The sequence below is a fragment of the Kribbella sp. NPDC020701 genome (assembly GCF_055562215.1).
Window position 1 is genome coordinate 168,748 of sequence record NZ_JBVHFT010000010.1, and the last position, 198,887, is coordinate 367,634.

Below are 198,887 nucleotides of genomic sequence, written 5' to 3' on the forward strand. Positions count from 1 at the left end.
GCCCGAGATCCGTCCGCACCATGCCGGGGTGTACGGCGACCACGCTCAGTTCTGGCCGCCGGCGCTGCAGCTCATAGGTGAAGAGCAGATTGGCCAGCTTGCTCCGGCTGTAGGTGAGGAACGGATCGAACTCCTCCGGACCGTCCTCCAGGCGAGCCGGGTCGATCCGCACCACACCGCCGCGCATCGGCGACCGATGCCCCTCCGAGTTCACGTTGACGATCCGGCCGCCGGGCGGTATCAGCGGCGACAGCAGCGCCACGGCCGACCAGGGCGCGAGGTGATGTACGGCGAGATTGAGCTCGACCCCCTCGGCAGTCAGCTGACGGGTCGGCGTCATCACGCCCGCGTTGTTCACGAGTACGTCGATCCGGTCGGCGCCGGCCATGATCTCCGCGGCCACCTGCTGGACCCCGGCGCGCACGGACACATCTGCCGCGATGACAGTTGCCTGCGGCAACCGCTTGGCCAGGTCCGCGGCGCGATCCGGATCACGGCCGACCAGGAGCAACCGATGACCGTCCGCCGCCAACTGCTCGGCCGCCCGCCGTCCGAGCCCCGACGTGGCGCCGATCAGCACGATCGTCTTCACGGCTTGATACCGCTCAGGCCCAGCGTGCTGCTCAGGACGCGGTCACGGAGACCGGCCGGGAGCTTGGTGAGGACCGCACCCAGGGTGCGCGCATCGCCAACGGTGTAACGGCGCTTCGGCCGCGACACCTCGACGGCCCGAACGATGACCTCGGCAACCTTGTCCACCGGGCCGGGCTTGAACCGCGCGGTCGCCTTCTCGTAGGCCGCGAGATGCCCACGGTAGAGCGCCAGCCGATCGGCCCCGATCTGCCCGTGCGCCGCAGCCTCTGCTTCGCCCGCCTTCGTGAAGATCGCCGTCTCGGTGGAACCCGGCTCGACCACCACGACCGGGATGTGCCAGGGAGCGAGCTCCAGGCGGAGCGCGTTCGAGAGAGCTTCGAGGCCCGCTTTGCTGGCCGACAGCGCACCGAGCAGCGGAAACGCGATCCGCCCGGTCGCCGCACTCACGTTGATGATCCGGCCGGCGCCTGCCCGGACCAGGGGAAGGAACTCCCGGACGACGGACGCTGGGCCGAGGGTGTTCACCTCGAGTTGTCGCCGCCACTCGTCGGCCGGCACCAGCTCGAGTGGACCCTGAACGATCACGCCCGCGTTGTTGATCACCGCCCGCAGCCCGCCGACCTCCCCCGCGACCTGCTTGGCCGCGGCCGCGACACTCTCCGGATCCGCAACGTCCAGCGGCACCACGCGCACCCCCGCCCCGAGGTCGGCCCGCCCGCGCGCCCCGGCGTACACGGTGAAACCGCGGCGCCGGAGCAGGTCGACCGTCGCCACCCCGATGCCGCCGGTCGAGCCGGTGATGAGTACCGCACGACTGTCCGCCATATCGACTCCCTCAGGCTGAAATGTTCTATAGGACATGTCCCTAGGGACATAAGCGATCATGCAGATGTCCCGAGGGACATGTCAAGATGCTTTCCGGAGTACGACGACGATCGAAGGAGGCGCCATGTCGTTGCGGCACGGGCTGCTCGGGCTGCTCGCCGAGGGACCGGCCAGCGGGTACGACCTGGCCCGCCGGTTCACCGAGGTGCTGGGGTCGATCTGGCCGGCCCAGCACCCGAAGATCTACGCCGAGCTCGGCAAACTCGCGGCCGACGGCCTGGTCGAGGTCGAGAGTGAAGGCCCGCGGCGGCGGAAGGCGTACCGGATCACCGACGCCGGCGTGGCCGAGGTGAAGCGCTGGCTGACCGCGGTCGACGTCGACCACACCATGCGTCTGCAGCCGCTGCTGCGGTCGCTGTTCTTCTGGCTGATGGACACCGACGACCTGCAACGCCATCTCGAGGCCGAGGCGCGGTACTACACCCAACTCGCCGAGCAATACCGCGCGTACGCCGCCCGCAAGGACCGTGGCGAGTTCGGCTACAGCCCGCAGACCCAGTCGATGCGCGTCACCATCGAAGCCGGCATCCGCCTCTACTCCGCCCTCGCCGACTGGGCCGAGTGGGCCCAAACCGTACCGCCCGCCAAACCGTCCAACGACCACTGAGCCGCCACCCAATTCGGGCTCTTCGGCTCGACGTCTGGGTGCGAGCTGACTTGATTGTGTGGTCCGAGTGGCTGGCGGATCCGCCTGGGTGCGGGTTGTTTGGCGGCCGGGAGATGTCCGGTGGGATGGGCGTGGACTGGGGAGGTAAATGTGCCGTATTTAGGGTAAAACCCTCCCCAGTCTCGCCGCCTGTGGCCAAAATCCTCCACGAAGCCCGCGCCGGCCGCTGAGCCGCCAGCTCGGAGGTTGGCCCCTGAAATGGGGGCGGGAATGCCAGGAAGGCCGGCCGAGCGGATGCTCGACCGGCCTTCGCGGAGTGGTACGGCGTTACTTGGTGCCGAAGACCTGGATCTCGGTCATGTCGGTGAAGCTGCACCCGCTGAAGTTGCCGGCGGGGCAGTTCGTGGAGAAGTCCGGCACCTGCGGGCTCAGCAGCCAGACCCGCACGTACTGGACCCCGGTCGCGTTGCCGCTCGGGGTGAGCAGGTTGTACTTGCCCCGGTTGGCGGTCGTGAAGGTGCCCTCCTGGGCGGTCGCCCAGGTGGTGCCGTCGACCGACGTCTCGATCCGGTACTGACCGGTCGAGGCGCTGCCCGCGTCACCACAGGTGGCGGTCGGGTCGACGTTGAAGCCGCTGATGTTCACAGCCGCCGGCAGCTTGATGTCGACGTGCTTCGGGACGACCGTGCCGGTCGGGGTGCCGTTGTCGTCACCGGTGGTGCTGCCCCAGCCGGTGCCCTGGGCGTTGTCGATCGCACCACCCGGGCCACAGCCGAAGGAGCTGAAGTCCGGCCCGTTGAAGTCGGTGACCGTACCGCCGCCCGAGGCCGCGGCCCAGTTACGGCGGGGAACGAAGTCCGCCTTGGCGCCGGAGTTGACCTTGACGGGCTGGACGATGAGCTCGTAGCCCGGAGCGGCCACGACGACCTTCGGGTACGTGCCCGGAGCAACACCGGTGATGGCGTAGTTGCCGTTCGCGTCGGTCGAGGAGGCGTAGTCACCCGCGTAGCCGGAGGAGTGACCGCCGATGTAGACCAGGGCGCCGACGACCGGAGCCCCGGTGTCCTTGTCCTTCACGGTGCCGGTCAGGGTCGTGGTCGCCCCCGTCGGCGGCTTGTGGAAGTCCTCGGCCGGGAAGGCGTCGCCGCCGTCGACGACACCGGCATACCAGCCCATGCCGCGGTTGGCGAAGACGGTCCAGATGATGTCGGCGTTCTTGCCGCCGCTGGCGACCAGGTCGGCCTGCACAACCGCGTTGCGCATGTCGAGCATGGTCGGGTCGGCCGGTGCCAGCTCCATCGCGCGAGTGATGATGCTCATCGCGTACGGGCGACCGAAGCGCTCACGCAGGTCCCACAGGGTCTGCGCCCAGACCTCACCGGAGGAGTGCACCTCAGGCGTGCCGCCGATGGTCGGGAAGTCGCCGTACGTGTAGCCGCCCTTCGAGCCGTCGGGCTGGACGCAGTTCGGGCTGACCGCCTTCACCCGGCAGTCGATCGCCTGGGTGCGGAACAGCTGGCCGGCGGCGACGTACTTGCCCTCGAGGACCTCACCCGGAGCGGTGGTGTCCTTCTCCAGGCCGTGCGACACCAGGTAGTCCATGGCGTAGAAGTCGCTCCACGCCTCGCCCATCGAGCCGGCCTGGATGCTGTTCAGCGTCGAGTTGCCGGTCGCGTCGACGACCAGGCGGTTGGACAGACCGTGGGTGTACTCGTGGTACAGGACGCTCGCGTCGTTGGCGCCGCTGGCCGGGACGAACGGGTCCTGCGCGTCCGTCGTACCCGGGAAGTGCCACAGGTACATCTGCATGGTCGGCGGGGTACCGTCCGGCGGGGTCGACATGTTGGCGTTGTCGATGTGGTTGGCGTCCGGGCCGCCGTCGGCACCCGTGGCCGCGCCGTCCAGCGCGTTCAGGAGCACCGGGTCGCCGCCCGCGGCGTCGAAGGAACCAGCCGCCGGGGTGAAGCTGATCGGCGGCTTGGCCAGCCAGTCGTGGAAGTTGCTGGCCAGGTAGAACGCGTTGGTGACGTCCTGGTTCATGTTCGTCTTCCAGGAGTCCGGCTTGGCCGGGTCCCAGGTGCAGACGAACGTCGCCGAGCAGAGCGCGGAGGAGTTGTTCTGGAACGGCACCAGCTTGTACTCGGCGCCGGTCTTGGTGCCGGGCACCTTGACCGTCTCACCGGTGTTCGGCTGGTTGTCGTCGTTCACGTCCGCCCAGGCGGCCACCGACGTACCGTCCAGCAGGGTCTTGGCGTTCTTCGGCAGCCACTTGTTGTAGATCAGGTTCTCGACCCGCTGTGTGCCGCCCTTGGCCGCACCCGGGTAGTTGTCCTGCACCAGTGCATCGCCGTTGCCCTCGCTGACCAGGTCCTTGCGGTAGAGCAGGCTGCCGGTCTGGGCGTCGATGACGTGGTTGTAGATCTTCATGCCGCCGGCATTGACGTAGGTCAGCCAGCCCTTGCGCAGCCCGTCGGCGGTGTGGAACCACACCTGCCTGGCGGTGTCGCCGTTGCTCCAGGTGGTGGTGACACCGGCGGACTTGGCGGTCGCGGACTTCGCCGTACCGCCGATGTCCTCGGCGGCGGCGGTGCGGGCCCCCGCGGCCGTCACCTTCGGCGCTGCCTCGGCCGACTTCGCCTGGGCCTGCGAGGTCAGACCCGCGACCGGCGAACCCATGATCGAGATCAGCTGGCCGCTCTTGGTGACGTTGGCCTTCAGGCCGTTGCCGAAGACCTCGACACCGTCGACAACCTGGCTCCAGAACACGTGGTGGGTGCCGAGGTCGTCGACGTAGTCCTTGCGCAGCTTCAGCGTGGCCAGGTCGGCGTCGGAGAGCTTGAAGACCTCGGGGTGCGCCTTCACGTACGCCAGCGCGATGTCCTGCGCCTTCTTCGCGCTCTTGCCGGTCAGGAAGCCGTTCAGCTTGGTCACCTGGGCCGGGGTGCCGGTGTTCGGGTCGAGCTCGACGACACCCTGGGTGCCGAGCGAGTTCCGGAACTTCTCCGAGGCGGCGGTTTCCTTGCCGGCCACCTTGGCGGCGCGGGCGTTGGTGGTCTTGGCGTTCGGCGTCCGGGCGTCGTAGTTGGCCTTGCGCTCCTTGCCCGAAACGGTCTCGGACTGGGCCGCCTTGCCCTTCGCGTCACCCGGACCGGCGGTCTGTGCCGCGGTGGCGCCACCGGCGGCCGTCAAGGCCAGCGCGGTCGCGGCGGAGACAGCGGTGGTGACTACTAGGAGCCCCCGCCCTCTGCGTGATGTTGTCACTGCAAATCTCCATGGAGTTCGTGTTCGCGGGTCGCCCTCCACGACCCGTCCCGGGGGCTGACCTTAGGCCTGCCAGAGGTTCCTGGGAAGGAAAATCACCGGAATGGCGTGGAGACGAGGGTTGTCCTTCGTGCCCGGAAGAGTACTAGGAGCAACCGGAGAATGGTTGCACCCGGCCATCAGGCAATCGCAGTGAGTGTCGCGTCGATGAACGGGCGGACCCCAATCGCGGTAGGGGTCCGCCCGTTCGCTCAGAAGGCGCCGGCGCCGTTCGGGGTGCCGAGGCCGGTCGGGCCGTCCCAGCCGGTGCGGGCGTTGCACCACTGGGTCGTCGGGCAGGAGCCGTTGCTCCCGCTGGTCACGTCGAACAGCGAACCCGGGTGCGCGTAGGGAAGCGCGTTCGCGTAGCCGCTCGTGTTGCCGGACAGCGCGTAGACCGCGGCGATGATCGGGGCCGCCTCACTGGTGCCACCGAACTGCGCCCAGGTCGACGCCGTCTTGCTGGTCGGGTAGTAGATCGCCATCCCGCCCTTGCCCGGGTCGCTGGCCGCGGAGACGTCCGCCATCGCGCGCTTCGAGCAACCGGTGTCGAACGACGAAGCGGCGCTCAGTGCAGTGTTGTACGTCGAGCAGCCCGAACCGGCACCGCTCCACACGGTCTCGCTCCAGCCCCGTGAGTTGCTGGCGGCAACAAGCGACGTACCGCCGACGGCCGTCGTGTACGACGAGGACGCCGGGTAGCTGCCGCCCTGGTAGCCGTTGTCACCGGTCGACGCGGTGACGGCGATGCCCGGGTGGTTGTAGTACGTGCCGTACGTCGCGTCGGACGCGTCGCCGCCGCCGTAGCTGTTGGAGATGGCAACGACCCCGGCCTGCTTGGACGCGGTCACCACCGCGGTGCCGAGGTCGGCGAAGCTCGCCGACTTGGCCTGGACGACCACGATCTTCGCGTCCGGCGCCGCGGCCGAGACCGCGTCGACGTCGAGCGCCTGCTCACCGGCCCAGCCGGCGTTGAACCGCGGCAGCGACGTGCCGCCGTTCTGGTCGATGATCCGCAGGCAGCCGTTGGCCGTCGTACACGCGGACAGGCCGAACTGGGAGCGGTAGACGCCGAGGTCGCGCTCCAGGTTCGGGTAGCCGTACGCGTCGACGATCGCGACCGTGCGGCCGCCGGCGCTGAGACCGTTCAGCTTGTAGGCGTCGCGCAGGCCCGCTGGGGTGAGCCCGGTCGACGGCGGCGTGGTGGAGGCCGGTGCGACGCCCTTGTCGTTCACCAGTTTGATCGCGTTGCAGGCCGCGGTGTGCGCGGCCTTCGGGGCCGAGCAGACCTTGGCGGCATGCTTCCCGGCGGTGTAGGGGATGGGGGCCGCGACGGCCCCTTGTGCGGTCAGTCCCGCGACGGCTAGTGCACCGACGCCCAGGGCGGACACGAGAATCCGTTGCCTCAACAGAACTCCTCGAGCTGGGCAGGCCTCCACCCCTGGACCGTTCGTCGGGGGGCGGAGACCGGCGTGGTTGGGTGCCAGAATCGTCCGTCCGAGGCACCGCCGGGAGCCAGCGATCGGCGCCCTGACAAATGTCATGGGTGAACCCGTGACAGCCGACCTGGCCGAGGCGGATTTTCCCCGGGCTGACGGGGCGGGCCGGCACGCGCCCGGCACTGAAGGTTTCCCCCTGAGTTTCAGACTCCCGACCCTTGACACGGTTTCGGCGGCCGGGCCTCGGCCCGGCGGTGGTGCTGTTCGCCGCCATCACCTTGGTGGTGCTGCCGATCCTCGTGCTGTTCTTGATCTTCCAGCGCTCGTTCCTTGCCTCCATCGCCTCGACCGGACTCCGCGCATGACCGACCACCTGTGCGGCGTCAACTCGTTCATGGGCACGCTCTGGCTGGCCGCACTGCGCTCCGAGGAGGAGATGGCTCTCCTCATCGGTGAGGACGCTAAGGAGTACCGCACACTCTTCGAGACAGGCAGCACGGCGTACCACGAACTCCTGTTCACCGGCGAGTACTACCGCCAGGTCCTGTCGCGCGAGGACACGCGTGACTTCCAGTGGGGTGACGGCTGCCTGGCTGACCAGCTGATCGGGCAGTGGTGGGCGCACCAACTGGACCTGGGCTACCTGCTCCCGGCCGACCATGTGAAGACCGCACTGCGCAACGTCGTCCGGCACAACCTGCGCACCGGCTTCCACGATTTCGAGCACCCCTACCGCGTCTTCGCCGACGCGGACGACACCGGGCTGCTCATGTGCACCTGGCCGCACGGCGGCCGCCCGGACATCCCGACCGGGTACTGCGACGAGGTCTGGACCGGCTCGGAGTACCAGGTAGCCACGCACTGCCTAGCCGAAGGCCTAGTCGACGAAGGCGTCTCCATCCTCCAAGGCCTCTGGAACCGCTACGACGGAACGCGCCGCAACCCGTTCAACCCGATCGAGTGCGGCGACCACTACATCCGCAACGCCGCCGGCTGGTCCGTCCTCGAACCCCTCACCGGCTTCTCCCATGACGCCCTCACCGCAACGCTGACCTTCGCCCCACTAGAGATCGCCCGCCACAGCACCGGCTGGCACGTCCCTTCGTAGCCGGCACCGGCTGGGGCACAGCCATCAGCACGTCAGGGGGGTTTGCTGTCGAGTGCCACGCAGGCCACCTCAACCTGAAAGCATTCCACATCGACGGCGTCACCCTTCCAATCGACGAAACCGTAGTACTCCCCGGAAAACCCTTGGTGATCCCATTGACTTGAGCCCTACCGTCAGACCATGTCCCTCCTCGACCGCGCCAGGGAACTACACGCCGAAGCGCGCGAGTTGTTCGCTCGCCTTGACCTGAAAACAGCCTTTCCTTGGCCGCCCACCCTCATCGGAAGCGCCCTGTCGGGAGTGATGGTGGACCGCGACCTGGACGTCATGTTCGACGCCCCCGACGCGGATGCGGGAACCATCCTCTATGGCCTGACAACCCTGACCCGCCGAGTGGAGCTCCGCAGCATCGACCTCCGCGACGAGCGGGGTGATCGCAGGCCGACAGCCGCGACGACGGACGAGCGGTTCTACGCGGTACTGCACACCGACACCTGGAAGATCGACCTGACCTTCTGGCTCCACGTAGTGAACCGTCCGCACGTCGAAGATGCCTTCAGGGTGCGAGACGCAACCGCCGAGCAGCGCCTACAAATCCTCCAACTGAAGAACGCCCAGCACACCCGGGACAGCTCAGCCATTTACCGCGCTGTACTCGGCGATGGATGAGGAAGCGCGCGATCACCGTTATGGTCGTGGACATGAGCGACGGCGACGCAGATGGATCTGATTCGACCGACGGACCACGCCGCGGGCTGCTGACGCAAACCGTCTACAAAGTCCTGGCATCGGGTGCACATCCAATGCGCAGTTCGGAGGTCTTGTCCCGGGTCGCCGAGCTCGTTGACTTCACCGCGCGAGAATTGAGCACCAACGCAAGTGGCCAGGTGCGCTGGCGCACTGCTGCGAACGCCGCGATGTCCTGGTCCACCTTCGGTGGATGGCTGACGCGGGACGAGAACCAGGCCTATTGCTTGGCAGAGAGCGGGGCGGAGGCGCTCGACGAACTGTCGCCCGACGAACTGTGGCTCGAGGTCACTCGTCGCTACCACGCGTCCAAGCGTGAAGATGCGGCACTAGGCGTCGGTTGGGAGCCGTTTCTCCGGTGGGCCCGCGAGCTGGTCTCGGACGTCGACCTAGACACAGAAGAGCGCGATTACAAACTGAAAGCGGCGGAAAAGTGGGCCGCGGCGGGCGCCGCGTGCGCGGCCGGCAGCGCCGACTGGGCGGAGCGGCTCAGGCAGGCGGCAGCGGCAGGAAATTTCGTTGACCAGTTCGCCCAGACATGGCTGCGCAACCGCATCCAGGACCACCCCGATGAGGTCCGGGCAGCCTTCGGGCAGCTGCACACGTCCGGCGTGGTCGATGTCATCGACGCCTTCGGGGAGAAACTCGGCAGCTGGGGCGCGTACGTCAGCCCGGGCGACCGAACGGTCTTCGCGTCGTGCATGCTGCTCGGGGTCGACCCGACTTCGTTCCCGCCATACCGACCAGCTCTTGGAACAGGCTGGGCAGCGCGGGTTGGCGGGACTCCCGGAACGTCACCTGGAGAGCGCTATTCGGCGCTGCTGTCGCTGTGCAACGACTTGCTCGACAGGTGGGGCGACGAGCGTCCTCGGCTCCGGGATCGACTGGATGCCCAAGGCCTCGGTTGGTTGGTCCTGAAGTGGGCGCCACCGGGCACCTGGCCGCCGATGAAAAGTGCCGAACTGCAGCACTGGCGTGAAGGCAGCGCTGGCGAGGTTCGCGTCGATCGCGGTTCCGGGGTCAGCCCCATCATGGAGAGTGCGGCCTGGGATGTGTTGTCCGCCGGCCTGCGGGGCGAGACCTCGGCGCTCGTCAGCGGAGTCCGGAGCTGGTCCGTCGATGCCGCGCAGGAGCTGGCCGACCGCTTGACGAGGGGCGAGGGTGGTCTGCGCTTCTTCGAACGGCTGGTCCAGCAACTCGAGGGCGCAACGGACGAGGTGCTGTGCCTCGCTGCCGAGTTCCTCTACATCAGGGACGCGCCGCTGCACGATATGAGGGCCTCGACCAAAATCGACCGCATCGGCGTCGTCCTCGCCTCGATGTCAGCCGCACCCGGATTGCCCGAGTCACAGGTGACCGCACTGGACGACGGCCACGCATTCGCCGGCGGGCAGGGTTACCACATCAAGGCGCCCGAACACCTGCAGTGGCTCTGCCGGTTCGTGCTCCACTGGCTTGAGCAACCCCCGGAGGTCGTCGACGAGGCGCTGCGGGACCCGTTCGCGTTCCGCGAGGTGACGACCGGCGTACCGGAAGACTCACCATCCATCCGGTACGCCGTCGAGTACCTCGCGTGGCCCGGCCTCTTCCCGTCGATCGTCAGCGCAGACCACCGTCGACGGATCCGTAACGGCTTGATCGCCGATCTCGGCAAGCCGAGCGGCAACCACGACGACGAGGTCACCCGCGACCTGGTCGCCCTCCGAACACTGCACGAACGGAAGAACAAGAACTTCTACTCCTGGTACGACCCGCCCTACATCAACAGGTGGCGGCCCGGTTCATCGGCCAGGTCGCGGGCATGGCTCATCCGCACAGACACACCGAACGATGTCACCAGGTGGCTCGAGAAGGGTTGTGTCGATCTCCGGGACGAAGCCGGGCTCGCGCTGACCCCTGACATGACTGCCAGGGCTGTCGCACGCCTCGTGAGCGATGGTTACGCGCACCTCGCACCGTCCCAGCGGGAAGAGCTCGCCGTGGCCCTTCATTCGTTCCTCGAAGGCGTGCGGCCGCAGGACCTCGTGGTCGCCCTCACGGACGAGCAACTGATGATCGGCACGGTTGACGAGCCTTCGCCGAACGACGAACCGTCGTCGCCGCTGACCCGCCCAGTCATCTGGTCTGCGTCGCGGAAACCGCTGGAGACGCTCCCAGCCAAACTCAGCGCCGCCCTGGAGCAAGAGGGCCACGTCGTTGATCTCACCGCGGTGAGCGATCTCCTGAGCTCGCTCCTGGAGGACGAAACACTCACGCCCGAGCCACGCCGGCCGCAAGCAGTCGAGCGGGTGCTGCTTCCGCCCGTGCCCCAGGACCTGGCCGACGAGTTGTACATGCCGGTCGCGCCACTCCAGGAGCTGGTCGAGCTACTCAACCGGCGCCGGCAGCTGATCGTCTACGGACCGCCCGGTACCGGCAAGACGTACGTCGCCAAGAAACTCGCCGAACGGCTTGCGGGGGCTCAGGATCCCAGCAGGGTCCGGCTCGTGCAGTTTCATCCTTCCTATGCCTACGAGGACTTCTTCGAGGGGTTCCGACCTGTCGAGGGGGATGGGAACCAGCCCTTCGCCCTGCAGGACGGTCCGCTCAAGCTGATGGCGGCCGAGGCAGCCAAGGCGGAGAACCGGGACAAGGCCTACGTGCTCATCATCGACGAGCTCAACCGCGCGAACCTGCCCAAGGTCTTCGGCGAGCTCTACTTCCTGCTGGAGTACCGAGAGGAGACCGTGCGCCTCCAATACCGGCCCGACAAGCCGTTCAGCCTTCCCGACAATATGTTCATCATCGGCACCATGAATACCGCGGACCGCTCGATCGCCCTCGTCGACGCAGCCATCCGGCGCCGGTTCCCGTTCTACGAGATGCACCCGCGCCGGGAGCCGGTGAGTGGGGTTCTCGCCGCGTTCGCGGAGCGTCAGCAGTTGACCGACGACCGGGTCGAGCTTCTCGCGGAGCTCAATCTGGCGATGGGGCAACCCGGCCATGACCTGCACATCGGTCCGTCGTACCTGATGCGGGACGGGCTGGATGCGCCCGGAGCACTGGAGCTGGTCTGGCGCTACGACATCCTGCCGCTGCTGCACGAGCACTTCTACGGCAGCAAGTCCCCACAGGTGATCGACCAGGAGTTCGGGCTCGCAGCGCTGCGGAGACGGATCGCGCAACGCTCCAGGGCAGACGGTCCCCCGGGCGACGCGGACGCCTGATGAGTTTCAGGTACGAATCGCTCGACGAGCTCAGTGCGGACGGCATCGAGGTCCAGCTGGACCCCAACCAGGCGGTCCTGCTCGAGCGATCAGAGCTCGTCGACGTCCGGCGCGTGGACGTCGGGACCTACCAGCTGTTGCCGAACGGCCGGGTCGGAGCCGTGCGCTTCGATGACCTCCAGATCGAGGTGACTCCGAAACAGAAACTGGGAGTGGCGCATCTGATCTTCCTGCTCGGCTACGCCAAGAACCCGGGCTTCCGGCCGGAGACAGTAACGGCCGAGACGTACGGCGATCTGTGGCCGGCGATGGCCGAGTCGCTCATCGCGTCAGTCGAGCAAGCGTTGATGACGGGGCTGCTGCAGGGCTACCGCACCGAGCAGGAGGCTCTGCTGACGGTTCGCGGACGCATCGCCTTCGCGGACCAGCTTCGTCGTCGGCCCGGGTACTTCTTACCGATCGAGGTGCGGTATGACGAGTTCAGCCCCGACATCGCTGAGAACCAGATCCTGCTGGCCGCGATTTACCTGATGCTCGGCGTACCTCGCCTGCAGCCGGAGACCCGACGACGGCTGCTCCACCTCGCGGCGAGGTTCGCGGGGGTGACCCGGCTGTTGCCAGGTACGCCCGCGCCGGCCTGGCAGCCCTCGCGACTCAACGATCGATATCAGTCCGCCCTGGGCCTGGCAGAGATCCTGCTGCGCCACAGTTCTACGCGAGTGTCGGCAGCAGGTGTCGAGATGTCGGCCTTCGTCGTCGTCATGTGGGAGGTCTTCGAAGACTTCGTCACGGTCGCCCTCAAGGAGGCCTCGGCCGGCTACCCCGGATACCTGGAGAGTCAGCTGGCCGCCTATCTGACTGGCGACGGAGACTGGACCAGAGGCGGCGGTGACTCCCATGGCGACGTGTCCATGCAGGTGGACGTCGTACATCGGGACGAGGCCGGCAACCCTGACGTCGTCTTCGACGCCAAGTACAAACTCGCCTCGAGCACGGGGACGAATGCCAACGCCGACCACTACCAGATGCTCGCCTACTGCACGGCCCTCCAAGTCCCCGTCGCCTGGCTCATCTATGCCGGCGGAGGAAAGGACATCCGGCGTAGCATCAAGAACGCGGGAGTCGACGTCGTCGCGGCCCCGATCAACCTGCGCCAGTCACCGCAGGAGATTTTGGCTCGAGTCCGCCAGATCGCGCTGACCGCAGTCAATGAGGCGGCCGTTTCGGTGTAGGCGTCGCTGCGGCTCCGTGCAGCTAGCGCATTCAAGCAAGAACTCGAGACTGCCGCCCCAACCACAGTGCCGCTCACCAATCACGAGTGGACGTGACCACGAGGCGGTCGACCGCGGGCGGCAGCCCGCAACCGCCGGCGGCAGGCGGCAGCTAGAAGGACGGCGATGAGCCGGGGGCGGGCGGGAGCGCGCGTAGCGGGCGCGACGAAGGAGCGACCGCGAAAGCACGCGTGGGTACGTACAAGAGTGCCGGCCGTCCGGCAACGCCACCGGACGGTCGGCACTCGCTCAGAGGAGTCCTAGGGCTTCGGACTCCTGGTCGGTGAAGAGGCGGGAGCGGATCAGGAAGCGGACGCCTTCGGGGGCCTCCACCGAGAAGCCGCTGCCGCGGCCTTTCACCACGTCGACAGTGAGCTGTGTGTGTTTCCAGTACCCGTATTGGTTCGCCGACATCCAGAACGCGATCGGTTTTTCCAGACCGTCGACGACCAGATCACCCAGATGCACGTCCGCCGACCCCGTTCTGAATTCCCCGTCCGGGTAACACATCGGCGAACTGCCGTCGCAGCAGCCGCCGGACTGGTGGAACATCAGCGGACCGTGCAGGTCGGTGAGACGGCGAAGCAGTTCCGCCGCCGCGTCTGTCAGCGAGACCTTCTCGACCACCATGGTCAGAAGAAGCCGAGCTTCGACGGGCTGTAGCTGACGAGCAGGTTCTTGGTCTGCTGGTAGTGGTCGAGCATCATCTTGTGATTCTCGCGCCCGATGCCGGAGTTCTTGTAGCCGCCGAACGCCGCGTGCGCGGGGTAGGCGTGGTAGCAGTTCGTCCAGACCCGGCCGGCCTGGATCTCCCGCCCGGCCCGGTACGCCGTGTTGATGTCACGCGACCAAACCCCGGCACCCAGCCCGTAGAGGGTGTCGTTGGCGATCTTCATCGCGTCGGCGTAGTCGTCGAACTTGGTCACCGAGACGACCGGACCGAAGATCTCCTCCTGAAAGATCCGCATCTTGTTGTCGCCCTCGAAGATGGTCGGCTGGATGTAGTACCCGCCGGCCAGGTCCCCGTCGAGTTCGGCGCGACCGCCGCCGGTGAGAACGCGAGCGCCCTCGGCCTGACCGATCTCGATGTAGGCCAGGATCTTCTCGTACTGGTCGTTGCTGGCCTGCGCGCCCATCATCGTGTCGGTGTCGAGCGGGTTGCCCAGCTTGATCGCCTGCGTCCGCGCGGTCGCGTCGCCGAGGAACTGGTCGTAGATCGACGACTGGATCAGCGCCCGGGACGGGCAGGTGCAGACCTCGCCCTGGTTCAGCGCGAACAGCGTGAAACCCTCGAGCGCCTTGTCGTAGAAGTCGTCCCGGCTGGCCGCGACGTCGGCGAAGAACACGTTCGGGCTCTTGCCGCCGAGCTCCAGCGTGACCGGGATGATGTTGTCCGAGGCGTACTGCATGATCAGCCGGCCGGTCGTGGTCTCACCAGTGAACGCGACCTTGGCAATTCTGTTGCTCGAGGCAAGCGGTTTGCCGGCCTCGACGCCGAAGCCGTTGACCACGTTGAGAACGCCCGGGGGCAGCAGATCGGCGATCAGCTCGAGCAGCACGTGGATCGAGGCCGGGGTCTGCTCGGCCGGCTTCAGGACGACCGCGTTGCCGGCGGCCAGCGCGGGCGCCAGCTTCCAGATCGCCATCAGGATCGGGAAGTTCCACGGGATGATCTGCGCGACCACGCCGAGCGGCTCGTGGAAGTGGTACGCGATGGTGTCGTCGTCGATCACCGACACCGAGCCCTCCTGGGCCCGCAGCGCGCCGGCGAAGTAGCGGAAGTGGTCGATCGCCAGCGGCATGTCCGCGGCCAGCGTCTCGCGGACCGCCTTGCCGTTGTCCCAGGTCTCGGCGACCGCGAGCAGTTCGAGGTTCGCCTCGATCCGGTCGGCGATCTTGTTCAGGATGTCGGCCCGCGCGGCCGGTGACGTGCGTCCCCAGGCCGGCGCGGCACCGTGGGCGGCGTCGAGGGCACGCTCGACGTCGTCCGCCGTACCGCGGGCGATCTCGGTGAAGTTCTCACCGGTGACCGGCGACGGGTTCTCGAAGTACCCGCCCTTGGCCGGCGGAACCCATTCGCCGCCGATGAAGTGCTCGTAGCGCGACTTGAACGTGACCGGGCTGTCTTGCTGCCCGGGAGCTGCGAAGATCGTCATTGGTCCTCCTTCGGGAAACCCGACGTGTTGACCGAACGTAGGAGGATGGACGTTGCACCGACGTTGCAGCGTGAAGTGAGGCGGCATGGACGCATCGGAGCAGGCCCGCCGGTTGAGCGAGTTGTACGACGAGGTGCTCGGCGGCGGCCGGGTGCCGGGTGCGCCGCGCCCGCTGGTCGCCGCGTCCTGGCAACGGTCGCTCGCAGCCGCGGTGGATCCGGAGCTCGACGCGCCCCCGATGATCGTCGACCCGGATACGGTCGAGGCGATCCGCGAGAATCACCCGCTGCGCGCGGTCCTCCCGGTGTTGCGCCAGACGCTGACCACGATCGCCGACGAGGCGTCGCACATCATGATCATCACCGACGCCCAGGGGACGATCCTCTGGCGCGAGGGCTCGTCCGAGGTCAAACGCCAGGCCGACCGGATCGCACTGTCCGAGGGCGCGGTGTGGTCCGAGGAGCAGATCGGTACGAACGGCATGGGTACGTCGCTCGCCGTCGGAGGCCCCGTCCAGATCCACTCGGCCGAGCACCTGGTCCGGCGCATCCACGAATGGACCTGTGCCGCCGCGCCGGTGCACGACCCCGACACCGGCAAGTTGATCGGCGCGGTCGACGTCTCGGGTCCGCTCCGCACGGTCCATCCCGCGATGGTCGCGCTGGTGACCGCCGCGGCCCAGCTCGCCGAGGGGCAACTGCGGGTCCGGATGGCCGCGGCCGACGAGATGCTGCGCGCCCGCAACATGCGGCACCTGATGGCGCTCGGCGACGCACCCGGTGCGTTGCTGACCCCGACCGGCCGGGTACTCGCCGTACAACCGCTCGAATGGTTGCCCGATCGCCTCGTCGTCCCGGACGGCGCGGACCGGATCGACCTCGGCGACGGCCGTGAGGCTCTGATCGAGCAACTCGACGAGGGCTACCTGCTCCGCATGCCGGGTACGCCGGTCCGCCGCAGCCGGCCGTCGGTCCGGCTGAAGCTGCTCGGCGCCGGCCAGCCGATCGCGGTCGTCGCCGGCCGGGAGATCGCGCTGACGTTGCGGCGGGCCGAAGTACTCGCCCTGCTGCTGCTCCACCCCTCCGGCCTCACCGCCGAGCAACTGATGCTGCAGTTGTACGGCGACGAGGGGAACCCGACCACGGTCCGCGCGGAGATGCACCGACTCCGGAACCTGCTCGGCGGCGGCGTACTCGACACCAAGCCCTACCGGATCATCGCCGACGTCACCGGCGACATCACCGACGTACAGACCGCTCTTCGCAGCGGCGATCTCCGTGCCGCCCTCGACGTCTACAACGGACCGTTGCTGGCCCGGTCGGACGCTCCGGCGCTGCGGGCCGAACGTGACGAGCTCGACGCGACCTTGCGCCGCGCCGCTCTCGACGCCGACGATCACGATGTCCTGTGGCGCTTCGCTCAGACGCCGACCGGCGCCGAGGATCTGGAGATCTTCGAGTCTCTCGACGCCGGCCTGCCGGCCGACGATCCGCGGCGTCCCGCGGTCGCCGCCCGGCTGGACCGGTTGCTCGACTAGAGATCACTCGCGACCGACGAGGATCCACATGTAGTCGCGGTTCTTGGTCGGGAAGGTGGCGGTCCGGTTGCTGACCTCCTTGGTCTTCTTGCAGTCGCTGGTCGTGTACTTCCACCGGACCACCTGGACCCGCCAGGACTGCTTGAGATGATGCAGCCGTCGTACCTTGCCGGCCGGGACCTCGGCTGTGTAGGACCAGCTGTCGGTGACCGAGTGGGACTTGCCCACTGTCTTGGAGTACTTGTTCTGGATCTCCGCAATCACCAGCGGGATGCTCACCCCGAGGTCACCGGACCAGGACGAGTTCGACTCCGAGGTCGCGGTCTTCTGGTAGGTGATCCGGCCCGGGCCTTCCATCCAGTCGCTGTACAGATTGGTCCCGACGTACACCTCGTGACCGCCGCGGGTGTACCAGTTCACCGTTTTGGTGTCGCACTTCTTGGCCGCTGCCTGCGCGACTGCCGCCGCGTTCGCCGCCCCGGCCGGCACCACCAAGCTTGCCGCGAGCACCACTCCAGCAGCGATTCCCTGACGAAGACGCATTCCACTCTCCCGCCGAAACCGATTGACCTAGACTGCGATTGCAGTGGTTGGAAACTTACGGATTGGTCTAGCGCGGCGGCAACAGATCCCCCGTAACACTCTGTATCGATTTGCTCACGACAACATCTCGGGCGTGACGAGGGCCGCATCGACATGACTCATGGGTAACCGACCAATAACATCGCTGGTATGCAGATCCTCGCCATCGTCGTCTCGCTCGCGGTCACCGCCGTCGGTGTCGCGCTGTTCGGCAAGACGATCGGGCACATGGTGTCCGTCATCAAGCTGGGCCAGCCGGCCGGCCGTACCGACAACCCTGGGCAGCGCACCGCGACGCTGGCCAAGGAGACCCTCGGCCACACCCGGATGCTGCAGTGGAGCCACGTCGGCGTCCTGCACTGGTTCGTCGCGTTCGGCTTCATCGGGCTGTTCCTCAGCCTGGTGACGGCGTTCGGCCAGCTGTTCGACGCACACTTCGCGCTGCCCGTGATCGGCCACTGGTTCGTCTTCGAGTGGGTCAGCGAGTTCCTCACCTGGACCGGCCTGGTCTCGATCATCGGCCTGATGGCGATCCGCCTGCGCAACCTGCCGCGCGGCGAGAAGGGCCGCTACAGCCGGTTCTTCGGATCCACCGCCTGGCAGGCGTACTACGTCGAGTACACGATCCTCGGCGTACTGATCTGCATCCTGCTGCTGCGCGGACTCGAGTACGAGCTCGGCGCCGGCGACAAGTTCCACTTCCCGAGCACCTGGTTCGTCGGGAACGCGCTGTTCGGCGGACTGTCCGAGAGCGCGCTGGAGAACACCGTCTACCTGGTGGCGATGATCAAGATCCTGATCTCGTTCGCCTGGATGATCACGATCTCGCTGAACGCGACGATGGGTGTGGCCTGGCACCGCTTCACCGCCTGGCCGAACATCTGGTTCAAGCGCAAGGCCGCCGGCGGTACGGCGCTCGGCGCGCTGCAACCGATCATGGTCAAGGGCGAGCCGATCGACTTCGAGAACATCGAGGAGCTGGACGAGGACGCGGCCCTCGGGGTCGGCAAGGTCGAGGACTTCACCTGGAAGGGCCTGCTCGACTTCACGACCTGCACCGAGTGCGGCCGCTGCCAGTCCCAGTGCCCGGCGTGGAACACCGAGAAGCCGTTGTCACCCAAGCTGGTGATGATGAACCTGCGCGAGCACGCGTACGCCAAAGCGCCTTACCTGCTGGCGTCTTCGGACGAGGAGCGGAAGTCGCTGCCCGAGCTGGTGCTCGCCGAGCAGGACAAGCCGCTGGTCGGTCCCGCGGATGTCGCCGTGATCGACGAGGAGGCGCTGTGGGCGTGCACGTCCTGCGGTGCGTGCGTACAGCAGTGCCCGGTCGACATCGAGCACGTCGACGCGATCATGGACATGCGCCGCTACCAGGTGCTGATCGAGTCGTCGTTCCCGTCCGAGCTCAACGGGCTGTTCAAGGGCCTGGAGAACAAGGGCAACCCGTGGAACATGAACCCGTCCGGCCGGATGGACTGGGCCAAGGACCTGCCGTTCGAGGTCAAGCAGGTGGGTACGGACGTGGAGACGCTTGCCGAGGTCGAGTACCTGTTCTGGGTCGGTTGCGCCGGCGCCTTCGAGGACCGCGCGAAGAAGACCACGCAGGCCGTCGCCGAACTGCTCAACATCGCCGGTGTCAGCTTCGCCGTACTGGGTGACGGCGAGACCTGCACCGGCGACCCGGCCCGGCGATCGGGCAACGAGTTCGTCTTCCAGCAGCTGGCGATGCAGAACGCGGAGGTCTTCAAGGAGACCGGCGCGAAGAAGGTCGTCTCCACCTGCGCGCACTGCTTCAACACGCTGAAAAATGAATACTCCCAGCCCAGTGCCTACAGCGTCGAGCTCGACGTCATCCACCACACCCAGCTGCTGAATCGCCTGGTCCGCGAGGGCAAGCTGACCCCGGTCGCCCCGGCCGACAGCACCCTCAACGGCCAGAAGATCACCTACCACGACCCGTGCTACCTGGGTCGCCACAACCAGGTGTACGACGCTCCGCGCGAGCTGCTCGACGTCATTCCGGGCGCGGAGTACGCCGAGATGCCGCGGAACAAGACGAAGTCGTTCTGCTGTGGCGCGGGTGGTGCGCGGATGTGGATGGAGGAGAAGATCGGCAGCCGGATCAACCTGAACCGGACCACGGAGGCGGTCGAGACCGGCGCGGACAAGATCGCCACCGGCTGCCCGTTCTGCCGGGTGATGCTGTCCGACGGCCTGACCGCCAAGCAGGCGGACGGTTCGGCGCGGGAGACCGTCGAGATCCAGGACGTCGCCCAGCTCCTGCTCGCCTCTGTAAAACGTGGGGAAAGCTGAGCTGCAACCAGCTGTAAATCCCTTCCTCTCCAGGTGGACCAGACCATATGATCCATCGTCTGTTTCATCTGGGGAGGAATCCGCATCATGAAGTTCCGTGCCGCGATGGCCACCGTCGCTGCCGTACCGATCGCCCTCGGCCTGGCCGCCTGCGGCAACGACAAGCCCCAGGCCACCGGCTACAAGCCGTCGCCGTCGGCGAGCACGCCGGTGGCCACCAGCGCCGCGCCCGTGAAGCCGGCACCGGTCGCCCACCTCAACCGCGTCACCTTCGTGCCTGCGATGAACGCCGCGCTGACCAAGCAGAAGTCTTGGCGCATCCTCGGCACGATGACGGCCAACGGCCAGACCGTGCTGACCATGAAGGGCATCCAGACCGCCGATCCGGTCGCACTGTCGATGGAGATGACCGGCGCGGCCTTCCAGGGCAAGACCGCGAAGATCGTCGTGGTCAAGAAGGCTGCCTACATGTCGATCCCGGGGATGACTCCGGCCGGCAAGTACGTGAAAATCGCGGCCGGCGACGCGGGTGAGTTCGGCGAACTGCTGAACGGCAGCGACCCGACGAAGATCTTCAAGTCGTTCGACTCGAGCGTGGCCACCGTCAAGTTCGTCCGTACCGAGACCATCGGCGGCCAGACGCTGGACCGGTACGCCGTCACCGTCAATACCGCCAAGGCACTGGCCGCGCAGGGCAAGAAGGTCCCGGCCGGCGTGCCGAAGACGCTGACCTACTCGATGTGGATGGACAAGTCCCACCGGATCGGCCGGATGTCGTTCGACCTGAGTGGCGTCTCGATGGTGATGAACCTGACCGACTACAACAAGCCCGTCAGCATCACCGCGCCGCCGGCGAGCAAGATCGTGCGCTGAGACCGGAACCGGTCAATTCTCACCCGTTCGTGTGAACTTCTCGTAATCTCCCGTTACGGAAGTGATCACCTACGGATGATCGGGTGGGCCAGTGCCGATGCGCAGCAGTCGACGAACCTTTCTGACCGTATCCGGGACGGCGGCCGCGCTGGCGCTGACCGGCAAGCTGCCCGAGATCGGGAGTGCGACGGCCGGGGCGACCGGCCGGCCCGATCATCGGGATCCGTTCACCCTGGGCGTCGCCTCGGGTGATCCGCTGCCCGATGCCGTGGTGATCTGGACCCGGCTCGCCCCGGATCCGCTCACGCCGTTCGGCGGGATGGAGCGGCATCCGGTCGACGTCCAGTGGCAGGTCGCTGAGGACGAGCAGTTCCGCCGGGTCGTCCGCTCCGGCACGGCCCAGGCCCGGCCGGAGTCGAGTCACTCGGTGCATGTCGACGTACGAGGACTGCGTCCGTGGCGGCACTACTGGTACCGCTTCCGCGTGAACGGGCAGCTCAGCCCGGTCGGCCGGACCCGGACCGCACCGACGGCGGATGCGAACCTCTCCGAACTGTCGCTGGCCTTCGCCTCCTGCCAGGCGTCGTGGGAGGGCTGGTACACGGCGTACGCCGACATGGCCAAGCGGGACCACGACGTCGTGTTCTTCCTCGGCGACTACATCTACGAGTTCGGTATCGACCGCGGCATCCGCCCGGACTCGAAGGAGCCGTACATCACCCAGCAGACGGTGACGCTCGACGAGTACCGCACGCGTTATGCGGCGTACAAGCTGGATCCGGACCTTCAGCGGGCCCATGCGGTCGCGCCGTGGATCGTCACGCTGGACGACCACGAGGTGGTCGACAACTGGGCCGATGACGCGCATCCGAGCGCACCGCCCGCGCAGTTCCTGGTCCGGCGCGCCAACGCCTTCCGCGCGTACTGGGAACACATGCCGCTGCGGCTCGCGCAGTTGCCGAAGGGCCCGGACATGCAGCTCTACCGCCGGCTCCGGTACGGCCGGCTGGCCGAGTTCAGTGTGCTCGACACGCGTCAGTACCGCTCGGACCAGGCGTACGGCGACGGCACCAAGGCGCCCGGCCCGGAGACGAAGGACCCGGCTCGGACGATCACCGGCGACGCCCAGGAGAAGTGGTTGCTCGACGGCTGGACGGCCTCGCAGTCGCGCTGGAACGTGATGGCCCACCAGACCGCGATCGCACGGCTCGACACCAAGGACGGCCCGGACGTGCTGGTCCCGATGGACACCTGGGACGGCTACGAGGCCTCCCGTGACCGGGTCCTCGGCGGTGCGGCCCAGCGCAAGGTCCGCAACCTGGTCTCGATCGCCGGCGACCTGCACCGCAGTGTCGCCTCGGACCTCAAGCTCGACTTCACCGATCAGGCGTCGCCGACCGTCGGCAGTGAGTTCGTCGGTACGTCGATCACGTCCGGGATCGATGGGATGGACCTCGATCCCGGCGGCCTGACGCTGCTGAAGGAGAACCCGCACATCAAGTTCGGCAACTTCCAGCGCGGCTACGTCAGCTGCAGCATCACCCCGCAGCGCTGGATCTCCGACTACCGCGTCGTCGACAAGGTCAGTGTCCCGAACGGCACCGTCAGCACTCGCGCCAAGCTCCTCGTCGAGGACGGGCAGCCCGGCATCCAGGTTCTGTGAGGAGCATCCGATGATCATCCGTTGGCAATCGGCCGTCGGCTTCGGCGCCGCGGTGGCCGCGTCCCTGATCGGGGCGACTTCGGTGCCTAAAGCAACGACCGACGTACAGGTCGGTACCGACCCGCAACAACTGAGCGTGGTCGGCCTGCCCTGTCTGCCCGGCACCCTGAACCTCACGATGACCAACACCGGCGGCGAGGCCAGGTACGCCGACCTGACGGTGACCCCGACCGGACCACTCCAGTTGTCCCGGGAGCTGTTCTCGTCCTGGCTGCCGGCAGTCGACCCCGACCAGCCGGTGAGCGCGCCCGTGGAGGTGCGCGTGCCCCGCGACGCCCAGCCCGGTAACTACAAGATCACCCTCGAGGTCGACCGATCGCGGCTGACCGTGCCGGTGCAGGTGAACCCACTGCCGCCGAAGGGGCCGGGCGACAACCTCGTTCTCGGCGAGCAGGCGGCCGCCTCGTCGACGCACGGCAACTTCGCCCTCTGCGGTGCGGTCGACGGCGACCACGATTCCGAGCACTGGGACACCCTGACCGGCTGGAACGACGGCACCCGCGCGGTCTTCCCGGACAACTACGACGTCGCCCTGTCCCAGCCGGCCACCATCAACCGGGTCGAGCTCTACACGCTCGACTCGGTCAAGTACCCAGCCGCCAGCAATGGGCTGCGCGACTGGGACGTCCAGGTCCGCACCGGCACCGCCGACTGGCAGACGGTGGCCCACGTCCGCGGCAACACCCTCGGCCACGTCACCTCGACGTTCGATCCGGTCCAGGCGGACGCCGTACGCATCCTCTGCCTGGCCGGCAACGGCAACACCTACTCCCGCATCGTCGAACTCGAGGTGTACGGGAGCTAACGAAGGTAGGAGGCGCCGTTGAAATCGAGGACGGCGCCGCTGGACCAGCCGGCCGGCGGGGAGGCGAGCCAGTAGATCGCCTCGGCGACCTCCTCGGCGGTGGCGACGCGGTTGAACGGGCTCTGGGCCCGGATCGCGTCGCCGCCGGGGCCGTCCAGGATGGTCTCGGTCATGTCGGTGGCGATGAATCCGGGCGCGATTGACGTCACGGTGATGTCATGTGGCGCCAGTGACACCGCCAACGACTGGCCGAGCGAGTGCAGTCCGGCCTTGGCGGCGCCGTACGCGGGCACGTCCGGCTCACCGCGGTAGGCGCCGCGCGACCCCACGTTGACGATTGCACCCCGGCGTACGCCCGCTGCGGGGTCGGTGTCGAGCATCTGCCGGGCCACGCACCAGGTCACGTGTGCCGCCCCTTCCAGATTCACCGCCAAGGTACGGCGCCAGGCCGCGACCCACTCGTCGTACGGCGTCTCGACCGGCGAGTGCCCGATCCGCCGGGACCCGGCAACCGGCTCGTCGACGTACAGCGCCGCGTTGTTCACGAGGACGTCGATCCGGCCGAGCCTGGCGGCCGATTCCTCAACCAGGGCAGGGATTGCGGCCGAGTCACCAAGGTCTGCGGCCACGACCGCGTGACCGTCTCCGGGCAGGCCGGCCCGGACTTGTTCAGCCCGGTCGACCGCGCCCCGGCAGTGCAGCACGACCCGGTCGCCGGCCTGGGCGAACGCCCGCGCGGTGGCCGCGCCGACACCCCTGGACGCGCCTGTGACGAGTACTCCTCTGGACACCGTTTCTCCTGTCGTCGAAGGATCCACATTCTGCCTGTGCCGCCACGATGACGACGTCATGACATCAGAAAGGGTTGACAGTGACGTCACGATGACGTCATGATCGTCGGCATGGAACTTGACCACTATCTCGAATCGGTCCGGCGGAGCGTGGAGAACGCCACCGCCCTGGCCGACGACCAGACTCGTTCCGTGGCCCAGCGCCTCGGAGCCACGCTGGATGACGCGGGCCGCCTGGCCCTCATCTCAGCCCTGTCCGACGCCGCCGGGGAGATCAGCCGCGAGCTGTCCCCCGGTTCGGTCGAGCTCCGGATGGCCGGTGGCCGTCCCGAGTTCGTGGTCACGCCGGCCCCGAGCCAGCTGACCGGTCCGGACGAGCACGATGACATCGACGACGAGCCCCACACCGAGGACACCGAGCAGGTGCTCCTGGACGCCGACGAGCCGACCGCGCGGATCACGCTACGGCTGCCGATGTCGGTGAAGAACAAGGTGGACGAGGCCGCGGCGGCCGAGGGCATCTCCTCGAACGCGTGGCTGATGCGCACCGTCATGACCGAGCTGAGCGGCCGCGGTGGCCCTCGCCCGCCCCGGCCGCCGCGCCCGCCACGCGGTGGGATGTTCGGCCCGGACGGACCGCTCGGTCCGAACGGCCCGCTCGGACCCGACGGAGTCTTCGGCCCGGACGGCGTCTTCGGCCCGGGTGGTCCCTTCGGTGAGGAGGGCGTCTTCGGATCGGAGCGCGGCCGGCGTGGCCGTGACCGTGGTGACCGCGACCGCCGGCGCGACGACCGCGACCAGCGGCGCGAGGACAAGGACCGCCGCCGCGAGCAGCACCAGCGCCGTGGTGGCCACGGCCCGGGACAACGGATGACGGGATGGGTCCAGTGAGCGGCTTCAGCAGTCAGATCGTCGAGGACGCCGGCAAGATCGACCGGGTCCGGATCGACATCGGCTCCGGCAAGGTCGAGATCGTGCCGAACGACGGCACCGAGACCGCGGTCGCCCTGGACGTCGACAGCGGCCCCGAGGACGACGTCGTCTTCACCGTCGAGAACGGTGAGCTGATCGTCGAGGGTCCCCGCAACGTCCGCGGCCGTGGCCCGCAGATCCAGGTCCGGATCGCCACCCCGGCGACGCTGGACGCGCGGATCAAGACCGGCTCCGGTGACATCGACGCGCGGATGCCCCTGGGTACGGCGCGGTTGTCGACCGGCTCCGGCGACGTCTCCCTCGACCGGGTCGAAGCCGACCTCGGGATCAGCACCGGCAGCGGTGACGTCAAGGTCGAGCACGCCGCCGGCGCGGTCCGGGCCAGCACGGGCTCCGGGTCGATCGAGATCGGCGAAGCCGCCGATCAACTGGGCCTGAGCACGGGCTCCGGGGACGTCAAGGTCGGCGATGCCGGCGGTCCGACAACCGTCAAGGTCGGCTCGGGTGACATCACCATCGAGCGGATCCGCGACCACTCGGTCGCCACCTCCGGCTCCGGCGACGTCACGGTCGAGATCGCCGACGGGCCGAGCGTCCAGGCCGAGACGGCCCGCGGTGACGTCGAGATCGGGGTTCCCGACGGCGTCCCGGCGTACCTGGACCTGAAGACCGTCACCGGACGGATCCGGTGCGAACTGGAGCCCGGCGACAAGCCGGCCGAGGGCGAGCGCGCACTGATGCTGCGGGCCCGCACCGTCTCCGGCGACATCACCGTCGTCAAGGTCTGACACCAAACACCCAGAAGGTCCCGCCGGCCACCGCTACGGCGGCGGGACCTGGGCGAAGCACTGCCGAAAACAGCCAGGAACACACAGCACGGGGACACAGTGAGGGGAGCAAGGACATGATCACCGAACACCAGGAAATCGCACGCTACCGAGTCGCCGAGCAGTTGCGGGCCGCCGAGGCCCGGGCCCAGCGCCACGACCGCAAGCCCGCCACGAACGGCCCGCGGCACGGACTGGCCACCGCGCTGCGCCGGCTGGCCGACCGCCTCGAGCCCGCCTCCCGCCGGCTGGCCGAGCCGCAGCCCCGCCACCGCGGCAACGGCCTCTCCGTCGTCCGATGAACGGCTTGCAACTGACCACCCCGCCGCTCACCGGCGGATCGAGGCCGCCCGCGCCGACGACCGGTGCGCCGCAGAACGGCGCGGGCGCCGCTCTCTACAGCTTGCTGCACCGCCTGGGACTGGTGACGGTGGGGACCCCGGGTCACCGCTGACCTCAGCGGGACAGATGCAGCTTGGTGCAACGCCTGTGGATAACTGCGATCGGGACCCGCGAACACTGCTAGCGTTCAGGCGATCATTCTCGGTCGACCTGGGGAGAGTAACCAACGATGCTGCGTCCGATGGTCGCAACAGCCGCCGTCACCGCCGCCGTCGTCCTGCTGGCCGGCTGCGGCGGCGACGACAAGAAGTCCGACGCGAAGGCCGGGGACGGCCAGACCACCACCTCCGCCACACCCTCGGCACCGCCCGTCGCTTCCTTCGATCCACCCAAGGGACTCACCACCGTCTCGGCGTTCGGTGTCCCGGACACCCCGACCGACGACGCCAACTCGATCGCAGCCGGAATGGTCGGCCAGACCGCGCTGATCTCGTCCAACGCAGACCTGATCGGCCGCAACGTCGCCGCCCAGAGCGACCCGTGGACCGTGCCGTCGGCAACGGCCGAGACCACCACGACCACCGCCCACACCACGCCGGTGCCGGTCCAGCTGGACGGCAAGGACGTCGTCGCGATCGCCTACGTGCAGACCGACAAGGGCAACGGCACGCAGAAGGCCAAGGGCCAGGTGCTGTTCCAGTGGCTCGACGCCACCGACGGCAAGAAGGTCGCCGAGGTGACCGCGGACCTGACGCCGGCGCTCGGCGCCGGTGGCAGCGGTGAGAACGTCGTGAGCCAGGCGTACGACGCCACCACCGGTCAGCTCGCGGTCGGCGTCTCGGCCGGCTCCGCGTCGAAGGCGGGCGAGAGGTTCACCGTCTACGCCGACCCGAAGACGCAGAAGGCATTCATCACCCCGTTCGTCGCCCCGGCCGGCGTGCTGAACGGCACCGTCGTCGGCGCGAAGGGCCAGAACGCCGAGGGTGTGCACGACGGCACGATCGTGGTCTTCGACGGGGCCAGCGGGAAGATCAGCAAGCAGATCCCGACCAAGCAGGACTACCTGAAGCCGGCCGGCAGCGGCACCAAGCGCGCCTACCTGTCGAGCTCGTCCTACGTCCCGAATTCGAAGACGCTGGCGTCGGTCTACAACAACGTGCTGTTCTCCGTGGACATCGCGACCGGTGCCGTGGTCCAGACCAAACCGCAGCTCGGCACCGACGACGACCTCTCCTACACCTGCCTCGGCGACCAGGCCGGCGCGGTCGTCTGCACCACCGGCAGCAACGGCCAGGACGACGAGATCCTCGGCATCGACGACAACACCGGCAAGAAGACGTGGGGCTACACCACCGCGTCGGCCAGCCGGGTCGTGCCCGCCGTCACCGCGGCCTTCCACGGCGTCGTCTACGCGAAGACCGACGCCCAGGCGGTCCTGCTGAACGCGGCGAACGGCGAGGACATCCCGACCAGCTCCGCGACGCCGAGCGTCACCCCGTCGGACGGCACCACCCCGTCGGACGGCACGACGCCGACCAGCACTCCGACGCCGGACGACAGCAGCCCGACGCCGGACAACGGCATCAAGGACCCGGGCAGCGCGTTCGGCTCGAACCTGTCGCTCTACGACACCAAGCTCGGCACCCCGTCGCCGACCGCCGTGTCGAAGTACGGCGGCGCCTATCTGCAGGAGGCGCTCGGCGACGACGTCGTCAACGAGAAGATCCTGATCGTGCTGAAGCCGACCGCCTGATCCACCGACGGTGCGACGAAGGCCCCCAAAGGTCAACCTTGGGGGCCTTCGTCGTACTCAGACGTCGGTGCGGTGGAAGTTCTTGTACGAGCGCGACGGCGTCGGACCGCGCTGGCCCTGGTACCGCGAGCCGTATTTCGCCGAGCCGTACGGGTGCTCGGCCGGTGACGACAGCCCGAAGAAGCAGAGCTGGCCGATCTTCATCCCGGGCCAGAGCTTGATCGGCAGCGTCGCCACGTTGGACAGCTCCAGCGTCACGTGCCCGGAGAACCCGGGGTCGATGAACCCCGCGGTGGAGTGGGTCAGCAGCCCGAGCCGGCCCAGCGAGGACTTGCCCTCCAGCCGCGCCGCCACGTCGTCGGGCAGCGTCACCAGCTCGTACGTCGATCCGAGCACGAACTCACCCGGGTGCAGGATGAACGGCTCGTCCCCCTCCGGCTCGACCAGCCGGGTCAGGTCCGGCTGTTCCTCGGCCGGGTCGATGTGCGGGTACCTGTGGTTCTCGAACACCCGGAAGAACCGGTCCAGCCGTACGTCGACGCTCGACGGCTGCACCATCGCAGCGTCGAACGGATCGAGCTGGACCCGCTTCGCGTCGAGCGCGGCCAGGATGTCACGGTCGGAGAGCAGCACGGTCGCACGTTAGCAGCACACCGCCGATCCGCCCAGCCGGCGCCCTCGTCCACACGCGAGGGGACAACCCTCCGAGTGCAGCCTTCTCCCCTGGTACAGGAGGGGAGAAGGCACGAGCCGCGCGGATATCCCCGGCGCCTGGCCGGACCTGCCGTTGGCCCGTCGTTGGTTCCGTCGGCCGGTGGTGGATCATCCGGAGCCCTCAGCTCTCCGGCGGGACCTACCACCAGACCGTCACGGGTGCGGTTCCGGCACTGTTGCGGTGCACCGAAACCGGGCCTGAGGCAACTAATTCAGCCGGCCAGCTTGTTGAACTTCGACACCTGGGTGGCGAAGGTCTTCACCTGCGCCGGCGACCAGTCCTTGAGCAGGTCCTCGATCACCTTGTGCCGCTTCTTGCGGGCCGCCGCCAGCTTCCGCTTGCCGGCCGCGGTCAGCGTCAGCAGAGTCGCCCGCGCGTCCGACTTGTCGGCCGCCCGCTTCAGCAGACCCTCTTCCTCCAGTCGCGCGCAGGCCCGGCTGACCGGACCCTTGTCCACCTCGAGTGCTGCCACCAGGTCGGCCATCCGCACCGGCGCCAGTTCCTCGACGTGGTTCAGCAACGCGTACTGCGCCGGCTCCAGATCCGGATGCGCCTCGTCGGACAGCGTCCGCTGCAGACCGCGCAGCCGTCGTGCCAACGTGACGAGCTCCTTCTCCAGGTTCTCCAGCGCGTCACTTGTGTCTGTTGCCACCGTTCACCCCTTCATCCAGTTGCCCCGCAACCATTTTGTCCGGTCCGTGCGAGGACCGCATCCTCACGTTGCGTCGAATGTTGCCCCCGGCAACGCGTTCTAATCTGCCAGAAGATGACCACCCTGCCCAGTCCTGAGCGCGCCCTTTGTGGAAAACTCCCCAAGAACCCCGATCGCAAACCGCTGGCAGCCCCCTTTTCGATGCGTTCGGCATCTTCCGCCGCGACGATCCCCTGACCTCGCAACAACCTTCCATCCGACCACCGGGGCATCGGACCGGACCGTCCTGACAGCGGTCCCGCTCGCCCCTCACACCGTTCCCGCACGCCGCGCCGCACCCGTCGTGCCCTCGCCCCCGCCGATCGGCTATGCTCGTCAGCGCCTGCCGGTTCCGCCGGCTGCGCGGGTGTAGTTCAATGGCAGAACATCAGCTTCCCAAGCTGACAGTGCGGGTTCGATTCCCGTCACCCGCTCCATTTGTCAGAACATGCCGAACCCAGGTCCTCGACCTGGGTTTTTTGTTGCCTTGGTCCCCTATTTGAGCGTCTGCATCAAACGGTTGACTCAGGCAAACGTCGGTACGGCGTGATGGTCAGGTCCAGCTGGTCGGTGAGGAACTCGCGAAGGGTGCCCCAGCCGTTCACGGACCAGACCTGGCGGGCGCCGGTGAGACAGACGAGGGTGTGACGGGCAAGAGCGGGTACGTCGGTGTCGGCGCGGAGCTCACCGGTTTCGACAGCGGATTGGTAGAGCCGGGCGCAGTTGTCCACGATGGCGGCGGAGTGCGCCAGGGCGTGCTGCCCGAACTCGGGGTCGGCGAGTTCCTCGCGGAAGTTGAGGTCGGCGACGGCCGTCAGCGCGAAGGTCCGCAGGGCGGCGAGCGGCGACTCGTTTCGGGCCTCAGCTTCCTCGGCGGCGCGAAGCACCATCAGCGGCGATCGAGCGGCCGAAGCGAGCAGCAGGCCGCGTTTTGAACCGAACCGCTGCATCAGCGTCGGCGGCGCGAGACCGGCCCGGGCACCGACCGCCGCGAGGGTCAGTTTCACCGGTCCGAGCTCGGCCAGCACCTGGCGGGTCGCGTCCAGGATCGCGTCGTCACTCACCAGCCGCGGCCGGCCCATTCCGCCGCCTTCGAGTTTGTGAACGGCCATTCGCTTAGTGATGAAACAGTAACAGATCCTTGTGCGCTCAGTTATTCAGTGGCAACGGGTGATCGTCGGGCCACTGAGGGTCCCGACGGGAGGGCCCGTTGCCTGGTCCACCCGCCGCGGACCGGGTTCGTCGTACAACGGGAGCCTCAAATGCGTTTCGCCCGCACCGCTCTGGGCCTGCTGCTGACCATGGCCGGCCTGGGGTTCACCGCCGCCGGAGCCTTGGCGGCCTTCTGGCTGGTCGGCCCGGACAACACGATCTCCACGTCGAGCCGGGAGCTGACCAGTCAAGGTCTGGCCGTCGTCACCGCGCCCGACCTGCTGGACAGGCACGGCCCGACCCTGCACGTGACCGCGACCGGCGACAAGCCGCTGTTCGTCGGCATCGGGCAGGACCTCGACGTCCGCGACTACCTGGCCGGGTCCGCGCACACGCGACTGATCCGCTTCGACCCGCCGGCCACGTTCGGCACCCAGGAGATCCGCGGCCGGACCACCCGGTTGACGCAGCCCAGCGGGCTCGACTGGTGGGTCGCGAAGTCCGGTACGGGTCAGGCTTCGGTCGCCTGGCCGATCCAGGACGGGCGGTACGACGTCGTCGTGATGAACGCGGACGGGAGTCCCGCGATCGGCGCGCAGGTCCGCTTCGGCGTCGAGATCCATCGCGCGTTCGGCATCTCCCTGGTGGGCCTGGGTGCCGGCATCCTGATCCTCGCCCTGGGTCTCAGCCTCACGTTCCGCCGCCACTCCGCCGCGGTCGCCCCGCTCACCGTCCCGGTCTCACCCCGCATCCACCAGCCCGCCGCCACCGCACCGCTCGCCGCCACCACCGCACCGCTCGCCGCCGCCACATCGCTTGCGGCCCCCACCGCACTGCCCGCCGCGCTCGAGCCGCCGCAGGTCGCGGCGTCGGTCGGATCGTCTCGGGTCGCAGCATCGGCCGGGCTGTCCAGGGCCGCCGCGCCAGTTGTTCCGACGCGTGAGCGCGTGTCTCCGTTCGCACCGCAGCGCGTCAGCCCGTTCGCTCCGGTGCGACCGGCGCCGGTGTCCGTCCCGGCCGCGCCGATGTTCATGTCAGCGGCCGCTGTCGCCAAGGCGAAATCCCCGGTGTTCCTCGCCGCGGTCGGCGCGGGCACCTCCGAGCAAATCGCTCGGGCTGACGACCACCGCGCGTACGACGATCACTCGCACGATGACCGCGAGTACGACGAGCAGCCTGTGGTGCCGTCCGTGGAAGCGCCGGTGGAGGAGCCGGAGACGGTTTCGCTGGCGGAGTCGCCGGAGTTCCAGAAGAGTGACGAGGCGGTGCGGAGGACGGCCGCCCTGCTCGCCAGTGGCGCAATGTTGCTCACCACAACGAGTTGCGGCCTGCTGCCGGCCAAGAACAGCGAGGCCGCGGTCGAGACCCGCCCGGCCGTCACGCTGGCCGACGCCCAGGCCGTCGTCCAGCGCTACAACGAGCTGAACAACAAGGCCAACGAGTCGCGCGACGCCAAGGTCGCCGAGACCATCGAGGGGAACCCGACCCTGGCGCAAACCCGCGCCGGGTACCTGATCGGCCGCAAGCTCGACACCGCCGGGAAGGACAAGGACAAGCCGTTCTCGTTCACCGAGCCGACGATCGGTGCACCCGAGTTCGCGTCGTACCCGATGCGGTTCGTGGTCGACTCCGGTGTCTCGGGCGCGCCCGACACCCGTCAGCTCGGCGTCTGGCAACGGCAGAGCGCGGGTACGCCGTGGCTGCTGACGAACTCGGTCTACCCGTCGGCGGCGATGAAGCTGCCGTCCCTGGAAGGCCTGCGTACCCCCACCAAGGGCGACCTGGACAAGCTGTCCAGCCTGCCGGCCGCGGTCAGCACGAACCTCGCGGAGTACCTGACCGGCGGCCCGAAGGCTCCGCAGGCGAAGCTGTTCGCACCCTCCCCCGGGATGACGAAGCTGGTCGAGTTGCGGGCCAAGACCAAGGTCACCGACGCCGCCGAGTCGTACATCGCGAGCGTCGAGGACACCTTCGCGCCGTCCGGCGAGCCGCTCGCCTTCATCACGTCGACCGGCGAGGCGCTCGTCTTCCTCTCCCTGACCGAGCAGTACCTGCAGCGAGTCGAGCCGGGTTCGAACGCCTACTGGACCAGCGGCGAGGCAACCGCCTTCAGCAGCCTGGTCAAGTACACCCAAACCCTCCACCAGGACTACCTCCACCAGGTAGCCCTGGTCATCCCCACCAAGACGGCCACCCCCGTCCGCATCCTCTCGATGGACGGCCAACTAGTCGGCGCGGGCGGCTCGTAACAACCACCGCCACCGCGGCTGCTCGGTCACCACACACGCGACAGCCAGCAGACTGACCACAACCGCGACAACCATCGGCCAGGCAACCCACGCGGCAACAACCGCAGCCACCAACTGCAGAAGCACGAGCAGGATCGTGACGACGCCGGGCACGGCGACAACCACGCGCGGCTTGTCGCCCGGGGTCTGGAAGACCGTCGGCAACCCGATCAGTACGACGTCCGCCGCAACTGCGAGCAGTATCGAGTGCGGAGCCAGTGCCCACGGGGTCGCGATCCACGCGATCAGCTCGGTGGTGAACCGGAGGGCAGAGGCGAGGCGGCTGTCCGGTGAGGTCTGCTTGGTCACGGCGGAACGATGTCACGGCATGACCCGCGAATCTGTGGCAAGCGGTTGCTGAAGGATAGTTTCGGCTGGTTGACTCTCGGGGTGAGGTTTTTCCCATCCGCCCGGGAGTACCTGTGGACATCACCCGCCGCCGCCTGCTGTCGTTCGTACCCGCCACCGCTCTGATGACTGCGGTCAATCCAGCTCCGAGTGCCAGCGCTGCCACTCTGAAGGCCGTGGAGGCCGACGCGAGCCAGTTGCTTGGCAATGCGATCGCGATCTACGCCGGTACGGCGGAAGCCAACAGCCGCCCGGAAGTCGCGGCCAAGCTCGCCGCCATGGATACGACCGCACGGACCTGGCTGGCCTCGATGGATCGGGCCGGGACCGGTGAGCTCTTCGCGGGCCTCCCTCTCGGGGCCAGCGATCCGAATCTGAGTGCGTCGTACCAGCACCTCTACGAGATCGCGCTCGCGACCAAGCGCCCCGGCCCGGCCTCGGACCTGCAGGGCAACGAGCAGGTCCGCGCCCGCGTCGCGGACAAGCTGGTCTGGTTGCACGAGAACTACTACGGCGACCAGTCGAAGGGGTACTACGGCAACTGGTTCACGTGGGAGATCGGCATCTCGACGTACGTGTCGAAGACGCTCGCACTGCTCGACGCGCCGGCCGACCTGATCGCCCGGTACGTCCCGTCGATGGACGCCTACCTGCGCAACGGCAAGGACGGCGACGTCGACCTCGACTCGCGCTTCCACACCGGCGCGAACCTCGTCGACATCACCGCCAACCGGGTTCTGCAGGGCGCACTGATGGGCGACGACGCGCGGATCCGGAAGGCGCTGCAGGATCAGTTCACCGTGTTCGCGACCGTCGACCCGTACAACCTGCAGCACGGCGTCACCGACGGATACTACGCGGACGGCTCGTTCATCCAGCACGCGTCGGTCGCCTACACGGGCTCGTACGGAAAGGGCCTGCTCAGCCGGGTCGTGCAGACCGTCAAGGTGCTCGCCGGCACCGAGTACGCGCAGAGCGATGACCTGGTCGGCGTGGTTCAGGGCTGGGTCGAGCACGGGTTCGCGCCGCTGATCTTCGAGGGCTGGATGATGGAGATCGTCAAGGGCCGCGCGGTGTCCCGGACGGCGACCGGGTACGACGATGTCGCGGTGATCGTGGAGGCGATCGTCGACCTGGCCGACTACGCGACCGGTGCGGACGCGGCCCGGCTGAAGTCGTTCGTGAAGTTCACCGCCCGGCCGACGATCAACCCGACGTCGTTCGTGTCGCCGGTCAGCGTCGCGCGGTTCGCCGATATCAAGGCCGACCCGGCGATCGTCCCGGCCGACCTCAACCCGGCCGCGAGCAGTACGGCGTTCAACGCGATGGACCGCACCGTGCACCGGCGACCGGGCTACGCCTTCGCGCTGGCGCGGAACTCGGCCAGGATCAGCAAGTACGAGTACATGAGTGGCGAGAACCTGCTGCCGTGGTTCCAGGGCGACGGCGCGCACTACCTCTACCTGACCGGCCAGGACCAGACCCAGGCGTACGGCGTCGACTACTTCACGACGGTCTCGCCGTACGCGCTCGGCGGGGTCACCGCGCCGGTGGAGACCCGCAAGACGATCCCGGAGCTGTACGGGACGCCGTACTACGACAACCCCTCGCACCCGTTGAACTTCACATCGTCGTCGGAGTCGCAGAACACGTACGTGTACTTCCCGACCGGGACCAACGTCCACTCCGGCGGCGCGACGCTGAATGCTCTTGGAGCGGTCGGTTGGGTGCAGTCGGACGACTTCGCCTACGCGTCGCGGGACATCCTGCCGGACGACTTCGTGGTCTACCGCAACGCGTCGGCGACCAAGTCGTGGTTCCTGCTCGATGACGAGATCGTCGTACTCGCGGCTGGAGTCGGCGACTCGAGTCGCGCGGTCACCACGACGATCGACACACGCATCGCGGGTGTTGGGGACGCTGTCGCGATCACCGGCGTACGGCGGGATGGCCGATCGTGGACCGGAGTCGGTCAGGTCGCCCCGCGGTGGTTGCGGTATGCGAGCGGCGGGGTGTCGCTCGGGTACTACTTCCTGCAGCCGACGCAGGTGTCGGTGGAGCTGCAGCAGGTGACGCGGAGCCGGCGGGTCGTGCGGACCTCGAACCCGGACACGGCGGTGACCAAGCAGGTCTTCGGCCTGGCCGTCGCGCAACCGGCCGGGGCGGCTCGATCCTTGGCCTACGCATTGGTGCCTAACGCAACGGAATCCGGACTGCGCTCGTACCAGCACGGCAGGGTCGCGGTCCTGTCGAACACTTCACGACTCCAGGCGATCCAGCATCTCGGCCTCCGCCTCACCGCCGCCAACAGCTTCACCGCGGGGCACCACAACCTGCCCGGCCTGCGCATCGACGGCCCCGCGTCCGTCCTTCTCCAACGCGCAGCGGACGCCGTCACGGTTGCCGTCTCCGACCCCACCACCGCCCGGGACACCATCACCGTCAACCTCTGGGGGCAGTATCTGCGTCCTGAAGCACCCGTTCCCGGTGTGCAGGTCACGCGCACCGTCACGGGGACCCGGCTGACCTTCACCACGCAGCACACGTACGGCCGCAGTCTGACGGTCAGACTTCTTCGAGCTTGGTGATCAGGGTCTGCATGGTGGCGAGCGTCGTACGGAGGTCGTCGAGGTCGACGGACTTGCTGAGGCCGGCCGACCAGGGGTGCTGGGCGACGGAGATCTGCCGGATCGCCCAGTAGCCGGCCTCGGTGCAGGCGAGCAGTTTGGCGCGGCGGTGGGCCGGGTTCGGGCGGTACTCGGCCAGGCCGCGCTCGACCAGCAGGTCGGCGATGCGCTGAACCGCCTGCCGGCTCACGCCCATGATCCGGCCGACGTCGGCGACCGAGCGCGGCTCGTCCAGGACGCCGCCGAGGACCTGCCACCACGCGGCGGTCAGTCCGCCGTGCGCGGCCAGGTCCTGGGCGGCCTCCATCAGCCGCGCGTTCAGGCGGAAGGTGGCGATGATGACGTCGGTCAACAGCGCACCACCTTCCGTCTGCCCGGCCGGCTGCGGCCAGTCCTCGCGAGGTGGAACCGTCATCCCACCAGGATCGGGTAGGCGGCCGGGTCGGCGCGGTGGAACACGCCTTCGTACGCATCCAGCTTCTGCTCGTCCGCGAGTCCGAGCCGCTGGAGCGTCGCCCGCGCGAACTGCACCGGCGAATCCGGTCCGGCCGTGATCAGGTCGCCGCCGACGACGGCCCGCTCGTCCACGTAGTTGTCGCTGCCCTGGTAGCCAGTGGCCTGCAGGTACTCCTTCACCGCACTGGTGTGCTTGCGCTCATCGAGCAGCCCAGCCCGCGCCAGTCCGGCCGTCGCACCACAGATCGCCGCCACCGGGATCCCGTCGTCGAGGAAGGTCTTCGCCAGCTTCGCGAACGCGTCCCCTTGCTCCTCATCCCAGAACGCCGATCCCGCGAGTACGAGCAGATCTCCTTCGTCCGGGTCCACATCCGTCAGCACCATGTCCGGCACGATCCGCATCCCGCCCATGGTCACCACCGGCTCCGCCGACTCCCCCACCGTCACCACCTGCCACGGCACCCCGGTGAACCGCCCGGTCCGCAACTCGACCAGCAGATGCCCGATCTCCCAGTCCGCCAACGTCTCGTACACCGCCACATAAGCTGTCTTCATGGACAACACCTTGTCATCTCGACAACATGTTGTCAATACATCAGCTGCCGATCAGGCACCCGCCTTGCGATCCTGCGGGGTATGGCCGTACGAGAGTTGACCTCGGATGACTGGGACGAGCTGTGGCCGCTGGTGAAGGGGTTCGGGACCGACAAGACTGAGACGGAGAGCCGCGAGCTCTACGCGGAGCTCGTCGACGACCCAAGCTGGGCGGCCTTCGTCCAACCCACCTACCCAACTTTCGAAATCGAGTTCCCGGCCTGACCTCAAGCAGGTATGTCGACACTCAGCCCGGCAGCCCGAGCAGCGTCGGCGAGACGCTTGTCGTAGGTAACGAACGACGCGAGCCGCGGGTGGATCCGAAGCGCCGTCGCGAGGTGGATTGCATCCAGACTGCGAACGGTCACAGGCCTCACAGTCTGGGCGAGGATCCGGATGCCGGCATCGAGTTCGACCAAGTCGATGAGGTCGAGCACCGGATGAAGGCGTACAACGGCGTCCGGCGCGTAGCGGGCCAGCGCCCGGGACGACTCGATTTCGGCCACGACGGAACTCGTCCACCCCACGTCGGCCCGTTCGTCGAGCCAGTCACGCAGCGCCTGCGACTCGGATTCGGCATCCACCAACTTCACGATGGCGGCCGAATCGAGGTAGATCATCAGCGCTCGCCCTCGCGATCCCGGGAGATCTCGGCGGCGACGTCGACGCCGTCCGGTTCACCTAGCGGCATCCGCAGAACCGCGCGACGCATCGCGGCGCCCCGCTCCTTGCGCAGCGCTGCTTCCAGCACGGCCTGCCTGACAGCCGCCGAACGCGAACTGCCGTCATGCGTCAGCACGTCCAGCGCATGCTCGGTCTCCGAGTCGGTGCGAATGGTGATGGTGTCTGCCATGCGACCACTGTAAGACACAACGTCTTACATCACCAGGCTGGTGACGTGATCGCGGACTTGTTGCGGCGACTGTGTAGTTGGGATACGTGGTTAGGTGATCGTCATGTCCCGGTACGAGGCTCGACAGCATCGACTGGGTCGAGGCGGACGGGCATGACGAGGGTGGTGAAGGTGCCCTGGTCGGCGGAGCGGACTACTACTGGCCGGTCGGTGGGACCGATTTCGAGGAGGACGTCGGGGCCGACGCTGGTTTCGAGGGCGGCGGTGAGTAGGGCGGCGGTGAAGCCGATGCGTGCTGTGCCTGAGCCGATGACGTCGAGGCTCACCTCGTCGTCGATGCGTAAGCCGTCCGAGTTGATGTCGAAGGCAACGACCTCCCGGCCTGCCAGCGCGGCCAGCAAGCCGGCGCGATCCACGACCACCCGACAGCCTGCCGACGGCAAGCCGTCCAGGATCCCCTGGTACGCCGGATAGTCCGCATCCACGACCGTGATTTCACGGTCGTCGTCGGCCCGGACCAGCCGGGCACCGTCCGCGTCTACCTCGAGGCGCACGATCTCACTGGCGGCCGCCCACCTGCTCACCCCAGCCAGCTCGTCGGCACGCACCAGCACCTGCGCAGCCGGCCCACTGAACTCCACCGCCGGCACCGACCGCACCGCCAACCGATACCGATCGGTGGCCACAAACGTCACCTCATCCGACGCCAGCTCGATCAGCACGCAATCGAGGGCGGGGAACTCATCGGACGCAGACGCAGCAGGCGCAACCTGCCGCACCGCACTCGCGAACTCGGCACCGCCAAGCACCACCGACGTCCGCTCGGCGAGGAGCTGAGTCAGGAGATGATCGGCCGCCGCCCGGGCCGCGGCGGTCTTGGACTCGACCGTACGGAGGTGGGCTCGAACGACATCCGCGAGTACGGCGGGATCGGCGTCGAGCGCGACGCGGACCTCGGCCAGCGGGAGGTCGATCTCGCGCAGATCGCGGAGCAGGCGGGCTCGGGATTGCTGGGCCGGGCTGTAGTAGCGGTAGCCGTTGGAGCCGTCCACCGAAGCGGGCGGCAACAAGCCACAGTCGTCGTAGAACCGCAGCGCGCTGGGCGCCAGCCCCACCAACCGGGCGAACTCACTGATCGTCAACATGCCGCGACCCTGCTCCTTCGACCAGCCTGAAGGTCAACCGCGGATCCGTCCCCACAGGTTCAGCGTCTTGCCGAAGCGTTCGCCGCGAATCCAGTCGAGGATGCTCTTCGCGGACCGCTCCGGTGAGACATCGCCCCGCACCGACCGCGGCACGTGCTTGCGGAGCTCGGCCGCGTCCGCCAGGGCCTCCTCGATCTGCGCCGGCGGCCACCCGCGCCCGGCCAGCCGTTTCCGCCGGACCGCGTCCGGGCAGTCCAGATGCAGCCATCGTCCCTCAGGCAGCTCTGACGGCATCAACGGCGACAACAGCAGCACGGGGATCCCCGACCGCCGGATCAGCTCGGTGATCCGCAACCACAGCGCGTTGTACGCCGGCCAGATCGGAACCGCGGTCGGACTCGCGATGTCGATCCCGAGTAACCGGCCGCGATCGTCCAGTAACTCGTCCATGTCCATCACAACCAGGTTCCCCGGACTCAGCCGCACCAACTCGGGCACGACCGTCGACTTCCCCGAACCGGGCGCCCCGGTCACCACGAACAACCTCGTCACACCACTAGTGTGCGGTCACCCCACCAGGAGTCGCACCGGAGGTCGTGCGTCGCGCTGCACCACCGGCAGCCCACCGAGCCCCGGAGTGACCGAGCCGAGCACGCTCGCGTGCCGCGCGCCGGTGCAGCCCGGCACCGTCCCACCCAGCCCGTGCACGGTCAGGAACCCCAGTACGGCGAACGCGTACGCCTCCTTCGCCGCCGACGGGAGCCCCAATTCGTCCGTGGTCCGCACCGGCACCCCGACTTCGGAGCCGAGCAGGTGCATCAGCACCGGGTTGCGGATCCCGCCGCCGGACGCGATCACCTCGGTCCCGCCGTACCCCCGGACCGCGTCGGCGACGGTCCGGGCGGTCAGCGTGGTCACCGTCGCGACCAGATCGTCGGCCGGGATCGCCGGCATGCCCTCCAGGACGCGGGCCAGGTACGGGAGGTTGAACAGCTCTTTCCCGGTCGACTTCGGCGCCGGCCGGCCGTAGTACGGATCCGCCAGCAACCGCTCGAGCAACCCCTCGTGCACCCGCCCGCGCGCAGCCATCACACCGTCCGCGTCGAACGGGCGCCCGGTCAGGTCCGAGACCACCGCATCGATCAGCGCGTTCGCCGGACCGGTGTCGAAGGCAACAGGCTCGTCGTGCACCACGGTGATGTTCGCGATCCCACCGAGATTGAGCGCAACCGGTACGCCGGGAAGCCCGCGCAACCAGAGCACGTCGATGATGCTGACCAGTGGCGCGCCCTGCCCACCGGCCGCGACGTCCCGCGCCCGCAGATCCGACACGACAGTCGTCCCCTTCGCCTCCGCGATCCAGGCCGGCTGCCCCAGTTGCAGCGTCCCGCGCACCGAACCCTGGTCGACCCAATGGAACACCGTCTGCCCGTGCGACACGATCAGATCGGCGGACCCACCGCAGAGCTGCTCGACCGCCTGCCGAGCCACTTCCGCGAACGCCTGCCCGATCCCCGTGTCCAGCCGGCACACCTGCTCCATCGTCGTACTTGCCGGTGGCAACGAACTCGCGACGGCGGCCCGCAGCTCGTCCGAGTACGGCTGGCTCAACATGCCCAGCGGCGTCAGGACGAGTTGGTCCCCGTCCAGTCGCAGATCCGCCGCGGCGGCGTCGATCGCGTCGTACGACGTCCCGGACATCAGGCCGATGACTCGCATGTCAGTCTCGCAACTCCCGTCGATGATCATCTCCGTAACTTTCCCCCACCACCGGAACCATCTTCGTCTATTACTAACCGAGAGGGCGACCCAGGGATGCAACCTTCCGCACGGCGCCGGTGTCTACCTCCTTACCAGACCGATGACCGAGGAGGGACGCATGGTCACGCGCGGTGACGATTTCGACGAGTTCGTCCGGGGCAGTTCGACCCGGCTGCTGCGGACCGCCGTACTCCTGACCGGCGACCGGGCCGCCGGCGAGGACCTCGTCCAGGAGATGTACGAGCGGGTGTACATCCGCTGGCGCCGGATCCACACGGCGCCCGAGGCGTACGCCCGGAGGACGCTCGCGACCCTGTCCGCGAACCGATGGCGCAGCAAGGGCCGCAAGCCGGAGGTGGCCCTGGCCGACCATGACCAGGCGACGCCCGACGGCGCCGAGGGCCTCGCAGTCCGGGAGCAACTGCTGGCCGCACTGCAGGAGCTGCCGCCACGGCAGCGCGCGGTCATCGTGCTCCGGTACTACGAGGACCTCACCGAAGCCCAGACCGCCGACGCGCTCGGATGCTCGCTCGGCACCGTGAAGAGCCAGGCGTCCCGGGCCCTCGACCGGCTCCGCCTGATCACCGAACCCGCGATCCTGGAAGGACTCCGATGACCGAGACCGAACTCAAGGAGCGGCTGAGCGCCGGCGTCGACGGGATCGACGCGCCGCCTGACCTGCTCGACCGTGCCCGCCTCGGCGGCGCCCGCCGGCTGCGTCGGCGCAGATTCCTCTCGCTGAGCGCGGCCGCCGTGAGCGTGGTCGTCGCCGGTGGCGTCGCCGTCACCGCGCCGGCCATCGTCGACCACCTGACCGACAGTCCGGTCGCGTCGACACCGCGGCCCGGGGACCCGTACGCCTTCCTGATGAACGGCCCGACCCGCGGAGACCTGGCCGGCGACGAGGCCTACCTCCGGGACACACTCACGGCCTGGCGGACCAGCCATCGCAAGTCGGCCAACTACAGCCGCGGGATCTTCGACCGCATGCAGGGCAACGCCAAGGTCGCGTGGGCCGGGAACACCCCCGGCGGCCGGGCCGCGATCGTCGTCGAGTACTCCGATCTCCGCAAGCACTCCGACGTACAACTCGACCACGAGGGCGTTGCCACGCTGATCGGTTTCGTCGGTGAGGACGAGGACGGCAAGCCCGTGGTGATCGGCGACGGCTACCCCGTCCCGGGCGCGTCGACGCCCGCCGGCTTCGTGGTCGGCAAGGCCGGTTCGAAGGCACTGGTCACTGTGCAGCTGGGCGGCAAGAAGATCGGCTGGTCCGCAGGCCGCACGTACGCCGCCAACGGGTCCGTCACGCGCGAGTTCACACCACTGCAGTTCGTCGACCAGGTGAGCGTCGTGAAACTGCCCGCCGGCCAGAACCTCAGCAACCTGCGGATCAGCCGACTCCCAGTGCCGCAGGGATCCTCCGATCTGTCGATCGTCAACGGCGATGTGAACGCCTCACCGCCGGAACAGACCGACGACCGCAGACTGTGGACCGGCTTCCCGGACTACGCGTTCTGGCCGATGACCGCCGGCGCGGACAGCCTCCGCGGTGCGGCGAGCGACCGATTCGACAGCGCGATCTCCGCCGTGAGCGACAAGACCGCCTACGGGGTCGCGTACTCGATCTGGGTCGGGTACGGCGTGACCGCGGACGGGTCCGCGGTCTACCTCGGCGAGCAGCAACTCGACGCCGACCCGACCCGGGTGTACGCCGTACTCACGCCCAAGTCCGGCAAGACCACGATCGTCCCCGGCGGCATCCCGGACCGGAACGCCGTACTCCCGGTGTCGATCAAACTGCCCGGCGGCCAGGGCTGGGCCGTCGCCCGCAGGGACGCCCGACTGTCCTATCGGTCCAACGGCGGAGCATGGAGCGCAGCGCGGTCGAGCGCCCTGCTGGTGCCGGCCGGCGCCAACGCCGAGGTGCGGGTGGAGATCGACGGCAAGACCGAGGTGGTCGCGCTGCGGTGAACCCTTGACACCGGGTTTCCGGCCGATCGATGATCGGTGTCGCTATACCGGTTTATCTCCTGTCGCCGCCTGGACTCCCGGCCGGGCGGCGACAGGAACTTAACCGCTATAGCGCACCGCCCACACCTTTGACGAGGAGTCGATCGAATGAGTCCACAGCTCATGCGGAGAAGGACCCTGTTGTCAGCTCTCGCCGCGGGGACCGTCGCGGCCACCACCGGTGTCGCGCTGCCCACCGAGGCGCAGGCCAAACGCTGCCGGGCGGCGAAGACCGGCCCGGTCACCGTCGCCTACATCGAGGTCAACGACCACAGCATGCTGAGCGCCGGCAAGTACACGCTGGCGAACGGCGGCGCGCAGGTGATCGACGTCGCGGTCATCTTCGCGGCGAATATCAACTACGACGGCACGAACGCCTACCTGTCCTGCAACGAGAACGTCCAGAACGTGCTCGACAACGTCGCCACCCAGGTCCGGCCGCTGCAGCAGAAGGGCATCAAGGTCCTGCTGTCGATCCTCGGCAATCACCAGGGCGCCGGTTTCGCCAACTTCCCGTCCCAGGCCGCGGCCGACGCGTTCGCCCAGCAACTCGCCGACACGGTCAATCAGTACGGCCTGGACGGTATCGACTTCGACGATGAGTACGCCGAGTACGGCAACAACGGCACCGGCCAGCCGAACGACTTCTCCTTCGTCTACCTGGTCCAGGCACTCCGCCAGAAGCTGCCGACCAAGCTGATCACCCTCTACGACATCGGCCCGGCCGCGGACCGGCTGACCTACAACGGCCAGAGCATCGCCAACACCTTCAACTACGCCTGGAACCCGTACTACGGAACCTGGAGCGTCCCGAGCGGCCCGACGTCGAAGTCACGCCTGTCCCCGGCTGCCGTCTCGTACACCGCGACGAGCTCGTCGACCGCGGCCAGCCTCGCTAAGCGCACGGTCAACGAGGGGTACGGCGTCTTCCTCACCTACAACCTCACCGAGGCCGACACTCACACCTACATGTCCGCGTTCACCCAGAAGCTCTACGGCAGCGCGACTGTCTACACGCCCTAGAAGTCGTACTCCCACCCCGGCTGCCAGTTGAACGGCGCATTGATCAGTTCCTCGAGGGGCGCTCGGCTGCCCAGGAGGTGCTCGATGGACCACCGGTTCGCCGAGTGGGCGACCACGAGCACCACCTGGCCGGCGTACCAGCGCTGGATGTCCTCGAGGAACGACCGCGTCAACTCGAGGACGTCCCAGTAGGACTGTCCGCCGGGGAACGGCTTACGCACCCGGTCGACGCGCGGATGCAGCGCGTCGACCGGTGCGCCGTTCAGCTCGCCGTAGTTGCACTCGCGAAGCCGCCAGTCCTGGAAGTGCGGGGCGGCCAGCTCGGCCAGCTCGACGGTGTGCACCGCCCGGCGCAGGTCGGAGCTGAAGACGACGTCGACGTCGCGCCGCCGCAGGCCCATCGCTTTCGCTTCCCGGATCCCCTCCTCGGACAACTCCCCCGGCAACCAACCGGTCGCGACGCCGTTCTCGTTGTCGACAGTGATCGAGTGGGTCTCGTATATCAGCCTGGTCACAGCTCACAGCTAACCCGCTTTTGCTTCATTACCGGCGGGTATATACTCAAGTTACTCGTGAGTACGACGACGCTGCCAAGAGGTAGGGGAATCCTGTGAGCCACTACAAGTCGAATCTGCGGGACATCGAGTTCAACCTGCTCGAGGTCCTGGGCCGTGACGAGGTGCTCGGGCAGGGCCCGTACGCCGAGATGGACGTCGACACCGCGCGCGAGGTGCTGGCCGAGATCGACCGGCTGGCCAAGCACGAGCTGGCCGAGTCCTTCGCCGAGGCCGACCGCAACCCGCCGGTCTTCGACCCGGACGCGCACGAGGTCCGGATGCCCGAGGCGTTCAAGAAGAGCTACCACGCCTATATGGATGCCGAGTGGTTCAAGCTCGAGCTGCCGGCTGAGCTCGGAGGTCAGCCGACCCCGCCGTCGCTGCGCTGGGCCGCTGCCGAGCTGGTGCTGGGCGCCAACCCGCCGGTCCACATGTACGCCGCGGGCCCCAACTTCGCGCATGTCCTCTGGCGCAACGGCACGGAGCGGGACCAGAAGATCGCGCACCACATCATCGAGCGCGGCTGGGGCGCCACCATGGTGCTGACCGAGCCGGACGCCGGTTCCGACGTGGGCGCCGGGCGTACGAAGGCCACGCTGCAGGAGGACGGCAGCTGGCACCTCGAGGGCGTCAAGCGGTTCATTACCTCGGGCGAGCACGACCTGACCGAGAACATCGTCCACCTGGTGCTGGCCCGGCCGCAGGGCATCGAGGGTGTGGGTGGTCCGGGGACCAAGGGTCTGAGCCTGTTCGTCGTACCGAAGCACCACTTCGACCTGGAGACCGGCGAGCTGACCGGGGAGCGCAACGGCGCCTTCGTGACGAACGTCGAGAAGAAGATGGGCATCAAGGTCTCCACGACCTGCGAGATCACCTTCGGCGACGGCGTCCCGGCCAAGGGCTGGCTGCTCGGCGAGGTGCACGACGGCATCGCGCAGATGTTCCAGGTGATCGAGTACGCGCGGATGATGGTCGGCACCAAGGCGATCGCCACGCTGTCCACCGGCTACCTGAACGCGCTCGAGTACGCGAAGGAGCGGGTGCAGGGCGCGGACCTGACCCAGCCGGCCAAGGACGCCCCGCGGGTGACGATCACGCACCACCCGGACGTTCGTCGTTCGCTGCTGACCCAGAAGGCGTACGCCGAGGCGCTGCGGGCGCTCGTTTTGTTCACGGCGACGTACCAGGACCGTGCGGAGCAGGCCCGGTACGCCGGTGAGCACGACACCGTCGCCGAGGGTGTGAACGACCTGCTGCTCCCGCTGGTCAAGGGCTACGGCTCGGAGAAGTCCTGGACGTTGCTCGGGACCGAGTCGCTGCAGACCTTCGGTGGATCCGGCTTCCTGCAGGACTACCCCATCGAGCAGTACGTGCGGGACGCGAAGATCGACACGCTCTACGAGGGCACGACCGCGATCCAGGGCCAGGACCTGTTCTTCCGCAAGATCATCAAGGACCAGGGCAAGGCGCTGGGCCACCTGGCCGAGCAGATCCAGGGCTTCGTCGCTTCCGAGGCGGGCAACGGCCGGCTGAAGGAAGAGCGGGCGCTGCTGGCGAAGGGCCTGGAGGACACCCAGAAGATCCTGGGCGTGATGGGCCAGGCGCTGATGGCGAGCAACCCGCAGGCGGAGAACGGCGACCCGCGCAACATCTACAAGGTCGGCCTGAACACCTCGCGGCTGCTGTTCGTCCTCGGTGACGTGGTCTGCTCCTGGCTGATGCTGCGGCAGGCCGAGATCGCGCTGAACGCGCTCGGCGGCGAGCTCTCCGCGAGCGAGCAGGACTTCTACACCGGCAAGGTGGCCGCGGCTCAGTGGTTCGTGCGCTCCACGATGCCGACGGTCCGCGCGGAGCGAATCAAGGCCGAGCTCACCGACCTCGACGTGATGGACCTGCCCGAGTCCGCCTTCTAACCCCCAGACACCTCCGGCTCGGACCCTTGCGCGGCCCGAGCCGGAGGCTTCCAAACTCGGCGCCCTTCGGCGCCGGTTGGAGGGCAGGGCTCGGCGCCCCTCTCCAACAGCCGGCGCCGGAGGCGCCGCCACTCGGGGCAGATTGATCTGCCCCGGGTTGCCCCACGATCTGCCCTGGTGAGGAACTGCGGTTTGTAGCAGCGTTTCTGCCCGTGGCAACACCGCGACCCTGGCTTGGCTTCCCCTGTCCGAGCCAGGGTCGCGTCACGTCCGGGGCCGGAACCGCCTGCCCGGGTATTGCGTCCGTGTGATCGTGTCCCGGTCCGCTCGTCGTACGCTGTCTGCGATGCTCTCCCGCCTCCGCCGCCTCATAGTGCTGCTCGCCCTCCTGGTGGTCCTCCCGATCACCCCGGCACGCGCCGCGACCCCCGAACTGCCGGACCGGATCGCCGCCGGCTGGCGCACCGACCGGATCTACCTGGACCCGCGACTCGCCCCGGCGTTCCCGGCCGCCGAGCTGACCCGGATCCGCACCGCGGCCAGCACGGCCGCCTTCGGGGTGTACGTCGCCCTCGTGCCGCAATCGCCGTACACGCGAGAGCACCTGGTCGACCTCCCGACCCTGCTGCAGGCGCGGATCGGGCAACCCGGGTTGTACGTCGTCCGCGTGGTCTCGGACGACTACTGGTCCGGCCAGGAGGAGCTGTTCCGGGCCGGCGGCCTGAAGGGGCGCAGCCTCGTGAGCGTGCAACTCGACGACGAACAGCGCTACGACGTCGTCGATGATCACCCCGCGCCCGGCATCGTCCGCACGATCCAGGAGGCGGCAACGGCGTACGACGGCCGCCCGCTGCCCCCGGTCCCGGCCGGGGACCTGGAGCCGGAGCGCGAAGACCGCGGCCTGTCGGTCACGGACCGCGAGGACCGGTCCGCGTACATCGGTATCGGGGTCGGCGCGGTGGCCGGGTTCGCTCTGACGCTGTGGCTCTCCCTGCGCCGCAAGCGACGCAAGCAGGACCCCCGCGGACCGTTCGGCAAGCCGTCGGTCGGCGTGGCGCAGCTGCGGACCAAGGCGGATCAGTACATCCGCCGCGCCGACCGGGCGATCGAGCGACCGGGCTTGCGTACCAAGTTGTCCGTGCGGCAGCTCAATCAGCGCGACGATGCCACCCGCCGGCTGGACGCCGCGCGTGCTCTGCGCAATCGCCGGCCGGACGATCTGCTCGCGTTGGCCGGCGCTTTCGTTCTGGCCCGGCAGGCGGAGCAGGTCGCCGGCGGGTCACCCGTCAAGCCGCCGTGCTTCTTCGACCCCACCCATCAGCCCGGTACCAGGACGGTCACCTGGCAGGACGACATCGAGGTGCCCGCATGCACGCACTGCGCCCAGGCGTTGGCCAAGGGCCGCCGGCCGCTCGGGCTGCGGGTCTGGCGGAAGGCCGGCCGGTTCGGCCGCGACCGCGAGATCGTCTCCTACTGGGACCTGGATCCCGAGGACAGCCCGATGGTCGCGACCGGCTTCGGTGCGCTGTCCGATGACTTGCCCGAGCTGGTCGCCGAGCGGCAGGACGAGCCCCGGTGAAGCGCGCCGTACTGTTGCTCATCGCAACGATCATCGCGCTCGGCCCGGCGCTGCCCGCCGCGGCCGCGCAGCCGGCCGACCCCCGGATCGCCGCCGCGGTGGCCGCGTGGTCCGCCGGCCCGTTATATGTCGATCCCGACTTCGCGAGCATCGTCGACGAAGCTCCCCTGCTACAGGCGATCGCGACGGCCAAGGTCCGGGTGTACGTCGCGGTCGTACCGACCGGGAAGTGGTTCCCCGAGCAGGGCGACACCGCCTTGCTGGCCGGCTGGCTGGCAGCGGGTAACCACCAGCCGGGTCTGTACGTCGTGATGGACGGCGACACGACGTACGGTGTGGCCCACGAGATCGCCGCGCGGGCAGCGAGCAGCACCTGGGCGGAACCGAGGCAGGCGATGAGCGGCCAACTGTCCGACTACCTCGGCGAACTGCGGGTCGGCGACCGCTACCAGCCGGAACCGGCCAGGACCGAACCCCTCCCGCCGGAGCCGGAGCGGACGTACCCGAAAGAGCGGTTCACCGTGGGCAAGGCGATCGGCAACGGCGCCGGGGGTGGCGTGCTCGGCCTTCTCGGTGGAGCCTTGCTGGCCGGCCTGGTGCTGGGAGTGGCGGCGATCGTCGCCGGACGACGCGAAGGACGGTCATGAGAGCCCGGAACTGCCTGATCCTGCTGACGACGGCGCTGGTCGCGTTGCTGCCGGCGCTTCCCGCCGCGGCCGGGACCACCCAGACGCCGGCCGAGCGGGCCCGCCAGATCGCGACCGCGCTGGCCAAGGATCCGCTGTACATCGATCCGGCGTACAAGTCGGCCCTGCCGGAGACGCTGCGCACCGACGTCCGGGACAAGGCCACGGCGCTCGGCTACCCGGTCTACTCGATCGTGCTGCCGCTGACCCCGAGCGACGCGTTCCAGGGCAAGGAGAGCACGGTCCTCACCCTGGTGATCGATGCCCTGCGCAAGCCCGGCCTGTACGTCGTCGTCGACGGCGGCAGCCGTTTTCCCTGGTACGAGGCGCACGACCTGCCGCGGCTCGACGAGAGCCGGCTGAGCGCGGTTCGGGACCGCGCTCTCGACGACACCGGGTACGACGCCGGGCCGACCGAGGTGCTGGCCCGCATGTACGAGCTGCTGGCGTCGCCGACCCTTCCCTCGAGCACTCCGACAATCTCCACAGGCTCGGGCTCGATGGGTGACGAGGACTCGGATGACTCGTCCGGCTCCGGTGCGAAGGTGGCGCTCTTCATCGTCCTCGGGATCGTGGCCTTGGTCGCCCTCGGGTTGGTCATCGGTCTGCTGCGCCGGAGGTCCGGCGGTGGGGTGTCGCGGGAGAAGGCGTTCCGGATCCCGCCGCATGTCGCGGCGACCGTCGCGGCCGAGCGTCGCCGGCGGCTGGTCCGCGAGAACACCGACCAGCTCACCAGCCTCGGATCGCAGCTCGCGGCGCTGCCGACCGTGGAGGGTCCTGGCCTGCGCCACCAGCAGGCCGCACTCGACTACTACGCTGCCGCGGGCAAGGTCCTCGACTCGTCGACCGCGCTGGTCGACCTGGTCGGGGCGATGGTGCTGCTGGACAAGGCGCGCCGCGAGTACGACGTGTCCGTGGCGATCGCGGCCGGCCGGACGGCGAACGCCGTACCGGAGTTGTGTGCTTTCAATCCCTTGCACGGAAGGGCTGCCGGCAAACCGACCCAGGTCGAGGCCGACGGAACGACAATGACGCTGCCCCTGTGCGCCGAGTGCCGCCAGGCGCTGAAGCGCGGGAAGGCGCCGGCGTCGTTACCGGGCGACGACGGGCCGTACTGGTACGGCGACACCCTCTGGGCCCGGACGTTCTACGGCACGACCGGCGACGACCTCGCCGCGGCCGTCTCCCGGGGCGAGTTGCGCCGCTGACCTCGGGCTTGTCTGGGGACCGGCTCAGGGGCGGCTCGGGGGATCTGCCGGATCCTGCGGGGCCGGTCCGCGACCTACTGTCGAGCGGACAAGGCGGGCGGGGCGGGAGAAGAGGCGGACGATGGCGGAGAGCAAGCAGCTCGGGGCGATACTTCTGGTGGCCGCGGCCGGGCTGGCGTTCTGGCAGTTCGGGGACCGGGACTCCGACGACCGGCACCAGATCGACGAGAAGATCACTACGGTCCAGCTGGCCGCCGAGCACGCCGACGTCAGCATCCAGGTGTCCGACGACGACACCACGACGGTCCAGGAGAAGCGCACGTACTGGCTGTGGAAGCACGGCGACACGTATTCGGTGAAGGACGGCGTACTCAAGCTCGACGCCGACTGCGGCTGGCAGTGCAGCGCCGACTTCGTCGTGACGGTCCCGCGCGGTACGAAGGTCACCGGGGAGAACGGCAGCGGCGACCTCTCGATCACCGGCGTCAGCGGGGTGGACGCGAAGTCACGGTCCGGCAAGATCGAGCTCGACGACGTCACCGGCGACGTGAAGCTCGACCTCACTTCGGGCGACGTCGAGATCGGCGATCTCACCGGCAAGCTGGACGTGAAGGCGAACTCCGGCGACATCGAGGCCTCCGGTCTCAAGGGCGGCCCGGTGAAGGTCGAGACCAGCTCCGGCGACATCAAGCTCCGGCTCGACGAGGCGAATGACGTACGGGCCAAGGGCACGAGCGGGGACATCGAGGTGACTGCGCCGACCGGCGGGTACAAGGTCACCACCGACACCCGCAGCGGTGATGTCGACAACGAGCTCGGCAACGACGCGAACGGCTCTCACACCATCGAAGCCACGACAGTGAGCGGGGACATCGACCTCAGCGGCAACTGATCCCGCGCCGGTCCCGACGGCTCAGGTTTGACGCCGGGTACCGATTGGATGCCGGGTGGTGCACAAGACACCCGATGTCATGGATTACGTCGTCGTGGCGGGGTAGGTTCGACAGTGTAGGGACGACTTCACGAGGAGGCTCTTCGGATGAGCATCGGTGTGGGGATCTTTCTGATGGTGGTCGGCGCCGTACTGGCGTTCGCCGTCCAGGACTCGTGGGACGCGGTGAACCTGACCGTCGTCGGCTACATCCTGATGCTCGCCGGTCTGGCCGGCATCGTGCTCTCGTTCTACATCACCAACCGGCGCCGTCGCGTCGAGACCGACGCTATCGACCCCGCGGTCGAAGAGGAGTACCGCGTCGTCGAGGAACACCACCGCGACATCAAGGAGTAGTTGCTCCCGAGAGGACCAACTCCAGTCGGGCGGGGCCGTCCGGGGTGACGCGGATCGGGACGCCCCAGTCCTGGCGATGCATGTGGCAGGCGGGGAACTCGACCTCCGCTGAGTCGTCGCAGGAAGCCGCTTGGACGGCTACGTGCAGGACCCCGTCGCCGACGCGTTCGTCAATGACGAGCCGGCGCGCAAGGTCGGTCGTGTCGCCCGCGCCCTCGCGGAGCAGGCTCTCCGGGGTCGAGGACACCAGTAGCCGCGTCGACGGACCGTACCGATCGTCCAGCTTCTGCCCCGGCGGCGGCGTGAACACGACCTCCAGCGTCACCTCGCCGGCCGCGATGTCCATCGGCGGCCGCTGCGTCCGCGTGCTGAACTCGTCCGCTTTCGCCGACGCACCCAGCGGGATCCGGGTCAGCCGGTGCGCGGCCGACTCGACCACCAGCAGTTCGTTGCCCACGACAACGGCACCGCTGGGCTCGGCCAGTCCGGTCGCCATCGTGTCGACCACCTCGGTGCGCGGGTCATAGCGTCGTACTGCGCCGTTGTAGGTGTCGGCGATCGCGATCGAACCGTCCGGCAGCACGGTCACCCCCAGCGGATGCTGGAGCAGCGCCTCGCTCGCCTTACCGTCCCGCAGCCCGAAGTCGAACAGGCCGGTGCCGACGGCGGTGTGCACCTCGGTGTCGATCCACCGCAGCGCGGAGATCTCCGAGTCGGCCAGCCACAGCCGATCGCCGTCGACCGCCAGACCGCTCGTCTGCGCGAACCACGCCTCGGTGAGTGGGCCGTTCTTCAAGCCCTCGTTGGTGGTGCCGGCGGCAACTTCCGTGACCTTCGTGAACGGATCGTAGGTCCACAACTGATGGACGCCGGCCATCGCGATCCACACCTTGTCCTGCCACCACGCGACATCCCACGGTGAACTCAGCACGTCCGTGCCGTCGCCGTCCATCCATTGCTTGCCGGTGCCAACCAATGTGGTGACCTGACCGCTGCCCAGGTTGATCCCGCGCAGCGCGTGGTTCACCGTGTCCGCGACGACGACGTCGTACCCGAGCTCGGCGGCGACGTCATCCGGGAGCAGGGTGAGCCCGTTCGGCTCGGAGAAGCTGGCCTGGTCGGCGGCGCCGTCGGCGAATCCACGGTGGCCGGTGCCGATCCGCCGTACGACGGTCTGCGCGTCAGCGGCGAGCTCGACGATGCTGTGGTTTCCGGCGTCGGCGACCAGGAAGCCGTTGTCCAGCGCAACCACCTTCGCCGGGAACCTCAGATCCGTGGGTTCCGCGGCGGGAGCGACGTACGGCGACTTCCCGCGGGTCAGCGTGCCTGCCTGCTCGTGCTGGGCGATCAGCTCCGCCAACTGCGCGTCCAGGGCGTGCTCGTGTCCTTCACCGGAGTACTGCGCGACGATGTATCCATTCGGATCCACCAGTACGAGCGTCGGCCACGCGCGGGCCGTGTAGTTCTGCCAGGTCACCAGCTCGGGGTCGTCGAGCACCGGGTGCGCCACCTCGTACCGCTCCACGGCCGACCGGACCGCCGCCTCTTCACCCTCGTGCGCGAACTTCGGCGAGTGCACGCCGACGATCACCAGCGCATCGCCGTACTTCTCCTCCAACGGCCGCAACTCGTCCAGCACATGCAGGCAGTTGATGCAGCAGAACGTCCAGAAGTCCAGCAGCAGAAACCGCCCACGGAAGTCCGCGAGCCTCAGCTCCCGTCCCCCCGTGTTCAACCACCCACGACCCTTGAGCTCCGGCGCACGCAGATACATACCCCCATTCTCCGCCGCCCCTCAATCCCATCACCCACCCGCCCACCATCCGACCCCACCCCCACGCGCCGGCGGGGGGGTGCGCTCGGGGTTAGCGGGGGAGGACGAGGGTGTCGGTGAGGAGTTTGGCGGTTTTGCGAAGGGTGGCTGGGGAGGAGGAGAGGTCCGCCGCCAGGGCGTAGGGGGTCAGGGGTTCGCCGGGGCCGACCAGGCGGTGGCGGTGGGCCAGGAGCCAGACGATGGCTCGGGGCCAGGTGGAGAGGCGGGCCTTGGCCAGGAGGTCGGGGGCGTCGCGGACGAGGCGTTCGGCGATGTCGAAGGCGTCGGGGGCGTACGCGTTGCCGAGGGTCTCGCCGGCCATTAGCCAGGCGTGCGGGGCCAGGACGGACAGGGTGGCGGCTTGGGACTTGTCCAGGCCGTGCAGATCGGGCTGTGGGGGTGAGCCCAGGCCGGACAGCGCCCGGTAGGCGTCTTCCAAGTCGTTGGTGGTGTCGTCGAGGAAGACCCGCTCGCCGGGTTTCGAGCCGATCGGGTCTATCATCGCAGCGGCTTCCAGCGCGGGTGTCCACACGTCCACCGCGTCGACCGCTTCGTCGACGGCGTCCAGCGGCAACTGGGTCCGCTCCCCGGCGAACTCCAGCCACGCCTTCACCACAACCGGCACCGCTTCGAAATAGGTGCTATCGGCAAGCACCTTGCGGGGCAGCCAGTGCGCGAGGAACAGCTCCACCAGTACGGCGCTGACCCGCAACGGACCGCCGACCGTATGGTCCACCGCGTGGTCGATCCACAACCGGACGATGTCCGCGGCGTCCTCCGGCAACCCCACGGCGTACCGCGACTCGAGGAACTCGTCGACCAGCTGATCGCGTTGCCGCGGTGACAGCAACGGCCGGATCGGCGGCCGGATCGGGCGCTCCGGCAACTGGGTCAGCCGGTTCACCAGCAGGCCGGAGAAGAACTCGAAGTCCTCGCTCACCGGCGGATCGTCGTAGTCGTTGGTCTCGCCGAGCGCCTGCAGGATGATCCCGGCCGCGGTCGGCGGGCGCACGGTCCGGATGCTCACCCGGCCGCCGCGCTGGTACGCCTCGAGCACCCGGTCCACCGGCGGGCCGACGAACACGTCCTTCACGATCGCGCCGAGGTTGTTGTCGATGAACACCACGACGGTGTGCGGATGCTGCTCGTCGTCGTAGTCGAGTACGACGCTCAGCCCGTCGCCGGTGATGTCCTCCGACACGATCGCGCTGGTGAGGCGGAACCCGGCGATCCGGGTCACCCACTCCGGCACCTGGGCCTGGGTGCGCAACCGGGACAGATGGGCTCGCTGCAGCGGCAACCGTCCGGCCGGGCCGACCGTGCGGGCCAGGCTCGTCAACAGGACAAAGGAATCCACGTCCCGGCGCTCGCCGAGCACGCGGGCGGCGTCGGCCCAGAAGAACCGCTCCACCTCGCCGATCTCGTCCGGGCGCCCGGCCGGCCACAGCTGGTCGGTGAGCATCGCCGCCGACCGCGCCACCGAGGCTTCGGCGATCACCGGGTGCAGCGCGCGGGGTGCGGCGGCCAGGTCGAGGGTCAGCGTCTCGAGGAGGGTCTCCAGCACGGCGACACTCGGCGTGATGTCGACATCGACACCCGCCGTGGGTCCGTGGGTCGGACCGGGGGTCGAACCGACCAGCCGCAGATGGCTGCGTCGTCCGTCCCGGTCACGAGGAGACTTGGTCACCTCCGTGAGATTACCCGCCACCAGCAGTCCCCCGCAGGCCGCTGCGCGCGTCCTGTGGACAACTACGCTCGTACACCCCGTCACCATCCGACGGCGGCCTGTACTCACCACCTTGGGCACCCACCAACCAATCCCCCGCGGGGAAAGTGGTTGGTGGGTGCCCAAAGTGGAGCTGCGTCAGCCCTTCAGGGCTCCTGCCATCAGGCCGCCGATGAACCAGCGGCCCAGCAGGATGTAGACCAGCAGGGTCGGGAACGAGGTGATCAGCGCACCCGCCATGCTGGCCGCGTAGTCGACCTTCTGACCGCCCGCCAGCGCCGCCAGGCCCAGCGTCACCGGGCCGTTCTGCTGCGTGGTGAGGAACAGCGCGAACAGGAAGTCGTTCCAGACCGAGGTGAACTGCCAGATCAGCGTCACCACGAACCCGGAGATCGAGATCGGCAGGATGATCCGCGCGTACGTCTGGACCAGTCCGGCGCCGTCCACCCGGGCCGACTCGATGATCTCGTTCGGCACGATCGTGGCGTAGTAGTTCCGGAAGATCAGCGTGCAGATCGGGATGCCGTAGATGACGTGCGCGATGATCAGCGTCGGAATTCCCCGGGTGACGTCCAGCTCGGTGAACGTCGTCCGCAGCGGCAGCATCACCGCCTGGTAGGGGATGAACATCCCGAACAGGATGAACGCGAACACGAGGTTCGCGCCCGGGAACCGCCAGCGGGCCAGCACGAACCCGTTCGCGGACCCGATCAGCGAGGAGATGATCGCGGCCGGGATCGCCAGCGACAGCGACCGGACCATGTACGGAGCCAGCACGTCCCAGGCCTTGCGCCACGGCTCCACCGTCCAGATCTGCGGAAGGTTCCACTGCGCCGCGGCGGTGGTGTCACTGGACGTCTTGAAGCTGCCGACCACCACGACGTACACCGGGATGAGGACGAACAGCAGGAACAGCAGCAGCAGGAGGTATTTGACGGACCGGCTCAGCCGGGTCGTCCCATCGGCACCGGTCCGCGGCTTGTGACGGATCGCTGCCGCGGTGGTGCCGGTGGCGGCATCGACGGCGGTCATTCGTTGGTCTCCTGCCGGACGGTGTACGCGACGTACGGGATGACGAGGACGGCGACGACCGCGAGCATCACGATCGCGATCGCGGCCGCCTTGGCCTGGTCGCCGCGCAGCAAGGTGTTCCACAGCAGGATCGAGGGCACCTCGGTGCGGAACTGGTTCGGCCCGGTGATCGCGTAGATCAGGTCGAACAGCTTCAGCGACATGTGGCCGAGGATGATCAGCGCCGACAGCGCGATCGGCGACAGCTGCGGGAACAGCACGTGCCGGTACAGCTTGAACTCCGAGGCGCCGTCGACCCGCGCCGCCTCGCGCAGCTCCGGCGGGATGCCCCGGAAACCGGCCAGGAACAGCGCCATGATGTACCCGGACAGTTGCCAGACCGCAGGTAGGGCGATGGACGCCATCGTAGTCCATCTGCTCCCCGCGGTCCACCACGAATTCTCCAGGAAATGCAGCTGGAGAATCTCGAACAGCCGGTTCAGCCCGCGCGCGTCGTCGCCCTGGGACGGGTTCAGCAACCAGCCCCAGACGACCCCCGAGGCGATCATCGAGATCGCCATCGGGAACAGGAAGATCGACCGGAACACGCCCTCGCCGGTGACCCCCTTCTCCAGCAGCAGCGCCCAGATCAGGCCGAAGATCAGCGTGCCCACGATGAACAGCACCGTGAGCACGCCGAGGTTCTTCAGCGAGTTGAGGAACCGGTCCTCACCGAACAGGTTCGTGTAGTTCTCGAACCCGACGTAGTTCGCCGAGCCCTTACGGGCGGTGTGCCGATCGGTCAGTGACGTGTTGAACGTCCACGCGATCAGCCCGTACACGAAGTACCCGAGCAGCAGCACGGTCGGCAGCAGCACCAGGGCACCGGGTCCCCAGGTGCGGATTCTTCCGTGCATGCTCAGCCCTCCGTCACGACGACAACCACGTCACCGGTCCTCAACTCGCCGCACATCAGCTCGTCTTCATCGCATTGGCGAGCGCTGTCTGCAGCTTGGCGACGTCCGGGCTACCGCTGAACTGGCTGATCGCGGACAGGATGTCGTTGTTCTGGCCCAGGGTGCACGCGGCACCGTGCGCGCAGGACGGGACGATCGTGTCCTTCTTCCAGTCCGCCATCGCGCCCTGCTGGTACTTCGGGTAGTCCGCCGGGTCGGCGTCCGAGCGGGCCGGGATCGAGCCCTTCTTGGTGTTGAACGCCTTCTGGCCCTCCGCCGAACCGACGGTCTTCAGCCAGCACTTCGCCCCGTCGGGGTCCGCGCCGTTCGTCGGCAGCGTGAACGAGTCCGCCAGGAATTGGAAGTTGCCCGCGGTCCCCGGCGCCGGCCAGTAGGTGTACGCCGTGTCCGGCACCTTGTCGGCCAGCTGCTGCGCGGCGACCCAGTCACCCATCAGCGTGTAACCGGCCTGGCCCTTGTTCACGTACCCCAGCGCGTCCGGCCAGTCGATCGCCTCGCGGTCGGCGTTGGTATAGGTCAGCAGCGTCTTGTACTTGTTCAGCGCCGCGGTCACGTTGGCGCCGGCCCAGTCGGTCTTGCCGTCCCACAGCCCCTTGAAGGCGTCCGGCTTCAGCTCGGCCAGCAGCACGGCCTCGACCAGCATCTCCTGGGCGAAGCCCTTGGAGATCGCCAGCGGAGCCTTCACGCCGGCGGCCTTCAGCTTCTCCAGGTCCGCGATCCACGCGTCCACGCTGGCCGGTGCGGTGGCACCGTCGATGTTCGCCTTCTTCAGCACCGCCGGGTTCGCCCAGACCACGTTCGCCCGGTGGACGTTGGCGGGGATCGAGTAGATCTTGCCGTCGACCGTCAGGTTGTCGAGCAGGTTCTGCGGGAAAGCCTTGTCCAGCCCGTAGTCCTTGTACAGCTGGCTGACGTCGTCGACCTGCCCGGCGTTGATGTAGTCCTTCAGCTCCGCACCGGCGTGCGCCTGGAACGTCGACGGCGGCTTACCCGCCTGCAGGTCGTTGGCCAGCACCTGCTTGGCGTTCGCCCCGGCGCCACCGGCGACCGCGGAGTTGACGAACTTGAAGTCCTTGCAGTCGGTGTTGAACACCGAGACCATGCCGTCCAGACCGGCCTTCTCGCCACCGTCGGCCCACCAGGTGAAGACTGTGACGTCCTTGCTCGCGGAAGAGTCCCCGCTGCCGCCGCTGTCGTCGCTGTTCCCGCAGGCGCTCACCGCGAGAAGACCCGCTGCACCCACCAGCGCCAGGGTCTTACTCAGACCACCACGCATGATTCACTCTCCGATCAGTTGATGGAGCCGCCTGTGACAACGATGCCCCCTTGACGGTGCAACTCTGGACACGCCGCGCGCCGAGTGTCAACGCTCCGCGCAGGCGCGTTGCGCAGACGTGACCCCACGCTATTCACTGGTGTGAGAGCGCGCACATTCCACGCCCGATCGGGCACTGTGCGCAGTCCGGTTGCGCGAAACTTTCCTACGGACGCAGGAGAACCTTGATCGCCCGGCGTTCGTGCATGGCTTTGTAGCCCTCGGCCACTTCTTCCAGCGGCAACTCCAGGTCGAACACCTTCCCGGGGTCGATCTCGCCGGCCAGCACGTCGGCCATCAGGGCCGGCAGATACGCCTTCGCCGGCGCCATCCCGCCGGCCAGTCCGACGTTCCGCCGGAACATCGTCCCGAGCGGGACCTCGACCCCGTGCGGCACACCGACGAAGCCGACCGTCGCCCCGGCGCGGGCCACGTCGAACGCGGTCGTCATCGCCTGTCCGGTGCCGACACACTCCAGTACGGCGTCCGCGCCGACCCCGTCGGTCAACTCCAGTACGGCGTCGTGCGCGGCATCACCGCGTTCGGCAATGATGTCCGTGGCACCGAACTCCACCGCCAGCTTCTGCCGTGATTCGTGCCGCGACATCGCCACCACCCGCTCGGCGCCCATCCGCGCCGCCGCGAGTACGCCGCACAGCCCGACCGCACCGTCGCCGACCACGACCACCGTGTCGCCGGCCTTCACCCGGGCCGCACGGGCGGCATGCCACCCGGTGCCCATCACGTCGGAGAGCGTGAGCAGTGCGGGGACGAGCGAGTCGTCCGGCACCTCGGGCGTCGCCACCAGCGTGCCATCGGCGTACGGGAGCTTGACGTACTCACCCTGGCCGCCGTCGGCCTGGTCGCTGCCGAAACCCGCCAGGTTCTGGCAGGCGCTCTGGTAGCCGGCCAGGCAGTGCGGGCAGGTGCCGTCGCTGATCACGAACGGCGCGATCACGAAGTCGCCCGGCCTGACCGTGCTGACCTCGCTGCCGATCTCCTCGACGATGCCGACGAACTCGTGGCCGATCCGGCTGCCCGGGCGGATCTTGTTCTCGCCGCGGTACGGCCACAGGTCGGAGCCACAGATGCATGAGGCAACGACTTTCACCAGCGCGTCGGTCGGACCGCCGATCGCCGGATCCGGGACGTCCTCGAGCCTGATGTCGTACGGCGCATGAATCGTGGTGGCTCGCATGAGTTCACCTTAGATCGTGGTGTAGCGGCCGCGGCGGTGGACCAGGGGTGGGATCTCGTCGGGGGCGAGCTCGACATGGGCGATCTCGAGCTGGACCTGCAGCGCCCAGCCGACCTCCGGCGGATCGGGTGAGAGCAGCGTGCACCCGGCCCACGTACTGACGCCGACCGGGGCGGGGCCCCACTCCGTGTCGATCCAGTCGATCAGGCGGAACGGGCCGCCGGGCGCTGGAGCGACGAAACCGAAGGCGTCCGCGAGCTGTTGATGTGGCGCACCGAGCAGCGACACCACCGCGATCCTTGCCTCACGCAACATTTCCCACAGGTCCGAGTCCGGATCGATCAGTCCGATCACGGACCCGGGCTCGCCGTCGGCGACCAGCATCGACGACACCGTGAGCCCGGCCCGCTTGCCGCCGTACGCCGTCGTCCAGAGGCCGACCGGTGACGGCAGTCGCCCGCGCAACCGCCGTACCGGACTCCGCTCGGACTCGGGCGGCAAGAACGGGTGATCGCCGTGGATCGTCATACCCGCAACTTACTTACCGCACGGTGACCCGGGTGGGCAGGGTGAAGGTGTCGATGGGGTGCGAGAGCAGGCCGCTGGAGCCCCGGACCGACTCGGGCCTGCCGTCGGCGTCGAAGGTGTAGCGGTAGGTCTCGCCGTACGAGCCGTAGCCCGAGCCGCCGGTGACGCGCAGGTTGTCGCCGTCGGGTTCGAGCGTGGTGGGCTCGGCCGCCGGGTCCGGGGAGGTCGGGTCGATCGCGTACAGCCGCCCACCGAGCACGACGATGTCGGTCACGCCCCAGAGGTTCGCGAACCGCCCGGTGAACCGGCCCAGGCCATCGGCAGCGCCGCGGTCCTCGGACGTGGCGAGGTCGATCAGCTTGAGCGCCGCCTCGGCCAGGGAGGTGGCCGGGCCGTCGATCGCGTTGGTCAGCACGGACACCGCGAGCCGGCGATCGCCGTCGACGAAGGTCTTGGTGATGTGACCCGGGTACCCACCGGCGTGACCGAAGACCTCGCGGTCGCCGACATTCGTCACCTGGAGGCCGAGCCCGTACCGCGGCCCGTCCTCCTTGCCGGTCTTCCACAGCGGGTGCTGCATCTCGCGCTTCGACTTGTCCGTGAGCAGCCGGTCGTCACCGGGCAGGTGCGCGGAGAAGTAGGTCACCAGGTCGCGGGCGTTGCCGAAGAACCCGGTCGCCGAAGCCAGGGCCCGGGTGTCGACGTGCTCGATCGGCACCCGCTGGTCGGCGTACGCGAGCGCGCTGTAGCCGACGGCGTACTCACCCAGCCGGGCCGGATCCAGCTCCGGCCCCAGCCCGGACAACCCGAGCTTGTCCACGATCGCGGTCTGGACGTAGGAGTTGTACGACGTTCCCGCGGCCGCCTCGACGACCAGACCGAGCAGGCCGTAGCCGATGTTCGAGTACTTGAAGCGGTCGTTCTCCGGCAGCACGGCCGACGACTCCTGGCGCAGGACCGCGAGCAGCTCGTCACGGTCGGGGAAGCTTGTCTCCAACTGCCACCAGTCGGCGGCCTGGCTGTCCCGGGTAATGCCACCGGCGTGCGCCAGCAGCTCGCGGATGGTCCGCTCACCCAGCGGCGTGTCCACGATCTCAGTGACGTGCTGGGACGCCTTGTCGTCCAGGCGCAGCCGGCCGTGCTCGACGAGCTGGAACACGGCCGTCGCGGTGAACGTCTTCGAGTGCGACGCGATCCGGAACAGGTGCTGCTCGGTCAGCGGTACGGCGTTCTCCACGTCGGCGAAACCGTACGACGCGGAGAACGCGATCCCCTCCCCGGCGTACACGGCGGCCTGGACCCCCGGCACCCGCTGGTAGCGCTGGTTGAACGCCAGCCAGCTGTCGTAGTAGGCAAGTGCCTCGGTCAAGCTCGGTGTCACGGTGGTCTCCTGGACGGGTCGGCGGCTGGCGGTACCACTGTCATATCCTCCGTTTCAGGGTCAGCTCAACGACGCTTCGGCAGCAACTTCAACACCGCGAGTCCCGCGAACAGGAGCGCGAACCCGGCGGCGAGCCGTCACGATCCGCTCGGCGACGAAGACGAGCCCGAGCCCCATCCCCACCTGCTGCAGGGCGTACGGCGCGGTGAGCCGGTTGAGGCGGTGAGCCCGGAGGTTCTCGAGCCCGTGGCGGTCTGTAGTCTTTACGTCAAAACTCACTGTGAGTGCACGATCTCTTTCAGCGAGATCACGCAGTGTGTCGGCGGGACTGAATGACACGGAAGCGACTCGCAACGTAGGCGCCGTCGGTGTAGGTCGCGTTGGCGGCCGGATTGGCGCCGGTGCCGTGGAAATCGCTGAAAGCAGCCGATTGGTTGACGAACACCTGGCCGGTCAGGTTCTCCGACAGTGCGACACCGGCGTCGAGCGCGGCCTCGCGGGCCTCGTCGAGCACCTTCGCGTCGGTGGAGTAGATCCCGGCCGTCATCGCGCCGCCCTCGGTGACGGTGGACCGGAACAGCTCGATCGACTCGGCGGTGTCGGCGGTCTTGACCAGGAACGACACCGGTCCGAAGCACTCGCGCCCGTACACCTCGGCGTCCTTGGCCTCGATGGCGACCAACAGCGGAGTGCGGACCACGGCATCCGGGAAGGCCGGGTGCTTGATCGCGCGCGACTCCAGCACGACCTCGCCGTACTCCGGGGCGAGCTCGAGCCGGCTGATCACGGCCTGGTTGACGATGCCGCCGAGGATCTCGACCGCGCGGGCGTCGTCGCCGAGCAGTTTGCCCATCGCGCCCGCGATGCCGGCGCCGACCTCCTCGAAGGACTTGTGGCCTTCGTCGGTCTCGATGCCGCCGGCCGGGACGAAGATGTTCTGGGTCGTGGTGCACATCTGGCCGGAGTACAGCGAGAGCGTGAACGCGAGGTTCCCGGTCAACGCTGTGAAGGAGTCGGTGGAGTCGATGATGACCGCGTTCACACCGGACTTCTCGGTGAAGACGGTCGCCTGGGTCGCGTTCTGCTCCAGCCACTCGCCGAACTCGCTACCGCCGGTGAAGTCGATCAGCTTCACCTCGGGCCGGGTCGCCAGCGGCTTGGCCAGGCCGTCGCCGGCCCGCTCGACGGCCAGGGTGACCAGGTTCGGATCGAAGCCGGCCTCGGCGAGCACCTCGCGGCACACCTCGACGGTGATCGCCAGCGGCAGGACGGCCAGCGGGTGCGGCTTCACGACCACGGCGTTGCCGGTGACCAGGGAGGCGAACAGGCCCGGCCAGGAGTTCCAGGTCGGGAAGGTGTTGCAGCCGATGACCAGCGCGACGCCGCGGCCGGTGACGGTGAACGTCTTGGTCATCCGGATCGGGTCGCCCTTGGCAGGCTTCTCCCAGACCGCCTCGGCCGGGTAGCGGTTCATCTCCTCGTACGCGTACGCAACCGCCTCCAGCGCCCGGTCCAGCGCGTGCGCGCCGCCGGCCTGGAACGCCATCACGAACGCTTGGCCACTGGTGTGCTGGACCGCGTTGGCCAGCTCGAAGATCCGCTTGTGCAAGCGGTCGAGGATCTCCAGGGTCACCCCGGTACGGACGTCGATCCCGGCCCGGCGCCAGTCCGCGATGCCGTTCTGGGCCGCGGCGAGCAGCTCATCCAGTCCGTCCTCGACCACGCGCGGGTAGGAGACGTCCATGGTGATCCCGTACGGCGACTGCTCGGTGACGACCGTGCCGCGGGTCCCGGGGGTCTCCAGGGCGTACGCCGTACCGAGGTGGGCCTCGAACGCGGTCTTGCCGTCGGCCGCCGCGGTCTCGCCGTACACCCGCGGGCTCGGCGACTCGGGGAAGGCAGAGTGGTACCCGCGGCCGCGGATCGCGGTCAGAGCGGCGTCGAGGCGTTCACGATGAGCGGCGAGCAGATCGGTCATAGTGCGATGTTACAGTCGTTGACGCAACCGGCAATAGAGTGTCACAAGCTTCTTCTCGATGGGGCAGATGGATGGGTGACGGACTGGCGGCGCGGGTGGCCGCGGCGATGTGGGCGGAGGACACCGCCAGCGCCGGCCTGGGTATGCGGCTGGTGGACGTCGCCGACGGTATGGCCCGGATCGAGATGCCGGTGCGCGAGGACATGGTGAACGGGCACGGGATCGCGCATGGTGGATTCGTGTTCTGCCTCGCCGACTCCGCGTTCGCCTTCGCCTGCAACGCCCGCAACCAGGTCACCGTCGCGCAGGCCTGCGACATCGTCTTCGTCGCCCCGGCCCGGCGCGGGGACCTGCTCGTCGCCGAGGCCCGCGAGCGCACGGCGTTCGGCCGGAACGGGATCTACGACGTGACCGTCCGGCGCGGCGACGAGGTGATCGCCGAGTTCCGCGGCCGGAGCCGGCAACTGTCCGGCACGATCATTGGTTCGGAGGATTCATGACGCGTGAGGCCTTTCTCGTGGACGGCGTCCGTACGCCGATCGGACGGTACGGCGGTGCGCTCGCCGCGGTCCGGCCCGACGACCTGGCGGCGCACGCCATCTCGTCGCTGCTGAACCGGCAGGCCGTCGACCCCGCGCTGATCGACGACGTCATCCTCGGCTGCGCGAACCAGGCCGGCGAGGACAACCGGAACGTGGCCCGGATGGCGGTGCTGCTGTCCGGCCTGCCCGTCTCGGTGCCGGGTACGACGATCAACCGGCTGTGCGGATCGGGTCTGGACGCGGTCGCGTCGGCGGCCCGGTCGATCATTGCCGGAGACAACGACATCGTCGTGGCCGGTGGGGTCGAGTCGATGTCACGAGCACCATTTGTGATGCCTAAGGCAACGACTGCCTTCTCCCGGCAGGCCGAGATCTTCGACACCACGATCGGCTGGCGGTTCGTCAACCCGGCACTCAAGGAGCAGTACGGGATCGACTCGATGCCCGAGACCGCGGAGAACGTCGCCTCGGACTACGGCATCTCTCGCGCGGACCAGGACCTGTTCGCGCTGCGGAGTCAGCAGCGGGCAGCCAAGGCGCAGGCCAACGGGCGGCTGGCAGAAGAGATCGTGGCCGTCGACGTACCGGGTAAGCGTGGCGCGATCACCGTCGTTGATACCGACGAGCACCCGCGGGAGACCTCACTCGAAGCCTTGGCTGCGCTGAAGACTCCGTTCCGCTCGCCCGGCACGGTCACGGCGGGCAACGCGTCCGGAGTGAACGACGGTGCCGCCGCCCTGCTGGTGATGAGCGGCGAGGCGGTCGAGCGGCACGGGTTCACCCCGCTGGCGCGGATCGTCGGTACGGCGGCCGCCGGGGTGCCGCCGCGGATCATGGGGATCGGGCCGGCACCCGCCACCCGCAAGCTTCTCGATCGCTCCGGTGTCGCACTGGCCGACGTCGGCGTGATCGAGCTGAACGAGGCGTTCGCCTCGCAGTCCCTGGCCGTACTGCGCGAGCTCGGGCTGCCCGACGACGCCGAGCACGTCAATCCGAACGGCGGCGCCATCGCCCTCGGCCACCCGCTGGGGATGTCCGGCGCCCGTCTCGCCCTCACTGCAGCCTTGGAGCTTCGCCACCGCGATGCCGGCTACGCGCTGGCGACCATGTGCATCGGCGTCGGCCAGGGCATCGCTACCCTGCTCGCCCGTCCGTAGGAGGAGTTTTATGCTCGGTGAGGCTTGCCCCGAGGAACTACGGGACGCCGGTGAGCGGCTGTCCGTCGACGAACTCCGGTCGCGCCAACTGTCGTTGCTACAGGCAACTGTGCGGCGCGCGTACGAGAACGTCCCGCACTATCGCGCCGCTTTGGACGCGGTCGGCTTCAAGCCCGGGGATCTACAGGAGTTCTCCGACCTCAGCCGGTTGCCGTTCACCGCGAAGAAGGAGCTGCGGGACAACTATCCGTTCGGGATGTTCGCCGTACCGCGGTCCGAAGTGGTCCGGGTGCATGCCTCGTCTGGGACGACGGGACGGCCCACGGTGGTTGGGTACACGCGGCGGGATCTGGACAACTGGGCGGATCTGATGGCGCGGTCGATCCGCGCCGCCGGCGGGCGTGCGGGCGATGTTTGTCATGTTGCCTACGGCTACGGTCTGTTCACCGGCGGCCTCGGTGCGCACTACGGAGCCGAGCGGCTCGGGTGCACCGTCGTACCCGTGTCCGGTGGGATGACGGAGCGGCAGGTCGATCTGATCCGGGACTTCGGTGCGCGGATCATCATGGTCACGCCGTCGTACTTCCTGTCGATCGTGGACGAGATGGCCGCGCGGGGGCTGGATCCGCGGGACACGTCGTTGCGGATCGGGATCTTCGGCGCCGAGCCGTGGACCGAGCAGATGCGTACTGAGGTCGAGCAGCGCACCGGGATCCACGCGGTCGACATCTACGGACTGTCCGAGGTGATGGGGCCGGGCGTCGCGCAGGAGTGCGTCGAGACCAAGGACGGGCTGCACATCTGGGAGGACCACTTCTACCCGGAGATCATCGACCCCGTCACCGGCGAGGTGCTGCCGGACGGCTCCGAGGGCGAACTCGTCTTCACCACCCTCACCAAGGAAGCCTTCCCGGTGCTGCGCTACCGCACCCGGGACCTGACCCGGTTGCTCCCCGGCACCGCCCGCCCCGGGATGCGCCGGATGGAGAAGATCACCGGCCGGACCGACGACATGATGATCGTCCGTGGCGTGAACGTCTTCCCCACCCAGATCGAGGAACAGATCCTCCTGGTCGACGGCCTCACCCCTCACTACCTCTGCATCCTCACCCGCCCCAACCGCCTCGACGAACTAACTGTCCAAGTCGAAGCCGCCCCCGACCTGACCGACCGCGCCACCGCAGCCACCAACCTCTCCCGCCGCATCAAGGACCGAGTAGGCGTCACGGCCACCGTCGAGGTCCTCGCCCCCCATGCCCTGGAACGCTCCCTGGGCAAAGCCAAACGAATCCGCGACGACCGCAATATCTGACCCGGCGTGCTACAGGAGGGCTTCGGACCGGGGTACGGCGTGTTTGGTCTTGCGGAAGGCGGGTGCGCGGATGTGCGGGCGGACCAAGGCCTCCACCTCGAAGTCTTCGAGGTGGAACTTGGTGGCTATTTCGCGGTACGAGGCGCCCGTGCGGGGCGCCGTACTCCCTCCGAGCATGCCACCCCCGGATCACTTTGTGCACCCACCGACCGTTTCGTGGCCGGAAATATGGTTGCTGGGTGCACAAGGTGGGGGTGTACGGTGCTCGTGCCGGTGGACGACACCGCCGGCGGCGGAGAGGAGGTGAGCGCGATGTCGAGTCCGACAGTCGTGCTGCCCGTCCGCCGTACCCGCGGCTGAGACCGGGTGGCTCCCATCACCACAGGAGCTTTCGAATGACCGAAGTACAGCGTCCGCCGCTGACCGCCGACGAGCGCGTTCAGCTGATCGGATGGCTCGACCTGCAGCGTTCCTTCGTCCGGATGAAGTGCGAAGGGCTGAGCGAAGAAGACGCCCACCGCAAGGTTCTCGGGACGTCACCGTTGATGACGATGGCGGGAGTCGCCGCGCATCTGCGCTGGAACGAGTGGGCCTGGTTCCAGCTCAACCTGGTGGGCGTACCCGACACCGGCCAGAGTCCGTGGACCGAAGGTGGTCACCCGGACGCGGAGATGTTCGTGGCCGACGTACCCCTCGCCCAACTGCTCGACGAGTATGACGCCGAGTGCACACGATCCAACGAGGCCATCGCCACGCTGTCCCTCGACACGGTCGAGCAAGGCCCGTACGCGGCCAAAGGGGACGCCGCCTCACTGCGCTATATCCTCTGCCACATGATCGAGGAGACCGCCCGCCACGTGGGCCATATGGACATCATCAGAGAGCTCCTCGACGGCCGGACCGGCTACACGAAGCCGGACGAAGCATGAGGCCGCCGCTGACCGCCGACGAGCGGACCCAGTTGACCGGCTGGCTCGACCACCTCCGGTCGCTCGTCCGGACGAAGTGCGAAGGTCTGAGCGAGACCGACGCGCACCGGAAGGTGCTGCCGACCTCGCCACTGATGACGGTGGCGGGACTCGTGGCCCACATGCGCTGGGTCGAGTACTCCTGGTTCACCATGAACCTGCTGGGTACGCCGGACACCGGCCAGACCCCGTGGACCGACGACGGCCACCCCGACGCGGAGATGTTCGTCGACGAGGTACCGCTCGCCCAACTGCTGGACGAGTACGACGCGGAGTGCGCGCGATCCAACGAGATCGTCGCCGGCTTCGACCTGGGCGACGTGGAGCGGGCCGAGGTCCGCGACTCCGGTCAAGCGTCGGTCCGGTACATCCTCTGCCACATGATCGAGGAGACCGCCCGCCACCTGGGGCATCTCGACATCATCCGGGAACTCCTCGACGGCGCGACCGGCTACGAGAAGATGAACTGAGCCTGACCGGGTCGGTCTTCGCGGAGACTGACCCGGTTACAGCTGCGCCGCACGGTGGATAGGATGTCCGACATCTGGCACGGGGTAGCGACAAGAGGTGCGATGAGGGAACCCTCCGTACGCCGTTATTCCGGGCGGTCGGTCGAGGAGTGGAAGGCTGCGCGCCGGGAGCGACTGCTGGCCGCGGCACTGGAGTTGTTCGGGACCGAGGGCTATCCGGCGACCTCCGTGGAACGCCTGTGTACACAGGCGAAAGTGTCCACGCGGCACTTCTACCACGAGTTCCAGAACAAGGAGGCCGTGCTACTCGCGGTGCACGCGCAGGTCATCGAGCTCGCCGTCCGGAGCACTGGCGACGCGCTCCGCGCGACCGCGGACCGGCCGGTCCGGGAGCGGATCACGGCGGCCGTCGACGGGTACCTGCGGACGATCATGACGGACCTGCGCCGGGCCCGGATCTCGTTCGTCGAGGTGGTCGGTACGAGCCCCGCGGTCGAGGAGCAGCGGATCGCGTTCCGGGAGCTGCTGATCGGCAGTGTGCGCGACCTCGGCGACACCGCGGTCGATCGCGGCGAGATCAAGCGCAAGGACTTCCGCTTCCTCGGGCTGGCGTTCTTCGGTGCGGTCAACACCGTCGTCTACGACTGGATGCTGGCCGATCCGCGTCCGCCCGAGCAGAAGGTGCAGACGTCGTTGCGGGAGCTGGCGGTCCAGCTGATCACGAGCTGACCGGCGTCACGACGAGCTCAGGCGCTTGCGGAGCTCGGCGACTGCCTCTTCCGGGGTGAGCGATGCGCCCGCGTCGTACGCGGCGTCGAACGCTTCGTTGCCCAGGGCATCGTGCAGCCGGTCGGAGGTGCTGCGGACGTCGGCGTCCGGGACGGTCCGCATGCCCCGCATCGCGGCCACCAGCCCGAGCGTACGCGCGGCCTGCTCGGTCTCGCCGGCCCGCAACTGCACGTCCGCGGAGGCCTCGATGATGATCGAGGCCAGCGGCATGTCCTCGGTGGTGAGGGCGAGTTCGACCGCCTGCCGGTCGTAGCGCAGGGCGGTCTCGAGCTCGTCCCTGGCGACGTGCACCCGGCTCAGGTTGGCCAGCAGCATCGCCTGCCCGTGCGGCGCCATCCGCTCCGCCTCCAGGTCGAGCATCGAGTACGCGCGTTCCGCGAGTTCTTTGGCCTCGTCCAGCCGGCCGGTCCGGCGCGCGATCCGCGACATGCCCAGGTAACCGAGCGCCTGGCCGGTGCGGGAGCCTGTCTCCTCGGACAACTGCATGGCGCGTTCCAGGTCCGCGCGGGCGCCGTCCAGGTCACCGAGCTCGATCCGGCTGGCCGCGCAGGAGCCGAGCAGTTGCGCGAGGCCCTCGGTGGTGCCGAGCTCCTCGACCAGCCCGATCGCCTCGCGCAGTGAGGCGAGCGCATCCTCGTGGTCGCCGAGATTGCCCTGGTAGCTGGCCAGGCCTCGCAGCGCCAGCGACGTACCGAACCGGTCGCCGATCGCCCGGAAGCCGTCGAGCGCGATGGCCAGGTCGGCCGCCATCTGCTCGACCTCGCCGTCGTTCTCGCGGAACATCGCGGTCATCATCACGCCCATGTTCCGGGTCCACGGGTCGTCGTGCTCGCGCGCCGCCTCGAGCGCCCGGAAGCACCCGGCCTTGTCCCGCCGGACCGCCGCCCACACCGCGTTGGTGAACAGGCCGACACCGGACTCCGCGACCTGCGCATGACGCCGGCTGAGCCAGCGGACCTCGGCCAGCCCGCGGATCACCCGGGGGAACGACCCGGCCTGGTCGTCACCGGTGGACAAGGTGCCGAGCGAGAGCAGCATGACCGCCGTGGCCCGGTCCAGCGGAGAACTCGGACCAGGTACGGCGAGTGCCGCCTGCATCCAGTTGACCGCCTCGGCCGGGCGGCCGCTCATGTTCCAGTACTCACCGAGCGCGGCGACCATCTGGACCGCGCTCCGCGCCGAGCCGCTGTCGATCGCGGTCCGGAGGGCGTCGAGCAGGTTCTCGTTGTCTGCGGTCAGCCGGGCGATCCACTGGATCTGTTCGCCGGTGAACAGTTTCGGCCGCGCCCGCCGCAGCATCCGGCTGAAGTACATCGTGTGGGCGTGCCGGAACCGGTCGTACTCACCCGAGGCCTTCAACTGCTCAGCGGCGTACGCGCGAACTGTCTCGAGCATCCGGTAGCGCACCGAGCGGTCGTCGGCCGCGGCTTCGACGAGCGATTTGTCGACAAGTGACGCGAGGACGCCGAGCACAGCCTCAGCAGGGAGTTCGTCATCGCTGCAGATCTGCTCGGCAGCGTCCAGCGTCGCGCCGCCGGAGAACAGGGACAGCCGCCGGGCGACCGCCTGCTCTTCCGGATCGAGCAGGTCCCAGCTCCACTCGACCACGGCACGCAGGGTCTGGTGCCTGGGCAGTGCGGTCCGCGAGCCGCTCGTCAGCAAGCGGAACCTGTCGGCCAGCCGGTCGACGATCTGCGGCGGGGTGAGGGCCCGCAACCGGGCCGCCGCCAGCTCGATCGCCAACGGCATTCCGTCCAGCCGGCGGCAGATCTCGGCGACTGCCTCGCGGTTGCCGTCGTACAGGGCGAAATCGGGTCGTACGGCGCGGGCGCGGTCGACGAACAGCTGCATCGCCGGGTATTCGTCGTCGACGCTGTTCTCGGGCGGCATGCCCAACGGCCCGACCGGATGCAGGTGCTCACCGGGAATGCTCAGCGGCTCGCGGCTGGTCGTCAGCACCCGTAGCCGCGGGCAGGCGGCGAGCAGCGAGTCGACCAGGTCGGCGACCTCCTGCACCAGGTGCTCGCAGTTGTCGAGGACGAGCAGGACGCGGCGATCGCCGATCACCTCGACGAGTCGCAGGGTCGCCGCGCGGCTGGTCGGGAACGGCTGGGTGAACTTCGTCCGCGGCAGATCGACGTACTCGCTCGCACCCAACGTGGACAGCACGGCCGGCGCCACATCGGCCGCGTCACCGAGCGGGGCAAGCTCGACGAACCAGATGCCGTCGCCACTCTGGTCCACCAGAGTTCGGCCGGTCTCCGTTGCCAGTCTGGTCTTCCCGGCGCCGCCTGGGCCGACCGTCGTGACCAGGCGTGTCCCGTTGCTCAGCAGTCGGGCCAGCTCGGCCACGTCATCGCGCCGGCCGACGAAGCTCGTCATCGGGGCTCTGAGGTTGCTGCGGGGAGGTGCAGGCGGTGCGACCGGTACGGCGTTCGTCTTCGCGGCCGGATCGACCGAGTCCCCCCGAAGTACGGCGACATGCAGATCGCGCAGCCGGGTGCCCGGGTCGGCGCCGAGCTCGTCGGCCAGGGTGGTGCGGACACGTTCGTACGCCGCTAGTGCCTCAGCTTGCCGGCCATCGGCGTACAGGGCTCTGATCAGGAGCTCGTGGAGACGTTCGCGGAGCGGGTGGGTGATGGCGAGGTGTTCGAGGTCGGTGATCAGGTCACGGGCGTGGCCGCACGTGACGGCGGCCTCGGCCAGATCCTCGGTGGCGGCGAGCCTGAGCTCGGCCAGGCGGTCGGCCTCGACCGCGGCGAACGGCAGGTCGCGCAGGTCGGTGAGGGCTTCACCGCGCCAGAGCTTGTCGGCCTGGGTGAGGAGCTTGTGCGCCTGCTCCGGGTCGGATGCGAGCAGGCCGCGGCCACGCCGTACGAGGTCTTCGAACTGGAGGGCGTCGACGCAGTCCGGGCCGATGGTCAGCGTGTAGCCGGCCGGGCCGGATTGGACCGAAATGCTCGACTCGGTCGCCGGGAGGCCGGCGCGCAGCCGGGAAACGAGTGACTGCAGAGCGTTCGCGCTGGGCGCCGCGCTGCCCCACAGGCCGTCTACCAGGGTGTCGACGCTCACCGGCCGGCCGGCGCTCAGCGCGAGGCGTGCGAGCAGGCCGCGCAGCCGGACTCCGCGGACGTCCAGCGGAGTCCCGTCAGCCGCCCACATCGCGAGAGGCCCAAGCACCGCTATGCGCACCCCACCAGCCTCGCACATGACCCCGACCAAAACCCCTGCCTTTTGTCATTTGGTTCCTTGTAAGGTCGGCAGGCGTGACACATATCGACGCGCAGACGCAGACCGCTCTTACTCGCATCGTGACCGGACGGCAGGCCAAGGGCCGGATCCCCGGGGTGGTGGGCGCTGTCGCCCGCGCCGGGTCGCTGGCCTGGTCGGCTGGGGCCGGCTCGGCCGATCTGGCGAATCCCGGCGTACCGCCGACGGCGGACTCGCAGTTCCTCATCGCGTCGCAGAGCAAGACGCTGACCGCGGTCGCGATCATGGCGCTGCGCGACGAGGGCAAGCTCAGCCTGGACGACACCGTCGAGAAGCTGATCCCGGAGAGCAAGCACGAGGGCATCACCGTGCGGCAGATGCTCAGCCACGCCAGCGGCATGCAGCGCGAGCCGGTCGGCGACGTCTGGGACCTGATGCAGTTCCCGGACCGCGCCGAGCTGGTGTCGGGGTGGAACGAGGCCGAGCGGATCGGAAAGCCGCATCACCGGTTCCACTACTCGAACCTGGTCTTCTCGCTGCTCGGCGAGATCGTCGCCCGGCTGGACGGACGGACCTGGTACGACGCGATCAAGGCCCGGATCCTGGACCCGCTGGAGATGCGCCGGACCACGGTCGGGATGGACGGCGGACCGGCCGCCACCGGGTACTACGTGCCGCCGTTCTCCGACGTACCCGTGCGGGAGCCACTGCTCGACCTCGGCGCGATGGACGCCTGCGGCGGGCTGGCCTCGACGGCTGAGGATCTGGCGAAGTGGGGCATGTTCGTCGCGAACCCGGTCGACGAGGTGCTGTCGAAGGACACCCTCGAGGAGATGTGCCAGGTGCAGATCATGGCCGACGTGGACCGCTGGCAGCTCGCCTTCGGCCTCGGCTTCATGCTGTTCCGTCGCGGCGACCGCGTCTTCGTCGGCCACGACGGCGGTATGCCGGGGCACATCACGTCGACGTTCGTACACCGCGAGTCCGGTACGGCGGGGATCGCACTGTTCACCGCGTCCTCACTGGCACCCAGCGCGCTGGCCACCGACCTGATCATCAAGGTGCTCGAGGACGACCCGCTGCCCACCGAACCGTGGGTCCCCGGCTCTTCCGTTCCGGCTGAGCTGGCCGGCGTCCTCGGCACCTGGTTCACCGAGGGCAGCCCGTTCGAATTCTCGGTCAAGAACGGCGTACTCCAGGCCAAGTCCCCCGCCGCCCCCGAGCACCAGTCCCCCGCCGTCTTCACCCGCATCTCCGAAGACGTCTACCGCACCACCTCCGGCCGCGAAACCGGCGAACTCCTCCGCATCACCCGCGCCCCCGACGGCACCCCCGAAAAGTTGCACTGGGCAACCTACCTCTGCACCCGAACCCCCCTCGCCTTCGCCGAACTCCAAAGCTGAGGAGTTTGCCCCGGACCGGGTCGTCGGTTAGCCTGTGAACATCCCCCCAGTTGCTTCGGTGGCTGGGTGCGAAGCCCCACCTCGGTGGGGCTTCTGCTTTTTCACCAGTCCGCCGGCTTACGAATCACCGAACCTGTGCTGTCCACCACCTGGCGCGGGAACTGGCTGGCGCCCAGGACCCCCGACCGGATCTGCTTCGCGAACGTCGGCCGGCAGGTCAGCAATCGCTGACTCGCCACCGCCTGAGGATTGAGTAGCCCCACAACTTTCCCCAGCTCATGCCGCACGATCCGGATCGGCTCGATCAGATCCGAGTCATTGCTGACCACGGCGAATGCCTCGGCGTCGTCCCGGAACGCATCCACCAGCAGGTACGTCGCGAGGTTGACGTCTGAGCCCTTCTCCTCCGTCTTGATCACCTCCACCGTCCGAGGCCCGACAGTGGGCGGGGCGGCCAGCAGCATCCGGGTGGGTTTGGGGTTGCCCTGGATGTCAGACCACGCAGAAGTCGTTGCCTTCTGGGTCTTGGAGCCAGAGGTGGTCGAGGGTGGACGTGTTGTCTACGGGGACTTCGCGGATGAGGGTGGCACCGGCGGCGAGGAGGGTTTCGGCGGTGGCTCGGATGCGTTGTTCGCGGAGGTGTTGGGGTTCGGCGCGGCCGCCGCTGACCTGGAGGTCCAGGTGGAGGCGGTTCTTCACCGTGCGGGGCTCGGGGACCTTGAGGAAGGACAGCGACGGGAGTACACCGTTCGGATCCGAGATGGCGGCGCCGTCGTTCCACTCCTCCTCGGGGACGTTCTGGTCGGTGAGGAACGCCTCCCAGCTGTCCCAGCCCTTCGGCGGATCCGACTCCACGTAGCCGAGCGCCGTACACCAGAAACGCGCCACCCGGGCCGGGTCGGCGCAGTCGATCGTCATCGTCCACTTCGTCGTCATACTGCCCACTCTGGCGGACGGAACGGACAGAAAAGGGGCCCGGGTTTCCCGGCCCCCTTCGTTGATTCAGCGTCAGGTGCGGCGGCGGTAGGCGCGGATTGCCAGCGGGGCGAAGACCGCGATCAGGCCGATCATCCACGCGAGGGTGATGAGGAGCGGCTTCTGGATCGGGCCGCCGAGCATCAGGCCGCGCATCGTGTCGACCAGGTACTTGACCGGGTTCACGTTCACGAACGCCTGCAGGAAGCCTGGCAGAGTGCTCGTCTGGACGAAGACGTTGCTGCCGAAGGTGAGCGGGAACATCACCAGGAAGGCGACGCCCTGGACACCCTGCGCGGTCTTCAGGGTCAGCCCGAGCCACACCCAGATCCAGCACATCGACAGCGCGAACAGCAGCACGATCACCAGCGCCAGCAACCCGTTCCCGACCCCGTTGTGGAACCGGAATCCGAGCACGAACCCGGTGGTCATCAGGATCACGATCGACAGCGTGTACCGCACCGCGTCCCCGAGGACCGCACCGACCAGCGGTGCGATGCGGGCTATCGGAAGCGATCGGAACCGGTCGAACACGCCCTTCGCGAAGTCGTCGTTCAGCGCCACCCCGGTCCCCATCGTGGAGAACACCACGGTTTGCACGAGCAGGCCGGGCAACAGGAACGGCAGGTAGTCGTGCCAAGTCCCGCCGTTGGCGATCGCGCCGCCGAAGACGAACAGGAACAGCACCAGGAAGATGATCGGCTGGAACGTCACGTCCGCCAGGGCTTCCGGGTTCTGCCGGATCCGGACGATGTTCCGCCAGGCCAGGGTCAGGCTCTGCTGCACCCAGGCGAACGGACGGACACGACGACCCACGTGGGCCGGCGCATCGACAACAGCGGCGCTCATTCGCGTCCTCGCTTCGCTCCGGGCGCGAATGAGACACGAGACGCGCTGTGCTTGATGGTGAACTCGCTTCGCTCGTTCACAGGCCCGCTCCTTCCAGGACCGCGTCCTGCGGACGCTCTTCGGCGGTGTGCCCGGTCAGGGCGAGGAAGACCTCGTCCAGGCTGGGCAGCCGCAGGGACAGTTCGGTGACCGCGATGCCTTCCTCGTCCAGGCGCCGTACGACGACCGGCATCGAGCTGCCGTCCGTGACCGGCACGCTGACCAGCGCGTTCACCACGTCGACGGTCGGCCGCGCACCGACCGACTCGGCGACGATCGCGGCCACGCGTTCGATGTGCGCGGGCTCGGTCGGGCGGACGTCGAGCGACTGCTTACCCGCCTGCGCCTTGAGCTCGGCCGGCCGGCCGGAGGCGACCACCGCGCCCTTGTCGAACACCACGATCGAGTCGGCCAGCGCATCGGCCTCCTCCAGGTACTGCGTGGTGAGCAGCACCGTGGTCCCGTCGAGCACCAGGTTGCGGATCGTCTCCCAGACGCCGTTGCGGGCGTGCGGGTCGAGACCGGTGGTGGGCTCGTCCAGGTACAGGATGCTCGGGTGCCCGACCAGGCTGGCGGCCAGGTCGAGGCGCCGGCGCATGCCGCCGGAGTACGTCTTTGCGATCCGGTCACCGGCGTCGGTCAGCTCGAACCGCTCCAGCAACTCGTCGGCCCGGGCCCGGGACTGATCCCGGGAGTACCCGAGCAGCCGGCCGATCATGATCAGGTTCCGGCGGCCGGACATGTCCTCGTCGACCGAGGCGTACTGCCCGGTCAGCCCGACGATCTCGCGAACCCTGCCGGCCTCCCGGACGACGTCGTACCCGCCGACCGTGGCATGTCCGGCATCGGGCCGGAGCAGGGTGCCGAGGATGCGGACCGCCGTGGTCTTGCCGGCGCCGTTCGGGCCGAGAACCCCGAGGACCGTGCCGGTCGGCACACTCAGGTCGACGCCGGCCAGGGCGGTGGTGTTGCCATAATTCTTGACCAAGCCGGTTGCCTCGATGGCGACCTGGTTCGTTGTGGTCATCGGTTCCTCCCAGTGGACTCACTTCACTGGGATTACCGTCTCCCGGCGTACTGGCACCGCCCTGACACTCGGCTGTCAGGCCATGCCAGCCCGCTGGTATCAGCCTTTTACGGGGACGATCTGGTTGGCCAGGAGGGCCTCGTAGGCCTCGGGGTTGTAGCGGGCCAGGTGGCCGCGGGCCTTGCGGCGGTACTTGAGGATCTGGCGGGTGCCGATCGCCCACAGCACGTACTGGAAGGCCAGTGCGAACTTGAAGTCCTCGATGGTCTGCGGCGCCCCACCCGACGACGTGTCGAGCAGGATGCCGACCATGCCGATGCAGAGCAGCGTCGCGATGAACCCACCGGTGTTGACCATCCCGTTGGCCGCACCGAACCGGGTGGCCGGGTTGAAGGTCCGCGCGTAGTCCAGCCCGAGCATCGACCCTGGCCCACCAGCGGCCTGTACGACGATCAGCAGCAGGATCACCGGCATCGGCGCCTGGCCCGGCCAGAGCAGTACGACGGTCCACATCAACACCGAGCCGCCGATCACGGCCAGCACGATCCAGGACCGGTAGAACGGGAAGCGAGCGGCGTACCGCCCGACCAACGGGCCATAGCAGAGCCCTGCGAGCACAGGGAGGATCAGCATCGCCGCAGCGGTCGTTGGGGCGACGCCCTGGCCCTGAACGAGGAACGGGTAACCCCAGAGCAGGCCGAAGGTGCTGCCGGAGAAGCTGGTGGTGAAGTGTGTCCACAGCCCTAGTCGCGTCCCGGGCTCCTTCCAGGCTCGCCGCAGGTTGTGCCGTACCTCGCCGAGCGACTGCTTGGTCCGTCGCAGCGGCTCGTCGTACGGGCTGTCCTTGATCAGGAACAGCACAGCGAGACCGGTCAGCAGACTCAGGATGCTGGCACCGGCGAATGTGCTGGTCCAACCGAAGGAGTGGAAGGCTGCAGCCATCGGCACGGTCGAGACGATCGCACCGAGACCACCAAGCATTCCGGTCGCCTGAGTCATCACCGGCTGCCGTAGCGCCGGGAACCACGCCATGACGACCCGCAGCACGCTGATGAACACCAGCGCGTCGCCGACACCCAGTACGGCGCGTGCCGCGAGCGCTGCGGGGTACGAGTCGACCAGGCTGAATGCCGACTGCGCCACGAAGAGCAGTCCGGATGCGGTGATCAGCAGCCGCTTGGAGCCGTACCGGTCGAGCAGTACGCCGACCGGCACCTGCATGGCGGCGTACACAGTCAGCTGTACGACGGTGAAGCTGGCCAGCGCGGATGCGGAGATGTGGAAGCGTTCCGCGGCCTGCAGGCCGGCCACGCTCATGGAGCCGCGGTGCAGGACGGTCACCAGATAAGTCAGGACAGCAGCGGTCCACACCGCCCAGGCCCGACGTCCGCCCAGGGGGAAGAGGAGTTCGGTCACCGAGTGCCCCGCAGGTCCGCCGCGGCGGTGTCGATGTGGGAGACCACGAGGTCGCGGAACCGCTTCACGCTGTTGCCGCCGAGGGCGTCGATCATCTCCTGGTGGGCGACGATGGACTTGTCCATCCGGGCCGGCTGCATCTCGATGCCGGGCACGCCCATCCGGACCTGGCGGTCGCGGAGGCTGTCGTAGAGCTTGGCCAGGATTTCGTTGCCGGCGGCACCGACAATGGCCTCGTGGAAGGCCCGGTCGGCCTCCAGGAAGCTCTTCGCGTCACCGGTCTTGCGGTGCGCGCGCATCTCGTCGACGCGCTGGGTCAGAGTCTCGATCAGCTGCTTGCGCCGCGGCCACACCTTGGCGGCGGCGTGCGTCTCGATCAGCTCGCGGGCCTCGAGGACGTCGTCGATCTCCTGTGGCACCACCGGCCGGACCAGCGCACCCTTCTTCGGGTACAGCTTCACCAGGCCGGACTCCTCCAGCCGGAGCAACGCCTCGCGCACCGGGGTGCGCGACACCCCGACCGCGGTGGCCAGCTCGCCCTCGGTCAGCAACTCGCCGCCCGGATACGTCCGGTCCAGGATCGCCGCCTTGACGTAGGCGTACACCCGCTCCGCCGCGGGGATCTTCTCCACCCCCGGCGCCGCCTCGACCACCACCCGGGCGATCTCCGCGGTTTCGTCACCTAATTCCAACGCCACACTCGCCGGCTCGTGTTCCGGCACCCCGCTTGTCACAGATCTCCCATACGACTCGTATCTCTGTTGTATTTATCTTACACACACAGCTAATCCACCGGCGGGGCCAGGTATTCCCCAGCTTGTCCACGAGTTATCCACAGGCCGATCCACAGCATGTGGGCAACTGAGCGTGAACGGATGGACTCTCGGTAGTGACAGGTGCAGGGTTTCCCCTGCGTTGTGGAGGAAGAACTCCGCCGGTCCGGAATCCGCTCTACAGTCCGGGGTACCGAGCCTGGACCCGTCCGTCCAGGCCCAGCCCCTGAGGAGGCAGCGTGTCCCGAACTTCCCGTCCCCGACGGCTGACGGCCGGCCTGGCCGCAGCCGCGCTGGCATTGACGACACTCGGTGCCGCCACGGCGCACGCCGTACCGCAGACCGCCGCGGCCACGCCCGGACCGCTGATGAACTACGTCGTCAACACCAAGGCCTCGCCCGGGCACGTCCGCAAGGTCGAGCAGGCGGTTGAGGCGGCCGGTGGCACGGTGGTCACGGCGTACCAGCAGCTGGGCGTGGTGATCGCACAGTCGACCAATCCGGACTTCCGCACCGACGTCCGCGCGGGGCACAACGGACGCGAGGTGCAGTCCGTCGGCGCTACTCGGACGGCCGCCGTCAAGGAAGGCCCGACCGGCTCCGGAGCGGCGTCCGCGGGTGGAATGAACGCGATCGACGATTCAGAGGCGACCCCGGTGCTCGACCCGCGTGAGGGCGAGCAGTGGGACATGGTCCAGATCAAGGCGGACCAAGCCCACGCGGTGACCGACGGCTCCCGGCAGGTGCTGGTCGGCATCAACGACAGCGGTGTCGACGACACCCACCCGGACCTCGCGCCGAACTTCGACGCGAAGGACTCGGTCAACTGTGTGAACAACGGCGTACCCAACACGACGCCCGGCGCCTGGCGGCCGACGACCAGCTCGCACGGTACGCACGTCGCCGGCACGGTCGCCGCGGCCCGCAACGGTGTGGGCATCGTCGGCGTTGCGCCTGGTGTGCGGATCGCTTCGGTCAAGGTCGTGAACGACGACGGGTTCATCTACCCGGAGTACTCGATCTGCGGCATCGTCTGGGCCGCCGAGCACCACATGGACGTCACCAACCACAGCTACTTCATCGACCCGTGGGAATTCTGGTGCAAGGACAACGGTGACCAGGGTGCGGTGCAGGAAGCGGTCCGGCGCGCGTACGCCTACGCGACCGGTCGCGGCGTACTCTCGGTCGCGGCGGCGGGCAACTCGAACTACGACCTCGCCAACAAGACCACCGACAGCGGCAGCCCGAACGACACGACCCCGGCCACCCGGACCATCAACAACGACTGTCTGGACATGCCGACCGAGCTGCCCGGCGTCATCACCGTCGCCAGCACCACGCAGGCCCGGGCCCGCAGCAGCTTCTCGAACTTCGGCCTGAACAAGATCGACGTCGCCGCTCCCGGAAGCTCGATCCTGTCCACCCTGCCCGGCGGCAGGTACGGCCTCTCGAGCGGTACGTCGATGGCGTCGCCGCACGTCACCGGCATCGCGGCCCTGATGAAGTCGATCCACCCGTGGTGGGGCCCGAGCCAGCTGGAGTCGGCACTACGCAAGCAAGCCGACGACACCGCCTGCCCGGTCACCCCGGACGCCCGCTGCACCGGCACCACGGCCAACAACGCCTTCTTCGGCGAAGGCATCGCCGACGCCCTCGACGCCGTCAACTGACTGAGTGGGGGTCCCCCGCCCGGGACCCCCACTCCTCTATACAACTGTGGTCTGCCCCACGCGCCCGCTCGTAATCCACGAGCAGCACCGTGGAATTCGGTTGCGCTCGTGTGAGTCTCGTCGGTTGACTGCCGGTTATGGCCGATGACGCGGCACTGCCGGGCACGCTTCACGGAATCGCTTCGGCGGGATGGGACAGGGTTTCGGCCGTGCGGTGGTTGGCGGACGGCTCGTCCGCGGCGGTCGCCGGGGCGCTGAGGCGTGTTGCGCCCGGGCTGGGCGACTACCCGATCGCGATTCGCGAATCGATCGGCGAGGACGCCTTGTGGTGGTCGGCGAGCGCCATGGTCGGCGGGCGGTTCGTTGCGAAGTTTGCGTGGTCACGGCCTGCCGGGCTTCGGTTGGCGCATGAGATCGCCGTCTTGGAGGCGTTGGCGCGCGAGCCGGCGGTTCCGTTTCTGCCGGAAGTGGTTGCCAGCAGCACCGATCCACTGCTCTTGGTGACCAAGCTGGTGCCGGGCGAGGCGCTGTTCGAGGTCGTGGACTTGCTTGACCGGGACCTTGTGGGTCAGCAGCTCGCTCAGTTTCTGGGTGAGTTGCACCATCCGGCGACCCGCGAACGCGTCGAAGGCGCCCTCGGTGAACTTGCCCCTGCCGCACTGCAACCAGCCACAGGCGACGCCTTACGCGACGGGTTCGTGAAATGGGCTCGGCCAGATCAGCGTTCCGCAGTCATCAGGTGGTGCGACTGGGCGGACGACGTACTGGCGACGCCGCGCCCGAGCGTGCTGGTACACGGCGATCTCCATGGCGGCAATCAGGTATGGGACGGCGAGCACCTCCGCGTAGTCGTCGACTTCGAGACCGCGGGCCTCGCCGAGGCGGAGTACGACCTGCGCACCTTCCCCGGAACAGGTCCGGGCGTCGAGCTGCTCACCGCCACCCTGCGCCACTACACGCAGATCACCGGCCGCGAGCTGGCAGTCGATCGCGTCATGGCCTGGCATCTGCGAACCGCCCTCGCGGACGCACTGTGGCGCAGCGAAGCGGGCGTCCCGCTACCGGATCACCGGACACCGCCAGAGTGGGTCGATGACCTCACCGAGCGATTCAGCGCACTGGGAATCGACCCGGACGTGCCCACGAAGCGACTGTGACGACGGGCTTCCGCTCGTCAGGGTTCGACGCGTACGCGCCGCGCGACGATCGCGGCATGGGGTCGTTTCCCGTCATAGCGGGTTTCCGATGCTTCGACCTGGAAGCCTGATTCCACGAGCCGCTGTGACATCTCCTCGACCGACCAGAAGTAGGCGGTCGTCACCCTGTGTGCGAACGGCTCCACCTGCGAGCCTTCGCACATGCCGAGAACCAAGCCGCCACCGTCACACAGGCATCGCGCGAACTCGTCGAGAATGCGCGGCACGTGGTCCGGATCGGTGTGGATGATCGAGTACCACGACAGGATCCCTGCTACCGAGCGATCGGGTACGCCGAGGTCGTCCAGCCCGCCGACACGGTAGGAGACGGCAGGGAACCGCGATCGGGCGATGTCCACGAAGCGCGGCACCAGATCCACACCCTCGACGTCGCAGCCGAGGCCGCGGAGATAGTCGGTCCACTGGCCAGGCCCGCACCCCGCGTCGATGATCCGGCCCGTGATCCCACCGGCCCACTGCGATACCAGCTTGCGATCCAGCTCATGCGTAGCCTCCATCGAGGCGAACATGTCGGCGTACTCCTCCGCCCACCGCCCATACGCATCCCGCACATCATCCACAGCCACAAGCAACCCCTAACAGCCCGAAACTCGACCATCGCCGACGCCACGGCGCCACGGTCAGCGCGGCACCCGACCACGGGTCAGCACGACATGCTCTCACCACCGGCAGCTCACGACGCCGGCCACGCCGACATCCTCTGCAGCGTGCTTCGTCAGGACGTGCTGATGAGGACTATGCCGGCTACTACGACTGCGGCGGCCAGGGCTCGGCGGGGGCCGAAGCGTTCGTTGAAGAAGAGGGCGCCGATGATGGCGCCGAAGATGATGCTGGTTTCGCGGAGGGCTGCGATCGCGGCGAGGGTGCCTCGGGTCTGGGCCCAGAGGACCAGGCCGTAGGCGACCATCGACACTAGTCCGCCGCCGAGGCCGGTCAGGATCGCGGACCGGGGTTGGCGGAAGACGGCCGTACCGCGCCAGCTGAGTGCTACCACCGGCACGATGAAGCCCTGGATCATGAACACCCAGCCCATGTACGTCGCCACCGGCATCTTGTGGACCGCGAGACCGTCGACCACCGTGTACGCGGCGATCGCGAGGCCCGTCCCGGCGGCGGCGAGCAGGGCCGCGGTCTGCGCACGTCCGGCCGACCGTCCGATGAACACCAACCCGATCAGCCCGGCGGAGATGAGCAGTACGCCGGCGAGCTCGACGGGCGCCAGCATCTGATGCAGTACGACGATCGACACCACGGCGACGACCCAGGGCGACGTACCGCGGGCCAGCGGATACATCTGGCTGAACTGACCCAGCTGGTACGACGCCAGCAGGCCGCCGTAGTACACGCAGTGCAGCACGATCGACGCGACGATGTACGGCCAAGTGCCTGCAGGCGGTGGACCGGTGAAAACGATCGCGATGAGCCCGGCAGTCCCCGACGCCACCCCCAGCAGCGCGAACCCGGCCAGCCGATCCGGCACACCGTGCGCCATAGCGTTCCACGTGGCGTGCAATACCGCCGCCCCGAGCACCACCACCAGTACGAGCACGTCCCCCACCTTCTCACCCAGGACTGCGACGGTTCAGCCATATTTCACGGGCAGCTAATCGTCTGCAGCGGTAAGGGCGGGGAAACCCGATGCGGGTCACTGGGCCGCTCGTGCAGGGTTGCAGTGATGATGACGCTCGGAGAGATCAACAGATTGGAGCGTACGGTCGACACGGCCGGGCGCTCCTCCGTGGCAGACGCGGTCGCTGCCCGCTGGGGGTACGCGGCCGGTACTGCTCGTTGGTGGCGCTCCAGTGCGAGGCACGTCTTCGTCGTTCCCGAAGACTCCCCGGCGCGACCGCGGTCGTTTCTCCGGTTCGCGCCAAGGCAGTCACGCGACGGACTGGCCATCGTGGCCGAGCTGATGCAGAGCCTGGCCGATGGTGGCGTTGCGGTCGCCAGGCCGCGACGATCGGTCGGCGGTGTGCTGGTGGAGACCGTTGATACTGGCCTCGGGCCGATGCACGCCATGTGTGTTGCCACCGCGCCCGGCCGGCAGTTGGAGGTCGACGTACTCACGCTCCCCCAAGCGCGTGCGTGGGGGACGGAGCTTGCTCGGTTGCATGAGGCGGCTGCCGAGTTCGGCGATGGCCTGCCGGTGGGCTTCGCCGAGCTGGAACAGGTCGCCGGGCTGGATGACCCGCCGCTGGTGGATTCAGTTCGGCGCCTCGTCGACCGGCTGGACCGACTGCCTCGTGATCCGTCGCGCTACGGGGTGATTCACGGAGACTTCGAGCTGGACAATCTGGCGTGGGCCGGCGAGGTGCCTACTTCGTTCGACTTCGACGATGCCGCCCGATCGTGGTTCGTCGCGGACATCGCTCTCGCCGTCCGAGACCTGACCTCGGCCGGCACACCAACACCGACGTACAAGGGACGGTTCGACGCGTTCCTCGCCGGCTACCGGCAGCGTCGGCCGCTACCCGAGGCAGACCTGGCTGACCTGCCATTGTTCGCCGCCGCGGCTAGCGCGGCCCGGCTGATCAAGCTGTATCCGGTCCTGCACACCGACGGCGCTGATGAACTCAGCGAGCTGCGCAGCAAGCTCACCGAGGTTGTCGCGGAGGATCGTCGCGCTGTGCTGACGTTCGACGCCTGACACGACGAAGGCCCAGGTGGTGTTCACCTGGGCCTTCGCGGAGTACGGCGTACTAGAACATCAGGGCTCGGGCTGGGTCTTCGAGGATGCCGGCCACGTCGGCGAGGAAGGTGGAGCCCTTCTCGCCGTCGATCAGGCGGTGGTCGAAGGAGAGCGCGAGCGTGGTGATCCAGCGGGGGACGATCTCGTCGTCGACCACCCACGGCTGCTTGCGAACCGCGCCGAACGCGAGGATCGCTGCCTCACCGGGGTTGATGATCGGCGTACCGGCGTCGACGCCGAAGACGCCGACGTTGGTGATCGTGAACGAGCCACCGGCCTGGTCGGCCGGTTGGGTCTTTCCCTCGCGGGCGGTGGCGACCAGGTCGTTCAGCGCCCCGCACAGCTCGGGCAGGGTGAGCGCGTCCGCGTTCTTGATGTTCGGAACGATCAGCCCGCGCGGGGTGGCCGCGGCGATGCCGAGGTTGACCGCACCCTTGTAGACGATCTCCTGCGCCTGCTCGTCCCAGGCCGCGTTGACGATCGGCGTACGCCGGGCCGCCAGAGTGACCGCCTTCGCGACGATCAGCAACGGCGAGACTCGGAGCTCCCGGAACGCCTTGTCACCCTTGAGCCGGTCGACCAGCTCCATGGTGGCGCTGACGTCGACGGTGATCCACTCGGTCACATGCGGTGCCGTGAAAGCACTGGCCACCATGGCCTGTGCCATCACCTTCTGCACACCCTTGACCGGCACGCGAGTGTCTTCGCGCCCGCTCACCACCGGAGCAGCCTCGTACGCCGGTGCCACCGGAACCTCAGCCGGAGCAGCCGCATGCGCCTCGACATCAGCCCGAGTGATGATCCCACCAGGCCCGGTAGCCGTCACACTCGCTAGCTCGATCCCCAGATCCTTGGCCAGCTTCCGCACCGGCGGCTTCGCCAGTACATGCACGGATCCGGTCGGTTCATTGCTCTTGGCAACAACGGGTTCAGGAGCCGGCGCCTCGACCACAGGAGCCGGAGCGGGTACCGAGACCGCGGGCGCCGGGGCCGCTGGGGCCGCGGTCTTGCGGGGGCGGCGTTTGGCTTCTGTGGTGCGGGGGCCGTAGCCGACCAGGACTGCGGTGCGGCCGCCGGTGGGGTCTTCCTCGGGGATGGTCGGGACCAGGTCCTCGGGGGAGCCTTCGGCGGAGTCGGTCTGGACCGCGATGATCGGCGTACCTACCGGGACTGTTTCGCCTTCAGGCACCAGGAGCTCGGTGATGGTGCCGGCGAACGGAACGGGAAGCTCGACCAGCGACTTCGCGGTCTCGATCTCGACGACGGTGTCGTTGAGCTTGACCGTGTCGCCCGGCTTGACCTTCCAGCTGACGATCTCGGCCTCGACCAGGCCCTCACCCACGTCGGGGAGCCGGAACTGCTGGATGGCCATCAGTACCCCATCACCCGGTCGACCCCGTCGAGCACCCGGTCCAGGTCGGGCAGGTACTCCTCCTCCATCCGCGACGGCGGATACGGGGTGTCGTACCCGGCGACCCGCAGAACGGGCGCCTCGAGGTGGTAGAAGCACTCCTCGGTCACCCGCGCCGCGATCTCCGACCCCGGGCCGAGCGAGTACGGCGCCTCGTGCACGACAACCGCACGACGGGTCTTGCGCACCGAGTCGTAGATCGCCTGCAGGTCCAGCGGCGAGATCGTGCGCAGGTCGACGACCTCGAGCTGCCGGCCGTCCTCGACCGCGGCCTCGGCCGCCTGCAGACAGGTCTTCACCATCGGGCCGTAGCAGAACAGGGTCGCGTCGGTGCCCTCGCGGACCACCTTCGCCTGGTGCAGCGGCTGCGCCGGCGGCACGGACTCGTCCAGCTCCGCCTTCTCGTGGTACCTCCGCTTCGGCTCGAAGAAGATCACCGGGTCGTCGGAGGCGATCGCCTGCTGGATCATCCAGTACGCGTCGACCGGCTCACTGCACGCGACCACCTTGAGCCCGGCGACGTGCGCGAACAGCGTCTCCGGCGACTCCGAGTGGTGCTCGACCGCGCCGATGCCACCGCCGAACGGGATCCGGATCACGATCGGCATCCGGATCTTGCCCATCGACCGGTAGTGCATCTTCGCGACCTGGTTGATGATCTGGTCGTACGCCGGGAACACGAAGCCGTCGAACTGGATCTCACAGACCGGCCGGTACCCGCGCAGCGCCAGGCCGACCGCGGTCCCGATGATGCCGGACTCGGCCAGCGGGGTGTCGATCACCCGGTCCTCGCCGAAGTCCTTCTGCAGACCTTCGGTGACCCGGAAGACCCCGCCGAGCTTGCCGATGTCCTCGCCCATCACGACGACCTTCGGGTCGGCCTCCATCGCCGCCCGCAGGCCCATGTTGATGCCCTTGCCGAGGCTGATCTTCGTCATCTGCTCAGCCCTCGCCCTCTGAATCGACACCGAACGATGCGGCGTACGCGGCGAACTGGGCCTTCTGCTCGACCAGTTCCGGCGTCTGCTCGACGTACACGAGGTCGAAGAACTCGGTCATCACCGGGTCGGGCATCGACAGGCAGCCGGCCCGCAGCTCTGCGGCGACCTTGTCCGCCTCGGCCTCGACCTCGTCGAAGAAGTCGTGGTCGACGCCGGCCGTGCGGGCCAGGTAGGCGTGCACGCGCTCGATCGGGTCCTTGAGCTTCCAGTGCTCGAGGTCCTCGCTGAGCCGGTACTTCGTCGGGTCGTCGGAGGTGGTGTGGGCGCCCATCCGGTAGGTGTAGGCCTCGATCAGGGTCGGCCCGCTGCCCTCCCGGGCCCGCTTCAGCGCCTGCTGGGTGACGGCGTACGTCGCGAGTACGTCGTTGCCGTCGACGCGGACGCCGGGGAAGCCGAAGCCGGCCGCGCGCTGGTACAGCGGGATCCGGGTCTGCCGGTCGATCGGCTCGGAGATCGCCCACTGGTTGTTCTGGCAGAAGAACACGACCGGGGCGTTGAACACCGACGCCCAGATGAACGCCTCGTTGACGTCACCCTGGCTGCTGGCGCCGTCACCGAAGTACGCGATCGTGGCCTCGCCGTTCTCGGCGTCACCGATGGAGTGGTCGCGCTGCTGGCCCATCGCGTACCCGGTCGCGTGCAGCGTCTGGGCGCCGATCACGATCGTGTACAGGTGGAAGTTGTTGTCCTTGGGGTCCCAGCCGCCCTGGTCGACGCCGCGGAACAGGCCGAGCAGCCGCAGCGGGTCGACGCCCTGGCAGAAGGCCACGCCGTGCTCGCGGTACGTCGGGAAGACCATGTCCTTGGAGTTCAGCGCGCGGCCGGAGCCGATCTGGGCGGCCTCCTGACCGAGCAGCGACGCCCACAGGCCGAGCTCACCCTGACGCTGCAGGGCGGTCGCCTCGGTGTCGATCCGGCGGACCAGGGTCATGTCCCGGTAGAACCCCTTGATCGCCTCGTCGTCGAGCTCGAAGGCGTAGTCCGGGTGCTCGACGCGCTCACCTTCGGGCGTCAGCAGCTGGACGAACTCGACCTCTTCGGAGGCCTGGGGCGGACTGACCGGCGCCTCGACGGGCGCGAAAACTTCCGGGGCAATTCCCGGCACCGACTCACTCACATGCACTCCTCGGGTTCGAGCGCGGGATCGCCGCGACCGCAACGTTGCACGGGGCCGGCCCGTTGCGCCGGATGAGGCATTCGCAGGCAGGACCGCGTGATTCCAGGGGTTGATGCACTGTTGGCAGTGGACCTCCTCACTGGTCTCACCACCATCTTGCCGGACACCGTACCCAGCAGGTGCCTGATCCGCTAACTGTCTGGACGCGACCGGGTACGGCGGTACCGAAACGGGTCTCAGGATGAGACACCAGTCCATCCACTGGTCCCATGTCCGCGCTCATATTACAGAGCTCGGCCGGTCTTGACGAGATGTGTCACAAATGCGTCTCGATCAGGGCAGTTTCTCCAGCCGGACGAGCTTGAAGTTCGTGCCCTCGCGGTCGCCATCACCGGGCGTGTTCTCGCCGTCGTGGACCGCGAACAGGCCGTGCGGGAACCGCGCCCCGAGCGGCTGAGTCGTCACCGCCGCACCGTCACTGTGCTGTACGCCGTCCGCCGCCGGACTGTCGGTCACCTCGAAGCCGGCGCGGTAGACCAGTCGGCGACCGTCCATCCGGTAGACCGCGAACGTCGAGTCACCCTGGCTGGACGCGTAGAGCGTCCGTACGCCGTTGCGATAGGCGATCGTGAGTCCTTCGGCGTCGGCGCTGAGGTACTTCCCGGCGTCCCGGCTGACCGGCCCGGCCGCCTCGCACTCCTCGGTCTCCTCGTTGTAGACGGCTCGCTGCCCGAACTCGCGGACCTTCTCGAGCAATTCCGGCTTGCCGTGCTGCGGGATCCGCCAGACGCCGACGTCCTCCTGAGCGGCGTACAGGTCGTTGGTGGTGCGGTCGAACACCATGCCCTCGAGCTGCGGCCGGTCGCCAGGCTCCTCGCAGGGCGACCAGGTGCTGCCGTCGGAGAGCTTGAAGTTGCTCGGTAGGTCGACCGCGCCGATCGAGCGGTAGGTGATCTTGCCGTGCCCGTCCGGGACCAGCGTGAGGAATCCGACCCGGGTCTCGCTGCGCCGCGTCACGGCGACGACCGTCCGGCCCTTGATCTTGGTCGCCGCGAGCCCGTAAGCGGTCCGCTGGTCCTGGACCTCCGCGGTGTCCTTGCTGAACACGAGCGGCGCCGTGGCGCTGGTCACGTCGGTGAGTCGCCCGGCCTTCACGGCGTACGTCCGGAGCTGGTCGCGACCGCGGTCGGTGACGATCGCCAGATTGTCGACAATGTCGACGTTGTTGAACCAGCCCGGCTCCTGACCCGGCTCCGGCGCGGGCGGCGTCGCGAACCGCTGCACCTGCTTGCCGGTCAGGTCGAAGACCGTGAGGCCGCCGTTCTTCAGCGTTCCGAGGACGACGCTCCGCTCGGGGTGCTCGGCGTCGACCCAGATGGCCGGGTCGTCGGCGTTCGCGTTGCCGCCGGCGTCGTCGTCCCAGTTCGGCGCGGTCTCGGCTGCGGCGGTCACCTCCGTCAGCCCGCTCGCGTACGCCGGGCAGGCGCCCAGCGTGACGGTCATCGCAGCAACCAGGACTCCGGCGATCCGCATCCAGCTCTCCTCACGATCAGGGTCGTACGGGCAGGGTCGTACGGGCACCCTGCCCCGTACGCATGGCCTGGCGGGAAACAGCGGATTGCTGGCCGGATACCGGCTTGCGTGGCGGATCGGGCAGGCTTAGCGTAAGCATCGTCTTTGCATGACACCCCTGACAGACACTTTCGATGCAACTGAGGAGGCCTGGATGGCCGCGCCTGCCCCGGCCGTACTCCCCGAGACCGGCGCCAAGCCGGCGTCGGGCGCGATGATCTGGACCGCGCTCGCGGTCGTGTACGTCGTCTGGGGCTCGACCTACCTGGCCATCCGGGTGGTCGTGGACGCGGACATCCCGCCGATGCTCGGGATGGCGACCCGGTTCCTGACCGCGGGCGTCCTGCTGGCCGCGGCACTGAGCCTGAAGTCGGGGTGGCGCCGACTGCGGATCACCCGCCGGGAGGCGCTCGGCGCGGCCACGGTCGGCATCCTGCTGCTTGCCTTCGGCAACGGTGCGGTCGCGATCGCGGAGCAGACGGTTCCGTCCGGTCTGGCCGCGTTGCTGGTCGCCGCGATCCCCCTGTGGCTGATGCTGCTGCGGGTCGGCGGTGGCGAGCGACCCCGCGGGCTGACGTGGGTCGGCGTACTGATCGGCTTCGGCGGTGCCGCGTTGCTGGCGTTGTCCGGCGGCAACACCAGCGCGAAGCCGCTGTCGGTGGCGATCCTGGTGGTCGGCACGATTTGCTGGGCGATCGGATCCCGGTTCGCCCCGCGGCTCGGACTGCCGCGCGACCCGCTGGTGACCGCGCTGTACGAGATGGTCTTCGGCGGTACGGCGATGGTCCTGGTCGGCGTACTCCGTGGTGAGCCCGGGCGGCTGCACCTCGGGGAGATCGACGGATCCGGGTGGGTCGCGCTGGCCTATCTGGTCGTGTTCGGATCACTGCTGGCGTACTCGGCGTACTCGTATCTGCTGGCCAACGCGCCGATCTCGCTGATCGGTACGTACGCGTACGTGAACCCGGCGGTCGCCGTACTGCTCGGGTGGCTGATCCTCGGCGAGCACATCACCTGGCAGATCCTGGTCGGTGGCGCGGTGATCATCATCGGGGTCGCGCTCGTGGTCACGGCCGAGCGCCGGCGTAGCTGATTCCGGACAAAGGAAAGACCCGGGCCCCAAGGGACCCGGGTCTCCCACCGCTGCCGATGCGCGCGGCAGCGGGCCTGGTCTGCCGGGCGGCACCCTGCCCCGAAAAAAACATGGTGCGAAACTCCGGCAATGTTGCAACGACATTCCGATTCATCATGGTATTGCCTATTCGGCGACCACCGAGCCCACCGAGAACAATCTTCCGAATCACCGGGTTCATCCGTCACCCGCGCTGACTCAACGAGGTAGCCGGTCATCGGTTACGGGCCGTTCCATCTCGACTTCCGCTCACTCCGGCGACCGCCCGGTGCCGGTAAGTTGCCTGGTCAGAACGGATTTCGTTGCCCTGTCAGCCAACTCATCACCGGTCGGCTATGAGCCCCGTGAGTACCGAAATAGCTGACAAAAAAGTTTGTAACGCCCCTCGCCAGGTGTCGTTAGCACTAAGACGAATCCGTCAAACCCGAAAGGAAACCTGGCATAATGCAGGTAACTCGCAAGATCGCCGCAGCCGCGGCTGTGGCGACCGTCGCCACGCTGGGCCTGGCCACCGTTGTGAGCGCGAACGTTCTCGACGACACCCAGCAGAAGGCGCAGGACACCGGCCTGGCCGACGCGGCGTCGCTGGCCAGCAAGGCCTACGGCAACCACGGCTGGTACGGCGTCAAGCGGAACGGCGACCTGGTCGCCCTCGACGACAACAACGTCGGCCCGTTCCAGGCCTGCCACCTGTTCGGTTCCGGCACCGGCATCGGCGGCAACGTGCCGGCCAGCGATGTCACCGGCATCGTCGGCTTCTTCAACAACGGCAACTCGGTCACCGCTGTCAAGACCTGCGAGCAGGGCAACGCGCAGGCCAACAGCAAGTGGTACAAGCGGGGCGACAACGGGCTGCTCTCGGTCAGCCGCAACAACGTCGGCCCGTGGCAGGCCTGCCACAACGAGCTGTCCGCGACCGGCATCGGCGGCAACGTCCCGCTGACCAACCTGGCCGGCGTCCTGGGCGCGTTCAACGACGGCAACTCCGTTGACACGCTGAAGACGTGCGAGCAGGACTCCGCGCAGAACAACTGACCCTCCCTGGTCAGTGATGCGGGACCCGAAAGAGTCACCTCGGTGGGGTGACTGATTCGGTAGCACCACCCAGCGGCGCCGGGAGCAAGCCTCACTCCTCCCGGCGCCGCAACCTACAACCCGGCCCCCGTCCCAGCGGGGCCGGGTTCTCTGCGTCCCGGGCTGGGACAGAACCGTGGGCCGGCACGGGAACCGGTGGGCTCGGAGAGGAACCAGGTGGGCTCGGACAGGAACCAGGTGGGCTCGGACAGGAACCAGGTGGGTTGGACCGGAACCAGGTGGGTTGGACCGGAACCGGTGGGGTTGAACAGGAACCGGTGGGGTTGAACAGGTTATTGCTTGTCTACGGCCACCAGGAGGGGTGCCGGCCCCCGCGAGCCGGCGCCTCCGTGCCACGGAACTGCCCCCGGACATACAGGCCCCCCCCGGGCACCACGCGCTGGGCGCGCCTACAGGTCTCGGAGGTCTACGCAGGCGCCGTTGGGGAGGTCTCGGGTCAGGAGGGACCAGATGCCGGCGGCTGCGGCGGTCGGCGTACTCAGGGAGCCGGTGCGCTTGAGGTCGTGGAAGCGCTCGACGGCGGGGAACGCCTGCTCGTCGGTGGAGCGGATCTCGGTTTGCATGGCAGTGTCGACGACACCCGGGGCCACCGCGATCACGCGACATCCGTCGGGTTGCTCCAGCGCGACCGTGCGTACCCACTGCTCGATCGCCGCTTTCCCGGCCGTGTACGACGACCATCCGGCATACGGCGTCTTCGCGGCACCCGAGGAGATCATCACCAGGTGCCGTTCACACGTGAGGTGTGCCGAGGCACGGAGGAACGCGCTGCCGAGGATCTGCGGCGCAGCCGAGTTGAGCAGGACCGCGCGCCGGTAAGCATCGCGGTCGACCGCGCCCGCGGGACCGATCGGCGTGATCGTGCCGGCGTTGTGGATGAACACGACGCGGTCACCCTCATACGCCTCGAGCTCAGCCTCGAAGTGGCGCTCGACCCGCGACCAGTCAGCCGGATCGGACAGGTCCACTTCGAGGTGTTCCGCCGTACCGCCGCCGCTGCGGGACAGGTCGATCACGCGCGCGTCCCGGTACGGCGGAGCCGCGGCCAGGGCGGCGCCGATCCCGGCGGATGCTCCCGAGATCCAGATGATCGACGGAGGTTTGGCCGTCACTGGCGCCAGGCGCGGGCGACCGCGAGGAAGAGGTCGTTGGCCTCGCGCTCGCCGATGGTCACGCGCGCACCGTCACCCGGGAACGGGCGGATCGACACTCCTTCGGCCTGGACTGCCTGGGCGAACGCCGCCGTGTCGTCGCCGAGGTCCAGCCAAACGAAGTTCGTCTGCGTCTCCGGCACGTCCCAGCCGGCCGCACGCAGTTCGTCGACGACCCGGGCCCGCTCGACGACCAGCGCATCGACCCGCTCGAGCAGTTCCTCCTCGACCCGGAGCGACGCGATCGCGGCCGACTGAGCGACGTGGCTGACACCGAACGGGAGCGCGCACTTGCGGATCGCCGCGACCACCGGCGGGTGGCCGATCGCGTACCCGACGCGGAAGCCGGCCAGGCCGTACGCCTTCGAGAAGGTCCGCAGCACGACGACGTTCGGCCGGTCGCGGTACACGTCCACGCCGTCGACCACATCGGGATCGCGGACGAACTCGCGGTACGCCTCGTCGAGCACGACCAGCACGTTCGTCGGTACAGCGTCCAGGAACGCGAGCAACTCGTCGCGTCGGACCACCGGGCCGGTCGGGTTGTTCGGCGTACAGACCAGGACGACCTTGGTGCGGTCGGTGATCGCCGCCTCCATCGCCTTGAAGTCGTGGCGGGCGTCGACGGTCAGCGGGACCTGCACCGAGGTCGCGCCGGTCAGCTGGACGGCGATCGGGTACGCCTCGAACGAGCGCCAGGCGTAGATCACCTCGTCACCGTCAGCGACCGTCGCCTGCAGCAGGTGGTAGAGCAGCGCGACCGATCCGGTCCCGACCGCGAGATCGCTCACCGGCACGCCGAACCGGTCCGACAGCGCCTCGAGCAGGTCGACGGCGCCCATGTCCGGGTACCGGTTCATCTGCCCCGCGGCCTCGATCGCAGCGGCGAGCACGCCCGGCAGCGGCGGGTACGGGTTCTCGTTGCTGGACAGCTTGTACGTCGGCCGTCCGTCGGTGCGCGCGGGCGGACGACCGGGCTTGTAAGCCGCAACATCGTCCAGGCAGGCGCGGAAGCGAACCTCATGGTCAGGGGTCATGCCCGCAGGTTAATCCTTACCTCACCCCAGAACCACCCTCTCCGGAGCGACCTCCGGCACACCGTTTGACTCGGCGTACGGCGAGCCTCAAACTGACTGATTGTCGGACAATCAGGGGATCTGGCAATAGATCTCACCAGTCAGAAGGGGTGCTCATGGGTCAGCCGCTGGAGTGGGGTCGCCGGTATCTGATGGTCCGCCCGGACCACTTCCGGATCGACTACGTGATCAACCCGTACATGTCCACGCACGACCAGCCGGATCCGGCGCTGGCGCTGAAGCAGTGGGACTCCCTGCGGCAGGCAATCGTGGACGCCGGCGGTGAGGTCGACGTACTCGCGCAGCGGGCGGACTCGCCGGACATGGTGTACGCGATGAACCTCGGTCTGGCGGCGGCGGACGGCCGGGCGATGCTCTCGCACATGCGCTTCGAACCGCGCCGGAAGGAGTCGCTGACCGCGGCCGAGTGGTTCACCGGGGACGGGTTCACCCTGAGCCGGCCCGGGAGTGAGGGCGTCGGGCCGCACTTCGAGTCCGGTGACGCGTTCGTCTTCGGCGACAGTCTGGTCGTGGGATACGGCCCGCGGACCGAGGCCGGTGCGCTCAAGCACCTGGCGACCGAATGGAACATCCGCGTCCGTGGGCTGCGGATCGCGCACGAAGGCATGTACCACCTGGATCTGCCGTTCTGCCCGGTGGACAGCACGCACGCGATGATCTACCCGCCGGCCTTCGACGAGTCCAGCCAGGCGGAGCTCTTCGGCATCGTGCCGGACCCGATCGTGCTCACCGACGAGGAGGCGTTCGCGTTCAGCGCCAACTCGATCGTCGTCAACGAGACGATCATCATGCCGTCCTGCTCCCCCCGCCTGCACGACATTCTCACCGCGCTGGGCCTGCGCGTCGCCGTCCTCGACCTGTCGGAGTTCCACAAGGGCGGCGGCTCCATCCGCTGCCTCACCAACCCCCTGGACTTCCCACTACACCCCATCACCACCCCAGGCGGCGAGCTCGTCCTGCCGGCCTGATCACCTCGCCCCTGTCCTTCCGCTTCGAGTCTATCGGCGGAGGGCTGATCGGCCGGTGGGTTATCCACAGCCCATCGGCACGGTTAGCTGGTGGTGGTGTAGATGATGTCCAGGGTGTTGGGGTCCCAGCCTTGGCCTTGGATCCATTGGAGGGCTTTGGTTTTGCCGTCGGCGGTGTAGGTGGCGATGACGATCGAGATCGCCTCGGGGTTCTTCGGGTCGGACTTCGAGGCTTCGTACGTCGCCTTGAAGCCAGGCCCGAGGTACGGCAGGGCGGCCATGATCGGGTACTTCTCCCGCAGCCGCTTGTTGATCTCGTCGTAGCGCCGCCCGGCCTCCTCTTCGGCCTGCAGCGTCTGCTCGGGGTGGTTCTCCGCCCACTCGCGCCCTTCCGGGCCGTTGGCGTAGAGGTACATCTTCACGCTCAACGGGTCGCCGCCTTCCGCGGTCACCGTCTGGCTGTAGCTCTCGAACCCGTTCCGCTCCGCCGCGAGCGTGTGGGTGCCGGCCTTCACCTTGACCTCGCCGTTCGCCGCGATCTGCTTCCCGTCGAGCGTCAGCGTGAGGTCGTTGGGAATCGACGTCACGGTCAGCTTGGACTCGGGCGCGCCGCGGAAGAGCAGATAGCCACCGATCAGCACCACAGCGATCACGATGGCCGTCGCGCCGATCAGGACGGGTCGCCGGTTCTCCTCGAGCATGCGTTCCTACTCCCTACTTCTTCTTCAGCCGGGCGGCGGCGAACCCGCCCGGGATACCGACGTCGTACGCATTGCCTGCTTCCGGCACGTGGTCGCCCAGGGACCCGGCGGCCGAGTTGAAGCCGTTGCCCCACGGGCCGACGAACAGGTACGTGTGACCGGGGCCGATCAGGATGTCACCCGGCTGCAGGTCCGCGATCTTGATGCTGTCGAACACGTCGTACTTCCCGGATGTCCGAAGGTAGTTCTCCTGCGTGGGGGTGTACACCATCGGGTAGTCGGGGTCGGCACCACTCATCCGCATCACGGTCGCGACGAACCGCCCGCAGTCGGTCCAGACGCGGTCGCCGTTCTCGCTGTTGTACTTCGGCAGTGCCGCCCGGTACTCCTTCGTCGCGAGGGACTTGTCCGTGCCGTCGTGCCCCGAGGTCGGCCAGGCCAGCGTCTTCGCGACGGCGGCGATGTTGCCGCTGCCGGCGCCGCAGCCGCCACCGGACGGTGCGCCGTCGCCGAAGGTCGACAGGACCTCCTTGGCGGCGGCCTTGCGCTCGGTGTAGCGCGAGTTGCTCAGGTCGTTGGAGCCGGCGAAGCGCTCGTAGTACCGGCCGAAGGCGACGGCGGCGTCCTCGACCGTCTTGGCCGCCTTCATCTGGTCGCCGGCGGCCTTCTCCGGGATCGCCGTCTCACCGTTGAGCTGCTTGCGGAGGAAGTCCAGCTGGAACTGCAGCGACACGATGGTGGCGTCGTCGATCCCGGCCTGGCGGGACGGCTTGATCATCTTGCCGGCCGGCGTCCACTGCACGATGCCCCAGCCCATCGGGCTCTCGACCGCGTCGGACGGGTTGGTCACCTTGCCGGACGGGGTGCCCTGCAGCCGGCCCGGCTCGACGCTGGACTCGTGGATCATGTTGCCGACGATCCCGGCGGCCTGCTCCTTGGTGTACCCGCTGGAGGCGAAGTAGTTGAACGCCTTCTGCGCGTTGTTGTTGCCGGTCAGGTCTCCGCCGCAACAGCCCGCGCCGCCCTCGTCGCTGGTGGCGGCGTCGTCGCCGAACGAGTCGTCCTCGGGCTTGGTGTTCTTGAGGTTCCCGTCGTTCTTCTCGTCGACCCACAGCTCGAAGTGCAGGTGCGAGCCGGTCAACCCGGGGGTGGCCTCGTCACCGGAGCCCGAGGTGCCGATCTCCTGGCCACGGCTGACCGTGGCGCCGACCCTGACCTTGATGTCCTTGAAGTACTTGTAGCGGGTCTCGACACCCTTGTCGTGCTTGATCCGGACCTCGTCGTTCGCGACCGAGGTGACCGTGCCGGCCTCGGCGGCGTACACCTTGCTGCCCTCGTCGACGTTGAAGTCGAGACCCGAGTGGCTGTTGCCCTCGGAGTCGGGGTCCTGCCAACCCTGCTCGATGTCGTGCTTGTCGGTCGGCCAGGCGAACGCCTTGCCCTCGGTCTCACTGGTGCCGCAGTCCGACGCGCTGGCTTCCATGCCGGCGAGGCCCCCGACGATCAGCGCGATCACGATCAGCAGAGGCAGGAACAGCACCAGCATGACGCCGCCGAGGATCGGCAGGGCTTTGCTGTCACCCACTATGTGCTCCTCGATCGCTCAGTGGCTCTCCACGCCGGTCCGGGGAGAGGGGCGGCCACAGAGGAAAATGCTGCCCTAAAACCAGGTCATTGTGTCGAGAGTTATCCACAGGCAGCCGCCAGGACCGGTCCGCGGGCCGGGTCGCGCGCGACAACGGACCTTGACTGGACGAGAATCGTCCTATGTACGAACGGCTGCGGGTGGACCGCTCGACCACGGTGGACCGGGTGGTCGACGCGCTGCGCGCCGCCCTGTTCGCGGGAGACCTCGAACCTGGTACGCCGTTACGCGAACAGCCACTCGCGGAGGCGCTGGGAGTTGCCCGGAGCACCGTTCGCGAGGCGATGACCATGCTGGTCACCGAAGGGCTCGCGGTCCGGGAGCCGAACAAGGGTGTCAGCGTGGCGATCCTGCACCCGGACGCGGTGGCGGACATCTGCCGGGCCCGGTTCGTGCTGGAGTCGGCCGGGATCCGGGCGTGGTTCGACGCGGACGAGGCGGCGCGGGAGCGGGTCCGCGAGGCGATGCGGGTGTTCGCGGCGACCGCGAAGGATGGTGCTGACCCGGAGGCGATGACCGAGACGCACCTGGCGATCCACCGGAGCCTGGTCGCGCTGACCGGCAGTGAACGGCTGATCGCGACTGCCGACTCGGTCACCGGGGAGGCTCGCCTCGCGCTGGCGCGGGTGGACGCGCTGCGGCAGGACGCGCGCCAGCAGGTCGCGTCCCACCGCAAGCTGGTCCGCCTGCTGGAACGCGGCGAGCTGGACGAATGCGTCGAAGAACTCCGCCACCACCTGGAAGGCGCCCAGGAGTCCCTCCTGGAAGCCATCGCCATGCCCCCGAGCTGAGTCACAAGATCTGCGACGCAGCTGGGGGGTATCTGGCTCCTAGGCGATTCCGTCCGCAGTGATGTCGTACGTCTTAGAACCAACGCGAAGGCCTGTCAGGCGAGCGGCTGGGTCGAGGGCTGTGACCTGGGGGTTGGCGGTGACTGTGCCGTCCAGGGCGATCTCGAGGCCGAAGATGCCCTCCAGGACGAGGCTGACCCAGGAGCCTGATGAGGAGCAGGACCAGTCGATCAGGTACGGGAACTGCGGCGGGGACTTGCGTGCGCCGCCGGACATCAGCGGAGCGGCTTCCTCGACGAAGTGGGCTTGGCCGCACGGCCCCTGGTTCGCGGTGCGAGCCAGCCCGGGGAGCCAGTCGAGCGCGACGTCCCCACGACCCAGGGCGAACAGGGCGCGGGAGGCATCGGCCGGCCAGGCGGGATAGGCACCGTTCCACTGGTGGTCAGGGCGCACACTGAAGGCCGCATCGGCGTCGTACGGCGACAACGCGCGCATCCACGTGGGCGTCTGGAGCTCCCGCTGGAAGAACGACACCATCTCGGCCCGCTGGGACTCGGAGAGGTCGTCGGCCATCGTCGTACCGATGATGTTGAAGTCGTAGCAGTGCCGCACCGGGACCATTGAGCCATCCGGCTGCCGAGCGTGCCAGAAGCCCGCGCCCTCGATGTACAGCTCGTTGACGTGGCCGGCCTGCTCGTCCGCCTCCTTGCGGAGCAGTTCAGCGCGATCGGCATCACCAGAGCGATCGGCGACCTCCGCAGCGACGCGGAGACACCACACGTTGGCGGCGTTGAAGCTCGCCACCTCGTGCACGTAGCTGCTCACGCACTCCAGCAGGTTGTCGATACCTCCGTAGTCCGCCAAAGCATGCTCACCCCGCAGACCGCGCCAGGCCGTCGCCCAGTCGTGCAGGTGCTCCGCGACCGGCTTGGGACCGACCGGCGCGTCCAGGAACCCGGAGTCCCCAGTGAAGCGCACGTAGTCGCGGACCAACCGAGTCATGGCGAAGTCGTTGACCGAGTACCAGTAGCCGACCGGGCCTCCGGTCAGCCACTCGGTCCCGAAGTGCTTGTGGATGTCGAGGTCGATCCAGTGCTCGATGTGCTTCCGCATCGGCTCCGGGTCGAGCAATGCGTGGGTCAGCGAGGAGAGGCTGTAGTCCCAGATGAACGTCGTGGTCTGCCAGTAGCGCGGCATCAACGTGTCGTAGGTCCGTCCAAGCACACTCGCCGGGTTGTCCCGCCGGAACCAGATCACACCCAGAACGCCCCACCAGTACAGCTTTCGCAGTGCGTCGTTCGTGGTCTCCAGGATCGGCAGTGAACCGCTGAAGCCCTCGCTCGACGGATCGAAAGCATCCGCCAACGCCTTGTCCCACAGGCCTTCCGCAGCAGCAATCACCGCCGGTACGTCGGTAACACACGCGTCGAAGTGCGTCGTCGCGTCACTCAGATCCTCGGCCAGCACGTGCACATACGAGAGCTGCCCCTTGCCTGAGGCATCCAGAACACTCGTTGCCTCAAGCATCGACCGGTCGACGACCGTCGGCACGTCGAGGCCCTGCAGGCTGACCGCGGAAGCGGATGCGCCAGTGCCGGCAATCCGGTTGTCGACAACCCTCAAGTCGTTCGGCTCCGACGGCGGCTCCGGCTTCAACCATCCACTCCCCGACCGGGTCGCCGTACTGTCCAGCGCGAACCCGAGCCGCACCGACCGCCCAGGCGCACCTTCCAGCTCGAGCCGTACGACGACAGCCGGCCGGCCGGGCGCACACGCGGTGACCGACCGAAGCGTCAGCCCGTCGACGACGGTCGATCGGACCACGCAGTCCGGCCGCCACACCACCTCGACGGTCCCGCCGTACGAGCGGGCCAGCCGGCCGTCGACGTACAGCTGACCGGTGATGCAGTCGCCGTGCGAGTACGGCGGGAAGTTCACACTGCGGATCGCGACCACGTCCAGGTCGACCTGCGCCGTACCCAGGAAGTTCGTCAGCCCGGGCGGGTTGAACATGTCGTCGTACGTGTGGGTCAAGACGTCGCTGGCCAGGTCGGCACTGCGAGGGATGGTCATGAGGGGTCGGCCCAATCGGTGTTCGGGAGCAGGGGGTACCAGTCCGGACGTGCCGGATCCCGGTCGTACGGGTAGGGGCCGAGTTCGCGGAACAGTTCGGCGTACTCGGCCAGCTTGTCGCGGTCCAGCTCGACGCCGAGCCCGGGTCCGTCCGGGACCGCGATCGCGCCGTCGACGTACGGACGCTTGCCGCCGGCAATGATGTCGTCACGCAGGTGGTGGTAGTGCGCGTCGGCGGCGAACGAGAGGTTCGGTACGACGGCGCCCAGGTGCAGCATCGTCGCCAGCTGGATGCCGAGTTCGCCGGACGAATGGACGGCGACGCCGAGCTGGAAGGTCTCGCAGACGCCGGCGGCCTTGATACACGGGCGGATCCCACCCCAGAACGTGGTGTCCAGCAGGATCACGTCGACGGCGGGATCGCGGACGTTGGCGGCGAGCTGCTCGAAGTTCACCACCACGGTGTTGGTCGCCAGCGGGATCGACGTCTTCTCGCGGACCCGCCGCATCCCGTTCAGGCCCCAGGTCGGGTCCTCGAGGTAGTCGTTGTCGAGGTCCTCGATCCCACGGGCGAACCGGATCGCCTCCTCGACGCTGAACGCGCCGTTCGGGTCGAAGCGGACGCGGTGCCCGGGGAACGCCTCGGCCAGCGCGCGGAAGCACTCGCGCTCGTAGTCCGGCCGAAAGACACCGCCCTTCAGCTTGTGCACACTGAACCCGTGCTCGTCGACGAGTTCCCGCGCGTGCTTGACCAACTGCTCGGCCGTCCGGATCTCGCCGGTCCCGTCGTCGGCCGGATGCCGGAAGAACAAGTAGCTCGCGAACGGCACCCGGTCGCGGACCTTGCCACCGAGCAACTCGTGCACGGGTACGCCGAGTTGGCGGCCTTGCAGATCGAGACAGGCGAACTCGATCGCGGCCAGCAGCTGGGTCCGGTTGTTGTAGAGGCTCGCGGTCGGGTTGGCGAGCATCCAGCGGAGCGCCTCGGTGCGAGCGGGATCGTGACCGACCAGGTACGGCTTGAGCCCGGTGACCGCGGCCTCGGCACTCTGACCGCCGCCACCCATCTCGCCGAGCCCGATCAGCCCGTTGTCCGCCTCGACCTCGACCACGGTCCGGACGAAACGCCCCCAATGCGCGCCGTTGCTGTGCCGCAACGGTGCCTCAAGAGGCATAGTCACAGTAGTGGCGCGAATGTCGACAATCTTCACTTCGTGTCCTCCGGCAGTACGACGGCCAGCCCGGCGGTCAACCCGCCGTCGACCTTCACGTCCGCCCCCGTGACGAACGCCGCGGCCGGGGACGCGAGGAAATGGATGACCTCGGCAACTTCTCCCGGTGTCGCCACCCGCCCGAGCGGGTGCGACCGGCCCCACTCCGCGACCACGTCATCCGTCGACCGGCCGCCTCCGAACTGGGCCGCCGAGGTCCGCAGCATCGGTGTGTCCACGGAGCCCGGACAGACCGCATTGACGCGGACTCCGTCCGCCGCGTGGTCCACCGCCATCGCCCGTACGAGGCTGAGCAGCGCGCCCTTCCCCATCGAGTACGCCGCAACGCCCTGCTGCGCCGCATACGCCTGCACCGACGCGACCACGACGACACTGCCGCCCCGTGGGAGCAGCGGCACGAACGCCTGGCAGGCGAAGAACACTCCGCCGACGTTGACCGCCATCACCTCGTCGTAGACGGACCACGAGGTATCCACAACCGTCCCGTACCGCTGGACTCCGGCCGCACAGACGAGGGCATCGACGTGCTCCACCTGCTGCGCGGCCGCGGCGAGAGCCTCACGATCTCCGACGTCCACGGTGATCCCACGGACTCCGAGCTCCTTCTCGAGCCCAGCAAGTGCCGCGGCATCCCGATCCAGGGCAACAACCTGATCACCGGCTTGGACAAACCGTTCGACGGCACCTCGTCCGATCCCGGCGGCGCCACCGGTGACGACGACTGTGCGGCGGCCCCCGCCCCCGCCGCCGAAGGCGGCGCTGTCTGCAGAGTCCTGCATTTGTTTCCTTTCAGAACTGCCCCAGGGCGAGGCCCCGGGAGAAGAAGCGTTGGGCAGCCAAGAACAAGATCACGGTGGGGAGCGAGACCAGTAGACCGCCCGCGAGCACAGTAGGCAGCGCGGCACCGCCGTACGTGCTCTGCAAACCGGTCAGCGCCGGCATGATCGGACGAACCGACTCCGACTGGCTCAGCGTCAAGCCCAGCAGGAGGTCGTTCCAGACGAAGGTTGCCTGCAGGATGAAGATCGCGGCCAGCGCGGCCCCGGCCATCGGCAGGTAGATGCTGCGGAAGATGCGGAACAGCCCACCACCGTCGACGATCGCGGCCTCGAACACGCTGCGCGCGATACCGGTGAAGAAGTTGCGCATCACGAACGCCGAGAACGGCACACTGATCGCGGTGTACACGATGATCATCCCGACCCGGGTGTCGTAGAGCCCGGAGTCGGCGTACCCGGAGAACAGCGGCATCAGGATCATCTGCAGCGGGAAGATCGTCCCGCCGAAGATGAACACGAACCACAGGAACCCGCGTCGCAACCGCAGTACGACGATCGCGTACCCGGCGGCCGCGCCGATCAGCACGGCGATCACCGGCGCGATGACGCTGTACAGCGTGGTCGCCACCAGCGTGTCGCCCAGCGCGGCTTTGCTCCACGCGTCCCCGAAGTTCGTGAACAGCGCGAACCCGGCCGGTTTCCACACCGTCTTCGCGTCGAACCCGTCGACGGACTTGGACGCGTTCACGACCAGCAGGTACACCGGCGCCAGCCAGATCAGCCCCAGTACGACGAGAATCGCAGTCTTAACCTTGCTCACGCGACTCCCCCAACTGGTAGCGCAGATAGAGGATCGACGCGGCGAACGTGACCAGGCTCAGGAACAGCGCGATCGCGGCACCCTGGCCGTAGTCGTTCAGTACGAACGTCTCCTTGTACATCGAGAGCGCGAGCGTCTCCGACGACGTACCAGGACCGCCTTGCGTCATCACCCACACCACGTCGAAGGTCTTGAGGCTTCCGACGATGGACAGCCCGACGACCACCGTCGTGATCGGCCGGAGCTGCGGCCAGAGCTGGTGCAGGAAGAGCCTGAAGCCCTCAGCGCCGTCCAGGCGGGCAGCCTCCAGCGGCTCCGCCGGAATGGACTGCAACCCGACCACGAACAGCAGGGCGTTCACACCCGCCGCCTGCCAGGTGACGGCCACGATCATCATCAGCGTGTTGCCCGGGCCGGCCTGCAACCAGCCGGTGTGCGCACCGGGCAGGCCCAAGAACCCGAGCACCTGACCGAGCGCACCGTCCGGCTGCAGCACGAACCCCCAGATGACGCCTACGGCCACACCGGAGATCGCGTACGGCAGCAGGAACGGCAGCCGCAACCACGTGCCCCACTTGTGTCCATAAGTCATGACGGCGATCAGCAGCCCGAGCACCACGGGCAGAGTCACCATGCCGACAACCCACAGCAGCGTGTTGGTCAGCGCCCCGACCAGGTCCGGGTCGCTGAACATCGCCTTGTAGTTCGTCAGCCCCGACCAGACGGGTGAGGCCAGGCCGTCGTAATCGGTGAAGCTGACGTACGTCGTCCACAGGAACGGCAGGTACAGCAGCAGTGCCACCACGCCCACGGCCGGCAGCCCGAACAGCGGCGCCATGCGGGCGCCGGTCCGGGCCGAGCGCTGGACGCTCACCCGTGGCTTGACCGGCGCCCGCTCGATCGTCGAAGTCACTTCTGCTTGGCCCAGTACGCGTCCGCCTCGGCCTGGATCTTCTGCAGGCCGGGCATCGGGTCGCCCGGCTTGGTGACGAACGCGCCGAACACCTCGAGCGCCTTGTTCGCGACCGGAACCGGCGTCGCCTCGAACCAGCGGTTGATCAGCCGGTAACTGGCACTGCCATCGCCTCCGACATCTTTGTTGAGCGCCGCCAGGCCAGGGTCCTTGACCTCGGCCTTCGGGTTGAACGACAGGTCACCGCGGGAGTTCGCCCAGGCGGTCTGCGCCTGCGGCGTGACCCACCAGTCGGTCCACTTCTTCACCGTGGAGGCGTGGTCGCTCCCGGCGGCCGAGCAGACCGGGCCGGTCTCGAAGATCATCGAGGTCTTCGGCAGGTCCGGGTTCACGTTCGGGATCACGAAGAAGTCGTAGTCGGTGCCGGCCTTCATCTTCAGCGTGTTCAGGTTGCCGCTGAACCAGGTGCCGAAGTTGATCATCGCCACGTCGCCGTTCTTCAGCTGCGCCTGCGGCTCGGTCTTCGAGCCCGGGTCGCTGAAGTAGCCGGCGTCGATCATCTTCTTCCACTCGTTCATCACCTCGACGACGCCCGGGTCGGTGTACTTCGCCTTGCCGGTGGAGAGGGCGTCGTACAGATCCGGGTCCTTGCCGGCCAGCAGCGTCTCGAACCAGACGAAGGAGAACAGGATGTTGGTCTGGTAGAACGGCTTGACCCCGGCCGCCTTGACCTTGTCGGACACCTGGGTCAGCTCGGCCCAGGTCTTCGGCGTCTGGGTGATCCCGGCCTTCTTGAAGACGGCCTTGTTGTAGTACATCACCCAGTACCCGGCGTTCAGCGGCACGCAGTACTGCTTGTCGCCGTAGGTGAAGTACTGCTTGAGCTGCTCCGGGATGTTGCCGTCAGCAACCGCCTTGGTCCACTGGTCGGTCGTCTCGGCGACGAGCTTCTGGTCCACCAGGTCCTGAAGTTCCTTGCCGGTGTGCCAGCTGAACAGGTCCGCCTTCTCCTTGGTCCGGAACGAGGACCGGATGAACGCGGTGTAGGTGTTGGAGTCGGAGTAGCCGACCGGCTCCATCCCGACGCCGATGTCGGACTTGCTCGCCGCGCCGACCTGGGTGAAGGCGTCCTTCCAGCCACCCTTGTCGTTGTAGAACTTCAGCGAGTCGACCGGCTTGTCCTCGCCCTTGGCGGCACCGCCGGCGGCCCCACCGCCCCCGCAGGCGGACAGCGCGAGCGCACCAGCCACTGCGAGGGCGGTGAGCGCTTTGCGGTTGATCTTGCGTTGCATGGGAGTGCGTCCTTCCAGCTCAGGGATGCTGAAGTCGTTGGTTGATGACGGCGAGGACGCCGTCGAGGTGTTCGCGGGTCAGGCGTTCGGCCAGTTCGGTGTCGCCGGCGCGGACCGCGTCGTAGATGGCGCGGTGCTCGTCCAGGTCGGTCTGCCGGTCGCCGTGGATGTGCAGGATCTCCAGCTGCTCGCGCGCGTTGACGACGGTGACGGACTCGACCACCTCGGCCAGGGTCGCGTTTCCGGACGCCTGCGCCAGTGAGCGGTGGAAGTCCATGTTCACCTCGGCGAGCTGGGCATGGTCGCCGGATGCGATCAGCTCGGCCGCTACGGCGAGGTCCCGTTCCATTTGCTCGAGTGCGGTCTCGGCCCGGATCTGGGCAGCCAGTGCGGCGACCGGCGGCTCGATCAGAGCGCGTGCCTGCAAGAGTTCCACCAGCCGTTCCGCGCTCGGTGCCAGCGCCAGGGGGTTGGCCAGGACGAGACGACCGACGTTCGGACCGACGTACACACCGGAGCCGTGCCGGAGCTCCACCGCTCCGGTTGCCTCCAGTCGGCGAAGCGCCTCCCGGATGGTGGGTACGGCGACCTTGAACCGCTCGGCCAGCGACCGCACGGACTCGAACTGGTCACCCACCGACAGTTTCCGGTCCGCGATCAGTGAGAGCATCGACGTCGCCAGATCGTCCAGCAGGCTGCGGCGTACGACGCCACCCGGGGTGCTCACTGGGCCGCCGAAAGGGTGACGGTCAGGAACCGCGGGCGGTAGATGCTCACATCGGCGTACAGGTCGTCGCTGACGAGACTGTTCACGTTGTAGCTGACCAGGAGCTCGTTGCCACGGCGCAGGTCCGGATGCTCATGTGAGTTGTAGGTGATGATGTTCCCACCGGTCTCCGGGGTTTGGTACAGCTCGACGGGCTTCACGAACGGGCCGGTCGGCGAGCAGGAGAAGTACCCGAGGACTCGTTTGCTGAACAGCTCTGTCGTGTCATGCGTGACCAGCAGATAGCCGTCACCCCACTGGGTCACGCTGTGCTCGTTGGCGACACCTTCGAGCACTCGCGCGGAGGCGGTCTCGTCCGCCGACCAGCCGGAGCCGGTCCAGTACTCCCACGGCTTGGCGGTCAGGTCGTCACCGCGGACTCGGGCGACGTGCTGGTACTTCGAGGAGCCGAGGTCCTCCACGCCGTAGATGTAGGTATAGCCGTGGTCGCGCAGCAGCCAGCCGGACCACTGCACGTTGGCGGCCGACGGGAGCGGCTTGAGGCTGCGCAGCTTGAACGTCTTGCTGTCGAACCGGGCGAGGTAGTTGCTGGCCCAGTGCCAGTCCCATTGGCCCGGTCCGGTCTTCTCGAACCGCAATGCGATGACGTCGAGGTTCCGGCCGGCGTTGCTGGTCTGCGCGGCGCCGAACCAGTACCAGCCGTTGGACGGCGGAGGTACGAGCGCAGTCGGGTTGGTCGCCGTACCGCCGGTGACGGTCTTCAGCTTCCCGCCCTGCTCGATGACGAACGAGTTGTTGATGAACGGCGTCGTGGTCGGACGGCTGCCGTCCGGGTTCACCGGGCCGAGGAACGTGTCCGAGAAGACGAACGCGGTCCGCCCACCCGACAGCGGCACGGAGTATGTGCTGTCCGCCCCGGTCCACCCCTTTCCGGTGTCGCTGTAGGCGTTCAGAAGGCCCTCGGGCGCGGCGTGCGGCTGGGCCTGGGCGGTCCAGTTCGTGCTCACGGCGCTGCAGCTCGAGGGGTCGGCGGAAGCGGCAGGCAGACCGAGGCCCGCTGCCGTGAGTGACAACGCGACTACCCCAACCAATGGACGGAACATGAAAATGATCAGATCACTTGGTCATTTCGGTGTCAAGAGTCAGGGTCGGGCCAGGGCGCGTACCGGGCGTAGAGGTACCGGTGGGGTGGGAGGATCGACCGCATGAAGAACTTGGTCATCAGACTCCTCGCCAACGCGGTCGCGCTGGCGATCGCGACCTGGCTCGTCAGCGGGATCACTCTGGAGGGTCCGACCACCGGACGGCGGATCCTCACGCTGCTGATCGTCGCCGCGATCTTCGGCGTCGTGAACGCGATTGTGAAGCCGATCCTCCAGTTGCTGTCGTGCGCGCTCATCGCCCTGACGCTGGGGCTGTTCCTCTTCGTCATCAACGCGGCGATGCTGCTGCTCACGTCGTGGATCACCGGCAAGCTGGACGTCCAGTTCCACGTCGACGGCTTCTGGTCCGCGCTGCTCGGCTCGGTGATCATCACCGTCGTCGGCATCGTGCTGAACATCGTTCTTCCGGACAAGGCCGAGATCAAGTAGTGCCCAGGCACGTCGAGATCGTCTGCACCGGGAACATCTGCCGGTCGCCGATCGGCGAGGTCGTGCTGCGCGCGAAGCTCGCCGAGGCGGGGATCGACGACGTCGAGGTGACGAGCTCGGGAACGGGCGCGTGGCACGTCGGGGATCGGATGGACCCGCGGGCCGCGGCCGTGCTCCGCAGGCATGGGTACGACGGCAGCGCGCACCGGGCCCGCCAGTTCCGGCCCGGGTGGTTCGCGGACCGCGACCTCGTGCTCGCGATGGACTCAGGACACCTGGCCGAGCTCGGTGGCGACGCCCGGTTGTTCGCCGATGACGACGTACCGGATCCGTATTACGGCGACGACGCCGGCTTCGACGACGTCCTCGCGCAGATCGAGAAGGCGGCCGACCAGTGGGTCGGCCGCCTCCAGGTCGTGTCTGGTGGTCCGACTCAGGCCTGACCGATCTCCGCCTTCAGCGCGACGAACCAGTCGACGCCCGGGTCGAACTCCTTGCCGCCGGCGATCCGCGGGAACTCGATCGCGCGCAGTTCGTCACCGCGCTCCTCGTCGTGGCCGACCACGCCGCTCTCACCGCGCAGCGCGGCGTCGACCGCGTAGTCGGTGCACTCCTTGATCAGAGCCAGGTCGCGGTCGTTGGCCGCGGCCGAACGGCTGAAGTAGCCGCTCTTCTGCACCATCGTCTTCTCCGCGCCGATCCGCTCCGCGAACTGCTTGGCGAACCACGCGCCCGGGTTGATGGTGTCCAGCTTCACGTGACCGAACGGGTCCCGCCCGACCTCCTCGCCACGGGCCTCCATCTCGGCCACGATCGACGGTACGCCGGCGCCCTCGGACAGGAAGATGTTGACGCAGTCGTTCTCGTCCATCACCTTGCGCAGCCGGTTCGCCTCGGCGTCCAGGTCGATCGTTGCCTCCGGCACGTACACCGCGTGCACGTCCCAGCCGCCCTGGTCCAGGCCGATGCCCGGGTTCCACTCCTGCGTGTCCAGCCAGTCCCGGTACGCCCGGGCCGTTGCCGCGGTCAACCATCCGCAGTTGCGGCCCATCACCTCGTGGACGATCAGCATCCGGGGGTTCGAGCTGTGCTCGGCGATGATGTTGCGGGCGAACAGCGCGCCCTGATCCGCCGCGGTCCACGCGCCCAGGCTCTGCCGGATCGGGATCACGTCGTTGTCGATGGTCTTCGGCAGGCCGACCACGGTCAGGTCGTAGTCGTGCTCGTGCAGGTACGCCGCCAGGTCCGCGGCGGTGGTGTTGGTGTCGTCACCGCCGATGGTGTGCAGGACGTCGACGCCGTCGGCGACCAGCCGCTCGGCGGCGACCTGGAGTGCGTTCTGGCCGTCGGCGATCAGGCCGCGCTTGACCAGGTCCGCGGTGTTGGTCAGCTTCACCCGGCTGTTGCCGATCGGGCTGCCGCCGAACTTGTGCAGTACGGACGCCTTCGCCCGGACCTCCGGCGTCACCTCGACGAACCGGCCGCTGAGCAGGCCGTGGTACCCGTTCAGGTAAGCGATGATCTCCACGTCGGGCGCCACCTCGGTGTAGCGCTCGATCAGCCCGCCGACGGCGGACGACAGGCAGGGCGCGAGCCCGCCGGCGGTGAGCAGGGCAACTCTGCGAACAGACTTGTCAGCAGCCATGGGTCGGGGTCCTTCCAAGGGTCACTAAGTCGCCACCACATTAGTGATGCAGACCACCCTCAGCGGTGGTTGGGGTTCACCCCAACGGCACCGAGCGCGGGGGCACCGGGGTCGAGACGATGAACGAGCTCGTCGTCTGGCCGTGGACGAGAAACTTGTCGAGGACATCCTCGAGCGAGGCGATCGCGGGGACCTGGACGCGCATCAGGAAGCAGTCCTCGCCGGAGATCCGGTGACACTCGACGACTTCCGGCGTACGTGCGGCCAGCTCGATGATCTTCGGGATCTGCCCCGGACCGGGCCGCAGCCGCACCCAGGCCGCGACCGGTAGTCCGAGCGCGGCCGGATCCACCTCGAGCCGGTAGCCCCGGATCACCCCGGACTCCTCCAGCCGCGCGACGCGTTCCCGCACGGTCGGCGTGGACACTCCCAGCCGGCGGGCCAGCTCGGTGGTCCGCAGCCGCGGGTCGGCGGTCAGTTCGGCCAAGATCCGAGTATTGAGCTCATCGAGCACTTGGCTTTTCGTTTCGGTAAGCAAGACCGCCATTTCGACTCCGATCCGGCATGGGAAAACTGAGAGCTGGTTCCTAGGGTAGTCAGGGTGACTACCATCGTGGAAGCTCCGCCCAGGAGCGGCCTCGCGACCGCGGCGGCGGCCGTGACCGTGGTGCTCTGGGCTTCGTCGTTCGTCGCCATCCGGCACGCCGGCACCGAGTTCTCGGCGGGCGCTCTGGCACTGGCCCGCCTCGGCCTCGGCAGCATCTTCCTCGGCGCGTTCCTCTTCCTCCGCCCACGGCGCGAGGTGACCGGACGCCGCTGGCCGGCCGCGCGCGACTGGCCGCAGTTGCTGGCCTGCGGCCTGCTCTGGTTCGGCGTCTACAACCTCACGCTCAACGAGGCCGAACGCCGTCTCGACGCCGGGACCGCGGCCATGCTCGTCCACATCGCCCCGCTGCTGATCGCGTTGCTGGCCGGCCTCACCCTCGGCGAGGGCTTCCCCCGCCAGGTCGTCATCGGCAGCCTGGTCGCGTTCGGCGGCATCCTGCTGATCGGTACGTCGACCTCCACCGGCCGCGCGGAAACCTGGGGTGTCGTCCTCTGCATCACCGCGGCCATCTCGTACGCCGTCGGCGTGGTCACGCAGAAGCCCCTGCTGAGCCGGCTCCCCGCGGCCGAGGTGACCTGGCTCGCCTGCACCATCGGAGCAGTCGTCTGCCTCCCGTTCGCGCCCGCGCTGATCGACGAACTCGGATCCGCCAGCGCTGGGACGATCTGGTGGGCGGTCTACCTGGCCGCTTTCCCGACCGCGCTCGGATTCACCACCTGGGCGTTCGCCCTCCGGCGGACCAGCGCGGGCAAGATGGGCGCCACGGTCTACGTGGTTCCGGTCGTCGCCATCGCGCTCGGCTGGCTCTTCCTCGGCGAGACGCCCGCGTTGCTCGCACTGGTCGGCGGCGCGGTGTGCCTGGCCGGCGTCGCGATCTCACGTCGTACCGGGAGGGCCCGATGAAGTTCGGTGTCTTCGTACCGCAGGGCTGGCGGATGGACCTGGCTGAACTCGAGGATCCGGTCGAGCAGTGGGAAGCGATGACCGCGGTCGCCCGCGCCGCCGATGCCGGGCCGTGGGACGCGATCTGGTTGTTCGACCACTTCCACACGGTGCCCGAGCCGGTCCGCGAGACCGTCTTCGAGGCCTGGACCACCACGGCCGCACTCGCCCGCGATACGCATCGGGTGAAGCTCGGCCAGATGGTCGGCTGCAACGGTTACCGCAACCCGGCGCTCTGCGCGAAGATGGCCGCCACCGTCGACGTCGCCAGCCACGGCCGCCTGTACGCCGGAATCGGCGCGGGCTGGTCGGAACACGAGTGGAGGGCCTACGGCTACCCGTGGACGAGCCAGAAGGACCGGATGGGGTCGTTCGCGGAGTCCGTGGAGCTGATCCACCGGTTGTGGACCGAGGACGACGTGGTCTTCGAGGGTAAGTACCACTCGGTCGACAAGCCCTTCGTCGTACCGCGGCGCAAACCACGGTTGTGGATCGGCGGCGGTGGCGAGCGGGTCACGCTGCGGCTCGTTGCGAAGTACGGCGACGCCTGCAACTTCGGCACCGGTCGCGTCGACGTGATCGAGCACAAGCTCGCCGTACTCCGGCAACACTGCGACGACGTCGGCCGTGACTACGACGAGATCGTCAAGTCGACCAGCCTCAACGTCTTTCCGGTCGAGTCCGGTGCCGAGCCGGTCGCCGCGACCGCCAAGGCCCGGGGCCGCTACAGCCTGGACGAGTTCGCCGAGATCGGCGCCGGCGGGACGCCTGGTGCTCTGGCCGAGGTCGTCACGACGAAGCAGCTCACCGAGCACGTCGAGCGGTTGGCCGAGGCGGGGATCGAGTACGTCATCGTCTACATTCCCGGCGTCGCGTACGACCACGAGCCGATGCAGCGGTTCGCGGAGGACGTGGTACCCGCGTTCAGCTGAGCGAGGCGGCGGCGTCGCGCAGATGCTGGTGGATGCCGTCGTACACCGTCGCGCTCGGTAGCAGGCGCTTCGGGACCTTGGTGACCACGCTGTAGTTCACGTCGACGACGTTCGCCAGTGGGACCTCACTGATCTGGCTGAGCAACTGGTAGGCGTCGAGCTTGTCCAGTCCGTACAGAGACCCGAGCCAGCCGACCATGTCGACCTGACCGGCCCGCCAGGCGTCCTCGAGCGGCCGGCTCGACCCGACCACCGCCAGGTAGTCGTCATTCTCGATCCGCGGCCAGACCGGTCCCGGCGTCTTCACCAGGTCCACGATCAGTACGACGTTCATCGCGCCCTCGACCGCGGTCCCGCAGGACTCACCCTCGCCCTGGCGGTAGTGCCCGTCGCCGACCGAGAACAGTGCGCCCTCGACGTTCACCCGCAGGTAACAGGTCGCACCGGCCCGCATCTCGGGCGTATCCATGTTGCCGCCGAACATGTCCGGCACCAGCGACGAGCGAGCCTCGAACGCGGCCGGCGCGAGGCCGACCGTGCCCAGCATCGGCTCCAACGGCAGCGCGAGCTCCAGCCCGCTGCTCTGGGCGTGGAACCCGACGGTCTGCTTGTCGGAGTCGACCTCGTAGATCCAGGTCCGCTCCGGCAGCGGGTCCTGCAGTGTCGCGGTGCGGTCGGTGCTGGTCAGGCCGCCGAAGAACGGGATGGTCGTGGACACACCCCAGCTGCGGGCCGGCGTGAGCTCCACGAAGTGCAGCACCAGGGTGTCGCCAGGCTCGGCGCCCTCGACGTAGAACGGGCCGGTCTGCGGGTTCACGAACGGCATGTTCAGCGAGGCGCTGGCCAGGTCCGCCGTGCTGCGGAGGGTGCCGCAGTACGCGTCCTCGGTCCACAACCTCAGTGCGGTGCCCGGCTTGACCCGCCGGATCGGCGGCACCCCGCCGAAGGTCCAGGCGAACTGTTCGGGCTCGGGGGTGTATTCGAGGATGTCCACGATTTGCCAACCTAAGGTGTGCAGGAGGTATTGGGGTAGTGATCAGCGGGTTCTCAGGCGATTCTCAAACTGACGGCCTACTGTCGAGGCGGAACTTCGAGCGGAGCGAGGAAGACGATGCGGGTACTGGTGGTGGACGACGACCGGGCGGTCCGGGACTCGCTGCGCCGTTCGCTGGAGTTCAACGACTTCGAGGTGGTGACCGCCGCGGACGGCGCCGAGGCGCTCGCGGTGATCGGCAACGTCGAGCCCGACGTCGTCGTGATGGACGTGATGATGCCGCGCCTGGACGGGCTCGAGACCACCAAGGCCTTGCGGGCCGCGGGCAACAATGTGCCGATCCTGGTGCTGACCGCGCGGGACGCGGTCGCGGACCGGGTCGACGGCCTGGACGCCGGCGGCGACGACTACCTGACCAAACCGTTCGCGCTCGAGGAGCTGCTGGCCCGGCTGCGCGCCCTGCTCCGCCGCAGCACCACGCCCGGTGAGGGCGGCCAGCGCGGCGAGGTCCTGCAGTACGCCGATCTCGTGGTCGACGTGGACGCGCACGAGGTGCGCCGGGGCGACGTACCGATCCCGCTCACCCGGACCGAGTTCTCCCTGCTCGAGCTGCTGATCCGCAATCCGCGCCGGGTGCTGGAGCGCGCGGTCATCCTGGACGCGGTCTGGGGCTACGACTTCCCGACCACCGCCAACTCCCTCGAGGTCTACATCGGCTACCTCCGCCGCAAGACCGAGGTGAACGACCTTCCCCGCCTGATCCACACCGTCCGCGGCATCGGGTACGTCCTGAGAGACACCCCACCGTGAGCCGTCAACACCCCGAAGAATTCCCCTCGTACGCCGACCGGCGTGAGCCGGCCGCCCCGCAGCAGCCCGCGCCCCCGCTGGTTGCCAACGGCAACGGGAATCGGGTGGTGGCGACGGCTGCCCGCACCCAGACCTGGTGGAACGAGAAACTCCACCAGCTGAGTCTGCACGCCCGGGTCACCATGCTCGCGGCGGTCGCGGTCGGACTCGCGGTCGCCATCGTAAGCGTCGCGGCGTACGTCACCGTGCGCCAGCAGATGTACCAGAACCTGGACGACAGCCTCATCCTCCGGGCCAGCCAGGCCGCGCAGAAGGGCGTCCTGACCAACCTCACCGTCCTGCAGGGCATCCCGCCCGACGCGCTCGGCCTGAGCGACATCCAGGTCGGCATGATCAGTGCGGACGGGCAGATGTTCGGCGCCGAGAACAGCGCGCTCCCGCCGATGGGGCAGGACGAGCTGGCCATTGCCCGGGCTCAGGGCTCCGACGCCAGTCTGCGGACCGTCGGCGTCCGGAACGGCTCACATTTCCGGGTGGTCGCCGTACCCGCTCACTACTGTCCGCACGGGGCGAACTGCCGGGTCGACCCGGATCAGTACCAGCCGTCGGCGCTGGTGGTCGCGCAGTCTCTGGGTGCGATCGACCAGACGTTGCACAACCTCGGCATCGTGCTCTGGGCCTTCGGCCTGATCGGCGTCATCGGCGCCGCGCTGGTCGGCAACGCGGTCGCCCGGTCCGGGCTCAGACCGCTCGCGCGGCTGACCGGGGCGGCTGAGCATGTCGCGCGAACCGAAGACTTGCAGCCGATTCCGGTGACCGGGTCCGATGAGATCTCGCGGCTGGCGCAGGCGTTCAACGCGATGCTCGCGGCGCTGGCGCGGTCCCAAGACCGGCAACGGCGACTCGTGGGTGACGCGGGGCACGAATTGCGTACGCCGCTCACCAGTATCCGGACCAACCTCGACCTGCTCGCCCAAGCCGACAAGCGCGGTGGTCTGCGACCGGAGGATCGCCAGCAGCTGCTGGACGACGTACGCGCGCAGATGGACGAGCTGACCACGCTGATCGGCGACCTCACCGAACTGGCCCGCGACACCCCGCAGGTGCGGAACGCGGAGCTGATCGAGCTGTCCAACGTGGTCGAGGACGCGATCATCAAGGTACGGCGCCGCGCACCGGGGCTGGAGTGGGACGTCCAGCTGACTCCGTTCCCGGTGTGGGGTGACGAGCGGCTGCTCGGCCGCGCTGTGATGAACCTGCTCGACAACGCCGCGAAGTACAGCGTGCCGGAGGGTGTCACGCCGCGGAGCGACGGCCAGCCGGTCGGGCTCGTCACGGTCCGCCTGCTGGACGGCGTACTCACGGTGACCGACTCCGGGCCGGGGATCGCCGAGGCGGACCTGCCGCATGTGTTCGAGCGGTTCTACCGGTCCAGCGAGGCGCGCAGCCGGCCTGGATCGGGGCTGGGACTCGCGATCGTGAAGCATGCGGCCGAGCAGCACGGCGGGATGATCTACGCGCGCAACGCTCCCGGCGCCGGAGCGCAGTTCACGCTGTGGCTCCCGCACGCCGCGACGCAGACCCGCTGACGCGTGCGGACGTCGTACCCGCTAGCGCGTCGGGACGTCGTACGCAAACCGTCTTAAAAGATCCTGACTGATCCTTCAGAGGATCTTCATGGAGTTCTTCGGCAGCTCCGAGGGGATCTTCAGGGCCTTCTCAGGTCCGGCCGCCACAGTATTCGCTATGAGTGAGAACACGCCGCAGCAGCCGCAGAACCAGCCCGGCCAGAACCCGCAGCAACCGCAGGGGCCGGAGCGGACGCAGCAGATGCCGATGTACGGACAGCATCAGCAGCAGCAGTTCGCACCGCTTGGTGGGCAGCAGCGGCCGGGTCAGCACCCAACAGGTGGGAGTGCTTACCCGCAGTTCGGTGCGCCGGGGACGCATCAGGGGACGTCTCCGGGCCCGAACTGGCCCTACGGTCCGCAGCCGCAGGCACCGGCCGCCACGGCGGCCAAGCCGAAGCGGCGCGGACTCGCGCTGGTGGCGCTGACCGCCCTCCTGGTCGGCACCGCCGGCGGAGTCGGCGGCGCCGCGGTGTACTCGGCGACCAACGACTCCACGGCGAACACTCCGTCGACCACGGCTCCGCTGAACGGCAACCAGGCGGCACCCGCCTCGGCTCCGGACGGCTCGGTGCAGAACGCCGCCGCGAAGGTGCTGCCGAGCGTGGTGAAGATCGCGGTCGCGACCTCGCAGGGCGCGGCGACCGGTTCCGGCATCGTGATCAGCAAGGACGGCCTGATCGTCACCAACAACCACGTGGTGGCCGGCGCCGGACAGGGCGCGACCATCACCGTGATGCTGAACGACGGCCGGACGGTACCGGCCACGGTCAAGGGCACCGACCCGCTGACCGACCTGGCTGTCATCCACGCGGAGGCGACCGACCTGACCCCGGCCACGCTGGGCCAGAGCGGCAAGCTCGCGGTCGGGCAGGGCGTGGTCGCGATCGGTTCGCCGTTCGGCCTGGAGGCGACCGTGACGAGCGGCATCGTCTCGGCGCTGAACCGGCCGGTGACGTCGGGCGACGAGCAGCAGGACAGCACGACAGTCTTCCCAGCAATTCAGACGGACGCCGCGATCAACCCCGGTAACTCGGGCGGCGCCCTGATCGACCTCGCCGGCCAGGTGGTCGGAATCAACAGCGCGATCAAGACCGCCGGAGGATCGGGACAATCCGAAGGCGGCAACATCGGCCTGGGCTTCGCAATCCCGATCGACCAGGCCAAGCCGATCATCGACGAGCTGGTGGCCAAGGGCAAGGCCACGCATGCGCGGCTCGGCGTCCAGGTCGGCGACGCGCAGGCGTCCGACGGGCTCACGAACGGAGCACGCCTCGGCGAGGTAACGTCCGGCGGTGCGGCGGACAAGGCCGGTCTGCAGTCTGGTGATGTGGTCACCACTGTCGACGGCAAGGCGATCGCGTCAGGGGACGCGTTGGTCGCCGCGGTCCGTTCGCACCGCCCGGGCGATGAGGTCAAGGTGACCTTCACCCGCGACGGCAAGACCCAGACCGTCACCGCCACCCTGGGCTCCGACAACGGCAACCCCACCGGCTGACCCAACCCCACGTCCGGGACTGCGCCGCCCACCGAGCGGCGCAGTCCCCTTTTTATTGCCATGCGGCTGGCCCATGCGGGGGCTAGGTTCCGGGCATGACTCTTTCCCGGGAACGGCCGCCGCTGGTGGCGGATGAGCGCACGCAGCTGATCGGCTGGCTGGATCTGCAGCGGGCGCTGGTCCGCTGGAAGCTCAAGGGCCTGCGGGCCGAGGACGAGCACCGTTCGGTGCTGCCGGACTCGCCGATGATGACGCCGGCCGGACTGGTGTCGCACATGCGCTGGACCGAGCACTGCTGGTTCAACGTGATCTTTCTCGGTGAGCCCTCCGACACGAACCCGCAGTTCCGCAAGGATCTGCCGGACGACGCCGACTGGATGGTCGACGACGTACCGCTGACACGGCTGCTGGACGAGTTCGAGGCGCAGTGCGCGCAGTCGAACGAGATCACTGCCGCCCACTCGCTGGACGACGTCGGCAAGGACCCGGAATACAGCCCGACGCTGCGGTGGATGGTGATCCACATGGTCGAGGAGACCGCCCGGCACGTCGGGCACCTGGACACCATGCGCGAGCTCCTGGACGGCCAGAAGGGGTATTACTAGTACCCATGGAGATCCGGCGGGCGGGCGACAGATTCGTGACCTCGTCCGAGTGGCTGGATTCGCGGCACTCGTTCTCGTTCGGGCCGCACTACGATCCGGCGAACGTCGGATTCGGCTTCCTGCTCGCGCACAACGACGAGACAGTTGCCCCCGGCACCGGGTTCGAGACGCATCCGCACCAGGACCTCGAGATCGTCACCTGGGTACTGCGTGGCGCCTTGGCGCATCGTGATTCGGAAGGGAACAGCGGCGTTGTCTATCCGGGCCTGGCCCAGCGGATGAGCGCCGGCTCGGGCATCCAGCACTCCGAGTGGAACGACGCCGTCGACCCGGTCCACTACGTCCAGATGTGGGTCCGCCCGGACCGTTTCGACCTGCCACCGTCGTATCAGCAGGCCGAGCTCGACCTCAGCACCGGCGAGCTGGTCCCGATCGCCTCCGGTCTCCCTCAGCACGCCGTCAGTACGGCGATCCGCATCAACCAGCACTCCGCCGGGATGTCGGTCGCCCGTCTCGCCCCGGGCCAAGCGGTCGCCCTCCCGGCAGCGCCGTACGTGCATCTCTTCATCGCCCAGGGCTCGGCCGCCCTCGAAGCCGCGGGCGACCTGGGTACGGCGGACGCCGTACGACTGACCGACGGGGACGGCCGTCGCATCACCGCAGGCCCGCACGGCGCCGAGCTCCTCGTGTGGGAGATGTACTAGTCCTGCTGTTCGCTCATGGTCCAGACGTGGCGCAGCGACTGGCCGGCGACGCCTTCGGGGTTCTGGGCGAAGCCTTCGACGAACTGGCTCATGTGTTGCTGCCAGCGCTGATCGACCGGGTCCGTCTTCAGCTGGGCGACGGCGGCCTCGAAGTCGTCCGACACGACCAGGTGGAAGAGGTCGTGGCCACTGCGCCAGATGGACCAGTCGGTGATGCCGGCGGCGCGCATCACGGTGATCAGTTCCGGCCAGACACGAGCGTGCTCGAGCTCGTAGGCCTCTTCGGTTCCGGGAATCAGCCGGCTGTGCAGAGCAAGGCGGGTCACAAGGCTGCAGAATACGCCGCGGGTGCCGGATCTGGACCACGGTTCCAGAATCCCGATACCTTCTGCCTCTTGCTCCCGATTCATCCGGGCGATCCACCGGGTAGCTGCCAACTCAGGCGCCGGATCCGGCGTCGTACTTGCACGGGTTGAGTAGTTTCGCCCTCGTGGCCGCAATGCCACACGCCGAAGACTGTGCCCGGTGTCCATCCGTCGTCGTGCGAGAGTTGAGAACGTGAAGCGAACCACTGCGATCGTCTGTTTGAGTAGTCTGCTGATCACCGCCGGTTGCTCAGACAGCAAATCAGGCGACGGAAAGCCAGACCCGAACGACGAGAAGCAGGCCTCGGCCGCGGTGATCAAGCAGTTCGCCGACGCTTGGGTCAAGGCGTGGGCGCCGGACGGGAAGCCCGACGCGGCCGGCGCGCTCACCGATAACCCGACGGTGTTCGGCAAGCGGCTCGACGACGTGGACACGGCGCTGGTCGCCAGCACCGTGACGGTCGCACCGCAGGGCGACCCGAAGTGCAGCGACGGCAGCAACTGCACGCAGGAGCTCGCCGTCGAGGCCCAGCTCCGCGGCATCGGCGCGATGAAGTGGACCAGTACGGCGACCGCCGTGAAGACCGGCGACGTGTGGAAGATCAAGGCCTCCGGCGACACCATCTACCCGGGTCTCGGCGACGCGAACTACCTCAAGCGGGTCCGCGCACTGCCCGCCCGTGCCTCGATCCTGGACCGCAACGGCGTCGCGATGACCGCGAACCGCCCGGTCGTCATCGTCGGGGTCGCCTCGGGCACCGTGGCGACGGCCGCGACGTACGCCGCCTTCACCAAGAACCTCCAGGTGGACGGCGCGAAGCTCGCCGCCCGCGCGAAGGCCGCGCCGGCCGGCCAGTTCGTCGACGCGATCACGATCCGGGCCGAGCAGTGGGAGGCGCTGCGGCCGACCATGGGCAAGCTTCCCGGCGTCCTGACGATGGGCGGCACGCAGTCGCTGCCGGAGACCGCGACGTTCGCCCGGTCCATCCTCGGCACGATGAAGACGGCGACCGCTGAGTCGCTGAAGAACGCGGGTCCGACCGCGTCGGCGCAGGATCAGGTCGGGACGACCGGCCTGCAGTACGCATTCCAGCAGCAGCTCGCCGGGACCCCGGGTGGGACGGTCACGCTGCGCGACGGCAAGACCAAGCTGACGATCGATACGGTGTTCAGCCAGAAGGGCACCGCGGGGAAGCCGGTCAAGACCACCCTCGACGTGAACCTGCAGCGCTACGCCGAGGCGGCGCTGGCGACGAGCAAGCTGCCCGCGTCACTGGTCGCCGTCCAGGCGTCGACCGGGCAGATCCTGGCAGCGGCGAACGGCCCGCAGGTGGCGAGCTACAACCGCGCCTTCCAGGGTCGCTACGCGCCGGGGTCGACGTTCAAGATCGTCACCTCGGCGGCACTGCTGGGCAGTGGCGAGACCGCGGCGACCGCGCTGCCGTGCACGAACACGATCAACGTCTTCGGCAAGACGTTCAAGAACTACGACGGGCTCGCGGCGTACGGCGCGGGCACCATGCAGAAGGCGTTCAACGAGTCCTGCAACACCGCGTTCATCTCGCAGCACGCGCGGCTGCCGAAGGACGGGATGACCAAGGCCGCGGCGATGTTCGGCATCGGGCGGGACCTGAACCTGTCGATCTCGGCGTACGGCGGTCAGGTGCCGGCACCCAAGGACGACGTCGCCGAGGCCGCGTCGATGATCGGCCAGGGCACGGTCACCGCGAGCCCGCTGGCGATCGCGCTGGTCGCAGCGACGGTCGACCACGGCACCGCGATGAAGCCGGTCCTCGTTCCGGGCAAGGACGCGGCCGGGGCGGCCGCCTCTCCGTTGCCTGCAGCAACGGTTTCCGCGCTGCGGACGTTCATGCGGACGACGGTCACCGGCGGTACCGCGAAGGTGCTGGCCGGCAACGGCGCGGTCGCCGCCAAGACCGGCACCGCCGAACTCGTCTCGGGCGGCAAGGTCATCACCAACGCCTGGATGGCCGGCTACCGCGGCGACGTGGCCTTCGCCGTCATCGTCGAGGGCGGCGAGTCCGGCTCGCACGCCGCCGGCCCGATCCTGAAGAACTTCCTCACCCGCTTCAAGTGATCCTGAGAGTTGGGCTCTGAAGTTCCTGAGAGTTGGCTGAAAGCGCGGCAGTGCGGGGAAATCGTCACTTAGGGTTGCTGGATGGAGAGCCTGACGTGTCCTAAGTGCCGTGGCGCGATGCGCACGTACGAACGTAGTGGTGTGACGGTGGATCAGTGCGGCGAGTGCCGCGGGATCTTCCTCGACCGGGGCGAGCTGGAGCGGCTCGTCGACGCGGAACTGCGGTACAACTCGCCGCAGCAGCCGCGGTACGAGGAGAAGAAGCGGTACGACGACGACCGCTGGTACGACGACGATCGGCGGCGCGACGACGACCGCCGGTACGACCCGCGGTACGGCAACCAGCAGCACCCCCGCAAGAAGAAAAAGTCCTTCCTGGAGGAACTCTTCGACTGAGTGTCAGCGGCTCCGTGCCGACGGACTAGTGATGGCGGGTGTGCAGGGTGGGTTCGCGCTCCTCCTCGGTGGTGCCGCCCCACACGCCGTAGGCCTCCCCGACGACGAGGGCGTGCTCGCGGCACTCCCGCCGTACCGGGCAGGTCTTGCAGAGCGACTTGGCGATCACTTCACGGGCGTGCTTGCGCGGGCCGCGCTCGGCCTCGGCGGCGAAGAACAGTTCGGGGTTGACGTCGGCGCAGGCGGCACGTTCCTGCCAGGCCCAGTTCTCGAACAACGGGGACGGCAGGCCGTCTGGCGCCTTGCTCACCACACCGGCGGGCGGTTTCCGCCGCCTCATGACAGGGTCCTGGGTTTGGCTGACATGGTCGGGCACCTCGGGGGTCGATCGGGTTCGGCGCGGCTGGTTCCACAACCGCGGCCACTTGCTCCAGTACCCGTCGGCAAACCTGCGGGCGGGCTATCGTCAGCGGGTGACCACGCCATCGGTGAGCCTGCGCCCGATTACCGAGTCCGAGTTCGCCGACTGGAAGGACCGCGCCGCCGAGTCGTTCGCGGCCGGCATCGGGCCGGCCCGCGGGCTGAACCCCGAGGAGGCGCTGACGCTCGCCCATGACGAGACCGCCCGGCTGCTGCCCGACGGCACCACCACCGAGCACCACCTGATCTGGATTGCCTGCGACGGCTCGGAACCGGTCGGCAGCCTGTGGATCAGCACTAAGGCACGAGTGCCGTTCATCTACGGGCTCGAGGTGGGCAGCAAGCAGCGCGGCAAGGGCTACGGCCGCGCGATCATGGTCGCCGGCGAGGAGGAGTGCCGCCGGCTCGGCTACCAGCAGCTGGATCTCAACGTCTTCGGCGACAACTCCACCGCCATCAGCCTCTACGAGTCCCTCGGCTACACCGTCACCTCCCAGCAGATGCGCAAAGAACTCTGACCCTGCCTCCGCGACTGGCTACGCTGGGTTGTCGAGCCCAGGGGGTGTTGATGAGCTGGTGGATCCTGCATGTGGACATGGATCAGTTCATCGCGGCTGTGGAGATCCGGCGGCGGCCGGAACTACGCGGGTTGCCGGTAGTGGTCGGCGGCTCGGGCGATCCCACGCAACCGCGGCAGGTGGTCGCGACCGCGTCGTACGAGGCGCGCGAGTACGGCGTGCACTCAGGGATGCCGGTGCGAGCGGCGTATAAGAAGTGTCCGCAGGCGGTCTTCCTGCCGTCCGATCCCGCGGCCTACGAAGCGGCGTCGACCGAGGTGATGGACACGCTGCGCTCGTTCCCGGTGGTGGTCGAGGTGTGGGGATGGGACGAGTGCTTCGTCGGCGCCGAGACCGACGATCCGGAACAGCTGGCCGCTGACCTACGCGCCGCCGTACAGGCCCGGACGACGCTCACCTGTTCGGTGGGCATCGGCGACAACAAGACCCGCGCCAAGCTGGCGACCACCTTCGCCAAGCAACCGCGGTCGCACGCTGCACCCTTCGAACACGCCAGTACAAAGGACGGCCATCGCGAGTTCGACGGCGTCTACCGGCTGACCGGCGCGAACTGGCGCGAGGTGATGGACCACCGGCCGGTACGCGAACTCTGGGGCATCGGCAGCCGGATGGAGCGAAACCTCAACGAACTAGGTGTCTTTACCGTCGCCGACCTCTCCGCCGCCGACGTCGACGCCCTCCGCAAACGCTTCGGCCCGAAGATGGGAGCCTGGTACGCCGCTCTCGGCCGCGGACTCGGCGACACCGAAGTGACCGACGTACCCCGCGAGCCGATATCCCGCAGCCGCGAGGAGACCTTCCCCGAAGACCTCGTCGAACGAGCCGACGTCGAGGAGCAACTCCGCCGCATCGCCGTCGAGGTCACCCGCGACGTGGTCGCCGAGGGCCGCAGCATCCAACGCGTCTGGGTCAAGGTCCGCTTCATCTCCTTCTACACCCCCATCAAGAGCCGCAAACTCCCCGAAGTAACCCAAGACCCAGAAGTCATAGCCACCACCGCCCTGGCCCTCCTCACCAAATTCGAACTCCGCCGCCCCATCCGCCTCCTAGGCGTCCGCGTCGAGTTCGCCCCCTCCGCTCAGTAGCGGGGGCGGCCACGTTTGTAGGGGGTGAGGCCGACCGGTTCCTCGTTGCCGACCCAGTCGCCGTCGGCCAGTCGGCGGAGGCTGCATTCGAGGTCGAAGGTGAGCCATCGGGAGAGCTGCGGGTGGGCGTGATGTTCCCAGAGACCGTAGGGGCCTCGAAGGGTCTCGAGCCAGGTGACGAGGTCGCGTACGCGGCGGTCGTCAGCGGAGACGCCGCATCGGGAGGCCAGGTCGAGGAGGAAGGCGGGGTCGAAGGTGACGTAGAAGGTGACCCGTCCCATGGCCCGTTCGAGCCCGACCAGGCGGGAGACTTCCCACCCGAGGGTCGATTCGTCTCGCGTCTCGCGCGCGAGGAGATGGTCGACGCCGATGCGAGCGGCGTCCGATCGTCTCCGTTCGGGGTGCAGGGCGAAGCAGGCGGCGGCGCCGGTTGTCGCCGAGCGGCATCCAGCGCCTCGGGTCAGTCGCCGGTAGTCCTTCTCCGCCGGCGATGGGCGTCCGGGACCGCCGAGGTCGGCTTTGGGTCCCGACGGCCAGGAGCCGTCCGGGAGGCGTTCGCGGAGGAGCCACTCGTAGGCGCGTTCCGCGCGAGGGTCGGTGGCAAAGCCCGCGGCGGCGATGCCCCGCAAGGGCACGACCGTCTGCACGGTGATGAACCGCGCGCCGTCGGCTGGTGGTGGCGGCTGCGCTTTCCGTGTGGGCTTACGGTCGCTGTCGCCGTCGAGCCACAGTGGCCACGCGCCGTCTGGTTGCTGGTGGGCGAAGATGGCGTCGACCGCAGCGGGCATCTCGGGACCCTGGTATCCGAGGTACGCGAGTTGGCAGAGCAGGTAGCCGGCGGCTTTGGGCCGGTTCCGTGCGGCTTCAAGCCGGGCGAGGAGCGACCGGACCGCGGCGCTCTCGCGGATCTCGGCGCGCGACGCCCGTACGTCGTCATCGTCCTCGGTGATTCCCTCGAGCTCGACCGCCGCGCGCCATTGCAGCGACGGGGACGGGTCTCCGAGCAGCAGCGTGTTCACGTGAGGACCTCGAGCAGGAAGGGCGCAGTTGCGGTGTCGGCCTTGGCGAGTTGTTCCGGTGGGCCTTCGAAGACGGTCTTGCCGCCTTGGGGTCCTGCACCCGGACCGAGTTCGATGAGCCAGTCACAGGTGGCGAGCAACATCGGGTCGTGCTCGACGACGAGCACGGTGTTGCCGGCGTCGACGATCGTGTCGAGGGCGCGGGCGAGCACCCCGACATCGGTGACCTGCAGACCGACGGTGGGCTCATCGAGTACGTACAGGGTGCCGGCCTTCGTGGACCGGGCGAGTTCCTTGGCGAGCTTGAGCCGCTGGGCTTCGCCTCCCGACAGACTCCAACCGGGCTGGCGGACGATCAGGTAGCCGAGGCCGAGCGCTATGGCGGCATCGCCAACGCGGCGCACCCGGTCGATATCGCCCCACTCCTCGACGAGTTCGCCGATGGTGAGGGTTTCGATATCGGCGAGGCTTCGGCCCCGCTCGACGAGGGCAGCGACCTCGCGGCGATAGCCGGAGCCGCCGCACGCCTCGCAGGTCTGGGTCACCGACGGGAGGAACGACATGTCCTCCTGCCAGGTACCTTTGCCACGGCACGCATCGCAGCGGTAGGCGAGGTCCTTGATCGTGATGCCCTGCTCGATGGCCGCTTCGCTTGCGGCGAATGCCTGTCGGACGCCGTCAATCAGCCCGAGGAAGACGCCCGGCGAGGTGATCTCGGCACGCGATTGATCGACCACGACGGTGCGTTCCGGCGCGCCGGAGATGGCGTCGTGAATGCCGGGCTCCACGCGGACCACACCGCGGTGGGGGATGTCGGTTTTCGGCCGCACCAGGCCCAGGGCGATCGTGTCGACGACGAGTGAGGACTTGCCCGAACCCGACACACCGCACACGCCGACCTGCACGCCGAGCGGGATGCGCACGTCGAGGCCGCGCAGGTTGTTCTCCCGCGCGCCGGTGACGTGCATCCACTCTGTTGGCTCGCGGCAGTCGCGGCGAGGGATCGAGTTGTGTCCGTCGCGCACTGCCCGGGTGACCGACTCCGCACTGTCGAGATCGATGATGCGGCCGCCCGCTCGCCCGGGCCCAGGGCCGATCTCGATGACGTCGTCGGCGGCGCGGATGAGCGTCGGATCGTGTTCGACGGCGATGACGGTGTTGCCGGCGTCGCGCAACTCGGCCAGGGTCTGAGCGAGCGCACCCACTTCTGCGGGATGCAGGCCGCGGGATGGCTCGTCGAGCAGAACGGTCATGCCGATGAGGCCACCGCCGACCACCGACGCCAGCTTGATCCGCTGGGCCTCGCCCGCGGACAACGTCCAGGTCGTCCGGTCCAGCTGGAGGTAGCCGAGCCCGACAGAGCCCAGGAATCCGAGGCGACGCAACGCAACTGTGCGGGCGTGCGCCGCGTGTTCGTCGTCCGGCTCGTCCATCGATACCAGTACGTCTTCGAGCTCGGCGAACGACGCCGAGAACAAGTCTTGACGGTCGCGACCGTCAAGACGAATCGCCAAGTAGGGAGCACGCAGCCGTTTGCCGTCGCACTCCCGACACGGGAACGCATTCGTCTCCTTGCCGCCCAGGTCGTGCTGAGCCCAGTCGTTCAGCCCGACCCAGGACGAGTCGCCGTACAAGACCGCGTGGCGCGCTTCGTCTGTCAGCTCGGACCACGGCTTGGTGCTCGGGTCGAACCGGTAGCGCGTACCGAGGGCACGCAACACCTCGTTGCTGCCGACGACTTCAGGACAGAACCACGCCAGGCCCCTGCCGAAGCAGCGGGCGAGTGGTGCGTCGGGCCGCACGATCACCTTGTCCCAGTCGTACTGCCGCTCAACGCCGAGTCCCACGCATTGGGGACAGCTGGATGCCGGCGATCCCACGAGGTGGCGCGGTTCGATCGGCGCCGCCCTTGTGTCGCAACCGCTGCAGGTCCACGCGGAATCGGGCCTCAGCGAATCTCGGCGAACGTCGTCGCCGCCGCACACGAGGCACGTGCGCACACCGGCGCGCGCCATGACCAGCGCGATCAGACGGTCGAGGTCGCTCGACCGGCCGACGGTCGCTCGGGCGGCATCCCAGACATGGAAGCCGGGTCCCCTCGAGTCGAAAATCATGCCGGAGGCGTCGATGCCGATCGTCGGCCCCAGCCCGGTCAGCGAGTCGAGCGGGGCTTCGGGTCCCTCGCGCACCGATTGGCGTTCGTACACCGACAGGCACTCGAGTAACCGCCGCGTTGCTTCGGCCGCGACGACATCGCGGACCAGCGACGACTTGCCGGACCCCGACACCCCCGTCACGACGGTGTACCGGCCCTTCGCGAAGTCGACATCCACGCCCTGCAGATTGTGGGCGCGGGCCCCGCGCACGCGGATCGCGTCGCTCGAGCGTCGGCCGGCGCGTGGCTTCGCGCGGGGCCTCACCCTTGGTTGTCTCTCGGCGACGGGTGGGCCGCAGTGCTGCAGGCGTCCGCCATCAGGGCCACCGCCCGGGCCGAGATCGACGCGCCAGTCGGCGGAGGCGATCACGTCGGCGTGGTGTTCGACGACAACCACAGTGCAGCCGTTGGCCGTCAGCTTGTCGAGCACAGTGAGCAGCCGGCCGAGGTCAGCGGGGTGGAGGCCGGTGGTGGGCTCGTCGAGCAGCACGAGGTCGCCCGTCTTGGCCTTGGTCACCTCGCGGGCGAGGCGAACCCGTTGTGCTTCACCGCCGGACAGGCTCGGCGACGGCTGGCCCAACGTCACGTAGCCGAGCCCGATCTCCTGCAAGGTCTCCAGGATGCGCGTCACCGACCGGTGCTCGGCGAACAAGGCGTGGGCCTCGTCGACGCTCAACGCCAGCACGTCGGCGATCGAGAGTTCCGACCACGTTGCTTCGAGGACCTCGGGCCGGTAGCGCCGGCCCTCGCAGGTCTCGCACGGGACCCACACGGGCGCGAGGTAGCTCAGGCTGATTGCGACCGAACCCATCCCCTCGCACTCGGGACAGGCCCCTTCGGCCCGGTTGAACGTGAACTCCGACGCGGACCGCCCGGTCTCGTTCGCGAACACCTCGCGGATGCGATCGAAGACCTTCGTGTATGTCGCGGGATTCGACCGCGGGTTGTTGCCCAGCGGCTTCTGGTCGACAGCGATCGCGCGCACGGTGGGCGCCTCGAACGTCGCGCAGCCGACTGGCGCATGCGCTCGGATCGACTCGAGCAACACGTCACGAGCGAGGGTGGTCTTGCCGGCTCCGGACGGACCCGTGATGACGGTGAGCGCTCCGAGCGGAATCTCGCAGTCGACCCCGCGAAGGTTGCGCAAGCCGGCGCCGCTGATGCCGATCCGCTGATCACCGATCGCGCGGGGGGCGCGCCGGACACTGGTTGGCACCGAGAAGCCGCGGCCCGATGCGGTGTCGGCGCGCCACAGCGCGGCGGGGGTTCCTTGAAAGACGAGTTCGCCGCCGCCACGGCCTCCGGCCGGGCCGATCTCGACGACGTCGTCTGCCATCGCGATCGCGGCCCGGTCGTGTTCGACCATGAGTACGGGACCGGCAAGCGATGCGATGGCATCCAGCAGTCGTTGGAGATCGGTGTGGTGCAGCCCGATGGTCGGCTCGTCGAGGACATGCAGCAGGTCTTCGAGCCTGCCCCCGAGCACGACCGCGAGCCGGGTCCGTTGCGCCTCTCCGCGCGACAGCGTTGGCATCGACCGGTCGAGGGTGACGTGGCCGAGCCCCAACGTGACCATCGGCCGCAGTCGCCGCAACAGCTCGTCCTCGATGCGTGCCGCGCGGGGGCCGACCGGAAGTTGCTCGACGAACTCGAGAACCTCGCTCACCGAGCAAGCCAGCAACTCGGGCAAGGTCACGCCGGCGATGCGATGCGACGAGGTGTCCACCGCCGGGTCTCGAAACGCCATCGGCTCCAGCGGCCGGACCCACTCCGAGCAGCTCGGGCAGACGGGCGTACGCAGCACCGGCGTGCCGCCGAGACGAACCTCCGGCGAGCCCAACGCGTCAGCACGCTCGAGGGTGGCGCGAACGTCCGCCGCGGACGCTCCCGTTTGGAGCGTGGCGACGCGTACGACGACATCGTGCGGCACCGCCGGGTCAAGCCGCGGCACGCGGCTCGACGTGGTTGCAGCCCACGGTCGGCCGTCGATCGTGACCGCGTCGAACTGGCCGCGCAGGCCGGCGAGGAGACGCGCGTGGCTCCGGCGAAGCCCGCGCACCACGGCGACCTCTACGTCCAGGCTGCCGGCGGTCGCGAGCATGTCCAAGGCGATCGCGAGCCGCTCTTCGCGCGACACCGACCGGACCGGCACCTCGCACCGCGGACAGGTGACATCCGCGAATCGCGCGTACAGAATGCGCAGGAACGGGTGCAAGCCAACCGACGTCGCCACCGTCGAAGCCGGGTTGTTGTTGAGCACGTTCTGGGCAATCGCGACCGCTGGTCCCAAGCCCTCGATGCTGCGTACCTGTGCGGCCGGAACGCGTGCCCCTCGACGTCCGAGGGCGAACGACTCGGTAAACCGGCGCCGTGCCTCGGCGTAGACGACGTCGAACGCCAGCGACGACTTCCCCGAGCCGGACACACCGACGACGGCGGTCACTCCGGGACCGAATGTGACGTCGACGTCGAGCAGGTTGTGCTCGGACGCGCCGAGAACCTTCAGCTTTCCCACCATCGCCGCGGACGCCGTCTATCTGCGGAACGCGGCTCTGGTCGCGGCAGCAGTGGAGCTGAAGTACTCCGGTGGTTCGATGAAGGCCCACTCGTCGAACGGCACGCCGTTGGCGAGTGCACGCCGGTAACTGAAGCCAACGAGGTAGAGCGGCCGGATGTACATCATCGCCTCGAGCCGGTCGAGTTCGTCGTCGGTCGGCTCGACGTGCCGGCGGTAGGCGTTGACGGCCGCGTCGATCCACTCTTCGTTGGTGTGTCTCGAAGGAGACCAGTTCCCGGTGCCCCAGATCAGGTACGCGAAGTCGGCGAGGCGCGGTCCGCGTCCAGACGCCTTCCAGTTGATCGCCATCGGTCCTTGCGCGCTCACGATCGCGTGATCGGGGGCGTGCAGGAGGTTGCCGTGGAGCAGGCCCTCGGGAAGACCCTGACCGTCGTCGGCCGAGCGCACCTGGTCGCGGAGCTGCTCGAATCGCTTGCGATCGGCCGCCGCGACCTTCGTGTCCACCGCGTCGAGAAACGCCAATGCGGCCAGCAGGTCCTGACGCGGCCTGCCCTCACGGCTGGGATCCTCACCACTGGCCCCACCGGGGCGGCTGACGGACTCGTCGAGCGGCAGCGCGTGCAGCCGTCCGAGCAACTCGCCCATGATGGCGAACTTCTCGGCACCATCAGGAAGCGGGGTGCCTTCGATGAACCGGGTCACGAGGACCGCGCTGCCATCGAAGTCGGACACCGCGTCGTCGACCGCCAGTCGCTCACCGGGGAAGTCGTGCCGCTCCAGGAATCGCAGGATCGCGGCGTCGCCCTCGACGCCGGCCCTCGGCCGGGCCGGAGGGAACGCACGCGCGATCCATGGTTCGCCGTCATTCCGATCGATGCGGAAGACGTAGGTCTTGTGGACACTGACCTTCGTCGCCGCGACCGGGTCGATGCCGTAGTGATCCCGAAGGTGGGCGAGCAGCCGCTCGGCAACGGGCTCGTGATGCATGCGGGTACTGAGACCCTCTAGATCGGTCAGCGCTTCGGTGTAGCGCTGCCCCGTCTCTTCGGCGTGACGCCGGACAACCTTCTTGAAGTTGCCGTCCCTGGTCATGACAAGCCTCCTCATGACACCCTCGCCCCCCAGCGACGCGGTGTTGAGAGATGGCCTGCTGACATCGACGACCGAGAGGGCTCTTCCCCTTCACCGACGGAACTCCGACTGGGGCAGATGTTCCACGGCTCGGCGACCGGTCGGCGCCGTTCGGCCAATCTCCCCGACCGGCGCGGCGCTTGTCAAGCGTTAGTACAGCTAGAGGTTGTAGGTGTGGGTGGCGGTGGTGGCGAAGACGGACTGGCGTTCAGTGGGGGTCAGGGCGGTGGTCAGGGTCTCGGCGGTTTCGGTGACGTCGGCGTAGGTCGCGGCCAGGAGGCAGACCGGCCAGTCGGAGCCGAACATGACTCGGTCGGGGCCGAAGGCGTCGAGGACCGTGTCTGCATAAGGCTGGAGGTCTGCGGGTTTCCAGGTGGACCAGGGGGCTTCGGTGACCATGCCGGAGAGTTTGCAGGTGACGTTGGGGAGGGCGGCCAGCTCGCGGAGATGGCCGGCCCACGGCTCCAAGGGCTCGCCGATCACCGGCTTGGAGATGTGGTCGACGACGAACGTCAGTTGTGGGAGGTTGCGGACAGTCTGGATCGCGGCCGGAAGGTGGGGGGTCTTGGTGAGGAGGTCGTAGGCCAGGCCGGCGTCGGCGACCGCCGCGAGACCGCGTTGTACGTCGGGACGCAGAAGCCAGTCGACGTCCGGCTCGTCGTGGACCTGGTGGCGGATGGCCTTGAGGTAGGTGCCATCCGGCCGTGAGCGCAGACCGTCCAGCGCCTCGGCGACGTCGTCCGCGGTCAAGTCGACCCAGCCGACCACGCCGGCCACCAGGTCGTTGCTAGCAGCAACCTCCAGGAACTCGACGGTCTCGTCGACCAGGCCGACGGTCTGGACCAGCACGGTTGCGGTGACGGCCGCTGCCGCGGCCAGCGGAGCCAGGTCGTCGATGGAGAAGTTGCGCCGGATCGGATCCAGCTCCGGCCCGACCATCCAGGACTGCTCGCGGATCGTCAGGTCCCAGATGTGGTGGTGGGCGTCGACTCTGCTCATGCCGTTCATCCAACCCTCCGGTCATCGATCGCGTCCTGGTTCCAGTCGATCCCGAGCCCGGGCGTGTCCGGTGCCACCGCGTGCCCGTCCACGATTGCCATCTCCGACGACGTGATCGCCCGCAGTTGCGGGATGTGCTCGACGTACCGCCCATTGGGTACGGCGGCCGTCAGGCTGACATGCAGTTCCATCAGGAAGTGCGGACACACCTCGAGGTTGAACGTCTCGGCCAGGTGCGCGACCTTCAGCCAGGGCGAGATCCCGCCGACCCGGGCCACGTCCACCTGGACGATCCCGGCGCCACCGGAGGCGACGTACTCCCGGAACTGGGAGACCGAGTACAGCGACTCCCCCACGGCGATCGGGATCGACGTCGACGCCGCCAACCTGCCGTGCCCGGTCACGTCATCGGCCGGCAGCGGCTCCTCGAACCACGACAGATCCACCGCCTCGAAGGCCGCGGCCCGCCGCCGAGCCTCGGGATAGGTCATCGACTGGTTCGCGTCGACCATGATGTCCAGCGACGGCCCCACGGCGTCCCGGACCGCCTGCAAGCGCTCCAGATCCTCGTGCGCCCGCGGTTTGCCCACCTTGAGCTTCACTCCGGGCCAGCCGGCCTTCTGCGAGGCGAGCGCGCCCGCGACGAGCTCATCCGTTGTCAGATGCAACCAGCCGCCCTCGGTGTCGTACAGCGGGACCTGCTGCCGATACCCACCGGCCAGCCGCCACAACGGCTCACCGGCGCGCAAGCAGCGGAGGTCCCACAAGGCCGTGTCCACTGCCGCCAGCGCGAGCGAGGTGATCGCACCAACCGTGGTCGCATGCGTCGACCAGAACAGGTCCGACCACAGCGCCTCGACGTTCCGGGCGTCCGCACCGGCCAGCCGGGGCAGCAGGTGGTCCCGCAGCAGAGCCAGTACGGCGGTGCCGCCAGTACCGATCGTGTAGGAGTACCCGAGGCCGGTCAGCCCGTCCGCGGTCTCCAGCGACACGAAGATCGTCTCCTGCTTGAGGAACGACTGGACCGCGTCCGTCCGGACCGTCTCGACCTCCAGGTCGACCAGGTAGGCCTCGGCGTGGATGATCGCCGTACTCGCCGCAAGCGGGGTCCGGCGGGGTGACACGGTCACGGGGCGGCTCCAGATCCTATAGGATATTGCCAACCTGATGCTGCCGTCTCACACTGGACGCGTCAAGACTCGTCCAGGTAACGATGCGAGTCGGGCAGAATAGGGCTTCGGGAGGAGCAACTGTGACGGATGCGCATGTGGGTCTGGCGGGGCAGCTCGCGCGCCTGCCCCAGCGACAGGTGCTGAGCGACGACGTCTACGAGACGGTCAAGGGCCTGATCATGGACAGCGTGGTCGAGCCGGGCACCCGGCTGAACATCGACGCCCTGACCCGTGAGCTGGGCATCTCCCAGACCCCGATCCGGGAGTCGCTGGCCCGGCTCGAATCCGACGGCCTCGTGATCAAGGAGCCCCTGCGCGGGTACCGGGTGTCCTCCCGGCTGACCCGGGCCGAGTTCGAGGACCTGTTCGAGTACCGGTTGCACGTCGAGCCGTGGGGTGCCGGGCGCGCCGCCGAGCGGGCGGGCGCCGAGGACCTGTCCCGGCTCAAGGCCGAGATGCTGAGCTACACCGACGTACCCGACCGGCCGGCGTACGAGAGCTACCGGGCGATGGCGGCGCACGACCAGCGCTTCCACGACCTGGTGCTGGAGCTGTCCGGCAACGAGACGGCCCGGCTGTCCTTTGCGCGGACACACTGCCACCTGCACCTGTTCCGGCTGTACTACGGTGGCGGCATCGCGACGAAGGCGTTGCGGGAGCACAAGACGATCGTGACCGCGGTCCGCAAGGGCGATCCGGAGGACGCGGCCGCGGCGATGCGGGCGCACATCGAGGCCTCCCGGGCCCGGCTGCGCCCGATCTTCGACCAGGACTAGACCGCCACCCAGGACCAGAACCGTCATCAGGGAGATTTCTGTGGAACTGCTGCGCCTCGGCGCGGTCGGTGAGGAGCGCCCGTACGTGCGCGCCGCCGACGGCACCGTTCACGACCTGAGCCCGCTCACCGCCGACATCGACGGCGACTTCCTCGCCTCCGACGGCATCGCCCGTACGCGCGCCGCACTCGACGCCGGCGAACTCCCGGCGGCCGACGTCGCCGGACTGCGGGTCGGTGCCCCGATCGCCCGGCCGGGCGCGGTGGTCTGCATCGGGATGAACTACGCCGCCCACGCGGCCGAGTCCGGATCCGAGCCGCCGAAGCAGCCGATCGTGTTCTTCAAGCACCCGAACACCGTCGTCGGGCCGGACGACGAGGTGCTCGTCCCGCGCGGCTCGACCAAGACCGACTGGGAGGTCGAGCTCGCCGTCATCATCGGCAAGCAGGCCCGGTACGTCGAGACCGACGAGGAGGCCCTGGCCTGCATCGCCGGTTACGCGGTCTCGAACGACGTGTCCGAGCGCGCCTTCCAGATCGAGCAGTCCGGTGGGCAGTGGTCCAAGGGCAAGTGCTGCGAGACGTTCAACCCGCTCGGCCCGGCGCTGGTGCCGGCCGACGAGGTCGACCCCGACAACCTGGCCCTGAAGTCCTGGGTGAACGGCGAGGCGCGGCAGGACTCGAACACCCGGGACATGGTGTTCTCCGTGGCGGCGCTGATCCGCGACCTCTCGCAGTACATGGTCCTGAGCCCCGGCGACATCCTGAACACCGGCACCCCGGAGGGCGTCGCGCTGTCCGGCCGCTTCCCGTACCTGGCACCCGGCGACACGATGGAGCTCGAGATCCAGGGCCTGGGCAAGCAGAAGCAGTCCCTCGGCAAGGCCTGATTTCTGTCGGCGCGGCCTTCTAAGGTCGCGCCATGACAGATCATCTCGCCGGGATCCGCACTTCGTACGACACCGTCGCGACCTCGTACGCCGAGATCGTGCAGGACGGCGCGGACTGGGAGCCTGAGGGCTTCGACCTGCTGGCCAAGCTCGCCGATGGTCGTCCGGTCATCGATGTCGGGTGCGGGCCCGGCCGGACGACGGCGCTGCTGGCCGCGCGCGGTGTGCAGGTGACCGGGATCGACCTGTCCCCCGGGATGATCGCGGTCGCCCGGCGGGATCATCCCGAGCTGGATTTCCGGGTCGGGTCGATGACCGGGCTGGACCTCCCCGACGGTGAGCTCGGCGGCGTCCTGTCCTGGTGGTCGATCATCCACCTGCCGCGCGACGTCGTACCCCAGGCGTTCGCCGAGTTCCACCGCGTCCTCGCGCCCGGCGGGATCCTCTTGCTCGGCTTCCACGTCGGCACCGAGAGCACGCACAAGACTTCCGGGTACGGCGATCTGCCGATGGATCTGTACGTCCATCGCTGGCTTCCCGAAGGCCTCACCGAGATCGCGGTCACGGCCGGCTTCACGCCGTACGTGGACGGCGAAATTCCGCCTGACCGCCTCGCGTTCCGGAAGTAGTCTTCGGCGCATGACTTCGCGCGTGCGGACCGTGACCTTCGACGCCCATGACCCCTACGAGCTGGCCGGCTTCTGGCTGCAGGTGCTCAAGGCACCGCGTCCCGACGACGACCACCCCGAGGATCCCTACGCGGCGGTGGTGACGGACAAGCTGACGCTGCTGTTCGAACGGAACAACGACGAGAAGGCCGCCAAGAACCGCGTCCACCTCGACCTCGAACCGGACGGCCCACGCGACGCCGAGGTCGAGTGGCTACTCACCCTCGGCGCCACCATCGCCCACGACCACCGCGAACCCGACGGCACCGGCTGGGTCACCATGCACGACCCGGAAGGCAACGAGTTCTGCGTACTCCGCAGCGCCGCCGAACGAGCCGCCACAACCTGACGGCTCGCCGAGTCACGGCGTGATGCGTCACGGCGCGACCGGGGTCTCCCCGGTGAACGTGATCCGCCAGTCCGTCGACCAGGCGTGTACCGCGACGTCGAACCCGTCGCGGGCGGCGATCACGCGGTAGTGACCGCTCTCCTCGGGCGCGACCTCGGCCGTCCACCCTCGGGCCCGGAACGCTTCCGCCGCGGCGTCGACCGCAGCGGCCGGGTCCGGGGCCCGCGGGTCGCCGGTCTCGACGGTGATCCTGAAGACGGTCGCCGGACCACGACCGTCGAACAGAACGCCCGGATTCACCGGCCCCGGGTCGTGCGTGACCACCGGTCGCTGATCCGGTACGACGGCAGCCGCAACCGCAAGCAGCTCGTTCCGGAGGAACTCCCGTCCGGCGGTCATCGGCGCGGCCCTTCCTGCTGCCGGGAGCGTGACGTGACGCCTTGGGCGGAGGTTTGCGACGCGGCGGCCCGGGCGGAGTCCTGCGACGGCTTGGTGAGCGACACAACCCCGTCGTACACCTTCGACGCGGCGCCCGCGACCGCGTTCAGGGCGCCACCCCACGATGCGCCGAGCACCAATTTGGTCTCGGCCGACCGACTGGTGTTCGTCGTCGTGATCGCGGCCAGGTCGCCCCGGACCACCCGGCCGATGTTGCGCAGGGCCTCGCTGTTGGGCCGGTAGTACTCGTTGTGCCAGTGCACCGAGACCGCCTCGTCGTTGGCCAGTGGATCGTTGGTCGCCATCCTGATCGCGTCCGGGAAGGTGGCCGGATCCGGGCCGTGCCACTCGCTGTACGCGACATAGTCCCCCGGCGCGCGTTCGACGTACGGGCGGGTCGGGGTCGGTACGAAATCGGCCGCCTCGTCGATGTACTTCGTGATTCCGGGCGATCCGGTCAGAACGACCCGGTCCGCCCGGCCACCGTTCAGCAGCGCCTGCCCGACCACGTCGGTGCCGTAGGAGTGACCGATCAGCGTGGTCTTCGCGTCGGGCGCCTTCAGGTGATCGAGGTCGGTCAGGAAGGTCGCCAGCCGCGGCCCGCCGTCCAGCGCCGCCTGCTTGCTCGCTGCCGCCGGCAACCCCTGCGGCGAGTCGTAATCGAGCCACACCACCATGGCGGTGCCCGGTCCCGACTCCTCCCGGATCAGGTCGCCGCGGTCGGACTGCCCGCGGAACGTGTCCAGGCTGTTGCCCATCCCAGGGACCAGGACCGCGACGTTCCGCGCCCGGTCGAGCTCGCCGTGCACCTCCACCGCCCGGCCCTGGCCGTCGGGATCCACCTCGAGGAACTGACGTGGTCGCTGGACCTCGACGACCTTGCCGTCGGCATCCACCGCCGTGACGGTGACCGGAGTCAGAAGTTCAAGAACAGTGTCCAGCCGCCGTCGTTCGTCGTCGGTCGCGGTGCCTGCATCGACCGCGGCCTGAAGGCGGTCCCGGGCGGCTACGAGTCGTGCGTGGTTGGCGCGGTAACGCTCGGCAAGCTGATCCATCGCGACTCCCCGTGACTGCCGGTCACCTGGGCGTGAGACCGGCACCGGCAGTCTGACACGTCAGAGGACCAGCCGGTCAGTGGAAGGCGAGGGACCAGTTACCGGTGTGATGGGAGAGATTCACGGTGGCCAGCGGACGAACGTCCACGTGGCGGAGCGACTCAGCGGGCGCATCGACGACGTACAGGACGACGGCCCGGGCGATCGCGGGATGGACGACGGCCAGCACCGTGCTGCGATCGTCGTGGCGCTCGGCCAGGTCCCCGAGCCAGTCGGCGACGCGGCCGAGGACGTCGTTCTCGGTCTCGCCGCCCGGGGTCGCGGTGTGCGGGCGCTCGAGCCATGCCGACACCCGCTCCGGGTCCGCCGCGAGCAACTCCTCGAGCCCGCGGCCTGCCCAGTCGCCGTACTCGCGGTTCCGGAGGGCCGACTCGACGACCGGGGTCAGGCCGAGCGCCTCGGCGGTGCGTACGGCGGCCCGCTCGGGACCGGCGTACACCACATCGGCGTGGAGCCTGAGCTCGCGGGCAGCCTCGACACTCGCCGGATCCGGCTCGGCGTCGCCGCCGAGCACGAGTCCACGCAGCGCGGGTGTCAAGGCATGCGCGATCAGCGTCAATGCCGTCAAGCGGCGACCACCTTTTGTCGGACCAGCCGGCGGTCGACTGTGGCGGCGTACCCGAAGCCGAGTAGGAGCCACAGCGTCGCCTGCGTACCGAGCGAGGCGAACCGGAACTGCCACAGCAGCGTAGCGGGGAACGTCTCCGGAACCTCGTTGATTCGCGGCAGGATCAGGTACGCCGCCACGATCGTGACGAGGAAGCCGATCACCCCACCGGCGAGCCGGGCGAGGTCGCCGTACCGCTCGGCCCAGCGGGACGCGGCGACACCGGCCCAGACCGCGAGCAGGCCGATCACCAGCGTGAGCAGGTACGTCACGGTCCGCCGGGTGATCGTGTCCGGGTCACCGACCGCGGGTGGGTTCGGCGGGTACTTGAGGAACGGCACCAGCACCATCCCGACGAACCCGGCCGCGGCCAGGCCGAGGGCGGCGTACGCGTCGTTCTCGGTCCGGAGCTTGCGCCGGAGCAGGGTGAAGCCGACGGCGAACATGCCGCCGAGGGCGACGCCGTACAGGCTGGTGGCAAGGAAGAGGCCGGCCTTCTGGCCTTCGCGGCTGACGAGCGGCTTCTCTTCTTCGGCGGCAGGCACAGTGCTGTCGCCGTGGTTGTTGTCATGGTCGTGGGTGTGCGCGGAGCCGGCCTCTTCAATCGCGATGGCCGCGTCGACACGCGGTTCACCCATCACGTACGCGAAAGTTCCGGCCAGTAGGCCGGCGAAGAGTCCGACGATCAGTCCGCGCACCAGGAGCGATCCGAAGGTGCGCATGAGATCTAGTGGCAGGGCACGCCGAGAAGGTGCCGGCCGTCATGCATCAGCTCGTGCAGGTACATCCCGGACTGGGAGACCGCGCCCTGGTCGAACCCGACCAGGTAGGCGAGCAGAAGCATCAGACCGACGCTGAGCAGGGCGAGGGCGAGAAGCCGGGGTGAGAATGCCGGTACGGCGACCGAGCGGGCAGGAGCTGCCATCTTGTACCTCCTGGGGAAGTGCGCGTCCCCTTCGAAAGGCTGCTGGTACCCGAGCGTCCTGACTCACGAGCAGAGCTCGCTCACAGTGGCGCGGCCGTGCCGGACTTCCACCGGCTTCCCTCATGGCACCGCAGTTTGTCCTACGAACCGTAGAGCCCGCCCGAGAGCCCGGTCAACGCATCACGGCGCGCCGGTGATCTATCCCACCCGCCCGATCACCCCCGCGTGCTCCGCCGGCGGCGCTGAGGAGCGAAGCGACGAGGAAAGCGCCTGCGGAGCACGCGGGGGCGGACGGTGTGGCGGTGGTCTGTCCCACCCGGCGAAATCGGTGGTGCGGCGCGATCGGGTCGCACTTACTCTGAGGAGATGCCGTCCGCTCATCATCTGGTCGCGTTTGCGATCACCGCGTTCATCATCATCGTCGTACCCGGGCCGAGTGTGCTGTTCATCGTCGGGCGGGCGCTCGCGGTCGGGCGGCGGGAGGCGGTGCTGACGATGGTCGGCAACACCGTCGGCGCGTCGGTGCTGCTCGTCCTGGTCTCGCTCGGTCTCGGCACCCTGATCGCGGCCAGCGCCATCGCCCTGACCATCGTGAAGCTGGCGGGAGCGGCGTACCTGATCTATCTCGGCGTGCACGCGTTCCGGACCCGGAAGTCGCTGGTCGAGGCGATGACAAGTGGCGTGAAGCCGGGCACCACCCGCCGGACGCTCCGCCAGGGCTTCCTGGTCGGGCTCACCAACGCCAAGACCGCGGTCTTCTTCGCCGCGGTGCTGCCGCAGTTCGTGGACAAGGGCGCGAGCACCCCGGCCTGGGCCCAGATCCTCGTCCTCGGCCTGATCTTCATCCTGATCGCGCTCTGCTCCGACAGCGTCTGGGCCGTCGTCGCCGGCACCGCCCGCGAGTGGTTCGCCCGCTCACCGCGCCGGCTCGAGCTGGTCGGCGGCACCGGCGGCCTGATGATCATCGGCCTCGGTGCCAGCATCGCCGTGACGGGTTCTAAGGAGTAGCAGTCCGCCGGCCCGCCTGTACGCCGAGCAGCGCGAGCAGAGCCGGGAGCCCGAAGGCCACGAGGTACGCCGTGATCGCGGAATGCGGCTCGAGTGCGGCGAACAGCGACCCACCGACCGCCAGGACCGTTGCCGTGGCCAACGAGTCGCTCAGCTGCAGTGCGGAACTGTTCGCCCCCTGCTGATCGCACTCCGAGTACTCGAGGACGAGTACGGACAGCGTCGGGAAGACCGTACCCATTCCGAGCCCGGTGAGGCTCCAGCCCAGGATGCCGACGACGACCGGCACCTGTGAGTTGAGCGTCAGCGCCGCGGTGACGATGCCGAGCAGGATCGAGACCATGCCGGCTTGCAGGAAGACAGCGTGCGAGAACGGCTGGTTCGGGCGGCCGCGGTACCAGGAGGCGGCGGTCCAGCTCAACGCACTCACGGTCAGCACCAACCCCGCGAGTGCCGGGGACAGGCCGCGCTCCCGGGTGAGCATCAGCGGCAGGAACACCTCAGCGCCGAAACCAGCTGCCGCAACCAGACCGCGCAGCGCGACCACCGACGGCAAGCCGCGTCCGAACGTGAACGTCCCACTCGGCAACAGCCGCGGCGCGAACGCGATCACGCCGGCCAATCCGACCCCGAGCAGGACAAGCTGCAGTACGCCGCGTTGCTGGCCACCGTAGTGCAGCAGGCCGACGCCGACCGCGGCAGCGATCGCCCACATGGCCCGCTTGTCCCACAGCCGTCCCGGACGTGCCTCGTGAGCGCTGCTGCGAGCCAGACCGGGCCGCATCACGACCGCGGCCGGGATCGCGATCGCCGGTACGGCGAGGAAGACGATCCGCCAACTGGAGTGCTCGACGATCAGGCCGGCGATCGCAGGACCGACCAGTGATGGGACCACCCAGCCGGTCGCGAAGGCGGCGAAGATCCGCGGGCGCAACCGGGCCGGGTACAGCTGCCCGACGACGACGTACAGGGCGACTGTCAGCAAGCCGGAGCCGAAGCCCTGGATGATCCGGCCGGCGACCAGGACCTCCATGCTCGGAGCCAGCCCAGCGATGATCAGACCGGCCAGGAACCATGCGGTCCCGTGCCAGAGCGGGCGGGTCGGGCCCTTGAGGTCGCTCCACGTTCCGGAGACCACCATCGCGACCACTCCGGAGGCAAGTGGGCCGCCGAACGCGAGCGCGTACAGGCTTAGTCCGTCCAGTGCCTGCGCGACGGTCGGCATCGCGGTCGTGACGGCGAGGGACTCGAACGCGACCAGGGTGATCAGCGCGACCATCCCGACCGTCAGTGCCCGGTACTGCGGCGCGAGTACGCCGCCTGAATCGGTGGCAGGTGCGGTTCCGGGCTCGGCAGTGGTGGTCATGCTGAGAACCTTCGGACATCAAGTGGACTTTAAGTCAAGCGCATCAGAGGATCGCGGCGAGCACCAGCGCCAGGATCGGCGGGACGGCCTGGGTCGCGGCGGCGCGGACCATCCGCCGGTCGGACGCGACCAGCACGATGCCGGCGCCCGCCATGCACGCACAAGCGAACAGCGCGATGGCGTGTCCCTTGTCACCGCCCCAGATCAGACCGCCGAGCGCGCCGATGGCCAGGAACAGGTTGTAGAAACCCTGGTTGAACGCCCAGGGCGCGGCCGCGGCGGCCTCGGCTTCATCCTTGACCAGGAACCGCTTGTAGGTGCTCGGCTTGCGGAACAGCAGGCTCTCCATCGCGAACACCGCGACATGAAACAGCCCGGCCAGCACCACGAAGACCTGCGCGATCAGACTCATCCACGTCCTCGCTTCGCTCCGGGCGCGGCTGAGGCACAAGACGCACTCTGCTTGATGATGACCTCGCTTCGCTCGCTCATGGCGGAACCGTACAGTCGCCGGCCCGGTGCGACCCGCGACCCGCCGTCAGCCTCGCCACTCGACGGCGAACGCTCGCGCCGGGTTGGTCCTCAACACGGCTTCGGCTACGTCTGCGCCCAGGTGACGCTCGATCCGGGGTCGGAGGTGCGTGAGCAGGTACGGCATACCGGGACCTTCACCTGTCGCAGCACGGGCCCGGGCGGTCGTCGTGTCACCGCCGAGCAGCAGCCGATCGGCGTACCCGGCGTCGACCAGCGCGGCCAGGCAGTCCATCAGCCGGGGATCGGTCGCGTTGTTCGCCCGCGACGGCCCGTCGAACGCCAGCCACGCGCCCCGCCCGGCCAACTCGAGATGCACACGGTGATCCGGGAACCGGTTGAGATGACCAAGGATGACGGCTTCCGGGTGCACGTCGAGCTCGTCGACCAGCAGATCCAGTACGGCGTCCGCCGCGGACCCGAGCTCGTGATGGACCGCGATCGGCGCACCGGTCGCGTGGTGCGCCTCGGCCGCAGCTCGCATCACCAACTCGGCATGGGAATCCAGGACGTGAAACCCACCGGCCACCTTGATCAGTCCGGCCCGGACCGAACTGTTGCCGATGCCAACAGTCAGCTCGCGCACGAAGATCTCGGCGAGATCATCCCGCACCTTCTCGACGAAGCCCTCCGTGTAGTGCTCCCGCCGATGCAGTCCGGTCGCCGCGATCAGCGAAACCCCTGTGCTGGTTGCGATTCCAGGCAGCAGTTCAGCCCGGCGACCCAGTCCGTACGGCGTCCATTGCACGATCGCCTGTCCGCCGGCCGCCGCAAACGCCTCGACTTCAGCGACCGCGGCGGCTTCGTCGTCCAGCTCCTGCCCGGGCATCACCACCGAACGGAAGAACAGATGGTCATGGGAGTCGGTGACACCTAGCGCCTCCGGCCGTAGATCACCCAGGACGGTGCGGATCACGACTCCTCCTCGAACGCTGCGGTCGCCGGCGTCCTGCATCGCATCCTCCTGTAACGGTTGAACCGTTACCAACGTAATGGGTGAGAACGGATCGCGCGGCAGGCAGTGGATCAGCTGACCGGCCCGGAGCGCGCCTTTCTCTTCGCCTGCTCCGAGTCCGACTGCCGAGGCGTCTTCATCGACACCACCGGGCGCCGCCGCTGGTGTCCCAACCCAGCCTTCGCCACCCGCGGCCGAGTCCGCGCCCACCGCGCGCGAAAGGCCCAGTCACAATGACTGGGCCTTCAGCTCGAGCAGTGCGCCGATTGGCCGGCGGTGAGGCCGACCGGCACATCCGATGAGGTCAGCGGCCTCGGCGGGAGGTGCCGGCGCGGGAACCTGCGGAGAACGCTGCGGCACCGGCTGGACGGCTCGTCGATCCCGGAGTGCTCGTGGTGTAGGTCTTGGACCCGCCCGAGCCCGCACGAGCCTTGGAACGGCCCGCGCCCCGCGCTCCGCGAGACGGCTGGGACGAGCGACCCGACGCGGCCGACTGGGATGAGCGGCCCGATGGCGCTGAGCCCGACCGGGCTGAGCCTTGCTCGGTCGCCTGCGGAGCGGAGCCCGAGGCGCGCCGGCGGCGGTTGCCCCGACCCGATCCACGACCGCCCGCGCCACGACCGCCCGAGCCCGCGCCCCGTTCCTGCTCGACCGGCTTGGCCGCCGGCTCGACGAAGGTGCGCTCGCCAGGGGCCAGCTCGGTCAGCAGAGGGTCGCCGGAGGCGAGTCTGGTGACGGTCGGCGCGATACCGGCCTTGCGGGTCAGGTCGCGGACATCGCGCACCTGGTCGTCGGTCATCAGCGTGACGACCGTACCCTCGGCACCCGCGCGAGCCGTCCGCCCCGACCGGTGCAGGTAGGCCTTGTGCTCGATCGGCGGGTCGGCGTGGATGACCAGCGCGACGTCGTCGACGTGGATCCCACGCGCGGCGATGTCGGTGGCGACCAGCGTCTTCGCCGTACCGGCCGAGAAGGCCTCGAGGTTACGCGTACGAGCGCCCTGCGACAGATTCCCGTGCAGTTCGACAGCCGGAACACCCAGGGCGATCAGCTTCTTGGTCAACGCCTTGGCGCCGTACTTCGTCCTCGTGAAGACCAGCGAACGTCCGGGCGCGGCGGTCAGGTCGACGAGCACCGGCAGCCGGGTGTCGGCCTTCACGTGCAGGACATGGTGCGTCATCTTGGAGACCGGCGACTGGGCCGAGTCGACACTGTGCGTGACCGGGTCGGTCATGAAGCGCTGGACGAGTACGTCGACGCCGGCGTCCAGCGTGGCCGAGAACAGCAGCCGCTGGGCAGTCGACGGGGTCGCCTGGAGGATCCGCCGTACCGCGGGGAGGAAGCCGAGGTCCGCCATGTGATCAGCCTCGTCGAGGACGGTGATCTCGACCGCGTCGAGCTTCGCGTGCCCGGCCTGGACGTGGTCCTCGAGCCGGCCCGGGCAGGCGACGACGATGTCGGCACCCTTGCGCAGGCCGTTGATCTGCGGGCCGTGACCGACACCGCCGAAGACCGTCATCGTGCGCAGGTCGAGCGCGTCGGCGAGCGGCGTGATCGACGCCTGAATCTGGGTCGCCAGCTCGCGGGTCGGGGCGAGGATCAGCGCGCGCGGATGGTTCGGGCGGCGCTTGGTCCGGCTGGCCGCGAGGCGCGCCAGCACCGGCAGGACGAACGCGTAGGTCTTACCCGATCCGGTCCGGCCGCGGCCGAGAACGTCCTTGCCGGCCAGCGAATCCGGCAACGTCGCCGCCTGGATCGGGAACGGCTTCGTCACGCCGGTGGTCGCAAGGGCGGCCACCAAAGACTCGGGGACGCCGAGATCCGCGAACGTGAGGTCGTCCGGGACTACGAGCGGCGCGACCTCGTCGTACGTGACGGACTCGTTGCTGTCAGCAACCTTCGACGTCCGCTTGCCGTTGTCGGCGGGCGGGCTGAAGAGCGGGGCGCCGGCGGCGGATTTGTTGCGCCGGGCACCGGAACGGCTGCGGCGGCGCGGTTGCGCCGAGCCACCGCGCGGGGCGTCTGTCGAGCTCCGCGGACCGGACTGCTGAGAGGTGGATTGTTTCTGGGGGGATGTAGACGTGGGGCGGCTGGCCGCCATGCAATGCTCCAAAGAAAGTCGTGGGTCGTCCTGCCCGGCGCGGCTGTAGTTGGGTGCCGCGGCGCGTGGTGGTCGACTGCTGGCGCAAGGTGTTTGCGCTCTCCGGCCCGAGGCAGAACTGGGCGGGCCGTCACGGACAGTCTACGGCACGCGGGTCCAGTCCCCAGCAGTTGTTTCACGGGACGCTCGTCACATGGACTAGGTTCTGGCTCGTGACGACACAGTTCCGGGTGGATCCGCCCACCGCTGCCGGCGAACGTGAACTTCTGCAGGGCTTCCTCGACTTCCACCGCGGCACGCTCCTGTGGAAGGTGTCCGGCCTCACCGGCGAGCAACTCGTCCAGCGCGCCGTCGACCCGTCCAGTATGTCGCTGATCGGCCTGGTCCGGCACCTGACCGAGGTCGAGAAGTACTGGTTCCACCGCGCCCTCGCCCAGCAGCCGTCCGAGCCGAAGTTCTGGACCGCCGAGCACCCGGACGGCGACTTCGACCTCGCGGACCCAGCACAGGCCGAGCAGGACCTCGAGGACTACCGCCAGACCGTCAAAACCTCCGACGAACTAGCCGCCCGCTACACCCTCGACGACACCTTCACCCGCCCCAACCACGAGGGCGACTACTCCGTCCGCTACCTCTACATCCACATGATCGAGGAATACGCCCGCCACAACGGCCACGCCGACCTCCTCCGCGAACGCGTGGACGGCACAACCGGCGAGTAGCTCAGGGTCTGATCGAGCGGATCAGGCCCACTAGGTCGTTTACTACGCCTCGGACGCCCGGGATTCGGGTGAGCCTCAGGAGGCGGTCGACCAAGGGGACTGAGCGGTCGATCAGGGTTTTGGTGCGGCGTAGGTCCTCGCTGTTGTCGTGGACCCAGAAGAGGACTATGCCCATCTGGAGGAGCCAGAGGAGTTCGGGGAGTTCGGCCTTCAGGTCGGCGGGGAGCTTGAGGTCTGAGCCTTCGACGACACGGCGGAAGACCTCGACGCTTGCCTCACGGGCGGGTTCGGACTCCTCACTGAAGGGTGAGAGCGGGCTCTTCGGATCGGCCGCCGTTTTGAAGAAGGTGCCGGCGAACTCGTGGTACGGCGCGGCCACGTCGAGCCACGTCCGAAGTACGCCGGTCATCCGCGGCACGAACGCCTTCTCCGTCGTCAGGATCGACTCGACGGCCTCACGGTGCTGCACCTGCAGGTGGTCGTAGTACGCCTGCATCAGGTGCTCTTTGGAGCCGTAGTAGTAGTACGCGTTGCCGACCGAGACCCCCGCCTCGGTGGCGATCGCGCGCATCGTCGTCTTGCCGTACCCCTGCTCGCGGAACAACCGCAGCGCCGTCGACAGGATCAGCTCCCGGGTCTGCTCACCCTTGGCGGTCGCACTGTCCGTCACATCGGTCAGCGTAGTCACCTCCGTTCAAGCGCCGCAGCCCCGCGGCCGCCTGGACCATCGCCCACGCCACCGGCCGCATGGCCGGACTCGCCAGCCGTACGGCGGTGTGCCGGTGCTCCCACGTACTCCACAGGCACACGATCCACGCCCGGTCGCCGACGTACACGGACCCGTCGTCGGCGACCACCGTCACCTCCCGCAGCGTCGCCTCATGGTCCAGCGACGGGTAGAGCGCCCGCGCGTACGTCGACCCCGCCGCGACGAACCGCAGGCGCACCACCCCTCCCCTCCCGTTCGGCGCCGGCCGCTGCGCCGCCAGCCAGTCCTTGAAGCGGCGGCACAGACCGCAATGCGCGTCGTACAGAACGGTCAGCTCTTGCATGATCAACGCGGCCTTCAGTAGCCGTAGCGGGCGACCGTCTCGGTCATGGTCAAGGGAGCGGTCGCAACGGTGTCGTTCGGCGGGACCGGCGGGGTGGTCATCTGCTCGATCCGGCTGCGGCGGCGGATCGCGTTGAAGATCCAGACGTTCGACAGGTGCAGCACCCCGAGCACGACCATCACGGTCCCGAGCTTCACGCTCAGCTGCTCGAACACCCCGCGGGCGTCTAGCACCGCACTGCCGCTGCGCAGGAACAGCGTCACGAAACCGAGGTTGACCAGGTAGAACCCGACCACCAGCAGCCGGTTCACCGCGTCGGCGAAGTCCTCGTTGCCGTGGAACACGTCGACCAGGAAGATCCGGCCGTTCCGGCTCAGCGTCCGGGCCACCCAGATCGTCAGCGGCACCGCGACCAGCAGGTAGATCAGGTACGTCGTCACGTTCAGGTTCATCTCGTCCCCACTCTTGAACACGTTCAAGTCATCGAGAACGTGAGCTGGGTCTCCTGCTGCGGCAGGATGGCGATCATGACGACCTGGGTCTTCGAAGGAACCGTCCTCCCGGCCGGTGACACCGCGCGGCTCGAGTTCGGCATCCCGGGCACCACGGACGCCACCGGTGCCACGGACCTGCTGCCCGGGCGGTTCGGCGTACCGGGGCTGGTGGACTCGCACTGCCACCTGACAGTGGGGACGGACGAGCTAGGCCCGCGGTTGTTCGGGGCCGACTTCGCCGGTGAGCGGCTCGGGCAACTCGCCGCGGCCGGCGTGAGCGCGGTCCGCGACGTCGGCGGGGACCGCTCGGTCACCCTGAAGCTGGCGGCCACCCAAGACGACGCCCGTCCCGTTGTCCTCGCGGCCGGACGATTCCTCGCGCCGAGCGGTCGCTACTTCCCGCGGATGCACGAGCCGGTCGAGCCGGAGGAACTGCTCACCGCAGTCGGCGCCGAGCTGGACGACGGCGCCACCTGGCTGAAGCTCGTCGCCGACTTCCCGGCGGTCGGCCCGGACGGCCCGGTCCGGGACAGCCCGATGGAGCAGACCTACCCGACCGACCTGGTCAGGGCCGTGGTCGAGCTCGCCCACGCCCGCGGCGCCCGGGTCGCGACGCACACGAACACCGAGATCGTCAGCGACCTGATCCGCGTCGGGGTCGATTCGATCGAGCACGGTACGTCGATCACCGAGCAGGACCTCGAGGTGCTCGGAGCTCGCGGCGGCGCGTGGACGCCGACGCTGTGCGCGTCCGTCGGTGAGCGGCCGGACGCCACGCCGGAGCAGGTCAAGCGACGCCAGGCCAAGTCGGAGTACCTCGCCTTGATGCTCAAGCTCGCCGATCGGTACGGCGTTCGGGTGCTGACCGGATCCGATGTCGTCGGGACCGTTGCCGGCGAGATCGACCTACTGGTGAAGCACGGCCTGACGGTCGGCCAGGCCCTGGTGGCCGCGTCGACCGGAGCGCAGGACTACCTCGGGTTGTCCGGCGACGGCAACCTCGTCACGTACGACGCGGATCCGCGCGAGCACCCAGAGGTCCTGGCGACCCCGGCCGCGATCGTCCTCAACCACCGCCGAATCTCATGAAGGAGAAGGACCTCGACAAATGGGTGGCGAGGTACCGCAAAGCGTGGGAGTCCAACGATCCGGCTGATATCGCAGCGCTCTGGACCGAGGACGCGGCGTGGTACCGGCGCCCGGACGAGGAGCCGGTCTTGGGCCGGGATGCGATCGTGCAGGCCTGGCTGGAAGTCGCCGACGCTCCGGGTGAGTCGCTGTTCGAGTACGAGGTGCTCGGCTTCGGTGACGGAGTCGGGTTCGTGCGCGGCTGGACGACGTACCAGACCGATCCACCGGGCGAGTTCAGCAACCTGTGGGTGATCCGGCTCGACCGGGATCGCGCGCACGAGTTCATCGAGTGGTGGATGGAAAAGCCTTAGTCGGTTAGGCTTCCGGGTAGGCACGCAGGGTGCCACCGGTCCGCGGGAAGGGCTCAGCCCACCTGTTCACGGAGCGATGTGGCAGATGTTCACCTCCTTTCTCGCCTGACCACGCGGACAGCAGGCTCGTAGAGAGGAGGTCGCGATGCCGACCCGAAATCTCCCGGACGACCCGAACCTGGAGCACCTGCGCAAGCAGGCCAAGACGTTGCTCAAGCAGGTCCGATCCGGCGACCGCGAAGCCGTTGCCCTGGCCGACGAGTTCCATCCCGTGCAATCGCTGGCCGACGCGCAATTGGTGATCGCCCGCAGCTACGGGTTCCCGAGCTGGCCGCGGATCGTGCGCCATCTCGAGCTCGTCGACAAGTACAGCCGTTCCCCGCATCGCCAGACGATCGGTGGGCCGCTCGACACGCCGGAGCAACGCGCTGACGAGTTCCTCCGGCTGGCGACACTGCACTACGGCCAGGACGATCCGGCCCGGCAGCAATCCGCCCGGGATCTCCTGGACCGGTTCCCAGAGGTTGCCCAGAGCAACATCTACACGAAGGTGGTGGCCGGCGAGCTGGACGCCGTACGGGCGGAGCTTCCACAGCACGCGCGGGCAGAAGGCGGACCGTACCGGTGGGAACCGTTGCTGTATCTGACCTACAGCCGCCTCGACGCACCCCATCAGGTCGAGATCGCTCGATTGCTGCTCGAGCACGACGCGGATCCGAACGCGGGCTATCTGTGGCAGGGCTTGCCGTCACCGTTCACCGCCCTGACCGGCGTATTCGGCCGAGGTGAAGGCGATCAGCCACCGCATCGCGACCGGGTCGAGCTCGCCCGGCTGCTGCTGGAGGCGGGCGCCGATCCGAACGACAGCCAGACCATGTACAACTGCGGTCCCGGGGCTCCCCCGCCGTACGACGATGTGCACCTGGAGCTCCTCCTCGAGTACGGACTGGGCCGGGGCGACGGCGGTCCGTGGCACGAGCGGATGACGACCGCACACCCGGCACCTCAGCAGCTCCTCGAGGACGAACTGGTCTTCGCATCCTCGACCGGCCTCCTCCATCGGGTCGAGCTAGTGCTTGCCCAGGGCACCGATCCGGAGGGCCGTGGGACCGAACATCCGGTGTTCTGCGGGCATCGCGCGTACGAGCTGGCCGCCGTACAGGGGCACGCCGAGATCGCCGAGCTACTCCGCGCTCGCGGTGCGGCTCCGCTGGACGAGGTCCACGAGGTGTTCGCCGCGATCATGCGGGGCGAGACCCCGGACGTCAGCCCCGAGCTCGCCGCGCGGGCCGTCGCACGCAATCCCTATCTGCCGATCCGGGCAGGCGAGATCGGGCGGACCGAGGCGTTGGAGCCATTGCGGAACCTGGGCTTCGACCTCGACATCATGGGCGGGTCAGGGCCGATCCACCAGGCGGCGATCAACGGTCACCTGGACACGGTCAAGAAGCTCATCGAGCTCGGCGCGGACCCGGAGCGGCGTGATCCGTCGTACGGCGGGAACGCGCTGGGCTGGGCCGAGCACAGTCACCAGCAAGCGGTGATCGACTACCTCAAGGGCTTACCGCGAGGAACAGGAACGCGCTGAACACCATCAAGTGGACGGCGCCCTGAAGCAGCGTGGCCCGACCGGTGGCGAGAGTGAGTGTGCTGGTCACCACGGTCAGCGCGAACAGCACCAGTTCCTTGCCATCAAGCCCCAGCACGAGCGGTCCGCTCAGCCAGATGGACGCGACCGCGATCGCCGGGATGGTCAGGCCGATGCTCGCGAGGGCCGAGCCGAGCGCCAGGTTGACACTGGTTTGGAGGCGGTTCCGCAGTGCCGCGCGTACTGCGGCAACCGTCTCCGGCAGCAGCACCAGCAGCGCGATCACGACACCGACGACAGCCAGCGGCGCGCCGGCCGACTCGACCGCCGACTCCAGTCTCGGCGAGACCGTCTTGGCCAGGCCGACCACCGAGATCAGGCAGACGAACAGCAAGCCAAGGCTGGCCAGCGCGACCTTCCCGCTCGGCGCGTGGGCGTGCACCTCCTCGTCGTCGGCGGCGTCGGTGTCCGACTGGACCGGGAGGAAGTAGTCCCGGTGCCGAATCGTCTGCACGAAGACGAAGACGCCGTACATGATCAAGGACGTGACGCCGGCGAACGCGAGCTGCGGCGGACTGAACTGCGGACCCGGCGCGCTCGTGGTGAACGTCGGCAGCACCAAACTCAGCGTGACGAGCGCGGTCATCACGGCCAGTGCACTGCTGGAGGCGTGGACCCGGAACTCCTGGACGTGGTGCCGCACTGAGCCGACAACGAGAGACAGTCCGAGGATGCCGTTGCAGGTGATCATCACCGCGGCGAACACCGTGTCGCGGGCGAGCGACGCAGCCTTGGCACCGCCGGACGCCATCAGCGTGACGATCAGCGCGACCTCGATGATGGTCACGGCGAGCGCGAGGATCAGGGTCCCGAACGGTTCACCGACCCGATGGGCGACGACTTCAGCGTGATGGACCGCGGCGATCACCGCCGCGCCGAGCCCGGCGCAGACCAGGATCAGCAGCACCGCGCCCAGGTCACGGCCCCAGGACAGCAGCAGGACAACGAAAGCGAGCGGGGGGACGGCCAGACTCCAGCGCGGCAGCCCTTGGACCACGGTGTTTGTCATCCTCGGACAGCCTATCGGCAATCCACTTGGCATCCGGTCTCTGACGGGTGATGCTTCTCGCACGATGACTGTGCAGATCAGGATTGCTACCGACGCTGACTGGCCCGCTATCTGGCCGTTCTTTCACGAGATCGTCACCGCGCGGGAGACGTACACCTACGATCCGGAACTCACCGAGGAGCAGGCGCGGGCGCTGTGGATGTCGCCGTCGAGTTCGCCGTTGGCCCGGACCACGGTTGCGGTCGATGCCGACGGCACCGTTCTGGGCAGCGCCAACATGTATCCGAACCGGCCGGGCCCCGGCGCGCATGTCGCCAGCGCGAGCTTCATGGTCGACGGTGCGGCCCGCGGCAAGGGTGTCGGCCGGTTGCTCTGCGAGGACATGATCGCGTGGGCCGGCCATGAGGGCTTCCGGTCGATCCAGTTCAACGCCGTGGTGGAGACGAACGAGCCGGCCGTGCACCTCTGGCAGACCCTCGGCTTCCGCATCGCCGGCACCGTCCCCGAGGCGTTCAACCACCCCAAGCTCGGGTACGTCGGTCTGCACGTGATGTACCGCCCACTGCGCTAATGGCCGGGCCTCCGGCGCCGGCGGTCATGGGGCTTTTACTCCCGGCCTTCCCTCGTCGCTCCAGTCGCTTCGCTCCCTCCACTCCTCAGTCCAGGCCGGGAGGCCCCATGACCGACAACCGGGCTCGCCGGATGTGGAAGGCGCTTGAGCCGTTTCACGCGATCACGTACTTCTCGCCGGACACCAGGCAGGCCACGGACGCCCTCGGTCTGAAGGGTGGCTGGATGAGCTACTTCGGTTGCCGGGCAGCTCCTCTCGGTCCGGTCGGCCCGGCTCTCGTCGCCGCGGTGTTCTACAACTTCCACCCGGCGATGGTCGCTCGTGCGTTGCCGGATGCCTGGAGCTATGCGACTCCGGAACAGCTGCTCGACGCACGGTTGTCGGCCGTCGACAGCGCCGTACGGCGTCTCTTCCCGAGCGCCTCGTTCGGTCGCGCGGCCGAGGTGGCTCGTCGGGCCGCCGAGCTGGCGCCTGTTGGCGGGCGACCGATCGCCGCGGCTAACGCGGCGCTGGAATGGCCGGACGAACCACATCTGGTGTTGTGGCAGGCGACGACGATCCTGCGGGAGTCCCGGGGTGACGGGCATGTGGCTGCGCTGGTCGGCGCGGGCCTCAGCCCGTGTCAGACGTGCGTGACGATCTCCGCCGCGGGTGGCCCGTCCAAGGAGGTCTTCCAGGTCAACAGGCGGTGGAGCGATGAGGACTGGGCCGCCGCTGAGGACGACCTGCGCGATCGTGGGCTGCTCGACTCTGCAGGCGCGCTCACGGACGCCGGGCGAGCGTTGCGGCAGCAGGTCGAGGACACCACGGACGCGCTGGCCGAGCAGGGGTGGCGAGCGCTGGGGGACGAACTGACCGCCGAGCTGCACGACTTGGTGCACCCGTTGAGCGCCACGCTGATGTCCGCCGGTGTGATCCCGCCGGACAACCCGATGGCAATGCGCTGGGACTGACCCTCGAGCCGGTCCGCTGGGGCTAGCATTCGAGCCGGTCCGCAACCTGGCGGATCGAGGCAAGTGGTTCGCGGCGCTGCGGAACCTCACTTTCCGGATGCTGCCGTACCTGCCGTGGCGGAAGCTGATCGACGAGCTGCCGCTGAAGGTGGGCAACGCGATCGACCTCAGGACGTACGAAGACCAGTCGCAGCGGCCCGCAGCACCGCGGCCGTGAGCGCGTCGAGGATGCCGGACTCGAGCTTCCAGTGCTGCCAGTACAACGGCACGTCGATGTACTTGCCTGGGGCAACATCCACCAGGCGGCCGGCGGCCAGCTCGGGTTCGGCGACCTCGTCCTCGATCATTCCCCAGCCGAGCCCGATCCGGACGGCCTGGTGGAAGGCACCGGGCGCCGGGACCGCGTGGGTCGGTGGATCGAGCTTCCGCCTGGTGACCTTGCGGATCAGGCGGTGCTGGAGAATGTCCTTGGCGTTGAACACCATCATCGGGGCGTCCGCCAACGCATCGGCCAGCGGCTTGCCAGTCAGCCAGCGTTCGGCGTACTCGGGGGTGGCGACCGGCAGGTACCGCATCTTGCCGAGCGGTACGACGCGGCAGCCCTGGACCGGCCGTGGATCGGCGGTCACCGCGGCCAGGACCGTGCCGTTGCGGAGGAACTCGGCGGAGTGCTCCTCGTCCTCCTGGTGAACCAGGAACCTGGCGTCATGGTTCTGCGACAGGTCGAGCATGGCGGGCAGGAACCAGTTGTTGAGCGAGTCCGCGTTCACCGCGATCGGGAGCCGGAGCGCGTCGACCGTACCCCGGACAGCAGTGATCGCCTCGAGCTCGAGCAACGAGACCTGGCGGGCGAGCCGGAGCACCGCCTGGCCGGCCTCGGTCGGTCGCGCGGGCTTCCCGCGCATCACCACGACCTGGCCGAGCCGGCTCTCCAGGGCCTTGATCCGCTGACTGACCGCGGACGGCGTCACTTGCAGACGCCGGGCGGCCGCGTCGAAACTGCCTTCGTCGACGACGGCCGCGAACGTCTCGAGCTGCGCGGAGTCGAACTGCATGATGAAGCAATTCTAATGGTGCGTGAGAATCTTTAGCTGGTTTGTACAGCTGAAACTTCCTACCGTCGACGACATGCCCCTCCTCGCCGGCTTTGCCACGTCCTTGACCCTGATCGTCGCGATCGGCGCGCAGAACGCCTTCGTGCTCCGTCAGGGCCTGCGCCGTGAACACGTACTGCCGGTCGTCCTCACCTGCGCACTGTCCGACGCGCTCCTGATTTCCGGCGGCATCGCCGGCCTCGGCGCCTTGCTCACCCGCAGCCAACTGGCCCTCGACATCGCCAAGTTCGGCGGCGCCGCGTTCCTCTTCCTGTACGCCGGTTTCGCCGCGAAGCGAGCCCTCAACCCCGGCTCCATCAGCCCCGCCGACCACGCCCCCGCGGCCCTCCGCAGCGTCGTACTGACCTGCCTCGGATTCACCTACCTGAACCCGCACGTCTACCTCGACACCGTCGTCCTGCTCGGCTCCCTGGCCAACCAACGCGGCACCGACGGCCGCTGGCTCTACGGCCTCGGCGCCGTCACCGCCAGCTTCACCTGGTTCTTCACTCTCGGCTTCCTCTCCCGCAAACTGACCCCCCTCTTCGCCCGCCCCCGCTCCTGGCAATTCCTCGACACAGCCATAGCCGTACTCATGGCCACCCTCGCGACCTGGATGCTCGTGCCCTGATATCCACAATCCTGGATTTCCTGCCGCACGCGGACAAGCCGTCGGTGTATGCTTGTTCACAACACGGCCAGCCCCTCTGCCCCTCGAGGCACGGGCTGGTTTTCTTTGTCCCTGGGGGATTTCCGTGACTGCCTACACCAAGCCCCACCTCGCGTTCGCCGACCAAGTCAGCCTGCTGAAGAGCAGAGGACTGATCGTCGACGACGAGGCCGACGCGGAGCGCCTGCTGCGTGCCATCGGCTACTACCGGCTGAGTGGCTACTGGTACTCCTACCGCCGCCGCCTCGACGGCCCTGACCGTGACGACCAGTTCGTCGAGGGCACCACCTTCCGACAGGTGGTCAGGCTGTACGACGCCGATCGCCGACTGAAACTGCACGTCCTCGACGCTCTCGAGCGGATCGAGATCGGTGTTCGCGTCTTGATCGGATTCACGCTCGGACGACGTGGGGCTTATGCGCACTTGGACGCAGGGAATCTCGACGGTCGCTTCACCCGGTCCAGCGGCGGCCGGCCGAGCACCTACGACCGATGGCTGCGGAAGATGCTCGCCGCACAGACCAGGTCGTCGGAGGATTTCGTCCTGCACTTCCAGCACAAGTACGACGGGCGGCTCCCGGTCTGGGTGATGACCGAGATCCTGGATTTCGGCTCGATGAGCTACCTGTTCCAAGGACTGAAGTCGTCGGATCGGAACGAGATCGCGGCCAGGCTGGACATCCTGGATAGGCACAGCGACGGCAACGGCGGCGCACAGGCCAACTGGTTGCGGGTGCTCAACTACGTTCGCAATGTCTGCGCCCACCATTCTCGACTGTGGAACAGGAACCTCGTCGATCAGATCGCGCCGAGCCATCTGCGCTCGATCCCGGACCTGCATCATCTGGCCGATCGTGAGGTGTCGCACTTCCGGATCTACTCGACACTGTGCATCGTCGCCTTCCTGCTGGCGCGCGTCGGCCAAGGACCGCACTGGGCGGCGCAGGTCAGCGAATTGCTGAGCGAGGAGATCACTGCCTGCGGACGCGGTCTTCATGAGCTGGGCTTTCCCAGCGGCTGGGCAGCTGAGCGGCCGTGGGTCGGGTGAGGGGAGGTTGCGGATGGATGTGACGGTGCTCTGTGATGCGGTGGCGGTGTTTCCGGAGGGGGTTTCGGATGCGTTGCCTGGGTGGACGGCTGAGCATGCCGGGTGGACTGCTGACGTGATGCCGGGGAACGTGCGGGGGGACGGGTGGTGGCTGCATTTTCATAGCTTCTTGGTGGCTGGGGATTCGGGGGTTGTGTTGGTGGATGCGGGGGTGGGGCCGGCTGGGGGTGAGGCTGGGGAGTGGTTGGGGGTTTCGGGGCGGTTGCCGGGGTTGTTGGGGTTGGCGGGGGTGGGGGTGGATGAGGTTGATGCGGTGGTGTTGACGCATGTGCATCTGGATCACGTGGGATGGGCTGCGGATGGGGCGGTGCCGATGTTTCCGCGGGCGGAGTACGTCGTGCAGCGGGACGAGGTCGAGCACGTGCGGGGTGGGGTGACGTACGAGCGGATGATTCGGCCGATCGTGGACGCGGGGCAGTTGCGGGTGGTGGAAGGGGAGACCGCGTTGCGGGGGATGCGGTTGGTGCCGACGCCGGGGCATACGCCTGGACATCAGTCGGTGGTGACGGAGCGGGCGGTGCTCGGGGGTGATGTGCTCGTGCATCCCGCGCAGGCTCGGTGGCCTGAGCTCACCTATGTGTACGAGCGGGATCCGGCGGTGGCCGTGACGTCGCGGCGAGAGGTGCTCGCGATGGCGGCGACGCTGGGGATCCCGATCGCAGCATCACATCCGCATGCGGCCCTGTCGGCAGATGCGCGGCCAGTTGCAGCGGCGGGCGCCGGCGACGTCGTCTGTCCGCCCTACAAGTTGTAGGCGTCAGCCGGCGACATGGCCTGTCCGCCTGCAAGCTTCAGCGGTCGGCGTCAGCTGGCGACGTGATCCGGCTTCAGCGGTAGCCGGTGGTGTCGGCTGGTTTGCCGGGGTCTTGGATTTCGGTGATGTAGCGCCAGGCGTCGGGGCGGGTGCCGTCCAGGTCGGTGAAGTTGTAGAGCTGAGCCAGTTCGCCGCTGGAGGTGGACTTGCCGTTCCAGTGGCGCACGTCGGGATCGGAAGCGAGGGCGGCTACCGCGCGGCCGACGTACGACGGGCTTTCGGAGATCGCGAAGTGCGGGATGCGTTCGGTCGCGTCTTGCCAGGTCGCCTCGGTCACGCCGAAGCCGTCGAGCATTGCCTCGGAGCGCAGCCAGCCGGGGGTGAGCAGTACGGCGGTCGCGTCGTACTGGGCGAGCTCGTGGGCCAGGGCGAACGCCATCCGGCTGACGGCACCCTTCGCGACGTCGTAGAAGAACGACACGCGGTAGTGGTCGGCGTTGTAGTCGTTCGTCCCGTCGGTCATCTCGATGACGAGGCCGCCGGGCGACTTGATCAGCAGCGGCAGCGCGTAGTGGCTGGTAATCGCGTGCGTGTGTACGCCCAGCTGCAGCAACCGCAGGCCGCCCTCGAGGTCGCTCTCCCACACCGTCTTGTCCCACTCGGGCTGGCCGTGCTGACCCCAGATGTCGTTGACCAGGATGTGCAGCGCGCCCTGCTCACGCTCGATCCGGTCGATCAGGTCGCGTACCTGGTCGGGCACGAGATGGTCGACCGGTACGGCGATGCCGTGGCCGCCGGCCGCGTCGACGAGCTCCGCGGTGTCCTCGATCGTCTCCGGCCGGTTCATCTCGGATCGCCCGGCCCGCGTGCTGCGGCCGGTCACGTAAACCGTCGCGCCGGCGGCGCCGAGCTCGACCGCGATCCCCCGCCCGGCCGCCCGGCTCCCGCCGGCCACCAGCGCCACCTTCCCCGCCAACGGCTTCATGCCGCCTCCTCCTTTTCCATACACTGTATGATTATGTACCATACGACGTATGATTAACCCTGGCAAGCGCTCCGGACGGCCCCGGGCCGGCGAGGAGCGGCTCAGCCGGGAGGCGATCCTGACCGCGGCGCTGCGGATCGTCGACGACGAGGGCATCGACGCGCTGACCATGCGCCGGCTCGCCGCGACGCTCGAGGTCAACCCGATGTCGCTCTACCACCACCTTCCGAACAAGGCTGCCGTCCTGGCCGGTCTCGCGGAGTTGGTGTTCGCAGGGCTCGAGTACCCCGACCCGGGCGACACCGTGCCATGGGACGAACAGCTGAAGGACGCCGCGCGGGTCTACCGGAACGCACTCCGGGCCCATCCGAACCTCGCCCTGCAGGTGCTTTCGGACACCTCGGCGGTGTCGGACGTCGTGGTGGTCACGATGGAGCCGTTCTATCGCGCGCTCGACCGGGCCGGTCTGTCACCGCGCCAAGTCTTCGAGGCGGCGAACACACTCATCGACTTCCTCCACGGCTTCAGTCTGGGCGAGGCCTCGGTCCGCGCCGACACCTTCGAACTGGCTCCCGATCTGCTCACCCGCGTGGAAGGGCTGCCTGCAGGCAAGGCACCCACCCTCGCCCGGATCGTCGGCGAGCTCGGCTCCGAAGGGCTCGCCTACGACTTCGACAGCGGCTTCGAATCCGGACTGGCCACCTTGACAGCCGGGGTCGCCGCCACGGTCCGCCGCCGATAACGGGAGATCGCGACACCGATCAGACAGAGCACTCCGCCGAGGTACGCCAGCGGCGCCGGGCTCTCGTCGAGGAGGAGCCAGCCGAGGAAGATCGTCAGCGGCGGAACCAGGTACGTCGTAGCCCCCATTCGACCGGCCGTGGTCCGGGCCAGCGCGTAAGCCCAGGTCGTGAAGGCGATCGCGGTCGGGAACGCACCGAGGAAGACCACCCACCAGATGGTCGAAGGCTTGGCGTCGCCCGCCTCCCGGACCAGCGTCGGCGCGAACGGCAGGCACGCGACCGCACCGATCAGGCACGACAGCCAAGTCACCTCGAGCGCGGGCAGGCGGGCGAGCAACGGCTTCTGCGACACGACACCGATCGCGTACGCCGCAGCGGCCACCAGGCAGAGCAGGACACCCCAGGTCTCGGTTGTCCCCGAAGACGACGAGAGACCGATCAGGACGACACCACCGAACGCGGCGACGCTGCCGATCAGGAGCTGGCGCGGGAATCCCTCGTGCAGCAGTACGCCGGCCAGCAGTGCGATCAGTAGCGGGCCGATGTTCACGAGCATCGCCGTCGTCCCCGCGTCGAGGCGGCGCTCGGCCTCGTTCAGCGCGAGGTTGTAGACGCCGAACCAGAGCAGGCCGCAGATCAGCAGGAACTTCCAGTCCGCCCGCGCCGGCCAGCGCCGCGGCCGGGTGAACACGAAGATGCCGAGCAGCACACTGCCGACCAGCAACCGGCCCAGGGACAGGGCGCCGGCCGAGATCTCCTGACCGACGTGGCGGATCGCGACGAACGCCGATGCCCACAACACCACCGTCACCGCGGCCGCGCCGGCGGCCGGCACACCCTGTTTCCTCATGCTGTTGGAACGCTCTCTCTGCTGATGATGTGAGGCTAGGTGTCGGTTGCTTCGGCGCTCACCGAATCGCGCGGCGCCGGGAGCGCGAACGGTACGACGAGTGCCGTCAGCACCACCGGGATCGTCAACGCGGCGACCAGGATCGACATCGTGAACCAGATCGACCCGACCGCGAACCCCGCGTAGACCGCGACCGCGAAGACCTCGGCGAAGAACCCCGAGACCGACGTGACGGTCGCCCGCGCCGGTCCGGCGATGGAGTCCTGCAGCCGCGCGTCGGCGATCACGATCACCAGCTGCATCACGCCGTACCCGAGCGCGATCGGCAGGAAGCCCCAAACCGACCGGCTGAGCGAGCCGGCCGCGATCAGCACCGCCGTTGCGGCCAACCCAACTGCAAAGGTTGCTGCAGGCAACTTGTACGCCGGTCCCGCGAGCGCACCGCCGATCGCCTGGGCGGCGACCGTACCGGCGATCAGCAACGGGATCGCGCTGGTGCTGGCACCGGCTTCTCGGGCAAGCAACGGGAAGTACTCGTCGAACGCCAGGAATCCACCGAGCAACGCAACCAGCGCCACTGCTCGCCGGACCAGACGACTGGTCAACACCTCCGTCACACCGGAATGCAGCATGCGAAGGTAATTGGTGAAGGCTGCCTTCGCGCCCGGCTCATCCGACTCTCGAGCGGTCTCCACCGGCCGGGCTTCGGGCAGGGACCACGCCACCACTGCCTGGGTCAGGCAGCTGGCGACACTGACAACACCGGCCAACGTGTAACCGCCGAGGTCGAACAGCGGCGTCGCCAACGCGGTTGCCACGAGGTTCGCCACGAACGACGCGGACCTGGCTCGGCCGAGCAGGCTCGCGTAACGGTCGGTGCGGTCGCGGGCCGCGAGCTCGTCGTACACGAAGGCTTCGAAGGTGCCGGAGATCAGCGCCGACGACGTACCCCACAGCACGAAGCCGAGCGCGAAGCCGGCGAACGACGGCAGCGTGATCCACGCGGCGTAGCCCAGCCCGCTGATCAGTGCACCGAGAACCAGCAGCTTGCGCCGGGAGTACGTGTCCGCCCAGGCACCCGACGGCACCTCGAGGACGAACGCGGTCGTCGACCAGATGACGAACAGCGTCGAGATCTGGGCCGCCGACAGTCCGTGATCGGCGAACAGCAACTGGTACAGCGGATACAGCGGGATGAAGTCCTGCAGCGCCTCGAAGGCGACGATGCGCGCGGACAAGCCGCGTGGCAGGCGGTCGGGTCGGTCAGAACGTCAAAGGTGCGGGCTCGGGTATCTCATGTCCAAGAAGATACGGCGATGTCAGCCGCCGAGCAGGTCTTTTGTGCCAGGTGTGGATAAGTGCAGGACCTGGTACCGAGTTCCCGGCACCGCACCCGGCTCCGCACTGCTCCACAGCGTGAAGTGAACGAGCTCCCACCGGGTCGGATCCACTGCCAGCGCGGCAGAGTGCACCTGCGCCAGACCCGCCGTCTCGCGGAGCGTCTCCACCGCCGCCGCCACCGGATCCGCTGGGTCCACGTCCGGAGTCAGCAACTGCGTGTGCTTGGTGGCGCTCAGCGCCGGCTGATCCACAGCCGGCCCGGACAGCGCCTCGACCCCGGTCCAGTGCCGCACCGGCGGTCGGCCGAACGACGTACAGATCGCGGTGAAGAAGCCTCCACCCCACAGGAACCGGCCCATCCCGGCCGGATCGTTCCACAGGTAGAAGGGCGCGTACTGGTTGACCATCGCGCCGTTCGCCCGGTCCTGGATCAGGTACGCCTTCAGGCCGAGTCCGTCGAAGTCGTCGAGCCGATGCCCGGTCGTCTCCACCCGGCGACGAATGATCCCCATGTCGTAGTCGGTCGGCAACGAGATTTCGTACTGCATCGCGTACACGGCGTCCACCCTCTCGGTCGAATGCTGAACATACTAGTAGGTACAGAGCTAAATGGGGAGCGCCGGGAGACCGCGTTCCGTCACAGTGGGGCGATGGGAGATGTGAGCGCGCGGTTCTGGGCGAAGCTGCCGGATGGCAGCCGGGACGCCCTCGTCGACGAGTTGAGCCAGTCCGAGCTGCAGTCGGTGCTGCTGGACGTGAGTCGCGAGCGCGCCGCCAAGGTGACGCCCGCCAGGCTGCTGCAGCGGTGGCAGCAGGACCGGTTCGTCCGGCCGTCGACCACCGATCCGCGCCGGCTGGCGAAGACTCACCAGCACCTCTGGGAGCGGCTGCCCGCGAAGTTCGCGGGCGTCGAGCTGTCGCCGGTGACGCCGCTCGGCACGAGCTCGGCGATGGCGACCATCAACCAGCACCAGGTGCTCAGCACGATCCGCGGGACCGAGGTCGCCAGCGACCCGACCAACGAGCTCGCGATCGAGGCCGCCGTACGGCGTCGGGCCGGACAGACCCGGGTCGACCTCGCCGCGTGCCAGCGGGTGGTACGCGCGCAGGCGGTCGACGGACCGGGGATGTTCGCGCACTTCGAGTTGTTCGTCCTGGTGTCGAGTGCGCGGGACACGGGCTCGGGGCGGACCGAGGCGGAGCTGCTGGTCGATCACCTGCGCTTCTGGCACGACGTACTGGGCGATGAGGCCGACCTCAGCTTCACCATGTTCACGCCGTCGGCGGTGCGCGAGCGGATCGACGACACGGTCCGGCCGGCGTTGAAGGTCGAGCTCGCCGAGGACACCGAGCGGACGAAGAGCGCGAACTACTACTCCGGTACGGCGCTGGGCATCGGCCGCGACGGGTCCGAGCTGGGCGACGGCGGCTTCACCACGTGGACCGCGGATCTCCTGGGCGACCAGAAGGAACGCTGCCTGACCTCGTGTATCTCGACCGAGCGCCTGACGGCTATCGGAGTTTGAGCAGCCCGGCGTCGGTCGGCCGGAAGCCGCACGCGTCCTCGTAGAAGGCTTTCAGTTGCGGTTCGTAGTCGACATGCAACCACTCACACCCGGCAGCTTTGGCCTCCTCGGCCGCGGTCAGCACCAACTGCTTCCCGATCCCCTGCCGACCGTGATCCGGATGGACGGCGGTGTCCAGTACGAACGCATGCGCACCGCCGTCCCAGCACACCTGCACGAACCCGACCAGCTGATCGTTGCTGAAGGCCCCCACCCAGGTCAGCGCCCACCGCTCCAACCGCTCCGCCCACGCACTGACCTCGAGCTCGCTCTGGAACGCGAGCGCATGCAACGTCGACAACTCCCGATCGTCCACCGGGAACCTGACCACGTACTTCACGACAGCACCCCCGCGGCTGCGCCCTCGGTGTTGATCAGGATGACTGTGGTGTCCGGGGCGAGGGCCAAGCGGTTGCGAGCTGCGCGCAGGCCGGCGAGCGTGGCGGCGCCGCTCGGGCCTGAGGAGATGCCGGATGCCTTCAGGTCGTCCGCGGCCCGCAAAGCCTCCTCGTCCGAGACGGTGACCGCGTAGTCGAGGCCTGAGCGCAGTACGGGCCAGGCGAGGGTGGATGGGGTGCCACAGTTCAGGCCGGCCATGATCGTCTTGCCAGTAGGCACAGTCACCAGTTCACCGGCCAGGAGGCTGGTGGTGACGCAGGACGCGGTGGCGGGCTCGACTCCGAGCACGGCGGGTGTGATCGGACCACTGCGGTAGTGGGTGACGGCGGCCTGGGCGATCGAGCCCACTCCCATCGGTACGGCGACCAGATCGGGCTGTGCGTCGATCTCCCGGAACAGAGTCGAGTACCCGTCGACGATGTGCTGCGGCACCACCTCGTACCCAGGCCACGCCGAGTCCTGGATCAGCAGCCGGTCATCCGACGCGCACGACGCTGCCTCGGCGACCGCGGCGTCGTACGAGTCGGGTACGACGGTCACCGTGGCTCCCTCGGACCGGATTGCGTCGATCGCCGCGTCACTCACCACATCAGGGACGAACACGTGGGACGGCAGACCGAGCATCGCGGCCCGGCGCGCGACGGCCCGGCCATGGTTGCCGTCAGTTGCGGTGACGAGCTCCACCGGACCTGGGCGATCCTGGAGCGCACGGTGGATTGCCCACCACGCTCCGAGCGCCTTGAACGCGGGCAGGCCGAGCCGGTGCGACTCGTCCTTCACCAGGACCTGGCCGACGCCGAGCTCGGACGCCAGCGACGGGACAGCGGTCAGCGGGGTCGGCCGGTAGCCGGGGAGGCTCTGGTGGAACGCCAGTACCTCCGCCGGTGCAGGCGCCGTACGCCAGGATCGGGCGGCCGGGTTCTCGTACCAGCGCACCAACTAAGCGACCAGGGCGAAGGCCTGGGCGGAAGCGGAGTGCGCGTGCGGAGACGACGGGATGCGGTGCGGGGACGACTGCTCGACCCGGATGGACGCGGTCTGGAGGTGGATCGGCAGCGTGGCGCGGACCGCCGTGGCGAGGTCGAACTGCACCTCGGCCAGCAGGTCGGTCAGCTCGAGGTCCAGGGCGCGGCAGATCGCGGCGAGGATCTCCGAGGACGGCTCCTTGCGGCCGCGCTCGATCTCGGACAGGTAGGGCACCGACACCTGAGCCAGCTCGGCGAGCTCGCGCAGGGTGATCCCCCGCTCGCGCCGCAACCGGCGAAAGACGTTCCCGATCACCTGGCGTAGCAACACGTCGTGGCCCTCCTCGCCTCCGGATGTCCTGTATCGAGTGTGCCATCCCGGCCGGGTCTGCAGTGGGCAGATCTGCCACGGGCAGATTCCTGACCACTTCCGGACGCTCCGCCCGCAGGCTGGGGAGCATGAGCGAGCTACCGAACAACCTGGACCGGCACATCTACGAGCGACTGCTGTGGCAGCGCATCCTCGTCCTCGGCGACGAGATCAAGGACGAGAACGCCAACGCGCTGTGCGCCCAGCTGATCCTGCTGAACGCCGAGGACCCGAAGGCGGACATCTCGCTCTACATCAACTCCCCCGGCGGCTCCGTGTCGGCCGGGCTGGCGATCTACGACACGATGAACTTCATCAGCAACGACGTGGCGACGTACGCGATGGGGATGGTCGCGTCGATGGGGCAGGTGCTGCTGACGTGTGGCACGCCCGGGAAGCGGTACGCGCTGCCGCACGCACGGATCATGATGCATCAGCCGACGGGTGGCATGGGAGGTACGGCGAGTGACATCAAGGTGCAGGCCGAACAGGCGATCAAGGCGCGGGAGGACCTCGCCCACCTGATCGCCGACCGCACCGGGCAGTCGCTCGACCGCATCACCACCGACTTCGACCGGGACCGCTGGTTCACCCCCGAAGCCGCCCGCGACTACGGCATCATCGACCGGGTTCTCACCCGACCGGTCGCAGTACCTGGCTAAATGCCTGCTGGAGATCAGATGTGAGGTCCTCTGGGTCTTCGAGGCCGAGGCTGAGGCGGAGGAGGCCTTCGGGCGGCTTGGCCTCGGGGGCGACCAGGCGGTGGGTGACTGCCGCCGGATGCTGGATCAGGGTGTCCACGCCGCCGAGTGAGACCGCGTGGGTGATCAGGCGGAGGGACGAGGCGACGCGGGCGGCGGCGGGGTAGCCGTCCGCGAGGGTGAAGGCCAGGACCGCGCCTGGGCCGGCTTGCTGGCGGCCGATGAGTCCCTGCTCGTCGGACAGTCCCGGGTAATACACCCGCTCGACGGCGGGCTGAGCCGAGAGCCAGTCGGCGACTTTGATGGCGGTGGCCTGCTGCGCCCGTACTCGAACTGGCAGCGTCTGCAGTCCCCTGTGCAGTTCGTACGCCGCCAACGGGTGCAGCAGACCACCTGTCACCGCGCGGATCTGCCGAAGCCGGCCGACCCACTCCACGCCGGCCGCGACGACGCCTCCCATGACGTCGCCATGACCACCGAGGTACTTGGTTGCCGAGTGCAACACCAGGCTCGCCCCGTGCCGCGCCGGCTGCTGCAGGACCGGGGTCGCGAAGGTGTTGTCCACCAGCACGGGTACGTCGCCCGCCTGGCGCACCACCGCCGAGATATCCACAAGGTCCACGGTCGGGTTGGCCGGCGTCTCCACGATCACGAGGCCGGTATCGGCCCGGACGGCCGAGCCGACGTCCGTGACCTCCGCCCAGGTGACCGTTGTCCCCAGGAGGCCTGTGGATAACAAGTGGTCGGATCCGCCGTACAGCGGTCGTACGGCGACCACATGTGGACGGCCCGCGGCGACGGCAGCGAGGAGGCAGGCGGTGAGCGCGGCCATGCCGGAGCCGAACGCGACCGCGCCGTCGCAGTGCTCGAGCTCGGCCAGGGCGTCCTCGAAGCGAGCGACGGTCGGGTTCCACAGCCGCTGGTAGACGAGGCTGCCGCCGTCCGGACCGCGGCCCTCCGCAAGCGCGTCGTACGACGTCCCGCCGGTGTCCACCGAGGGGAGCGGGTAGGTCGTGGACAGGTCGATCGGCGGAACGTGGACGCCGAGAGCGGTCAGGTCGTCGCGGCCGGCGTGCACCGACCGGGTGTCGAACTGGGTCATGGGGCCTCCCGGCCTGGACTGAGGAGCGGAGGGAGCGCAGCGACTGGAGCGACGAGGGAAGGCCGGGAGCAAAGCCCCATGACCCGCCGAGCCGGAGGCGAGGCCAAAAGCACAGTCATGGGGCCTCCCGGCCTGGACTGAGGAGCGGAGGGAGCGCAGCGACTGGAGCGACGAGGGAAGGCCGGGAGTAAAGCCCCATGACCCGCCGAGCCGGGGGCGAGGCCAAAAACACGGTCATCCGTGGCCTCCTCCACAGCTGCGGTCGAGGTCGAGGATGGAATCTTCTGCGGACTGAGTGCAATAGTTCCGAAGAAAGTTCATCCACAGGCCTGTCCACACGCTGTGGATTCTGTGGACGCGCTCTACAGTGGTGCCATGCCGAAGGATCGTCGGAGCCCCGGACCGGCCCCGCGGCCGCTGCCCGGCGGGCTCGACGAGGTGGATCGGGAGCTGGTCCGGCTGCTCGCCGCCGACGGCCGGATGCCGAACAACGCTCTCGCCGAGGCGACCGGCATCGCGCCGTCGACCTGCCTGACGCGGGTGCGTTCGTTGCGCGAGCGCGGAGTGATCCGCGGGTTCCACGCCGACGTGGATCTGGGCGCGCTCGGTCAGCCGCTGCAGGCGCTGGTCGCGATCCGGATCGGCGCGCACTCACGCGACGAGATCGACCGGTTCCGTCGCAAAGTCCCAGGGCTACCGGGGGTGCTGTCGCTCTTCCACGTCAGCGGCGCGAACGACTACCTGTTGCACGTGTCAGCCGCGTCACCGGACGCGCTGCGCGAATTCGTGCTGGACCACCTGACCGCGGATCCAGCCGTGGTGCACGCCGAGACGAGCCTGATCTTCGAGCACGTCCGGGGTGCTGGGGGCTAGCGCGGCTTCAGGCCCCAGGCGCCGGCCAGGAGCTCGAACGAGTGACGGCGCTCCGCCGGGTCGTGGATGTTGGTCGTGATGATGAGTTCGTCGGCGCCGGCCGAGTTCGCTCGGCGGCTCAGGTCGGCGACCACCTGCTCGGGGGTGCCGACTGAGACCAGGCCGGCCCATTCCTCGACGGCGGCGAGCTCGCCGTCCGACCACGGGTAGGCCTCGGCCTCCTCCGGGGACGGCAGCGGGCCCGGGCGGCCGGAGCGGAGGCGGAGCATCGACAGCGCGTTGGCGCGGGCGAGTTGCTGGGCCCGCTCCTCGGTGTCCGAAACGATCGCGGCGAGCGCCAGGATCGCGTGCGGCTCGGACTCGTGCTCGAACCGCTGGAAGTTCGTCTTGTACTCCGAGATGACACCGGCCGGATCGAGGGTCCCGAAGTGACCGGCGTACGCGAACCCGGTCCCGAGGATGGCGGCCGCCTGACCGCCGTACGTGCTGGAACCGAGGATCCAGACCGGCGGCAGCGGTACGTCGTCCGGCTGGGCCGAGATCGGCTCGAAGGGGTGGCCGGCCGGGAAGCCTTCGGCGTACGCGCGGAGTTCGGCGTACTGCTCGGTGAAGTCGTCGGCGCCGAGCGCCTCCCGGCTGCGACGCAGGGCGAGCGCGGTGCGCTGGTCGGTGCCGGGGGCTCGGCCGATGCCGAGGTCGATGCGGTCCGGATACAGACCGGCCAGGACGCGGAACGTCTCGGCAACCTTGAGCGGTGAGTGGTTCGGCAGCATGATGCCGCCGGAGCCGACCCGGATGCTGGAGGTGGCGGCGGCGACGGCCGCGATCATCACCTCAGGGCTCGTGCTGACCACGCTGGGGATGTTGTGGTGCTCGGCCAGCCAGTACCGGTGGTAGCCGGCGGCCTCGGCGGTGCGGGCCAGTTCGAGCGTCTCGAGCAGCGCTTGCGACGGCCGCGAGCCGGTCGGCACCGGCGAGAGGTCGAGCACGGACAGGGGCATCGGTTCGGCTGTCACGTTCAATCAGCAACCGCGAGCGATCGCGACCTATTCCGGGTACGGCGTTTGCGCTCGAGCGTCACGGAGACAGCGCGCCCACCAGGCGAGCTGACGGAGCAGTGCGGCGGCGGCACCCGGCGTCGTGGGGTCGACCGGCTCGCCGGCCGGAGTGAAGTCGGTCTCGTGGAAGCCGAGGGTGTCGCGGATCGTGACCGCGTGCAGCTCGCCGAAGACCAGGCGGAGCTGCTCGGCCGCACGCACGCCGCCCGATCGGCCGCCGTACACCACGAATGCGACCGGCTTGCCGTACCAAGGCCGCCGTACGGCGTCGATCGCGGTCTTCAGGTCGCCCGGATACGCGTGGTTGTACTCTGCCGTGACGATCACCACCGCATCCGCATCCACGATCCGGCGTGGCAGGTCCGCGAGGCCGACTGCGTTCAGATCGACCAGGTCGAGCTTGAACTCGTCGCTGCGCTCGACCTGTTGGGCGAACCACTGCGTCACCAGCGTCCCGAACCGCCCGGCGTCCAGGTTGCGCGTCAGCAGTGCCAGCCGCAGCGGATGAACAGTCACGCGGGCGACGCTAATACCTCAACAGGACTTGAGGTCAATCCTTGTCTTTCACTGTGGGCGGCAGGGAGGGTGGAGTGCTGGGTTGCAGCTCGGTCTGGGCGGCGGACATGAGATCGGGCTGAGCGGTGGTCTCAGGTTCTTCGGGTGTCTCAGGTTCGTCGGAGGTCGCGCCGGGGAGGACGCCGACGGTTTGCCAGGCCTCGGTGACGGCGGCGAGTTGGTCGGAGTCCTCGCCGTACAGCTGGCGTGCGCTGGCCTGGGTTGCCTCGGCGAAGTCTTGGAAGGTGCTGGTCTCGGAAAGCCCGCCTGAGGTCAGCGTGGTGTACCAGATCTTGCCGGCATCGTCGTACGCGTTGCCGCCGATGGCCGCGGCGGTCAGGTAGAAGGCGCGGTTGGGGATACCGGAGTTCAGGTGGACGCCACCGTTGTCGTTATCGGTCTCGATGTAGCCGGACATGTGGTCGGGCTGTGGGTCCTTGCCGAGTCGCGGGTCGTCGTACGCCGTTCCCGGGGCCTTCATCGAGCGGAGTGCGACACCCTGGACGGTGGGCATGAACAAGCCTGCGCCGATCAGCCAGTCGGCCTCTTCGGTGCTCTGACCGAGGTGATGCTGCTTGGCGAGGGAGCCGAAGACGTCGGAGATGCTCTCGTTCAGCGCCCCCGACTGGCCTTCGTACGCGAGGTTCGCGGTGTACTGCGTGACGCCGTGGGTGAGCTCGTGTCCGGTGACGTCGACCGACCCCGTGAAACCGGCGAAGATCTCGCCGTCCCCGTCACCGAAGACCATCTGCGCGCCGTCCCAGAACGCGTTCGAGTACCCACGGTCGTAGTGCACGGTCGACGTGAGCACGAGTCCCTGGCCGTCGATCGAGTCGCGGCCGAAGCATTCGCTGAACATTTTCCAGGTCGCGCCGGTCCCGTCGTACGCCTGGTTCACGGCCTCGTCCTGGACCGGGTCCTCACCTTCGGCGCGGGCCGGAGTGCCGGGCAGGTTCGTCTCGTGTTCAGCGTCGTACACAGCGCGTTGCAGGCCGCCGGCCTCGGTCGCCCGAGCGAGCCCGGCGGCGGGGCGTGTTCGCAGTACGGCGTCGTGCTGCAGCGACTGCCGGAACCGGGCACGGAGGTTGGGGTCGTCCACGGTGCTCGCGAGCTGCTCGAGCAGGTACGGCGGGACGATGTAGTGGGACACCATCCCCCGATGGTGCACCACGGGGGCGATCCCGGGACAGAGCGCGGTACAGAAAAGCCGCTGGAGGAGATAAACTCAAGGATTTGTTGGCTGCTACTGGAAATACCGAAATGTGGCCTGATAACCAACGGGACGTATTTTAACACAAGGGGTAGGAATTGCCGAATCCGGTCCACGCCGAACAGGCGCACCTGACCACGTTCTACGCCGCGCTGGACGCCGAGCGCGAGCGAGCCGAACAGCGCGCGAACGACGCCCAACTGGTCCAGACCCGCAACGCCCAGGCCCTGCACCAGCGCGACGGCCGGATCCGTGATCTCAAGCTGCGCCAGGCCCGGCTGAACGCGGCCGAGGAGGGGCTGTACTTCGGCCGCCTCGACAGCGCCGACGGCGAGATCCTGCACCTCGGCCGGATCGGGTTGCACGACGCGGACTACGAACCCCTGCTGGTCGACTGGCGTGCCCCCGCCGCGCGGCCGTTCTACGTCGCGACCGCGGTGGCGAACCACGGCATCGTCCGGCGCCGGCACATCCAGACCCGGCTGCGGAAAGTGGTCGACGTCCAGGACGAGCAGCTCGACCTGGAGCGGGACGCCGTAGACGCGTCCAAGCCCGGCACCGGCGTGATCGGCGAGGCCGTCCTGCTGAAGGCGCTGGAGGCCCGCCGGACCGGCCGGATGGAGTCGATCGTGCAGACGATCCAGGCAGACCAGGACCGGATCATCCGCTCCGAGCTGCCCGGAATCCTGGTCGTCCAAGGCGGTCCGGGGACCGGAAAGACCGCGATCGCGTTGCACCGGGCCGCATTTCTGCTTTACACGCATCGTGAGCAACTGGAAAAGCGCGGAATTCTCGTCGTCGGGCCGAATGCGGCGTTCCTGCGGTTCATCGGCCAGGTGCTGCCGTCACTCGGCGAGGACGGCGTCCGCCTCGTCACGATCGCCGAGCTGTACCCGGGCCTGACCGCGACCCGGCCGGAGACGCCGGAGAGCGCCGAGGTCAAGGGCCGCACGGTGATGGCCGAGGTGGTCGCGAAGGCGGTCGCCGACCGGCAGTGGCTCCCGGACCGCCCGATCCACGTCACCGTCGACCGGACCGAGCTCCGCCTCGAACCGTCCGTCTGCCTGGCAGCGCAGACCAGGGCCCGCAACCGGAACCTCACGCACAACCAGGCCCGCCCGTTCTTCCAGACCGAGATGGTCGACCACCTGACGAACCAGTACGCCGAACTGATCGGCATCGACCCGCTCGACGGCGAGATGATCCTCGACGAGTACGACCTCGCCGAACTGCGCAAGGAGGTGCTGGCCGAGCCCGCGATCCAAGCGCTCCTCGATCAGCTCTGGCCGCTGCTCAGCCCGCGAAAGCTCCTCGAGGATCTGTACGGCGACGAGGATCGGCTGGCGCTGGCCGCGCCGCAGTTGAGCGCACTCGAGCGGGAGCATCTCCTGCGGTACGGCGATGACTGGAGTCCGTCCGACGTGCCACTGCTCGACGAGGCAGCCGAGTTGCTCGGCGACGACGGCACCGAGGCGGCGCGCGAACGGGCGGCCCGTGCGCGGGCGGTCGCCTACGCACAGGGCGCGCTCGACGTGCTGTCCGGTTCGGGTTCGACCGACTTCGACGATGACGACGACGCGGAGATCCTGACCGCGAAGGACATCCTCGACGCCGAGGCGCTGGCCGAGCGGTACGAGGCGGACGACGACCGCACGCTGGCGGATCGGGCCGCGGCCGATCGGCGCTGGACGTACGGGCACGTGATCGTGGACGAGGCGCAGGAGCTGACCCCGATGGCGTGGCGGGCGATCGCGCGCCGCTGTCCGCTGCGCTCGATGACCGTGGTCGGCGACGTCGCGCAGACCGGTGCTATCGGCGGCGGGACGAGCTGGTCGGCCGCACTCGGCGAGACGTTCGGCGATCGCTGGCGGCTGGCCGAGCTCACCCTGAACTACCGCACCCCGGCCGAGGTGATGGATCTCGCTCAGGACGTCTTGCGAGCGGTCGATCCGTCCGCGCGGGCACCACAGTCGGTACGGTCGACCGGCGTGAAGCCGTGGCACGCCGACGTACCCGCGCCCGAGCAGGCGTTGTACGTCGACAAGATCGCCGCCGAGGAGACGCAGTACGGACAGGTCGGGATCATCACGTCCCGCAGCCGGCTCGAACTCGTCCAGGAGGCAGTCGCGAACCTCACCGGCGTCACGGTTCTCAGCGCCCGCGAGGCGAAGGGCCTCGAGTTCGACTCCGTCCTCGTCGTCGACCCCGACGGCATCGTGATCGAGTCACCCCGCGGCCTCCGCGACCTGTACGTCGCCCTCACCCGCTGCACCCAACGACTAGGCGTCATCGGCGAGTTGCCCGACGTCCTGCGGGACTCGACTGCGTGGAGCTAGTTCTTCGGATGCCGGCCGAAGAGCCGAGCCAAGTTGAGGTCGTAGCCCCAGCCGAGGACCTTCGGAGTGAACAACCGCGGGTCGTCGGGATTCCACCAGCGTGACCTTGTCCGGTCCAAGGTCGGGCGTCGCCAGTCATACGGGACGCCGAGGAACTTTCCGGTCTTACTGCCCATGCTCCGACAGTAGCTCGCTGTGCGTCAGTGGTCGGCGCAGCACTTCTGTTGGTGTTGGAGTTCGAAGGGGATGAGTAGATCGCCGGCGGCTGGTTGGACCTGGAGGACCAGGCGGCCGTCGCGGCGTAGTGGGCGGAGGAAGTCGAGGGTGTCGATCAACGTGTCGTCCTCGATGGACACACCGCCGAGGCCTTCCAGGTGGTCGATGCCGCAGCGGGTGCGGAGCTCGGCGGCGGGCAGTACGCCGTGGCCCAGCTCGTGACCGGGCCAGCGGACCACGCGTCCCGTCGTACCCAGGGCTGCTTCGACGGCGGCGACGTACGCGCCGCGGACGAGACGGCTCGGGCCGGCCAGCTCCGGCTCGGAGGCACCAGGTCGCGTGATGGCCAGACCGACGTCCCGCCCGGCGACCGCCGACCGGATCGGTTCGGCCAGGTCGGCGGTGCTGGTGAGTGACACCGCCACGTGCGGCCGGTCGGCGCCTGACACCATAGCTGGAATCATATGAGTGCAGGCGACGACCGGCTGGTCCACGGCGTCGAGCAGGTCGTACAGCAGGTGGTCGGCCGCGGCCGTGTCCTGGCTGTCCGCGTCGATCGCGATGATCACGTCAGGTCCCTACTTCGGCAGCACCCAGATCGGGTTGGTGTAGAACCACAGGTCGACCCACGGGTCCGCATCGCCGACCACGTCCAGCTGGGGTCCGGCCGGGTCGACCGCCGCACCGAGGTAGCCGGGCTGGCTACGGTGCCCGTCGGAACCGCGGACGCGCACGTAGTGCGCCTCCTCCGCCTTGCCCAGCGGGTACACGAGCTCGAAGGTGCCGCGCTTACCCGAGGTGTCCCACTGCTTGACGACCTTCGTGTTCGGCGTGGTGAACGTGTCGCGATCGCTGACCGGGCCGGTCACCGAGCCCCTGATCACGTCGACTCGGTTCAGCGTCGGCACGAAGTTTGCCCAGTTCGGGACGGTCTGCGTAGTGATGCGTACGACGAGTTCGACCGGTCGGCCCTTGCGCACGACCAGCGCGCCTCCGAGCGGTTCGCCGTACCGCTTGCCGACCTCGCGGACCTCGACCTCGACGCCCTTGACGAGCGCACCGTGATCGACCCAGACGCGACCGTTGCGCAGGCCATCCATCACCGACAGGTAGTCGCGCTGGTCGGCGCCGACGTGCGTGCGGCTGTAGAAGCCCGGCCAGAAGTCGCTCGCTGTCGAGTTGACCGCGTTGCCGTAGACCGGGTCCATGTAGCGGCCGTCGCGGTCGAACTGCTCCTGGGAGGAGCCGTCGGGCCGGCGGGAGGTCTCGTTCCAGTTCACGTGTGAGTCGGAGTTGGCGCTGATCCACCACGGCTTGCCCTCGGCGAGCAGGCTGTCCCACAGGCCGCCGACGGTCGCCGTCATCCAGTCGAAGCCGCCCCAGGTGCGGTAGCTCTCGGCCGGGTAGCCGGGGAACGAGTTCGGGTTCGGCGCGTTGCCGTAGAGGCCGCGCGGGCCGCCCGCGCCGATCCCCTTCGGCAGACCGCCGGCCTGGTGGCCGGGCGCGCCCTCGAACCCGACCGCGATCCGCGGGTCGGCGTCCCGCCAGTTGCGGATCTCGTGCGGGCTGTCGATGCCGTTGCGGGCCGGGTGGTTGGCCAGGAACAGCGCGTCCGCGACGCGGCGCTTGTCGACCTGCTGGCCGAGCCACTGGATGCCTGACACCGCGAGCGCCTCATTGGCAGGCGAGTTCGCGCCCGCGTTGTTCACGCTGCCGTCGTAGCTGTTCTCGAACTGCTTGAGTACGTCGACCTCGCGGCTGCCCGGGGCGACGAAGACCGTGCCGTGCTCGGCGGCCGGGATGTTCCACTCCAGTCCCTGGAAGATCAGGGTGTTCTTGAGCTCCGACCGTGCTGCCTTGATCTGCGGGTTGACCAGGTCGACGCCGATCCGGGCGTGCGTCGCACCGCCGTGGTCGGTGATCACCAGCCAGTCCAGGCCGAACGCCGCCGCGTGCCGAGCCTGGTCGATCACCCGGTACATGCCGTCGGAGCTGAGCTGGGTGTGGATGTGGTGGTCGCCGGCCAGCCAGACGTTCGGGCGGTTGCCGTGCTTGAACACGAACCCGTCCTTCGGCGCGGTCGCCGCCGCGAACTGCGCGCCACTGACCGCGAGCGCTGCCGTACCTCCGAGGATGCCCGCCGACCGCAACAACCCCCGGCGGGTCACCTCAGCCGGCGACAGATCACTGTCCGGCACCGACTCGTCCAACGCCGCCAGCGTCGACGCGTCCAGCTCGCCGTTCGGATGGTGATGGTCCTCCCCATGACTGTGCCCGTGCCCGTGCCCATGACTGTGCCCGTGCCCATGCCCATGACCGTGCCCATAACCGTGCGAGTGGTCGTGCGAGTGCCCCATGTGTGTGTCCTCCTGGCCGGCGGAAATCCGCCGGGATCATCGCCCGTTCTGATGACCACCAGGTGTTGTCCCGATGAACCATTCAGCCCTTGTGCGACCCGTTCGCAGGAGCGGCTCGGCGTACGCTGTGGCGATGCGTTCGGCCCGGATGGTCTGGCTGGTGGCTGTGGCACTCGCCGCGGTCACCGGTTGCGCGACCACCGAGGGCGACCAGGCAGGTCCGGCTCCCGCGAGTCCGTCTCCGACGCCAAGTGCTTCGCTGACCCGGCGCCCGACCCCGAGCCCGACACCACCCCCGAGCCCGCCACCGCCCGCGAGGCCGACACCGACCCCGACGATCCAGGTTCCGCCGCGGTACATGTTCCCGATCGCGGGGTGCCGGGCGGATGCTTCGCAGGAGCATCACGACTACCCGGCGTCGGACATCTTCGCGAAGGCCGGGTGCCGGTTTGTGGCGCCGGTGGACGGGCGGGTTGACGAGGTGACGCGGGTGGATCGGTGGGATCCGAAGACGAACGTGGGGGCCGATCGGGGTGGGTTGTCGGTGTCGGTCGTGGGGGTTGATGGGGTGCGGTACTACGGGTCGCACTTGTCGGCGATCGCGGCGGGGATCCGGCCTGGGGTAGCCGTGCGTGCCGGGCAGACGCTTGGGCTGACGGGGAAGACCGGGAGTGCTCGCGTCACCCCGCCGCATCTGCATTTTGCGATCAGCTGGCCGACGACCGCGGGTAAGTGGTGGATTCGGCGTGGTGTCGTGCCGCCGCAGGCGTTCCTCAACAGTTGGCACGACGGCGGCCAGCTCTCACCCGTTACGTTGACCGCGAGGACGCGGCGCTCGTACGGCGTCGATCGCGGGTGCCGGTCGTACTGCTGATCGCGAACGCCGCGCCGAGCATCGCTCCACCTAGCGGCATCAGATCCAGCTGTGCGCTGATCACGATGAAGCCGGCCAGGAGGAGAACCGGCGACCAGATCGTCAGGTGGTGTTCGATGGTCAGGAGTACAGCGAGGGTCAGCAAGCCGGCCAGGAACAGGATCGGGCCCAGCGTCTGGAGCGGCTCGTAGATGGCCAGGTGGCCCGGCCATCCGTCGTACTCGAGCCTGACGCGCGACATGTCGGCGTGGTCCTCGGCGCGGAAGCCGACGATCAGGTCGGTCAGGATGACGCGGACGAAGGCCGCAACGCCGATGAGGCCGACGACCAGGGCCGCGGTGGCGAGTGGGCGGCGACGGGTGAGAGTGCGCCGGGCTAGCAACAGGACGGCGCCGAACAGCAGGAGGCCGACCAGGAACAGGAGGTGACCACTGGTCCAAGCCAGTCCGGGGCCGCGGTCGCCGTTCGCGCCGTCGATCAGGCGGATGATGCCGTAGGCAACGAATAGGCCGCCGGCGGTGAGGCCGAGTTTCTTCATACCTCCAGCCTCGGCGACTGCGCGCGGCGGCACATCGCCGACGAGAGGGAGCTTGCGGCACCTACTGGTTCGTGGGAGTGACGAGGCCGGTCTCGTACGCCGCGATCACGGCCTGCACGCGGTCACGCAGGTTGAGCTTGGTCAGCGTGTTGCTGACATGGGTCTTGACCGTGTGTTCGCTGACCGTGAGGGCCGTCGCGATCTCCGCGTTCGACAGACCGCGCGCGAGCAGGACGAGAGTCTCGCGCTCGCGGCCGGTCAAGACGTCGAGGGCCGCGGCCGGAGTGGTGCGCGGCCGGTTGCGCGTGAGGTCGGCGATCAGGCGCCGCGTGACACTGGGTGCGAGCAACGACTCACCGGCCACGACGACCCGGACCGCGTGGACCAGGTCGTCCCGCCGGACGTCCTTGAGGAGGAACCCGCTAGCCCCGGCGTACAGAGCGTCGTACACGTAGTCGTCGGAGTCGAAGGTGGTGAGCATGACCACCTTTGCAGGCGTGCTCGCGCAGATCGTGCGGGCCGCGGCCAGCCCGTCGACACGGGGCATCCGGACGTCGAGGAGAGCGACGTCCGGGGCCAGCGAGCGCACCAACGAGACCGCCTCGGCGCCGTCGGCCGCCTCGCCGACGACCTCGATATCGGGTTGCGCCTCGAGGATCATCGCGAACCCGCTGCGGACCAGCTCCTGGTCGTCCGCCAGTACCACCCGGATCATGAAACCCCTTCTAGACAAGGCAATCTGGCCCTTACTTCGAACCCGCCACCGCTCAGCGGCCCGGCTTCCGCCGTACCTCCACAAGCCGCGGCCCGTTCCCGGATCCCGACCAGCCCGTGCCCACCCGGCGCCGCCTCGCCCCCGATGCCGTCGTCGGTGATCGACAGCTCCACCTCGTCCGTCGACCACGTCAGGCGTACGGCGACCTGCGTCGCGCGGGCGTGTTTCACAGTGTTCGTCAACGCCTCCTGGACGATCCGGTAGACCGCGACCTCGGTGTCCGGCGGCACGGGACGACGTACGCCGGTCTCCTCGAAGGTCACGTCGCGCACCAACTCGGGCAGCGACGCCAGCGTGGGCTGCGGTGCCCGGTCCTCACCCGCCTTGAGTACGCCGAGCAGCCGCCTGAGCTGCACCATCGCGTCCCGGCCCGCGTCGGCGATCGCGTCGAAGGCTCGCTCGGCCCGGTCCGGGTCGGTGCGGACGACCACCGGACCGGCCTCGGCCTGGACGACCATCAGGCTGACCGCGTGGGCGAGGATGTCGTGCATGTCGCGGGCCACCCGGGCGCGCTCCTCGGCTGCGGCGCGGGCGGCCTCGGCGACCCGTTCGCGTTCGAGCTGGTTCGCCCGCTCACGCAGCGCCGAAGCGCGCTCGCGGTGGCTGCGCTCGAGCGATCCGGCGAGGAAGGCGGCGACCGGGAGCAGGAAGGTGAACATGAACTCGGCCAGATCGTTGTGCTTCAGCAGCAAGGACGCCGGCGGAAACGTGACCAGGATGAGGACGAGCAGCCCGATCCGCTGCCACCGCTTCCGGCCGAGGCTCGCGAGCGAGTAGATCGCGACCAGACCGCCGTACTGGAGGTACTGCCCCGGCCGGTGATGCAGCGAGACCAGTGTCGCGGCCGTACCGACGACCACCATCACGCCGAACGGCCAGCGCCGCCGCCACAGCAGCGGGATCACGGTCCCGAGGTTGAGGAGCAGGCCTAGCACCGTGATCTCACCCGGAGCGCGTTCGAGGAACGGCACCGAGGACGCGATCGCGACCGCGATCACCACGGCGACATCGATCACCCGGTCCACGGTCCGTGGGCCCGGGATGCCGAGCCGCTCGAGTCCACCCACGCCCTCAGTCTGACTCACCGACCGGCCGCGGGCCTCGCTCCCGCGACGGACATCACCCCTCGGCACTCCGCCGTACGAGGGAGAGCCGGTGCTGGATCTGGCTCGACACGATCACGAAGCCGAGCGAGTCGTACAGCCGAGAGGCACTCGTGGGATTGTCCGCGTCGACGCCGAGCGAGGACCGCTCGAACCCGGCCTCCTGACCAGCCCGCAGTACGCCGCTCATGGCCGCCCGGGCCAGCCCGCGGCCCCGGTACTCCGGGCGGGCGCCGACCTGGCCGATCCAGAGTTCGCGTACGCCGGTGTGCTCGGTGTCGACCGTGAACTCATAGCCCAGCGCGAACGCCGCGATCCGATCCCCGTCGAGCACGACCCTCGACAGGTCCGGCCGGAAGGCGCGGTGACCGGTGAACCAGGTCCGCCAATGGTCCTCGTCATGGGGCAGGACTCCCCACTGGCCGGCGAAGATCTCGTTGTACGCGAGCCGCAGCCGCTCGTCGTACGACGGCTCGAAAGCGATCATCGCGAAACCGTTCGGCGGTGACGGCACCTGTACCAGTCGATCGTCGTACCAGCGCTGCATGACGCGGTAGTAGCGGACCGGCCGGAACCCGCGGGATGCGACCAAGGCGAGGCCACCCGCGTTGCCTGCCTCGACCCCGACGTCGACCAGCTCCGCGTGCTCCCCCGCTGTCCGCAGCTGCCAATCAAGGAGCGGACCACCGAGCCCGCGACGCCGGAAGGCCGGTCGATCCCGCCCTTGACCGTGACGATCGGCTGCCCGTCCACGATGTCCGGCGGAAAGACGAGGCCGTACCCCGCGAGCCGGCCGTCCAGCCAGACGCCCAAGGACTCCGCCCCGTTGAGGGACTCGACGAGGTCGTCGAGGACGACGTACGCGCCGCTGTCGTCGGCGGTGGCGATCGCGTTCGCCACCTCGACCGCCGCCGGCGTGTGCTCAGGCCGGAGCGGTCCCGTCATCACCCCGTCCGGCCACCCCATACCGCAACCGTAGAGTCTCAGAACTCCGGGCCGAAGACCTGGCGGATCTCGGATTCGCCTTCCCAGCCGGGCCAGGTGCGGCGGTGCAGGTCCATGAAACGCTTGGTCCAGTCGACGACCTCGTCGCGGGTTGCCACGTCGTACACCGCGTAGGCCCCGAGCGGCGCGGGGTCGTCGAACGGGCCGTCGGTGACCGTCAGTTCGCCGGCGGAGACTCCGACGCGGACAGCCGTTGCAACAGGCAACAATCCGGCCGTGTCGATGAGGATCCCGCGGCGTGCTGCCTCCGCTCCCAGAGCGGCGATTCCCTCCGCCAGCTCCGGTGGCGGGAAGCCGTGCGCCTCGGCGGTCCGGAGTACGGCGATGAACCGCATCAGCGCGCCTTGCCCTCGCGCAACATCCCGATCGACTTCTCGATCCGCCGGTCCCGGGTCGCGTCGGTCTTCGCCGTCGTCACCTGCAAGACGTGCCACTGCTGCTTGCTGTAGCTCAACGTGTCCCAGAACCCCCTGGCCTTCGCGTCCGCGGCCAGCGCCGCGGTCAGTTCCTCGGGTACGTCGAGCTCGCGCGGAGCCGTGTCGAGCTCCACCTCGACGTCGAGCACCTCGCCCGGGGTGACACCGGCCTCGGTACGGCGTTCTGCGCTGAAGCCGAGCATGAACCGGCCGCCCATCCGGGCGATCGAGGTACGGAACGTGTACCCGTTGACGGTGACGCTGACCTTGGGATGCGCGCCGCCGCCGAGGGCCTCGACGACGTCGGCCGGAACCACGAAGCCGGCCGTGTTCTTGCCGCTGGACTCGAGCTCGGCGGTGAACTTCATCGGATCTCCTCCGTGCGGGTGCGGATCATCAACAGAGTCAACCAGGCCCAGCCCAGGATCACGGCGACCGTGAAGCCCAGGTTTCCGGCCGTCGTGCCGGCACCGGCGCCCAGACCGACCAGGCTGAGGACGTAGACGATGCCGGTGATCAGGGAGAAGCGGGACCAGGCGCGATCGCTGTCGCGACCGAACCTGCGGGCGAGGACGAAGCAGGCGACGATCAGGCCGATGAAGCCGATGAACCCGGCGATGACGTGACCGAAGCTGTGCCACGAGACGGTCTCCGGGAGTCCGAGCGGCGTACCGATCGGGAAGCCATCGGCCGGATCGGCGCGCATCAGTCCCGCGGCTGCCACGCCGGCGCCGTACACGGCGATGCCTCCGACGGCCCAGCGCGACTGGAGTCCGGCGCGGCGGAGGGCGAGCGCGCCGACGACGGTGAGCAGGCCGGTGACGACCATCATCGTGGAGTGGATCCAGCCGCCGGTGCCGTTCGCGAGCAGGCTGAGGGAGTGCCGGCGGATGTCGTACCCGTCGCGGACGATCGCCTCGACGGTCCCGATGCCGACGTACAGCGGGCCGGCGAGAGCGCCTGCGAGCAGGAGTGACGGTGCCGATTGCTGCGTAGTGGTTGTCATGCCGGCCAGCCTGCGATCAGCCCCTTTGGAAACTCTTTGGACTTAGGCTGCCCGCATGCGTTTCGGCGTACTGGGACCTGTTACCGCGTGGACCGATGACGGTCAGGCCGTGCGGCTTCCGGATCGGAAGGTACGGGCGGTGCTGGCCGATCTGCTGTTGCACGCCGGGCGTCCGGTGGCCGCGGCCACGCTGATCGACGACTTGTGGGGGGATGAGCTCCCGGTCAATCCGACCGCGACCTTGCAGACTCGCGTGTCCCAGCTGCGTCGCGCGCTCGACGACGCCGAGCCGGGTGCCCGTGAGCTGGTCCAGACGAGCCCGGCCGGTTATCTGATCTCGGTGGCGCCCGAGGCGGTCGACTCGGGGCGTTTCCGGGCGCTGGCCGCTCGGGCTCGGCAGACCGGCAATGCCCGAATGCGTGCGGCGACTCTGGCTGACGCGCTGACGGTGTGGCGCGGTCCGGCGTACGGCGATGTCGCGGGGGATGCGTTCGCCCGCGCGGCGATCGATCGGCTCGACGAGGAGCGATTGGCGGTGCAGGAGGCGTACGCCGAAGCCCGGTTCGTCCTGGGTGAGCACGAGGAACTGGTCGCGGAGCTGGCCGAGCTCGTTGCCCGCAACCCGTTGCGTCAGCGGTTGCGCGCCGTACAGATGAAGGCGTTGCATCAGGCCGGTCGGCAGGCGGAGGCGTTGGAGAGCTATACAGAACTGCGCAATCGGCTGCGCGAGGAGCTCGGGCTGGATCCGGGTGCCGACCTGGTTGCGTTACATCAGACGATCCTGACGTCGGAACCAGCGGCGTCGGCGCCGCGTAGGACCAACCTGCCGGCCGCGCTGACCGAGCTGATCGGCCGGGACACCGCGGTGGACGAGGTGGTGGCGCAGCTCGAGACGGCGCGGCTCGTGACACTGACCGGCCCAGGAGGTGTGGGCAAGACGAGCCTCGCCGTCGCCGCTGGTCGCCGCGTAGGCACGGCTTGGTTGGTAGACTTGGCGACTCTTGATCCGGGCGCCGACGCGGATGCGGTGTCGAACCTGGTCGACGCCACGATCGAGCCCGTCGCCGGCGCAGTGTTGGACGTGGTCGACGGCACTGTTGAGCTTGGCGCTGACCTGCTGGTGGTGCTCGACAACTGTGAGCACGTGATCGAGGCCGCCGCGCAGGTGGTGAACCGGCTGCTGCGTGAGCTGCCCGGTGTGCGGATCCTCGCTACCAGCCGGGAGCCGCTCTCCGTCGCGGCCGAACGCCGCTACCCGGTGCCGCCGCTTGACCTTCCGGTCGCCGGGAGCGACCCGGCCGACAGCACGGCAGTGCAGCTCTTCGTCGCTCGCGCGTCGGCCGCCGATCCACGCTTCCGGCTCACTGGCGACAACACCGCCGCGGTGGTGGCTCTGTGCGAGCGGCTGGATGGGCTGCCGCTCGCGTTGGAGCTGGTCGCGAGCCGGGTGGGTGCAATGGATGTTCGCGACCTGGCCGACCGGTTTGACGATCGGTACCGGCAGCGCGGTCTGCCGGATCGCCAGCAGACCTTGTCAGCAATGGTCGAGTGGAGCTGGGATCTCCTCGGCGATCGCGAGCAGGCGGTGCTGCGCCGGCTCGCTCCACATCCCGGCGGGTGCACGCTCGCCGCGGCCGAGGCTGTCTGCACGGGTGACGACGTACCGGTGGCCGACGTCGCGGAACTCCTGAGCAGGTTGGTCGACCGATCCCTCGTGGTCCGCGTCGACGGGACCTCGGGATCGCGGTATCGGCTGCTCGAAACAGTCCGCGCGTTCTGCCTGCAGCGGCTGGAGGAGGCGGGCGAGGTCGAGATCGTGCGGTGGCGGTACGAGCGCTACTTCCATGGCCTGGCGCAGCACACCGAGCCGCGGCTCTACGGGCACAGCGAGCTGTTCGCCTACCTAGGCGGTCTGTACGGCACGGCCACGTCCCAGCGGTCGTTGCCGACGGCAATGAGGCCGCGGGTGGAGACCGTGCTGTCGGCCGACGGTACGCCGATCGTCGTCGAGGTGTACGGCGACAGCGGGCCGGCGATCGTGCTCGTCGGTGGGGCGTTGAACGACCGGCGTACGTTCATCCCGCTGGCGAAGCGGCTGGCGGGTGCGTTCACGGTGGCGACGTACGACCGGCGTGGGCGTGGTGACAGCGGTGACGTGCAGCCGTGGGCAGTCGAACGTGAGTTGGAGGATCTCGCGGCGGTGGTCGAGCTGGTGGGCGGTACGGCGTACGCGCTGGGGGTTTCGACGGGTGCGGTGTTCGCGGCGGAGGCGGCCGCGCGGGGTGTACCGATCCGCGGGCTGCTGCTGATCGAGCCGCCGTTCATCATCGACGACACGCGATCCGTGCCGCTGGACCTTGCGGGCCGGCTGCAGGAGCTGGTCGGGCAGGACAGGTACGGCGATGCGACCGAACTGTTCCTGGTCACGGCCGTGGAGATGCCGGCCGAGGTGGTCGCGCCGATGCGAACGGCTCCGCTGTGGAAGGAACTGGAGGCGCTGGCGCCGACGCTCGCGTACGACGTCCTGCTGATGGGCGACTTCAGCATTCCGGATCACTGGGCGAGCGCGATCACCGTGCCGGCGCTGGTGATCGACGGCGGGGAGAGCCGGGAGTGGCGGCGCAACACCGCGCAGGTCGTGGCGGACCTCCTGCCGCGCGGGCGGCGGCTGACGATGGACGGTCAGCCGCACGACGTCGACCCCGAGGTGCTCGGCCCGATCGTGGAGGAGTTCGTCGCCGGATGTCGAGAGGGCTGAGCGGGCTCCGACGTACCGGGTGTGTGAGCTGATCGGCAGCTCGGTGGACTGAGGAGAGATCGTGGCTCGACCCGTTCTGAACAGCATGTTGCTCGGCAGTACCGACCCGGAGCGGTTGAAGGCGTGGTACCGCGACGGCTTCCGCGCTGAGGTCGACGGGTACGGGAACCTCAATCTCGGCGGGTTCGGCCTGGTCATCGAGCAGCGCGACGACGTCACCACCAAGACCGTCGAGCCCGGCCGCTGCATTGTGAACTTCGCCGTCGAGGACATCGAGGCGACCGCCGCCCACCTGCGCACGCTGGACGTCGAGTGGCTGGTGCACCCGGAGGACCGCGGCGTCGGCTGGTTCGCCACGCTGATCGACCCGGACGGCAACTACGTCCAGCTCATCCAGATGAAGCCGGAGTACTACGCGAACCTGTAAAAGAACGTCCGCACCGGACTTGGGGATCCGGTGCGGACGGTGAGATGTCTTCAGTTTTGTCAGGCGCATTGACAGGAGAGAAATGGCGGCAAGCGAGGGGGAGACTGCCCAACACTCGCCTTGCCGCCGGTGCTCCTCGCACTAGACCGGTGCCTTTAGGTGATCGAGGTGAGGTTCTCGACCGGTGCCGTGTTCCGGGTGGGTTGTCTGGTGAGGAACGGAACGCGAAAAGGGACCGGGGGCTTCTGCTCAGCGGGGTGCTACGTCCCACATGCGCTCGCCGGGCAGGGGGTCGGGGAGCCGGTCGACGGCGGGCATCGGGTCGTTGGTGACCCGAAGTCCGGCGAACCGACGGCTCATGGCGTGTGCGTACCGTTCGGCCAACGCCGGCTCGGCGTTGTAGTCGGCGATCACGTGCTCACCGAACCAGACTCGGACGCGTCGGCGCTCGGACGTCTGGGTGGCGGTGGCGGTTGTCACAGGTCCTCCTGGCTGTCTTTCGAAATGGTCGGCCTGGGACGCGGAGCGAGCGCGGTGTCGGTGCGCCGGGTGTTCACCGTCACGTCAGATCCAACGGAGGACCGAGACGCTAAGTCACGCCCCGATCGCGATTTGTCCGCCTCCGGGCAAACTTTTCCGGAACCGGGCAGACCCCAATTGTTCGAGCAGGTCTTCGACTGTCGTGATTACTCGTCGAACGGGCCGCGGACGGAGACGCCGCCGTCCAGGACGACCTGTTGGCCGGTGATGTAGCCGGAGGCGTCCGAGGCGAGGTAGACGACCGCACCGGCGACCTCCTCGGACCGGCCGAAGCGACCGACCGGGATCTCCTCGACCACGTCGGCAGCTACGGCCGCGTTCGCCACCGCGGTCGCGATCGCGCCGGCCGCGGCGACGTTCATCCGGATGCCGTCACGGGCGTACTCGGCGGACACGGTCCGCGCCAGGCTGAGCAGGCCGGCCTTCATCACGCCGTACGCCGCTTGTTTCGGCGCAGCCATGAAACCGGTGACCGAGCCGACGCTGACGATCGTGCCGCCGCCACCCTGCTCCAGGAAGACTCGGAGCACCGCGCGCACCGCCCGCGCCACGTAGCGGAGGTTGACCTCGTAGATGGTGTCCCAGTCCTCGTCGGCCATCTCGTGCAGCTTGACCGCGGGAACGAACGCGACCTGCCCGCCGACCACCGTGACCAGGACGTCGAGGCCGCCCAGTTTCTCGACCGCGCCGGCCACCATCGCCTCGACGTCGGCCGCGACACGGACGTCGCCGGACACCGCGTACGCCGTACCGCCCTGCTGACGCACGGATTCGGCGGCCTCCTCGGCCCGGGTCGGGTCGAGGTCCGCGACCACGACCGCCGCCCCTTCGTTGCCGAAGGCCTCGGTCACCGCCCGGCCGATCCCGCCGCCACCGCCGCCGATCACCAGTGCTCGTTTCCCGCTCAGCTGCATGTTCGCGAGGGTAGGGCATCGTCAGACATGCCCTGAATGATCGATGTCTTCAGATTCACAGGGTTTCCTCAGGAACGACACGCCGAGCTGTCAGAACCACTCCGTACGCTGGAGGCGTGACCATCGAAGACGCTGGAATCAAGCCTCGGTCCGTGGTCGAGGCGAAGGCCCTGGCGGTGCCCGAGCGGGTGATCGGCGGAGTCGTTCAATCCCCTGACCGGCGCGGTCCGTCCGGACTCGAGGCCGTGCAGACCGAGCAGCTGATCGGGAACGTCGGTGATGCGCTCCGGCTGCTGGACGCGGTCGAACGCGTCCGCGGCCACGCTCACCCACTGATCCTCGGTCTGCAGGACGCGGTCGGGATGAAGATGCCGGCCGCACTGGTGCTGAACGCGATCTCCAACGGCCGGACCACCCCGGACGAGGTGGCCGACCAGGTCGGCATCACGTCAGGTGAGGCCGAGCTCGCGATCGCGGACCTGGAAGCCCTCGGCATGGTCCGGACCACGCCGCGGCTCACGGTCACCGGGATGGGTCAGGCCCGGCTGTCCCAGCTCGACGGGCTGACGGTCCGCGTCCTGGACGTCGTCACCGGCATCCTCGGCCCGACCGACGCCGCCCTTCTGGTCCGCCTCCTCAACACCGTCGCCGACGGCCTCGAGTCCGCCACGGTAGCCGCCGCCGTCAACCAGGCGATTCCGCAGGCCGCGCTGCACAACTAGTGTCGAAATCGCGTCGGCGGTGTCGACGTAACTGATGTCAGGCAAGCGAGGAGGACATCAGATGTTCAAGGACACGAAGGCGTTCAGTGGGTTTTCGGTGGATGACATCCCGGCGGCCAAGGCGTTCTACAGCCAGACGCTTGGGCTGGATGTTGGTGAGGCCAACGGGATGCTGCGGCTGAACATCGCCGGGGGCAACCCGGTGCTGGTTTATCCGAAGGAGAATCACGTGCCGGCGGAGTACACGGTCCTCAACTTCCCGGTCACGGACATCGAGGCGACCGCGCGGGAGCTGATCGCGCGGGGCGTCACCTTCGAGCGGTACAGCGACCAGCACGACGAGCTCGGCATCGTTCGCGGCGGCGATGAAGGCCCGCTGATCGCATGGTTCAAGGACCCGGCCGGCAACGTCCTCTCGATCATTCAGGACTGAGGAACCGGGTCGTCGTACTGACCCAAGCGCCCGGTGTAGCGGACGCCGTCGAGATACGGCCACGCGTACGGCGTGCAACCGTGCAGACCGAGCGTCTGTTGCTGCATGACCGGCGCCGGTCGGCCAGGCCCCGGGCACAGCTCGTGCCCGCGGCCGAGCCGGTGCCCGGTCTCGTGGTTGATCATGTACTGCCGGTACGTCGTGAGCGGCGCACCGTACTTCGGTACGCCGTGCGCCCACCGGGCGACGTTGAGCACGACGCGATCGCCGATCCGGCAACTGGTGTAGCGATCCGGCGCCGCACCGCAGATCGTGTCACGCGTCTCGGGCGTGACCAGCATCAATCTGAAGTCCGGGTCCTGTCGCGGCCCGACCTGCCGGAACCTCCACAGCCCGTGCGACGCCCACCCCTGCGGCGCGCCGTACGTCGCTCGCACGAACTGAGCGAACCCGGTCCGGTCGATCCCGGTGATCCCGCCCTCGATCGCGATCTGGAACGTCATCAGCCGCCCGGCGCGCCCGATCACGGCCGGGTTGCCGGGCAGAACGGCGTACGAGCGCGTCCCTGCCACTGGATAGGTGATCACCGGTTGCGGCTTCACCGGCGGCGCGGAGGACGACCGTTCCACCGGGCCGGGGGGCGACTGCCGGGGAGCACCTGTCGTCGCCTCGGGGGAGCCGGTTTCCGCGGAGCGGCGATCCGGGTAGCCGTGGCGGGCGAACGGGCTGGCGGGCAGCTGGTACAGCGCCCCGATCACGACCACGACCGCGATCGCCGACCCGATCGTCCTGACTACAGTCCAGCGGCGCATCTGGTGAGCTCCTCACACCGCGCCCAGGCGGGCGCGTCCTCACTGACTACTTGCCTCTGTGCCCACAAACCCTTCTCCGCCCACGCGTGCAGACCAGGTTTGCTGAAGGCAATGACACCTCGGGCTTGGTCAAGGGGTTGTCGCTCACCGACCGGCCGTTCGCCGCGCGGCGTCGTGGTGGGTCAGCTCCGGCGGAAGCGCAGCGTCGGGTAGCGCGACTCGGTGAAGCCGAGCGCGCGGTAGAGGTCGATGCCGTCGTCGGTCGCATGCAGCTCGACCACGCCGACGGCGGTCTCGTCCCGGAACCAGTCCATCAGCGCGACCATGCACGCGCGAGCCAGACCGCGGCGCCGGAAAGCCGGCTCGGTGCTGACGTTGTACACGTGGCCGCGGACCGTGGTCAGGTCGTTCGGGCCCGGCGGGTGGACGTACACGTTGCCCGCCGCGCCCGCGACCACACCGGCCGCCGGGTCGTCCACCACGTACGCCGCGAACGTGTCCGGTGACGCGAGTTGCCCGGCGAACCACTCGAGGGCGGCCGAGCGCCACGGAGCATCCGGTCCGCCGACGTCGGTGCCCATCGCGGCGACCATCAGACCTCGAAGGTTGACCAGCGCTTCCGCGTCGTCCGGCTTGGCCCGGCGTACCTGAATGTCGGTCACAGCCGAAATCATGCCAACTTTTTGCCGCGTCAGTGAATCGAAGGAGGTGGACGCGCACCGGGGACGCGTCCACTTCTTCTGTCGTCGATCGATGAGGGAGCGCATGTCCCCGAGCAGCAGAGCCCGTCGTGCCGCGCCCGGTCGAGCCCGTCGGGCCAGGCCTCGGCGGGGGACCTCCGTCGGCGCGCTGGCGCTCGCGGTCGTCTGTGCACTCCTGCCGGGTACGGCGTACCTGATCGCCCGCCGGGCCTGGCTCGGGACCATGGTGACGACGTGCAGCATCGCCTTGTACGGCGCAGCGGCGTACGTCGGTCTGCGACGCCGGGACGACGTGATCACCTGGGCCCTCGATCCCGGATTGCTGCTGTGGATGGTCGTCGGACTCGGCGTGGTCGCGCTCGTGTGGGTCGTCGTGCTCGTCACGTCGTACAAGATGTTGCGGCCGCTCACCTCCGGGCCGGGCTCGCGGATGTTCGGGTCGCTGGTGATCGGGGTGGTGTGCTTCGCGATGGCCGCTAGTACGGCGACCGGCGCGCAGACGCTGATGGCACAGCGGAGCCTGGTCCAGAACGTGTTCTCCGGGAAGAAGGCGAAGAGCCAGACGCGGCCCACGATCAACCCGAAGAAGGACGTCTGGCAACAGTTGCCGCGCCTGAACGTGCTACTGCTCGGCGCGGACGACGGCGAGGACCGCCAAGGAACCCGGACCGACTCGGTGATGGTCGCGAGCATCGACACGAAGACCGGCGACACCGCACTGATCTCGCTGACCCGGAACTGGATGCGGATGCCGTTCCCGGAGGACTCGCCGCTGCACAAGATCTACCCGACCGGATTCTGGGATCCGAACGGTCCGGTCGAGCAGCCGAACTTCTACCTGGATGCGATGTACCGGATGATCCCGGCGCAACATCACGGCATCCTCGGGCCGTCGGACAACGAGGGCGCCGACGTACTGAAGCTGTCGGTGGGCGAGGCGCTCGGGCTGAAGCTGCACTACTACGTGCAGATCAACCTGGCCGGGTTCGCGCAACTGGTGGAGGCGCTCGGCGGGATCACGGTGAACATCAACTACCCGGTCCCGGTCGGCGGCAACGACGACAAGAAGATCCCGGCGAGCCGGTACCTCCAGCCCGGTCCGAACCGGGAACTGAACGGCACCGACGCCCTGTGGTTCGCCCGCGGACGGTACAACGTGCCGACCGCGGACCTCGCCCGGCAGGCCCGCCAGCGGTGCACGGTCAAGGCGATCGTGGAGCGCGCCACCCCGCAGAACGTCCTCGCGAACTACCAGGCCATCGCCAAGGCCGGCGAGCAGCTGATCAAGACCGACATCCCGCAGAACCTGCTCGGCGACTTCGTCACCCTCGGCCAGCGGGTCAAGACCGCCAAGATCACCAACATCGACCTCGACAAGAAGAAGAACTACCCGAACGGCCGCAACCCCAACTACGCCGGCATGCGCACCCTGATCCAGCAGGCCCTCAACCCCACCCCCACACCTCGCCGCACCACGCCCACCACCGCCCCAACCCACCGAACAACAACCAAACCAACCACCACCCCCTCCACCGACCCAGGCGACCTCACCTCAGCCTGCGCCTACAAACCAGGCCCGCCGGGATGAGTCCGCCGCGCTAGGGCTGTGCGCGCGCTGGCTAGGCGTAGCGGACGCCGAGGCCGCCGTCTACGGCCCAGTTGGCGCCGGTGACGAAGGCGGCGGCTTCGGAGGCGAGGAAGCAGACGACCTCGGCGACGTTCTCGGGGGTGCCGATCCGGCCGAGCGGGTGGACGCCGAGGGCCTTCTCGCGTTCGCCAGGGATGGTGTCGAAGAACTCTTCGAGCAGGTCGGTGCCGATGTAACCGGGGCTGACCGCGTTGACGCGGACGTTGTGCGGCGCCACGTCGAGGGCCAGCGACCGGGTCATCCCGACCAGGCCGGACTTGGCCGCGGCGTACGGGAACATCCCGGCGGTGGTCAGGCTGGAGTGGATCGACGCGATGTTGACGATCGCGCCGTGCCGGTTCTCGATCATCGGCGGCAGCACCTGGCGCGCCATCAGCCAGGCGCCCTTCAGGTCCACGTTGAACACGCTGTCCCACTCGGCCACGGACATCTTGGTCGCATCGGCGTACGCGTTCTTGCCGGCGTTGTTGACCAGCACGGTGACCGGCTTGCCGAGGTCGTCGGTCAGCTTCGCCACCGCCTGCCGGACCGACACCTCGTCGGTGATGTCGCCGACCGCGGCCGCCACCTTGCCCCCGGACTCGGCGATCTCCGCGGTCGTCGCGGTCAACTGATCCGCGAGTACGTCGACCAGCGCGACCGCCGCCCCCTCCGCGGCGGCCTTCACCGCAACCGCCCGCCCGATCCCCCGCGCGGCCCCGGTCACCAGTACGACCTCATTCACCAGACGTCCAGTCAAAACAGTCTCCTCAACTCAGGTGTGAGACGACCCTAGTCCCGCTCGCGCCCCTGCGGCGGCCGCTCTCGCGTAGCGGTCAGCGGTTGCACGAGGCATCGGTCGCCGAAGCAGGACGAGCTGGTGATAGAGCGGAGCGGTGGCGGTCATCACCACCTGGTGGGCGTCGGTTCCCGGTGGTACCTCGCCGCGATCGACGGCTCGGAGTACGACGACCTCGCTGCGGGTGTAGCGGTCGGACCAGAACTCGGTGAGGGCCTCGGCGGCTTCCGGCGTACGAAAGGAGGCGGCGATGACGGCCTGGGTGATCGACGGGTTCGCGGTGAGGGCGGCGTGGACCTCGCGGTTGAGCTTGATCAGGTCGCCCTCGAGTTCGCCGGTGTTCGGTGGTTCCCAGGTGTCGTCGATTCCGGCCTGGAGCAGGTCGACGAGCAGACCGGCGACGGACTTCCAGCGGCGGTAGACCGTGGTGCGGTGGACGCCGGAGCGGGCGGCGACTGCGTCGATCGTGAGGCCGTCGTACCCATGTTCGGCCAGCTCGGCCTCGACCGCGGCGAGTACCTCAGCGCGCACCCGCGCGGTGCGGCCACCGGGCCTGCTTGCGGGTACGACGTCTGTCATGGCATCATCTTAACGCAACATTCATCGCATTAGTGGAGGCAGTCGTGATCTTCTGACCCGCCCGTTCGCTCAAGAACCCGCGAGAGTTGAGAGGAGACCTGCGATGCCCATTACTGAGTTCACGGTCGACGGCCCGTACGGCGTTACGGTCGCCGGCGACGCGGTGTGGACAACCCTCGTCCACACCGGCCTGGTCGCGAAGGTGTCCAGCGCCGTCGACCAGAAGTTTGATCTGGATGCGCCTGGGTCTCGGCCGAGTGTGATCGTGCCCGGGCCGGATGACGCTGTCTGGTTCACCCGCAACGGCGACGATCACCTCGGGCGGATCGGGTACGACGGAACCGCGTCGGCGATCGCGATCACCGGAGCGCCGTACGGGCTGTGCGTGGGACCGGACGGGTCGCTGTGGTGCACGCTGATGAGCACGGATCAGATCGGGCGCGTGACTGTCGATGGTGAGGTGTCGACGTTCCCGATCGGGACGACCGGGGCGTTTCCGGCGATGATCACCGCGACCGAGGGCGAGCTGTGGTTCACGCTCAACCAGGGCAACGCGATCGGCCGGATGAGCACGAGCGGCGAGATCACCACCTATCCCCTGCCGACCGAAGCCGCCGGACCGGTCGGGATCAGCGCCGGACCTCACGGGATCTGGTTCGTAGAGATCCTCGCAGACCAGGCCGGCCGGATCACGCCGGACGGAAAGCTCGAGGAGTTCCCGCTGCTGGACGGATCCAAGCCACACGCGGTCGTCGCGACCGAGGACGGCGGCTGCTGGATCACCCTGTGGGGCGCATCCACCCTCACCCGCTTGGATGCCCACGGCAACGTCGTCACCCAGTACGACCTAGGCGAAGGCTCCGAGCCTCACGGCCTGGCCGTCGACACAGACGGCTCAATCTGGGTCGCCCTGGAGAAGGGTTCAGTCGCCCACGTGACCAGCTGACCCACCCTGGACGAACGACCGATCATTCGGGCGATGACTGGCTTTGCCGCAGTCCCGGCTTCGCGTGCTCTCCCATCCCGCGACTCCGGTCACCTCACCCGTTCACGGTCGAGTGGGGAGGTTATTGGCCCTTGTCGGGGGTAGAAACCTCCCCACTCCACTGGTGGCAGGCGGGCGGCAGCACGCACAAGCAGGGCGGGCGCGTGGGGAAGACCACAGTCAGCCGTGGGAGTGAGGGGGTTCACTCTCGGGATGGAGGACTGGGTGAGCTCCACGGGAGGACAGTGGTGGTGTGACCACGGTGGTGGGGCTGAGGGCTGCGGGACCGCGGGTTCGGGATGTGCTGGCGGTGGGGCGGCCGGCGTTCTGGGTTGTTTCGATCGTGCCGTACTACACCGGCATCATGCTCGCGACGCGTGAGCTGATCCCGCCCCTCGAGGAGTGGCCGCGGCTGATCGTCGGCGCGGTGGTGATGGGGCCGCTCGTCTGGCTGGCCGTGCTCGCGGTCAACGACGCGTACGACCTGCCGAGTGACCGCCTCAACCCCCGCAAGGCGAAGTCGCCGCTCCTCGACGGCCGCATCACCCTGCGCGCCGCGAAACGCCTGGCCTTCGCGGCAGCGGTAGCGGCCGTCGGGCTGAGCCTGCACGTCGGCATCGTGTTCGCCCTCGGCGTGCTCCTCACCGTGCTGCTCGGATATGCGTACAGCGTCCCGCCCGTACGACTGAAGACCCGCGCCGGCTTCGATGTCGCGGTGAACGCCCTAGCCCTCGGCGCGTTCGGACCGCTGGCCGGCTGGGCCGCGATCAACCCGGACCTGAGCGACTTCCCATGGCTGATGGGCCTGCAGGGCACCCTCGCCGCGGTAGGCCTCTACCTCCCGACCACCCTCGCCGATCTGGAGGCCGACCGCGCCGCCGGGTACGACACGATCGCGGTCCGTTTCGGCGGGCGTACGACGTACCTGATCGGGTATGGCGCCTGGATCGCGGCCGCCGCACTCTCGGTGATCCTGGCCGCGACGGACACGATCATCCCGAGAAGCATGCTGGCGCTGGAGGTCGTGATGGTCCCGGTGCTGATCGCGGCGTACCGCAAGTTGATCGGACCGACGCAGTCCTTCAAGGGGATCATCGTGCTGGCGTCGCTGTTCCTCTTCCCCTGTGGCACTTTCGCCCTGACCTACACCGGGGTGCTGTAATCCCGGCATGTGTCCAGAGACCGAGCCCTACGACCACGGAATGCTCGATGCCGGCGACGGACATCGCGTCTACTGGGAGGTCTGCGGCAACCCCGACGGCAAGCCGGCGGTCGTGATCCACGGCGGCCCGGGTTCCGGCGCCGGTTCGTGGTGGCGACGGTACTTCGATCCCGCCAAGTACAAGGTGGTCCTGATGGACCAGCGCAACTGCGGCCGCAGTACGCCGGACGCCGCCGAGCCGGACGTGGACCTCAGCACCAACACCACCGCGCACCTGATCGCGGACCTCGAGCAACTCCGCCGCCGGCTCGGGATCGAGAAGTGGCTGCTGCTCGGTGCGTCCTGGGGCGCGACGCTCGGTCTCGCGTACGCCGAACTGCACCCGGAGTCGGTCTCGGAGATCGTCCTGTTCAGCGTCACGAATACGACCCGGCGTGAGGTCGAGTGGATCACCCGGGACATGGGCCGGATCTTCCCCGAGGAGTGGGTGCGCTTCCGCGACGGCGTACCGGAGGACCAGCGGGACGGGAACCTGGCGCTCGCTTACAGCCGGCTGCTGCACGATCCGGATCCCGCGGTCCGGGACACGGCAGCGCGGGACTGGTGCGACTGGGAGGACACGCACGTGCGGACGCATCCGGACTGGCGGCCCGACTCCCGGTACGACGATCCCGTCTTCCGGTTGCGGATGGCGCGGCTCGTCACCCACTACTGGGGCCACGCAGCATGGCTGGACGAGGATGTGCTGGTCCGTGAAGCGGGCAAGCTGGCCGGGATTCCGGGTGTGCTGATTCACGGCCGGCTCGACATCAGCAGCCCGCCGGACACCGCCTGGCGGATGGCTCAGGCCTGGCCGGACGCCGAGCTCCACCTGGTCGAACAGGAGGGCCACGGCGCCGGCGGAAGCAGCACGCGGAACCTGGTCCTCACCGCCCTGGACCGGTTCGCCCCAGGGGACTGAATCAGTTAACTAATAGGGCAAAGATTTGATCACTGATCTTTACATCGATAAAGCACACCGGAACGCTTAGGTCCCATGACTCTGACCCGCCCAGAGCTCGAGACCGACTACACCCTCAGCCGGTCCGACATCGCGCACTTCGCCGAGCACGGCTTCGTCAAGCTGAAGAACGTGCTCAGTCCCGACACGATCGCGGCGTACGAGCCGGAGATCACCGGCAAGGTGATCGAGCTGAACACGCAGCACCTGCCGCTGGAGGAGCGCGACACCTACGGGAAGGCGTTCCTGCAGGTGATGAACCTGTGGCAGGACAGCGAGCGGGTGCTGGAGTTCGTGTCGTCACCGCGGCTGGCGCGAATCGCGGCGCAACTGTTGGGCGTCCCGTCCGTGCGGCTGTACCACGACCAGGCGCTCTACAAAGAGTCCGGCGGCGGCGTCACGCCGTGGCACGCGGACCAGTACTACTGGCCGTTCGCGACGGACCGGTGTGTGACGGTCTGGGTGCCGTTGCAGGAGACGCCAATGGAGATGGGTCCGCTCTCGTTCGCCGCGGGCAGTCACGTCTTCGAGCACGGCCGCGATCTGCCGATCAGCGACGAGTCCGAGCGGGTCCTGCAGGAGGCGCTGGCCGAGCAGGAGTTCCCGGAGGTCTCCGAGCCGTACGAACTGGGCGAGGTCAGCTACCACCTCGGCTGGACCTTCCACCACGCTCCGGCGAACCAGACCGACGTACCGCGCCGGGTGATGACGGTCATCTACGTCGACGCCGCGATGGAGATTGCCCCGCCGGCCAACAGCTTCCAGGAGGCCGACCTCGCCGCCTGGATGCCCGGCAACCAGCCCGGCGAAACCGTCTCGTCACCCTTCAACCCGTTGCTGTACTGATCAGAGCGTGCGCTTCTGCGGGTAGATCGTCTCGCCGCGAGCCAACTGCTCGACGAACTGCGCGATCCGTTTGGCTCTGGTCTCCGGCCGCTTCACGCTGGTCACCCGGTGAATCACCGCAAACCGGTTCGCGCTGGTGAGGATCTCGAACATCGCCTGCGCCCGCGGCTCGGCGGCGAGCGCCTCGGCCAGGTCCGCCGGGACCTCACGACTGGCCGAGCCGCCGTACGCCTTGTCCCAGCGTCCGTCCGCCTTGGCCCGCTCGACCTCGGAGTGACCGGCCGCCAGCATCCGGCCTTCGCGTGCCAGTCGCGCGACGATCTCGACGTTCCGCTGGGACCACATGCTGCGCGAGCGTCGCGGCGTGTAGCGCTGGATGAAGGTCTTCTCGTCCCGGCTCCGGCGCTGACCGTCGATCCAGCCGTGGCACAGCGCCTCCTCGAGCGCCTGATCGTAGGTGAGGCTCGTCGGCGTGGTCACGTCCTTCTTCGCGAGGACCAACCAGATCCCGTCGGGCTCCTGATGGTGCTCGCCGAGCCAGGTCCGCCAAGCGATCGCGTCGGCAACGATCAGTTCGGCGATCACGACGCGGCCACGTGGTAGCGGGCGGCGAGGTGAGCGGCGGCGGTCTTCAGTTCCTGCGGCCCGACGAACTCCAGGTCGCACTCGAACATCCCGAAGGTCGCGGCCAGCCCGGTCCACGACCAGGCGGTCAGGATCAGCCGGCAACTCGTCGGGGTGATCTCCTCGACGATCGCGCCGCGACCGGCCCACTGGACGATGTCGGACGCCTTCGCCTGCAGGATCGCTTCGCCCCGGCAGGTCAACTGGTCCCCGGTCTTGAACCGGCTGGAGATGTACGTCGCCACGTCGGGCGCCGGCAACTCCCGCGGGGTGAACCGCGGACCGGTCGGCGTCTTCGGATTCATCCGGTCCACCCGGAACGTCCGCCAGTCCTTCCGCTCCAGGTCCCAGGCGACCAGGTACCACCGCCCACCCCAGGTCACCAGGTGATGCGGCTCCACCTTGCGCGGCGGCAACCACTCCTCCTCCGACGCACCCGGTGACTTGTAGTCGAACCGCAGTACCTCGCGGGCCCGGACCGCCATCCCGATCGCGATCAGCTGGTCCGAGTCGACCGTCGTACGGCGGGTGTCGGCGTACCGATCGACGGTCGTCACCTGCAGCGCGTCGACCCGTTGGCGCAGGCGCGCGGGCATCACCTGACGGACCGTGGCGAGCGCGCGCAACGCGCCCTCCTCGATCCCGGTGACCGTGGTCGTCGCGGTTTGCAGGGCGACCGCGACGGCGATCGCCTGGTCATCGTCGAATAACAGCGGAGGCAGGTCCGCCCCCGCATCGAGGCGGTAGCCGCCGTCCGGCCCCTTGCTCGCGCGCACGGGATAACCGAGATCGCGCAACCGGTCGACGTCGCGGCGGACCGTGCGCGGGCTGACCTCGAGGCGTTCGGCCAGCAGCGCGCCAGGCCAGTCGCGGCGGGCCTGGAGCAGGGACAGCAGCGAGAGCAAGCGGGCTGAGGTCTCGGACATGACTTCAGATTGCCACGAGTAACGGTCAAGACCTGTCCTCTTCTGCTGGAAGTGTCTCAGGCATCAAGCCAAGACCGAAGGAGACATCGTGATCAGCACCCGAGCGCTCACCCGGGACTTCGTGGTGAGCCGTACCGAGACCGTGCACGCGGTCCGCGGCATCAGCCTCGACGTCGAACCCGGCGAGCTCGTCGCCGTCCTCGGCCCGAACGGCGCCGGCAAGACCACCACCCTGCGGATGCTCACCACCCTGATCACCCCGACGTCGGGAACGGCGACGGTCGCCGGGTACGACGTGAGCGCACAACCCAGCCAGGTTCGCCGGCGGATCGGGTACGTCGGCCAGGGCAACGGCGCGGGGCACAACCAGCGCGCGGCCGGCGAACTGGTCGGCCAGGGGGTCATCTACGGACTCGACCGGCGGGCGGCGAAGCGGCGTACGTCCGAGCTCCTGGAGTCGCTGGAGCTGAGGGAACTTGCCCAGCGCAAGGTGTCGGAGTTGTCCGGCGGTCAGCGGCGCCGGCTGGATGTCGCGATGGGGCTCGTCCACGCGCCGTCATTGCTGTTCCTGGACGAGCCGTCGACCGGCCTCGACCCGCAGAACCGGGCGAACCTGTGGGATCACATCCTGCGGATGCGCGAGCGGTACGCGATGACGATCGTGCTCACCACGCACTACCTGGACGAGGCCGACTCGATGGCCGAGCGGGTTGTGGTCGTCGACCACGGTCAGGTGATCGCGGACGACACCGCCGACGCCTTGAAGGCCAAGCTGGCCGGGGATCGGATCGCCCTGACTGTTGCTCCTAGCAACCTCGCACATCTGTCCAGGCTGGCGGAGAAGTTGCCCGAAGCTCGTGAAGTGGTTGCCGTCGGCGACGAGCTCAGTGTCCGGGTCGCGGACGGTCCGGCGGCGCTGCCCGAGCTGATCACGGTCGCTCAGCAGAACGGCGTACCGGTCGCGGCGGCACAGGTGCATCGGCCGACGCTCGACGATGTGTTCCTCAACCTCACCGGCCGCAGCCTGCGGGAAGACTCGAACGGAAAGGCAGCCTGATGACCACGCTGACTGTTGCAAACCTGCAGGCTCCGGCCGCCGACCAGCCGTCGCGGAACCTGTTGCGCGACATCCGCATCGTGATGACGCGGGAACTGAAGCCGGTCCTGCGTGACCCGTTCTCGTTGCTGTTCGGGATGATTCAGCCGCTGATCTTCCTCGCCCTGTTCGGCCCGCTGCTGTCCGGATCGATGGGCGGCTCGTTCGGCGACGGCGTGTGGCAGTGGTTCGTCCCGTCGATCCTGGTGATGACGACGCTCTTCGGTACGTCGACCACCGGCGCCAACCTGCTCTTCGAGTTCCAGACCGGCGCCCACGAACGGATGCTCGTCACCCCGCTGTCGCGGTCGTCCCTGCTGGTCGGGCGCGCACTGAAGGAGATGGTGCCGCTGTTCGGGCAGGCGATCATCGTGATCGCGGTGATGACGCCGTTCGCGTTCGACCTGCATGTCGGTGGCGCGCTGGTGGGGCTGGCGCTGCTGGCGGTTTTCGGGATCGGGCTGGGCTCGTTCAGTTACGCGCTGGCGATCGCGGTGCGCAAGCAGGACTGGATGTTCTGGGTCGTGCAGCAGACGTTCCTGTTCCCGCTGATGATCCTGTCCGGGATGCTACTGCCGCTGGAGACCGGGCCGGAATGGATGCGGATCGCGGCCAAGTTCAACCCACTGTCGTACGTCGTCGACGCCGAGCGGACGCTGTTCTCCGGTGATGTGGTCTCGAGCGCGGTGCTGTGGGGCTGGGTCGCCGCGATCGTGACCGCCGCCCTCGGTCTGACCGTCGGTATCCGGGCGATGCTGCGCTCGGGGGGCTGACCTGACCCAATTGCGCCAGTGGCTCTTCTGAGCCGCGCGACCTGAATCGGATCACCTACGGTAGCGGGCAGATCACCCACCGCCCCCAAGGAGATCTGATGAGGCCCCGCCCCGCCTTTCTGACCATGCTGAGTTCTTTGGCCGTCGCCGCGCTCGCCGCCACGAGTGCGGTGGCGGCCGTTCCTCCGTCCGCCGACGGAGTCCGGACCGTCGCCGCACCGGCTGCGACCGACACCGACGGCGACTCGCTCCCCGACACCTGGGAGACGAACGGGTACGACGCCAACGGTGACGGCGTCATCGACGTGAACCTGCCCGCGCTGGGCGCGTCACCGACGAAGAAGGATCTGTTCGTCGAGATGGATTACATGGAGGGCCGGCTCGCCAGTACGGCCGCTCTCGACCGGATCGTGCAGGTCTTCGCCACCGCACCGGTCAGCAACCCGGACGGCACCACCGGCGTCAAGATCCACCTGGACGCAGGCTCCGCCCGCGGCACGGCGTACAACCTCGGTGGCGGCAACCAGGTGCCGTACGACGCCGACCTGAACCCGTCGGCGACGCAGACCAACGCTATCAAGGCCGCCAACTTCGCCACGGTCCGCAAGGCCGTCTTCCACTACATGATCTGGGGAGACAGCTACGACGGCGGCTGCAGCAGTGGCCAGGCCTTCAACATCCCGAACGACACGTTCATCGTCACGGTCGGCCCGAAGTGCGGCTGGAACGCGACCGACAACTACAACGTCGGCACGTTCGTGCACGAGCTCGGCCACAACATCGGCCTCAAGCACGGCGGCACCGACAACCTGAACTACAAGCCGAACTACCTGAGCGTGATGAACTACTTCTTCCAGCTCGGCGGCGTGCTCAAGGCCGACGGCAGCACCTACTGGGGCTACTCGAACGTCGCCCCGCCGGCCCTGAACGAGGCCAGCCTGAAGGAGTCGACCGGCCTCGGCAGTACGGCGTCCGCCTTCAGGACCAGCTGGAAATGCCCGAACGGTTCGACCCGGACCACGGCCGGCGCGGCCAGCGGCCCGATCGACTGGAACTGTGACGGCGACTCCGTGGACACCACCGCGGCGGACATCAACGACGACAACGTCACGTCCTCGCTGACCGCGCAGAACAACTGGGCGAGCCTCGTCTTCGGCGGCGGCGCCGTCGGCCAGGGCAGCACCGTCCAGTCCAAGGCGCCGGCTTCGGAAGTGCAGGAGCTCACCCACGACGAGTGGACCTCCCTGCACCGCTGACGGCGATCCGCCTCCCCGCCTTCAGGTGGGCGGGGAGGCGGATCTCCACCACTCCACAATCGTCCTCGGACGTGACGGCTGAGCGCGCGACGACCCGCGATGTGTCGATTGATGAGTGCTGGGCGTCCGCCCTACTCAGTTGCCCAGATCCCGGTCGCCGCCGTGTCGCGGGACCAGTCGGTGAAGTCGCGGGGTGCGCGACCGAGGACCTTCTGGACGCCGTCGGAGACATACTCGGAGCGGTGGTTGCGGATCACGGCGAACAGGTCGCGGACAGCCTCGGCGTCCTCGGGCGTGAGGCCTTGCTCGATCAGTTCGGCGACGTGCTTCTCGGGATCGAGGTCGACGTACGTGATCGGCCGGCCGGTCGCGGTCGTGAGCGCGTCGGCGACCTCGGTCATGGTGAGTGGACGCGGGCCGGACAGCGCGAGGACCTGGCCGGTGTACGACTCGTCGAGCAGCGCCGCGGTCATCACATCGCCGACGTCGTTGGTGTCGATCCACGCCTCGGCGCCAGTCCCGGCCGACAGCCGGATCTCGCCGGCGAGCACGTGGTAGCGCAGGAAGTCCTCGCTGAACCCCTGGGCGAACCACGCCGGCTGGACGATGGTCCAGTCCGCGCCACTCGCCTTCAGCGCGTGCTCCAGCTCGAGCGAACCGTCGTACACGGCGAAGTCGCGTCCCGGGCTGCCGACGCCGCGGCCGGACAGCAGGACGACTCGGCGCAGACCTTCGGCGGCCGCTTGCTGGACGAACCGGCCGGCCTGCGCGAGTCCGGTCGGCCCGACCGGGGGCGCCAGGTACGCCGTGTCCGCGCCGGCGATCGTCGCCGACCAGGTGCTGTCGTCGTACCAGTCGAAGCGCTGCTCGCTGGACCGGGATGCCAGCCGGTACGGGACGCCCCGTGCGTCGAGCTGCGCCGCCACCCGGCGGCCGGTCTTGCCCTTACCACTCAGGATCAGAATCGGTGTCGTTGTCATGGCCCTAGTTCACCGGGATGCGGTGAGACAAACCATGGTTGTTCGACGCAGTTCGATGTCTGTGACGCTCAGCCGGGTTAAGATCGGAGCATGGACGTGCTCGACGACCTCTTGGCCGGGACCCGCGCCCGTGACGGGGTGTTCAACCTGACGATCATGGATCCGCCGTGGGCGATCGAGATCCGCGACGAGGCGCCGCTTGCGCTGGCGACGCTCGTTCGCGGTTCGGGCTGGGTGACCCGCGACGGCATCGAGCCGCTGCGGATGGACCAGGGCGATGTCGCGATCTTCACCGGGCCTGCGCCGTACGTGGTCGGGGACAGTGTCGAGACCGCGCCGCAGTTGCGGATCCACCCGGGCGGCGTGTGCGAACCGTTGCCTGGGGCACCGGTCGACTACTCGGCCCGGCTCGGAGTACGCACGTACGGCAGTCGTGCGCCCGGAGAAGTGATGGTTGCCAGCGGCACCTATCAGGTGGCCGGGGACGTCAGCCGGCGGCTCGTGACGGCACTTCCGCCGGTGCTCGTCGTACCGGCGGCGGAGGTCGCAGGCCCGGTGACGGACATGGTGATCGGCGAGATCCAGCGGGATGCGGCGGGGCAGCAGAGTGTGCTGGATCGGTGGCTGGATCTTGCTCTGATCACCACGTTGCGGGCGTGGTTCGCCCGGCCGGAGTCGCACGCGCCAGGGTGGTACCAGGCGCAGACCGATCCCGTCGCCGGCACGGCATTACGGTTGCTGCACGAGGATCCGGCGTACCCGTGGAACGTCGCCGAACTGGCGGATCGAGTCGGGGTTTCGCGCGCATCGCTGGCCCGTCGGTTCACCGCGCTGGTGGGTGAGGCGCCGATGAGCTACCTCACCGGGTGGCGGATCACCCTGGCTGCGGATCAGTTGCGCGCGACCCGGGACACGGTCGAGACGATCGCCCGGCGCGTCGGCTACGCGAACGCGTTCGCGTTGAGCGTTGCCTTCAAGCGAGTGCGCGGCACCACGCCCACCGCGCATCGCCGCGCCGCCTGACCGTTAGCTGACTGTCGCCCTCATGAACGCTAGCGCCTGCGGCCACGCCAGACGGTAAGCGTTGGCGTTGACCTCTTTGTCCTGACGCGACTTGTCGGAGAATCCGTGGTCCGCCCCAGGGAAGTACTGCGTGAACGTTGCGCCGGTCGTCCGCGCCTGTAGCACGGTCTGCAGCGCTTCGAAGTCTGCATTCGGTACGGCGGTGTCCGCGCTCGGGTAGCTCACGAGCACCGGCGCAGTGATCCCGGCGGCCTCCGCGATCGCGTCGTACGTGTGATGCGGTGGGAGCTTGGACGGCACGGTCGGGTGGAACGCGACGACACTCGCGACTCGCTGGTCCCGGGCGCTGAGCAGGAAGGCGAACCGCCCACCCAGGCACCACCCGATCACTCCGGACTTGGCGCACCCGAGCTCACCGGTCAGGTAGTCGAGCAACTCGGCCTGCTCGGCCAACGCGGCGTCGTCGTCCATCTCCCGCAGCAACGCGCTGAGCTCCTCGCGCGTCGAGTTGTCCGTACTCCGCCCCTTGAACGGATCCCACACCAGCGCCGTGATTCCCTCCCCCGCCAGCTCATCGGCCCAGACCCGGACCTGCTCCCCGATCCCCGTGATCATCGGCAGCAACAACATGCCGGCCCGGCCCACCCGCGCCAGATAAGCGTCCTGCTCCCCAACCTTCACCGTCACACCCATTGGTAGTTAGGGGCGCGGTGTCCGTAGGTTGGACCCGTTTCCCCTGTCCCCTTTCAATCCGTGCGTGCGGTTTTCCCGCACACGGCTTACC

Annotated in this window: 201 protein-coding genes, 1 tRNA gene and 1 riboswitch (1 of these 203 running past the window's edge); of the genes, 90 read left to right on the forward strand and 112 right to left on the reverse strand. The window is 68.5% G+C overall.

The features are described 5' to 3' along the window. On the reverse strand, nt 1–592 hold the 5' portion of the coding sequence (locus ACZ3HV_RS24415) for an SDR family NAD(P)-dependent oxidoreductase (protein ID WP_465687277.1). 224 nt of this gene lie to the left of the window's left edge; the window shows 592 of its 816 coding nt (coding positions 1–592); it begins with the start codon at nt 590–592; its stop codon lies beyond the left edge, outside the window. Continuing rightward, nucleotides 589–1,419 carry an SDR family NAD(P)-dependent oxidoreductase gene (locus ACZ3HV_RS24420; protein WP_465687278.1) on the reverse strand — a complete coding sequence of 277 codons (831 nt, stop codon included), beginning with the start codon at nt 1,417–1,419 and terminating at the stop codon, nt 589–591. Before ACZ3HV_RS24420 ends, ACZ3HV_RS24415 begins: the two co-directional genes overlap by 4 nt. A gap of 124 nt (nt 1,420–1,543) precedes the next feature. Between ACZ3HV_RS24420 and ACZ3HV_RS24425 the strand changes: the two genes are divergently transcribed. Beyond that, complete coding sequence (locus tag ACZ3HV_RS24425; RefSeq protein ID WP_465687279.1) at nt 1,544–2,086, forward strand: PadR family transcriptional regulator; 543 nt, start codon at nt 1,544–1,546, stop codon at nt 2,084–2,086. Between the two features lie 327 nt (nt 2,087–2,413). Here ACZ3HV_RS24425 and ACZ3HV_RS24430 read toward each other — a convergent pair whose 3' ends face one another. Continuing rightward, a complete protein-coding gene (locus ACZ3HV_RS24430; protein WP_465687280.1) occupies nt 2,414–5,347 on the reverse strand; it encodes a M36 family metallopeptidase in 2,934 nt (977 codons plus the stop codon). Between the two features lie 251 nt (nt 5,348–5,598). Beyond that, a complete protein-coding gene (locus ACZ3HV_RS24435) occupies nt 5,599–6,795 on the reverse strand; it encodes a S53 family peptidase (RefSeq protein ID WP_465687281.1) in 1,197 nt (398 codons plus the stop codon). Between the two features lie 248 nt (nt 6,796–7,043). Between ACZ3HV_RS24435 and ACZ3HV_RS24440 the strand changes: the two genes are divergently transcribed. The 5 genes from ACZ3HV_RS24440 to ACZ3HV_RS24460 all read left to right on the forward strand — a co-directional run bounded on the left by ACZ3HV_RS24440 (nt 7,044) and on the right by ACZ3HV_RS24460 (nt 13,118). Further along, nucleotides 7,044–7,190 carry a hypothetical protein gene (locus ACZ3HV_RS24440; protein WP_465687282.1) on the forward strand — a complete coding sequence of 49 codons (147 nt, stop codon included), beginning with the start codon at nt 7,044–7,046 and terminating at the stop codon, nt 7,188–7,190. Then, nucleotides 7,187–7,933 (forward strand): GH116 family glycosyl hydrolase, encoded by a 747-nt coding sequence (locus ACZ3HV_RS24445; protein WP_465687283.1) that lies wholly within the window; start codon nt 7,187–7,189, stop codon nt 7,931–7,933. Before ACZ3HV_RS24440 ends, ACZ3HV_RS24445 begins: the two co-directional genes overlap by 4 nt. Before the next feature lie 180 nt (nt 7,934–8,113). Continuing rightward, on the forward strand, nt 8,114–8,602 hold the full coding sequence (locus ACZ3HV_RS24450; protein WP_465687284.1) for a hypothetical protein: 489 nt from the start codon (nt 8,114–8,116) through the stop codon (nt 8,600–8,602). Nucleotides 8,603–8,736: 134 nt separating this feature from the next. Then, nucleotides 8,737–11,886, forward strand: coding sequence for an McrB family protein (locus ACZ3HV_RS24455; RefSeq protein WP_465687285.1), 3,150 nt, complete (start codon nt 8,737–8,739; stop codon nt 11,884–11,886). Next, entirely contained in the window at nt 11,886–13,118 is a 1,233-nt protein-coding gene (locus ACZ3HV_RS24460) for an McrC family protein (RefSeq protein ID WP_465687286.1), read from the forward strand. Before ACZ3HV_RS24455 ends, ACZ3HV_RS24460 begins: the two co-directional genes overlap by 1 nt. A 288-nt stretch (nt 13,119–13,406) precedes the next feature. Here ACZ3HV_RS24460 and ACZ3HV_RS24465 read toward each other — a convergent pair whose 3' ends face one another. Both ACZ3HV_RS24465 and adh read right to left on the reverse strand, forming a co-directional pair. After that, on the reverse strand, nt 13,407–13,787 hold the full coding sequence (locus ACZ3HV_RS24465) for a DUF779 domain-containing protein (protein WP_465687287.1): 381 nt from the start codon (nt 13,785–13,787) through the stop codon (nt 13,407–13,409). Between the two features lie 2 nt (nt 13,788–13,789). Continuing rightward, the gene (adh, locus tag ACZ3HV_RS24470; RefSeq protein WP_465687288.1) at nt 13,790–15,313 is read right to left on the reverse strand and encodes an aldehyde dehydrogenase; all 1,524 of its coding nucleotides are present in this window, start codon (nt 15,311–15,313) and stop codon (nt 13,790–13,792) included. A gap of 85 nt (nt 15,314–15,398) precedes the next feature. Here adh and ACZ3HV_RS24475 point away from each other — a divergent pair, with 85 nt between their 5' ends. After that, nucleotides 15,399–16,850 carry a GAF domain-containing protein gene (locus ACZ3HV_RS24475; RefSeq protein WP_465687289.1) on the forward strand — a complete coding sequence of 484 codons (1,452 nt, stop codon included), beginning with the start codon at nt 15,399–15,401 and terminating at the stop codon, nt 16,848–16,850. Between the two features lie 3 nt (nt 16,851–16,853). On the opposite strand, the gene ACZ3HV_RS24480 is transcribed toward ACZ3HV_RS24475, so the two are convergent. Further along, nucleotides 16,854–17,393 (reverse strand): hypothetical protein, encoded by a 540-nt coding sequence (locus ACZ3HV_RS24480; protein WP_465687290.1) that lies wholly within the window; start codon nt 17,391–17,393, stop codon nt 16,854–16,856. A gap of 189 nt (nt 17,394–17,582) precedes the next feature. Here ACZ3HV_RS24480 and ACZ3HV_RS24485 point away from each other — a divergent pair, with 189 nt between their 5' ends. The 4 genes from ACZ3HV_RS24485 to ACZ3HV_RS24500 all read left to right on the forward strand — a co-directional run bounded on the left by ACZ3HV_RS24485 (nt 17,583) and on the right by ACZ3HV_RS24500 (nt 23,146). Continuing rightward, on the forward strand, nt 17,583–19,745 hold the full coding sequence (locus ACZ3HV_RS24485) for a (Fe-S)-binding protein (protein ID WP_465687291.1): 2,163 nt from the start codon (nt 17,583–17,585) through the stop codon (nt 19,743–19,745). 87 nt (nt 19,746–19,832) lie between these two features. After that, complete coding sequence (locus tag ACZ3HV_RS24490; RefSeq protein ID WP_465687292.1) at nt 19,833–20,618, forward strand: SCO4651 family lipoprotein; 786 nt, start codon at nt 19,833–19,835, stop codon at nt 20,616–20,618. Between the two features lie 97 nt (nt 20,619–20,715). Further along, nucleotides 20,716–22,281, forward strand: a complete 1,566-nt coding sequence (locus ACZ3HV_RS24495) for an alkaline phosphatase D family protein (protein ID WP_465687293.1) — start codon at nt 20,716–20,718, stop codon at nt 22,279–22,281. A gap of 10 nt (nt 22,282–22,291) precedes the next feature. Continuing rightward, on the forward strand, nt 22,292–23,146 hold the full coding sequence (locus ACZ3HV_RS24500) for a galactose-binding domain-containing protein (RefSeq protein WP_465687294.1): 855 nt from the start codon (nt 22,292–22,294) through the stop codon (nt 23,144–23,146). Here the strand turns inward: ACZ3HV_RS24500 and ACZ3HV_RS24505 are convergent. Beyond that, nucleotides 23,143–23,937, reverse strand: a complete 795-nt coding sequence (locus ACZ3HV_RS24505; RefSeq protein WP_465687295.1) for an SDR family NAD(P)-dependent oxidoreductase — start codon at nt 23,935–23,937, stop codon at nt 23,143–23,145. The genes ACZ3HV_RS24500 and ACZ3HV_RS24505 overlap by 4 nt on opposite strands. A 111-nt stretch (nt 23,938–24,048) precedes the next feature. Between ACZ3HV_RS24505 and ACZ3HV_RS24510 the strand changes: the two genes are divergently transcribed. The 5 genes from ACZ3HV_RS24510 to ACZ3HV_RS24530 all read left to right on the forward strand — a co-directional run bounded on the left by ACZ3HV_RS24510 (nt 24,049) and on the right by ACZ3HV_RS24530 (nt 27,792). After that, complete coding sequence (locus ACZ3HV_RS24510) at nt 24,049–24,828, forward strand: hypothetical protein (protein ID WP_465687296.1); 780 nt, start codon at nt 24,049–24,051, stop codon at nt 24,826–24,828. Then, complete coding sequence (locus tag ACZ3HV_RS24515) at nt 24,816–25,658, forward strand: DUF4097 family beta strand repeat-containing protein (RefSeq protein WP_465687297.1); 843 nt, start codon at nt 24,816–24,818, stop codon at nt 25,656–25,658. The genes ACZ3HV_RS24510 and ACZ3HV_RS24515 overlap by 13 nt, the downstream gene beginning before the upstream one ends. A gap of 116 nt (nt 25,659–25,774) precedes the next feature. Next, on the forward strand, nt 25,775–25,999 hold the full coding sequence (locus tag ACZ3HV_RS24520; protein ID WP_360361503.1) for a hypothetical protein: 225 nt from the start codon (nt 25,775–25,777) through the stop codon (nt 25,997–25,999). Next, a complete protein-coding gene (locus ACZ3HV_RS24525; protein ID WP_465687298.1) occupies nt 25,996–26,151 on the forward strand; it encodes a hypothetical protein in 156 nt (51 codons plus the stop codon). The genes ACZ3HV_RS24520 and ACZ3HV_RS24525 overlap by 4 nt, the downstream gene beginning before the upstream one ends. A 129-nt stretch (nt 26,152–26,280) precedes the next feature. Further along, nucleotides 26,281–27,792 (forward strand): hypothetical protein, encoded by a 1,512-nt coding sequence (locus ACZ3HV_RS24530; protein ID WP_465687299.1) that lies wholly within the window; start codon nt 26,281–26,283, stop codon nt 27,790–27,792. Between the two features lie 57 nt (nt 27,793–27,849). On the opposite strand, the gene dcd is transcribed toward ACZ3HV_RS24530, so the two are convergent. Both dcd and ACZ3HV_RS24540 read right to left on the reverse strand, forming a co-directional pair. Continuing rightward, nucleotides 27,850–28,425 carry a dCTP deaminase gene (gene dcd, locus ACZ3HV_RS24535; RefSeq protein ID WP_465687300.1) on the reverse strand — a complete coding sequence of 192 codons (576 nt, stop codon included), beginning with the start codon at nt 28,423–28,425 and terminating at the stop codon, nt 27,850–27,852. A 293-nt stretch (nt 28,426–28,718) separates the two neighbouring features. Next, on the reverse strand, nt 28,719–29,159 hold the full coding sequence (locus tag ACZ3HV_RS24540) for a MarR family winged helix-turn-helix transcriptional regulator (RefSeq protein ID WP_360361492.1): 441 nt from the start codon (nt 29,157–29,159) through the stop codon (nt 28,719–28,721). Nucleotides 29,160–29,561: 402 nt separating this feature from the next. Here ACZ3HV_RS24540 and ACZ3HV_RS24545 point away from each other — a divergent pair. Next, nucleotides 29,562–29,635: transfer RNA gene (locus tag ACZ3HV_RS24545), tRNA-Gly, on the forward strand. Between the two features lie 75 nt (nt 29,636–29,710). Here ACZ3HV_RS24545 and ACZ3HV_RS24550 read toward each other — a convergent pair. Next, entirely contained in the window at nt 29,711–30,310 is a 600-nt protein-coding gene (locus ACZ3HV_RS24550) for a TetR/AcrR family transcriptional regulator (RefSeq protein WP_465687301.1), read from the reverse strand. A 150-nt stretch (nt 30,311–30,460) separates the two neighbouring features. Between ACZ3HV_RS24550 and ACZ3HV_RS24555 the strand changes: the two genes are divergently transcribed. Further along, complete coding sequence (locus ACZ3HV_RS24555) at nt 30,461–32,599, forward strand: DUF8094 domain-containing protein (protein WP_465687302.1); 2,139 nt, start codon at nt 30,461–30,463, stop codon at nt 32,597–32,599. On the opposite strand, the gene ACZ3HV_RS24560 is transcribed toward ACZ3HV_RS24555, so the two are convergent. Further along, complete coding sequence (locus ACZ3HV_RS24560) at nt 32,576–32,947, reverse strand: hypothetical protein (RefSeq protein ID WP_465687303.1); 372 nt, start codon at nt 32,945–32,947, stop codon at nt 32,576–32,578. The genes ACZ3HV_RS24555 and ACZ3HV_RS24560 overlap by 24 nt on opposite strands. Before the next feature lie 113 nt (nt 32,948–33,060). On the opposite strand from ACZ3HV_RS24560, the gene ACZ3HV_RS24565 reads away from it, so the two are divergent. Continuing rightward, nucleotides 33,061–35,574: a polysaccharide lyase family 8 super-sandwich domain-containing protein gene (locus ACZ3HV_RS24565; RefSeq protein ID WP_465687304.1), complete on the forward strand. Its 2,514-nt coding sequence runs from the start codon at nt 33,061–33,063 to the stop codon at nt 35,572–35,574. Here ACZ3HV_RS24565 and ACZ3HV_RS24570 read toward each other — a convergent pair. Together ACZ3HV_RS24570 and ACZ3HV_RS24575 are read right to left on the reverse strand one after the other, a co-directional pair. Further along, nucleotides 35,552–36,028 (reverse strand): MarR family winged helix-turn-helix transcriptional regulator, encoded by a 477-nt coding sequence (locus tag ACZ3HV_RS24570; RefSeq protein ID WP_465687305.1) that lies wholly within the window; start codon nt 36,026–36,028, stop codon nt 35,552–35,554. The genes ACZ3HV_RS24565 and ACZ3HV_RS24570 overlap by 23 nt on opposite strands. Next, nucleotides 36,025–36,624 (reverse strand): DJ-1/PfpI family protein, encoded by a 600-nt coding sequence (locus ACZ3HV_RS24575; RefSeq protein WP_465687306.1) that lies wholly within the window; start codon nt 36,622–36,624, stop codon nt 36,025–36,027. Before ACZ3HV_RS24575 ends, ACZ3HV_RS24570 begins: the two co-directional genes overlap by 4 nt. A gap of 81 nt (nt 36,625–36,705) precedes the next feature. On the opposite strand from ACZ3HV_RS24575, the gene ACZ3HV_RS24580 reads away from it, so the two are divergent. Next, nucleotides 36,706–36,888, forward strand: a complete 183-nt coding sequence (locus ACZ3HV_RS24580) for a hypothetical protein (protein WP_465687307.1) — start codon at nt 36,706–36,708, stop codon at nt 36,886–36,888. 2 nt (nt 36,889–36,890) lie between these two features. Here the strand turns inward: ACZ3HV_RS24580 and ACZ3HV_RS24585 are convergent, their stop codons facing one another. From ACZ3HV_RS24585 to ACZ3HV_RS24605, 5 genes are all read right to left on the reverse strand, one after another. After that, nucleotides 36,891–37,283: a type II toxin-antitoxin system VapC family toxin gene (locus ACZ3HV_RS24585; protein WP_465687308.1), complete on the reverse strand. Its 393-nt coding sequence runs from the start codon at nt 37,281–37,283 to the stop codon at nt 36,891–36,893. Continuing rightward, the gene (locus tag ACZ3HV_RS24590; protein ID WP_465687309.1) at nt 37,283–37,516 is read right to left on the reverse strand and encodes a hypothetical protein; all 234 of its coding nucleotides are present in this window, start codon (nt 37,514–37,516) and stop codon (nt 37,283–37,285) included. Before ACZ3HV_RS24590 ends, ACZ3HV_RS24585 begins: the two co-directional genes overlap by 1 nt. Before the next feature lie 101 nt (nt 37,517–37,617). Beyond that, on the reverse strand, nt 37,618–38,661 hold the full coding sequence (locus ACZ3HV_RS24595; protein ID WP_465687310.1) for a DNA polymerase III subunit beta family protein: 1,044 nt from the start codon (nt 38,659–38,661) through the stop codon (nt 37,618–37,620). A 33-nt stretch (nt 38,662–38,694) separates the two neighbouring features. Then, on the reverse strand, nt 38,695–39,213 hold the full coding sequence (locus tag ACZ3HV_RS24600; protein ID WP_465687311.1) for a P-loop nucleotide/nucleoside kinase family protein: 519 nt from the start codon (nt 39,211–39,213) through the stop codon (nt 38,695–38,697). Between the two features lie 15 nt (nt 39,214–39,228). After that, the gene (locus ACZ3HV_RS24605) at nt 39,229–40,410 is read right to left on the reverse strand and encodes an anhydro-N-acetylmuramic acid kinase (RefSeq protein ID WP_465687312.1); all 1,182 of its coding nucleotides are present in this window, start codon (nt 40,408–40,410) and stop codon (nt 39,229–39,231) included. 130 nt (nt 40,411–40,540) lie between these two features. Here ACZ3HV_RS24605 and ACZ3HV_RS24610 point away from each other — a divergent pair, with 130 nt between their 5' ends. The 3 genes from ACZ3HV_RS24610 (at nt 40,541) to ACZ3HV_RS24620 (ending at nt 43,458) form a co-directional block, all read left to right on the forward strand. Beyond that, complete coding sequence (locus ACZ3HV_RS24610) at nt 40,541–41,038, forward strand: SigE family RNA polymerase sigma factor (protein ID WP_465687313.1); 498 nt, start codon at nt 40,541–40,543, stop codon at nt 41,036–41,038. Next, complete coding sequence (locus ACZ3HV_RS24615; RefSeq protein ID WP_465687314.1) at nt 41,035–42,396, forward strand: hypothetical protein; 1,362 nt, start codon at nt 41,035–41,037, stop codon at nt 42,394–42,396. The genes ACZ3HV_RS24610 and ACZ3HV_RS24615 overlap by 4 nt, the downstream gene beginning before the upstream one ends. Nucleotides 42,397–42,543: 147 nt before the next feature. Beyond that, nucleotides 42,544–43,458 (forward strand): endo-beta-N-acetylglucosaminidase H, encoded by a 915-nt coding sequence (locus ACZ3HV_RS24620; protein WP_465687315.1) that lies wholly within the window; start codon nt 42,544–42,546, stop codon nt 43,456–43,458. Here the strand turns inward: ACZ3HV_RS24620 and ACZ3HV_RS24625 are convergent. Then, nucleotides 43,455–43,973, reverse strand: a complete 519-nt coding sequence (locus ACZ3HV_RS24625; RefSeq protein ID WP_465687316.1) for a histidine phosphatase family protein — start codon at nt 43,971–43,973, stop codon at nt 43,455–43,457. The genes ACZ3HV_RS24620 and ACZ3HV_RS24625 overlap by 4 nt on opposite strands. A gap of 95 nt (nt 43,974–44,068) precedes the next feature. Here ACZ3HV_RS24625 and ACZ3HV_RS24630 point away from each other — a divergent pair, with 95 nt between their 5' ends. The 6 genes from ACZ3HV_RS24630 to ACZ3HV_RS24655 all read left to right on the forward strand — a co-directional run bounded on the left by ACZ3HV_RS24630 (nt 44,069) and on the right by ACZ3HV_RS24655 (nt 50,689). Further along, nucleotides 44,069–45,928: an acyl-CoA dehydrogenase gene (locus ACZ3HV_RS24630; RefSeq protein WP_465687317.1), complete on the forward strand. Its 1,860-nt coding sequence runs from the start codon at nt 44,069–44,071 to the stop codon at nt 45,926–45,928. A gap of 346 nt (nt 45,929–46,274) precedes the next feature. Beyond that, on the forward strand, nt 46,275–47,507 hold the full coding sequence (locus ACZ3HV_RS24635) for a hypothetical protein (RefSeq protein WP_465687318.1): 1,233 nt from the start codon (nt 46,275–46,277) through the stop codon (nt 47,505–47,507). Next, nucleotides 47,504–48,154 (forward strand): hypothetical protein, encoded by a 651-nt coding sequence (locus tag ACZ3HV_RS24640; protein WP_465687319.1) that lies wholly within the window; start codon nt 47,504–47,506, stop codon nt 48,152–48,154. The genes ACZ3HV_RS24635 and ACZ3HV_RS24640 overlap by 4 nt, the downstream gene beginning before the upstream one ends. Further along, nucleotides 48,151–49,401, forward strand: a complete 1,251-nt coding sequence (locus tag ACZ3HV_RS24645; protein ID WP_465687320.1) for a hypothetical protein — start codon at nt 48,151–48,153, stop codon at nt 49,399–49,401. Before ACZ3HV_RS24640 ends, ACZ3HV_RS24645 begins: the two co-directional genes overlap by 4 nt. Nucleotides 49,402–49,522: 121 nt before the next feature. After that, a complete protein-coding gene (locus ACZ3HV_RS24650; RefSeq protein WP_465687321.1) occupies nt 49,523–50,293 on the forward strand; it encodes a DUF4097 family beta strand repeat-containing protein in 771 nt (256 codons plus the stop codon). Nucleotides 50,294–50,440: 147 nt separating this feature from the next. Further along, nucleotides 50,441–50,689 carry a DUF6458 family protein gene (locus tag ACZ3HV_RS24655; protein ID WP_360361436.1) on the forward strand — a complete coding sequence of 83 codons (249 nt, stop codon included), beginning with the start codon at nt 50,441–50,443 and terminating at the stop codon, nt 50,687–50,689. Here the strand turns inward: ACZ3HV_RS24655 and ACZ3HV_RS24660 are convergent. The 10 genes from ACZ3HV_RS24660 to paaN all read right to left on the reverse strand — a co-directional run bounded on the left by ACZ3HV_RS24660 (nt 50,679) and on the right by paaN (nt 62,616). Next, the gene (locus tag ACZ3HV_RS24660; protein WP_465687322.1) at nt 50,679–52,463 is read right to left on the reverse strand and encodes an NHL domain-containing thioredoxin family protein; all 1,785 of its coding nucleotides are present in this window, start codon (nt 52,461–52,463) and stop codon (nt 50,679–50,681) included. The genes ACZ3HV_RS24655 and ACZ3HV_RS24660 overlap by 11 nt on opposite strands. Nucleotides 52,464–52,554: 91 nt before the next feature. Then, entirely contained in the window at nt 52,555–54,189 is a 1,635-nt protein-coding gene (locus ACZ3HV_RS24665) for a hypothetical protein (protein ID WP_465687323.1), read from the reverse strand. A gap of 177 nt (nt 54,190–54,366) precedes the next feature. Beyond that, nucleotides 54,367–55,260, reverse strand: a complete 894-nt coding sequence (locus ACZ3HV_RS24670; RefSeq protein ID WP_465687324.1) for a carbohydrate ABC transporter permease — start codon at nt 55,258–55,260, stop codon at nt 54,367–54,369. Further along, the gene (locus tag ACZ3HV_RS24675; RefSeq protein ID WP_360361426.1) at nt 55,257–56,156 is read right to left on the reverse strand and encodes a carbohydrate ABC transporter permease; all 900 of its coding nucleotides are present in this window, start codon (nt 56,154–56,156) and stop codon (nt 55,257–55,259) included. The genes ACZ3HV_RS24670 and ACZ3HV_RS24675 overlap by 4 nt, the downstream gene beginning before the upstream one ends. A gap of 55 nt (nt 56,157–56,211) precedes the next feature. Beyond that, nucleotides 56,212–57,492, reverse strand: coding sequence for an ABC transporter substrate-binding protein (locus tag ACZ3HV_RS24680; protein WP_465687325.1), 1,281 nt, complete (start codon nt 57,490–57,492; stop codon nt 56,212–56,214). Nucleotides 57,493–57,697: 205 nt separating this feature from the next. After that, a complete protein-coding gene (locus ACZ3HV_RS24685) occupies nt 57,698–58,729 on the reverse strand; it encodes a zinc-dependent alcohol dehydrogenase family protein (protein ID WP_465687326.1) in 1,032 nt (343 codons plus the stop codon). Between the two features lie 9 nt (nt 58,730–58,738). After that, nucleotides 58,739–59,257 (reverse strand): flavin reductase family protein, encoded by a 519-nt coding sequence (locus tag ACZ3HV_RS24690; RefSeq protein WP_465687327.1) that lies wholly within the window; start codon nt 59,255–59,257, stop codon nt 58,739–58,741. A 13-nt stretch (nt 59,258–59,270) separates the two neighbouring features. Continuing rightward, the gene (locus ACZ3HV_RS24695; RefSeq protein WP_465687328.1) at nt 59,271–60,638 is read right to left on the reverse strand and encodes a serine hydrolase domain-containing protein; all 1,368 of its coding nucleotides are present in this window, start codon (nt 60,636–60,638) and stop codon (nt 59,271–59,273) included. A 60-nt stretch (nt 60,639–60,698) separates the two neighbouring features. After that, complete coding sequence (locus tag ACZ3HV_RS24700; protein ID WP_465687329.1) at nt 60,699–60,917, reverse strand: hypothetical protein; 219 nt, start codon at nt 60,915–60,917, stop codon at nt 60,699–60,701. A gap of 28 nt (nt 60,918–60,945) precedes the next feature. Continuing rightward, nucleotides 60,946–62,616: a phenylacetic acid degradation protein PaaN gene (paaN, locus tag ACZ3HV_RS24705; protein WP_465687330.1), complete on the reverse strand. Its 1,671-nt coding sequence runs from the start codon at nt 62,614–62,616 to the stop codon at nt 60,946–60,948. Nucleotides 62,617–62,687: 71 nt separating this feature from the next. Here paaN and paaI point away from each other — a divergent pair, with 71 nt between their 5' ends. From paaI to paaK, 3 genes are read left to right on the forward strand one after another with little or no spacing between them, the layout of a single operon-like run. After that, nucleotides 62,688–63,116, forward strand: a complete 429-nt coding sequence (gene paaI / locus ACZ3HV_RS24710; RefSeq protein WP_360361412.1) for a hydroxyphenylacetyl-CoA thioesterase PaaI — start codon at nt 62,688–62,690, stop codon at nt 63,114–63,116. Continuing rightward, nucleotides 63,113–64,315: a 3-oxoadipyl-CoA thiolase gene (gene pcaF / locus ACZ3HV_RS24715; protein ID WP_465687331.1), complete on the forward strand. Its 1,203-nt coding sequence runs from the start codon at nt 63,113–63,115 to the stop codon at nt 64,313–64,315. Before paaI ends, pcaF begins: the two co-directional genes overlap by 4 nt. Nucleotides 64,316–64,325: 10 nt before the next feature. Continuing rightward, nucleotides 64,326–65,627, forward strand: coding sequence for a phenylacetate--CoA ligase PaaK (gene paaK, locus ACZ3HV_RS24720; protein WP_465687332.1), 1,302 nt, complete (start codon nt 64,326–64,328; stop codon nt 65,625–65,627). Nucleotides 65,628–65,636: 9 nt separating this feature from the next. Here paaK and ACZ3HV_RS24725 read toward each other — a convergent pair whose 3' ends face one another. Next, nucleotides 65,637–65,804, reverse strand: a complete 168-nt coding sequence (locus ACZ3HV_RS24725) for a hypothetical protein (RefSeq protein WP_465687333.1) — start codon at nt 65,802–65,804, stop codon at nt 65,637–65,639. Between the two features lie 218 nt (nt 65,805–66,022). Here ACZ3HV_RS24725 and ACZ3HV_RS24730 point away from each other — a divergent pair, with 218 nt between their 5' ends. The 3 genes from ACZ3HV_RS24730 (at nt 66,023) to ACZ3HV_RS24740 (ending at nt 67,794) form a co-directional block, all read left to right on the forward strand. Then, nucleotides 66,023–66,556 (forward strand): DinB family protein, encoded by a 534-nt coding sequence (locus ACZ3HV_RS24730; RefSeq protein ID WP_465687334.1) that lies wholly within the window; start codon nt 66,023–66,025, stop codon nt 66,554–66,556. Further along, complete coding sequence (locus tag ACZ3HV_RS24735; protein ID WP_465687335.1) at nt 66,553–67,065, forward strand: DinB family protein; 513 nt, start codon at nt 66,553–66,555, stop codon at nt 67,063–67,065. The genes ACZ3HV_RS24730 and ACZ3HV_RS24735 overlap by 4 nt, the downstream gene beginning before the upstream one ends. A gap of 102 nt (nt 67,066–67,167) precedes the next feature. Next, nucleotides 67,168–67,794: a TetR/AcrR family transcriptional regulator gene (locus ACZ3HV_RS24740; protein ID WP_465687336.1), complete on the forward strand. Its 627-nt coding sequence runs from the start codon at nt 67,168–67,170 to the stop codon at nt 67,792–67,794. Nucleotides 67,795–67,800: 6 nt separating this feature from the next. On the opposite strand, the gene ACZ3HV_RS24745 is transcribed toward ACZ3HV_RS24740, so the two are convergent. Next, nucleotides 67,801–71,046: an ATP-binding protein gene (locus tag ACZ3HV_RS24745; protein WP_465687337.1), complete on the reverse strand. Its 3,246-nt coding sequence runs from the start codon at nt 71,044–71,046 to the stop codon at nt 67,801–67,803. A gap of 74 nt (nt 71,047–71,120) precedes the next feature. On the opposite strand from ACZ3HV_RS24745, the gene ACZ3HV_RS24750 reads away from it, so the two are divergent. After that, entirely contained in the window at nt 71,121–72,467 is a 1,347-nt protein-coding gene (locus ACZ3HV_RS24750) for a serine hydrolase domain-containing protein (RefSeq protein WP_465687338.1), read from the forward strand. Between the two features lie 101 nt (nt 72,468–72,568). Here ACZ3HV_RS24750 and ACZ3HV_RS24755 read toward each other — a convergent pair whose 3' ends face one another. From ACZ3HV_RS24755 to ACZ3HV_RS24780, 6 genes are all read right to left on the reverse strand, one after another. After that, nucleotides 72,569–72,886 (reverse strand): NYN domain-containing protein, encoded by a 318-nt coding sequence (locus ACZ3HV_RS24755; RefSeq protein ID WP_465687339.1) that lies wholly within the window; start codon nt 72,884–72,886, stop codon nt 72,569–72,571. Between the two features lie 73 nt (nt 72,887–72,959). Beyond that, entirely contained in the window at nt 72,960–73,403 is a 444-nt protein-coding gene (locus tag ACZ3HV_RS24760) for a VOC family protein (RefSeq protein WP_465687340.1), read from the reverse strand. Between the two features lie 72 nt (nt 73,404–73,475). Continuing rightward, nucleotides 73,476–74,291, reverse strand: coding sequence for an ABC transporter permease (locus tag ACZ3HV_RS24765; protein WP_465687341.1), 816 nt, complete (start codon nt 74,289–74,291; stop codon nt 73,476–73,478). Between the two features lie 76 nt (nt 74,292–74,367). After that, nucleotides 74,368–75,357 (reverse strand): ATP-binding cassette domain-containing protein, encoded by a 990-nt coding sequence (locus ACZ3HV_RS24770; protein ID WP_465687342.1) that lies wholly within the window; start codon nt 75,355–75,357, stop codon nt 74,368–74,370. 99 nt (nt 75,358–75,456) lie between these two features. Next, nucleotides 75,457–76,773: an MFS transporter gene (locus ACZ3HV_RS24775; RefSeq protein ID WP_465687343.1), complete on the reverse strand. Its 1,317-nt coding sequence runs from the start codon at nt 76,771–76,773 to the stop codon at nt 75,457–75,459. After that, entirely contained in the window at nt 76,770–77,507 is a 738-nt protein-coding gene (locus tag ACZ3HV_RS24780) for a GntR family transcriptional regulator (protein ID WP_465687344.1), read from the reverse strand. The genes ACZ3HV_RS24775 and ACZ3HV_RS24780 overlap by 4 nt, the downstream gene beginning before the upstream one ends. Nucleotides 77,508–77,785: 278 nt before the next feature. Here ACZ3HV_RS24780 and ACZ3HV_RS24785 point away from each other — a divergent pair, with 278 nt between their 5' ends. Continuing rightward, the gene (locus tag ACZ3HV_RS24785) at nt 77,786–79,216 is read left to right on the forward strand and encodes a S8 family peptidase (protein ID WP_465687345.1); all 1,431 of its coding nucleotides are present in this window, start codon (nt 77,786–77,788) and stop codon (nt 79,214–79,216) included. 137 nt (nt 79,217–79,353) lie between these two features. After that, a complete protein-coding gene (locus ACZ3HV_RS24790; protein ID WP_465687346.1) occupies nt 79,354–80,373 on the forward strand; it encodes a phosphotransferase family protein in 1,020 nt (339 codons plus the stop codon). A 17-nt stretch (nt 80,374–80,390) separates the two neighbouring features. Here ACZ3HV_RS24790 and ACZ3HV_RS24795 read toward each other — a convergent pair whose 3' ends face one another. Further along, complete coding sequence (locus ACZ3HV_RS24795) at nt 80,391–80,993, reverse strand: class I SAM-dependent DNA methyltransferase (RefSeq protein WP_465687347.1); 603 nt, start codon at nt 80,991–80,993, stop codon at nt 80,391–80,393. Between the two features lie 155 nt (nt 80,994–81,148). Continuing rightward, nucleotides 81,149–81,982, reverse strand: a complete 834-nt coding sequence (locus ACZ3HV_RS24800) for an EamA family transporter (RefSeq protein WP_465687348.1) — start codon at nt 81,980–81,982, stop codon at nt 81,149–81,151. Between the two features lie 126 nt (nt 81,983–82,108). Here ACZ3HV_RS24800 and ACZ3HV_RS24805 point away from each other — a divergent pair, with 126 nt between their 5' ends. Further along, nucleotides 82,109–83,080, forward strand: coding sequence for a phosphotransferase enzyme family protein (locus ACZ3HV_RS24805; protein ID WP_465687349.1), 972 nt, complete (start codon nt 82,109–82,111; stop codon nt 83,078–83,080). 52 nt (nt 83,081–83,132) lie between these two features. Here ACZ3HV_RS24805 and ACZ3HV_RS24810 read toward each other — a convergent pair whose 3' ends face one another. The 4 genes from ACZ3HV_RS24810 to ACZ3HV_RS24825 all read right to left on the reverse strand — a co-directional run bounded on the left by ACZ3HV_RS24810 (nt 83,133) and on the right by ACZ3HV_RS24825 (nt 88,184). Next, a complete protein-coding gene (locus ACZ3HV_RS24810) occupies nt 83,133–84,494 on the reverse strand; it encodes a dihydrolipoamide acetyltransferase family protein (protein ID WP_465687350.1) in 1,362 nt (453 codons plus the stop codon). Continuing rightward, on the reverse strand, nt 84,494–85,471 hold the full coding sequence (locus tag ACZ3HV_RS24815) for an alpha-ketoacid dehydrogenase subunit beta (protein ID WP_465687351.1): 978 nt from the start codon (nt 85,469–85,471) through the stop codon (nt 84,494–84,496). Before ACZ3HV_RS24815 ends, ACZ3HV_RS24810 begins: the two co-directional genes overlap by 1 nt. 4 nt (nt 85,472–85,475) lie before the next feature. Next, nucleotides 85,476–86,651 carry a pyruvate dehydrogenase (acetyl-transferring) E1 component subunit alpha gene (pdhA, locus tag ACZ3HV_RS24820; RefSeq protein WP_465687352.1) on the reverse strand — a complete coding sequence of 392 codons (1,176 nt, stop codon included), beginning with the start codon at nt 86,649–86,651 and terminating at the stop codon, nt 85,476–85,478. A 333-nt stretch (nt 86,652–86,984) separates the two neighbouring features. Further along, the gene (locus ACZ3HV_RS24825) at nt 86,985–88,184 is read right to left on the reverse strand and encodes a phytase (RefSeq protein ID WP_465687353.1); all 1,200 of its coding nucleotides are present in this window, start codon (nt 88,182–88,184) and stop codon (nt 86,985–86,987) included. Nucleotides 88,185–88,377: 193 nt separating this feature from the next. Between ACZ3HV_RS24825 and ACZ3HV_RS24830 the strand changes: the two genes are divergently transcribed. Continuing rightward, on the forward strand, nt 88,378–89,316 hold the full coding sequence (locus ACZ3HV_RS24830) for an EamA family transporter (protein ID WP_465687354.1): 939 nt from the start codon (nt 88,378–88,380) through the stop codon (nt 89,314–89,316). 483 nt (nt 89,317–89,799) lie between these two features. Beyond that, entirely contained in the window at nt 89,800–90,390 is a 591-nt protein-coding gene (locus ACZ3HV_RS24835) for a hypothetical protein (RefSeq protein ID WP_360361346.1), read from the forward strand. A 449-nt stretch (nt 90,391–90,839) separates the two neighbouring features. Here ACZ3HV_RS24835 and ACZ3HV_RS24840 read toward each other — a convergent pair whose 3' ends face one another. Together ACZ3HV_RS24840 and hisC are read right to left on the reverse strand one after the other, a co-directional pair. Beyond that, nucleotides 90,840–91,562 carry an SDR family NAD(P)-dependent oxidoreductase gene (locus ACZ3HV_RS24840; protein WP_465687355.1) on the reverse strand — a complete coding sequence of 241 codons (723 nt, stop codon included), beginning with the start codon at nt 91,560–91,562 and terminating at the stop codon, nt 90,840–90,842. Then, nucleotides 91,559–92,638: a histidinol-phosphate transaminase gene (hisC, locus tag ACZ3HV_RS24845; RefSeq protein WP_465687356.1), complete on the reverse strand. Its 1,080-nt coding sequence runs from the start codon at nt 92,636–92,638 to the stop codon at nt 91,559–91,561. Before hisC ends, ACZ3HV_RS24840 begins: the two co-directional genes overlap by 4 nt. A gap of 155 nt (nt 92,639–92,793) precedes the next feature. On the opposite strand from hisC, the gene ACZ3HV_RS24850 reads away from it, so the two are divergent. Then, nucleotides 92,794–93,666 (forward strand): dimethylarginine dimethylaminohydrolase family protein, encoded by an 873-nt coding sequence (locus ACZ3HV_RS24850; RefSeq protein WP_465687357.1) that lies wholly within the window; start codon nt 92,794–92,796, stop codon nt 93,664–93,666. Nucleotides 93,667–93,749: 83 nt separating this feature from the next. Here the strand turns inward: ACZ3HV_RS24850 and ACZ3HV_RS24855 are convergent, their stop codons facing one another. Continuing rightward, the gene (locus ACZ3HV_RS24855) at nt 93,750–94,367 is read right to left on the reverse strand and encodes a PEGA domain-containing protein (RefSeq protein WP_465687358.1); all 618 of its coding nucleotides are present in this window, start codon (nt 94,365–94,367) and stop codon (nt 93,750–93,752) included. A gap of 13 nt (nt 94,368–94,380) precedes the next feature. Continuing rightward, nucleotides 94,381–95,952, reverse strand: a complete 1,572-nt coding sequence (locus ACZ3HV_RS24860) for a phage tail tip lysozyme (RefSeq protein WP_465687359.1) — start codon at nt 95,950–95,952, stop codon at nt 94,381–94,383. Between the two features lie 182 nt (nt 95,953–96,134). Here ACZ3HV_RS24860 and ACZ3HV_RS24865 point away from each other — a divergent pair, with 182 nt between their 5' ends. Continuing rightward, nucleotides 96,135–96,803 carry a GntR family transcriptional regulator gene (locus tag ACZ3HV_RS24865; RefSeq protein ID WP_465687360.1) on the forward strand — a complete coding sequence of 223 codons (669 nt, stop codon included), beginning with the start codon at nt 96,135–96,137 and terminating at the stop codon, nt 96,801–96,803. A 39-nt stretch (nt 96,804–96,842) separates the two neighbouring features. Here the strand turns inward: ACZ3HV_RS24865 and ACZ3HV_RS24870 are convergent, their stop codons facing one another. Genes ACZ3HV_RS24870 through ACZ3HV_RS24905 form a run of 8 tightly spaced genes read right to left on the reverse strand, consistent with a single transcriptional unit; the run spans nt 96,843 to nt 105,646 of the window. After that, complete coding sequence (locus ACZ3HV_RS24870; RefSeq protein WP_465687361.1) at nt 96,843–98,876, reverse strand: glucosidase family protein; 2,034 nt, start codon at nt 98,874–98,876, stop codon at nt 96,843–96,845. Then, nucleotides 98,873–100,051 (reverse strand): enolase C-terminal domain-like protein, encoded by a 1,179-nt coding sequence (locus ACZ3HV_RS24875; RefSeq protein WP_465687362.1) that lies wholly within the window; start codon nt 100,049–100,051, stop codon nt 98,873–98,875. The genes ACZ3HV_RS24870 and ACZ3HV_RS24875 overlap by 4 nt, the downstream gene beginning before the upstream one ends. Before the next feature lie 32 nt (nt 100,052–100,083). Further along, nucleotides 100,084–100,887 carry an SDR family NAD(P)-dependent oxidoreductase gene (locus ACZ3HV_RS24880; RefSeq protein ID WP_465687363.1) on the reverse strand — a complete coding sequence of 268 codons (804 nt, stop codon included), beginning with the start codon at nt 100,885–100,887 and terminating at the stop codon, nt 100,084–100,086. A 10-nt stretch (nt 100,888–100,897) separates the two neighbouring features. Beyond that, nucleotides 100,898–101,707 (reverse strand): carbohydrate ABC transporter permease, encoded by an 810-nt coding sequence (locus ACZ3HV_RS24885; protein ID WP_465687364.1) that lies wholly within the window; start codon nt 101,705–101,707, stop codon nt 100,898–100,900. Further along, complete coding sequence (locus ACZ3HV_RS24890) at nt 101,694–102,620, reverse strand: carbohydrate ABC transporter permease (RefSeq protein WP_465687365.1); 927 nt, start codon at nt 102,618–102,620, stop codon at nt 101,694–101,696. Before ACZ3HV_RS24890 ends, ACZ3HV_RS24885 begins: the two co-directional genes overlap by 14 nt. Then, nucleotides 102,617–103,912, reverse strand: a complete 1,296-nt coding sequence (locus tag ACZ3HV_RS24895; RefSeq protein ID WP_465687366.1) for an ABC transporter substrate-binding protein — start codon at nt 103,910–103,912, stop codon at nt 102,617–102,619. The genes ACZ3HV_RS24890 and ACZ3HV_RS24895 overlap by 4 nt, the downstream gene beginning before the upstream one ends. Before the next feature lie 19 nt (nt 103,913–103,931). Next, nucleotides 103,932–104,639 carry a FadR/GntR family transcriptional regulator gene (locus ACZ3HV_RS24900; protein ID WP_465687367.1) on the reverse strand — a complete coding sequence of 236 codons (708 nt, stop codon included), beginning with the start codon at nt 104,637–104,639 and terminating at the stop codon, nt 103,932–103,934. Further along, the gene (locus ACZ3HV_RS24905) at nt 104,636–105,646 is read right to left on the reverse strand and encodes a DUF4185 domain-containing protein (protein ID WP_465687368.1); all 1,011 of its coding nucleotides are present in this window, start codon (nt 105,644–105,646) and stop codon (nt 104,636–104,638) included. Before ACZ3HV_RS24905 ends, ACZ3HV_RS24900 begins: the two co-directional genes overlap by 4 nt. A 198-nt stretch (nt 105,647–105,844) precedes the next feature. On the opposite strand from ACZ3HV_RS24905, the gene ACZ3HV_RS24910 reads away from it, so the two are divergent. Both ACZ3HV_RS24910 and ACZ3HV_RS24915 read left to right on the forward strand, forming a co-directional pair. Continuing rightward, on the forward strand, nt 105,845–106,231 hold the full coding sequence (locus ACZ3HV_RS24910) for a phage holin family protein (protein WP_465687369.1): 387 nt from the start codon (nt 105,845–105,847) through the stop codon (nt 106,229–106,231). Beyond that, nucleotides 106,231–106,674, forward strand: coding sequence for a low molecular weight protein-tyrosine-phosphatase (locus tag ACZ3HV_RS24915; RefSeq protein ID WP_465687370.1), 444 nt, complete (start codon nt 106,231–106,233; stop codon nt 106,672–106,674). Before ACZ3HV_RS24910 ends, ACZ3HV_RS24915 begins: the two co-directional genes overlap by 1 nt. On the opposite strand, the gene ACZ3HV_RS24920 is transcribed toward ACZ3HV_RS24915, so the two are convergent. Together ACZ3HV_RS24920 and ACZ3HV_RS24925 are read right to left on the reverse strand one after the other, a co-directional pair. Beyond that, nucleotides 106,665–107,876 carry a pyrophosphate--fructose-6-phosphate 1-phosphotransferase gene (locus ACZ3HV_RS24920; protein ID WP_360361295.1) on the reverse strand — a complete coding sequence of 404 codons (1,212 nt, stop codon included), beginning with the start codon at nt 107,874–107,876 and terminating at the stop codon, nt 106,665–106,667. The genes ACZ3HV_RS24915 and ACZ3HV_RS24920 overlap by 10 nt on opposite strands. Nucleotides 107,877–107,952: 76 nt before the next feature. Continuing rightward, on the reverse strand, nt 107,953–108,423 hold the full coding sequence (locus ACZ3HV_RS24925) for an Lrp/AsnC family transcriptional regulator (protein ID WP_465687371.1): 471 nt from the start codon (nt 108,421–108,423) through the stop codon (nt 107,953–107,955). A 54-nt stretch (nt 108,424–108,477) separates the two neighbouring features. Between ACZ3HV_RS24925 and ACZ3HV_RS24930 the strand changes: the two genes are divergently transcribed. Both ACZ3HV_RS24930 and ACZ3HV_RS24935 read left to right on the forward strand, forming a co-directional pair. Continuing rightward, nucleotides 108,478–109,386 (forward strand): DMT family transporter, encoded by a 909-nt coding sequence (locus tag ACZ3HV_RS24930; protein ID WP_465687372.1) that lies wholly within the window; start codon nt 108,478–108,480, stop codon nt 109,384–109,386. Then, nucleotides 109,383–110,357, forward strand: a complete 975-nt coding sequence (locus ACZ3HV_RS24935) for an LLM class F420-dependent oxidoreductase (protein ID WP_465687373.1) — start codon at nt 109,383–109,385, stop codon at nt 110,355–110,357. The genes ACZ3HV_RS24930 and ACZ3HV_RS24935 overlap by 4 nt, the downstream gene beginning before the upstream one ends. Here ACZ3HV_RS24935 and ACZ3HV_RS24940 read toward each other — a convergent pair. Further along, nucleotides 110,350–111,351, reverse strand: coding sequence for an acetamidase/formamidase family protein (locus ACZ3HV_RS24940; protein WP_465687374.1), 1,002 nt, complete (start codon nt 111,349–111,351; stop codon nt 110,350–110,352). The two genes, ACZ3HV_RS24935 and ACZ3HV_RS24940, sit on opposite strands and share 8 nt — an antisense overlap. Before the next feature lie 117 nt (nt 111,352–111,468). Here ACZ3HV_RS24940 and ACZ3HV_RS24945 point away from each other — a divergent pair, with 117 nt between their 5' ends. From ACZ3HV_RS24945 to ACZ3HV_RS24965, 5 genes are all read left to right on the forward strand, one after another. Further along, nucleotides 111,469–112,161, forward strand: a complete 693-nt coding sequence (locus ACZ3HV_RS24945) for a response regulator transcription factor (protein ID WP_465687375.1) — start codon at nt 111,469–111,471, stop codon at nt 112,159–112,161. Further along, nucleotides 112,158–113,750: a sensor histidine kinase gene (locus ACZ3HV_RS24950; RefSeq protein WP_465687376.1), complete on the forward strand. Its 1,593-nt coding sequence runs from the start codon at nt 112,158–112,160 to the stop codon at nt 113,748–113,750. The genes ACZ3HV_RS24945 and ACZ3HV_RS24950 overlap by 4 nt, the downstream gene beginning before the upstream one ends. Nucleotides 113,751–113,907: 157 nt before the next feature. Continuing rightward, a complete protein-coding gene (locus ACZ3HV_RS24955; RefSeq protein WP_465687377.1) occupies nt 113,908–115,287 on the forward strand; it encodes a S1C family serine protease in 1,380 nt (459 codons plus the stop codon). 95 nt (nt 115,288–115,382) lie between these two features. After that, nucleotides 115,383–115,892, forward strand: coding sequence for a DinB family protein (locus tag ACZ3HV_RS24960; protein WP_465687378.1), 510 nt, complete (start codon nt 115,383–115,385; stop codon nt 115,890–115,892). A gap of 5 nt (nt 115,893–115,897) precedes the next feature. Beyond that, a complete protein-coding gene (locus ACZ3HV_RS24965) occupies nt 115,898–116,596 on the forward strand; it encodes a pirin family protein (RefSeq protein ID WP_465687379.1) in 699 nt (232 codons plus the stop codon). On the opposite strand, the gene ACZ3HV_RS24970 is transcribed toward ACZ3HV_RS24965, so the two are convergent. Beyond that, nucleotides 116,593–116,922: an L-rhamnose mutarotase gene (locus tag ACZ3HV_RS24970; protein WP_465687380.1), complete on the reverse strand. Its 330-nt coding sequence runs from the start codon at nt 116,920–116,922 to the stop codon at nt 116,593–116,595. The two genes, ACZ3HV_RS24965 and ACZ3HV_RS24970, sit on opposite strands and share 4 nt — an antisense overlap. A gap of 232 nt (nt 116,923–117,154) precedes the next feature. Between ACZ3HV_RS24970 and ACZ3HV_RS24975 the strand changes: the two genes are divergently transcribed. Next, a complete protein-coding gene (locus tag ACZ3HV_RS24975) occupies nt 117,155–119,059 on the forward strand; it encodes a penicillin-binding transpeptidase domain-containing protein (RefSeq protein ID WP_465687381.1) in 1,905 nt (634 codons plus the stop codon). A gap of 81 nt (nt 119,060–119,140) precedes the next feature. After that, nucleotides 119,141–119,455 carry a TFIIB-type zinc ribbon-containing protein gene (locus tag ACZ3HV_RS24980; RefSeq protein ID WP_465687382.1) on the forward strand — a complete coding sequence of 105 codons (315 nt, stop codon included), beginning with the start codon at nt 119,141–119,143 and terminating at the stop codon, nt 119,453–119,455. 25 nt (nt 119,456–119,480) lie between these two features. On the opposite strand, the gene ACZ3HV_RS24985 is transcribed toward ACZ3HV_RS24980, so the two are convergent. Next, nucleotides 119,481–119,795 (reverse strand): WhiB family transcriptional regulator, encoded by a 315-nt coding sequence (locus ACZ3HV_RS24985; protein WP_360361258.1) that lies wholly within the window; start codon nt 119,793–119,795, stop codon nt 119,481–119,483. Nucleotides 119,796–119,928: 133 nt separating this feature from the next. Between ACZ3HV_RS24985 and ACZ3HV_RS24990 the strand changes: the two genes are divergently transcribed. Beyond that, a complete protein-coding gene (locus ACZ3HV_RS24990; RefSeq protein ID WP_465687383.1) occupies nt 119,929–120,393 on the forward strand; it encodes a GNAT family N-acetyltransferase in 465 nt (154 codons plus the stop codon). Between the two features lie 50 nt (nt 120,394–120,443). Beyond that, complete coding sequence (locus tag ACZ3HV_RS24995) at nt 120,444–121,538, forward strand: DNA polymerase IV (protein WP_465687384.1); 1,095 nt, start codon at nt 120,444–120,446, stop codon at nt 121,536–121,538. Here the strand turns inward: ACZ3HV_RS24995 and ACZ3HV_RS25000 are convergent. The 5 genes from ACZ3HV_RS25000 to ACZ3HV_RS25020 form a co-directional block, all read right to left on the reverse strand. Then, the gene (locus ACZ3HV_RS25000) at nt 121,532–122,557 is read right to left on the reverse strand and encodes a hypothetical protein (RefSeq protein WP_465687385.1); all 1,026 of its coding nucleotides are present in this window, start codon (nt 122,555–122,557) and stop codon (nt 121,532–121,534) included. The genes ACZ3HV_RS24995 and ACZ3HV_RS25000 overlap by 7 nt on opposite strands. Further along, nucleotides 122,554–127,230, reverse strand: a complete 4,677-nt coding sequence (locus ACZ3HV_RS25005; RefSeq protein WP_465687386.1) for an ATP-binding cassette domain-containing protein — start codon at nt 127,228–127,230, stop codon at nt 122,554–122,556. Before ACZ3HV_RS25005 ends, ACZ3HV_RS25000 begins: the two co-directional genes overlap by 4 nt. A gap of 15 nt (nt 127,231–127,245) precedes the next feature. Then, nucleotides 127,246–128,322 carry a phosphotransferase enzyme family protein gene (locus ACZ3HV_RS25010; protein ID WP_465687387.1) on the reverse strand — a complete coding sequence of 359 codons (1,077 nt, stop codon included), beginning with the start codon at nt 128,320–128,322 and terminating at the stop codon, nt 127,246–127,248. Nucleotides 128,323–128,520: 198 nt separating this feature from the next. After that, nucleotides 128,521–129,360: an amidohydrolase family protein gene (locus ACZ3HV_RS25015; RefSeq protein ID WP_465687388.1), complete on the reverse strand. Its 840-nt coding sequence runs from the start codon at nt 129,358–129,360 to the stop codon at nt 128,521–128,523. Between the two features lie 5 nt (nt 129,361–129,365). Further along, complete coding sequence (locus tag ACZ3HV_RS25020) at nt 129,366–130,490, reverse strand: mandelate racemase/muconate lactonizing enzyme family protein (RefSeq protein WP_465687389.1); 1,125 nt, start codon at nt 130,488–130,490, stop codon at nt 129,366–129,368. A gap of 122 nt (nt 130,491–130,612) precedes the next feature. Between ACZ3HV_RS25020 and ACZ3HV_RS25025 the strand changes: the two genes are divergently transcribed. Genes ACZ3HV_RS25025 through ACZ3HV_RS25040 form a run of 4 tightly spaced genes read left to right on the forward strand, consistent with a single transcriptional unit; the run spans nt 130,613 to nt 133,214 of the window. Continuing rightward, entirely contained in the window at nt 130,613–131,308 is a 696-nt protein-coding gene (locus tag ACZ3HV_RS25025; protein ID WP_360361238.1) for a GntR family transcriptional regulator, read from the forward strand. Between the two features lie 40 nt (nt 131,309–131,348). After that, nucleotides 131,349–132,197, forward strand: coding sequence for a fumarylacetoacetate hydrolase family protein (locus tag ACZ3HV_RS25030; protein WP_465687390.1), 849 nt, complete (start codon nt 131,349–131,351; stop codon nt 132,195–132,197). A gap of 32 nt (nt 132,198–132,229) precedes the next feature. Next, nucleotides 132,230–132,826, forward strand: coding sequence for a class I SAM-dependent methyltransferase (locus tag ACZ3HV_RS25035; RefSeq protein WP_465687391.1), 597 nt, complete (start codon nt 132,230–132,232; stop codon nt 132,824–132,826). 10 nt (nt 132,827–132,836) lie between these two features. Next, nucleotides 132,837–133,214, forward strand: coding sequence for a VOC family protein (locus tag ACZ3HV_RS25040; RefSeq protein ID WP_465687392.1), 378 nt, complete (start codon nt 132,837–132,839; stop codon nt 133,212–133,214). 27 nt (nt 133,215–133,241) lie between these two features. Here ACZ3HV_RS25040 and ACZ3HV_RS25045 read toward each other — a convergent pair whose 3' ends face one another. The 5 genes from ACZ3HV_RS25045 to ACZ3HV_RS25065 form a co-directional block, all read right to left on the reverse strand. Next, nucleotides 133,242–133,613, reverse strand: coding sequence for a hypothetical protein (locus ACZ3HV_RS25045; RefSeq protein ID WP_465687393.1), 372 nt, complete (start codon nt 133,611–133,613; stop codon nt 133,242–133,244). Beyond that, the gene (locus ACZ3HV_RS25050; protein ID WP_465687394.1) at nt 133,610–134,707 is read right to left on the reverse strand and encodes an alpha/beta hydrolase; all 1,098 of its coding nucleotides are present in this window, start codon (nt 134,705–134,707) and stop codon (nt 133,610–133,612) included. Before ACZ3HV_RS25050 ends, ACZ3HV_RS25045 begins: the two co-directional genes overlap by 4 nt. A 76-nt stretch (nt 134,708–134,783) precedes the next feature. Further along, the gene (locus ACZ3HV_RS25055; RefSeq protein WP_465687395.1) at nt 134,784–135,335 is read right to left on the reverse strand and encodes a histidine phosphatase family protein; all 552 of its coding nucleotides are present in this window, start codon (nt 135,333–135,335) and stop codon (nt 134,784–134,786) included. Beyond that, nucleotides 135,332–136,096: a CbtA family protein gene (locus ACZ3HV_RS25060; RefSeq protein WP_465687396.1), complete on the reverse strand. Its 765-nt coding sequence runs from the start codon at nt 136,094–136,096 to the stop codon at nt 135,332–135,334. Before ACZ3HV_RS25060 ends, ACZ3HV_RS25055 begins: the two co-directional genes overlap by 4 nt. Before the next feature lie 5 nt (nt 136,097–136,101). Continuing rightward, a complete protein-coding gene (locus tag ACZ3HV_RS25065) occupies nt 136,102–136,299 on the reverse strand; it encodes a CbtB domain-containing protein (RefSeq protein ID WP_360361215.1) in 198 nt (65 codons plus the stop codon). A 35-nt stretch (nt 136,300–136,334) separates the two neighbouring features. Continuing rightward, nucleotides 136,335–136,466, reverse strand: a riboswitch (cobalamin riboswitch). 199 nt (nt 136,467–136,665) lie between these two features. Between ACZ3HV_RS25065 and ACZ3HV_RS25070 the strand changes: the two genes are divergently transcribed. Next, nucleotides 136,666–137,307: a LysE family translocator gene (locus ACZ3HV_RS25070; RefSeq protein ID WP_465687397.1), complete on the forward strand. Its 642-nt coding sequence runs from the start codon at nt 136,666–136,668 to the stop codon at nt 137,305–137,307. Here ACZ3HV_RS25070 and ACZ3HV_RS25075 read toward each other — a convergent pair. The 3 genes from ACZ3HV_RS25075 to ACZ3HV_RS25085 form a co-directional block, all read right to left on the reverse strand. Further along, nucleotides 137,297–138,673 (reverse strand): MFS transporter, encoded by a 1,377-nt coding sequence (locus tag ACZ3HV_RS25075; RefSeq protein ID WP_465687398.1) that lies wholly within the window; start codon nt 138,671–138,673, stop codon nt 137,297–137,299. The genes ACZ3HV_RS25070 and ACZ3HV_RS25075 overlap by 11 nt on opposite strands. 43 nt (nt 138,674–138,716) lie before the next feature. After that, nucleotides 138,717–139,085 (reverse strand): DUF1304 domain-containing protein, encoded by a 369-nt coding sequence (locus ACZ3HV_RS25080; protein ID WP_465687399.1) that lies wholly within the window; start codon nt 139,083–139,085, stop codon nt 138,717–138,719. A gap of 126 nt (nt 139,086–139,211) precedes the next feature. Beyond that, nucleotides 139,212–140,120, reverse strand: a complete 909-nt coding sequence (locus ACZ3HV_RS25085) for a phosphotriesterase family protein (protein ID WP_465687400.1) — start codon at nt 140,118–140,120, stop codon at nt 139,212–139,214. Nucleotides 140,121–140,225: 105 nt separating this feature from the next. Between ACZ3HV_RS25085 and ACZ3HV_RS25090 the strand changes: the two genes are divergently transcribed. Further along, on the forward strand, nt 140,226–140,396 hold the full coding sequence (locus tag ACZ3HV_RS25090) for a CGNR zinc finger domain-containing protein (RefSeq protein WP_465687401.1): 171 nt from the start codon (nt 140,226–140,228) through the stop codon (nt 140,394–140,396). Nucleotides 140,397–140,463: 67 nt separating this feature from the next. Here the strand turns inward: ACZ3HV_RS25090 and ACZ3HV_RS25095 are convergent, their stop codons facing one another. Continuing rightward, nucleotides 140,464–142,260 carry a DEAD/DEAH box helicase gene (locus ACZ3HV_RS25095; protein WP_465687402.1) on the reverse strand — a complete coding sequence of 599 codons (1,797 nt, stop codon included), beginning with the start codon at nt 142,258–142,260 and terminating at the stop codon, nt 140,464–140,466. A gap of 212 nt (nt 142,261–142,472) precedes the next feature. Between ACZ3HV_RS25095 and ACZ3HV_RS25100 the strand changes: the two genes are divergently transcribed. Then, entirely contained in the window at nt 142,473–142,982 is a 510-nt protein-coding gene (locus tag ACZ3HV_RS25100) for a DinB family protein (RefSeq protein WP_465687403.1), read from the forward strand. Between the two features lies 1 nt (nt 142,983). Here ACZ3HV_RS25100 and ACZ3HV_RS25105 read toward each other — a convergent pair whose 3' ends face one another. From ACZ3HV_RS25105 to ACZ3HV_RS25115, 3 genes are read right to left on the reverse strand one after another with little or no spacing between them, the layout of a single operon-like run. Next, nucleotides 142,984–143,652 carry a TetR family transcriptional regulator gene (locus ACZ3HV_RS25105; protein ID WP_465687404.1) on the reverse strand — a complete coding sequence of 223 codons (669 nt, stop codon included), beginning with the start codon at nt 143,650–143,652 and terminating at the stop codon, nt 142,984–142,986. Further along, on the reverse strand, nt 143,624–144,034 hold the full coding sequence (locus ACZ3HV_RS25110; RefSeq protein WP_465687405.1) for a thiol-disulfide oxidoreductase DCC family protein: 411 nt from the start codon (nt 144,032–144,034) through the stop codon (nt 143,624–143,626). Before ACZ3HV_RS25110 ends, ACZ3HV_RS25105 begins: the two co-directional genes overlap by 29 nt. A gap of 14 nt (nt 144,035–144,048) precedes the next feature. Continuing rightward, on the reverse strand, nt 144,049–144,507 hold the full coding sequence (locus ACZ3HV_RS25115; RefSeq protein WP_465687406.1) for a hypothetical protein: 459 nt from the start codon (nt 144,505–144,507) through the stop codon (nt 144,049–144,051). 54 nt (nt 144,508–144,561) lie between these two features. Between ACZ3HV_RS25115 and ACZ3HV_RS25120 the strand changes: the two genes are divergently transcribed. The 3 genes from ACZ3HV_RS25120 to ACZ3HV_RS25130 all read left to right on the forward strand — a co-directional run bounded on the left by ACZ3HV_RS25120 (nt 144,562) and on the right by ACZ3HV_RS25130 (nt 147,558). Further along, nucleotides 144,562–145,617, forward strand: coding sequence for an amidohydrolase family protein (locus tag ACZ3HV_RS25120; protein WP_465687407.1), 1,056 nt, complete (start codon nt 144,562–144,564; stop codon nt 145,615–145,617). Then, on the forward strand, nt 145,614–145,970 hold the full coding sequence (locus tag ACZ3HV_RS25125) for a YybH family protein (protein WP_360361180.1): 357 nt from the start codon (nt 145,614–145,616) through the stop codon (nt 145,968–145,970). Before ACZ3HV_RS25120 ends, ACZ3HV_RS25125 begins: the two co-directional genes overlap by 4 nt. Nucleotides 145,971–146,115: 145 nt before the next feature. Next, on the forward strand, nt 146,116–147,558 hold the full coding sequence (locus ACZ3HV_RS25130) for an ankyrin repeat domain-containing protein (RefSeq protein WP_465687408.1): 1,443 nt from the start codon (nt 146,116–146,118) through the stop codon (nt 147,556–147,558). On the opposite strand, the gene ACZ3HV_RS25135 is transcribed toward ACZ3HV_RS25130, so the two are convergent. After that, a complete protein-coding gene (locus ACZ3HV_RS25135) occupies nt 147,524–148,627 on the reverse strand; it encodes a calcium:cation antiporter (protein ID WP_465687409.1) in 1,104 nt (367 codons plus the stop codon). The genes ACZ3HV_RS25130 and ACZ3HV_RS25135 overlap by 35 nt on opposite strands. Before the next feature lie 64 nt (nt 148,628–148,691). Here ACZ3HV_RS25135 and ACZ3HV_RS25140 point away from each other — a divergent pair, with 64 nt between their 5' ends. Continuing rightward, nucleotides 148,692–149,198 carry a GNAT family N-acetyltransferase gene (locus tag ACZ3HV_RS25140; RefSeq protein ID WP_465687410.1) on the forward strand — a complete coding sequence of 169 codons (507 nt, stop codon included), beginning with the start codon at nt 148,692–148,694 and terminating at the stop codon, nt 149,196–149,198. A gap of 107 nt (nt 149,199–149,305) precedes the next feature. Next, a complete protein-coding gene (locus tag ACZ3HV_RS25145) occupies nt 149,306–150,151 on the forward strand; it encodes an SCO6745 family protein (protein WP_465687411.1) in 846 nt (281 codons plus the stop codon). Between the two features lie 167 nt (nt 150,152–150,318). Here the strand turns inward: ACZ3HV_RS25145 and ACZ3HV_RS25150 are convergent, their stop codons facing one another. Beyond that, the gene (locus tag ACZ3HV_RS25150) at nt 150,319–151,206 is read right to left on the reverse strand and encodes a LysR family transcriptional regulator ArgP (RefSeq protein WP_465687412.1); all 888 of its coding nucleotides are present in this window, start codon (nt 151,204–151,206) and stop codon (nt 150,319–150,321) included. A 73-nt stretch (nt 151,207–151,279) separates the two neighbouring features. Between ACZ3HV_RS25150 and ACZ3HV_RS25155 the strand changes: the two genes are divergently transcribed. The 3 genes from ACZ3HV_RS25155 (at nt 151,280) to ACZ3HV_RS25165 (ending at nt 153,777) form a co-directional block, all read left to right on the forward strand. Then, nucleotides 151,280–151,876, forward strand: coding sequence for a LysE/ArgO family amino acid transporter (locus ACZ3HV_RS25155; protein WP_465687413.1), 597 nt, complete (start codon nt 151,280–151,282; stop codon nt 151,874–151,876). A gap of 124 nt (nt 151,877–152,000) precedes the next feature. Next, nucleotides 152,001–152,963 (forward strand): Abi family protein, encoded by a 963-nt coding sequence (locus ACZ3HV_RS25160; protein WP_465687414.1) that lies wholly within the window; start codon nt 152,001–152,003, stop codon nt 152,961–152,963. Nucleotides 152,964–153,081: 118 nt separating this feature from the next. Beyond that, nucleotides 153,082–153,777 carry an MBL fold metallo-hydrolase gene (locus tag ACZ3HV_RS25165; protein ID WP_465687465.1) on the forward strand — a complete coding sequence of 232 codons (696 nt, stop codon included), beginning with the start codon at nt 153,082–153,084 and terminating at the stop codon, nt 153,775–153,777. 73 nt (nt 153,778–153,850) lie between these two features. Here the strand turns inward: ACZ3HV_RS25165 and ACZ3HV_RS25170 are convergent, their stop codons facing one another. Beyond that, entirely contained in the window at nt 153,851–154,762 is a 912-nt protein-coding gene (locus ACZ3HV_RS25170; RefSeq protein ID WP_465687415.1) for an SDR family oxidoreductase, read from the reverse strand. Nucleotides 154,763–154,811: 49 nt separating this feature from the next. On the opposite strand from ACZ3HV_RS25170, the gene ACZ3HV_RS25175 reads away from it, so the two are divergent. Beyond that, nucleotides 154,812–155,504: a TetR/AcrR family transcriptional regulator gene (locus ACZ3HV_RS25175; protein ID WP_465687416.1), complete on the forward strand. Its 693-nt coding sequence runs from the start codon at nt 154,812–154,814 to the stop codon at nt 155,502–155,504. Here the strand turns inward: ACZ3HV_RS25175 and ACZ3HV_RS25180 are convergent. The 3 genes from ACZ3HV_RS25180 to ACZ3HV_RS25190 all read right to left on the reverse strand — a co-directional run bounded on the left by ACZ3HV_RS25180 (nt 155,426) and on the right by ACZ3HV_RS25190 (nt 158,244). After that, a complete protein-coding gene (locus tag ACZ3HV_RS25180) occupies nt 155,426–156,355 on the reverse strand; it encodes a DMT family transporter (RefSeq protein ID WP_465687417.1) in 930 nt (309 codons plus the stop codon). The two genes, ACZ3HV_RS25175 and ACZ3HV_RS25180, sit on opposite strands and share 79 nt — an antisense overlap. A gap of 35 nt (nt 156,356–156,390) precedes the next feature. Beyond that, nucleotides 156,391–157,593: an MFS transporter gene (locus ACZ3HV_RS25185; RefSeq protein WP_465687418.1), complete on the reverse strand. Its 1,203-nt coding sequence runs from the start codon at nt 157,591–157,593 to the stop codon at nt 156,391–156,393. An 81-nt stretch (nt 157,594–157,674) separates the two neighbouring features. Further along, nucleotides 157,675–158,244: a DUF4865 family protein gene (locus ACZ3HV_RS25190; protein WP_360361651.1), complete on the reverse strand. Its 570-nt coding sequence runs from the start codon at nt 158,242–158,244 to the stop codon at nt 157,675–157,677. Between the two features lie 102 nt (nt 158,245–158,346). Between ACZ3HV_RS25190 and ACZ3HV_RS25195 the strand changes: the two genes are divergently transcribed. Next, on the forward strand, nt 158,347–159,222 hold the full coding sequence (locus tag ACZ3HV_RS25195; protein ID WP_465687419.1) for a hypothetical protein: 876 nt from the start codon (nt 158,347–158,349) through the stop codon (nt 159,220–159,222). Here ACZ3HV_RS25195 and ACZ3HV_RS25200 read toward each other — a convergent pair. Genes ACZ3HV_RS25200 through ACZ3HV_RS25210 form a run of 3 tightly spaced genes read right to left on the reverse strand, consistent with a single transcriptional unit; the run spans nt 159,209 to nt 160,956 of the window. Then, nucleotides 159,209–159,601, reverse strand: coding sequence for a GNAT family N-acetyltransferase (locus tag ACZ3HV_RS25200; RefSeq protein ID WP_465687420.1), 393 nt, complete (start codon nt 159,599–159,601; stop codon nt 159,209–159,211). The two genes, ACZ3HV_RS25195 and ACZ3HV_RS25200, sit on opposite strands and share 14 nt — an antisense overlap. Further along, nucleotides 159,598–160,596, reverse strand: coding sequence for a pyridoxal-phosphate dependent enzyme (locus tag ACZ3HV_RS25205; RefSeq protein ID WP_465687421.1), 999 nt, complete (start codon nt 160,594–160,596; stop codon nt 159,598–159,600). The genes ACZ3HV_RS25200 and ACZ3HV_RS25205 overlap by 4 nt, the downstream gene beginning before the upstream one ends. A gap of 3 nt (nt 160,597–160,599) precedes the next feature. Further along, entirely contained in the window at nt 160,600–160,956 is a 357-nt protein-coding gene (locus ACZ3HV_RS25210) for a helix-turn-helix domain-containing protein (RefSeq protein ID WP_465687422.1), read from the reverse strand. A 128-nt stretch (nt 160,957–161,084) separates the two neighbouring features. Between ACZ3HV_RS25210 and ACZ3HV_RS25215 the strand changes: the two genes are divergently transcribed. Next, the gene (locus tag ACZ3HV_RS25215; protein WP_465687423.1) at nt 161,085–161,657 is read left to right on the forward strand and encodes a ClpP family protease; all 573 of its coding nucleotides are present in this window, start codon (nt 161,085–161,087) and stop codon (nt 161,655–161,657) included. On the opposite strand, the gene ACZ3HV_RS25220 is transcribed toward ACZ3HV_RS25215, so the two are convergent. Continuing rightward, the gene (locus tag ACZ3HV_RS25220; RefSeq protein WP_465687424.1) at nt 161,629–162,798 is read right to left on the reverse strand and encodes a trans-sulfuration enzyme family protein; all 1,170 of its coding nucleotides are present in this window, start codon (nt 162,796–162,798) and stop codon (nt 161,629–161,631) included. The two genes, ACZ3HV_RS25215 and ACZ3HV_RS25220, sit on opposite strands and share 29 nt — an antisense overlap. A 375-nt stretch (nt 162,799–163,173) precedes the next feature. On the opposite strand from ACZ3HV_RS25220, the gene ACZ3HV_RS25225 reads away from it, so the two are divergent. Further along, entirely contained in the window at nt 163,174–163,671 is a 498-nt protein-coding gene (locus ACZ3HV_RS25225) for an Lrp/AsnC family transcriptional regulator (protein ID WP_360361120.1), read from the forward strand. On the opposite strand, the gene ACZ3HV_RS25230 is transcribed toward ACZ3HV_RS25225, so the two are convergent. Genes ACZ3HV_RS25230 through ACZ3HV_RS25240 form a run of 3 tightly spaced genes read right to left on the reverse strand, consistent with a single transcriptional unit; the run spans nt 163,668 to nt 166,437 of the window. Beyond that, nucleotides 163,668–164,687, reverse strand: a complete 1,020-nt coding sequence (locus ACZ3HV_RS25230) for an LLM class flavin-dependent oxidoreductase (protein WP_465687425.1) — start codon at nt 164,685–164,687, stop codon at nt 163,668–163,670. The two genes, ACZ3HV_RS25225 and ACZ3HV_RS25230, sit on opposite strands and share 4 nt — an antisense overlap. A gap of 30 nt (nt 164,688–164,717) precedes the next feature. Continuing rightward, nucleotides 164,718–165,245 carry an NADPH-dependent FMN reductase gene (locus ACZ3HV_RS25235; RefSeq protein ID WP_465687426.1) on the reverse strand — a complete coding sequence of 176 codons (528 nt, stop codon included), beginning with the start codon at nt 165,243–165,245 and terminating at the stop codon, nt 164,718–164,720. 34 nt (nt 165,246–165,279) lie between these two features. After that, nucleotides 165,280–166,437 carry a M4 family metallopeptidase gene (locus tag ACZ3HV_RS25240; RefSeq protein WP_465687427.1) on the reverse strand — a complete coding sequence of 386 codons (1,158 nt, stop codon included), beginning with the start codon at nt 166,435–166,437 and terminating at the stop codon, nt 165,280–165,282. A gap of 155 nt (nt 166,438–166,592) precedes the next feature. On the opposite strand from ACZ3HV_RS25240, the gene ACZ3HV_RS25245 reads away from it, so the two are divergent. Beyond that, nucleotides 166,593–168,830, forward strand: a complete 2,238-nt coding sequence (locus ACZ3HV_RS25245; RefSeq protein WP_465687428.1) for a HelD family protein — start codon at nt 166,593–166,595, stop codon at nt 168,828–168,830. Here ACZ3HV_RS25245 and ACZ3HV_RS25250 read toward each other — a convergent pair. From ACZ3HV_RS25250 to ACZ3HV_RS25260, 3 genes are read right to left on the reverse strand one after another with little or no spacing between them, the layout of a single operon-like run. Further along, the gene (locus ACZ3HV_RS25250) at nt 168,827–169,006 is read right to left on the reverse strand and encodes a DUF5808 domain-containing protein (protein WP_465687429.1); all 180 of its coding nucleotides are present in this window, start codon (nt 169,004–169,006) and stop codon (nt 168,827–168,829) included. The two genes, ACZ3HV_RS25245 and ACZ3HV_RS25250, sit on opposite strands and share 4 nt — an antisense overlap. Nucleotides 169,007–169,030: 24 nt before the next feature. Beyond that, nucleotides 169,031–169,615: a hypothetical protein gene (locus ACZ3HV_RS25255; protein WP_465687430.1), complete on the reverse strand. Its 585-nt coding sequence runs from the start codon at nt 169,613–169,615 to the stop codon at nt 169,031–169,033. 9 nt (nt 169,616–169,624) lie between these two features. Next, complete coding sequence (locus ACZ3HV_RS25260; RefSeq protein ID WP_465687431.1) at nt 169,625–171,403, reverse strand: histidinol-phosphatase; 1,779 nt, start codon at nt 171,401–171,403, stop codon at nt 169,625–169,627. 133 nt (nt 171,404–171,536) lie between these two features. On the opposite strand from ACZ3HV_RS25260, the gene ACZ3HV_RS25265 reads away from it, so the two are divergent. After that, a complete protein-coding gene (locus tag ACZ3HV_RS25265; protein WP_465687432.1) occupies nt 171,537–172,277 on the forward strand; it encodes a M23 family metallopeptidase in 741 nt (246 codons plus the stop codon). On the opposite strand, the gene ACZ3HV_RS25270 is transcribed toward ACZ3HV_RS25265, so the two are convergent. The 8 genes from ACZ3HV_RS25270 to ACZ3HV_RS25305 form a co-directional block, all read right to left on the reverse strand. Then, nucleotides 172,213–172,815: a hypothetical protein gene (locus ACZ3HV_RS25270; protein WP_465687433.1), complete on the reverse strand. Its 603-nt coding sequence runs from the start codon at nt 172,813–172,815 to the stop codon at nt 172,213–172,215. The genes ACZ3HV_RS25265 and ACZ3HV_RS25270 overlap by 65 nt on opposite strands. Nucleotides 172,816–172,876: 61 nt before the next feature. After that, on the reverse strand, nt 172,877–173,530 hold the full coding sequence (locus ACZ3HV_RS25275; protein ID WP_360361091.1) for a response regulator transcription factor: 654 nt from the start codon (nt 173,528–173,530) through the stop codon (nt 172,877–172,879). After that, a complete protein-coding gene (locus ACZ3HV_RS25280) occupies nt 173,527–174,657 on the reverse strand; it encodes a sensor histidine kinase (RefSeq protein WP_465687434.1) in 1,131 nt (376 codons plus the stop codon). The genes ACZ3HV_RS25275 and ACZ3HV_RS25280 overlap by 4 nt, the downstream gene beginning before the upstream one ends. A gap of 52 nt (nt 174,658–174,709) precedes the next feature. Further along, nucleotides 174,710–175,180, reverse strand: coding sequence for a GNAT family N-acetyltransferase (locus ACZ3HV_RS25285; protein ID WP_465687435.1), 471 nt, complete (start codon nt 175,178–175,180; stop codon nt 174,710–174,712). Beyond that, nucleotides 175,177–175,659: a hypothetical protein gene (locus tag ACZ3HV_RS25290; protein WP_465687436.1), complete on the reverse strand. Its 483-nt coding sequence runs from the start codon at nt 175,657–175,659 to the stop codon at nt 175,177–175,179. The genes ACZ3HV_RS25285 and ACZ3HV_RS25290 overlap by 4 nt, the downstream gene beginning before the upstream one ends. A gap of 17 nt (nt 175,660–175,676) precedes the next feature. Continuing rightward, nucleotides 175,677–176,033, reverse strand: coding sequence for a YciI family protein (locus ACZ3HV_RS25295; RefSeq protein WP_465687437.1), 357 nt, complete (start codon nt 176,031–176,033; stop codon nt 175,677–175,679). Further along, the gene (locus ACZ3HV_RS25300; protein WP_465687438.1) at nt 176,033–176,482 is read right to left on the reverse strand and encodes a YdeI/OmpD-associated family protein; all 450 of its coding nucleotides are present in this window, start codon (nt 176,480–176,482) and stop codon (nt 176,033–176,035) included. The genes ACZ3HV_RS25295 and ACZ3HV_RS25300 overlap by 1 nt, the downstream gene beginning before the upstream one ends. Continuing rightward, entirely contained in the window at nt 176,479–177,120 is a 642-nt protein-coding gene (locus ACZ3HV_RS25305) for a DUF998 domain-containing protein (RefSeq protein ID WP_465687439.1), read from the reverse strand. The genes ACZ3HV_RS25300 and ACZ3HV_RS25305 overlap by 4 nt, the downstream gene beginning before the upstream one ends. A gap of 55 nt (nt 177,121–177,175) precedes the next feature. On the opposite strand from ACZ3HV_RS25305, the gene ACZ3HV_RS25310 reads away from it, so the two are divergent. Next, nucleotides 177,176–179,878 (forward strand): BTAD domain-containing putative transcriptional regulator, encoded by a 2,703-nt coding sequence (locus ACZ3HV_RS25310; RefSeq protein WP_465687440.1) that lies wholly within the window; start codon nt 177,176–177,178, stop codon nt 179,876–179,878. 61 nt (nt 179,879–179,939) lie between these two features. Beyond that, nucleotides 179,940–180,305, forward strand: a complete 366-nt coding sequence (locus ACZ3HV_RS25315) for a VOC family protein (RefSeq protein WP_465687441.1) — start codon at nt 179,940–179,942, stop codon at nt 180,303–180,305. A 249-nt stretch (nt 180,306–180,554) separates the two neighbouring features. Here ACZ3HV_RS25315 and ACZ3HV_RS25320 read toward each other — a convergent pair whose 3' ends face one another. Both ACZ3HV_RS25320 and ACZ3HV_RS25325 read right to left on the reverse strand, forming a co-directional pair. Further along, nucleotides 180,555–180,785 (reverse strand): hypothetical protein, encoded by a 231-nt coding sequence (locus ACZ3HV_RS25320; RefSeq protein WP_012924486.1) that lies wholly within the window; start codon nt 180,783–180,785, stop codon nt 180,555–180,557. A gap of 206 nt (nt 180,786–180,991) precedes the next feature. Then, nucleotides 180,992–181,759, reverse strand: a complete 768-nt coding sequence (locus tag ACZ3HV_RS25325; protein ID WP_465687442.1) for an SDR family NAD(P)-dependent oxidoreductase — start codon at nt 181,757–181,759, stop codon at nt 180,992–180,994. Between the two features lie 116 nt (nt 181,760–181,875). Here ACZ3HV_RS25325 and ACZ3HV_RS25330 point away from each other — a divergent pair, with 116 nt between their 5' ends. Together ACZ3HV_RS25330 and ACZ3HV_RS25335 are read left to right on the forward strand one after the other, a co-directional pair. Beyond that, nucleotides 181,876–182,481: a MarR family transcriptional regulator gene (locus ACZ3HV_RS25330; RefSeq protein WP_465687443.1), complete on the forward strand. Its 606-nt coding sequence runs from the start codon at nt 181,876–181,878 to the stop codon at nt 182,479–182,481. 61 nt (nt 182,482–182,542) lie between these two features. Then, nucleotides 182,543–182,914, forward strand: coding sequence for a VOC family protein (locus tag ACZ3HV_RS25335; protein WP_465687444.1), 372 nt, complete (start codon nt 182,543–182,545; stop codon nt 182,912–182,914). On the opposite strand, the gene ACZ3HV_RS25340 is transcribed toward ACZ3HV_RS25335, so the two are convergent. Then, nucleotides 182,905–183,726 (reverse strand): DUF3152 domain-containing protein, encoded by an 822-nt coding sequence (locus ACZ3HV_RS25340; RefSeq protein ID WP_465687445.1) that lies wholly within the window; start codon nt 183,724–183,726, stop codon nt 182,905–182,907. The two genes, ACZ3HV_RS25335 and ACZ3HV_RS25340, sit on opposite strands and share 10 nt — an antisense overlap. A 182-nt stretch (nt 183,727–183,908) precedes the next feature. Beyond that, nucleotides 183,909–184,388, reverse strand: coding sequence for a GNAT family N-acetyltransferase (locus ACZ3HV_RS25345; RefSeq protein ID WP_465687446.1), 480 nt, complete (start codon nt 184,386–184,388; stop codon nt 183,909–183,911). A gap of 91 nt (nt 184,389–184,479) precedes the next feature. On the opposite strand from ACZ3HV_RS25345, the gene ACZ3HV_RS25350 reads away from it, so the two are divergent. Beyond that, complete coding sequence (locus ACZ3HV_RS25350) at nt 184,480–186,015, forward strand: LCP family protein (protein ID WP_465687447.1); 1,536 nt, start codon at nt 184,480–184,482, stop codon at nt 186,013–186,015. Nucleotides 186,016–186,046: 31 nt separating this feature from the next. On the opposite strand, the gene ACZ3HV_RS25355 is transcribed toward ACZ3HV_RS25350, so the two are convergent. Both ACZ3HV_RS25355 and ACZ3HV_RS25360 read right to left on the reverse strand, forming a co-directional pair. Next, entirely contained in the window at nt 186,047–186,814 is a 768-nt protein-coding gene (locus tag ACZ3HV_RS25355; RefSeq protein ID WP_360361050.1) for an SDR family NAD(P)-dependent oxidoreductase, read from the reverse strand. A 15-nt stretch (nt 186,815–186,829) separates the two neighbouring features. Then, nucleotides 186,830–187,432, reverse strand: a complete 603-nt coding sequence (locus tag ACZ3HV_RS25360) for a TetR/AcrR family transcriptional regulator (RefSeq protein ID WP_465687448.1) — start codon at nt 187,430–187,432, stop codon at nt 186,830–186,832. A 103-nt stretch (nt 187,433–187,535) separates the two neighbouring features. On the opposite strand from ACZ3HV_RS25360, the gene ACZ3HV_RS25365 reads away from it, so the two are divergent. The 4 genes from ACZ3HV_RS25365 to ACZ3HV_RS25380 all read left to right on the forward strand — a co-directional run bounded on the left by ACZ3HV_RS25365 (nt 187,536) and on the right by ACZ3HV_RS25380 (nt 191,425). Beyond that, a complete protein-coding gene (locus tag ACZ3HV_RS25365) occupies nt 187,536–188,378 on the forward strand; it encodes a Vgb family protein (RefSeq protein ID WP_465687449.1) in 843 nt (280 codons plus the stop codon). Between the two features lie 292 nt (nt 188,379–188,670). After that, on the forward strand, nt 188,671–189,579 hold the full coding sequence (locus ACZ3HV_RS25370) for a UbiA prenyltransferase family protein (RefSeq protein WP_465687450.1): 909 nt from the start codon (nt 188,671–188,673) through the stop codon (nt 189,577–189,579). A gap of 7 nt (nt 189,580–189,586) precedes the next feature. Beyond that, nucleotides 189,587–190,540 (forward strand): prolyl aminopeptidase, encoded by a 954-nt coding sequence (gene pip / locus ACZ3HV_RS25375; protein ID WP_465687451.1) that lies wholly within the window; start codon nt 189,587–189,589, stop codon nt 190,538–190,540. 75 nt (nt 190,541–190,615) lie between these two features. Then, nucleotides 190,616–191,425: a phytanoyl-CoA dioxygenase family protein gene (locus ACZ3HV_RS25380; RefSeq protein WP_465687452.1), complete on the forward strand. Its 810-nt coding sequence runs from the start codon at nt 190,616–190,618 to the stop codon at nt 191,423–191,425. Here the strand turns inward: ACZ3HV_RS25380 and ACZ3HV_RS25385 are convergent, their stop codons facing one another. Both ACZ3HV_RS25385 and ACZ3HV_RS25390 read right to left on the reverse strand, forming a co-directional pair. Continuing rightward, a complete protein-coding gene (locus ACZ3HV_RS25385) occupies nt 191,426–192,010 on the reverse strand; it encodes a YdeI/OmpD-associated family protein (RefSeq protein WP_465687453.1) in 585 nt (194 codons plus the stop codon). Next, a complete protein-coding gene (locus ACZ3HV_RS25390) occupies nt 192,007–192,975 on the reverse strand; it encodes a helix-turn-helix transcriptional regulator (RefSeq protein ID WP_465687454.1) in 969 nt (322 codons plus the stop codon). Before ACZ3HV_RS25390 ends, ACZ3HV_RS25385 begins: the two co-directional genes overlap by 4 nt. An 88-nt stretch (nt 192,976–193,063) precedes the next feature. On the opposite strand from ACZ3HV_RS25390, the gene ACZ3HV_RS25395 reads away from it, so the two are divergent. The 3 genes from ACZ3HV_RS25395 to ACZ3HV_RS25405 all read left to right on the forward strand — a co-directional run bounded on the left by ACZ3HV_RS25395 (nt 193,064) and on the right by ACZ3HV_RS25405 (nt 196,100). After that, the gene (locus ACZ3HV_RS25395) at nt 193,064–194,032 is read left to right on the forward strand and encodes an ATP-binding cassette domain-containing protein (protein WP_465687455.1); all 969 of its coding nucleotides are present in this window, start codon (nt 193,064–193,066) and stop codon (nt 194,030–194,032) included. Then, entirely contained in the window at nt 194,032–194,844 is an 813-nt protein-coding gene (locus ACZ3HV_RS25400; protein WP_465687456.1) for an ABC transporter permease, read from the forward strand. The genes ACZ3HV_RS25395 and ACZ3HV_RS25400 overlap by 1 nt, the downstream gene beginning before the upstream one ends. 98 nt (nt 194,845–194,942) lie before the next feature. Continuing rightward, nucleotides 194,943–196,100, forward strand: a complete 1,158-nt coding sequence (locus ACZ3HV_RS25405; RefSeq protein WP_465687457.1) for a zinc metalloprotease — start codon at nt 194,943–194,945, stop codon at nt 196,098–196,100. Nucleotides 196,101–196,231: 131 nt separating this feature from the next. On the opposite strand, the gene ACZ3HV_RS25410 is transcribed toward ACZ3HV_RS25405, so the two are convergent. Continuing rightward, nucleotides 196,232–197,080 (reverse strand): NAD(P)H-binding protein, encoded by an 849-nt coding sequence (locus ACZ3HV_RS25410; RefSeq protein WP_465687458.1) that lies wholly within the window; start codon nt 197,078–197,080, stop codon nt 196,232–196,234. 90 nt (nt 197,081–197,170) lie between these two features. On the opposite strand from ACZ3HV_RS25410, the gene ACZ3HV_RS25415 reads away from it, so the two are divergent. Then, on the forward strand, nt 197,171–198,103 hold the full coding sequence (locus ACZ3HV_RS25415; RefSeq protein WP_360361019.1) for an AraC family transcriptional regulator: 933 nt from the start codon (nt 197,171–197,173) through the stop codon (nt 198,101–198,103). A gap of 3 nt (nt 198,104–198,106) precedes the next feature. Here ACZ3HV_RS25415 and ACZ3HV_RS25420 read toward each other — a convergent pair whose 3' ends face one another. Further along, entirely contained in the window at nt 198,107–198,784 is a 678-nt protein-coding gene (locus tag ACZ3HV_RS25420) for a dienelactone hydrolase family protein (protein WP_465687459.1), read from the reverse strand. Nucleotides 198,785–198,887: the final 103 nt, after the last annotated feature.

Excerpts from the sequence above, each read along its gene's own strand:
- ACZ3HV_RS24455 (WP_465687285.1), top strand. The coding sequence starts at position 8,737 with ATGCGCAGTTCGGAGGTCTTGTCCCGGGTCGCCGAGCTCGTTGACTTC.
- ACZ3HV_RS25075 (WP_465687398.1), bottom strand. The coding sequence starts at position 138,673 with ATGACCACCACTGCCGAGCCCGGAACCGCACCTGCCACCGATTCAGGC.
- ACZ3HV_RS25365 (WP_465687449.1), top strand. The coding sequence starts at position 187,536 with ATGCCCATTACTGAGTTCACGGTCGACGGCCCGTACGGCGTTACGGTC.
- ACZ3HV_RS24760 (WP_465687340.1), bottom strand. The coding sequence starts at position 73,403 with ATGACGACGAAGTGGACGATGACGATCGACTGCGCCGACCCGGCCCGG.
- ACZ3HV_RS25240 (WP_465687427.1), bottom strand. The coding sequence starts at position 166,437 with ATGGTGTCCCACTACATCGTCCCGCCGTACCTGCTCGAGCAGCTCGCG.
- ACZ3HV_RS24945 (WP_465687375.1), top strand. The coding sequence starts at position 111,469 with ATGCGGGTACTGGTGGTGGACGACGACCGGGCGGTCCGGGACTCGCTG.
- ACZ3HV_RS24685 (WP_465687326.1), bottom strand. The coding sequence starts at position 58,729 with ATGCGAGCCACCACGATTCATGCGCCGTACGACATCAGGCTCGAGGAC.
- paaN (WP_465687330.1), bottom strand. The coding sequence starts at position 62,616 with ATGACCGATCTGCTCGCCGCTCATCGTGAACGCCTCGACGCCGCTCTG.
- ACZ3HV_RS24810 (WP_465687350.1), bottom strand. The coding sequence starts at position 84,494 with ATGGCCATCCAGCAGTTCCGGCTCCCCGACGTGGGTGAGGGCCTGGTC.
- ACZ3HV_RS24590 (WP_465687309.1), bottom strand. The coding sequence starts at position 37,516 with ATGGCAGACACCATCACCATTCGCACCGACTCGGAGACCGAGCATGCG.
- ACZ3HV_RS24500 (WP_465687294.1), top strand. The coding sequence starts at position 22,292 with ATGATCATCCGTTGGCAATCGGCCGTCGGCTTCGGCGCCGCGGTGGCC.
- pip (WP_465687451.1), top strand. The coding sequence starts at position 189,587 with ATGTGTCCAGAGACCGAGCCCTACGACCACGGAATGCTCGATGCCGGC.
- ACZ3HV_RS24675 (WP_360361426.1), bottom strand. The coding sequence starts at position 56,156 with ATGCACGGAAGAATCCGCACCTGGGGACCCGGTGCCCTGGTGCTGCTG.
- ACZ3HV_RS24480 (WP_465687290.1), bottom strand. The coding sequence starts at position 17,393 with ATGCGTCTTCGTCAGGGAATCGCTGCTGGAGTGGTGCTCGCGGCAAGC.
- ACZ3HV_RS25135 (WP_465687409.1), bottom strand. The coding sequence starts at position 148,627 with ATGACAAACACCGTGGTCCAAGGGCTGCCGCGCTGGAGTCTGGCCGTC.
- ACZ3HV_RS25270 (WP_465687433.1), bottom strand. The coding sequence starts at position 172,815 with ATGAAGAAACTCGGCCTCACCGCCGGCGGCCTATTCGTTGCCTACGGC.
- ACZ3HV_RS25195 (WP_465687419.1), top strand. The coding sequence starts at position 158,347 with ATGGGAGATGTGAGCGCGCGGTTCTGGGCGAAGCTGCCGGATGGCAGC.
- ACZ3HV_RS24680 (WP_465687325.1), bottom strand. The coding sequence starts at position 57,492 with ATGCGTGGTGGTCTGAGTAAGACCCTGGCGCTGGTGGGTGCAGCGGGT.
- pcaF (WP_465687331.1), top strand. The coding sequence starts at position 63,113 with ATGACGCGTGAGGCCTTTCTCGTGGACGGCGTCCGTACGCCGATCGGA.
- ACZ3HV_RS25300 (WP_465687438.1), bottom strand. The coding sequence starts at position 176,482 with ATGAAGTTCACCGCCGAGCTCGAGTCCAGCGGCAAGAACACGGCCGGC.
- ACZ3HV_RS24485 (WP_465687291.1), top strand. The coding sequence starts at position 17,583 with ATGCAGATCCTCGCCATCGTCGTCTCGCTCGCGGTCACCGCCGTCGGT.
- hisC (WP_465687356.1), bottom strand. The coding sequence starts at position 92,638 with ATGACCCCTGACCATGAGGTTCGCTTCCGCGCCTGCCTGGACGATGTT.
- ACZ3HV_RS24740 (WP_465687336.1), top strand. The coding sequence starts at position 67,168 with ATGAGGGAACCCTCCGTACGCCGTTATTCCGGGCGGTCGGTCGAGGAG.
- ACZ3HV_RS24460 (WP_465687286.1), top strand. The coding sequence starts at position 11,886 with ATGAGTTTCAGGTACGAATCGCTCGACGAGCTCAGTGCGGACGGCATC.
- ACZ3HV_RS24830 (WP_465687354.1), top strand. The coding sequence starts at position 88,378 with ATGGCCGCGCCTGCCCCGGCCGTACTCCCCGAGACCGGCGCCAAGCCG.
- ACZ3HV_RS25325 (WP_465687442.1), bottom strand. The coding sequence starts at position 181,759 with ATGCAGCTGAGCGGGAAACGAGCACTGGTGATCGGCGGCGGTGGCGGC.
- ACZ3HV_RS25285 (WP_465687435.1), bottom strand. The coding sequence starts at position 175,180 with ATGATCGCTTTCGAGCCGTCGTACGACGAGCGGCTGCGGCTCGCGTAC.
- ACZ3HV_RS25060 (WP_465687396.1), bottom strand. The coding sequence starts at position 136,096 with ATGCGCACCTTCGGATCGCTCCTGGTGCGCGGACTGATCGTCGGACTC.
- ACZ3HV_RS24815 (WP_465687351.1), bottom strand. The coding sequence starts at position 85,471 with ATGACGAAGATCAGCCTCGGCAAGGGCATCAACATGGGCCTGCGGGCG.
- ACZ3HV_RS25225 (WP_360361120.1), top strand. The coding sequence starts at position 163,174 with ATGCCGAAGGATCGTCGGAGCCCCGGACCGGCCCCGCGGCCGCTGCCC.
- ACZ3HV_RS24980 (WP_465687382.1), top strand. The coding sequence starts at position 119,141 with ATGGAGAGCCTGACGTGTCCTAAGTGCCGTGGCGCGATGCGCACGTAC.
- ACZ3HV_RS25050 (WP_465687394.1), bottom strand. The coding sequence starts at position 134,707 with ATGGATCAGCTTGCCGAGCGTTACCGCGCCAACCACGCACGACTCGTA.
- ACZ3HV_RS25310 (WP_465687440.1), top strand. The coding sequence starts at position 177,176 with ATGCGTTTCGGCGTACTGGGACCTGTTACCGCGTGGACCGATGACGGT.
- ACZ3HV_RS24865 (WP_465687360.1), top strand. The coding sequence starts at position 96,135 with ATGTACGAACGGCTGCGGGTGGACCGCTCGACCACGGTGGACCGGGTG.
- ACZ3HV_RS24650 (WP_465687321.1), top strand. The coding sequence starts at position 49,523 with ATGGCGGAGAGCAAGCAGCTCGGGGCGATACTTCTGGTGGCCGCGGCC.
- ACZ3HV_RS24985 (WP_360361258.1), bottom strand. The coding sequence starts at position 119,795 with ATGAGGCGGCGGAAACCGCCCGCCGGTGTGGTGAGCAAGGCGCCAGAC.
- ACZ3HV_RS25040 (WP_465687392.1), top strand. The coding sequence starts at position 132,837 with ATGACTTCGCGCGTGCGGACCGTGACCTTCGACGCCCATGACCCCTAC.
- ACZ3HV_RS24420 (WP_465687278.1), bottom strand. The coding sequence starts at position 1,419 with ATGGCGGACAGTCGTGCGGTACTCATCACCGGCTCGACCGGCGGCATC.
- ACZ3HV_RS24655 (WP_360361436.1), top strand. The coding sequence starts at position 50,441 with ATGAGCATCGGTGTGGGGATCTTTCTGATGGTGGTCGGCGCCGTACTG.
- ACZ3HV_RS24875 (WP_465687362.1), bottom strand. The coding sequence starts at position 100,051 with ATGCCTCTTGAGGCACCGTTGCGGCACAGCAACGGCGCGCATTGGGGG.
- ACZ3HV_RS24580 (WP_465687307.1), top strand. The coding sequence starts at position 36,706 with ATGGCCGTACGAGAGTTGACCTCGGATGACTGGGACGAGCTGTGGCCG.
- ACZ3HV_RS24525 (WP_465687298.1), top strand. The coding sequence starts at position 25,996 with ATGAACGGCTTGCAACTGACCACCCCGCCGCTCACCGGCGGATCGAGG.
- ACZ3HV_RS25350 (WP_465687447.1), top strand. The coding sequence starts at position 184,480 with ATGAGGGAGCGCATGTCCCCGAGCAGCAGAGCCCGTCGTGCCGCGCCC.
- ACZ3HV_RS24920 (WP_360361295.1), bottom strand. The coding sequence starts at position 107,876 with ATGGCTGCTGACAAGTCTGTTCGCAGAGTTGCCCTGCTCACCGCCGGC.
- ACZ3HV_RS24925 (WP_465687371.1), bottom strand. The coding sequence starts at position 108,423 with ATGGCGGTCTTGCTTACCGAAACGAAAAGCCAAGTGCTCGATGAGCTC.
- ACZ3HV_RS24610 (WP_465687313.1), top strand. The coding sequence starts at position 40,541 with ATGGTCACGCGCGGTGACGATTTCGACGAGTTCGTCCGGGGCAGTTCG.
- ACZ3HV_RS24895 (WP_465687366.1), bottom strand. The coding sequence starts at position 103,912 with ATGCAACGCAAGATCAACCGCAAAGCGCTCACCGCCCTCGCAGTGGCT.
- ACZ3HV_RS25260 (WP_465687431.1), bottom strand. The coding sequence starts at position 171,403 with ATGGGGCACTCGCACGACCACTCGCACGGTTATGGGCACGGTCATGGG.
- ACZ3HV_RS24620 (WP_465687315.1), top strand. The coding sequence starts at position 42,544 with ATGAGTCCACAGCTCATGCGGAGAAGGACCCTGTTGTCAGCTCTCGCC.
- ACZ3HV_RS24765 (WP_465687341.1), bottom strand. The coding sequence starts at position 74,291 with ATGAGCGCCGCTGTTGTCGATGCGCCGGCCCACGTGGGTCGTCGTGTC.
- ACZ3HV_RS24450 (WP_465687284.1), top strand. The coding sequence starts at position 8,114 with ATGTCCCTCCTCGACCGCGCCAGGGAACTACACGCCGAAGCGCGCGAG.
- ACZ3HV_RS24515 (WP_465687297.1), top strand. The coding sequence starts at position 24,816 with ATGGGTCCAGTGAGCGGCTTCAGCAGTCAGATCGTCGAGGACGCCGGC.
- ACZ3HV_RS25360 (WP_465687448.1), bottom strand. The coding sequence starts at position 187,432 with ATGACAGACGTCGTACCCGCAAGCAGGCCCGGTGGCCGCACCGCGCGG.
- ACZ3HV_RS25045 (WP_465687393.1), bottom strand. The coding sequence starts at position 133,613 with ATGACCGCCGGACGGGAGTTCCTCCGGAACGAGCTGCTTGCGGTTGCG.
- ACZ3HV_RS24790 (WP_465687346.1), top strand. The coding sequence starts at position 79,354 with ATGGCCGATGACGCGGCACTGCCGGGCACGCTTCACGGAATCGCTTCG.
- ACZ3HV_RS24615 (WP_465687314.1), top strand. The coding sequence starts at position 41,035 with ATGACCGAGACCGAACTCAAGGAGCGGCTGAGCGCCGGCGTCGACGGG.
- ACZ3HV_RS25405 (WP_465687457.1), top strand. The coding sequence starts at position 194,943 with ATGAGGCCCCGCCCCGCCTTTCTGACCATGCTGAGTTCTTTGGCCGTC.
- adh (WP_465687288.1), bottom strand. The coding sequence starts at position 15,313 with ATGACGATCTTCGCAGCTCCCGGGCAGCAAGACAGCCCGGTCACGTTC.
- ACZ3HV_RS24645 (WP_465687320.1), top strand. The coding sequence starts at position 48,151 with ATGAGAGCCCGGAACTGCCTGATCCTGCTGACGACGGCGCTGGTCGCG.
- ACZ3HV_RS24995 (WP_465687384.1), top strand. The coding sequence starts at position 120,444 with ATGAGCTGGTGGATCCTGCATGTGGACATGGATCAGTTCATCGCGGCT.
- ACZ3HV_RS25065 (WP_360361215.1), bottom strand. The coding sequence starts at position 136,299 with ATGGCAGCTCCTGCCCGCTCGGTCGCCGTACCGGCATTCTCACCCCGG.
- ACZ3HV_RS24825 (WP_465687353.1), bottom strand. The coding sequence starts at position 88,184 with ATGCGGATCGCCGGAGTCCTGGTTGCTGCGATGACCGTCACGCTGGGC.
- ACZ3HV_RS24490 (WP_465687292.1), top strand. The coding sequence starts at position 19,833 with ATGAAGTTCCGTGCCGCGATGGCCACCGTCGCTGCCGTACCGATCGCC.
- ACZ3HV_RS24955 (WP_465687377.1), top strand. The coding sequence starts at position 113,908 with ATGAGTGAGAACACGCCGCAGCAGCCGCAGAACCAGCCCGGCCAGAAC.
- ACZ3HV_RS25410 (WP_465687458.1), bottom strand. The coding sequence starts at position 197,080 with ATGACAACGACACCGATTCTGATCCTGAGTGGTAAGGGCAAGACCGGC.
- ACZ3HV_RS24585 (WP_465687308.1), bottom strand. The coding sequence starts at position 37,283 with ATGATCTACCTCGATTCGGCCGCCATCGTGAAGTTGGTGGATGCCGAA.
- ACZ3HV_RS25340 (WP_465687445.1), bottom strand. The coding sequence starts at position 183,726 with ATGCGCCGCTGGACTGTAGTCAGGACGATCGGGTCGGCGATCGCGGTC.
- ACZ3HV_RS24660 (WP_465687322.1), bottom strand. The coding sequence starts at position 52,463 with ATGTATCTGCGTGCGCCGGAGCTCAAGGGTCGTGGGTGGTTGAACACG.
- ACZ3HV_RS25400 (WP_465687456.1), top strand. The coding sequence starts at position 194,032 with ATGACCACGCTGACTGTTGCAAACCTGCAGGCTCCGGCCGCCGACCAG.
- ACZ3HV_RS24465 (WP_465687287.1), bottom strand. The coding sequence starts at position 13,787 with ATGGTGGTCGAGAAGGTCTCGCTGACAGACGCGGCGGCGGAACTGCTT.
- ACZ3HV_RS25215 (WP_465687423.1), top strand. The coding sequence starts at position 161,085 with ATGAGCGAGCTACCGAACAACCTGGACCGGCACATCTACGAGCGACTG.
- ACZ3HV_RS25290 (WP_465687436.1), bottom strand. The coding sequence starts at position 175,659 with ATGGGGTGGCCGGACGGGGTGATGACGGGACCGCTCCGGCCTGAGCAC.
- ACZ3HV_RS25130 (WP_465687408.1), top strand. The coding sequence starts at position 146,116 with ATGCCGACCCGAAATCTCCCGGACGACCCGAACCTGGAGCACCTGCGC.
- ACZ3HV_RS25250 (WP_465687429.1), bottom strand. The coding sequence starts at position 169,006 with ATGGGCAGTAAGACCGGAAAGTTCCTCGGCGTCCCGTATGACTGGCGA.
- ACZ3HV_RS25035 (WP_465687391.1), top strand. The coding sequence starts at position 132,230 with ATGACAGATCATCTCGCCGGGATCCGCACTTCGTACGACACCGTCGCG.
- ACZ3HV_RS24550 (WP_465687301.1), bottom strand. The coding sequence starts at position 30,310 with ATGGCCGTTCACAAACTCGAAGGCGGCGGAATGGGCCGGCCGCGGCTG.
- ACZ3HV_RS24805 (WP_465687349.1), top strand. The coding sequence starts at position 82,109 with ATGATGACGCTCGGAGAGATCAACAGATTGGAGCGTACGGTCGACACG.
- ACZ3HV_RS24445 (WP_465687283.1), top strand. The coding sequence starts at position 7,187 with ATGACCGACCACCTGTGCGGCGTCAACTCGTTCATGGGCACGCTCTGG.
- ACZ3HV_RS24425 (WP_465687279.1), top strand. The coding sequence starts at position 1,544 with ATGTCGTTGCGGCACGGGCTGCTCGGGCTGCTCGCCGAGGGACCGGCC.
- ACZ3HV_RS25140 (WP_465687410.1), top strand. The coding sequence starts at position 148,692 with ATGACTGTGCAGATCAGGATTGCTACCGACGCTGACTGGCCCGCTATC.
- ACZ3HV_RS25150 (WP_465687412.1), bottom strand. The coding sequence starts at position 151,206 with ATGCAGTTCGACTCCGCGCAGCTCGAGACGTTCGCGGCCGTCGTCGAC.
- ACZ3HV_RS25170 (WP_465687415.1), bottom strand. The coding sequence starts at position 154,762 with ATGAAGCCGTTGGCGGGGAAGGTGGCGCTGGTGGCCGGCGGGAGCCGG.
- ACZ3HV_RS24935 (WP_465687373.1), top strand. The coding sequence starts at position 109,383 with ATGAAGTTCGGTGTCTTCGTACCGCAGGGCTGGCGGATGGACCTGGCT.
- paaI (WP_360361412.1), top strand. The coding sequence starts at position 62,688 with ATGGGTGACGGACTGGCGGCGCGGGTGGCCGCGGCGATGTGGGCGGAG.
- ACZ3HV_RS25120 (WP_465687407.1), top strand. The coding sequence starts at position 144,562 with ATGACGACCTGGGTCTTCGAAGGAACCGTCCTCCCGGCCGGTGACACC.
- ACZ3HV_RS24770 (WP_465687342.1), bottom strand. The coding sequence starts at position 75,357 with ATGACCACAACGAACCAGGTCGCCATCGAGGCAACCGGCTTGGTCAAG.
- ACZ3HV_RS24475 (WP_465687289.1), top strand. The coding sequence starts at position 15,399 with ATGGACGCATCGGAGCAGGCCCGCCGGTTGAGCGAGTTGTACGACGAG.
- ACZ3HV_RS24725 (WP_465687333.1), bottom strand. The coding sequence starts at position 65,804 with ATGCTCGGAGGGAGTACGGCGCCCCGCACGGGCGCCTCGTACCGCGAA.
- ACZ3HV_RS25265 (WP_465687432.1), top strand. The coding sequence starts at position 171,537 with ATGCGTTCGGCCCGGATGGTCTGGCTGGTGGCTGTGGCACTCGCCGCG.
- ACZ3HV_RS25095 (WP_465687402.1), bottom strand. The coding sequence starts at position 142,260 with ATGGCGGCCAGCCGCCCCACGTCTACATCCCCCCAGAAACAATCCACC.
- paaK (WP_465687332.1), top strand. The coding sequence starts at position 64,326 with ATGCTCGGTGAGGCTTGCCCCGAGGAACTACGGGACGCCGGTGAGCGG.
- ACZ3HV_RS24880 (WP_465687363.1), bottom strand. The coding sequence starts at position 100,887 with ATGCAGGACTCTGCAGACAGCGCCGCCTTCGGCGGCGGGGGCGGGGGC.
- ACZ3HV_RS24850 (WP_465687357.1), top strand. The coding sequence starts at position 92,794 with ATGGGTCAGCCGCTGGAGTGGGGTCGCCGGTATCTGATGGTCCGCCCG.
- ACZ3HV_RS24570 (WP_465687305.1), bottom strand. The coding sequence starts at position 36,028 with ATGACGGTTCCACCTCGCGAGGACTGGCCGCAGCCGGCCGGGCAGACG.
- ACZ3HV_RS25380 (WP_465687452.1), top strand. The coding sequence starts at position 190,616 with ATGACTCTGACCCGCCCAGAGCTCGAGACCGACTACACCCTCAGCCGG.
- ACZ3HV_RS24835 (WP_360361346.1), top strand. The coding sequence starts at position 89,800 with ATGCAGGTAACTCGCAAGATCGCCGCAGCCGCGGCTGTGGCGACCGTC.
- ACZ3HV_RS25070 (WP_465687397.1), top strand. The coding sequence starts at position 136,666 with ATGCCGTCCGCTCATCATCTGGTCGCGTTTGCGATCACCGCGTTCATC.
- ACZ3HV_RS24960 (WP_465687378.1), top strand. The coding sequence starts at position 115,383 with ATGACTCTTTCCCGGGAACGGCCGCCGCTGGTGGCGGATGAGCGCACG.
- ACZ3HV_RS25145 (WP_465687411.1), top strand. The coding sequence starts at position 149,306 with ATGACCGACAACCGGGCTCGCCGGATGTGGAAGGCGCTTGAGCCGTTT.
- ACZ3HV_RS25180 (WP_465687417.1), bottom strand. The coding sequence starts at position 156,355 with ATGAGGAAACAGGGTGTGCCGGCCGCCGGCGCGGCCGCGGTGACGGTG.
- ACZ3HV_RS25175 (WP_465687416.1), top strand. The coding sequence starts at position 154,812 with ATGATTAACCCTGGCAAGCGCTCCGGACGGCCCCGGGCCGGCGAGGAG.
- ACZ3HV_RS24735 (WP_465687335.1), top strand. The coding sequence starts at position 66,553 with ATGAGGCCGCCGCTGACCGCCGACGAGCGGACCCAGTTGACCGGCTGG.
- ACZ3HV_RS25305 (WP_465687439.1), bottom strand. The coding sequence starts at position 177,120 with ATGACAACCACTACGCAGCAATCGGCACCGTCACTCCTGCTCGCAGGC.
- ACZ3HV_RS25165 (WP_465687465.1), top strand. The coding sequence starts at position 153,082 with ATGCCGGGGAACGTGCGGGGGGACGGGTGGTGGCTGCATTTTCATAGC.
- ACZ3HV_RS24575 (WP_465687306.1), bottom strand. The coding sequence starts at position 36,624 with ATGAAGACAGCTTATGTGGCGGTGTACGAGACGTTGGCGGACTGGGAG.
- ACZ3HV_RS24910 (WP_465687369.1), top strand. The coding sequence starts at position 105,845 with ATGAAGAACTTGGTCATCAGACTCCTCGCCAACGCGGTCGCGCTGGCG.
- ACZ3HV_RS25110 (WP_465687405.1), bottom strand. The coding sequence starts at position 144,034 with ATGCAAGAGCTGACCGTTCTGTACGACGCGCATTGCGGTCTGTGCCGC.
- ACZ3HV_RS25415 (WP_360361019.1), top strand. The coding sequence starts at position 197,171 with ATGGACGTGCTCGACGACCTCTTGGCCGGGACCCGCGCCCGTGACGGG.
- ACZ3HV_RS25295 (WP_465687437.1), bottom strand. The coding sequence starts at position 176,033 with ATGCGGTTCATCGCCGTACTCCGGACCGCCGAGGCGCACGGCTTCCCG.
- ACZ3HV_RS24510 (WP_465687296.1), top strand. The coding sequence starts at position 24,049 with ATGGAACTTGACCACTATCTCGAATCGGTCCGGCGGAGCGTGGAGAAC.
- ACZ3HV_RS24595 (WP_465687310.1), bottom strand. The coding sequence starts at position 38,661 with ATGTTGACGATCAGTGAGTTCGCCCGGTTGGTGGGGCTGGCGCCCAGC.
- ACZ3HV_RS25220 (WP_465687424.1), bottom strand. The coding sequence starts at position 162,798 with ATGACCCAGTTCGACACCCGGTCGGTGCACGCCGGCCGCGACGACCTG.
- ACZ3HV_RS25275 (WP_360361091.1), bottom strand. The coding sequence starts at position 173,530 with ATGATCCGGGTGGTACTGGCGGACGACCAGGAGCTGGTCCGCAGCGGG.
- ACZ3HV_RS24870 (WP_465687361.1), bottom strand. The coding sequence starts at position 98,876 with ATGACCATCCCTCGCAGTGCCGACCTGGCCAGCGACGTCTTGACCCAC.
- ACZ3HV_RS24605 (WP_465687312.1), bottom strand. The coding sequence starts at position 40,410 with ATGATCATCGACGGGAGTTGCGAGACTGACATGCGAGTCATCGGCCTG.
- ACZ3HV_RS25005 (WP_465687386.1), bottom strand. The coding sequence starts at position 127,230 with ATGGTGGGAAAGCTGAAGGTTCTCGGCGCGTCCGAGCACAACCTGCTC.
- ACZ3HV_RS24520 (WP_360361503.1), top strand. The coding sequence starts at position 25,775 with ATGATCACCGAACACCAGGAAATCGCACGCTACCGAGTCGCCGAGCAG.
- ACZ3HV_RS25335 (WP_465687444.1), top strand. The coding sequence starts at position 182,543 with ATGTTCAAGGACACGAAGGCGTTCAGTGGGTTTTCGGTGGATGACATC.
- ACZ3HV_RS24670 (WP_465687324.1), bottom strand. The coding sequence starts at position 55,260 with ATGACCGCCGTCGATGCCGCCACCGGCACCACCGCGGCAGCGATCCGT.
- ACZ3HV_RS24530 (WP_465687299.1), top strand. The coding sequence starts at position 26,281 with ATGGTCGCAACAGCCGCCGTCACCGCCGCCGTCGTCCTGCTGGCCGGC.
- ACZ3HV_RS25010 (WP_465687387.1), bottom strand. The coding sequence starts at position 128,322 with ATGACCAGGGACGGCAACTTCAAGAAGGTTGTCCGGCGTCACGCCGAA.
- ACZ3HV_RS24690 (WP_465687327.1), bottom strand. The coding sequence starts at position 59,257 with ATGACGATCCACGGCGATCACCCGTTCTTGCCGCCCGAGTCCGAGCGG.
- ACZ3HV_RS24555 (WP_465687302.1), top strand. The coding sequence starts at position 30,461 with ATGCGTTTCGCCCGCACCGCTCTGGGCCTGCTGCTGACCATGGCCGGC.
- ACZ3HV_RS24855 (WP_465687358.1), bottom strand. The coding sequence starts at position 94,367 with ATGCTCGAGGAGAACCGGCGACCCGTCCTGATCGGCGCGACGGCCATC.
- ACZ3HV_RS25190 (WP_360361651.1), bottom strand. The coding sequence starts at position 158,244 with ATGCAGTACGAAATCTCGTTGCCGACCGACTACGACATGGGGATCATT.
- ACZ3HV_RS25390 (WP_465687454.1), bottom strand. The coding sequence starts at position 192,975 with ATGTCCGAGACCTCAGCCCGCTTGCTCTCGCTGCTGTCCCTGCTCCAG.
- ACZ3HV_RS25155 (WP_465687413.1), top strand. The coding sequence starts at position 151,280 with ATGCCCCTCCTCGCCGGCTTTGCCACGTCCTTGACCCTGATCGTCGCG.
- ACZ3HV_RS24730 (WP_465687334.1), top strand. The coding sequence starts at position 66,023 with ATGACCGAAGTACAGCGTCCGCCGCTGACCGCCGACGAGCGCGTTCAG.
- ACZ3HV_RS25125 (WP_360361180.1), top strand. The coding sequence starts at position 145,614 with ATGAAGGAGAAGGACCTCGACAAATGGGTGGCGAGGTACCGCAAAGCG.
- ACZ3HV_RS24635 (WP_465687318.1), top strand. The coding sequence starts at position 46,275 with ATGCTCTCCCGCCTCCGCCGCCTCATAGTGCTGCTCGCCCTCCTGGTG.
- ACZ3HV_RS24965 (WP_465687379.1), top strand. The coding sequence starts at position 115,898 with ATGGAGATCCGGCGGGCGGGCGACAGATTCGTGACCTCGTCCGAGTGG.
- ACZ3HV_RS25015 (WP_465687388.1), bottom strand. The coding sequence starts at position 129,360 with ATGAGCAGAGTCGACGCCCACCACCACATCTGGGACCTGACGATCCGC.
- ACZ3HV_RS24495 (WP_465687293.1), top strand. The coding sequence starts at position 20,716 with ATGCGCAGCAGTCGACGAACCTTTCTGACCGTATCCGGGACGGCGGCC.
- ACZ3HV_RS25080 (WP_465687399.1), bottom strand. The coding sequence starts at position 139,085 with ATGAGTCTGATCGCGCAGGTCTTCGTGGTGCTGGCCGGGCTGTTTCAT.